Annotated in this window: 173 protein-coding genes, 1 tRNA gene, 4 pseudogenes and 1 riboswitch (1 of these 179 cut by a window edge); of the genes and pseudogenes, 87 read left to right on the forward strand and 91 right to left on the reverse strand. The window is 60.5% G+C overall.

The window, feature by feature from the left end:
* A protein-coding gene (locus tag HX812_RS07410) for an AMP-binding protein (RefSeq protein ID WP_038851448.1) crosses the window boundary here: on the forward strand, positions 1-1,229 show its 3' portion. The gene continues 454 nt to the left of window position 1, outside the view; 1,229 of the gene's 1,683 nt are visible here — the last part of the coding sequence; the start codon falls outside the window, past its left edge; it ends in the stop codon at positions 1,227-1,229.
* A gap of 4 nt (positions 1,230-1,233) precedes the next feature.
* On the opposite strand, the gene HX812_RS07415 is transcribed toward HX812_RS07410, so the two are convergent.
* Complete coding sequence (locus tag HX812_RS07415) at positions 1,234-3,399, reverse strand: TonB-dependent siderophore receptor (RefSeq protein ID WP_038851447.1); 2,166 nt, start codon at positions 3,397-3,399, stop codon at positions 1,234-1,236.
* Positions 3,400-3,503: 104 nt separating this feature from the next.
* On the opposite strand from HX812_RS07415, the gene HX812_RS07420 reads away from it, so the two are divergent.
* The 11 genes from HX812_RS07420 to HX812_RS07470 all read left to right on the forward strand — a co-directional run bounded on the left by HX812_RS07420 (position 3,504) and on the right by HX812_RS07470 (position 16,581).
* A complete protein-coding gene (locus HX812_RS07420; protein WP_038851445.1) occupies positions 3,504-4,676 on the forward strand; it encodes an MFS transporter in 1,173 nt (390 codons plus the stop codon).
* 36 nt (positions 4,677-4,712) lie between these two features.
* On the forward strand, positions 4,713-5,228 hold the full coding sequence (locus tag HX812_RS07425; protein WP_038851443.1) for a sigma-70 family RNA polymerase sigma factor: 516 nt from the start codon (positions 4,713-4,715) through the stop codon (positions 5,226-5,228).
* Entirely contained in the window at positions 5,229-6,197 is a 969-nt protein-coding gene (locus tag HX812_RS07430; protein ID WP_038851441.1) for a FecR domain-containing protein, read from the forward strand.
* 102 nt (positions 6,198-6,299) lie between these two features.
* Positions 6,300-8,654 carry a TonB-dependent receptor gene (locus tag HX812_RS07435; RefSeq protein WP_038851476.1) on the forward strand — a complete coding sequence of 785 codons (2,355 nt, stop codon included), beginning with the start codon at positions 6,300-6,302 and terminating at the stop codon, positions 8,652-8,654.
* A gap of 20 nt (positions 8,655-8,674) precedes the next feature.
* On the forward strand, positions 8,675-9,808 hold the full coding sequence (locus HX812_RS07440; RefSeq protein WP_038851474.1) for an ABC transporter substrate-binding protein: 1,134 nt from the start codon (positions 8,675-8,677) through the stop codon (positions 9,806-9,808).
* On the forward strand, positions 9,805-10,833 hold the full coding sequence (locus tag HX812_RS07445; RefSeq protein WP_038851439.1) for an iron ABC transporter permease: 1,029 nt from the start codon (positions 9,805-9,807) through the stop codon (positions 10,831-10,833). Before HX812_RS07440 ends, HX812_RS07445 begins: the two co-directional genes overlap by 4 nt.
* Positions 10,827-11,582, forward strand: coding sequence for an ABC transporter ATP-binding protein (locus tag HX812_RS07450; protein ID WP_038851432.1), 756 nt, complete (start codon positions 10,827-10,829; stop codon positions 11,580-11,582). The genes HX812_RS07445 and HX812_RS07450 overlap by 7 nt, the downstream gene beginning before the upstream one ends.
* Before the next feature lie 337 nt (positions 11,583-11,919).
* The gene (locus HX812_RS07455; protein WP_016978361.1) at positions 11,920-12,216 is read left to right on the forward strand and encodes a DUF6124 family protein; all 297 of its coding nucleotides are present in this window, start codon (positions 11,920-11,922) and stop codon (positions 12,214-12,216) included.
* A 330-nt stretch (positions 12,217-12,546) separates the two neighbouring features.
* The gene (locus tag HX812_RS07460) at positions 12,547-13,002 is read left to right on the forward strand and encodes a (2Fe-2S)-binding protein (protein WP_038851431.1); all 456 of its coding nucleotides are present in this window, start codon (positions 12,547-12,549) and stop codon (positions 13,000-13,002) included.
* Positions 13,002-15,221, forward strand: a complete 2,220-nt coding sequence (locus tag HX812_RS07465) for a molybdopterin cofactor-binding domain-containing protein (protein WP_038851430.1) — start codon at positions 13,002-13,004, stop codon at positions 15,219-15,221. Before HX812_RS07460 ends, HX812_RS07465 begins: the two co-directional genes overlap by 1 nt.
* 16 nt (positions 15,222-15,237) lie before the next feature.
* Positions 15,238-16,581: a cytochrome c gene (locus HX812_RS07470; protein ID WP_038851428.1), complete on the forward strand. Its 1,344-nt coding sequence runs from the start codon at positions 15,238-15,240 to the stop codon at positions 16,579-16,581.
* A gap of 2 nt (positions 16,582-16,583) precedes the next feature.
* On the opposite strand, the gene HX812_RS07475 is transcribed toward HX812_RS07470, so the two are convergent.
* Positions 16,584-17,660 carry a GlxA family transcriptional regulator gene (locus tag HX812_RS07475; RefSeq protein WP_038851427.1) on the reverse strand — a complete coding sequence of 359 codons (1,077 nt, stop codon included), beginning with the start codon at positions 17,658-17,660 and terminating at the stop codon, positions 16,584-16,586.
* A complete protein-coding gene (gene gabP / locus HX812_RS07480; protein WP_038851426.1) occupies positions 17,657-19,066 on the reverse strand; it encodes a GABA permease in 1,410 nt (469 codons plus the stop codon). Before gabP ends, HX812_RS07475 begins: the two co-directional genes overlap by 4 nt.
* Before the next feature lie 351 nt (positions 19,067-19,417).
* Here gabP and HX812_RS07485 point away from each other — a divergent pair, with 351 nt between their 5' ends.
* Together HX812_RS07485 and HX812_RS07490 are read left to right on the forward strand one after the other, a co-directional pair.
* A complete protein-coding gene (locus HX812_RS07485; protein WP_038851424.1) occupies positions 19,418-19,699 on the forward strand; it encodes a BrnT family toxin in 282 nt (93 codons plus the stop codon).
* 3 nt (positions 19,700-19,702) lie between these two features.
* Complete coding sequence (locus HX812_RS07490; RefSeq protein WP_038851423.1) at positions 19,703-20,071, forward strand: BrnA antitoxin family protein; 369 nt, start codon at positions 19,703-19,705, stop codon at positions 20,069-20,071.
* A gap of 160 nt (positions 20,072-20,231) precedes the next feature.
* Here the strand turns inward: HX812_RS07490 and HX812_RS07495 are convergent, their stop codons facing one another.
* Both HX812_RS07495 and HX812_RS07500 read right to left on the reverse strand, forming a co-directional pair.
* Positions 20,232-20,969 (reverse strand): creatininase family protein, encoded by a 738-nt coding sequence (locus tag HX812_RS07495; RefSeq protein ID WP_038851422.1) that lies wholly within the window; start codon positions 20,967-20,969, stop codon positions 20,232-20,234.
* Positions 20,970-20,988: 19 nt separating this feature from the next.
* On the reverse strand, positions 20,989-22,305 hold the full coding sequence (locus HX812_RS07500) for an MFS transporter (RefSeq protein ID WP_038851421.1): 1,317 nt from the start codon (positions 22,303-22,305) through the stop codon (positions 20,989-20,991).
* Between the two features lie 136 nt (positions 22,306-22,441).
* Between HX812_RS07500 and HX812_RS07505 the strand changes: the two genes are divergently transcribed.
* Positions 22,442-23,359, forward strand: coding sequence for a LysR family transcriptional regulator (locus HX812_RS07505; protein ID WP_038851420.1), 918 nt, complete (start codon positions 22,442-22,444; stop codon positions 23,357-23,359).
* A gap of 6 nt (positions 23,360-23,365) precedes the next feature.
* On the opposite strand, the gene HX812_RS07510 is transcribed toward HX812_RS07505, so the two are convergent.
* Entirely contained in the window at positions 23,366-24,265 is a 900-nt protein-coding gene (locus HX812_RS07510) for a glycine betaine ABC transporter substrate-binding protein (RefSeq protein ID WP_038851419.1), read from the reverse strand.
* 157 nt (positions 24,266-24,422) lie between these two features.
* On the opposite strand from HX812_RS07510, the gene HX812_RS07515 reads away from it, so the two are divergent.
* Positions 24,423-26,459: an NADH:flavin oxidoreductase gene (locus HX812_RS07515; protein ID WP_038851418.1), complete on the forward strand. Its 2,037-nt coding sequence runs from the start codon at positions 24,423-24,425 to the stop codon at positions 26,457-26,459.
* On the opposite strand, the gene HX812_RS07520 is transcribed toward HX812_RS07515, so the two are convergent.
* Positions 26,456-27,127 carry a TetR/AcrR family transcriptional regulator gene (locus HX812_RS07520; RefSeq protein WP_038851417.1) on the reverse strand — a complete coding sequence of 224 codons (672 nt, stop codon included), beginning with the start codon at positions 27,125-27,127 and terminating at the stop codon, positions 26,456-26,458. The two genes, HX812_RS07515 and HX812_RS07520, sit on opposite strands and share 4 nt — an antisense overlap.
* A 140-nt stretch (positions 27,128-27,267) precedes the next feature.
* Here HX812_RS07520 and HX812_RS07525 point away from each other — a divergent pair, with 140 nt between their 5' ends.
* The gene (locus tag HX812_RS07525; protein WP_038851416.1) at positions 27,268-28,044 is read left to right on the forward strand and encodes a hypothetical protein; all 777 of its coding nucleotides are present in this window, start codon (positions 27,268-27,270) and stop codon (positions 28,042-28,044) included.
* A gap of 60 nt (positions 28,045-28,104) precedes the next feature.
* Here the strand turns inward: HX812_RS07525 and HX812_RS07530 are convergent, their stop codons facing one another.
* The 16 genes from HX812_RS07530 to HX812_RS07605 form a co-directional block, all read right to left on the reverse strand.
* Complete coding sequence (locus HX812_RS07530) at positions 28,105-28,989, reverse strand: DMT family transporter (protein WP_038851414.1); 885 nt, start codon at positions 28,987-28,989, stop codon at positions 28,105-28,107.
* 114 nt (positions 28,990-29,103) lie between these two features.
* Positions 29,104-30,600 (reverse strand): aldehyde dehydrogenase, encoded by a 1,497-nt coding sequence (locus HX812_RS07535; RefSeq protein ID WP_038851413.1) that lies wholly within the window; start codon positions 30,598-30,600, stop codon positions 29,104-29,106.
* Complete coding sequence (locus HX812_RS07540; protein WP_038851412.1) at positions 30,600-31,502, reverse strand: dihydrodipicolinate synthase family protein; 903 nt, start codon at positions 31,500-31,502, stop codon at positions 30,600-30,602. The genes HX812_RS07535 and HX812_RS07540 overlap by 1 nt, the downstream gene beginning before the upstream one ends.
* Before the next feature lie 38 nt (positions 31,503-31,540).
* Positions 31,541-32,872, reverse strand: coding sequence for an MFS transporter (locus HX812_RS07545; RefSeq protein WP_038851411.1), 1,332 nt, complete (start codon positions 32,870-32,872; stop codon positions 31,541-31,543).
* Positions 32,873-33,033: 161 nt separating this feature from the next.
* Positions 33,034-34,353, reverse strand: coding sequence for an FAD-binding oxidoreductase (locus HX812_RS07550; RefSeq protein WP_038851410.1), 1,320 nt, complete (start codon positions 34,351-34,353; stop codon positions 33,034-33,036).
* Positions 34,354-34,436: 83 nt separating this feature from the next.
* Positions 34,437-35,159 (reverse strand): GntR family transcriptional regulator, encoded by a 723-nt coding sequence (locus HX812_RS07555; protein WP_038851408.1) that lies wholly within the window; start codon positions 35,157-35,159, stop codon positions 34,437-34,439.
* Positions 35,160-35,296: 137 nt separating this feature from the next.
* Positions 35,297-36,310: a GlxA family transcriptional regulator gene (locus HX812_RS07560; RefSeq protein WP_177077317.1), complete on the reverse strand. Its 1,014-nt coding sequence runs from the start codon at positions 36,308-36,310 to the stop codon at positions 35,297-35,299.
* A 1-nt stretch (position 36,311) separates the two neighbouring features.
* Positions 36,312-37,157, reverse strand: coding sequence for a proline/glycine betaine ABC transporter permease (locus HX812_RS07565; RefSeq protein WP_016979689.1), 846 nt, complete (start codon positions 37,155-37,157; stop codon positions 36,312-36,314).
* Positions 37,154-38,002, reverse strand: coding sequence for a proline/glycine betaine ABC transporter permease (locus HX812_RS07570; RefSeq protein WP_038851404.1), 849 nt, complete (start codon positions 38,000-38,002; stop codon positions 37,154-37,156). The genes HX812_RS07565 and HX812_RS07570 overlap by 4 nt, the downstream gene beginning before the upstream one ends.
* A complete protein-coding gene (locus HX812_RS07575; RefSeq protein ID WP_038851402.1) occupies positions 37,999-39,111 on the reverse strand; it encodes a glycine betaine/L-proline ABC transporter ATP-binding protein in 1,113 nt (370 codons plus the stop codon). The genes HX812_RS07570 and HX812_RS07575 overlap by 4 nt, the downstream gene beginning before the upstream one ends.
* 88 nt (positions 39,112-39,199) lie before the next feature.
* Positions 39,200-40,048, reverse strand: a complete 849-nt coding sequence (locus tag HX812_RS07580; protein WP_038851401.1) for a glycine betaine ABC transporter substrate-binding protein — start codon at positions 40,046-40,048, stop codon at positions 39,200-39,202.
* Positions 40,049-40,413: 365 nt separating this feature from the next.
* The gene (gene dctA, locus HX812_RS07585) at positions 40,414-41,700 is read right to left on the reverse strand and encodes a C4-dicarboxylate transporter DctA (RefSeq protein WP_038851400.1); all 1,287 of its coding nucleotides are present in this window, start codon (positions 41,698-41,700) and stop codon (positions 40,414-40,416) included.
* A 39-nt stretch (positions 41,701-41,739) separates the two neighbouring features.
* Entirely contained in the window at positions 41,740-42,681 is a 942-nt protein-coding gene (locus HX812_RS07590) for a D-2-hydroxyacid dehydrogenase (RefSeq protein ID WP_038851399.1), read from the reverse strand.
* Entirely contained in the window at positions 42,678-43,061 is a 384-nt protein-coding gene (locus HX812_RS07595) for a VOC family protein (protein ID WP_038851397.1), read from the reverse strand. Before HX812_RS07595 ends, HX812_RS07590 begins: the two co-directional genes overlap by 4 nt.
* Entirely contained in the window at positions 43,054-44,004 is a 951-nt protein-coding gene (locus tag HX812_RS07600; RefSeq protein ID WP_038851395.1) for a hydroxymethylglutaryl-CoA lyase, read from the reverse strand. Before HX812_RS07600 ends, HX812_RS07595 begins: the two co-directional genes overlap by 8 nt.
* Before the next feature lie 16 nt (positions 44,005-44,020).
* A complete protein-coding gene (locus HX812_RS07605; protein ID WP_038851393.1) occupies positions 44,021-45,211 on the reverse strand; it encodes a CaiB/BaiF CoA-transferase family protein in 1,191 nt (396 codons plus the stop codon).
* 112 nt (positions 45,212-45,323) lie between these two features.
* On the opposite strand from HX812_RS07605, the gene HX812_RS07610 reads away from it, so the two are divergent.
* Entirely contained in the window at positions 45,324-46,226 is a 903-nt protein-coding gene (locus HX812_RS07610) for a LysR family transcriptional regulator (RefSeq protein WP_038851473.1), read from the forward strand.
* Positions 46,227-46,365: 139 nt separating this feature from the next.
* Here the strand turns inward: HX812_RS07610 and HX812_RS07615 are convergent, their stop codons facing one another.
* Complete coding sequence (locus HX812_RS07615; RefSeq protein ID WP_235165530.1) at positions 46,366-48,021, reverse strand: GGDEF domain-containing protein; 1,656 nt, start codon at positions 48,019-48,021, stop codon at positions 46,366-46,368.
* Positions 48,022-48,568: 547 nt separating this feature from the next.
* Between HX812_RS07615 and HX812_RS07620 the strand changes: the two genes are divergently transcribed.
* Together HX812_RS07620 and HX812_RS07625 are read left to right on the forward strand one after the other, a co-directional pair.
* The gene (locus HX812_RS07620) at positions 48,569-48,793 is read left to right on the forward strand and encodes a DUF2188 domain-containing protein (protein WP_017136943.1); all 225 of its coding nucleotides are present in this window, start codon (positions 48,569-48,571) and stop codon (positions 48,791-48,793) included.
* Between the two features lie 60 nt (positions 48,794-48,853).
* Positions 48,854-49,195 carry a hypothetical protein gene (locus tag HX812_RS07625; RefSeq protein ID WP_038851389.1) on the forward strand — a complete coding sequence of 114 codons (342 nt, stop codon included), beginning with the start codon at positions 48,854-48,856 and terminating at the stop codon, positions 49,193-49,195.
* 57 nt (positions 49,196-49,252) lie between these two features.
* Here the strand turns inward: HX812_RS07625 and HX812_RS07630 are convergent, their stop codons facing one another.
* Entirely contained in the window at positions 49,253-50,296 is a 1,044-nt protein-coding gene (locus HX812_RS07630) for a DUF4062 domain-containing protein (RefSeq protein ID WP_080642471.1), read from the reverse strand.
* A gap of 365 nt (positions 50,297-50,661) precedes the next feature.
* On the opposite strand from HX812_RS07630, the gene HX812_RS07635 reads away from it, so the two are divergent.
* The 6 genes from HX812_RS07635 to HX812_RS07660 all read left to right on the forward strand — a co-directional run bounded on the left by HX812_RS07635 (position 50,662) and on the right by HX812_RS07660 (position 60,921).
* A complete protein-coding gene (locus HX812_RS07635; protein ID WP_050572508.1) occupies positions 50,662-52,638 on the forward strand; it encodes an FAD-dependent oxidoreductase in 1,977 nt (658 codons plus the stop codon).
* Positions 52,639-52,717: 79 nt separating this feature from the next.
* Positions 52,718-53,605, forward strand: coding sequence for a nitrilase family protein (locus tag HX812_RS07640; RefSeq protein ID WP_038851388.1), 888 nt, complete (start codon positions 52,718-52,720; stop codon positions 53,603-53,605).
* Positions 53,606-53,684: 79 nt separating this feature from the next.
* A complete protein-coding gene (locus HX812_RS07645) occupies positions 53,685-54,815 on the forward strand; it encodes a hypothetical protein (RefSeq protein ID WP_152514771.1) in 1,131 nt (376 codons plus the stop codon).
* A 178-nt stretch (positions 54,816-54,993) separates the two neighbouring features.
* Positions 54,994-57,414: a TerB N-terminal domain-containing protein gene (locus HX812_RS07650; protein ID WP_038851386.1), complete on the forward strand. Its 2,421-nt coding sequence runs from the start codon at positions 54,994-54,996 to the stop codon at positions 57,412-57,414.
* Positions 57,411-58,706 carry an ATP-binding protein gene (locus HX812_RS07655; protein WP_038851385.1) on the forward strand — a complete coding sequence of 432 codons (1,296 nt, stop codon included), beginning with the start codon at positions 57,411-57,413 and terminating at the stop codon, positions 58,704-58,706. The genes HX812_RS07650 and HX812_RS07655 overlap by 4 nt, the downstream gene beginning before the upstream one ends.
* A 43-nt stretch (positions 58,707-58,749) precedes the next feature.
* Positions 58,750-60,921, forward strand: a complete 2,172-nt coding sequence (locus HX812_RS07660) for a DEAD/DEAH box helicase (protein WP_038851454.1) — start codon at positions 58,750-58,752, stop codon at positions 60,919-60,921.
* A 169-nt stretch (positions 60,922-61,090) separates the two neighbouring features.
* On the opposite strand, the gene zorD is transcribed toward HX812_RS07660, so the two are convergent.
* The 11 genes and pseudogenes from zorD to HX812_RS07715 all read right to left on the reverse strand — a co-directional run bounded on the left by zorD (position 61,091) and on the right by HX812_RS07715 (position 75,196).
* A complete protein-coding gene (gene zorD / locus HX812_RS07665; RefSeq protein ID WP_038851384.1) occupies positions 61,091-64,339 on the reverse strand; it encodes a type I Zorya anti-phage system protein ZorD in 3,249 nt (1,082 codons plus the stop codon).
* On the reverse strand, positions 64,339-65,967 hold the full coding sequence (gene zorC / locus HX812_RS07670) for a type I Zorya anti-phage system protein ZorC (protein WP_038851382.1): 1,629 nt from the start codon (positions 65,965-65,967) through the stop codon (positions 64,339-64,341). Before zorC ends, zorD begins: the two co-directional genes overlap by 1 nt.
* Positions 65,964-66,707: a type I Zorya anti-phage system protein ZorB1 gene (gene zorB1, locus HX812_RS07675; RefSeq protein ID WP_038851380.1), complete on the reverse strand. Its 744-nt coding sequence runs from the start codon at positions 66,705-66,707 to the stop codon at positions 65,964-65,966. The genes zorC and zorB1 overlap by 4 nt, the downstream gene beginning before the upstream one ends.
* 13 nt (positions 66,708-66,720) lie before the next feature.
* The gene (gene zorA1, locus HX812_RS07680) at positions 66,721-68,913 is read right to left on the reverse strand and encodes a type I Zorya anti-phage system protein ZorA1 (protein ID WP_038851377.1); all 2,193 of its coding nucleotides are present in this window, start codon (positions 68,911-68,913) and stop codon (positions 66,721-66,723) included.
* Between the two features lie 609 nt (positions 68,914-69,522).
* Positions 69,523-69,912 (reverse strand): OmpA family protein, encoded by a 390-nt coding sequence (locus HX812_RS07685; protein WP_235165529.1) that lies wholly within the window; start codon positions 69,910-69,912, stop codon positions 69,523-69,525.
* Between the two features lie 61 nt (positions 69,913-69,973).
* Positions 69,974-71,257: pseudogene (locus HX812_RS07690) on the reverse strand (tyrosine-type recombinase/integrase); the annotation flags it as partial.
* Between the two features lie 226 nt (positions 71,258-71,483).
* Positions 71,484-71,559 (reverse strand) — tRNA-Gly (locus HX812_RS07695).
* A 60-nt stretch (positions 71,560-71,619) separates the two neighbouring features.
* Positions 71,620-72,180: a CDP-diacylglycerol--glycerol-3-phosphate 3-phosphatidyltransferase gene (gene pgsA / locus HX812_RS07700; protein WP_003232771.1), complete on the reverse strand. Its 561-nt coding sequence runs from the start codon at positions 72,178-72,180 to the stop codon at positions 71,620-71,622.
* Between the two features lie 32 nt (positions 72,181-72,212).
* Positions 72,213-74,036: an excinuclease ABC subunit UvrC gene (gene uvrC / locus HX812_RS07705; protein ID WP_033902125.1), complete on the reverse strand. Its 1,824-nt coding sequence runs from the start codon at positions 74,034-74,036 to the stop codon at positions 72,213-72,215.
* A gap of 1 nt (position 74,037) precedes the next feature.
* A complete protein-coding gene (uvrY, locus tag HX812_RS07710; protein WP_032886613.1) occupies positions 74,038-74,679 on the reverse strand; it encodes a UvrY/SirA/GacA family response regulator transcription factor in 642 nt (213 codons plus the stop codon).
* A gap of 151 nt (positions 74,680-74,830) precedes the next feature.
* Positions 74,831-75,196 (reverse strand): helix-turn-helix domain-containing protein, encoded by a 366-nt coding sequence (locus tag HX812_RS07715; protein WP_033902122.1) that lies wholly within the window; start codon positions 75,194-75,196, stop codon positions 74,831-74,833.
* 82 nt (positions 75,197-75,278) lie between these two features.
* Here HX812_RS07715 and HX812_RS07720 point away from each other — a divergent pair, with 82 nt between their 5' ends.
* On the forward strand, positions 75,279-75,518 hold the full coding sequence (locus HX812_RS07720) for a DNA-binding protein (protein WP_038851376.1): 240 nt from the start codon (positions 75,279-75,281) through the stop codon (positions 75,516-75,518).
* 35 nt (positions 75,519-75,553) lie between these two features.
* On the opposite strand, the gene HX812_RS07725 is transcribed toward HX812_RS07720, so the two are convergent.
* Positions 75,554-75,985: a GNAT family N-acetyltransferase gene (locus HX812_RS07725; protein WP_038851375.1), complete on the reverse strand. Its 432-nt coding sequence runs from the start codon at positions 75,983-75,985 to the stop codon at positions 75,554-75,556.
* A gap of 611 nt (positions 75,986-76,596) precedes the next feature.
* Here HX812_RS07725 and HX812_RS07730 point away from each other — a divergent pair.
* A complete protein-coding gene (locus HX812_RS07730) occupies positions 76,597-77,667 on the forward strand; it encodes a 3-deoxy-7-phosphoheptulonate synthase (RefSeq protein ID WP_038851373.1) in 1,071 nt (356 codons plus the stop codon).
* A gap of 15 nt (positions 77,668-77,682) precedes the next feature.
* On the opposite strand, the gene HX812_RS07735 is transcribed toward HX812_RS07730, so the two are convergent.
* From HX812_RS07735 to HX812_RS07785, 11 genes are all read right to left on the reverse strand, one after another.
* Positions 77,683-78,381 (reverse strand): NAD(P)H-dependent oxidoreductase, encoded by a 699-nt coding sequence (locus HX812_RS07735; protein ID WP_038851371.1) that lies wholly within the window; start codon positions 78,379-78,381, stop codon positions 77,683-77,685.
* 9 nt (positions 78,382-78,390) lie between these two features.
* A complete protein-coding gene (locus tag HX812_RS07740; protein ID WP_177128292.1) occupies positions 78,391-80,034 on the reverse strand; it encodes an ABC transporter ATP-binding protein in 1,644 nt (547 codons plus the stop codon).
* Between the two features lie 2 nt (positions 80,035-80,036).
* Positions 80,037-80,864 (reverse strand): ABC transporter permease, encoded by an 828-nt coding sequence (locus HX812_RS07745; RefSeq protein ID WP_038851369.1) that lies wholly within the window; start codon positions 80,862-80,864, stop codon positions 80,037-80,039.
* A gap of 3 nt (positions 80,865-80,867) precedes the next feature.
* Positions 80,868-81,827, reverse strand: a complete 960-nt coding sequence (locus HX812_RS07750; RefSeq protein ID WP_038851367.1) for an ABC transporter permease — start codon at positions 81,825-81,827, stop codon at positions 80,868-80,870.
* Positions 81,828-81,838: 11 nt separating this feature from the next.
* Positions 81,839-83,425, reverse strand: a complete 1,587-nt coding sequence (locus tag HX812_RS07755) for an ABC transporter substrate-binding protein (protein ID WP_038851365.1) — start codon at positions 83,423-83,425, stop codon at positions 81,839-81,841.
* A 19-nt stretch (positions 83,426-83,444) separates the two neighbouring features.
* Positions 83,445-85,052, reverse strand: a complete 1,608-nt coding sequence (locus tag HX812_RS07760; protein ID WP_038851364.1) for a 5-guanidino-2-oxopentanoate decarboxylase — start codon at positions 85,050-85,052, stop codon at positions 83,445-83,447.
* Positions 85,042-87,150 carry an acetate--CoA ligase family protein gene (locus tag HX812_RS07765; RefSeq protein ID WP_038851363.1) on the reverse strand — a complete coding sequence of 703 codons (2,109 nt, stop codon included), beginning with the start codon at positions 87,148-87,150 and terminating at the stop codon, positions 85,042-85,044. The genes HX812_RS07760 and HX812_RS07765 overlap by 11 nt, the downstream gene beginning before the upstream one ends.
* 16 nt (positions 87,151-87,166) lie before the next feature.
* Complete coding sequence (locus HX812_RS07770; protein ID WP_038851362.1) at positions 87,167-88,327, reverse strand: acyl-CoA dehydrogenase family protein; 1,161 nt, start codon at positions 88,325-88,327, stop codon at positions 87,167-87,169.
* Positions 88,328-88,353: 26 nt separating this feature from the next.
* Positions 88,354-89,145, reverse strand: coding sequence for an enoyl-CoA hydratase/isomerase family protein (locus tag HX812_RS07775; RefSeq protein WP_038851360.1), 792 nt, complete (start codon positions 89,143-89,145; stop codon positions 88,354-88,356).
* Between the two features lie 151 nt (positions 89,146-89,296).
* The gene (locus HX812_RS07780; protein ID WP_038851358.1) at positions 89,297-89,935 is read right to left on the reverse strand and encodes a TetR family transcriptional regulator C-terminal domain-containing protein; all 639 of its coding nucleotides are present in this window, start codon (positions 89,933-89,935) and stop codon (positions 89,297-89,299) included.
* A 41-nt stretch (positions 89,936-89,976) separates the two neighbouring features.
* A complete protein-coding gene (locus tag HX812_RS07785; RefSeq protein WP_038851356.1) occupies positions 89,977-90,735 on the reverse strand; it encodes a class II aldolase/adducin family protein in 759 nt (252 codons plus the stop codon).
* 131 nt (positions 90,736-90,866) lie between these two features.
* On the opposite strand from HX812_RS07785, the gene HX812_RS07790 reads away from it, so the two are divergent.
* From HX812_RS07790 to HX812_RS07805, 4 genes are all read left to right on the forward strand, one after another.
* Positions 90,867-92,822, forward strand: coding sequence for an FAD-dependent oxidoreductase (locus HX812_RS07790; protein ID WP_038851354.1), 1,956 nt, complete (start codon positions 90,867-90,869; stop codon positions 92,820-92,822).
* On the forward strand, positions 92,810-93,388 hold the full coding sequence (locus tag HX812_RS07795; RefSeq protein WP_038851353.1) for a cupin domain-containing protein: 579 nt from the start codon (positions 92,810-92,812) through the stop codon (positions 93,386-93,388). The genes HX812_RS07790 and HX812_RS07795 overlap by 13 nt, the downstream gene beginning before the upstream one ends.
* 121 nt (positions 93,389-93,509) lie before the next feature.
* The gene (locus HX812_RS07800; protein WP_016977387.1) at positions 93,510-93,710 is read left to right on the forward strand and encodes a hypothetical protein; all 201 of its coding nucleotides are present in this window, start codon (positions 93,510-93,512) and stop codon (positions 93,708-93,710) included.
* Positions 93,698-94,525 carry a hypothetical protein gene (locus tag HX812_RS07805; protein WP_038851351.1) on the forward strand — a complete coding sequence of 276 codons (828 nt, stop codon included), beginning with the start codon at positions 93,698-93,700 and terminating at the stop codon, positions 94,523-94,525. Before HX812_RS07800 ends, HX812_RS07805 begins: the two co-directional genes overlap by 13 nt.
* Positions 94,526-94,535: 10 nt before the next feature.
* On the opposite strand, the gene HX812_RS07810 is transcribed toward HX812_RS07805, so the two are convergent.
* The 3 genes from HX812_RS07810 to HX812_RS07820 form a co-directional block, all read right to left on the reverse strand.
* Positions 94,536-95,303 (reverse strand): outer membrane protein, encoded by a 768-nt coding sequence (locus tag HX812_RS07810; protein ID WP_038851349.1) that lies wholly within the window; start codon positions 95,301-95,303, stop codon positions 94,536-94,538.
* 124 nt (positions 95,304-95,427) lie between these two features.
* A complete protein-coding gene (locus tag HX812_RS07815) occupies positions 95,428-95,979 on the reverse strand; it encodes a DUF3455 domain-containing protein (RefSeq protein WP_038851348.1) in 552 nt (183 codons plus the stop codon).
* Between the two features lie 148 nt (positions 95,980-96,127).
* The gene (locus HX812_RS07820; protein ID WP_038851347.1) at positions 96,128-96,826 is read right to left on the reverse strand and encodes a hypothetical protein; all 699 of its coding nucleotides are present in this window, start codon (positions 96,824-96,826) and stop codon (positions 96,128-96,130) included.
* 274 nt (positions 96,827-97,100) lie between these two features.
* On the opposite strand from HX812_RS07820, the gene HX812_RS07825 reads away from it, so the two are divergent.
* The 4 genes from HX812_RS07825 to HX812_RS07840 are packed head-to-tail and all read left to right on the forward strand — an operon-like array spanning position 97,101 to position 101,084.
* On the forward strand, positions 97,101-97,949 hold the full coding sequence (locus tag HX812_RS07825) for a hypothetical protein (RefSeq protein WP_038851346.1): 849 nt from the start codon (positions 97,101-97,103) through the stop codon (positions 97,947-97,949).
* Between the two features lie 30 nt (positions 97,950-97,979).
* Entirely contained in the window at positions 97,980-98,858 is an 879-nt protein-coding gene (locus HX812_RS07830; RefSeq protein WP_038851345.1) for a DUF3365 domain-containing protein, read from the forward strand.
* A gap of 10 nt (positions 98,859-98,868) precedes the next feature.
* A complete protein-coding gene (locus HX812_RS07835; protein WP_038851343.1) occupies positions 98,869-100,272 on the forward strand; it encodes a serine/threonine-protein kinase in 1,404 nt (467 codons plus the stop codon).
* Positions 100,269-101,084, forward strand: a complete 816-nt coding sequence (locus tag HX812_RS07840) for a PP2C family serine/threonine-protein phosphatase (protein WP_038851341.1) — start codon at positions 100,269-100,271, stop codon at positions 101,082-101,084. The genes HX812_RS07835 and HX812_RS07840 overlap by 4 nt, the downstream gene beginning before the upstream one ends.
* Before the next feature lie 6 nt (positions 101,085-101,090).
* Here the strand turns inward: HX812_RS07840 and HX812_RS07845 are convergent, their stop codons facing one another.
* On the reverse strand, positions 101,091-101,486 hold the full coding sequence (locus tag HX812_RS07845) for a carboxymuconolactone decarboxylase family protein (protein ID WP_038851339.1): 396 nt from the start codon (positions 101,484-101,486) through the stop codon (positions 101,091-101,093).
* Positions 101,487-101,600: 114 nt separating this feature from the next.
* Positions 101,601-101,806, forward strand: a riboswitch (cobalamin riboswitch).
* Between the two features lie 90 nt (positions 101,807-101,896).
* Here HX812_RS07845 and HX812_RS07850 point away from each other — a divergent pair.
* The 4 genes and pseudogenes from HX812_RS07850 (at position 101,897) to dkgB (ending at position 106,017) form a co-directional block, all read left to right on the forward strand.
* Positions 101,897-103,825 carry a TonB-dependent siderophore receptor gene (locus HX812_RS07850; protein ID WP_038851337.1) on the forward strand — a complete coding sequence of 643 codons (1,929 nt, stop codon included), beginning with the start codon at positions 101,897-101,899 and terminating at the stop codon, positions 103,823-103,825.
* Entirely contained in the window at positions 103,825-104,184 is a 360-nt protein-coding gene (locus HX812_RS07855) for a ferredoxin (RefSeq protein WP_038851336.1), read from the forward strand. The genes HX812_RS07850 and HX812_RS07855 overlap by 1 nt, the downstream gene beginning before the upstream one ends.
* Positions 104,181-105,111 (forward strand): annotated as a pseudogene (locus HX812_RS07860) (ABC transporter substrate-binding protein). The gene HX812_RS07855 and the pseudogene HX812_RS07860 overlap by 4 nt, the downstream one beginning before the upstream one ends.
* A gap of 87 nt (positions 105,112-105,198) precedes the next feature.
* Positions 105,199-106,017: a 2,5-didehydrogluconate reductase DkgB gene (gene dkgB, locus HX812_RS07865; protein ID WP_038851334.1), complete on the forward strand. Its 819-nt coding sequence runs from the start codon at positions 105,199-105,201 to the stop codon at positions 106,015-106,017.
* On the opposite strand, the gene HX812_RS07870 is transcribed toward dkgB, so the two are convergent.
* From HX812_RS07870 to HX812_RS07905, 8 genes and pseudogenes are all read right to left on the reverse strand, one after another.
* Positions 106,014-106,436 (reverse strand): chemotaxis protein CheY, encoded by a 423-nt coding sequence (locus HX812_RS07870; RefSeq protein ID WP_038851332.1) that lies wholly within the window; start codon positions 106,434-106,436, stop codon positions 106,014-106,016. The two genes, dkgB and HX812_RS07870, sit on opposite strands and share 4 nt — an antisense overlap.
* Before the next feature lie 134 nt (positions 106,437-106,570).
* Positions 106,571-110,185: a transporter substrate-binding domain-containing protein gene (locus tag HX812_RS07875; RefSeq protein WP_038851330.1), complete on the reverse strand. Its 3,615-nt coding sequence runs from the start codon at positions 110,183-110,185 to the stop codon at positions 106,571-106,573.
* A gap of 1 nt (position 110,186) precedes the next feature.
* A complete protein-coding gene (locus HX812_RS07880) occupies positions 110,187-110,813 on the reverse strand; it encodes a response regulator transcription factor (protein WP_033902088.1) in 627 nt (208 codons plus the stop codon).
* Between the two features lie 298 nt (positions 110,814-111,111).
* Complete coding sequence (locus HX812_RS07885) at positions 111,112-111,828, reverse strand: MgtC/SapB family protein (RefSeq protein WP_033902087.1); 717 nt, start codon at positions 111,826-111,828, stop codon at positions 111,112-111,114.
* 16 nt (positions 111,829-111,844) lie between these two features.
* Positions 111,845-114,550, reverse strand: coding sequence for a magnesium-translocating P-type ATPase (gene mgtA / locus HX812_RS07890; protein WP_038851328.1), 2,706 nt, complete (start codon positions 114,548-114,550; stop codon positions 111,845-111,847).
* Between the two features lie 568 nt (positions 114,551-115,118).
* Entirely contained in the window at positions 115,119-115,718 is a 600-nt protein-coding gene (locus HX812_RS07895) for a GNAT family N-acetyltransferase (protein ID WP_038851327.1), read from the reverse strand.
* Between the two features lie 11 nt (positions 115,719-115,729).
* A complete protein-coding gene (locus HX812_RS07900; RefSeq protein ID WP_033902084.1) occupies positions 115,730-116,074 on the reverse strand; it encodes an FKBP-type peptidyl-prolyl cis-trans isomerase in 345 nt (114 codons plus the stop codon).
* Between the two features lie 11 nt (positions 116,075-116,085).
* A pseudogene (locus tag HX812_RS07905) lies at positions 116,086-116,382 on the reverse strand (type II toxin-antitoxin system HicB family antitoxin); the annotation flags it as partial.
* Positions 116,383-116,823: 441 nt separating this feature from the next.
* Here HX812_RS07905 and HX812_RS07910 point away from each other — a divergent pair.
* Together HX812_RS07910 and HX812_RS07915 are read left to right on the forward strand one after the other, a co-directional pair.
* Positions 116,824-117,069, forward strand: a complete 246-nt coding sequence (locus HX812_RS07910; RefSeq protein ID WP_038851326.1) for a DUF6124 family protein — start codon at positions 116,824-116,826, stop codon at positions 117,067-117,069.
* Positions 117,070-117,219: 150 nt separating this feature from the next.
* Positions 117,220-118,106 (forward strand): annotated as a pseudogene (locus HX812_RS07915) (nitrilase family protein).
* A 36-nt stretch (positions 118,107-118,142) separates the two neighbouring features.
* Here HX812_RS07915 and HX812_RS07920 read toward each other — a convergent pair.
* The 8 genes from HX812_RS07920 to HX812_RS07955 form a co-directional block, all read right to left on the reverse strand.
* On the reverse strand, positions 118,143-118,763 hold the full coding sequence (locus HX812_RS07920) for a lipoprotein (RefSeq protein WP_033902081.1): 621 nt from the start codon (positions 118,761-118,763) through the stop codon (positions 118,143-118,145).
* Between the two features lie 70 nt (positions 118,764-118,833).
* Positions 118,834-119,295: a RidA family protein gene (locus HX812_RS07925; RefSeq protein WP_038851324.1), complete on the reverse strand. Its 462-nt coding sequence runs from the start codon at positions 119,293-119,295 to the stop codon at positions 118,834-118,836.
* Entirely contained in the window at positions 119,292-120,176 is an 885-nt protein-coding gene (locus HX812_RS07930; RefSeq protein WP_038851323.1) for a PhzF family phenazine biosynthesis protein, read from the reverse strand. The genes HX812_RS07925 and HX812_RS07930 overlap by 4 nt, the downstream gene beginning before the upstream one ends.
* Entirely contained in the window at positions 120,173-121,213 is a 1,041-nt protein-coding gene (locus HX812_RS07935; protein WP_038851321.1) for an ABC transporter substrate-binding protein, read from the reverse strand. Before HX812_RS07935 ends, HX812_RS07930 begins: the two co-directional genes overlap by 4 nt.
* A gap of 24 nt (positions 121,214-121,237) precedes the next feature.
* Positions 121,238-122,002 carry an ABC transporter permease gene (locus HX812_RS07940; RefSeq protein ID WP_016976714.1) on the reverse strand — a complete coding sequence of 255 codons (765 nt, stop codon included), beginning with the start codon at positions 122,000-122,002 and terminating at the stop codon, positions 121,238-121,240.
* A complete protein-coding gene (locus HX812_RS07945; RefSeq protein ID WP_016976715.1) occupies positions 121,999-122,817 on the reverse strand; it encodes an ABC transporter ATP-binding protein in 819 nt (272 codons plus the stop codon). Before HX812_RS07945 ends, HX812_RS07940 begins: the two co-directional genes overlap by 4 nt.
* A 134-nt stretch (positions 122,818-122,951) precedes the next feature.
* Entirely contained in the window at positions 122,952-123,755 is an 804-nt protein-coding gene (locus HX812_RS07950) for an AraC family transcriptional regulator (RefSeq protein WP_033902075.1), read from the reverse strand.
* 85 nt (positions 123,756-123,840) lie between these two features.
* Positions 123,841-124,809, reverse strand: a complete 969-nt coding sequence (locus tag HX812_RS07955) for a hypothetical protein (RefSeq protein WP_038851320.1) — start codon at positions 124,807-124,809, stop codon at positions 123,841-123,843.
* Positions 124,810-124,984: 175 nt separating this feature from the next.
* Between HX812_RS07955 and HX812_RS07960 the strand changes: the two genes are divergently transcribed.
* Positions 124,985-126,475: a PAS domain S-box protein gene (locus HX812_RS07960; protein WP_038851319.1), complete on the forward strand. Its 1,491-nt coding sequence runs from the start codon at positions 124,985-124,987 to the stop codon at positions 126,473-126,475.
* 107 nt (positions 126,476-126,582) lie between these two features.
* The gene (locus HX812_RS07965) at positions 126,583-126,855 is read left to right on the forward strand and encodes a DUF1652 domain-containing protein (protein WP_033902071.1); all 273 of its coding nucleotides are present in this window, start codon (positions 126,583-126,585) and stop codon (positions 126,853-126,855) included.
* Here the strand turns inward: HX812_RS07965 and HX812_RS07970 are convergent.
* Together HX812_RS07970 and HX812_RS07975 are read right to left on the reverse strand one after the other, a co-directional pair.
* Positions 126,818-128,011 carry an MFS transporter gene (locus HX812_RS07970; protein ID WP_038851317.1) on the reverse strand — a complete coding sequence of 398 codons (1,194 nt, stop codon included), beginning with the start codon at positions 128,009-128,011 and terminating at the stop codon, positions 126,818-126,820. The two genes, HX812_RS07965 and HX812_RS07970, sit on opposite strands and share 38 nt — an antisense overlap.
* 76 nt (positions 128,012-128,087) lie before the next feature.
* The gene (locus tag HX812_RS07975; RefSeq protein WP_033902066.1) at positions 128,088-128,396 is read right to left on the reverse strand and encodes an RcnB family protein; all 309 of its coding nucleotides are present in this window, start codon (positions 128,394-128,396) and stop codon (positions 128,088-128,090) included.
* Positions 128,397-128,537: 141 nt separating this feature from the next.
* On the opposite strand from HX812_RS07975, the gene HX812_RS07980 reads away from it, so the two are divergent.
* The 3 genes from HX812_RS07980 to HX812_RS07990 are packed head-to-tail and all read left to right on the forward strand — an operon-like array spanning position 128,538 to position 131,568.
* A complete protein-coding gene (locus HX812_RS07980) occupies positions 128,538-129,095 on the forward strand; it encodes a helix-turn-helix domain-containing protein (protein ID WP_038851316.1) in 558 nt (185 codons plus the stop codon).
* A gap of 11 nt (positions 129,096-129,106) precedes the next feature.
* Positions 129,107-130,453 carry a glutamine synthetase family protein gene (locus HX812_RS07985; protein WP_038851315.1) on the forward strand — a complete coding sequence of 449 codons (1,347 nt, stop codon included), beginning with the start codon at positions 129,107-129,109 and terminating at the stop codon, positions 130,451-130,453.
* 17 nt (positions 130,454-130,470) lie between these two features.
* On the forward strand, positions 130,471-131,568 hold the full coding sequence (locus HX812_RS07990; protein WP_038851314.1) for a DNA alkylation repair protein: 1,098 nt from the start codon (positions 130,471-130,473) through the stop codon (positions 131,566-131,568).
* Positions 131,569-131,648: 80 nt separating this feature from the next.
* On the opposite strand, the gene HX812_RS07995 is transcribed toward HX812_RS07990, so the two are convergent.
* On the reverse strand, positions 131,649-132,539 hold the full coding sequence (locus tag HX812_RS07995) for a LysR family transcriptional regulator (protein WP_038851312.1): 891 nt from the start codon (positions 132,537-132,539) through the stop codon (positions 131,649-131,651).
* Between the two features lie 178 nt (positions 132,540-132,717).
* On the opposite strand from HX812_RS07995, the gene HX812_RS08000 reads away from it, so the two are divergent.
* The 6 genes from HX812_RS08000 (at position 132,718) to HX812_RS08025 (ending at position 140,384) form a co-directional block, all read left to right on the forward strand.
* Complete coding sequence (locus HX812_RS08000) at positions 132,718-134,364, forward strand: GMC family oxidoreductase (RefSeq protein WP_038851310.1); 1,647 nt, start codon at positions 132,718-132,720, stop codon at positions 134,362-134,364.
* Between the two features lie 65 nt (positions 134,365-134,429).
* Positions 134,430-136,055, forward strand: coding sequence for an MFS transporter (locus tag HX812_RS08005; protein ID WP_033902058.1), 1,626 nt, complete (start codon positions 134,430-134,432; stop codon positions 136,053-136,055).
* Between the two features lie 133 nt (positions 136,056-136,188).
* Positions 136,189-138,138, forward strand: a complete 1,950-nt coding sequence (locus HX812_RS08010; RefSeq protein ID WP_038851309.1) for a DNA topoisomerase III — start codon at positions 136,189-136,191, stop codon at positions 138,136-138,138.
* Positions 138,139-138,267: 129 nt separating this feature from the next.
* Positions 138,268-138,708: a CBS domain-containing protein gene (locus HX812_RS08015; protein WP_016977364.1), complete on the forward strand. Its 441-nt coding sequence runs from the start codon at positions 138,268-138,270 to the stop codon at positions 138,706-138,708.
* 8 nt (positions 138,709-138,716) lie between these two features.
* On the forward strand, positions 138,717-139,562 hold the full coding sequence (locus HX812_RS08020) for an NAD-dependent protein deacetylase (RefSeq protein WP_038851308.1): 846 nt from the start codon (positions 138,717-138,719) through the stop codon (positions 139,560-139,562).
* A gap of 492 nt (positions 139,563-140,054) precedes the next feature.
* A complete protein-coding gene (locus HX812_RS08025; RefSeq protein WP_033902055.1) occupies positions 140,055-140,384 on the forward strand; it encodes a hypothetical protein in 330 nt (109 codons plus the stop codon).
* Positions 140,385-140,445: 61 nt separating this feature from the next.
* Here the strand turns inward: HX812_RS08025 and HX812_RS08030 are convergent, their stop codons facing one another.
* A complete protein-coding gene (locus HX812_RS08030) occupies positions 140,446-141,351 on the reverse strand; it encodes a LysR family transcriptional regulator (RefSeq protein WP_038851306.1) in 906 nt (301 codons plus the stop codon).
* A 133-nt stretch (positions 141,352-141,484) separates the two neighbouring features.
* Here HX812_RS08030 and HX812_RS08035 point away from each other — a divergent pair, with 133 nt between their 5' ends.
* Genes HX812_RS08035 through HX812_RS08045 form a run of 3 tightly spaced genes read left to right on the forward strand, consistent with a single transcriptional unit; the run spans position 141,485 to position 144,070 of the window.
* Complete coding sequence (locus HX812_RS08035) at positions 141,485-142,183, forward strand: CoA transferase subunit A (RefSeq protein ID WP_010211319.1); 699 nt, start codon at positions 141,485-141,487, stop codon at positions 142,181-142,183.
* Positions 142,184-142,217: 34 nt separating this feature from the next.
* Positions 142,218-142,877: a CoA transferase subunit B gene (locus HX812_RS08040; protein WP_038851304.1), complete on the forward strand. Its 660-nt coding sequence runs from the start codon at positions 142,218-142,220 to the stop codon at positions 142,875-142,877.
* A gap of 11 nt (positions 142,878-142,888) precedes the next feature.
* On the forward strand, positions 142,889-144,070 hold the full coding sequence (locus HX812_RS08045) for an acetyl-CoA C-acetyltransferase (protein WP_038851303.1): 1,182 nt from the start codon (positions 142,889-142,891) through the stop codon (positions 144,068-144,070).
* Between the two features lie 181 nt (positions 144,071-144,251).
* Here the strand turns inward: HX812_RS08045 and HX812_RS08050 are convergent, their stop codons facing one another.
* On the reverse strand, positions 144,252-144,674 hold the full coding sequence (locus HX812_RS08050; RefSeq protein ID WP_038843905.1) for a PaaI family thioesterase: 423 nt from the start codon (positions 144,672-144,674) through the stop codon (positions 144,252-144,254).
* A 149-nt stretch (positions 144,675-144,823) separates the two neighbouring features.
* Here HX812_RS08050 and HX812_RS08055 point away from each other — a divergent pair, with 149 nt between their 5' ends.
* Complete coding sequence (locus HX812_RS08055) at positions 144,824-145,663, forward strand: DUF4349 domain-containing protein (RefSeq protein ID WP_038843906.1); 840 nt, start codon at positions 144,824-144,826, stop codon at positions 145,661-145,663.
* 115 nt (positions 145,664-145,778) lie between these two features.
* On the opposite strand, the gene HX812_RS08060 is transcribed toward HX812_RS08055, so the two are convergent.
* From HX812_RS08060 to HX812_RS08075, 4 genes are all read right to left on the reverse strand, one after another.
* Positions 145,779-146,864, reverse strand: coding sequence for a DUF1615 domain-containing protein (locus HX812_RS08060; protein WP_038843908.1), 1,086 nt, complete (start codon positions 146,862-146,864; stop codon positions 145,779-145,781).
* Between the two features lie 67 nt (positions 146,865-146,931).
* Positions 146,932-147,906 (reverse strand): porphobilinogen synthase, encoded by a 975-nt coding sequence (hemB, locus tag HX812_RS08065; RefSeq protein ID WP_016977356.1) that lies wholly within the window; start codon positions 147,904-147,906, stop codon positions 146,932-146,934.
* Positions 147,907-148,022: 116 nt separating this feature from the next.
* Positions 148,023-148,865, reverse strand: a complete 843-nt coding sequence (locus HX812_RS08070) for a PhzF family phenazine biosynthesis protein (protein WP_038843911.1) — start codon at positions 148,863-148,865, stop codon at positions 148,023-148,025.
* Between the two features lie 3 nt (positions 148,866-148,868).
* A complete protein-coding gene (locus HX812_RS08075; protein ID WP_038843913.1) occupies positions 148,869-149,567 on the reverse strand; it encodes a glutathione S-transferase N-terminal domain-containing protein in 699 nt (232 codons plus the stop codon).
* Positions 149,568-149,817: 250 nt separating this feature from the next.
* Between HX812_RS08075 and HX812_RS08080 the strand changes: the two genes are divergently transcribed.
* The gene (locus HX812_RS08080; RefSeq protein WP_038843914.1) at positions 149,818-150,519 is read left to right on the forward strand and encodes a hypothetical protein; all 702 of its coding nucleotides are present in this window, start codon (positions 149,818-149,820) and stop codon (positions 150,517-150,519) included.
* Between the two features lie 55 nt (positions 150,520-150,574).
* Here the strand turns inward: HX812_RS08080 and HX812_RS08085 are convergent, their stop codons facing one another.
* Together HX812_RS08085 and HX812_RS08090 are read right to left on the reverse strand one after the other, a co-directional pair.
* Positions 150,575-151,327 (reverse strand): TerC family protein, encoded by a 753-nt coding sequence (locus tag HX812_RS08085; RefSeq protein WP_038843915.1) that lies wholly within the window; start codon positions 151,325-151,327, stop codon positions 150,575-150,577.
* Positions 151,328-151,370: 43 nt separating this feature from the next.
* Positions 151,371-151,622, reverse strand: coding sequence for a hypothetical protein (locus HX812_RS08090; protein ID WP_038843917.1), 252 nt, complete (start codon positions 151,620-151,622; stop codon positions 151,371-151,373).
* A gap of 134 nt (positions 151,623-151,756) precedes the next feature.
* Here HX812_RS08090 and nhaR point away from each other — a divergent pair, with 134 nt between their 5' ends.
* Positions 151,757-152,659 (forward strand): transcriptional activator NhaR, encoded by a 903-nt coding sequence (gene nhaR, locus HX812_RS08095; protein ID WP_020372645.1) that lies wholly within the window; start codon positions 151,757-151,759, stop codon positions 152,657-152,659.
* A 4-nt stretch (positions 152,660-152,663) separates the two neighbouring features.
* Here the strand turns inward: nhaR and HX812_RS08100 are convergent, their stop codons facing one another.
* On the reverse strand, positions 152,664-153,821 hold the full coding sequence (locus HX812_RS08100) for an MFS transporter (RefSeq protein ID WP_038843920.1): 1,158 nt from the start codon (positions 153,819-153,821) through the stop codon (positions 152,664-152,666).
* A gap of 228 nt (positions 153,822-154,049) precedes the next feature.
* Between HX812_RS08100 and sstT the strand changes: the two genes are divergently transcribed.
* Positions 154,050-155,270, forward strand: coding sequence for a serine/threonine transporter SstT (gene sstT, locus HX812_RS08105; RefSeq protein WP_033902034.1), 1,221 nt, complete (start codon positions 154,050-154,052; stop codon positions 155,268-155,270).
* A gap of 71 nt (positions 155,271-155,341) precedes the next feature.
* Here sstT and HX812_RS08110 read toward each other — a convergent pair whose 3' ends face one another.
* Entirely contained in the window at positions 155,342-155,851 is a 510-nt protein-coding gene (locus HX812_RS08110) for a DUF1993 family protein (protein WP_038843922.1), read from the reverse strand.
* A gap of 115 nt (positions 155,852-155,966) precedes the next feature.
* On the opposite strand from HX812_RS08110, the gene HX812_RS08115 reads away from it, so the two are divergent.
* Positions 155,967-156,614, forward strand: coding sequence for a YceH family protein (locus tag HX812_RS08115; protein WP_038843923.1), 648 nt, complete (start codon positions 155,967-155,969; stop codon positions 156,612-156,614).
* Positions 156,615-156,647: 33 nt separating this feature from the next.
* On the opposite strand, the gene HX812_RS08120 is transcribed toward HX812_RS08115, so the two are convergent.
* From HX812_RS08120 to HX812_RS08130, 3 genes are read right to left on the reverse strand one after another with little or no spacing between them, the layout of a single operon-like run.
* On the reverse strand, positions 156,648-157,454 hold the full coding sequence (locus tag HX812_RS08120) for a sulfite exporter TauE/SafE family protein (RefSeq protein ID WP_038843924.1): 807 nt from the start codon (positions 157,452-157,454) through the stop codon (positions 156,648-156,650).
* The gene (locus HX812_RS08125) at positions 157,455-158,699 is read right to left on the reverse strand and encodes an FAD/NAD(P)-binding oxidoreductase (protein WP_038843926.1); all 1,245 of its coding nucleotides are present in this window, start codon (positions 158,697-158,699) and stop codon (positions 157,455-157,457) included.
* Positions 158,700-158,749: 50 nt separating this feature from the next.
* Positions 158,750-159,085: a helix-turn-helix transcriptional regulator gene (locus HX812_RS08130; protein WP_038843928.1), complete on the reverse strand. Its 336-nt coding sequence runs from the start codon at positions 159,083-159,085 to the stop codon at positions 158,750-158,752.
* A 94-nt stretch (positions 159,086-159,179) separates the two neighbouring features.
* Between HX812_RS08130 and HX812_RS08135 the strand changes: the two genes are divergently transcribed.
* The gene (locus HX812_RS08135) at positions 159,180-160,043 is read left to right on the forward strand and encodes an MBL fold metallo-hydrolase (protein ID WP_038843929.1); all 864 of its coding nucleotides are present in this window, start codon (positions 159,180-159,182) and stop codon (positions 160,041-160,043) included.
* Here the strand turns inward: HX812_RS08135 and bkdR are convergent.
* Positions 160,040-160,525: a Bkd operon transcriptional regulator BkdR gene (gene bkdR / locus HX812_RS08140; RefSeq protein WP_038843930.1), complete on the reverse strand. Its 486-nt coding sequence runs from the start codon at positions 160,523-160,525 to the stop codon at positions 160,040-160,042. The genes HX812_RS08135 and bkdR overlap by 4 nt on opposite strands.
* Positions 160,526-160,720: 195 nt before the next feature.
* On the opposite strand from bkdR, the gene HX812_RS08145 reads away from it, so the two are divergent.
* The 5 genes from HX812_RS08145 (at position 160,721) to HX812_RS08165 (ending at position 166,886) form a co-directional block, all read left to right on the forward strand.
* Positions 160,721-161,956, forward strand: a complete 1,236-nt coding sequence (locus HX812_RS08145; RefSeq protein ID WP_038843931.1) for a 3-methyl-2-oxobutanoate dehydrogenase (2-methylpropanoyl-transferring) subunit alpha — start codon at positions 160,721-160,723, stop codon at positions 161,954-161,956.
* Position 161,957: 1 nt separating this feature from the next.
* On the forward strand, positions 161,958-163,016 hold the full coding sequence (locus tag HX812_RS08150) for an alpha-ketoacid dehydrogenase subunit beta (protein WP_016978112.1): 1,059 nt from the start codon (positions 161,958-161,960) through the stop codon (positions 163,014-163,016).
* Positions 163,017-164,276, forward strand: a complete 1,260-nt coding sequence (locus HX812_RS08155) for a dihydrolipoamide acetyltransferase family protein (RefSeq protein ID WP_038843932.1) — start codon at positions 163,017-163,019, stop codon at positions 164,274-164,276.
* A 3-nt stretch (positions 164,277-164,279) separates the two neighbouring features.
* Positions 164,280-165,659, forward strand: coding sequence for a dihydrolipoyl dehydrogenase (gene lpdA, locus HX812_RS08160; RefSeq protein ID WP_038843934.1), 1,380 nt, complete (start codon positions 164,280-164,282; stop codon positions 165,657-165,659).
* Between the two features lie 207 nt (positions 165,660-165,866).
* A complete protein-coding gene (locus HX812_RS08165) occupies positions 165,867-166,886 on the forward strand; it encodes a branched-chain amino acid aminotransferase (protein WP_033902025.1) in 1,020 nt (339 codons plus the stop codon).
* A 35-nt stretch (positions 166,887-166,921) separates the two neighbouring features.
* On the opposite strand, the gene HX812_RS08170 is transcribed toward HX812_RS08165, so the two are convergent.
* Positions 166,922-167,812: a GNAT family acetyltransferase gene (locus HX812_RS08170; RefSeq protein WP_080642357.1), complete on the reverse strand. Its 891-nt coding sequence runs from the start codon at positions 167,810-167,812 to the stop codon at positions 166,922-166,924.
* Between the two features lie 195 nt (positions 167,813-168,007).
* Here HX812_RS08170 and ctlX point away from each other — a divergent pair, with 195 nt between their 5' ends.
* The 7 genes from ctlX (at position 168,008) to HX812_RS08205 (ending at position 173,961) form a co-directional block, all read left to right on the forward strand.
* Positions 168,008-168,934 (forward strand): citrulline utilization hydrolase CtlX, encoded by a 927-nt coding sequence (ctlX, locus tag HX812_RS08175; protein WP_038843936.1) that lies wholly within the window; start codon positions 168,008-168,010, stop codon positions 168,932-168,934.
* A 16-nt stretch (positions 168,935-168,950) separates the two neighbouring features.
* On the forward strand, positions 168,951-169,997 hold the full coding sequence (locus HX812_RS08180; RefSeq protein WP_038843937.1) for an ornithine cyclodeaminase: 1,047 nt from the start codon (positions 168,951-168,953) through the stop codon (positions 169,995-169,997).
* Between the two features lie 245 nt (positions 169,998-170,242).
* On the forward strand, positions 170,243-171,022 hold the full coding sequence (locus HX812_RS08185; protein WP_038843939.1) for an ABC transporter substrate-binding protein: 780 nt from the start codon (positions 170,243-170,245) through the stop codon (positions 171,020-171,022).
* Between the two features lie 190 nt (positions 171,023-171,212).
* Positions 171,213-171,914 (forward strand): ABC transporter permease, encoded by a 702-nt coding sequence (locus HX812_RS08190; protein ID WP_038848713.1) that lies wholly within the window; start codon positions 171,213-171,215, stop codon positions 171,912-171,914.
* Entirely contained in the window at positions 171,911-172,624 is a 714-nt protein-coding gene (locus tag HX812_RS08195) for an ABC transporter permease (RefSeq protein WP_038848717.1), read from the forward strand. Before HX812_RS08190 ends, HX812_RS08195 begins: the two co-directional genes overlap by 4 nt.
* 3 nt (positions 172,625-172,627) lie before the next feature.
* Positions 172,628-173,458 (forward strand): ABC transporter ATP-binding protein, encoded by an 831-nt coding sequence (locus tag HX812_RS08200; RefSeq protein WP_235165485.1) that lies wholly within the window; start codon positions 172,628-172,630, stop codon positions 173,456-173,458.
* A 5-nt stretch (positions 173,459-173,463) separates the two neighbouring features.
* The gene (locus HX812_RS08205; protein WP_016974875.1) at positions 173,464-173,961 is read left to right on the forward strand and encodes an Lrp/AsnC family transcriptional regulator; all 498 of its coding nucleotides are present in this window, start codon (positions 173,464-173,466) and stop codon (positions 173,959-173,961) included.
* Positions 173,962-173,972: 11 nt separating this feature from the next.
* Here HX812_RS08205 and HX812_RS08210 read toward each other — a convergent pair whose 3' ends face one another.
* Entirely contained in the window at positions 173,973-175,241 is a 1,269-nt protein-coding gene (locus HX812_RS08210) for a Zn-dependent hydrolase (RefSeq protein WP_033902019.1), read from the reverse strand.
* A gap of 161 nt (positions 175,242-175,402) precedes the next feature.
* Positions 175,403-176,890, reverse strand: a complete 1,488-nt coding sequence (locus tag HX812_RS08215) for an NCS1 family nucleobase:cation symporter-1 (RefSeq protein WP_038842551.1) — start codon at positions 176,888-176,890, stop codon at positions 175,403-175,405.
* Positions 176,891-177,481: 591 nt separating this feature from the next.
* Between HX812_RS08215 and hydA the strand changes: the two genes are divergently transcribed.
* From hydA to preA, 3 genes are all read left to right on the forward strand, one after another.
* On the forward strand, positions 177,482-178,921 hold the full coding sequence (gene hydA, locus HX812_RS08220) for a dihydropyrimidinase (RefSeq protein WP_033902017.1): 1,440 nt from the start codon (positions 177,482-177,484) through the stop codon (positions 178,919-178,921).
* Positions 178,922-179,073: 152 nt separating this feature from the next.
* Entirely contained in the window at positions 179,074-180,441 is a 1,368-nt protein-coding gene (locus HX812_RS08225; RefSeq protein WP_038842556.1) for an NAD(P)-dependent oxidoreductase, read from the forward strand.
* Complete coding sequence (gene preA / locus HX812_RS08230) at positions 180,441-181,715, forward strand: NAD-dependent dihydropyrimidine dehydrogenase subunit PreA (protein WP_038842554.1); 1,275 nt, start codon at positions 180,441-180,443, stop codon at positions 181,713-181,715. Before HX812_RS08225 ends, preA begins: the two co-directional genes overlap by 1 nt.
* 79 nt (positions 181,716-181,794) lie before the next feature.
* Here preA and HX812_RS08235 read toward each other — a convergent pair whose 3' ends face one another.
* Complete coding sequence (locus tag HX812_RS08235; protein ID WP_010209389.1) at positions 181,795-182,415, reverse strand: TetR/AcrR family transcriptional regulator; 621 nt, start codon at positions 182,413-182,415, stop codon at positions 181,795-181,797.
* Positions 182,416-182,558: 143 nt separating this feature from the next.
* On the opposite strand from HX812_RS08235, the gene HX812_RS08240 reads away from it, so the two are divergent.
* From HX812_RS08240 to HX812_RS08285, 10 genes are all read left to right on the forward strand, one after another.
* Positions 182,559-183,002, forward strand: coding sequence for a GNAT family N-acetyltransferase (locus HX812_RS08240; protein WP_038850148.1), 444 nt, complete (start codon positions 182,559-182,561; stop codon positions 183,000-183,002).
* A gap of 18 nt (positions 183,003-183,020) precedes the next feature.
* Positions 183,021-183,386 carry a copper homeostasis periplasmic binding protein CopC gene (copC, locus tag HX812_RS08245; protein WP_038850147.1) on the forward strand — a complete coding sequence of 122 codons (366 nt, stop codon included), beginning with the start codon at positions 183,021-183,023 and terminating at the stop codon, positions 183,384-183,386.
* Between the two features lie 3 nt (positions 183,387-183,389).
* Entirely contained in the window at positions 183,390-184,247 is an 858-nt protein-coding gene (gene copD / locus HX812_RS08250; RefSeq protein WP_038850145.1) for a copper homeostasis membrane protein CopD, read from the forward strand.
* A gap of 140 nt (positions 184,248-184,387) precedes the next feature.
* Positions 184,388-185,650 (forward strand): OprD family porin, encoded by a 1,263-nt coding sequence (locus tag HX812_RS08255; RefSeq protein ID WP_038850143.1) that lies wholly within the window; start codon positions 184,388-184,390, stop codon positions 185,648-185,650.
* A 232-nt stretch (positions 185,651-185,882) separates the two neighbouring features.
* Positions 185,883-186,707 carry an NAD(P)-dependent oxidoreductase gene (locus tag HX812_RS08260; protein ID WP_038847212.1) on the forward strand — a complete coding sequence of 275 codons (825 nt, stop codon included), beginning with the start codon at positions 185,883-185,885 and terminating at the stop codon, positions 186,705-186,707.
* 2 nt (positions 186,708-186,709) lie between these two features.
* Complete coding sequence (locus HX812_RS08265; RefSeq protein ID WP_038847216.1) at positions 186,710-187,585, forward strand: SMP-30/gluconolactonase/LRE family protein; 876 nt, start codon at positions 186,710-186,712, stop codon at positions 187,583-187,585.
* 51 nt (positions 187,586-187,636) lie between these two features.
* On the forward strand, positions 187,637-188,599 hold the full coding sequence (locus HX812_RS08270) for a TRAP transporter substrate-binding protein (protein ID WP_038847219.1): 963 nt from the start codon (positions 187,637-187,639) through the stop codon (positions 188,597-188,599).
* 64 nt (positions 188,600-188,663) lie between these two features.
* A complete protein-coding gene (locus HX812_RS08275) occupies positions 188,664-189,191 on the forward strand; it encodes a TRAP transporter small permease (RefSeq protein WP_038847221.1) in 528 nt (175 codons plus the stop codon).
* Position 189,192: 1 nt separating this feature from the next.
* Positions 189,193-190,473: a TRAP transporter large permease gene (locus HX812_RS08280; protein ID WP_033902005.1), complete on the forward strand. Its 1,281-nt coding sequence runs from the start codon at positions 189,193-189,195 to the stop codon at positions 190,471-190,473.
* The gene (locus HX812_RS08285) at positions 190,473-191,351 is read left to right on the forward strand and encodes an aldose 1-epimerase (protein WP_080642397.1); all 879 of its coding nucleotides are present in this window, start codon (positions 190,473-190,475) and stop codon (positions 191,349-191,351) included. The genes HX812_RS08280 and HX812_RS08285 overlap by 1 nt, the downstream gene beginning before the upstream one ends.
* Here HX812_RS08285 and HX812_RS08290 read toward each other — a convergent pair.
* A complete protein-coding gene (locus HX812_RS08290; protein ID WP_038847223.1) occupies positions 191,331-192,476 on the reverse strand; it encodes an HlyD family secretion protein in 1,146 nt (381 codons plus the stop codon). The genes HX812_RS08285 and HX812_RS08290 overlap by 21 nt on opposite strands.
* Positions 192,473-194,119 (reverse strand): MFS transporter, encoded by a 1,647-nt coding sequence (locus tag HX812_RS08295; protein WP_038847225.1) that lies wholly within the window; start codon positions 194,117-194,119, stop codon positions 192,473-192,475. Before HX812_RS08295 ends, HX812_RS08290 begins: the two co-directional genes overlap by 4 nt.
* Between the last annotated feature and the right edge of the window lie 419 nt (positions 194,120-194,538).

Genomic DNA, 194,538 nt, shown 5'->3' on the forward strand with positions numbered 1-194,538 from the left:
GGCTGGCAGAGGGTTGCAGCCGCGTCTGTGTGGGGTCCGCGCCTGCCGGCTGGGTCGCACACAACGCGGCCTTTGAACACACTGAGCAGTTCGAGGCCGAAGGCCGCACCCTGGCCACCGACCCGATGTTGCTGTACTTCACCTCCGGCACCACGTCCAAGCCGAAAATGGTGCTGCACAGCCACCAGAGCTACCCCGTCGGGCACCTGTCGACCATGTACTGGATCGGCCTGCAACCGGGCGACCTGCACCTGAATATCTCGTCACCGGGCTGGGCCAAACATGCCTGGAGTTGCCTGTTCGCCCCATGGAATGCCGGCGCGTGCATTTTTATCCATAACGTCGCGCGGTTCAGCGCGCCGGCCCTGCTCAGTGCCTTGGAACGCTACGGCGTGACCAGCCTGTGCGCGCCGCCCACGGTATGGCGCATGCTGATCCAGGAGGATCTCGCCAGCTACAAATCACGCTTGAGCCTGCGCGAATTGGTCGGCGCCGGTGAACCGTTGAACCCGGAAATCATCGAACAGATTCAGCACGCCTGGGGCCTGCCGTTGCGTGATGGCTTCGGCCAATCGGAAACCACCGCGCTGGTCGGCAACACCCCCGGCCAGTTGCTCAAGCCCGGTTCCATGGGTCGCCCGTTGCCGGGTTATCAGGTTGCGCTGCTCGACCCGGACGGCATTCCCGGCAACGAAGGCGAAGTCGCCCTGCCCCTCGACGTGCGTCCGCTCGGCCTGATGCTCTGCTATGAAGACAGCCCGGAGAAAACCGCCGAGGTCATGCGTGACGGCTACTACCGCACCGGCGACACCGCGCAGATCGACGCCGACGGCTACATCACCTTCGTCGGTCGCGCCGACGATGTGTTCAAGGCCTCCGACTACCGCATCAGCCCATTCGAACTGGAAAGCGCGTTGATAGAACATCCGGCAGTCATGGAAGTGGCCGTAGTACCGAGCCCCGACCCGTTGCGCCTGGCGGTGCCCAAGGCATTCCTGATCCTGGCCCACGACGAACCGGGCAGCCATGAACTGGCCCGGCATATCCTCGCCTTCGCCCGCGAAAACCTCGCCCCATACAAGCGGGTGCGACGAATCGAATTCGTCACCGAACTGCCCAAGACCATCTCCGGAAAAATCCGCCGCGTGGAGCTGCGGCAGATGGAGGTGGTGCGACGCCAAAGCGACACGCGGGGTGAACAGGAGTATTTCGAAGAGGATTTTGCCTGACCGGTCAGAAGTCCACCGTGGCCGACAGCTGCAAAGTGCGCGGATAGCCTGGCGAAAACGCGCCATACGACGCCACGCCCGACCAGTACTCACGGTCAAACACGTTCTGCACGGTCGCGCGGAAGGTGGTTGGCCGGCCTTCGATCTTGGTCGCGTAGCGCGCGCCGGCATCGATGCGCGTCCACGAATCCAGTTCCTGGGTGTTGGCCTGGTTGACGTACTGGCTGTCGGTGTAGATCGCACCGCCGGTGAGGGTGAAGCCTTCCAGCCACGGTGTGTCCCACTCGGCCCAGAGGTTGGCCTGGATATCCGGCACGCCCACCGGTTTGTTGCCACGGTTGGCGGCGGTCGCGGACTGGGTCAGCTCACCATCGAGGAAGGTCACGCCGCCCATCAAGCGGGTGCCGGGCGCCACTTCGCCGAACATGCTCAGTTCGAGGCCACGGTTACGCTGTTCGGCCTGCACTGAATACACACCGTTGGTGCCCAACTCGCCGCTGGGCTTCTCGATCTGGAACAGCGCCACGGTGGTCATGAAGGTGCCGTGTTCGTACTTCACGCCCACTTCGTGTTGCTTGGATTCATAGGGTGCAAACGTCTCGCCGGCATTCGCCGCCGTGCCGGGGGCGATATCACCTTTGCTCAAGCCTTCGACATAGTTGTAGTAGAGCGACACATCCTCCCAGGGCTTGACCACCACCCCCACCAACGGCGTGGTGGCGTTGTCTTTGTAGCGCGAGCTGACCACGCCGGTGGCGCTGTAGTTACGCGACTCGATGTCTTGGCGGCGTACGCCCAACGTCAGTTGGATACGGTCATCCAGAATCCCCAAGGTGTCGGTCAGCGCCACGCCGGACAGTTCCGATTCGGAGATGCGCAGCACCTTCGGCGTGTTGATCGACTGTTTGGGCGTGTCCACCGGGTGGTAGATATTGGAGCGGATCTCCGTGCCGTTGGTGATGCCCCGTGAGAGTTCATCCTGGTAACGGGTCGCCATCAATGTGGTGGTATGGGTCACCGGCCCCGTGGCGAACAGCCCGCGCAAGCCCACGTCAGCGGTCGAGCGGTCGACGTTGAATTTGTAGTACCCCGGAATATTGCTGGTATCGCCGGCCTCGTTGAGGATGCGCGGCACCTGGTCGGACATGCGCTTCACATCCGACTTGCCGCCACCGGCATGGGCGAACACGGTCAGGTTGTCGTTGAGGTCGTATTCGCCGCCGAGCAAGGCCGATTGCTCCTTGGTGTCGGACCAGCCCCATTTCTGCGGCAGGCTGGTGCGGCCATTCGGCGCGGACGGCACTTCCACTCCTGGCGCAAGGGTGAAGGGCCGCGAGGCGCCCTCCCAGCTTTCCTTCTGGCTGATGTAGTCGAGGTTCAGGCGCAGGCGTTCGCCGCGATAATCCAGGGCAATGGCGCCGATACCGACGTCGCGGTTCTGGTTGTCCACGGCGGTATCGCCGCCCTGCAGGCTGCCGTTGAAGCGCACGCCAAACTGGTTTTCGTCACCGAAACGTCGGCTGATATCCAGGTGACCGCCCACTTGTGTGTCCGAAGCGTAGCTGCCGGTGAAGCGCGTCAGATCCTGGTCCAGCGGGCGCTTGGGCACGATGTTGATCACCCCGCCGACGCCGCTGTTCGGTGAAATCCCGTACATCAACGCGCCCGGCCCCTTGAGCACTTCAACGCGCTCAGCGTACTCGGTAAACGCCCGGTAGTTGGGCGCCACGCCGTACACACCGTCGTAGGCCAACTCGCCCAGGTTGCCCTCGCCGATGGCGAAGCCCCGGATGAAAAACGAATCGACAATACCGCCAGTCTGGCCGGTTGAGCGCACCGAAGGATCCCGCTCCAACGCATCGGCCACGGTCACCGTTTGCAGGTCGGCCAGGGTCTTGGCGGTGTAGCTGGTGACGCTGAACGGCGTGTCCATCACGTCCTTGTTGCCCAGCATGCCCAAACGCGCGCCACGGGCGACCTGGCCACCGGCGAGCACCTCCGGCAAGTCGGTAGGGCCGTGGTAAACAGCGTTGACGTTCGTCGCGTCAAGGGTCAGGCTTTGCGCGCTGTCGTCGGTCGAAGCCTGGGTGGCAGCCCAGGTGTTGGTGCTGGCGGCGGCAAGCATCAGGGCGGTACGGACAGCGAGGGTTAACCGGCTGGCAACGGGCATGGCATCAGGGTCCTTTCATCGTGAGAAATGAGCATTACTCCTGATGCCAGCCGACGCGGGAAAAAGTATCAGCGTCCCGCGCGTTTTTTTACCGAGACCGATTCATGCCAACCACCCGTGTCCTGATTTACCTGCTGTTCACGATCCAACTTGTGTCGATGGGTGCCATGGAAATGAGCGGCCCATTCTGGCCCTTGCACCTGCGCGAGCTGACCGACTCCGACACGCTGTTCAGCTTCGCCAGCATCGCGGTGTACGTGGGGCCGATGCTTGGCATTTTGCTGACCAGTGCGTTCTGGGGCCGTATCGGCGATCGCTACGGCCACAAGTGGATGATGATCCGTGCGCTGGTCGGGCTGACCCTGACCCAATTGGGGCTGGCACTGTTCAGCGACCTTTGGACGATCCTGGTCCTGCGCTTCCTGCAGGGCGCCTGCGCCGGGTATATCGCCCCGGCGCAGGCGTATGGGGTGAGCATCGAGGCGCCTTCGCGGCGCGCGCGTTTGTTTGCGCTACTGCAGATTTCCACCAATGTTGGCTCATTGCTGGGCGCGGTGGTGGGCGGCTTGATCCTCGACCATGCCACGTTCTTCTGGATCAACCTCAGCGCCGCCGCACTCTGCGCGGTGTGCACGCTGGTGGCGGCGGTGACCCTGCCGGATGTTGCGCCGGTCAAAAAAACCGCGTCGGCTCCCAAGAACGGTGTGTGGCAAGGGTCCGCACTGTTACCACTGCTGAGTGTGATGGGCATTCTGCTGCTCGCGCGGATGCTGCCGCAAACCTCGTTCTCGCTGTATGTGAACACCACCTTCAACGTGAGCAACGCGGTGGTCGGCCTGTGCTACGGCTTGCTGGCGCTGGGGTTCATCCTGTCGGCCACGGCCTGGTCGCGGCATTTCGAGGGGCGTACGCAAGCCGACACGCTGCGGCGCATCGGTTACGTGGTACTCGGCTGCATTGCCCTCACCGGCCTGGCCGGCGTCACCCGAGAACCTGTGGTGTTTGTGTGCGCCTACTTCATCTGGGGCGTGCTGTTGGGCGCGACCACGCCGGTGCTGACCGCGCTGATCTCCAAGACCGCCGACAGCGCCCGTCAGGGCCATGTGCTGGGGATCGCCCAGGGCACCGCGCAGTTCGCCTCGATTGCCGGCATCTGCCTCGGCGGGTTGCTCAGCCAGGTGTATGGCCTGGCGTACACCTACCTGTTCGTGTGCCTGGCGTACGCGGTGGCCTGGGTTGCGATTCTCGCGTTGCGTTACCGCAGGGTTGTCCCTTAGCATTGGGAATACTTCTCAATTGCACGGATCCGCGCCATGAGCGAAATCCTTACCGCCAATAACCAGCAGCACCTGCGCGTGATCGAGGCCCTGTACAGCGGCCATCACGGTTGGCTGTACGCCACGCTCAAGCGCAAACTCGGCAACGCCATGGATGCGGCCGACCTGGCCCAGGACACCTTCACGCGCATCCTCGCGTCCCAGGTCACGGTGATCGACCAGCCGCGGGCGTACCTGAGCTGTGTGGCCAAGGGCATCCTGGTCAACTGGTATCAGCGCAAGGCGTTGGAACGCGCTTACCTGGAGGCGCTCGCCAGCGTGCCGCCCCATGAAGTGCCTTCGCCGGAAGCGCATTTCGTGGTGCTGGAGACCCTGCACGAGATCGACGCGATGCTCGACGCCCTGCCGCCACTGGTCAAGCGCGCCTTCCTGCTGTCACAGCTCAACGGCCTCAAATACCAGGACATCGCCGAGCAACTGGGCGTGTCGCTGATCACCGTCAAACGCTACATGAAACAGGCTTTTGTGCAGTGCCTGATGCTGGTGGAATAAGTGCTCAGCCTGCGCAAGCAACCCCCGTTAGCCCCCGAAGTCCTCGAAGAAGCCGCCGAATGGCTGATGCGCCTAAGCGAAGGCGGCCTCAGCGACCACGAACGCGCCGAATGGGAGCGCTGGAAAGTCAGCAGCCCCGAACGTGATCGCGCCTGGGCCCGCGCACAGTTGCTGCAAAGCAAGTTGGGCGGCCTGCCGCCAGCCCTGGCCATGTCGGCACTGGATCGGCCGAGCCACCCGGAACGCCGTGCAGCCTTGGGCAAGCTGGCCCTGCTGCTGGCGGTGATGCCGGTCGGCTGGGGCAGTTGGAAACTGGCGCAGACCCAACAGTGGACCGCCGACTACCGCACCCGCGTGGGCGAGCGGCGCGAATGGGTCCTGGCCGACGGCTCGCGCATCACCCTCAACACCGATTCCGCCATCGACGTGCTGTTCGACAGCCAGCAGCGCCGGGTGCACTTGCGTGAAGGTGAAATACTGGTGCAGACCGCCCAGGATGCGTCCCGCCCGTTCCTGGTCAGTACCGGCCAGGGCCGCATGCAAGCCCTGGGCACGCGTTTTACCGTACGCGAATGGAACGCACGCACCCACCTGGCCGTGCTCGAAGGCGCCGTCAAAGTGATGCTGGCCGACAACCGCCAGGTCGCGCCGTTGGTGGTCAACGCCGGGCAACGCACAGACTTTTCCGCGCAGACCTTTGGCTCGCTCACCCCCACCGACCGCAATGTCGGCGCCTGGGCCCAGGGCATGCTGATGGCCGACAAGATGCGCCTGGCGGATTTCGTCGCCGAGCTGACCCGCTATCGCCGAGGCTTCGTGCGCTATGACCCGGCGATTGCCGACCTGCGCATTTCCGGCGCCTTCCCCATCAGCGACACCCAGCGCACCTTGAACATGCTGGTGCAGACCTACCCGGTGCTCGTCAGCGGCCACTTGAACGGCTATTGGGTCACCCTGTCGCCCGCCTGAGCGGGCGCGAAAAATAAAACACCGCTCGGGTGATACTTTTTCCGATCTCGACTGGCACACACAGGAACCCCCCTTTTCCTCTCGTCCACAGGGCTCCCTTTGATGCTTGTGATTCGCAGCGCGCTGCTCAGCCTGGCCCTGGCCAGCGCCGCCATGGCCGCGCAGTTGGATGCGGTCGCGGTCCGTGCCTACCAGATCGCGCCAGGCCCGCTCGGCGCCACGCTGTCGAGTTTTGCCGTGGACGCGGGCATCGCCTTGTCGTTCGTCCCGGCCCTCACCGAAGGCCTGACCAGCCCTGGGCTGTCTGGTACTTACTCAACCCAGGAAGCCGTCATCCGCCTGTTGGCCGGCAGTGGCCTGGACATGGTGTTGCGCAGCGACGGCACCTACACGCTGGTGCAGCGCCAAGTCACCCTCTCGGACACCACGGTCAGTGGCGTCGAGCAACGCGCCGACAGCCTGCCACCGGTGTATTCGGGCGGCCAGGTGGCCGTCGGTGGGCGACTGGGCATGCTCGGTAATGCGGATGTGATGGACGCACCGTTCAGCGTCAGCACCTACACCGCCTCGTTGATCAAGGACCAGCAAGCCACCACCGTCGGAGACCTACTGGAGCGCGATTCCTCGGTGCGCTCCACCGGGCAGACCGGCGGCATTGTCGACTCGTTTTTCATCCGTGGGTTTCCGGTGGGCGAAGGCAACCTCGGCGAATTGGCGTTCGACGGCGTGTACGGCGTGGCTTCCAACTACCGGGTGTTCACCGAATACGCCGAACGTATCGAAGTGGTGAAAGGCCCCGGCGCGCTGCTCTACGGCATGTCGCCCAACAGCGCGGTGGGCGGAGTGATCAACGTGGTGCCCAAGCGCTCGCTGGAGGAAGACCTGACCCGCTACACCGCCAGCTATGCCCAGGATGCGCACGTCGGTAACCGGATCGATATCAGCCGGCGCTTTGGCGAAGAGCGCCGCTTCGGTATGCGGCTCAACGGCGGCGTGCAACAAGGCGACACGGTGATCGACAAGCAATCCCGTGAAGTCGGCATCGGTGCGCTGTCCCTGGATTATCAAGGCGAGCGCCTGCGCACCAGCCTGGACCTGATTTCCCAGGAGGAAACCTTCGACGCGGCCTCCCGACCGTTCCTGATCGCCTCAGGCGTAAAGATTCCCGACGCCGCCAATGGCCGTACCAACGTCAGCCAGGACTGGGGCTGGTCGCGCACCCGGGACAAATCCGCCCTGCTCAGCGGCGAGTACGACCTCACCGACAACCTGACGGTGTTCGCCCATGCCGGTGGCGGCAAATCGGCAGTGGCGCGCCTGTCCGACCAGACCCCAAGCATTGTCAACACGGCCGGCGACACCTCGTCGATCCCCGGTTACTACCGCTTCGAAGTGCAGCGCTACACGGTGGATGCCGGTGCGCGCCTGCGCTTCGACACGGGGCCGATCAACCACAGCAGTACCCTGCAAGTCACCCGCTATCGCGATGAGCTGTCGCGGGGGATTATCTCCGGCGCGCCGGTGCTGTCGAATATCTACCACCCGGTCGAGCGCCCCAAACCCTCCATCGCCAAGCCGGACGCGCCGAAAGTCTCCGCCACCGAGTTATCCGGCGTGGCCATTGCCGACACCTTATCGATACTCGACCAACGCGTGCAGGTCACCGTAGGCTTGCGCAAACAGAACATCCAGTCCCATAACTACAACGCCGCCGGCGCGGTGACCACGGCCTACGACGCCGGCAAGACCACGCCGCTGTTCGGCGCGGTGGTCAAGCCCTGGGAGCATGTGTCGTTTTATTACAACTACCTCGAAGGCCTGAGCAAAGGCGACGTGGCACCGTCCAATGCGGCCAACGCCGGGGAAATTTTTGCGCCCTATGTTTCCAGGCAGCATGAAGTCGGGGTGAAGTTCGATTACGGCACCTTCATGTCGACGCTGGCGCTGTTCCAGATCCAGAAACCCACCGGCGAACTGGCCCAGGGGCGCTTCTCGGTACAAGGCGAACAACGCAATCGCGGCCTGGAGCTGAGCCTGTTTGGCGAAGTCGCCCCAGGCACGCGCCTGCTCGGCGGCGTGACCCTGCTGGATGCACAGCTCACCAAAACCAGCATCGCCGCCAATCAGGGCAACACCCCGGTGGGCGTGCCCGAAGTGCAAGCCAACCTCTGGGCCGAATGGGACACCCCGTGGGTCGAAGGGCTGACGTTGACCAGCGGCGCGATCTATACCGCCAGCCAGTACGTCAACCAGGCCAACACCCAACAGCTGGACGCCTGGACTCGCTTCGATGTCGGCGCGCGCTACAGCACGCGCATCGCCGAGCGGCCGACCACCTTCCGCGCCACCGTGCAGAACCTGTTCGACCGCGAATATTGGTCCGGCGTGGCCTCCTACGGCGCGTTTTCCCAGGGTTCGCCACGCACCCTCCTCCTGTCGGCCACGGTCGACTTCTGATACCTGCAAGGGCTCACATGATGCGTTCGATTGTTCGATGCGGCCACGTTTTGGCGGCGCTGTTGTTCACCGGGTTGCTGGGCATGCCTGCGCTGGCGGCGCCCACCACCGTCACTGATTTGCTGGGGCGCCAGGTCAAGGTCAACCTGCCGGTGCAGCGGGTGATTCTGGGTGAAGGGCGCCAGCTGTACCTGGTGGCGGCGCTGGATACGCAAAACCCCATCGAGCGCATCGTCGGCTGGCGCAAGGACCTGATCCAGTCCGACCCGGACACCTACAACGCCTACCTGCGTCAATTCCCCGAGATCGCCCACATCCCCACCTTCGGCGGTTTTGAAGACGGCACCTTCGACATCGAACAAGCGATTTCCCAGCGGCCCGACGTGATCATCCTCAATATCGAGGCGCAGCACGCCACCGAGGACGCGCGCTACATCGAGAAGCTCGACGCCCTGGGTATTCCGGTGGTGTATGTGGACTTTCGCAACCAGCCCATGACTAACACCGAACCGACCATGCGCCTGTTCGGCCAGTTGTTCGGCAAGGAAGACCGGGCCGAGGCGTTTATCGCGTTCCGCAACCAGCAGATCCGCCGCGTGACCGAGGTGATTGCCGCGCAGCAACCCAAGCGCCCCGCCGTGTTCATCGAGCGCATCGGCGGCTACACCGACGATTGTTGCCTGAGTTTCGGCGATGAAAACTTCGGACTCTTTGTCGAGATGGCCGGCGGCAACAACGTCGCCAAAGGCATCATCCCCAGCACCTTTGGCCAACTGAATCCCGAGCAAGTGATCGTGGCCAACCCGGACCAGGTGGTCGTCACCAGCGCCAACTGGGAAGCTTTCGCGCCGGGTGGCCATTGGATCGGCGTCGGCCCTGGCGCAGACATGGACCAAGCCCGGCACAAGCTGGCGTGGTACACCCAACGCCCGGCCTACGCCGGGATCAAGGCCCAGCAGACCCAGGCCTTCCACGCGATCTGGCATCAGTTCTACAACAGCCCGTATCAGTTCGTGGCGATCCAGCAATTGGCCAAATGGTTTCACCCAACGCTGTTTGCGGACCTCGACCCGCAAGCCGCGTTTCGCGAGTTGCATGAACGATTCCTGCCGGTGCCCTACGCGCCCGGCTACTTCGTGAGCCTCAAGCCATGACCGCCTACCGTCAACTGGTGCTGCGCAAACGCCTGATTTTGGCCATCCTGACCCTGCTGTTGCTGTGCAGTGTGTTGCTGGATTTGGCCCTGGGCCCGGCGCGCTACAGCCTCAGTGAAGTGCTCGGCGCGCTGCTGTCGCCAGACAGCGCAGCGCCCCAGGTACGCGTGGTGATGTGGGATATCCGCCTGCCGGTCGCGCTGATGGCGGTGGCGGTCGGCGCGGCGTTATCCCTGGCCGGAGCGCAGATGCAGACGATCCTCAACAACCCGTTGGCCAGCCCGTTCACCCTCGGGCTTTCCGCCGCCGCCAGCTTTGGCGCGGCCATGGGGCTGGCCTTCGGCGTGGCACTGTTTCCGTTGGCGGCGCAGTACATGGTGCCGGTCAACGCGTTCATCATGGCGATGCTGTGCGCACTGCTGATCCACTTCCTGAGCCTGCGCCGTGGTGTCACCGCCGAAACCATCGTACTGCTCGGCATTGCCTTGGTCTTCACCTTCAACGCGCTGTTGGCGCTGGTGCAGTTTTTCGCCACCGAGCAAGCCGTGGCGGCCGTGGTGTTCTGGACCATGGGCAGCCTGACCAAGGCCACCTGGCCCAAGCTGGGCGTGATCTGCCTGGTGATCCTGATCACCCTGCCGATCTTCGCCAAACGTGCCTGGGCCCTGACCGCCCTGCGCCTGGGCGACGACAAGGCCGCCAGCTTCGGCATCAACGTGCGCAGCCTGCGTTTCCAGACGCTGATCATGGTCAGCCTGCTCGCCTCGTTCCCGGTGGCCTTTGTCGGCACCATCGGCTTTATCGGCTTGGTCGGCCCGCACATCGCCCGCATGCTGATTGGCGAAGACCAACGCTTCTTCCTGCCCGCCTCGCTGCTCACCGGCGCGTTGATTCTGTCGGCCAGTTCGGTGGTCAGCAAAACCCTGATCCCCGGTGCGATTTTCCCGATTGGCGTGGTCACCTCACTGATCGGCGTGCCGTTCTTTATCTCCCTGATCCTGAGCGGGAAGAAAAACCCATGGTAAGCATTCAGTTGCAGGACCTCGGCGCCACCTACGGGCAATGCAGCATCATCCGCGGCGTGACCACCGCCCGTTTTGTCGGCGGCCAAGTGGTGGCGGTGGTCGGGCCCAACGCGGCCGGCAAATCCACCTTATTCAAGCGCATGGCCGGGCTGATCGACGGGCCTGGACAAGTGATCCTGCAGGACTCGGCAAAAGGCCTCCAAGGCATCAGCTACATGCCCCAAGGCCTGAACGCCAGCGCCCGCTTGACGGTGTATGAATCCGTCTTGCTGGCACGCAAGCAGCTAGCACCCGGCTGGACGGTGCATGATGACGAGCTGAAGTTGGTCGATGAAATCCTCACCGCCCTCGGCATCACCGAGCTGTCCTTTCGCAACCTCGGTGAACTCAGCGGCGGCCAGCAGCAGTTGGTGTCCATCGCCCAGACCTTGGTGCGCGAACCCGACGTGTTGCTGATGGACGAACCCACCAGCGCCCTCGACATGCATCGCCAGGTGCAGGTGCTGAACTTCATGCAGGCCCTGGCGCGCAAACGGGAGGTGATTGTGTTCATCGCCCTGCACGACCTGAACCAGGCGCTGCGTTTTGCCGACCAGGTGCTGGTGATCGCCGACGGCACCGCCCAGGGCAGCGGGCCGAGCCATGAGGTGATCAATGAGGCAATGCTGCGCGAGGTGTACAAGGTCGAGGCGCGGATCGAGCGGTGCAGTCGGGGGCAGCCGCATATTTTGATCGACGATATTGTGTAAGGCTTGAGTCCGTAGGGTGGCGTTTTGTCATGGTTTGTAAAGGGCCAGCAAGGCGCATCGCTTTTAATTGCAGGACGTTTCCTAGACAATCGCTGCCGCCTTGTGCCTGCTGGAATCGATGGCTAGTCTGCAGCCGTCACTGCCTATTCAGTGATCGGGTTTAGTCGCCCGGAATGGCACAAGGCGCACGGTCACATGTAGTTTTATGGTGGCTGTGCGCAGGGCACCCTCGGGTGCGCCGGATTTCCTTGTGGCCGGTCGACTAACCTGCGTACAGCCGCCACCCATCGTTTAGTCGCGACAGGTGTTGGCTCCTATTTACACGAGGAACTACACCATGAATAAAGTCCTACCCGATCCACCCATCGACCCCGCAAAAGACCGCGCCGCGTTCAACCGCGCCATCGACCATTACCTGCCTACCCAAGGTTTCCACTCGGTCAACGAAGACCTCAGCTTCGAAGACGCCCTGCTCTACACCGCCAGCTTGCTCGACAGCGCGTCGGCCACCGCACTCGATTGTGGTGAGCAATTGGCAAGCCCTGAGCGGGCGAAGATCCTGGCGGTGTGGCATTTGCTGGAAATCGCCAAGACCACGGTGGACCGCTCTATTGAATGCCTGAAACACAACTAAAACAGATGGGAGCGGGCCAGCCCTAATGCCAGTCAGTTAAAGGCGAACACTTTACCTGGGCGAGGGAGCTTGCTCCCGTTGGGTCGCGAAGCGGCCCCAAAAATGGGACTGCTGCGCAGTCCAACGGGAGCAAGCGCCGCCTGATGCAAAACCGCCGTATAGCCTTGTCTACAGCGCTTTCACCCGATCCTGTTGAATCCTTGCCCGATCCTCCGATTTGTCGACCACCGGGTATCTGCGCCCTTGCACTCTGGTCTAGAGTTCGACAATAAGCGGCCACTGCGTTCATCACTAAAAAGGCCGCACCTACCGTTGATCAGCAGGTGAGCCATGGAATTACGAATCAACCAAAAGGCCTATCAGGTCGATGCCGACGCAGACACGCCCTTGTTGTGGGTGATCCGCGATGACCTGGGCCTGACCGGCACCAAGTACGGCTGTGGCCTGGCCCAGTGCGGCGCCTGTTCGGTGCTGGTGGACGGCAATGTGGTGCGCTCGTGTGTCACGCCGGTGGCCGCCTTGGTCGGGCGTGAGATCACCACCATCGAGGCGATTGAAAACGACGAAGTGGGCAAGCGCGTGGTCGCGACCTGGGTCGAGCATCAGGTGGCGCAATGCGGGTATTGCCAGTCCGGGCAGGTGATGGCGGCCACTGCGCTGCTCAAGCACACCCCCGCGCCGAGCAAGGCGCAGATCGACGCGGCGATGATCAACCTGTGCCGCTGCGGCACCTATAACGCCATCCATGCGGCGGTCGACGCCCTGGCCAAGCAGGAGGGCGCTTGATGAGTATCCTCGACGAACTGCTGGATACACCGGTCAACCTGTCGCGTCGCCGTTTTCTGGCGAGTACGGCGGTGGGCGCACTGGTGATTGGTTTTGGCCTGCCCCTGGGCTCGGGCCGGGTGCAAGCCGCCACCACCGTTGAACGTGGCACCCAGGTGCCGGCGTTCCTGGAGATTCGCCCGGACGGTACGGTGCGCCTGCTCAGCCCGTTCATGGAAGGCGGACAAGGCACCCACACCGCCATGGCGCAGATCGTCGGCGAAGAACTGGATGCCGACCCCGCCACCTTTATCGTCGAATCCGCCCCGCCCGGCGAAGCCTATGTGGTGATGGAAAACGGTCTGCGCATCACCGGCGGCAGCATGTCGGTGCGCATGAGCTACCCAACCATGCGCCGCCTTGGTGCCCTGGCCCGCGTGATGTTGCTGCAAGCTGGCGCTAAACAATTGGGCGTGCCGGTTAGCGAACTGACCACCCAGCCCGGCCGCGTGGTGCATGCGGCGTCCGGTCGTTCGCTGGGTTATGGCGAGCTGGCCAGTAGCGCCCTCGACATGCCCGTGCCCGATCCATCCAGTATCACCCTGCGCGACCCAAGCCAATTCCGCTGGATCGGTAAACCGGTCAAGCGCCTGGACGCCTATGACAAATCCACCGGCAAGGCGCTCTACAGCATCGACCTGAAAGTCGACGACATGCTTCACGCCGCCGTCCAGCACGCGCCACGCCTGGGCATGACCGTCGGCAGCCTGCGCAACCAGGCCCAAGTCGAAGGCATGAAAGGCGTGCATTCGGTGCACGTGCTGCCCGGCGCCGTGGCGGTGGTGGCTGAACGTTGGTGGCACGCCAAGCGTGCGGTAGAAGCCATCCAGGTCGACTGGCAGGAAGCCGCCGCCGACTCGGCACTGCGCGTCATGCCGGCGGACTTCTCCAGCGACAAGCACTTCGAGTTCCTCGCTGCCCAGCAAGGCCCGGCCCGCGACGACGAGAACGAAGGTGACATCGCCGCCGCGCTGAAAGGCGGCAAGACCCAGCTCGAGGCGACGTATCACAACCAATATCTCAACCACGGCCAATTGGAGCCGCCGTCAGCCCTGGCGCGCTTCAACCCGGATGGCACCTTGGACATCTGGCTGCCCAACCAGGCGCCGGACATGTTCCGCGCCGACATCGCCAAGCGCACCGGCCTCGACGCTGCGCAAATCAACCTGCACTCGCCGTTGCTCGGTGGCTTCTTCGGCCGACACTTCCTGTATGACTCGGCCAACCCCTACCCGCAGGCCATTGCATTGGCCAAGGCGGTGGGCCGTCCGGTCAAGCTGATCTGGAGTCGCGAAGAAGAGTTCTTGCGCGATGTGCTGCGCCCCGTAGCGGTGGTCAAGTTCCGCGCCGCGCTGGATGACAAAGGCCTGCCGGTCGCCATCGAAGCCGTCAGTGCGACCGAAGGCCCGACCGAAGCCCTCGCCGGCAAACAGGGCGATAAAATCGACCCCACGGCGGTTGAAGGGTTGTCGGGCAAGTCCTACGCGATCCCCAACAAACGCATCGCGCAGATCTACGTCAAGGGCGCGCCCATGCTCGGTTACTGGCGCTCGGTGGGCAATTCGCTCAACGACTTTTTCTACGAGTCGTTCCTCGACGAACTGGCGGACAAGGGCGGGCAGGATCCCTATGAGCTTCGCCTGCACCTGCTGCGCGACAACCCACGGCTGACCACGTTGCTGAAAGCGGCGGGTGAACTGTCCGGTGGCTGGAAGCGCGGACCCTTCACGGCCGAGGACGGCACTCGACGCGCACGCGGCGTAGCCATGGCCTCGCCATTCGGTTCCCACACGGCAGCGATCGCTGAGGTGTCCATCGAGAACGGCAAGGTCAGGGTGCACGATATCTGGCAGGCCATCGACCCGGGCAGCATCGTCAACCCGGCGATTGTCGAGGCCCAGGTCAACGGTGCGGTGGCGTTGGGCTTGTCACAGACCTTGCTGGAGGAAGCGGTGTACGTGGACGGCAAGCCCCGGGCGCGCAACTACGACTTGTACCCGATCCTGGCGCCCGCGCAGATGGCACGGGTGCATGTACGGATAGTCGAGAGTGGCGAAAAAATGGGCGGTATCGGCGAGCCGCCGTTGCCTGCCGTGGCTCCGGCCGTGGCCAATGCGGTGGCGCAGTTGACCGGCCAGCGCGTGCGCAGCCTGCCTTTGAGCCGACACACTTTCAGCTGACCTTCAGGAAACGCCCATGAACAACCGTCGATTCGCAAGAACCGCAGGCTGGCTGGCGCTGCCCTGCCTGGTCGCCGCAGGCCTGTTGGCCTGGTACGTCACCCGGGAACCGGCTACGCCGTTCGAACAGCAACAGGCGAAAGCCACCTTCGATCCCGCCCTGGTCAGCCGTGGCGAATATGTCGCGCGCCTCAGCGATTGCGTGGCCTGCCACAGCCTGGCGGGCAAGGCGCCGTTTGCCGGTGGCCTGGAAATGGCCACGCCGTTGGGGGCGATCCACGCCACCAACATCACACCGGACAAGCAAACCGGCATCGGCACTTACAGCCTGGCCGATTTTGACCGTGCAGTGCGCCATGGCGTAGCACCCGGCGGTCGTCGGCTGTACCCGGCCATGCCCTACCCGTCCTACGTGAAACTCAGCGATGACGACATCAAAGCGCTGTACGCGTTTTTCATGCAGGGCATACAACCGGCCAACCAACCGAATATCCCCAGCGATATTCCCTGGCCACTGAATATGCGCTGGCCCATCGCCCTGTGGAACGGCGTGTTCGCGCCCACGGCGACTTACGCGGCCAAGCCCAACCAGGACGCGCTGTGGAACCGTGGTGCGTACATCGTCCAAGGCCCCGGCCACTGCGGCAGTTGCCACACGCCGCGTGGCCTGGCCTTTAACGAAAAAGCCCTGGATGAATCCGGCGCGCCGTTCCTCGCCGGCGCCTTGCTCGACGGCTGGTATGCGCCGAGCCTGCGCCAGGACCCCAACACCGGCTTGGGCCGCTGGACCGAGCCGCAGATCGTGCAGTTCCTCAAGACCGGGCGCAACGCCCATGCGGTGGTCTATGGCTCGATGACCGAGGCTTTCAACAACTCCACGCAGTTCATGCAGGACGACGACCTGGCGGCCATCGCCCGCTACCTCAAGTCATTGCCTGGAGACCCGCAGCGCGACGGCGCACCCTGGCAGTATCAGGCGGTGGCGGCGGTACAAGACGCCCCCGGCGCCCACACCTACGCCACCCGCTGCGCCTCTTGCCATGGTCTCGACGGCAAGGGCCAGCCCGAGTGGATGCCGCCCCTGGCCGGCGCCACGTCGGCACTGGCGAAGGAAAGCGCCTCAGCGATCAACATCACCCTCAACGGCTCGCAACGCGTGGTCGCGGCCGGCGTGCCGGATGCCTACCGCATGCCGGCGTTTCGTGAGCAATTGTCCGACGCGCAAATCGCCGAGGTACTCAGCTACGTGCGCGGCACCTGGGGCAACAACGGTGGCGCGGTGGATGCCAAAGCGGTGGGCAAGTTGCGCGGGCATACCGACCCGGCGAGCAGCAGCCCGATTATCCTGCACATGCGCTGAGGTCAGGGCTTCAGGTTTTTCACGCTGGCAAACGTTGCCTCGCCCCGCGCCTGCTCCAACACGTTCATGGGCGCGGGCGTAGGCAACGCATGCATCACCGGCTTGAGCACGATGGAGCGCTCGCTGTCGGTGACGGAGCGCTCGTCGCTGGGCGGCACGCCGAAGTATTCACGGTAGCACTTGGAGAAATGCGGCGTGGACACAAAGCCGCAAAGCACAGCCAGCTCCACGATGGAAATGGGCGTCTGTTTGAGCAACTGCCGCGCCCGGATAAGCCGCAGCCGCAGGTAGTAGCGTGACGGCGAACAGTGCAGGTATTTCTGGAACATGCGCTCAAGCTGACGGCGGGACAGCGCGACATAGGCCGCCAGCTCATCCAGGTTGATCGGTTCCTCCAGGTTGGCCTCCATCAACGCGACGATTTCCTGCAGCTTGGGCTGCTGGGTGCCGAGCATGTGCTTGAGCGGCACGCGCTGATGGTCCTGCTCGTTGCGGATGCGCTCGTACACAAACATGTCGGAGATGGCCGCCGACAGCTCATGCCCGTGATCACGGCCGATCAGGTGCAGCATCATGTCCAGGGGCGCCGTGCCACCCGAGCTGGTAAGACGATCGCGATCGAGGGTAAACAGGCTGGAACTGACCGTCACCCGTGGAAACGCCTCCTGCATGGCCGCCAACCATTCCCAATGCACGCTGCATTCATAGCCATCCAGCAAACCCGCCCGCGCCAACACAAAGCTACCGGTACAGATACCGCCCAGTCGCTTGGCGTAACGCGCCTGGCTGCGCAACCACTTGACCAGCTCACCCGTCACGGTGCCCTGGATGCCGATGCCGCCGCAGACAATCACAATGTCGGCGGACGGCACGCTGAGAATCGACCCGTCCGGCGTGATGGGCACGCCGTCACTGGCCCACACGGGGTTACCGTCCGGGCTCGCGGTGTGCCACTTGTAGAGTTCCTGGCCCGAGAGCTGGTTGGCCATGCGCAAGGGCTCGACCGCTGAGGCCAGTGACATCAAGGTGAACTGGTCCAGCAGCAGGAACACGATGCTGCTTACGGGGCGGCCACTCATGGCGGCGAGGCAGCAGCCACGGTTTTTTGCGTGCGTTCGGGCTGCCGCGCGGTGAGCAAGCCGACCAGGGAAATCATCAGGGCCAGGCCGATGGTGGATGACACCTCAAAACGGTGTTCCGGCGTGACCAGCATTACCGTCAATGCAGCACAGATGAACGCGATGACCAGCCAGGTCAGCCAGGGAAACAGCCACATCTGGAAGGTCAGCGTGACGTTGCGCTGTCGCAGGATCTTGCGCATGCGCAACTGCGACACCGCAATCACCAAATACACCAGCAAAGCGATGGCGCCCGAACTGGCCAGCAGGAACTGGAACAGCCCGGCCGGCGCGAAGTAACTGAACAGGGTCACACCCGCGCCCAGGATGGTGCTGGCAATCACCGCGGCCCTCGGCACGCTGGCCGCCGAGGTCTTTTTCATCAACTTAGGGGCATCCCCACGCTTGCCCAGGGAAAACAGCATGCGCGAGGCAATGTAGATGGAGGAATTCATGCAACTGGCCACGGCGATCAACACCACAACATCAACCAGCAGCTTTGCGTGGGGAATGTTCATCAGTTCCAGGGCGCGCTGATAAGAGCCTACCGAAGCCAGCAACGGGTCATTCCACGGCACCACGGAAATCACCACGAAGATCGACAACAGATAGAACACACCAATGCGCCACATTACCGAGCGTGTGGCGCGGGCGATGTTCTGCGCCGGGTTGCTGGACTCGGCCGCCGCGATGGTGACCGCCTCAGTGCCGATAAAACTGAACATGATGGTGATAAAGGCGCCCACCACCGCCGACAGCCCGTTGGGCGCGAAACCGCCGTGTTCCTCCATCAACCGGTTCAACCCGCTCACCTCGCGCTCGGGCACCCAGCCCATCAGCACCGCGAAGCCCACGCCGATAAAACCGATGATCGCGATGACCTTGGCCATGGCGAACCAGAACTCGAACTCGCCGTACTTGGACACGCTGAACAGATTGGTGACCACCAACAAAAAGATCGACAACAAGGCAAACAGCCAAGCGTCGATCTGTGGGAACCATTGGTTGAGGATATGCCCGGCGGCCAGGGCCTCGATGGGGATCACCAGCACCCAGAACCACCAGTACAACCAACCGATGGTAAACCCGGCCCAGCGACCGATGGCCTGGTCGGCGTAGGTCGAAAAAGACCCGGTATCGGGATTGGCCACCGCCATCTCCCCGAGCATGCGCATCACCAGCACCACCAGCGTGCCGGAGAACAGATAAGCCAGCAGCACCGCCGGCCCCGCCGCCGCAATCGCATGCCCGGAACCGACAAACAACCCCGCCCCGATAATGCCCGCAATGGAAAGCATGGTCACATGACGCGGCTTGAAGCCTTGCGCCAACTGGCCGTTGGAATCGTTGGAATTGAGGCTATTCATTGTTTTTGTTGTTCTCGGTGATCGACGTCAAGGTGTACTGACTGAAGAGTCAGGCGATCATCATTTCTTAATGATGGGTCACCTTACGCGGCCTGAGTTCATCAAAAATAGCCTGGGAGCGGCAGGGATTGGCCTGATATCGACACGGGATCGCATCTGTCAGGTGAATCAGAATCCGACTACTTAACAAAGCACCGGTCGCCCACGGACATACCTAGGTAGCCTCAGCACAATCAAACCCTCATTGATAAGCAGGGATAAGGCGTATACAGACTGGAATGCGCGGAAGTAAACCAGCCTCCTGACTGTCACTTTCTTCAATCGCTTTTATATACATATAAAGTATGCATAATGAGAACATTCAGGATTCAATATGACGAGACGAAAAACACCGCAAATCAGCAGAAGCACAATGGCATTAGCCTTGCCGAGGCGGAACCGGTGTTCTACGACGAGGCAGCTCTGACAATCCAAGATTGTCGTCATGATGAAGAACGCTGGGTGATCGTTGGCTCGGACGCGAAGGGACGAGTGTTAGTCGTGGCTTACACCTACCGCGATCCAAATTTTGTGAGAATCATCAGTGCGCGACTCGCATCGAAAAATGAAAGGCGCCAGTACCTAGAGGCTTGAGACATGAAAGACGAATACGACTTCAGCTCCGGTAAACGCGGTGCAGTCGCCAGTAACAAGGGCAAGACCCGCATCACTATCATGCTGGACGACTCGGTGATCGAGGCGGCACGTGCACGCGCGGAAAATGCGGGTACAGGCTATCAGACTGTGATCAACAACCTGCTACGTCAGGCGCTGCTTTCCCAAGAAACACATAACCTGGCACCTCCGTCGGTGAAAAAAACCAAAACCCTGAACGTTATCAAAGATGGCATCAGCGTCTGCGAGGTCGAAGCGCTGGAACAACAGCTGATCGCACTCGCTGGCGAGCTGAATCGAATACTGGGTTCGCCCAGACTCACCAGATCAAAGGCTAAACCCACTTTATGAAGGTATCCCTTTGTCTACACCCCCGCTAAACATGAACCCCCAGGCTACACCCGACGATGCGCGCACCAGTGCCGCAAGGACAGATCGAAAACCTTGACGATCATGACTCTGAGCGGGTGTACGTGAAATTCGACAACCCGCCCACCCTCTAACCTGTACGTCACTCGCGGCTGAACGCCTCAACCTCCAGGATCAACCCTCGCGCGGCCATCATTACCAGGTCGCGTCCCTTGTCGGGGCTGGCCTGTGCGGGATCGGACCCCATCCGCCCGTCCACATGGCGCGCGCGGAAATCGAAGGCTTCGCGGATCGGGCCCCAGGGCGCGATTTGAGGCGAGTACTCCGCGGTTTTTATCGCCTGCGGATAGGCCCACTGGGTCACCGCTATCTCGGACGGTGTGGCATGAATGCCGTGCCCGGTGGGGAACTGTTCCTTGGCCAGTTCGCCGACACCGTCAAGGTCCCACCAATTACATAACTTCAGTGCAAACCCCGCCGGGCGCCGGGCAAAACTTGCCTGCGCGTACAACTCGGAGAACGCCGCTTCAATCGAGGCGACGTTGCCGCCATGGCCATTGAGGAACAGGATCTTTTCAAAGCCGTGGGCGGCCAGCGAGTGCACCCAGTCGCCGATGGCGGCAATGAAGGTCGAGGGCCGCAGCGAGATGGTGCCGGGAAAGCCGATGTGGTGCTGAGCCATGCCGATGTTGAAGGTCGGCGCGATCAGGATATCGGCGCTTTTTTGCGCCTCGCACGCAATGATCTCGGGGCACATCCAATCGGTGCCCAGCAAACCGGTGGGACCGTGCTGCTCGTTGGAGCCGATCGGAATCACGATGGTGCGGCTGCGCTCAAGGAATTGGCCGATTTCGGCCCAGGTCGACAGGTATAACAGCATGATGGGTTCCTCGTAGGTTTCAATGATTGCGCACGTATTCGCCTGCCACGCCGGTACGTGTTCGCGGTTTGGTCGCGATGATCACGAAGGCTGCGCACAGGAACACGCAGCCCACCGCGACGAGCCCCGTGTCGAGGCTGCCGGTGGCGGTTTTGGCCCAGCCGATCATGGCCGGGCCCCAGAAACCACCGGACAGGCCGATGGTGTTGATCAAGGCGATGCCGCCGGCGGCCGCGTCGCCCTTGATGTGCTCGGAGGGCATCGCCCATAACACGGTGTAGGCCATGAACATCATGCTGATCGACAGGCTCAGCAGGGCCATCGACACCAACAGATTGCCGCCCGCCAAGGGATAGAGGATCAGCAAGACGGCGCCGGTGGCAGCAGGGATTGCGCAGTGCAGGCGTCGCTCGCCGAGGCGGTCCGAACGCCGCCCGATCCAGTACATGCCCAGCGCCGCGCCGACATAAGGCAACGCGGCGTACCAGCCCAACTGCTGGGTGTCGTTGACGCCCAGCGCCTTGATGACGGCCGGCAACCAGAAGCTCATGGCGTAGATCGAGAAGATGATGCAGAAGTAGGCCGACGCCAGGACGTAAACCTTGGGGTCGCGCAACACGGTACGAAACGAATGATTGCGCGCGCTCGCAGTGCCCAGCTCGGTTTCGAGCAATTGCTTTTCGGCGGCATTCAGCCACGGCGCATCGGCGGGCCGATCACACAGCACGCAGTACATGAGCACGCCGAGAAACACACAGGGCAGCCCCTCGATCAGGAACATCCATTGCCAGCCGGCCAGGCCGCCGACGCCGGCAAACGTGGTAATCAGCCACGCGGAGATGGGGCCACCGAGAATGCCGCCCATGGGCCCGGCGATAAACACGATGGCAATTGCCCGCGCCATGCGATTGGGGCCGTACCAGCGGGACAGGTAATAGATCATGCCCGGCGCAAAACCGGCCTCGAATACACCCAGCAAAAAACGCATCGCATAAAACGTCGGCACATCACGCACAAACAGCATGCAGGCGGAGGTGATGCCCCACAGCACCAGGATGCGGCTGAACGTTTTGCGCGCGCCGATGCGCGGCAGCATCAGGGTGCTGGGCAGTTCGAATAGCACATAGCCGATGAAGAAAATCCCGGCACCGGCACCGTAGGCGGCATCCGACAGCCCCAGGTCGTTTTGCATCTGCAGCTTGGCGAAGCCGACATTGATGCGGTCCAGGTAAGCGAAGACGTAGCCGATGAACAACAACGGCAACAGCCGCCAATTGAGCTTGTGGTAGAGGGCAGCAAGGGCCTTGTCGGTTGCGGGTGTCGGAGCGGTTGGCATACGGGTCTCCCGTTATTCTTGTGGGTGTTGCGGGCTTGCCAATCCATGGTGCGCCGGCCCATCATCACCAGCAAGAGCAACTAAGTTCGCGCAGTGTTGCCCTATAGGCAACGCAACTTTGACGGCGGTGACCCTTATGCGAGAGATCAATCAACAACGCCTGCGCTACTTTCATGAAGTGCTGACGCACGGTTCCATCCGCGGCGCGGCGGACAGCATCAACACCTCGCCCTCGGTGATTACCCGCCAGATCAAACTGCTGGAAGAAGAACTCGGCGCAAAACTATTCGAACGCCAGGCCCGTGGCGTGCAACCGACCGAAGCGGCGGCGCATTTGCTGGAATTCTGGCGCGGCTATCGTTCGCACCAGGAAAAACTCGAAGACCAGTTGCAGGCGATCAAGGGCTTGCAGCAAGGCCATGTGCGTGTGGTGATCAGTGAAGGCTATGTCGATGTGCTGGTGGATAACGTGCTCGCACCCTTCTGCAAGCAGTACCCCAAGCTGGACGTCACGCTGGATATCCTGCCGGTGGTGGATGTGCTCCACGAAGTCGCCGAAAACCGTGCGCACATCGGCTTGGCCTACAACCCGCCGGCCCATCCGCACATCGACTTTCGCGCCGCATCGTTGCAGCCGGTGATGTTGCTGGTGCGCCCTGACCACCCGTTGGCTGCGCGCGGCGGCATGGCGAGCGTGCAGGACGTGCTCGAATGCCCATTGGTATTGACGCCGACCACCTTTGGCATAGGGCATGCCATCACCCTGCTCGAGTTCGCCGAGAAGATCCAGGTGCGCCCCACCCTGGTCAGCAACTCACTGGCAGCCCTCAAGCGTCTGGTTGCCAGTGGCGACTTTGCCTCGCTGGCCGGGGAGTTCGCGGCCTTGCGGGAAATTGAAAATGGCGAGTTGGCGTCGGTGCTGATTGATCACCCCCTATTGCTGGGGGTGGAAGCCAAATTGCTGGTGAAGGCCGCCCGCCCCTTGGCGGCCCCCGCCCAGGAGCTGTTGGACTGGATGCTGGCGCGGTTGCCGATGTTCAGGCCGCAGGCGTAAGCAGGCTTACCGCGTGCTGGAAACCAGGGCCGGATTGAACATCCCCTCAAAACGCGCCTTGTTCGCCGCGTAATACGCCGCCACCGCCTTGTCCGCCGAGCTCTCGCGCGCCTGCATCATCAACGCTTCGAGGTCGGCCTGGGGGATGGAGAAATGCGCAAAGAAGTACGCCACCTCCGGATGCTCCTGGCTGAAGCCTTTGCGGGCCATGGCGTGGATCTGTTCGGCGCCGCCAAAAATCTGCTTGGGATCATCCAGGTAACGCAGCGACCATTTGGAAAACATCCAATGTGGGCTCCAGGCGTTGACCAATGACCACTTGTCGCGCTTGAGGTTGCGGTCCAGCTCGTTGAGCATGCCGCTCTCCGATGACCCCACCAGTTTGTAGCCCGCCAGCCTGTAGTCCTCGATCGCCTTGACGGTGAGCTTGTACTGGCCGTTGCCGACTTCGGAGGTAAAGATCTTGCCGTCGAACTTTTCGCGGATCCCGGGTTTGTTCAGGTCTTCCACGCTGGCGACGTCTGCCACCGGCACCGAGGTGGGCACGGCCATGCCGATTCGCCCTTCATACAGCACGCCAAGGTCTTCGAGGCGGTCTTTGTACTTGTCGTAGAACGCCTTGTGGGTGCTGGGCAGCCAGACCATCGGGATCAGGTCGATGTTGCCGTTGGCCAGCGCCTGGAACTGGATGCCGATGTCGGCCATCACCAACTTGACCGGTTGCTTGAGATGCTCCTGCAAGGCCGTACTGGCGAGCTTGACGGTGATTTCCGTATCGGACCAGTTCACCCAACCAATGCGTACCGGGGGTTTTTCCTCGGCGTGGGTCACCGCCGCAGTGGCGCCCAGCGCAAGGCCGAGCAGGTAGGCACAGGCTTTTTTCCGATAGTGCACATGAGCATTCATCAGACGTCCTCCTAAGGGGTGAGGCCGATCTTAGCGGCGACTTCCGGGCACTGCAATAAAAAATGTACAGGCATGTCGACCATTATTGACACCTATGTACATTTATCCTAATTTCAGATCGCCGAGCCTGATGATGCCCACTACGGAGCACAGAATAATGTCCAGCGATCCCCTGCTGCAGCCTTACAAAATCAAGCACCTGACCCTGCGCAATCGGATCATGACCACGGCCCACGAACCGGCCTACCCGGTGGACGGCATGCCGCAGGCGTTGTACCGCGCCTACCACGTCGAACGCGCCAAGGCCGGCGTGGCCTTGACCATGACCGCAGGCTCCGCCGCCGTGTCGCGGGACAGCCCGCCAGTGTTCAACAACGTGCTGGCGTACAAAGATGAAGTGGTCGGCTGGTTGAAGGACCTCACCGATGAGTGCCACGAACACGGCGCGGCAGTGATGATCCAACTGACGCACCTGGGCCGGCGCACACGCTGGGACAAGGCTGATTGGCTGCCGGTGGTCTCGCCGTCGCACCGTCGCGAGGCGTCACACCGCTCCTTCCCGAAGAAGATGGAAGACTGGGACATCGAGCGGATCATCAAGGACTACGTCGATGCCGCCGAGCGCATGCAGGCCGCCGGCTTGGATGGCCTGGAGCTGCAAGCCTACGGCCATTTGATGGACCAGTTCTGGTCACCGCTGACCAACGAACTGGATGGCCCTTACGGCGGTTCCCTGGAAAACCGCATGCGCTTTACCTTCGACGTCCTGCGCGGCATTCGCCAGCGCGTCGGTGAGGACTTTCTGCTGGGCGTGCGCTACACCGGCGACGAAGCGCTGCCGGGCGGATTCAACGCCAGTGAGGGCCTGCAGGTTTCGCATATGCTCAAGGACAGCGGGCTGGTGGATTTCCTCAACGTGGTACGTGGGCATATCGATACCGACGCGGGGCTGACTGACGTGATTCCGATCCAGGGCATGCGCAACTCGCCGCACCTGGATTTTGCCGGCGAGATCCGCGCGTCCACCGGCTTCCCCACCTTCCACGCGGCGAAAATCCCGGACGTGGCCACCGCGCGCTACGCCATTGCGTCGGGCAAGGTGGACATGGTCGGCATGACCCGCGCCCATATGACCGACCCGCACATCGTGCGCAAGATCATCGAGCGGCGTGAAGACGACATCCGCCCCTGCGTCGGCGCCAACTACTGCCTGGACCGCATCTACCAGGGCGGCGCCGCCTACTGCATCCACAACGCGGCGACCGGCCGTGAAACCAGCATGCCCCATGAGATTCCCAAGGCTGCGGTGAAGCGCAAAGTACTGATCATCGGCACGGGCCCGGCCGGGTTGGAAGCGGCACGCGTTGCCGGCGAGCGCGGGCATGATGTGACCGTACTGGAAGCGGCGGACCAGCCCGGCGGGCAAATCCGCCTGACCGCCCTGAGCGAGCGGCGCCGCGAGATGATCGGCATCATCGACTGGCGCATGGCCCAGTGCGAACGCCTGGGCGTGAAATTCCACTTCAACACCTGGGCCGAAACCGAGACGGTGCTGGCCCATGAGCCGGACGTGGTGATCGTCGCCACCGGCGGCATGCCGCACACCGACGTGCTGGCCGCGGGCAATGAGCTGGTGGTGTCGACCTGGGACATCATTTCCGGCGACGTCAAGCCGGGGCGTCATGTGTTGATCTTCGACGACGCCGGCGACCACGCCGCGCTGCAAGCCGCCGAGGTGATTGCGCAAAGTGGCGCCAGCGTCGAAATCGTCACCCCGGACCGCGCGTTCGCCCCGGAAGTCATGGCCATGAACCTGGTGCCCTACATGCGCAGCCTGCAGGACCTGGACGTGACCTTTACTGTGACCTATCGGGTCGAGACGGTGGAGAAACGCGACGGTCGACTGCTCGCCCGTTTTGGCAGTGACTACGGCGCGGTGCACAAGCAGCGGGTGGTCGACCAGGTGGTGGTCAACCATGGCACGCTTCCCCTGGATGACCTGTACTTCGAGTTGCGTGCGCACTCCAGCAATGGCGGCGCGGTCGAGCAGCAGGACTTGATCGCAGGGAACGCGCAGAACATCGTGACCAACCCTGAAGGTCGCTTCCAACTGTTCAGGATCGGTGATGCAGTGGCCGCACGTAACACCCATGCGGCGATCTACGATGCGTTGCGGTTGGTCAAGGACCTTTAAAAACGCTCAAACACCCCCGGAGTGGTTTCGGCATAGCCAAACGCCCCATAGAAGCGGTCCAGTTCACGCCGCTTCAGGGCCTTGCCGGTGAACACGCTGACATACTGGGGAATACGCCGGAACCGCACCACGACCTCTTCGGTGGTGTTCATCGAGATATAGCCGATCTGCGTCAGGTAAATGGTCCGGGCACGCACATCGGCGGCCTCGTCGTCGTAACCAAAACGTCGGAACATGCCGGTCAAGGCGTTGATACGGGCGTCATCGGCCTGCGCGATTTCTGCCGCGACCTCCGCCGACTGCATCGCCCAACTGCGCACGGCGAATTCGAATTGCGAGTCGAACAGTTCCGGGTTCAACCAGCATTCGAAGACGTTGAGAATGGCCTCGGAAATACTCTCGGCATAGCGCTCGCACTGGTACACCAGGTTGCCGGTGTTCTTGTCGCGCCAACGGCTCAGCAAGGCGGAAAGCAGTTGCTCACGGTCCTCGAAAAACCAATAGAAACTGGTGCGTGACAAGCCCAGCTGCTTGGCCAGGGGCATCACGCGCACGGCGTCGATACCGGATTCTTTGAGGGCCGCGTAGGCGGCGTCCAGCCACACATCGACCGAGCCGCGCCAGCCTGTGTCCTGGTTCTTGCCTCGCGGTTTTGCGGGTTGCGACATCCTTGGGTCACCTTTGCCGGGGAATTGCCGGTCACTCTACACGCACCCATCCACGCGTGCAGTTCGTCGGCAAAATCGCATGAAGAAAAAATCCGGACTACTGTATTTATGTACAGTTAGATAACTTAAGGATGAGCATCATGAACGACAATTTGAAGCAGTCAGGTTCTACCACCACCTCCCAACCCACCACCACATTCGAGCAGGCCAAAACCGGCAGAGCCCTGGATTTCACCTGGTCGCCTGACGCCAACACGACCACCACCATCGTCTCGGCGGATTGTGTCGACTATCGCGTCAATACCGCCCAAGGCAGCCCGACCGGTGACAGCCACTCCATAGCACGACTGACCTATGCCCAAGGCAACGGCGGTGGCCAGGTCGGCACGCTGTTTCTCGAAGAGGTGCGTGCCGGCGTACGCGCCAACACCCAGATCGGACTAATGGTAGGCCGCAAATGGGCGCTGGATGCCGACGCAGCGGACACCGGCAGCATTGGCACCTACGTGGTGGAACAGTTCGATGACATGCGCGCCAGCGTCAACTATGTGGGGGCGTTCGCCCGCGTCTTTGCCGATCCCCGGATGGTCAGTTATCACGCCGGGGGCCATGTGCACACCAATATCTCGATCACCGGCAGCAGAGCCCTGAGCATGGCGGACTCCGGCAAGTCGATCCTGGTCATCAGCAATACGGACGTCACGCTGACAGTGGGAGACGATGTGACTGAAGGCTTCAGGGCCACGTTGATCCAGGCGGCAGCCGGCAAAATCAACATCGCCGCATCGAGCACCCACACGCTGTACAGCAATGCCGGAAACCGTACACGCACGCTCAACCCGCTGGATGAACTGGAGGTCAGCACGTTTCCAGGGGGCCCGGTGTTCCTGGCTTTTCGGGTCAGGCCTGCGGCTTGATGCAAACGCTCGGATCTGGTGTCACCGCTACCGGATGGGTGCCGGCGACTGCTACACCACTTAGCCAGGCTGCGCGGTGCCTTTAGGGGCGGCGCCCTCCCCCTGCGCCGACAACACAATCGCCAGCACGATCAACGCCGCGCCTGCCAACATCCGGTAGGACGGCGCTTCATGGAACAGCCACCAGGCGCAGGCAATCGCGTACACCGGCTCCAGGGAAATGATCATGCCTGCGCTGCGGGCGTTCAAACCCTTGAGGCTTTTGAAGAACAGCGCCTGGGACACCGCCGTGCAGAGCACGCCGAGAATGGCGAGGTTGAGCCAATCGACAGGCTCCAGCGCCACCAGGTCGAACACTGCAACCGGCGCCATGAACAGCGCCACGGTAGCGTTCTGCCAGAACACCACTTGCACGCCATTTCGGCCATCGGTGGCGCGGCGGTTGGTCATGGCCAGCAAGGCGAACGACAGCCCCGAGGCAATCCCCCACAGCAGCCCGACCGTGCCTTGGTTGGCGATCTCGAACGAGGGTGTCACCAGTATCAGGCCGAGCGTGACCAACAGCAGCAACAGCGCTTCAGCCAGGCGCGGCCGGTCGCGGAACACCGCCATGTCGAGCAAGGTGATAAACGCCGGAAAGCTGGCAAAGCCCAAGGTGGCGACAGCGACGCCACCGACCTTGATCGCAATAAAAAACGTGATCCAGTGCGCGGCCAGCATCAGCCCTGAGACGGCATAGATGCCGAGTTTCCTGAGGTTCAGGCCGCGCAGCAGCGCGCGGTCCTGCAGGTGTGCGAACACCCCCAGGGCCAGCAAGGCAAAGGCTGCACGGCCAAAGGTGATCACACTGGCGCTGGCGTGGATCAGTGCGCCAAAAATACCGGTCAAGCCAAACAGAATTGCAGTGATATGGGCAGAAGTAAGGGCAGTACGATAGGCAGTCATGAAAAGGCTTCGAAAAAACGAGCTGGGCCGTGGACTTCTTATTGTTGACCCGGTGGAAAGGAAGGCGCCCCAATCGCCGCTTGCGTGGAGCTTTGTAGAGGGACGCCTGGTTTTTTAACCTTCGGACACGTCGATCCAGATGGTCTTGATCTCGGTGTACTGGTCGTGTGCCCAGATGGACTTGTCGCGCCCCCCGAAACCCGACTGCTTGTAGCCACCGAACGGGGTCGAGGCATCGCCTTCGCCGAAGCAGTTGACGGTGACGATACCGGCACGGATCTCGCGGGAGAGCTTGATCGCATTGCGCAGGTTATCGGTGTACACCGACGCCGCCAGGCCGTAGATGGTGTCGTTGGCCAGGGCAATGGCTTCTTCCAGGGTGTTGAACGTCGTGACGGTCAGCACAGGGCCGAAGATTTCTTCCTTGAACAGCACACTGTCGGCCCCCACGCCATCGACCACGGTCGGCTCCACGTAGATATCGCCTTGGGTCTTGCCACCGTAGACCACGCGCAGGTTTTCGTTGCCGGCCTGCACCAGGTACGAGCTGACCTTATCGAAATGCGCACGGCTGACCATCGAGCCCAGGCGATTGTCCGGGTCGAGCGGGCTGCCCATCTTCCACGCTTGCAACTGCACGCCAATGCGCTTGAGCAGTTCGTCCTTGATATCGGCATGGACGATAAGGCGCGAAGACGCCGAGCAGTTTTCGCCCATGTTCCAGAACGAACCATTGACGATATGCCCCGCCACCACATCCAGGTCGGCCACGTCGTTCATCACCACGGCCGGGTTTTTGCCGCCCAGTTCCAACACGATGCGCTTGAGGTTCGACTCTGCCGCGTACTGCAGGAACAGGCGCCCGGTGTCGGTGGAGCCGGTGAAGCTGACCATGGTGACGTCCATGTGGCGACCCAACGGTTCGCCCACTTCACGACCGCCGCCGGACACGACGTTGAACACGCCCGCCGGAATCCCGGCCTGGGCGCCCAGCTCGGCCACGCGCAGCGCCGTCAACGTGGTTTCCTTGGCCGGCTTGACCACGATCGAGCAACCCGCCGCGAGGGACGGCGCGATTTTCCAGGCCAGCATCAGCAGCGGGAAGTTCCACGGCAGCACCAGGCCGACCACGCCGATGGCTTCGCGTACCACCAGGGTCAAGGCGTCGGCGCCGACTGGGGCGGTGTTGTCGTAGATCTTGTCGATCAGCTCGGCATGCCAGCGGATCATGTGGATGGTTTCCGGCACGTCGGTCAGCTGGCACTCACGCACCGGCTTGCCGCTGTCCAGGCTTTCCAGCACGGACAGTTCGTGGGAGTGCTGTTCCAGCAGGTCGGCAAAACGCAGCAGGACTTTCTTGCGCGTGCCGGGGCTGAGCTTGTGCCAACGGCCGTCGTCAAACGCTTGCTTGGCCGAAGCCACGGCGTAGTCCACATCGTTGCTGTTGCACGCGGTGATTTCAGCCAGCACTTCGCCGGTCGCCGGGTTGGTGGTGGTGAACGTCTTGCCCGAACCCGAGGTGTGGGCCGCGCCGTTGATGAAGGACGTGGTGGGAAACTGGATGTCCTGGGCGATGGCCGCGTATTCGGCGGCGCTGAGCAGGTGAGTCATCATGCACCTCCGACGATTTGCGCAACGTCGCGCTTGAGGTTGGTGATCACCGTTTGCAGCGCCTGGTTTTCGCTCTCGGTCAACGGCTGCAGCGGTGCGCGCACGCTGCCGGTACGCAGGCCATTGAAGGCGCAACCGGCCTTGATCGCCTGGACGAATTTACCGCCTTCGAGGAAGTCCATCAGCGGCATGAAGGCGCTCATGATCTTGCGACCCTTGTCGAAGTCTTTTTCGACCACGCAGGCTTCATACAGGGCGACGTGTTCACGCGGCACGAAGTTGGAACCGGCACACACCCAGCTGCGGGCGCCCCAGGCGAAGAACTCCAGGGCCTGGTCATCCCAGCCGCAGGACAACGCGATGTTCGGGTATTGAGTGGCCAGGCGGTGCACCTGGCCCATGTCGCCCGAGCTTTCCTTGATCGCCACGACGTTTTTCGAAGCGGACACGGCCTTGAAGTACTCATCGCCCATGCTCACGCTCATGCGGCCTGGGTAGTTGTAGAGCATGATCGGCAGGCCCGCAGCCTGGTCCACGGCCAGGGCGTGGATGGCGTTTTCCTGTTCGGTGGGCAGTGCGTAAGGCGGCGAACCGACCAGGATCGCGTCAGCCTTGATCGCACGGGCGGCCTTGGCGTATTCCACCGAATCTTCGGTGCGGATGGCGCCGGTGCCGACGATCAACGCGACGCGGTTGCCAATGACTTCCTTGGCGTGGGCAGCCAGGTCGATGCGCTCCTGAGAGGTGTGCGCGTAGTACTCGCCGGTGGAGCCGCCAATGATGACGCCGTGTACCTTGGATTCGATCAGGTATTCCAGCACGTCGGCGAACGCGGCGCTGTCGATCTGGCCGGTGGCGGTCAACGGGGTGATTGCCGGGGTGTAGATGCCTTCAAACTTCATGGGTGTTTCTCCAACAGTGAAAGTGATGTGGTTTGCGCTCAACTGCTCAACGCAGCGGCGTCCCGCAAGTTCAGCGAACGTGTTTCCGGGGCCATGGCCCAGGCGGCGGCCAGGCCGATGAACGTCACGCCAGCCGCGACGTACATGGTGTTGCCGATACCAATCGAGTGAAGCGACAGCGGTACGAGGTAGGTGCCGATGGCAGCGCCGACTCGCGACAGTGAGGTGCCGATGCCCACGGCGAACGCGCGGATTTCGGTGGGAAACAGTTCGTTCGGGTAAACCAGTTGCAGCACCTGGGCGCCGCCGATGAACACGGCGTAGGCGCCGAACAGCAGCAGCACGAGAATTTCGTGGCTATTGGAAAACGCCGCCAGCAACAGCAAGGCAAGGCCTGACCACAGGAAGCTGTTGATCAGCATGCTGCGTCGACCGATGGTGTTGATCAGCCGCGTGGCCAGCACGCAACCCACCACGAACAGCAAGGTGATGAACATCGAGCCGTAGGAGGCCCACTCGCCTTTCAGGTTGAGGGCTTGCAAGACCTTGGGGGCGAATGCGTAAACGGCGAACACGGGGATGATCGAACAGGACCAGAACACCGAGACAAAGAACAAGCGCTTGCCGTACCCCGAGCGCAGCAGGTCACGAAAGGTCATCTTGCGTTCGTCGGGTTGCTCCGGCAGGTCACGCAACGAGTAGTGCGGCCCATAGACGCGCTTGATGACCTGCTCGGCTTCGGCCTCGCGGCCCTTGCTCAGCAACCAACGCGCCGATTCCGGCGTACCCAGGCGCAGCACAAACAGCACCAGCCCGATCACCGAGGCACTGGCCAGAGCGTAGCGCCAGGCGTCGTCGGCACCGGTATTGAGGATCGCGTTGCCGACCACATAGGCGAATGCCGCCCCGGCGAACCAGAGGATGGTCAGGGCGGCCAGCCGAGGGCCGCGTTGCTTCTTCGGTAGGAACTCCACCAGCAAGGAGGTGGCAACGGGGTATTCAATGCCCACGGCCAGGCCGATGATGAAGCGCAGGGCAAACAATGCCCAGGCCGACTCCACCCAGAACTGCGCCAGGGAACACACAATAAATAACGACGGGCCAATGAAATAAACTTTCTTGCGCCCTAACTTATCGGTCAGCCAGCCGCCGATAAAACCGCCAAAGAACACGCCGATCAAGGCAGAGGCGGCAATAAGGCCTTGCCAGAACTCGGTCAGTTCCAGTGCACCGGTCACTTGCAGCATCGCAATGCCGATAATGCTTAATACATAGCCATCCACAAATGAACCACCGCCCGAACGGGCCGTGAGCAATCGGTGAAAATTGTTAAGCGGTACATCCTCAACTGAGGCATTCGGACTTGTCATTATTATCTCCTACTTCGCTTCGTTCATTCGCCGGGGTACAACGCACACTTGAAATCCAGGCGAATGAAAGCCGTCTCAATCAGAAACCGCAGTCGCGTAAACGCCTGCTGTTTTCCAATCAATAGATTAAGTTCGGTATTGCGTAACGAGCGTGTTGCGAATCAGCTTTCCTGGCCGGCGCGGCTTTGCCCCCATAGCAAGTTCATGTTTACACCCGCTGATAACAGCGGCTCCGGTGGGTTTCTGCTCGGGCCCGGGGACGTCAACAGGAAGTCCACCAGGTGATTGCGCTTGCCCGCCAGCCATTCGGCCAGCAAGGTGCCAGTAACCGTGCCGCGGGTGACGCCCAGGCCGTTGCAGCACAGCGCGCCATAGACGTTTTTGGCCAACTCGCCGAAGTGCGCCATATGGTTGCGCGACAGGCTGAGGGAGCCTCCCCAGGTGTAGTCGAACGTCACCTCGCGGTGCAGTGGGAAGCGGCGGTCGAAGGACTCTTTGTGGCGCTTGACGAACCGCTGCAGGTACTTGGGGTTGCTGCGCCCGTCGGCGTTGAAGCTGAAGCTGTTGCGCACCAGCAGGCGGTTGTCGACGGTGCGGCGCAACGTAGTGCCAAACGGGTCGGCGGGGATTACGCCCCAGAATGGATGGCCACCCAGGCGTGCCTGCTCGTCTTCGTCCAGCGGTCGGGTCAGGCTGGCGTAGGTGAAGATCGGCAGCATACGGCTCTTGAGGAAACCAAAGCTCATGGCGAACGCGTTGTTGGTCAGCACCAGCTTGTCGGCGATGATGCGCCCGCCCTTGTGGATCAACACGGTCTTGTCGCCATACTCCACTTCGGTGATCGGGGTGTTTTCGTACAGCGTCACGTTGGCCGGCAAGGTGTCCGCCAGCCCTTTCACCAGCGCCGCTGGCTGCACCAGTGCGGTGCCCGGTGTGAACAGGGCCTTGCGGTAGAAACCGGTGCCGATGTGGTTGGGCATATCGTCGGCTTCGATCACTTGATAGGCCTGGCCGAGTTTGTCGAGGCCACGGCGGTAGGCATTCAGCACGGCAATGCCACGGTCTTCGACGGCGGCCTGGTACTTGCCGCAATCGCGCCACTGGCAGTTGATGTTGTGCTGCTCTACCAGCGCACGCAGCATGGACTGCCCGGCGAGATTGAGCTCCATGCTGATCCGGGCGGTGGCGATGTCGCCGATGTAGTCTTCGGCACCGATGTCATGGGGCAAGTCGATGGCAAAACCGGCGTTGCGCCCGGAAGCGCCGTAGCCGACCTCCTGGGCTTCGATCAACACGATCTCGTCATCCGGAAAATTCAGCGCCAGTTGACGCGCCGCCGCAAGGCCGGTGAACCCCGCCCCGACCACGGCCCAGCGCGCCGAGCGGATACCGCTGTGGCGCGGGCGTGCCACGCGCGGTGGGCTGAGGTGAAACCAGCCACAGGTTGAATCGTCTGCCGGGGTGTTTCTGATGAGTGCCATTTTCGCGACCTGGGTTCTTTTATAGTTGTTAGAGCTAACAGCTACCCGTCTGCATCGCGTCACACTGGCCCGGCATCAACCGATCAGAAGGTGAGCGCTACATCCAGGCCTTCGGGCGCCGCGTACTCGGACATCCGCCGACGGGACAGTTCGAGGTGGGCCCGCACGATTTCCCCGGCCGAGACCGGATCGTGGTGTTCGATTGCACGGATCATCTCGTCGTGCTGCTGCGCGGCCACTTCCAGGTCTTCCTGCATGTCGACGGTGGTCGGATGGCGATAGAAGATTTTGCCCAGGCGTGCGTGGTCGATCAGCAAGCGTTGCAAGCTCGGCATCAGGTAGGCGTTGTGGGCCATCTTGCCGATTTGCAGGTGGAACTCGTCGTTGTACAACACACGGTTCTCGACATCTTTTTCCTCGATCGCGATACGGAACAGCGCCTGGATTCGCTTCAACTCCACCACCTCGGCAGGCGTTGCGTGGGAGCAGGCCAGCTGCGTGGTGGCGATGTAAATCAGCGGTGCCGCCAGGAAAAAACTGCGCAGCGACTGGTAACTCATGGCCGACACCCGCGCGGCGCGGTTGGCTTCGAGGTCGATGTACCCTTCCGCCGCCATCTGCCGCATCAGTTCACGCACCGGTGGGCGCGACAAACCGAATTCATCACACAACGCCAGCTCGTCCACCACCGCACCGGGTGCCAGTTCCATGCTGAGGATTCGACGCCGCAGCGCTTCACCCAGTACCGTCTTGCGATCGATGCTTGGCTCGGCCGAAGCCGGTGTAGTGAGTTCTTTGGTAGCCATGTGAAACCTTCCTAGTAGTAAGTGCACACGGTCTACTACCTGTATTCGCACTATAAAACAACAAAATACTTTGTGTCTACAATTAAAATACACAGTGTTAAATTCAGTTGAAACCCTTTGCCAGCGGGGCTTTCCAGCTATTTGACCAGGCGGATTTCCTTGGACGGACGATGGCCGAAATAGGCGCTGTAGCACTTGCTGAAATGGCTGGGCGAGACAAAACCACAGGCGACCGACACCTCGACAATGGTCAGCGAGGTGTGCTGTAACAAGCGCCGTGCCTCGGTGATGCGCAGGTCCATGTAATAGCGTTGCGGCGAGGTGCCCAGTTGCTCCTTGAACAGCCGCTCGATCTGTCGCCTCGAGCGCCCGGCGTAAAGGCACAGGTCGACCATTTGCAACGGCTCTTCGAGGTTGACGTCCATCAGGTTGATCACTTCGCGCAGCGGCCCACTGACCGAAACGTTCAACATCGGCTTGATCCGGCGAAAGCGCGACGCCTCAAACGCCAGGATGTCTTCAATACCGTCGGTGAGGCTCTTGCCGTGCAAGCTGCGGATCCACTCCAGCGCCATGTAGAACGTGCCGGTGGGGCTCGATGCCGTCAGACGGTTACGGTCCACCACGTAGGCTTCACTGGTGACATGACTGAGCCGCGCGATCTCGGCCAATGCAGGGCGATGCTCGGGGTGAATCGCGCATCGGTATCCCTCCAACAGCCCCGCCCGCCCCAGAAACCAAGCACCGTTCCACACGCCCGCCAGCGTTACGCCCTGCTCCGCCGCCGCACTCAGCAGTACGGTCAATTCATCGTTGTAACGCAGCGGCGTGCGATAACCGCCGCAGATCACCAGCAAATCCAGATCGAGCACAGCCTCCAGGGTCAGGCGCGCGTCGGGACGGATCACCAGGCCCAGGTCACTCACCACCTCATCGCAGACCAGGCCGAAGGTGCGCGTGGCGAACAGATCCGCGCGCAACAGGTTGGCGGTGACGATAGTGTCCAGCGCCTGGGTAAACGCCGGCAGCGAAAAGTGCTCCAGCAATACAAACCCCGCCCGCGCCTTGCGCACCTCCTGGCCGTGATGATCATTGAGGTAACGCAGGTTCTTGCCATGCATAGCACCACTGAATTGACGTCGCACTACCACGTCATACCCGCCGTGCCTGGCGTTGCAATGCGCCGCGTGACAAACGGTCGAGCAACAGCGCCACCGCCACAATCGCCAGGCCGGCACGCAGGCCCAGGCCCATCTCCATTCGCGTCAAGCCACGGGTCACTTCGGCGCCAAGGCCCCCGGCCCCGACCAATCCGGCCAACACCACCATCGCCAGCGACAACAGGATGCATTGGTTCAGCCCCACCAGCAGCGTGGGCGCCGCCGTGGGCAATTCGATCTTGAGCAGGATGTGCCGTGGCGATGCGCCCATGGCCTGGCCCAGTTCCAGCAGGTCCTTGGGCAACTGCTTGAACGCCAAGGTGGTCAGCCGCAGCATCGGTGGGATGCCATACACGATAGTGGCAATGATGGCCGGCACGCGCCCCAGGCTGAACAGCATCACCGCCGGGATCAGGTACACCCACGGCGGGACGGTTTGCATGATGTTCAGGATCGGCAGCAAGGCCGCGTCCACACGCTTGACCCGTGCGGCAAGAATGCCCAGGGGGAACGCAACGCTGACGGAAATCAGCACCGCCACCGAGACCAGCGCGATGGTCTGCATCGACGCCACCCAGAGCCCGGCAAACAGGCAGAACGCCAACATCAAACCGGCAAACAGCGCCACGCGCCAGTTGGCGAAGATCCATGCCAGCACCACCACGATGGCAATCAACACGTAGGCATGGGGCGCTAGCAGCAGGCCCTCGATCACACCCAACGAGGCCTCGATCACCTTGCCGATCAGCACGAACAGACCGTGCAGGTGGGTGTTCAGCCAGTCGATGGCAGGGGCCAGAAACTCACCCGGTGAGATACGCAAATCAGCAAGGCTCATTGACTGGCTCCTCGGCGCGATTCAGCCGCGCTTTGTGCAAGACGGTCGAGAATCATCGTGAGGATGACGATGGCCAGCGCCGCATTGATCGACTTGGCGATGTCCAGGGTTCGCACCGCACCGTAGATGGACTCGCCCAACCCGCCGGAGCCGACGATACCGGCAATCACCACCATGCCGAATGCCATCATCAGGCTCTGGTTGACCCCGGCCATGATGCTCGGCATCGCAAAGGGCAAGCGGATCTTGAAGAACATCTGCAAGCCGGTAACGCCGCTGGCATCACCCAGCTCTACGAACTCCTTGGGCGTCATGCGTATGCCCAGGGAGGTCAGGCGCAGCGCCGGCGGCACCGCGACGATAAACGTGGCCAGCAGCGCCGTCGCCGGGCCATAGCCGAGCAAGGCAATCGCCGGCAATAGATAGATATAGGGCGGCAGTGTCTGCACCAGGTCCAGGCACGGGTCGACCACACGATCGAACGCCGGCGTGAGCCCGGCCAACACGCCCAACGGCACCGCTACCAGCAATGCCAACAGCGTGGCGGTGAGTACCAGCGCCAGGGTGCTGACGGTCTCGGGCCACAGCCCGATAACTTCACACAGCAGCAAGGCCAGCGCCGATAACACCGCGAAGCGCAGCCCCACCATGCGCCAACCCAGCAGGCCGATGACGAGGGCAATCACATAGAACGGCGGCGCAGCGATGCACCACTGCACGCCTTTAAATACGGCGGTCAGGGCCGTATTGGCGGCGTCGAAGAAAAACTCGCCATTGTCCTGCAACCACATCAGGCCGGCGTCTACAGCGGCATCGAACGGTACCGAGAAATCCGGCGTACTCATGTCGACGCCTCCAACACCGGGGCCAAGGCCTGGGCCTCGTTGGGAATGCCCTGCACGCCGCGCAGCAGATCTCCAGGTGTGATGATGCCCACCACGACGCCCTGCTCGACCACCGCCAACGGCTCAAGATCGGCGCCCATGGTCAAGCCAATCAGTGCGTTGATATCGGTTTCTGGCGTGGTTTGAGTGAGCCGGGTGAAATCGCACAGGGGGAACGCCTGTGCATAACGCGCCACCGGCGTCATCACCGAATGGGCCTTGACCAGGTGCAAGCGCGAGATGCCCGCGACGAACTCGGCGACATAGTCATCGGCCGGGTTCAACACAATCTCTTCGGCCGTGCCGACCTGGATAATCACGCCGTCCTTCATGATGGCGATGCGGTCACCGATGCGGATGGCCTCTTCCAGGTCGTGAGTGATGAACACCGCGGACTTGCCCAGCTCCTTGGTAAGCTGGCGGAACTCGTCCTGCAACTGGCGACGGATCAGGGGGTCGAGCGCACTGAACGGCTCGTCCATCAGGATGATTTCCGGGTCGGCAGTCAGCGCGCGCGCCAGCCCGACACGCTGCTGCATGCCGCCAGACAGCTCGCTCGGGTAGCGCGAAGCCCAGTCACTCAGGCCGACCTTGGCCAGCGCACGCTCCGCCACCTGATAACGCTCGGCCCTGCCAACGCCCTGCACTTCCAGGCCGAAAGCGGTGTTTTCCAGCACGGTACGGTTGGGCAACAACGCCACACTCTGAAACACCATGCCAAGGTGTTTGGCCCGCACTTCGCGCAACTGTGCGGGAGATAAAGCGGACAAATCCTTGCCCTTGACCAGCACCTTCCCGGCGCTGGGGGTGATCAGTTTGTTGAGCAAGCGGATCAGGGTCGATTTGCCACTGCCGGACAAACCCATGATGCAAAAAATTTCACCGCGGCGAACCTGCAGGCTCACATCCGACACCCCCACCACGCAGCTGAAATCCTGCAGCACCTGGGTTTTGCCGAGCCCTTTGTGAACCACCGCTTGCATCGCCGCCTTGGCATTCTGACCGAAGATCTTCCAGACCGACTGGCAATCCACAAGCACTTCGTTAGTGTCTATTTTGAGCGTTGTCATGTTTGAGCCTATTGAACCAGTTCGACTGGTTTTTCTAATTGATCAGAACGCGTTATCTGTACCCGGCAGTGGCAAAAAAGAGTGAGGTTTATTGTTTGATATTGGCCCAGCGTTTCATCAAGTCGGCATGGTTGTCGGCCCAGCCCGCAACGGCCTGATCCATGCTCTTGCCGTCCTTGACGGCGCCGTTGATAGCGGTGATGTCGGCAAGCGGCACGTAGACGCTGGCGATGACTTCGCGGGCGTGGGGGTATTCAGCGGTGAAGCCCTTATGACCGATCCAGTAATAGGCCTGCGGGGGAGCGAAAGAACCCTTGGGATCCTTGAGGAACTTAAGGTCGAACTTCTGGGCCATCCACGACGGCTCCCAGATGGTGACCGCGACCCACTCCTTGCGGTCTACGGCGGACTTCAAGGCGGCCGTCATCGCGGCAGTACTGCCTTCGAGCAACTGCAGTTTGAATCCGTAATCCTTAACCGCCTTATTGGCGTCGCTCATCAACCCTGAACCCGGCTCGATGCCGATGATCTTGCCGCCAAACTTGTCGGCGTTATCGTTGAGCTGTTCCAGCGAATCGATATCGACGTACTTGGGTACGGCGATCGCCTGGTAGAGGCCATAGGAAACCGGCGAGAGTTTTTCCAGGCGGTTCTTGTTTTTGTTCCAGTAGTCCTGGGTGGCGTAATCGGTCTGTGAAGCCAGGACTTGTACATCACCCTTGGTCAGGGCCGCATAGGCAATACCGATTTCCGAGAACTCAACCACTTTCACGGTATAGCCGGCGTTCTCCAATACCTTCTTGGTAATGCCGGTAATCGGCGTCAGGTCTTCCCAGGACATGGTGCCGACCGTGATGGTTTTTTCTTCGGCCTGCACCGGAAGCGCAACCACACCCACTAACGCAACCGCACAAACGGTTTTCCAAAAGTTCTTCATGGCGCGCCTCGATCTACGTTGTATTTATAGTTTCTGGCCCTGTTCAAAGGCCGGTGTGTTGGAACAACAAGGAAGGGTTCGGCAGCGCTGAGGGCGGCCTGTTGAAGCGAGACTCGCATGGGAAAAACGGAGGGTCAAGAGAATGTATTTTCTGTGTATACAAATATAATTCACACAAAACACAAACCAAATAATATTTTTTATATGTAATTCATAGAGTTAGACGAGAACGACAAAATATCGACAAGTCGGTTATAGGAAAGTATCAGGTCGCTTTTGGAATGCTATGAAGAGAGGAAAACGGACGGGGTCGTAGAGGTCTGGAGTGGGGGGCACTCCAGACAGACTCAAAAAAACCGCGCGCCCTACCCTAACTCACGCTTGAGTTGCTCGCGATCCAACGCCCCATCCCAGCGCGCAATGAACAACGTGGCCACACCGTTGCCGATCACGTTGATCAGCGCACCGCCTTCCGAAATAAATCGGTACACGCCGAGCACCAGCACCAACCCCGCCGCCGGGATCACATCGATGGAGCCGAGGGTGGCAGCCAGGGTAATGAATGCGCCGCCGGTCACGCTCGCCGCGCCTTTGGAGGTCAGCAGCAGGATCAACAGCAAGGTCACCTGGTGATACAGCGACACATCGATGTCCAGCGCCTGGGCAATGAAGATCGCCAGCACCGTCATGTTGATGCAGCTGCCGTCGAGGTTGAAACAATAACCGGATGGCACGACCAGCCCCACGGTGGACTTCTCGCAGCCAAGCTTTTCCAGCTTACCCATCAGGCGCGGCAAGGCGGATTCCGAGGACGAGGTGCCCAGCACCAGCACCAGTTCTTCACGGATGTACTTGAGGAACTTCCACAGGCTGAAACCGGCCAATCGCGCGACCAGGTTCAACACCACGAACACAAACACCAACCCGGTAATGTAGTAGCACACCAACAGGTTCACGTAGGCCCCCAGCGATTGCACGCCGTATTTGCCGACGGTGAACGCCATGCCGCCAAAAGCCCCGAGCGGCGCCAGGTACATGACAATCTTGAGCATGCGGAAAAACGCCTTGGCCACCAGGTCGATGGTGTTCAGCAAGGGTTTGCCGGTATCGCCCAACAGCTGCAGGCCAAACGCAAACAACACCGAGATGAACAGCACCTGGAGGATGTCGCCGTCGGTAAACGCGCCGAACACCGTACTGGGCACGATATGCGTGAGGAAGCCGACCACGCTCTGATCGTGGGCCGCCTTGGTGTAACCAGCGATGGTCGACGCATCCAGGCTGGCCGGGTCGATGTGCATGCCCGCGCCCGGCTTGAGCAGGTTGACACCGATCAAGCCGATCACCAGGGCGATGGTGGTCAGCACTTCAAAGTAGATCAGGGATTTGAAGCCGATGCGGCCGATGCGCTTGAGGTCCTGCATGCCGGCAATGCCGCTGACCACCGTGCAGAAGATGATCGGCGCGATCAGCATCTTGATCAGCTTGATGAAGGTGTCGCCCAAGGGCTTCATCTGTTCGCCCAAACTTGGGCTGAAGTGACCGAGGATCACCCCCAGCACAATGGCTGCGAGCACTTGCACATACAGGTGCTGGTAGAACGGTGTGCGCTGTGGCAGCGCTTGGATCGACGAGCTGATTATTTTTGTCATGGCTCTGCCTATAGGTTTTGTGAGGGACGTCGCTGGGTTTCAGGTCACCACGTTGATCGGTTTGTTGGCGGCGAATGCCTCGATGTTGGCCAGCAGCACCGCCTTGAGGCGCGCGACACTGCTTTGGCTGGCCCAGGCAACGTGGGGCGTGATCAGCAGATTGGGGTGTTCACAGTGCAGCAACGGGTGGTCCGCCTGCGGCGGCTCCACGTGCAGCACATCCAGTGCGGCGCCGCCCAATTGACCACTGGCGAGAGCGGCCAGGACGGCGTTTTCGTCTACCAATGCACCGCGAGCGGTATTGATCAGCAAGGCGCCGGGTTTCATCCGCGCGATTTCGGCGGTGCCGATCAGGTAACGGGTCTGGGGCGTCAGCGGGCAATGCAGAGTCAGCGCATCAGCCTTGGCCAACACCTCGTCGAACGCCACGTAGCCCGCCCTCACCTGCGGCGCGCCACGGTGTTCGGCAAACAGCACGGTAATGTCCAAGGCCTTGGCCAGACGCGCGACACGGCTGCCGATGTCGCCGCGACCGACGATGCCCAGGGTCGAGCCTTGCAGGTCCTGGATCGGCGCACCGTGCACGCAAAAATGCGATGACTGTGGCCACAAGCGCGCCGAGGCGACACGGTACGCCATCAAGTGACGGCGCAGCGCAAACAGCGAGCCGATCACCGACTCTGCCACGCTGACCGCGCTGTAGGCCGGCACGTTGCACACCGTCACGCCTTGATCACGGCAGGCGGCGAGATCCACGCAGTCGTAGCCGGTCGCCGCCACGCAGATCAGCTTCAGGCGCGGCAATTGCTCAAGAGTGGCGCGGTCCAGGCGCACCTTGTTGGTGATCGCCACGTCGGCGTCGGCCAGGGCTTCGATTACGTGATCGGGGCGGGTGTGCTCACGCGCGGTCCAGTGGCTGGCGTGGGCAGGACGCGCCAATGGAGACGGCAGGCTCGCGCCGTCGAGAAACACGATATTCATGCGGGCACCTGCTCGGAAATTTCGATGAGGTTAAGGTCGGGGTCGCGCACATACACCGAACGAATCGGGCCGGTTGCGCCGGTGCGCAGCACCGGGCCTTCGATGATCGGCCAGGTTTCAGCCTTCAAATGGGCAATCACTGCTTCCAGGGGAATACTGGCGATAAAGCACAGGTCCAGCGCGCCAGGCACCGGCAGGTGGGCCTTGGGTTCGAACTCATGCCCACGCTCATGCACATTGATTTTATGGTTGCCAAAACGGAAGGCGACGCGGCCGTTGCCAAAGGTCTCCAGGCGCATGCCCATGACGCGGGTGTAGAAGTCTTTGCAGGCGCTCAGGTCAATAGTCGTGAGGACCAGGTGGTCGAGATGATCAATCATGATGGGCTACCTGTTGGGTCAGGGTGTGGACGTGTTCGGGAATGGGGTGCAGGTCCAGGCGCTTGCCGGCCTTGAGGATCTGGCTGGGCGTGGCGTGGCCGATCAGGCCGGGTAACCGGGCAGAGGCGGCCAGTACGCGGTCCAGTTGCAGGCCGGTGTCATAGCCCATCAGGTCGAGCATGTGCACCAGGTCTTCCATGCACACGTTGCCGCTGGCGCCGGGTGCATAGGGGCACCCGCCAAGGCCGCCCAGCGAAGCGTCGAAACGGTCGATCCCGGCCTGCAACGCCGCCAGGGTATTGGCCAGGGCCATACCACGGGTGTTGTGGAAATGCAGGGTCAGTTGCAGCTCGGGAAAGCGCTCGCGCACTTGCCGCGACAAGGCTTCCACCTGTGTGGGATAGGCCATGCCGGTGGTGTCGCACAGCGTGACGCCGCGCACGCCCAACTCGGCAAAACGCTCGACCCATCCCAACACATCGTCCGCCGGCACATCGCCCTGCATCGGGCAGCCAAACACCGTGGACAACGACACATTGACCGCCACCGGCCCACGCCCAATCACGCCCACTACATCCCTCAACTGGGCAAATGATTGTTCACGGGTCATGCGCAGGTTGGAGCGGTTATGCGGCTCGCTCACCGACATCACCAGGTTGGCCTCGTCGATGCCACAACCCAGCGCCCGTTCGGCACCGCGCACATTGGGTACCAGCACCGTGTACTCCACGCCCTTTTGACGCTGGATCCCGGCCATCACGGCCTCGGCATCGCGCAACGCGGGGATGGCCTTGGGCGAAGTAAACGAGGTCACTTCGATCTTGGCGTAGCCGCACTGGCTCAGTTCGTCGATCAAGGCGATTTTCTGTTCGGTGTCGATAAAAGTCTTTTCGTTCTGGAAGCCGTCACGGGTCGCGACTTCCTGCAGGTACAGGCGTTTCATAGAGCTACTCCTTGATTCAGATCAGGCCGCGAGCGCGCCAAGCTTCGCGGGTCGGCGCGTCGATACCGATGCCGTCGAGCACCGCATCGGTGTGTTGCCCAAGCGTGGGTGCGCGCGAGTGCACGCGGCCGGGGGTGGCCGTCAACTTGGGCACGATGCCGGGCAAGGTGACGGCGGTGCCGTCGTCCAACTGGCTGGCGAGCAGCATGTCGCGCGCCTGGTAATGGGGGTCGGCGGCGATGTCGGCGGCGTCGTAGATCTTGCCGGAGGGGATGTTGGCGTCCTTCAGCGCGGCCAGCACCGCATCGAGGTTTCTCTCGGCCGTCCAGGCGGAAATCGCTGCATCGATGCGCGCCACATGGCGCACGCGGCCGTCGTTCTGCGCCAGTTCCGGGTCGTCGGCCAGGTCCAGACGTTCGATCTTTTCCATCAGGCGCCGGTAGATGCTGTCGCCATTCCCCGCGATCAAGGCGTACTTTCCATCCTTGCAACGGTAGGCATTGGTCGGCGCGATGCCTGGCAGGCTGCTGCCGGCCGGTTCGCGCACGCTGCCGAACACCGAATACTCGGGAATCAGGCTTTCCATCATGTTGAAAACCGACTCGTACAAGGCCACATCCACCTGCTGGCCAGCACCGCGATTCTGCTCGCGATGGCGCAAGGCAAGCAGCACACCGATCACGCCGTGCAACGCGGAAAGCGAGTCGCCTATCGACACCCCTACCCGCACCGGCGTACGGCCCGGCTCGCCGGAGAGATGGCGCAGGCCGCCCATGGCTTCACCGATCACACCAAAGCCCGGTAAGTCGCGATAAGGTCCGGTCTGGCCGTAGCCAGAGACCCGCAGCATCACGAGGCCAGGGTTGATCGATGACAGCTCATCCCAGCCAAGGCCCCACTTCTCCAGGGTTCCAGGGCGGAAATTCTCGATCAGGATGTCGGCGTCCTTGACCAGCCGCTTGACCACGTCACGCGCTTCGACCTGGCGCAGGTCGAGGGTGACAGACTGTTTGTTACGCGACTGTGCAGCCCACCACACCGACGTCCCGTCGTGCAGCAAGCGCCATTTACGCAGGGGGTCGCCGGTGACCGGTGGTTCGATCTTGATCACTTCGGCGCCGAACTCGGCGAGGATCTTGGCGGCGAAAGGCCCGGCAATCAGTTGGCCCATTTCGACCACCTTGATGCCTTCCAGGGGTAGGCTCATGACGTTGTCCGTTCTTGTTGGAGGTGATGGCCGGATAATCCCCTCAAAAACAGGCCGTGAGAATGTCAAAGATTTCCACTACTCTTTCCTGACTGGAAACACGGAGATGGAAATGATCAACTTGCTGCAACTGGACCTGGCCTCCCTGCGCCTGCTGGTGCTGGCCGCCAAAACAGAAAATCTCACCCAGGCCGCCAACAGCGCACACATGACCGTTTCCGCCGCAAGCAAACGGCTGGCCGAACTCGAACGCGTCACCCACTGCACCCTGTTCACCCGCGTGCCCCGTGGCCTGCAACTGACCCCGGCCGGACGCGGCCTGGCCGAGCATGCGCGCACCCTGCTCGACGTGGCCCAGCAAATGGCCCATGACGCCAACGACTACGCCAAGGGTGTACGCGGCCACGTGCGGTTGTTTGCCAATACATCGGCGGTGATCCAGTTCCTGCCGGCGGACCTGGCGAGTTTCCTGGCCGCCAACCCGCATGTGCGCATCGAGTTGGAAGAAGCCCTCAGCGATCGCACCATTCACGCGGTGGAAAACGGCGAGGCCGAGATCGGCATCTTTGCCGACAACGTGCCCGCTCCCGGCTTGCACATGCGGCCCTATCGACGTGACCGGCTGGTGGTGCTGGTGCCGCAAACCCATGCGTTGGCGCAGCGTTCAAGCGTGACGCTGGCGGACACGCTGGACTTCGATTATGTCGCCTTGAACCAAGGCAGCTCGCTGCTGCGCCGCATCAACGATGCCGCTGCCGGCACCGGCAAGCGTCTCAAGGTGCGTATCCAGGTCAGCAGTTTTGATGGTATCTGCCGGATGATCGAAGCGGGACTGGGGATCGGCATACTGCCGCTGGGGTCGGTGCATCCCGAGTTGCTGGCGTCCAAGCTGCGGGCGATACCGCTTGAGGGAGAATGGGCGTCACGGACCTTGTATGTCGGCGTGGCGGATGCGACGCGCCTGTCGCCGGAGGCGGCGAACCTGTATCGCTATTTGAGCAATCTGGAAGTTTAGCCTGATCGCCAGCGCGTGGGTCATCAACTCTCGTATGGGTGCGCTCAGTTCGGCTTTCATACTTGAGTCTCCCTCTCCGGTCAGCATGCGGATCATCAGTTCAGGATCAATCGATGGACGCCCAATCCACGCAGCAACTTCAAGCCTGCGCAGCGATACTGGCTTTGCTTTGGAACATGGCGGTGTCAGCCTTGAAAATCAAATCGTCGAGGTCTTCACCATCTTCCGGATACCACGCCACCCCTAGGCTGGCGCTAACCTTGATCTGGCTGTTTTCCCATGGAATGGGCAAGGCGACGGCTTCGCAGATTCTACCTGTGATGCGCTGAATATCGCTTTTGTGATGCGCGCCATCGAGCAGCACGATGAATTCATCACCGCCCATGCGCGCAGCTATTTCGAACTCGCAAATATTGGATTTGATCGCCGAGGCTGCGTGGATCAGCATGGCATCGCCCGCCTGATGACCATAACGATCATTGATCTGCTTGAAGTGGTTCAAGTCGATATAGAACAGGGCCAGATGCTCTCCACGATTCTTTGCGTCGAGCAGCCTCTGACTAGCGAAGGGAATAAAACTATTGCGATTGGGTAAGCCAGTCAGGCTGTCATAGAAAGCCAGCTTGTGTACTTCCTCTTCGGCGAGTTTGCGCAACTTGATCTCGTTGCGTAGATGGCGCTGGGCATTCAACAAAACCAGAGCGAATATCAGGACAAGCACGGAGCCGATGCTGATCAGCACAATGGTCTTGCGCAGCCGCTCGACGAGTTGCGGCGGGTTGGGATCGTAAATGAAGTTTTCCAGACCGGCGATATTCTCTACCATGCCAAGTTCGAGGAAAGTTTCAGCCATACGTTGCCAGCGCCCTGGGTTCATATGACCGATCTCGATCAAGTCAGATACGACCAGCGGACGCATGGCCTGAGCTTCGAATTGCAAGTGCGCGCGACTTTTATCCACCGAATACTGGTCGAGCAGCAGGTCTATGATTTGCTCGGGGTTATCCATCGCGTAACGCCAGCCGCGCAGGGTAGCGCGGCGGAAGGCCTCGACCCGCTGTGGATTTTCGTCAATCTCGGCCTGGCTGGTGAACAGGATGTCGCTGTAGAAATCGATCCCGTAGGTGGCGGGCGAGATGATGTTGTATTCCACGCCCCGCTGTTGCAGGTAGAAGGGCTCGTTGGTCAGGTACGAGTTGAACGCCGTCACTTTACCGCTGGCCAGATCCCCGATTTGAAAACTGCTGGGTAGCAGTTGTAGTTTTTCGAGGGGTATACCCTCGCTACGGAACATCGCCAGAAAATCGGCATCTGTCTGCGCATCCATCAGCATCACCGGCTTGCCGATCAGGTCGTGCACGGTGCGAACACCTTGGTCTGTGCGAGCCACGAGCACAGAAGGTGAGTGCTGAAAAATCACCGCCAGCGCGACCAAGGGCTTGCCATGCAGGCGTGCGTAGAGCAATTCACTATTGGCTTCGCCGTATTGGGCACGCCCGGAGAGCACTTCTTCGACCGGTGTGACATTAGGGCCACCTTCGTGCAAGCGCACGTCCAGCCCTTCTTCGCGGTAATAGCCCTGGGCGATGGCGGCATAGTAGCCCGCGAACTGGAACTGATGCTTCCAACGCAGCTGTACATCAATCACCTGCGCAGCACCATTCTGTTGAGTGACCGGACTCGCCCACGCAGCCTGAGCCGTGAGCAGCACAAAACACAGCAGTCGACGCAGCCGAACCAACAGAAGTCTCTCCGGCCGGTTGACCACGTTAGAACAGCAACAGAGGCTGGGCATCGTGAGAGTCCGTGAATCGCGCTCGTGGTTGAGCGTGCAAGGCGGGGCGCGATATTGTGACATCACTCATGTGGGGCCAGCAATCGCGCGCCACGCCGCAAGCGGCCGCTATCCTCGCTTGCGGCGTGGCTGGCGTTTGCTTCCCTGGAACAGACAGCTCCCGGCCAAAAGCTGCCATTTCCAGATGGACAGCTCTTGGCCGAAAGCTGCGGGACCAGGCAGGCCGCCTTCGGCCAAAAGCAAACTGTCTTCCTGCGGTGGGTAGTCCAAAAGCCTGTCGACTACCTTTGCGTACATCTCTGCATTTCCTAAGCCCAAAGGCTAGCTAGCCTGATCATCTTTTTTCAAGGATATGGCAGAGGAACAGCCGCTTCGCGAGCCGGCGAGGCACTTCTGCTTCTCCACGTAAGCTCTATCAAGACAGTCCGGCTTGATGATGAAAAACACAACATACATGCGCTATTCGTCAACCTAGCACTACATGTTGTATTTTTCCGTTTCAATGCTACCTTTTACTAGGTAGGCAACCCACTAGTAGAGGTGTTCCATGGCAGGTAAAAATCAGCACGTCGTCAAACGTGATGAAGGCTGGGCGGTTCGGGGTGAGGGCAATACTAAAGATACCTCCCACCATCGGACTCAAAAGGAAGCTGCTGACGCAGCTCGTCAGATAGCTCAAAACCAAAAAAGCGAAGTGCTCATCCACGGCCGGGACAACCTGATCCGTGAACGTGACTCCTATGGTAACGATCCACATCCTCCCAAGGGCTGATTACGATCTCACAGCGCCTCCGGAAGGAGGCACATCTAGGGCTTCAATAAGGTATTCGGTATGAAGATCGTAACGATGGTTCACGTGCACCTGAATCGAATCGGCTCTACCCGTGGCGGGTTTGGAAGTCATAAGCGACTGACCACCTATGCAGAAGCATCGGATGCAGAAATCGAAACTCTTCGAGATCTAGTGATTTCGATTGCCGAACAAAATGGTGAGGCACCTGGGTCTCTGAACGACCTTCGCCATGAACGGCAAAGCGGCCACCCTGCTCAGGTTAAGGTCTTCAACATTCATGCGCCCAGCACTTCATTCAGCGAGCCCTATGCATATTGCGAGGCCTTTCCAGCGCTCAAGGCTGACAATCGGATCTTCAAGCTAGAAGAACTGCCAAGCTGAGGTACGAAGGGGTCGTTGTTGCTTATTCCCTCCCGCCTGCTGGCCGCACTCAATTCTTTAGGAAAGCTTGCGCCCGATTCGGAACAAAGCGTCTTCCAGCCACTGGTTGAAAGCACCCTGCGACGCTGGAATCAGCAGTTTTCTTTCCTCAATGTTTTTCTCACTGCGGTGCGGCAGGGACATCGACGATCCAGGGGTGGTCGGGGGCTCTTCGTAGACTTGGTGAGAAATTCCGTAGATCCCCAGCTGGAACCAGCCTCCGTTACCTCGGCTAATCAAACTAAAAGCTTCTTCTGCAAAGCGTTTTAGTCGGCTGGGCGAGATGTAATAGGAGGAAAAATATTCGCCGCCTTTTTCTGGGGCTGCCAGAGGAATAGAGAGCCAGCTCATCCCATTATCGTGATGCCGCCAAGAGGCCCCCTCCGCATCTAGGCCGGTGATGTCTCCCTCGTTAAATGACTTGTAGCCATCCTTGATGGAAACCAAACCCGCCTTAGAAAGCTTAAGGAAGAATTCATCGTGCTGGGTGTGCATGGAGCGCAACGTACCCGAGAGAATGGGCTGCGGCAGAAACACGAGCTCTAGTCGGTCTTCACGAGGCCGGCTATTCCAATTTCGGCTGCTGCTACGATTCTGCAGGTGCTGAACGAACTCCTGTTCGGAAATGGCGCTGCGACTGGCTGCAAGCTGGCTCAGCCCTTGGATGATTTTGTCTGAGAGATCGCGATCACCTGTGAAGGTGGAACGGAAAAGGCCGTCGACGTAATCGGAAACCTCCCAGTGAAAGCGCTTTTGATCATCCTCGACCGGAACCTCTTCCAAAAAAGCCAGGATGGGTTTATTGGCAGCCTTGGCGCGATGGAACTCCTGCTGAGTGACGGACTCACCTGTGTAGGTTTTGAAGCCGAAGTCCGCGCCAAGAATCAGCACCATTACGTCGGCCTGGTCAACCTCAGTCATGCATGCGACTTCAGAGGAATAGGGTCTTGCACCAAAATCCTCACACATCACTGGGGTGTGCCCCAATAGAGAAACTGCTTTTTTGGCGGCCGCACGGTAGTGCTCAAAATTGCGTACTACAGAGCTGATAAACACGTTCATAGCAGTCCTCATCACAAATAGGCCACATCTGATTCGCTTCATCATACCGGGCGCTTTACTCGAAGTGACAGCTTCCGAAAAAATAGCCGCTGAATAGTCTCCCGATTTTGTAGATTCTGACTGCTTCTGGCCGATTGTGTTGGAAAAGCCGCTCCGCTCAAACTGCCCTGATATTGACCGGGAAAAATGCAACTTTTGCACGTTGCTACGTGAAATCTCGTCATGAGTGATCTCTCTTCCCTCGACAAAACGATCGGGCAAGTATCACTACAACCATCTACCACCCCGGCAAACAGCCGACTGCCTAGATTCCCTCCCCATTGCCATCGGCCTTTCCCGGTCGTGCAGACTCTGGAGCGTGAACCATGACCATCGGATCCACCTACGACTACCCTGCCCTCATCGCCAAGCGGTTGCCACCCGATGAGCCCTCTGCATGGCGAGGCCGTTTTCCCAGTCCGCCGGACCTGTGTTTCAACTACAGAAAGCTGGTTGAGCACGAATTTGGCATCGCCACCGCCACTCAGCCCGACTACAAAATCTGCATCGTCGGCGCCGGTGTCACGGGTTTGGCCACCGCTCGGGAATTGCTTCGCTGCGGGTTCAACAACGTGACCTTGCTGGAACAATCCCATCGCATCGGCGGCCGACACTTGTCAGTGCTCAATTCCGGTCAATCCCCGCTAATCGGCGCTACGCCCTTCGAAATGGGCGCCATGCGCATGCCCATGTTCAACCGAGCGGACGAGCCGCCGCTGGAAGGTCAGTCGTTACTGGCTTACTACTGCAAGCTTTTTGACCTGCGGCTATCTGACTTCCCTAACCCAGGCACACAGCATGTCAGCAGCACTGGCATTTACCTGCGCGAAGTTTTGCTGGAGGGGCAGTCGGAACCGCAAATGCTGATTTGGAAAAATCCAAAGGGTGACACGCCACCCCCAACAGAAAAGCTTCAACAGGTGTATGCCAAGTGGCGCCACTTTGCTGACCAGATGACTCGCCAAGTCGCACAGGCTTACGGCACACCACAATGGGTGTCCATGTGGGCCGCCATCGTCGCGCGTTATCAGTGTTTGTCCTTTCGTGACCTGGTGAGTTTGGCCAGTCAGGCATGGCATGCCGATGCCCCCGGAGACTTTGGCGGGCTGGGCATGAGTGCTGAAGAGTCCACCATTTTCTATTCCATCGGTATAGGAGATGGCAGTTGGGGCGCATTTTATGACGTCTGTTGCCTCTACCCCTTACGCACGGCGATTTTTGGTTTCAGCAGCCAGTTACAACTGGTGCATGGACGTACCGACAACAACGGCAATCCTGTTCCATCGCCCTACCTGGGCACCGCCACGCTTGAAGACTGCAATGGGCTGAACTTTGATCCGCCACGCTATCTTGGCCTTACGGCGCTGGATGAGTGCCTGTTATTTACGCCAGCCAAGGTCAATGGTCTTTCGTTCTACGGCTACTGTCGACAGCGCGGTAAAGGTTTCCTGACTGACAGTTCAGTGACCCGATTGACCAAGCTTGAAAACGGCCAGATTCGCGTGACCTACGACTGGAATGCCAGCAATCCCAGCGGCAAATCCGAGCGCCATGAAGACTTCGACGCCGTGATCATGACCCTGCCCTCCTGGATCATCGAAACCCACATCCAGTTGGAGAACTTCAGCCAGGCAATGCTGCCGTACGCCATCACCAACGCCTACAAAACCGCGCATTGGGAAACCAGTTGCAAGGTCTATGCACCGTTGAAAAAGAGCTTCCTGTCGAAAAACAAAAAGATCCCTCAGATCATGGTCACCGACAGTTTTATCCACGACGTGTACACCTATCGCTACCACGACGCCTATCCCTATGACTGCATTCTGCTCAGTTACACCTGGGAAGACGACGCTACAAAACTGGCCTCTTTCGACGATCAAGCGCTCGTCAAAAAATGCGTCGCCGAACTCGACCGCATCCTGTTGCGGTCCTCCAATGTCAAAACGCCGATTTCCCCCTACATCGCCACCCAGAACGCTGTCGTTCAACGCTGGATGACCGACAAAAATGCACTGGGCTGCGCAAAACTCTACCGTGCCGGCACTAACTCCGACGCGGTCAGCCTGCTGAAGTACAACCGCGATTACGCTCACGTGTCCGGACTCTATCTGTCGGGGGAATCGTTCTCCGTCGATGCCGGTTGGACCGAACCCTGTCTGCGCGGCGCAATCGACGCAGTCATTCACCTCTGCAACAACACCCGTGCCAACTTCAATGGTGGCTTTACCCTGGACGACTACCCCATCTACCACGCCCAAGCTTTACGGCAAGAACCTACACATCTAGCGGAAACAGACTACTGACGAGCACACCAAAAAGACCTCCTACTTAAGCATCCGCCTACCGCAGCGGAGCCATAACAATAAAAAGAGGTCATGAACCATGAACGAAGCTACCAGTCTTGCCCGCGTCGCTGTTGTGCAATTCGATCCGCAAGTCGGCACTCAAAATCGCCAATCCAACCTCGACACCAGCCTCAGCCTGGCCCTGCAAGCCGTGAACAACGGGGCCAATCTGATTGTGCTGCCGGAGCTGGCCAATACCGGTTACCTGTTCAGCAATCGCCAGGATGCCTTCGAGCATGCCGAAGCCGTTCCGGAGGGGCCGAGCACACGGGCCTGGATGGACTTTGCGCGAAACCATCAGGTCTACCTGGTTGCCGGCCTTGCCGAACGCGAAGGCATGCAACTGTTCGACACCGCCGTGCTGTTGGGTCCGGATGGCCTGATCGGCAAGTACCGCAAGGCGCACCTCTGGAACAAGGAAAAGCTCTGGTTCACTCCTGGCAATCTGGGCTTTCCGGTGTTTGAAACGCCCATCGGCCGCATCGGTTTGCTGATCTGCTGGGACATCTGGTTTCCCGAAGTCCCACGCATCCTGACCCAGCAAGGCGCCGATATTATTTGCAGCCTGAACAACTGGGTATGGACCCCACCACCGTTGTTCGACGAAGCCGGAAAATGCATGGCCTCGTACCTGACTATGACCGCCGCCCACGTTAACAATGTGTTCATTGCCGCTGCCAATCGGATTGGTGAGGAGCATGGCGGGCGTTACCTGGGTTGTTCACTGATTGCCGGCACCAACGGCTGGCCCATCGGCAAGGTCGCGTCGCCCAGTGAGCAGGCGATTTTGTACGCGGATATCGACCTGTCCAGCGCACGCAGTGCGCCGATCTGGAATGACCTGAACGACCTGCAGCGTGACCGCCGCGTTGATCTGTATGACGGCATGCTCGGCTATTGCCAGCACCCGTGCCTGCCGCGCTGATGGGGCTACGATCATGGACTCAATTTCTGCAAATCCGTCATCGGGCGCGGCGGCTCGTTATCTGGTGATTTTGCTTGCGATGACAGTCGCCGCGCTCGGGCTGATCGCCGCCTTGTCGGTGCTGTATTCAGCCTCCGCAGCGGCTTACTGGCCGGGCTACAACGACATGGTGACCAGCCTGCCCTCACCCACCGCCTGGTTGCGTTGGGTCGTCGGCGATATCAGTGAAGTGGCGTTTTATAAACACGAGTTTGCCTCCGTGGGATTGCTGCTGGGCGGAGCTTTCGGTTATTGGACCAGTCGTTATGCCCAGGGCTGGCAGGGTTTCAGCATCGCCTATGGCACGGGGCTGTGGCCTTGGCTGGTGACCAGTTCACTGCTTGGGTTGTTGCTGAGTAATGCGTTGTGGGGCTGGACGGTGACGGCCGAGTCCTGGCAGCCCACCTTTGCGGCGTTTGTGTCGTTGCCGGCGGCGATGGTGTTGCTATTTGGCGGTGGGTGGAAGGTTACGCTGAATGGTGCCGTACTGGGTGCGGTTCTGGTGACGCCGAGTTGCCTGTTGTTCGTGAATTACCTGTGTATCCCGATGGGATTGCCGGTGGTGATCGGCAATGTGCTGGGCATGGCGCTGGGTAGTGTGGTGGCGTTTTTCCTATGCCGGGCGTTTCCGATTCTGGTCAGCCGCGGGCCTGAGAGCACGATCAGTAGCCCTCCTCCGACGGCCGTTAACACTTCGGATTACGGCATACGCTGGACATTGCGGCGGGTGTTGGCGGATTTTTCTGAAGCGCCGTTTTTTGGCAATGAGTGGGCGAGCCTGGGCTTGATCATAGGGGTTTTCCTCGCTTACGCATTGAATCCCCTGAGCCCGGCGTATGGATCAGGCTGGTTGCCGCAGTTGGTCGCAGGCCAGGCACTGACTTCGTTGCTGGGTATTCTGTTATGGAGGCGGCAGTGGCAAAAGCGTGGGTGGTATCCGACCTATGTGCCGTTGGTGTCGGTGGTGCCTGCGGCGGTTTTAGTGCATGGCGGTAGCCCGTTCGTCATAGTGGGCAGCGCTTTGCTGGGAGCATTGATTGCGCCACCACTGGCTTGTGCCATTGCTGGGCGATTGCCGAAGTGGATGCATCCATATATTGGCAATGTGCTGGCGATGGCTACTAGTACGGCGCTGATCGTGCCAGTGACAGGTTTTCTCGCAACCAATTAACTCCAAGACAATGGCGGGCTTTTTCATAAGCTCGCCTGTCGTTAGTTTTCATATGAGGGAAGGATTCAAGATAGTTCAACTTTCCGATCACCTGCTCAGCCAACCGCTTGGCTCCACCATCAGAAATGTCGGATACTGCCATTGCGCCAGCACCCATCTTTCAAGGTTGAAATGACTCATGGCAAGGAAGAAAGCAAAGAACTCAGGTGGCACCGGCATACTTATAGTTTTTGCTCTGGCATTCAGTGCCCTCGCTGCTATACCCAAAAATGCTTGGATAGCTGTCGGCGTCATAGCGGGTATCGGCACGATTATGTGGCTGCTGGCCGAACGCGGTAAACGTCGACTCAGTCAGCTTCAAGCATCGGCGGCGAAGAATACCCACCCGCAAAAACCACAAGGTTTGGGCGTAACCTTCTCCATGCGTGAAGTCTCGACGAGCAATAAGGACATTGAGGAAAGTCCCGATTTTTATACTGTGCAACTCGGCTCTCCCGCTGCCAACACCTTTAAAATCCCAAGTATCAGCTCACAGAAGGCCGATGCCCGCTGGGTGCCTGCTGGCGAAGTCGTCGAAGTTGCAGGCTTCTCCCTTCCTGGCGGCATGTTTTATATGGGGAATACGCTCGGTAGCAGCCATGATGCGCAAGAGCCTTCACTGATCAACCCAAAACTTCGGATTGCCAAGAACTACGTCGACCTCAACGAGCGACTGATGTCTTATTGGCCGAGTTTTCACTCCATCACACCGCAGGCGCGACGCGGATACCTCCAATGGCTCGCAGGTGGGCGTAATGATCCGTTGGCGGACACCGGCTATGTATTTTTGTTTTTTTACGGTTTGGAGCGTCGAGCCCTCATTGATCCCATTTACGATTCAAAGGTGAATAATGAGGTTCCTCTTATAGTCGACGAAGTCCGGCGCCTACTGAGTATTTATAGAGGAAATGGGTCATTCCGAGGCTATGCAGAAGGTTTTCTTGACTACCTGGGCAACCGCGCTGTTGACGCGAATCTCTACCTTGGCCTGCCACCTAGCGTGGCCGAGCACAGCTACGAAATGCCTCTGCCGCTGCGCATTGGTTTAGGTCAGCACGCGTCCAATAAGCATCCGCTGAATGCCGATTGGGCACTGGCATGGGCGATGGCCGACCCCAACATCAGTAAACGTACTCCAGTCATACGCTGCAAAGATGTGTTTTCACGCCTGTTCAAGCTCAAGTACGAAAACGCTTATCCTGCGGGCCTGACACTGGCTCAGAACAAAACCAAGCTCAAGGCCAGCTATCGCCCTGCCTCTGCCGTAATAAAGACCCCCACGCTTACCCTGGGGGATCTGCCTGACGTCATGGCAACCTCGGGCACACGTAAAATTTTGCAACTGCTGGTCGAGCAATGCACCAGCGAAGTTGAACCCTACAGCCGTTTCCTGGGAAGAAATCCTGAAAGCGCAGAGGCTCTTGAGGCGCTCCTGCAACTTCCTGTCCCGCTCTGGCCGAAGGCAGCCCACGACGAATTGGATGAGTTGCAGTCCAGAATTGGTGACGACCTGATCGTCATGAGTTTTGGAGAACTCGCAGGGCGCTTTAAAAGCGCGGGCGCATTGTCTCGAGACAAAGTAATCGCTCTGGCCCGCGCATTGGAGTCGCTGCGTATCGGAATGGAACCCGACGTACTGGGTGGTAGCAAGACGCCAAAAGCGGAGGACCGGATTGCGCTGTTTGTAACCCAGCCTGAAGATGGATCACTCCGTGCGTCTGCTGCATACAACGCTGCATCGGTAACCCTTGATTTGGCCAGTGCGGTGGCTTCGGCCGACGGTGATACCTCCAACGAAGAAATCACACTGCTTGCTCAGCATATCGACTCATGGAGTCACTTGAGCGGTGCCCATCGCAAACGCCTCAAAGCACATCTGCAAATCCAACTCCAGCAACCGCCCACGCTCGCCAGCCTAAAGAAAAAGCTCGATCCCTTGCCCGTCGATGCAAAACGCACCATTGCCGGCTTCCTCGCTCATCTGGCGCAAGCCGATGGCATCGTGAGCCCTGCGGAAGTGAAGTTGCTGGAGCGTGTGTATAAGGCACTGCAATTGGATAGCCAGTTGCTTTACAGCGACCTCCATGGGGCAGCAGCCGGTGTGGGTATTGCCGTGACGCCTGCCTCCAATGACCCATCAGCCGAACCCGGCGCGCGGCCTGCCTCATCTTCGAAACTAGGTTTCGTCCTTGATCATGATCGGATTGCACAGCTTCAGCGGGAGACGGCGGAAGTCTCCGCCCTCCTCGCCAAGGTTTTCACTGAGGATCAGGTTGAGGAGGCGGAGCGGCCGACTGAAAGCGCTGAACCGAATTCCGAGTCGAGCGCAGACGTGCCTGGGCTTGACCTGGAACACTCGGCCTTCCTCCGTTTGTTGATCTCTCGCCCGGAATGGAGCCGCGCAGAACTGGAAACTGCTGCCAGCGACATGGAGCTGATGCTTGATGGCGCTCTGGAACAAATCAACGACATGGCTTTTGAACGATTCGACATGCCCGTCACAGAAGGCGACGACCCGGTCGAGATAAACACTGACATCCTGGAAGAGTTAGCCCTATGAGCACTATCAGAGCCAAGGATCGCGATGCGGTCATTCAATCGTTACGCGCGGGCGTAGTGCCACGTGTTGGTCAGCACCTGATTCAGGTTGGCCGTGTAGGTGAGCTTGATGCACTGATCAAGGATGTCGAACGTCTGGTGGAGAGCGGATCAGCGTTTCGGGTGGTGATAGGCGAGTACGGCGCAGGTAAAACGTTCTTTCTCAACCTGGTTCGTGCTATCGCCATGGAACGAAAACTCGTGACCATGCATGCCGACTTGAACCCTGACCGGCGGTTGCACGCCACTGGGGGGCAAGCACGCTCGCTTTACTCCGAACTGGCCAAGAACATGTCAACGCGCACAAAGCCTGACGGTGGTGCCATGCAAGGCATCGTAGAGAAATTCATCTCCCAGGCAAAAACAGAAGCCAAGGCAGCAGGTACCGACAGCGAGACAGTTATTCGTAAGCACTTGGCCGAGTTGACCGAGATGGTCAATGGGTACGACTTTGCCGAGGTGATCGCTGCCTATTGCCGCGGCTTTGAGGAAGGCAATGAGCAACTGAAGGCTGACGCCATTCGTTGGCTGCGCGGAGAATTCACCACCAAAACCGATGCCCGTGCTGCCTTGGGCGTGCGGACTATCATTGATGACGCCTCCGTCTACGACCAGCTCAAGTTGCTTTCCAGATTCGTCAGGCTCGCAGGGTTCGGTGGCCTGATGATCTGCCTCGACGAACTGGTTAACCTCTACAAACTGGCGAATACGCAGGCTCGTAATGCCAACTACGAACAGATCCTCCGAATCCTCAATGACTCACTGCAAGGGTCATCTGAAGGACTGGGGTTCGTCTTGGGCGGCACGCCCGAGTTTTTGATGGACACACGCCGAGGGTTATTCAGCTATCCAGCCCTGCAGTCGCGACTGGCAGAGAACTCGTTTGCCAAAACCGGTTTGGTGGATCTTTCAGGCCCGGTCATTCGCCTTACCAGCCTTACCCCTGAGGACTTCTACGTTCTGCTTCAAAAGCTCCGCCACGTATATGCTGGAGGCGATGCTGAGAAATATTTGCTGCCTGACGAAGCGCTTCCTCTGTTTATGGCGCACTGCAACCAACGTCTAGGGGAAGCCTACTTCCGCACACCGCGCACCACGATCACAGCATTCATCAATCTACTGGCCATCCTGGAGCAAAACCCAGGGACCGATTGGCGAACACTACTAGGGGCAGTCGAGATCGCCAAGGATTCCGGCAGTGAGGACGATATGAAGGTCGATGCGGACGATGAACTTGCCTCCTTCACACTCTGATTCATCAGGCTTCGAACAGCTAGAGCCCAGAATACAGCGCTGGATTTGGGCCGAAGGTTGGACCTCCCTCCGTGACGCCCAAGAATGGGCTGTGCCTGTTCTGGTGCACGCCGATCAGGATGTCATCATCGCCGCAGCAACAGCCGCTGGCAAAACCGAAGCCGCCTTCCTGCCCATTCTGACGAATCTGCTCAATAACGATGATCCGCCTGGTGCGGTGCTGTACATCAGCCCGCTCAAGGCCTTGATCAACGATCAATGGGACAGATTAAGCCGACTCTGTGAGCAGCTTGAGATCCCTGTAGTCGCTTGGCACGGAGATGTCTCTTCCAGCAAAAAACACCGCTTTCTCAAATCATCTGAGGGAGTGCTGCTGATCACTCCCGAATCCCTTGAAGCACTGTTCGTCAATCGTGGCTCAAGTCTCGGCGGGGTATTCCAATACCTGCGCTATATCGTCGTGGACGAACTACACGCGTTCATCGGCAGTGAGCGAGGCAAACAGCTTCAGTCATTGATGCACAGGGTAGAACTCGCCGCAGGGAGGCGCCTCCCCAGGGTCGGGCTATCAGCCACCCTCGGTGATATGAGGATGGCGTCAGCGTTTTTGCGCCCAGGTAATGCCGATAACGTTACCGTGATTGAATCGAAAAACGCTAACCAGACACTTCAGGTGCAAGTTCGTGGCTACATTCAGCCGCCGATGAGTGAGCTTAAAAAGAAACCTGCTCAACCCAATGAGCAGGAGGGGAATGAAGACGAAACGGAAAACGAGGCAAGCCCTGACTTTGCGATCGCTGAGCATCTCTACAAGGTGCTACGCGGCAGCAATAACCTGATTTTCCCGAATAGTCGCTCCCAGGTTGAATGGTACGCAGACCAGCTGCGCCGACGATGCGAGAAAGACGGCGTGCCCAACGAGTTCTGGCCTCATCACGGCAGTCTCTCGAAAGACCTGCGAGAGCAAGCTGAACATGCATTAAAGGCGGGCGACCGGCCAGCATCGGCCATTTGCACTACAACACTTGAACTCGGAATAGACATCGGCAGTATCAAAACGGTAGTGCAAATTGGTGCCCCACCCTCCGTGGCAAGTCTGCGTCAACGGTTAGGACGTTCCGGCAGACGTCCGGGAGAGAAAGCAACGTTACGCGTTTACTGTAAAGAATCACCGCTCACGGATAAATCCGGCTTATCTGACCAATTACGCCAAGGATTGGTACAAACCATTGCGATGGTTCGACTGCTGACCAAAGGTTGGTTTGAACCTCCCAGAGCACAGGGCATTCATGCCTCCACCTTGGTTCAGCAATGCCTTTCCATCATTGCTCAATGCGGCGGCGCTTCGGCTGCCGACCTATGGAAAAACTTGATTGCTGAAGGCGCATTTCAAGGTATTGAAAAGCCGGACTTTGTGAAACTACTCAAATCTCTGGGTGAGCACGAATTGATCGTCCAGGACAGCTCAGGGTTGCTGCTGCCTGGAACAGTAGGCGAGCGCATGGTCAATCACTATGAGTTCTACAGCGCATTCACCAGTGATGAAGAATTCCGTCTGGTATGCGACGGTAAAGCCTTGGGCTCGGTCCCCGTGAGCCGTCCGCTGACCAAAGACCAACGCATTATCTTCGGCGGCCGTCGATGGCAGGTGCGTGATGTTGACCTGCAGGCCAAGGTCATCATCGTGTCAGCCGCACGAGGAGGGGCGCCTCCTCAGTTCGATGGCTTGGGCGCAATGGTGCATGACGCCGTACGTGAGGAGATGCGAGCAGTCTTGGCGGACTCCAGCCCCTGCCCTTTTATCGATCAAGGTGCCAAAGCTTTACTCGACGAGGCTCGAAAAACTTTTGCCTTATTGGGGCTTGGAGAGCGGTACCTTATCGAGTCGAGTGGGAAATGTTATTTGATCAGTTGGTTGGGGGATTACGCTAATGATGCACTGCGCCTGCTGCTCAATCATGTAGGTTTATCTTGTGATAACTCGGGTCTAGCTATAGAAATCGACGCGAGCATTGATCAGGCAAGAAATGCACTTGCGGATGTGGGCAGTCTGGATCCAAGCGATCTCGACTCGATACTTTCAGATGTGGAGAACATGTTGCGCGAAAAATGGGATTGGACGTTGCCAGAGACGCTGCTTATGAAATCTTTCGCATCCATATCGCTCGATATTTCAAACGCAGTACTTTTTGCCAAAAAGCAGCAAGGTAAATAGAAAAGTCATACATAGGCTGGCGATACCCACCGTGGATGGGGGCCGTTCTATCTCTAGTCCTCAGCCACTGCCACAAGTCAATCACCCGGAAAGTCGCTGGAAGCGGAGGATGAACTTACATGTACCTATAACTGACATATTGCCCAGCACTGGCTTTGCGCGAGCGGGCTCATTGTGCCTTAAGCAGCCCCTCAAAATCCGAAGCCTGAATCTCCGAAGCCCCACTCAACATATCCCGCGCCAACGCTCGCCGCTTACTTAACAACTCATCCAGCGTCGCTTCAAACGTCGGCATCGCCGCATCCCGAACCGTCGGATAGTACACGTACACATCCTTCTCCTGCCCAATCCGATAGGCCCGATCCGTCGCTTGATCTTCCTTGGCGGGGTTCCAGCAACGAGTGAAGTGAATGACGTGGTTGGCCGCTTGTACATTCACCCCAAAACCGACGGCGATGGTCGACAGGATGATGACTGCGAAACCAGGTTGCTCCTGGAACTGGTCGATCAACCTCTGTCGACTATTTGCGCTCTGACTGCTGGTACTGGTATCGCCATTGATCACAGTCGCCCGAAACCCGAAATGCTCCTGGATCGAGTGCTGCAACTCCCGCTGGATATCACGCAACTCGGTAAAGACAATAACCTTGTCACCGTTGCCAGCTCTTTTGATCGACTCAAGCGTCTGCATCAACCACTGCAGTTTCGGCGAGTTGTCGCGCAGTCGTTTGTCTGGCTGAACACTGTAAGGATGAGCGCAAATGAGCTTGAGCTTGTGCAGCAATCCGAGCATGCCAGATGTCTTTTGATCGAGCTGTTCTTCGATCTGCTGTTTCTGGCTGTACGCAGCTATTTCGGACAGGTAAAGATTGCGCTGCAAGGTATGCATGCCAAGGGAACGGCATGCTGTGTCTTCTATTTTGGCCGGCAGGTCTTTGGCAATGTCCTGCTTGGTCCGACGCAAAGTCTGTGGGTCGATAAGCCCGCGCAGGCGCTCCAGCGCAACCGTATCACGCTCCAATGCGGCTTCGATTGGGCGCTGATATTCACGACCGAACTGGTTCAGTCCCCCCAGAAAACCTGGCTGAATGAAGTCGAACAAACACCAGAGATCGATCAGGGTGTTCTCAACAGGCGTACCGGTGCACGCCACCCGAAATCTCGCCGGAATAGCTTTGATCGCCTGAGTGACGAGGGCAGCAGGGTTCTTCAGTTTCTGCGCTTCGTCGCACACGACGATCGACCATTGCTGGCGCGCCAGGGAAAACTCCTGATCGCGCAGTGTCTCGTAAGTCGTCAGGACGATTCGGGCGCCGCCCATCCAACCTGGGCGCAGCAAATTCTTGATGCCTTTGGCTTTCAAGTCCGTAGGGATTTCTTCTTTCTTGAACTTCACTGCACTCAAGGCTGAGCCATACAGCTTAAGTACTGGCAGCGCGTCAGCGAAAAAGAACCGGTGAAGCTCCCGCTCCCAGTTATCGAGCAACGAGACTGGGGCGACGATCAGTGTCGGCTTGGCCTGTGGGTACTTTTCCAGGTACCAGACCAAGAAAGTCAGCAACTGGATCGTTTTCCCTAGCCCCATGTCATCAGCGAGCAAGCAGCCTGACACGTCTGATGGGGACAAACGGAACAAGTGCTGCAGCCACGCCACGCCTTGAAGCTGATGCTCACGCAGGACGACTTCAGGCTTGAGCAAACCGGGCAACTCTGGGACTGCGTCCAAAGCGGCGCGCAGGGCTGCCTGACGAATTTGAACGTAGGTCGGTTCGTCAATGTTGTGGCCGATTTGCAGTACAGCGCGGCCCACCTTTTCCTGTTGCTGGACCAGACTGGTCTCGACAGGGGCGATCTTCCTCGACCAGGCAGCAAACAGTTGCTCGGCGACGGCAATCGAGAGCGGTGTTTCGGACTCTGGCAGACAGACCGTTTCATCACCGGCAGCGCGAGCTTCGTCCAGTCGCTGCTCAAACGCTTCAAATTGAGCACGGTCGGAAGGGTCCCAACGTCCAAGAACTTCTGCGTCAACGCCCAATGCCGCCACATCCTTCGGCAACCAGTTCTCGGTCGCCTCTTTGACGAGGAAAGGCGAAGTAATTTTTTCCGCCTCCCCGATGCCCGTCACACGGTCGCCATAAAGAGACAGGTCCAGGACGGAGTCGAACTCGATACCCGCTGCTTCATTTTGCCAACGCTTAAGCAGGTCGTTGATACCTGCCAGCTGGCGTAAATCAAAATCACTGAGTTCCAGCTCATAGCCCTGCCAGAAGCCTGCAGGCATGCCAGCGGCCAATTTCAGCTGTAACTCATGCACGAACGGTGCGAGCTCATAAGCTGCATTGAATTCAACTTCGATGGGCGGCTGCGGGGTTGGCGAGATCGGTTCGAGGGTCAGTTTTACCTGCTCAATGTGCTGTCCCGCTTCATCCAGTTTGGGCTCCAGATGAAAGCGATGAAAGAAAATCCCGGCCTCGACCAGCTCGTCCTCATAGCTCTGCGCATCCAGCACTTGTGCGGCACTATCGCCGAGAGCGCTGTAAGGGTTGCGGACGAAGGAAAGTGCATCGTCCCCAGCGACCCGACGGCCAGGCAACGAGCGCACATAGTCCAGTACAGATTTGACTTCAGGCTCAATCAGGACGTGGGTCAACGATCCATCATCGCTGGTCACCCGGTATCGATCCTGAACCTGATTGGCACCGTCGAAACTCACAAGCCAGTTTGCCGGCTGGCCTTCGAAGCTTGGTTCCAGCTCGATAACCGGCGTATTTCCGACCGTTGATTTTCGCGGGTTCAGCCGCAGGCTTTCGGGTTTGATAACGACGGTCTTATCCAAAAAACCATCCATACCTGCACCAGCCTTGCGCGCCAATTTCCTGATGCTGGCCCAGCCAATCTGGTTATTCACTTCACCCGGCTCATTTTGTTGAGCCAGATAGAGTTGGCGCACCGCACCGGTCAGTTTCCAGGACGACTCAGGCAGAATTTCCATTGTTCCGTGGTACTGAACGACGGCGCCCGTACGCTGCACCTGCACATTTGCGTTGGACTGCGGGTCACGCCATCCACTGACAGCGACCTTGAAGTCGTCGGAGGCAAGACTGCCCTGGCTGCTCAGTTGAGGGATGAGAGTTGTCTGTGGCGGTAACCCCAAAAGCGGCAGACTTGATAAATGCTCCGGCTCATCAAGCAGCCGATAGAGTTCATCCCACGTCAGAAGCCAGCGATCGCTCAGTTGGGAGACGAACTCCTCCTCTTCCAACTGATCCAGATAGCTTGCCAGCGGCCAGGACTCTGCGTTTTCCGCCAAGCTCAAGGAATAACAAATGCCCTGCTCTTCAATTGAAAAAGCAGGTTCAGTATTTTCTACCGGCGAACTCGGCTGCAGGCCAATCCCCTTTAGGAAACGCTTGAGCATTACTGCCTCCAGAACCGGAGTGGCTGGTGATTGACGGGCTTGAAGCCCAGGCGTTGGAGCGCAGCAACGGCGGCCAGGTCGTTGTTGTCAAGCTGGACCTGAAATGCACCGCCGCGTGCGCTCTGGTCATAGACTTTGTGTTTGACCGACTTCAGGGCGACACGGACTTGGTCTTCAAAAGCCATGGGGTTGGATGCCCCTGGAGTGCCGGCCTGACTCTGCACGCGAATGCCCAGTTTTCCGAGAGAGTCGTCAAACTTGAGAAGCCACCCTTCTATTCGAGTTGGTTTACTAGGTGCCGGCGTATGCAGCATTCGAGCCTTCGCACGATGAGGCTGCTTCAACTCAGAGGTCAGCTCAAGTTGAAACTTATCCGGATCGAAGGGCGATTTGTCGGATTCGTACACAAAACAAGCATTGCCGGTCCCGGAAAACTCAACAAAGAAATAGTTTCCGATCTGCATGACAACAGCGTTGTTGCGGCTGGAACCCCCGACCAAACGACTCAAGCGCCCTTTGTTCTTCTCACGGAAATGAACGAAGTCCCGTCCGCCGTCATTCCACGCATCCGCCCCCATAACAATTCTGGTGTAGCTCATTTGGTTGGCAAATCGCAGCCAATAGTGCAGACGCGATTGATCAACCTCGGTGTCTCCCTTCAACAGGTTGAAGAAGTGCTCCAGATCCTCCTTCGCGAACCACGCCACGACCATCGCGCAGACGTCTTTTTCAACATACTGCAGCCAGCTGTTTTGCCTGGAGCGGATCTGAGGGCTGCCCCAATTGTCGAGTGCTACCTGTTTGAGCAGCGACGACGGGGTTTCTCGATAGGCTGCCAAGTGATAACGCGACAGACATGCACTCAGAATGTCGTTCATGTACCGCGGATGCTGTCGACCGATATCGACAAGGTCGGCTAAGCGCCGAGAAAACTCTGCGTCATCCAACAGGAAAATACGAGAGATCAATACGTTAAAGATTCTGCGCCACAGCCAACTGCTGTCCGGGATCTGCGCGATCGTCTGCAATGCTGAAAGGTCGCTGATTTCACCCTTGAACATCTTGTCACCAAGCCTGGCACCTGCCTGCTCGGAAAAAAGTTCCTGATGTTGCTGGACGATATGTACCCATTCCTTCTCGCGTTTTTGCTGACCTCTGACGCAATCGAAGCCAAGCTGAACGTCTGCCCGCAACAGACACCAATTGGCGTTCTTATCAGGCGTGGCGGCCTCGTACCCAAAGTAGCTAAAGCACAGTGCCAACCAATCTCGACGGCTTAGCCTCCGTTTTTCGATACGGTGATGGATTTCTTTGTGCACTCGGTCAAAGAGCTGATCATCGTCCAGTATCGGCACGACTCCCTCACTCTTGTCCGAAAGACCGGCAAAAACCAAACGCCATTCTGAGGCGTTGAGTGGGAGTATATTGCGGAATTTGCTTATCGCTACGCGACGCTTTTCCTGAGGTGGCGGCAAAGCCTTTTCAGCGCGTTCGAATCTTTCGTAAAGATCAATTCCCGCAGCACCCAGACGGGGGAATCGCGCCAACGGTTCAGGCGCAGGCCCCACTCGATGCGTGGAAAGACTCAGGTTAATAGCGGCGGAAAGCCTCGCGATTGGGCTGGTCATCGATTCATCGCCAACTGACACTTTTCCATATCAGTATTATTGAACACCGGCACGTCTGGCTTGAGGTTGTCTTCCTTTTCCTTCAAGCCGAAGAACTGCATGCGCAACTCCACTCGCCGGCTTTCTTCCTTAGTGTCCTTAGCATTGTTGAACGACACACCGCCCGCCAAGAACATCGATCTGATTTGCTGTTGGTGCTCCGGCGACAAGCCGACTTGGAGCGGGCTGCGGCTATCGAGCAGGCTGCACATCACCCACTCTGAACGCTGCAGTGAAAGGTGCAGGTTATAAAGATAGGAGCCGTCGGTGTCTGTCGATCCTTCGATCACAACCTGCTTGAACCACTTCCGGCCTTCTTCACTGTTAGCCGCATCCAGAATCATCGGCACAACTTCTTGAAGTGCCGACTGGCCATCGTTGCTCAGCGCGTATTGGTTATGCCCAAAGCGGCCAGCATCACCGAAGCTAATTCGGTTGTCTTTGCAGTCCACGACGATGGTCTTGCTAGCAGTCTTCGCCTTAAGGCTCAGGTGCTCGCAGATCTGACTGATGTCCTTATTACGCTGCTTCTCCCCCTGCTCCGCCTGGTTAATACGCTGTGTCACGGAACTCAAAGCCGCCACCATGACCACGAGAAACAGAATCATCATCGCGGTCATCAAATCAGCGAAGGATATCCAGAAAGGCTTCTCTCCCTCGTCTTTTGAACGGGCAGCCGAAGGCATTTGCTTACCAAACATCGACTAGCCTCCGTTACTGCCTGATTCGTTCCATGATGTCGCCGAAGTCTTCGAGACTTTCCTTGACCCCCTCTACACCACCAGCGAGGCTCTTCACTGCTTTATCGAGCTCGGCATCCAGACTACCTAGGGTTTGCCTCAACACTCGATCCATGCCATCACCGAACTCTTTGAAGCCGTTACCCAGCACACCGCTGATGTTTTCCAGGTATTCATACACTTCACGGTTAAGCGCCTGCATCCGCTCGCTTTGAGCCTTCAGGTCCTGGAGATACTGGCTGCGACCGCTGGCCTCCCCTTGCGCACATGCGACAACGCCTTCGATGACCGCGAGAGTCTTCGCCAACGCTTCACGATTGTTTCGATAGTCCGCGACCACGGTGTTCAACTCACGTGATGCCTGTGCAAGTTCAGTACCTGCGCCCTGAACTGTGCCCATCAGCCCCGCAGTCGACTCACTGGCTCGTGCAACGCTTTGTCCGGCCGTTTCAAACCGCTCAGCCGCCGCCCGCATCTTGTCTGCGCCTAGCTGCATGCTCTGCAAATGCTGCTCTGTTTGGGCACTCAATGCCTTAACGGTGTCCTGTGCAGACTGCTGTTGCTCTGACACTGTTTGCAGCAACGCCTTGACCTGTTCGTCAAGACCGCCCACCAAGTCACGGGTGCCTTGATGCAGGTCAGCCTGTGCAGCGCGGGTGGTTTGATCCATCTGCTGCTGGCCGTGCTCCAATTGTTTGAAGACTGCCGAGAGTTGCTCACCCAGCACCTCAACGGAGCCTGCAATTTTCGCCATGGTTTCCTGTTGACCCTGGCCGATGTTCTGCTTGATCGACTCCACAAAAGCCTGGAGATTCTCAGCCATTGCCAGTTGGCGAGCCTCGCTTTGAGCAAACAACTTCTCCAATTGCTCGGCCATTCGAGCGCCTGCCCCCTCCCCTTCGTTGCCGATACGGGCAACCGAAGCCTGGAGATTGGCGAGCATCTCGTTCATCCCCGCTTGCATGGCGTTCTGTCCGGCCTGCATATCGGAGAGTAACTGAGCGATCATAGTCGAGCTGTTTTGGGTCGAGGACTCGCTGGCCGAACGCATATCTTGGATCAGCGTCGAAAAGCCTTGCTGCATCGACTGCATGGCGGCAACGGACTGACCAATCAGTTCGTGTAGACCGTTGAACTGTTGGCCGAACGTACCTTCCAGCTTGTTCATGAAGGCAACTAAAACATCCTGAAGAAGGTTTTGTACTTGCCCTGACTGGTCACCACTGACCGCCTGAACCGCACCCGCGATAGCTTCAAGGGGGGATTTGAGACTGTTCTCAATCGCACTGCTTACCTGATCGGCCAACAATTGCCCAGAATCACGGTAAGTCGTTGACAAAGTATCCGCTAATTTGAGGCTTTCGCGGACTTGGGTATCAACGAGGTTCTGCAGCATTTCCCGCAGATCGGTTACCAGGCTGTCCTTGAGCTGACGGGTTTGCACGGAGCTTTCAGCACTTGAGCGTACAAGCTCAGCTAGGTATTCCTCTCCCACACCACTATCAAAAAGCCCATCAATGGTTTCGTTGAACGTTTCAAGGAGCTTATAGCATTGGCCTAGGCGCCACTTCTCAGTAATCGTAACGACTATAGAAGCCATAATTGAGATAAAGGAGCCGATGAACGCAAACAATACGTCCTTGAGCAGCTTATCTACGCTGGCATTGACCTGCTCCGGGGTGCTTGGATCAAAATGTTGCAGGCCTAGCATCAAACCAAAGAAGGTTCCGACAATACCAATGCCGGTCAAAATGCCAGGTAAGTGTTTATAAAATTCGGTCCCCAGCGGTGTATCGACCACGCTTTGAGGTGAGAAAAAGTGCGCAGCCCCGGCGGTTGAGCGCGATCGGACAAGGACCTGTTCACCGTCCTGCAGCTCAAACTGATCATGCAGCGTTTCAGCGTACTCGTGCCAGGAGTGCTCCAAATTGCTTCCATTGAACAGTTGCTCCAGTTCAGAGCGCCGTTGAGGTGCGGCGAAAGCTTTCACGTCCCGCACGCGTTTAGTCAGAATTTTCAGCTGATTGCTAAGCTTGAAGGATCTACAAAAATAACGGACGAAATACCAAGCGCATAAAATGAAAACAAAACCGACTACAATTTTTGGTGCAATCAATTGCTCGGAGCTCGCTGCATCCCAAAGATGCAGCAGCGTCGAAAAATCCATACTTTCCGCCTTCAATTAAGCAATTTTGATGTTCGGGGCCCGCGTCACGCCAACAGCAATGCGTCGATCGTCAAACCCGATGCAGAGAGAAACCACATCGGACTCAACAATATTTTCGGGGCACAACGATCTCGGAATGGAAAGATGGCTGCTTCACTTCGGCCGATCAGAGACCATCCGTGGACAAAAAAATAAAATCATGTCCTTATGCCAGCACCTTAGCCTGAGCCTTGGCAACCGTAAAGCCAGAGATGATCGATGGGGCGCTAATCCTCAAGACTCGCTGCATTTGTTCGAGGCAACTTGAAGTATTTGTGCTGGGTTCATCGGCTCGATGACTGCCCGCTTTATACCCCGTCGGGCAGCGCCGCCTTCAAATCAAGTGTCTTGGCCGAAAATTATTGCTGCTGCTCTTCCAAGAGTCATAAGCCCGCACGCGAGGGTAAGACGCCCTCAATGTCTTAATCTGAGTATTCAATGCGCTGGGGGTCAACAGATGGGCGAATTAAGCATCCGAGTCTCTATTGCCGACTGCCCCAGACGGCGTGGATCGGCGACATTTCTGCCCGCGCAACGCCTCACACGCGTGCCAAGCCCCTCAAGAAAAGGTCAGCGCCCGTCGAGCGAGCGGTCCTCGTGAGACACCACCAACTGAACTTCAACGGGCCGATTTTCTGCGTTTGCTGGACTCAGGCCGGGTTTTGGTCTGGAATCACCGTAACCCGCCACAATCACTCGCAGTGATTGCCTCCCGTCCAGGGCCAACACCAACAATTTGCGCTCCTCCCGCGCCCGAGCAGCGGAGAGCGTGTAGTTATCGTCATAGACCGTGCAGTACCGCGCATAATCAGTGACCGGTCGGCTTACCTGCACATTGTCGATATACCCCTCGACCAATACCTGGCCTTGGCCGTAATCGTGAATGAAGGAAGCGACGCGAACGCTCAGTTGCGTGAGCGCCTGCCTGGCCTCATCGGTAATACAGGCGCTTCCATCCATACTAACCGGCACGCACAGACCAAGCAGCAGCAGTATTCAGCTCAACCCCCTCCCCTAACGTAGGCACCCCCTCCAAACGAATCATCAACCGCGTACTAGCCGCCTCCAGATCACCCCGCTCCAGCAAATCCAACCGATTAGCCCAATCCTGCATCATATGCCGCCGCAACTCGACATACTCAGCATGGTTATAGGTAGCACTAGTCTTGTCCGGATCCGCATGCGACAGCTGCGCATCAATCCAAGGCTTGGGATATCCGATTTCATGCAACGCCGTCGACAGCGTCGCCCGGATACCATGCCCCGTCAGCCGGTCTGCATACCCCAACCGATGCAGCGCGAGATTAAGGGTGTTTTCACTGATCCGCAGGCGCAGGTTATTACGACCAGCCAGCAAGTATTTCTGTGCCGGCCGAACCCGCGTCAACAGTTGCCGCACTATCTCAATTGCCTGGGTCGAGAGCGGTACGATGTAGGGCGGGATATCTTGCGCGCGCTTATTTTTCTTGCGCATTTTCAGTTGTAGCTGCTTCACCACCTCGGACGGAATGGTCCACAAACCTCGCTCAAGATCAAACTGACTGGGTGTCGCCCAGCGCAGCTCACCCGTGCGCACGCCGGTCAACAGCAACAGACGTATCCCTAACCGGGTTTGCAGTCCGCCGTAGCCATTCAGGGTATTTAACAACGCGGGGATTTCGGGCATGCGCAGGAAGGGTTGATGGTTCACCGGCGGCTTGGGCAGCGCGACAACATCCAGATCCGTGGCCGGATTTCGGTCCAGCCCCGGAAGCTTGACCATGGCGAAACGAAACAACTGGTTCAACCAGGTTCGGCATTTCTCGGCAGTGGTGAGCGCACCGCGCTGCTCGATATTCGAAAGCACCCTGAGCAAGTCAGGGCGTTGAATTTCGCCGATTGAGCACAACCCCAGAATGGGCATCACGTCTCTGTCAAAGATGCGACGAATTTGCGAGAGGGTGCTTTGACGACCTTCCTTGAGGGTGAGCGCACGATGCGCCAGCCACTGATCGTAGGTGCTTTTGAAGGTGTTTTCTTCGGCCAGTCGATCAGCTTCACGCTTGTTTCGGCGCTGCACCAAGGGATTGATGCCTTGCGCCAGCAACTTGTGCGCTTCGTCCCGCAAAGCACGCGCCTCACGCAAGGTAATTTCGGGATAGGTACCGAGAGACATGCGTTTATGCTTGCCGTGCCAGGCATAGCGAAAGTGCCACGAACGCCCACCTGAAGACCCAACCGCCAGAGAGAGGCCGTCGATATCACCGAGTGTGTAGTCTTTGCCCGTGGGCTTTGCGTGCCGAATGGCCGCGTCTGAAAGAGCCATTTTCTAGCCTCCTGAAGGTTGAATTCAGGGCTAGATGTTCAGCAAATGATTCGCCGGGCTCCGCTGACAATCCGATGTCGTAACCCACCCATTTGATGGACAAGATTATGGACAAAATCAGTCCAGAATCGGGTGGATTTCGATGGAAGTCGAAATAACGAAAAAAGACGCCTAAGCGTCTATTTCGTGGATCCCAGCGCCCAGTGGACATCTGTGGATCTATGTTTGGAGCGGGAAACGAGACTCGAACTCGCGACCCCGACCTTGGCAAGGTCGTGCTCTACCAACTGAGCTATTCCCGCTTGGTGATGCGCATTCTATAGAAATCTCGTAACCGGTCAACCCTTTGATTCAAAAAAGTTTTATTTCTTTTCAACGGTCGTGCGCAGATGAGGCCAGGCAGCACGCAGGTACTGGAGCATGGACCAAAGCGTCAGGCCAGCCGCAATCAGCAGCAAGGCGTAGCCAGTCAGGACCCAGAAAGAGAAGTCCGACGGGTTGGCCAGCAGGATCACCAGCGCAAGCATTTGCGCGGCGGTTTTCCACTTGCCCATGTTGGACACGGCCACATGAGCGCGGGCGCCGATTTCGGCCATCCATTCGCGCAGGGCAGAGACGACGATCTCGCGACCGATGATCACCGCGGCTGGCAGTGTGAGCCACAGGTTGCCGTGTTCCTGCACCAGCAGGACCAAGGCGACAGCCACCATCAGCTTGTCGGCCACCGGGTCGAGGAACGCGCCGAACGGAGTGCTCTGCTCCAGGCGGCGGGCCAGGTAGCCGTCGAGCCAGTCGGTGGCGGCCGCGAAGGCGAACACTGAGCTGGAGGCCGCATAGCTCCATTCGTACGGCAAATAGAACAACAGAATGAAAATCGGGATAAGCAGGACGCGTAGAACGGTGATCAGATTAGGGATATTCATCGGCACAACTGGCTACGAGGTGGAAAGGCATTCTATTCGCTATGCAGATTCGCATAAATCAACTCAGCGAGCTTTTTACTGATACCGGGTGCTTTGGCTATTTCGTCAATGCTGGCACGGGATAGCTCTTGCAAGCCACCAAAATGTTTAAGCAAGTCGCGACGTCGCGTCGGGCCAACCCCTGCCACCCCTTCCAGGGTTGAGGTTCGCCGGGTTTTGCCGCGACGGGCGCGGTGGCCGGTAATGGCGAAACGGTGGGCTTCGTCACGGATCTGTTGGATCAGGTGCAGCGCAGGTGAGTCGCCCTTCAAGGTGAACTCATGGGCGGCGTCATTCAAGTACAACGTTTCGAAACCGGCCTTGCGCGTGGCGCCCTTGGCCACGCCGAGCAGGATCAGGTCGGGCACCGCCAGCTCGTTGAGCACGTCGCGGGCCATGGACAGCTGGCCCTTGCCGCCGTCCACCAGCAGGATATCCGGTAACTTGCCCTCGCCGTCCTTCAGCTTGCTGAAGCGTCGCGTCAACGCCTGGTGCATGGCGGCATAGTCATCGCCGGCGGTGACGCCTTCGATGTTATAGCGACGGTAATCGGCTTTGATCGGCCCTTCCGGCCCAAACACCACACAGGACGCCACGGTAGCTTCGCCGCTGGAGTGGCTGATGTCGTAGCATTCCAGGCGCTGCGGTGGTTCGTCCAGGTTGAGGACTTCAGCCAGGGCGTCAAAGCGTGCGGCGACATGCTGTCGATTGGCCAGGCGTGCGCCCAGGGCCTGTTCGGCGTTGGTCACGGCCAGTTGCTGCCAACGGGCACGGGTGCCACGTACGCGGTGGCTGATGTCCAGCTCGCGGCCGCGCAATTCGTGGATCGCCTCGATCAGCGTGGGGAAATCTTCATGCACCACGTTGACGATCAGCTCCGACGGCAGGTCGCGCTCGGGACTGCTGACGTAATACTGGCCAAGGAAGGCGGCCATGACTTCGGCCACGTCCTCGTCAATACCGGTCTGCGGGAAAAAGTTCTTGCTGCCTAGCACCCGACCGCCACGCACGCTGATCAGGTGCACACAAGCGCCACCTGGATTGACGAAGGCCGCGATCACGTCCACGTCGCCGGTGCCGCCTTCCATGCTTTGCTGATCCTGCACACGGCGCAGCAGCGAGATCTGGTCGCGCAGTTCAGCGGCCTTTTCAAAATCCAGGGTGCTGGCGGCCTGCTCCATCGCGCCGGAGAGTTCGTCGGTGAGGGCATTGCTACGCCCTTCGAGGAACATCACCGAATGGCGAACATCTTCGGCGTACTCCTGCGGTTCGACCAGGCCCACACAGGGTGCCTTGCAACGTTTGATCTGGTATTGCAGGCACGGCCGGGTGCGGTTCTTGTAGAAACTGTCTTCGCACTGGCGCACAAAAAACGTCTTTTGCAACAGGCTCAGGCTTTCACGGATCGCGCCAGCGCTAGGGTACGGCCCGAAATACTTGCCCTTCTGCTTCTTCGCACCCCGGTGAATACTCAGGCGTGGGAAGTTGCCGTCGGATAAAAACACGTAGGGGTAGGACTTATCGTCACGCAGCAGGATGTTATAGGGCGGCCGCCACTCCTTGATCAGCGTCTGCTCAAGCAGCAGCGCTTCGGTTTCATTGGCGGTAATGGTGGTTTCGACCTGGGCGATACGCGCCACCAGCGCAGCGGTTTTCGGCGCGAGACCGGTCTTGCGAAAGTAGCTCGCCAGGCGGTTCTTCAGGTTCTTGGCTTTGCCGACATACAGCAGGCGCGCCTCGCTGTCGAACATGCGGTACACGCCAGGGCGGCCGCTGCAGGTCGAGAGAAAGGCACTGGGATCAAACGGTGTGCTCATGTCAGGCGCTGGCGTCCACCATGCCGTGGCGCACCGCGAGCAGGGTCAATTCAACATCACTGCTGATGGCGAGCTTCTCGAAAATGCGATAGCGGTAAGTGTTGACGGTCTTGGGCGACAGGCACAGCTTGTCGGAGATCGTCTGCACCTTTTGGCAGCCGACGATCATCAAGGCGATCTGGATTTCCCGCTCCGACAGCGCATCGAACGGTGAGTCGCTGACGGGTTGGAAGGACTTGATCGCCAATTGCTGGGCAATCTGCGGGCTGATGTAGCGCTGGCCGGCAAAGACCAGGCGAATGGCTTGCACCATTTCCGCCAGGCCTGCACCTTTAGTCAGGTAACCGGCTGCGCCCGCCTGCAAGAGGCGAGTCGGGAACGGGTCTTCTTCGCACACTGTCACCACCACGACCTTGATGTCCGGATGGCTGCGCAATAACTTGGTCGTGGCGCCTAGACCGCCGATACCGGGCATCTTGACGTCCATCAACACCACATCGGGTTTCAACTCTCGAGCCTTGATCAGGGACTCTTCCCCGGACTCGGCCTGGCCGACTACTTGCAGGCCATCGATGTCAGCCAGCATTCGTGTAATACCTGTACGAACGAGATCATGGTCATCGACTACTAGCACCCTAATCAAGCAGACACCTCGCGATATGGTCTTATAGGTTGCTGAACACCTTAGCAAAAAACCAAGGCGCAGACCTAGCTGCAAGCGTCATATATATAGTGTTTGAACGCACAGCAGCCGCCCACCGAGGGGTGGACGGCTCTATTTGCTGGGCAGCGGGTCAGGAATCCTGGGGCTGCGGCTTGATTTTTCCATTCAGCGAACCGGAATGTTCGGCCAAGGTCGACGTCAGGCGGCGGATCGCATCCTGGTCTTCCTTGAACATGGCGCGGTAATCGCCCAACACTTTCTCTTCGATGTGGCTCAGGTTCTCCAATTGGATCGGTGTTGCCGTACCGGTCAACACGTACAACACATCCACACCTCTTTCAGCGACACGGGATAAATAGTCCGCTTTAGGCGCACGCCCTCCACTTTCATATTTACCTTGGGCGTTGGCTTCAACGCCGCCGATTTCACCAAACACTTTTTGCGACAGGCCAAGTCGCTCTCTTTCTTGCCTCAAACGCGAACCAATTCCACTCATTTGGATGTATGATCCTAGTTGGCACACCCCAAGAGGTGACACACTCATCTCTTCGTTAAACGAACTTGAACGGTTTTGAACTATGCCCGGAATCCGTACTGCTGCACAAGCCAAGGCCTGGCTGGAACATCAAGGAAAGTCAGTTCAAGCGTTCGCCCGCGAACATGGCGTTGATCCGGCAACCACCTATCAAGTGCTCGCTGGGCGCAAAAAGGGACGGCGTGGAGAGGCCCATAAGGTGGCGGTCCTTCTGGGCATGAAAGAAGGGATCATCCTTGCTGAGGCAGATGGCCAAAACAACGATCAGGAAGTCGTCTCCTGAAGTCAGTATGCGCTTATTAGGATTGAGTGCATGGTTTAGCTTGATTGGCAGGCACGCTCCATGCGCCAGAAGCAGTCTTCCTCACCGACAATGCTCAACCCCATGCGCTGATAGAGCCGCCTGGCCGGGTTGGTCTTGAACACGGTCAAGCGCAACAGGCCCAGCGCCTGTGCCTTGAGTGCCATCTGTTCCAACACCCAACTGCCCGCGCCCAATCCACGACACGTTTCGAGCATATGCAGCTCTCGGATGTAGAGTGCGCGGCTGTCGCGGCTCAGGCTGATAAAGCCCATCACCGCATCATCGTTGCAGATCAGCCAGTTTTCACGGCCGGCCCAAGCGACATCGAAGCCATCGTTGGACCAGATCAGGTCGTATTGCTGGTAGTAGCGGCTCATGGCCTCCATGGTCAGGGTTCGGGCGAACGGCAGGTCCAGGTCCGTGGCTGCGCGTAAGTGAAACGCCATGTGTCCGTGTCCATTCCAATGAGAGTCTCCACAGCATATCGGCATGCACCTCATAGCCGTAAGTACCCCACGACAATAGAAATTTCTGATTGAAACCACCTGTACGCGTCGAGTAAGCTCTGCCCATCATTTGGAGACACACCATGTTGCAACTCACCCACACCCAGGTTTGCCCTGCTACCAGCGCCACGCGCTCGGTGTCGGCTACCCGTGTGAACGGTTCGAGCGCACTGGTCAGCTTTTATTTTGGGTATTGGTTTAGCCACTGGCGCGCCTGATACCTGAAATCGGCGCCCACTACTCAAGGGGTCGCCTACCAGAGAAATCTAACCCCCGGTCGGCTCCCCGACCGGGGGTTTTGTTTTTTCAGCCTCTAACACTTTTTGAAGAACACTTAAAGGACACACGACATGAACTACGCCACCTATTACCGCTACGACACCTCCACCGCATGGCGATTTAGCCAGCTCCGCTCGGGACAGCCTGCCGCCTCCGATCGGTCACCTCTTGGTGGCAAGCCAACACACGTAGCCCATACGGCCAATTGTCGAACACCCCAGTAGGGCAGAGCGCGCGGGAACAGCCCGCCGCTTGCCCAGGAAGCCTTGAATATGAACTCTGCCACCGCCGCTCTGCCGATCTCTGCACTGACCAGCGCCAACGAAGCCCTGACCCAGCGCCTGCCCAGCTCCCTTGAGCTCAAGCACCAACTGCCCCTGAGCCCGTTCCTCAACGAACAAGTCCACGCCCACCGCCAAGCCGTGCGCGCCATCCTCAATGGCGAAGATTCGCGTTTGCTGGTGATTGTCGGCCCGTGCTCGATCCACGATCCGGAATCGGCCATGGAATACGCGCGCAACCTGAAGAAACTCGCGCTGGAAGTCAGCGACCAGATGCTGCTGGTGATCCGCGCCTACGTCGAAAAACCGCGCACCACCATCGGCTGGAAAGGCCTGGCCTACGATCCTCACCTGGACGGCAGTGATGACATGGCCGCCGGCCTCACCCTGTCCCGCGAACTGATGCGCGAAATGCTGCGCCTGGGCCTGCCGGTCGCCACCGAACTGCTGCAACCCATGGCTGCCGGCTACTTCGATGACCTGCTCAGTTGGGTCGCGATTGGCGCGCGCACCACCGAATCGCAGATCCACCGCGAAATGGCCAGCGGCCTGGGCATGCCCGTAGGCTTCAAGAACGGCACCGACGGCGGTGTCGCGATTGCCTGTGACGCGATGCGCTCGGCGTCCCATCCGCACCGTCACTTCGGCGTCGACAGCCAGGGCCACCCGGCGATCATCCAGACCCCAGGCAACCCCGACACGCACCTGGTACTGCGCGGCGGGCACCGTGGGCCGAACTACGATGCGCAAAGCGTGGCGCAGGTGAAGCACGATCTGGCCAAGTCCAAGGTAGCGGCGCGCATCATGGTCGATTGCAGCCACGCCAATAGCGGCAAAGACCCGCTGCGCCAACCGGCGGTGTTCAACGAGGTGCTGGAACAGCGGTTGCAGGGCGACACCTCGCTGATCGGCATGATGCTTGAAAGCCATCTGTTCGAAGGCTGCCAGCCGTTGAGTGCGTCGATGAAGTACGGTGTGTCGATCACCGATGGCTGCCTGGGCTGGAGTGGCACTGAGCAGCTGCTGCGCAGCGCAGCGCAGCGGTTGCGCACCCAAGGCTAAGCGATCAAGGCGCTGCTACAGCGGGTACAGCGCCTCATCAAACTGCTCAAGCTTCGGAAACACCAAGGGCTGCTCGTCCGCCAGCCCTTGCAGCCGCTGCTCATACCCCACCAGGAAATCCCGCCGTGCCTCGTCGCTGATGTACGGCACATGCCACGCCACAAACGGTGGCAGCACGTCATACCCCACATACGCCAACGTGCCGCGCAGAATTGGCCGCAACATGTCCTCCAGCGGCCCATGAATCGCGCCCTCACCGAACATATGCTCGCGCCCGCCCAGGGTCACCGTGACCATCGCGCGCTTGCCTGCCAGCCCGCCTTGATCGTAAAAGCGCTTGCCGCCGTAACACACACCCGACACCAGCACCCGGTCGATCCACCCCTTGAGCATGGCCGGCGCCGAGAACCAGAAAATCGGAAAGTTGAGGATCAGCAGATCGGCCCACAGCAGCTTGTCCAACTCGCCCTGGATGTCCGCAGCGATCGACTGCTTTTTCACCCCCAGGCGCTGCTCCAGGGCATACACCAGGTAATCGGGATTCTCCCGCGTCGAAAAGTCCGCTGCCGACGCCACCGGGTTCCACTGCATGGCGTACAAATCACTGGTCTTTACCTCATGCCCCTGACCCTCCAGCGTGGCAACCGCCTGATCGCGCAAGGCCGCAGTGAATGACTGAGGCTCAGGGTGCGCGTGAACAATCAGAACCTTCATACAAACTCCTCAAACGGTATGCGCCGCCCGTTGGGCCAGCAAGTGATCGAGCCAATCCGGGTCCATCTCGGGCTCCGATGAAAACAGCAGCCCGGTGTAGTCCTGGTACGGCGGGGTGAAAATCGCGCTGCGGCTGCCCTGATCCACCACCCTGCCCCGCTGCATCACCACCACTTCATCGGCAATGGCACGCACGGTGGCGACGTCATGGGTGATAAACAGATAGGCCACGCCCAGTTGCTGCTGGAGGCGGTTGAGCAACTTCAGCACGCCCTCGGCCACCAGTTGATCCAGGGCCGAAGTGACTTCGTCGCAGATGATCAGTTGCGGGTCGGCCGCCAAGGCGCGGGCGATGCAGATGCGCTGCTTCTGGCCGCCGGACAACTCCCTCGGTTGGCGCTCCATGAACACCGCCGGATCCAGCTCGATCATCTCCAGCAACTCGGCGACACGAGCGCGCATCGCCTTGCCCTTGAGCCCCAAGTAAAACGTCAGCGGCCGGCCAATGATGTCGACGATGCGCTGGCGCGGGTTCAGCGCGGTGTCGGGGATCTGGTAGATCATCTGGATCCGCCGCAATTGCTCCTTGCTGCGCTGACGAAAGTCGACCGGCAACGCCTCGCCGTCGTACAGCACTTGCCCCGCCGTGGCCGGCAACAGTCCGGTAATCAACCGCGCCGTGGAGCTCTTGCCGCTGCCCGACTCGCCGATCACCGCCAGGGTCTGGCCGCGATAGAGCTTCATCGACACGTCGTGCAGCACCGGCTGATGCCCATAACTGGCGCTCACTTGCTGCACCTCCAACAACGGCACTTGCTGCACCTCCAACAACGGCACTTGCTGGTCCGGACAGGCCTTGGGTTCGGTGCGAAAACTGCGCACCGCCCATAGGGATTTGGTGTAATCCTGCTGCGGCTGGCTGAGCATGCTGCGGGTGTCCGCCTCCTCCACCAGCTTGCCGTGGCGCAACACCATGATGCGATCGGCCATCTGCGCCACCACCGCCAGGTCGTGGCTGATGTAGAGGGCGGCGCTGCCGTAGGTTTTCACGGCATCGCGGATCGCCGCCAGCACTTCGATCTGTGTGGTCACGTCGAGGGCCGTGGTGGGCTCGTCGAAGATGATCAGGTCCGGGTGGCAGGCCATGGCCATCGCCGTCATGACCCGCTGCAGCTGCCCACCAGAGACTTGATGGGGATACCGTTGGCCGATGGTTTCCGGGTTGGGCAGGCGCAACACACGGTACAGTTCCACCGCCTCACGCTCGGCCTGGGCTCGATCAATGCCACCGTTGATCACCGCCGTCTCCACATGCTGGTCGATCAGGCGAAGCGCGGGGTTGAACGACGCCGCCGCGCTCTGTGCCACATAGGCAATGCGCAGGCCACGCAATTTGCGCAGCGCCTCGGGCCTGGCCTGCAATAACTGGATACCGTCAAAACACACCGAACCACCGGTGATGCGGCAACCGTCCCGCGCATACCCCATCGCCGCCAGCCCCAGGGTGGATTTACCCGCCCCCGACTCACCGATCAAACCCAGCACCTCGCCGCGTTGCAGGGTCAGGTCAATGCCCTTGATCAGCGGATGCCAGGCGTCTTCGTAATGCCCTTCGATCTGCAGGTTGCGGATTTCCAGCAATGGCTTGTCCATCCTCAACACTCCTTCAGGCCACTGGATTTATGCAGCATCCAGTCGACGACAAAATTCACGCTGACGGTAATCAACGCCACCGCCAGGGCCGGCAGCAACGGGCTGATGTCGCCGAAGGTGATCAACACCGCGTTATCACGCACCATGCTGCCCCAGTCGGCAGTCGGCGGTTGAATGCCCAGGCCGAGGAACGACAACGCGCTGATAAACAGGAATACAAAACAGAAGCGCAGGCCGAATTCGGCAATCAGCGGCGCGGCGGCGTTGGGCAACACTTCGCGGGTGACCAGCCACCACAGGCCTTCGCCGCGCAGGCGGGCAGCTTCGACAAAGTCCTGCACCACCACGGTCATTGCCACGGCACGGGACAAACGAAACACCCGCGTCGAATCCAGCAAGGCAATCACCAACACCAGCGACGTGGCGTTGGTGCCCACGACGCTCAGAATCAACAACGCGAAGATCAGTTGCGGGATCGCCATCAGCACATCCACCACCCGCGACAAACCCTGGTCGATCCAGCCGCCCTTGATCGCTGCCACCAAGCCGCTCAAGCCACCCAGCAAAAACGCCAACGTGGTGGTCAGGAAAGCAATGCCCAGCGTGTTGCGCGCGCCGTAGACCAAACGACTGAACATGTCGCGCCCCAGGTTATCGGTGCCCAACAGGAACTTGCCGCTCCAGGGCGCAAAACCCTCGCCCACCACCTGGGTCTCGCCATAGGGCGCCAGCAACGGCGCAAACACAGCCACCGCGATGTACAACAGAATGATCAGCAGGCCGAACTTGGCGCTCAACGGCGCACGGGCCACTTGGCTCAACAGGTTCATGGACTACCCCTTGGGATGCATCAGGCGTGGGTTGCTGGCGATGGACAACACGTCCGCCCCGGTATTGAGCAGGATATAAGTGGCGGCAAAGATCAGGCTGCACGCCTGCACCACCGGGATGTCGCGCTTGGACACCGAGTCCACCAGCAACTGGCCGAGGCCCGGATAGACAAACACCACTTCGACCACCACCACCCCCACCACCAGATACGCCAGGTTCAGCGCGATCACGTTGACGATCGGCGCCAGCGCGTTGGGCAGCGCATGCCGCCAGATAATCCGCGACTGGCGGATGCCCTTCAGGCGAGCCATTTCGATATAGGGGCTGGCGAGCAAGTTGATCAGGGACGCGCGGGTCATGCGCATCATCTGCGCGATCACCACCAGGCTCAGGGTTGCCACCGGCAGCACCGAGCGTTCCAAAATCGTGCCAAAGGTGGCATCCGGCGCCAGGTTGGACAGGCTGGGGAACCAGCCGAGTTTCACCGAGAACACCAGGATCAGCAGGTAGGCAACGAAGAACTCCGGAAACGACACCGCGCTCAACGCCGAGGTATTGAGCAGCCGATCGAACCAGCTGTTGCGGTACAGCGCCGCCAGCATCCCCAGCACCAGCGCCGTGGGCACCGAGACCAATGCCGCCAATGCAGCGAGGCTCAGGGTGTTGCCCAATCGCGCACCGATCAAATCGGCAATCGGTCGCTGATTGGCCAGCGACGCACCCAGGTCACCGTGCAGCAGGCGCAGCAGCCATTGGGCAAAGCGCGTGAACGGCGGCAGATCCAGGCCCAGCTGCGCCCGAAATGCCGCCACGGTTTCCGGCGTGGCAGACTGCCCGAGTATAGCCTGGGCAATATCCCCCGGCAGCATGCCCACGGCGAGAAAGATGATCACCGACACGGCGAACAACGACAGCACACCCAAGGCCAGGCGCTGCAGGACCAGCTTCAACAGGCTATTCATGGTGCCACTCCTCAGGCCTGCCACCACCGCTCGATCAGTCGCAGCCCATCCAACTCACCATAGGGCGCGGTCAGCGGCCCGTGGCTGACCTTGTTCGAACGCGCCGCCACCGAGCTGGCAAACAGCGGCACAATCGCGCCGCCGTCATCCCGGCACAGGGCCTGCATTTCGTTGTACATCTCCTGGCGCAACGGCGCGTTCATCTCGCCACGGGCGGCGTTGAGCAGTTGGTTGAAACGCGGGTTGTCCCAATGGGTTTCATTCCACGCCGCGCCTTTGGCGTAGCCGATGCTGAACATGCGGTCGGCGGTCAGGCTGCTGTACCAGAACGAGGTGGTGAACGGCTGCTTCATCCAGACGTTGGAGAAGAACCCGTCGGCCGGTTCACGCACCACATCGATGTCGATACCGGCCTGGCGCGCCTGCTCCTTGAACAAGACCGAGGCGTCCACCGCACCGGTGTAGGCTGCGTCGGAAGCCTGCAGGCGCACCTTGAGCGACTCCACACCGGCCTTGCGCAGGTAGAAACGCGACTTGTCCGGGTCGTAGGTGCGCTGCTCGAGGGCCGCATTGATAAAGTGACTGCCGGGCTGGATCGGGTGGTCGTTGCCCACCAGGCCGTAGCCATGCAGCACGGAGGCCAACAACGTCTCGCGGTTGATCGCATGCTTCATGGCCATGCGGATGTCGTTGTTCTTGAATTCGTTGCTGTCGCACAGCATCGGGAAGGTGTAGTGCTGCGCGCCCTTGGTTTCTTCGATCACCAGGCCAGGGTTGCGCTTGAGCAGCGCCACGGTTTTCAGGTCGACCTTGTTGATCACATCCACCTGCCCGGTGACCAGCGCATTGACCCGCGCGGCGCCGTCGGCAATGGCAAGCAATTCAGCGCTGGCGAAGTGCGCGCGACCGGGTTTCCAATAGTCTGGGTTGCGTTCCAGGTCCATGCGCACACCGGGTTCGAAGCTTTTCAGGCGATAGCCGCTGGTGCCCACACCGGCTTGCCAGTCCGCCACGCCGTCCTTGGCGGGCATGATCACCAAGTGGTAATCAGCGACGACATACGCAAAGTCGGCGTTACCCGAATGCAACTCGAACACCACCGCATCGCTGCCCTTGGCGGTCACGCTGGCGACATCGCCCAGCACGGTCTTGGCGGCGGAGGTGGACTTGGCGTCCAAGTGGTGATTGATCGAGACCACCACGTCGTCGGCGGTCAAGCTTTTGCCGTTGTGGAAGGTCACGCCGGGGCGCAAGTGGAAGGTCCACACCCGCGCATCGGGCGTGGATTCAAAGCGCTCGGCCAATTCGGGAATCGCGCTGCCGTCCACCGCGATTTCCGTGAGGGTGTTGTACACCGCCGAGAAACCGACAAAGGTGAAGGTATCAACCCAGGAACCCGGATCGCGGGAATCAGTGGTGCTGCCACCGGCCAGGCCCAGGCGCAACACGCCGCCCGGCTTGGGCGTGGCGTCTGCGGCAAAGGCCTGCAACGGCAAGCCCATGGAAAACGCCGCGGCCACCGCGCCAGCCACGGCGCTGTGTTTGAGGAAGTCGCGGCGGTGCATCGCTTGAGTCATTTTGTTGTTGTTTTCGCTCATGGTCTTGTCTCTCTAAAGGTCAACAGGCACAGGCATGTTTCAACTCGATCAAGGTCACGCCATTGCGTTTGAACGCGTTGCGCAGGTCCGTCTGCAATTCATCCAGGGTGCGGGGCTGGTTCACGGTGCAACCGAACGCCTGGGCGAACAGCGCGAAATCCGGGTTGCGCGGCAGCACGCCGATGGGCTCGATATCGAGGCTCAACATGTCATCGCGAATCTGGCCAAGCGCGTCGTTGTTCCACAACAGCACCACCAACGGGCTGTCCAGTTCCTCCACGGCAGTCGCCAGTTCCTGGGCGGTGTAAAGGAAACCACCGTCGCCCACCAGCACCAAACCCGGCCGCTGTGGCGCGCCAAACTTGGCGCCGATACCTGCGGGCAGGCCGTAGCCCAAGGTGCCGTAGCCGGTAGGATGCAACCAGCTGCGCGGCGCACGGCTGCGGTAGGCGTAATTGCCGGTGTAGGCCAGTTGGGTCATGTCGCTGCTGATAAAGGCATTGGCCGGCAATTCGGCTTCGATACGGTCGAGAATGGCTTGGTGGATGGACTGCAAGGGGCCGTGCCCCAACTCGACTGCCTGCAACAACGCCCTCACTGTCGAGACGGCGGCTTCAGCGTCGCGCGCTGTGGCCGGCAGGCGCTCCAGCAAGGCCAGCACGGTCTGCTGTGCATCGCCTTTGAGCGCCACGACACAGGGGTAGAAATCATTGAATTTGCGTGCATCGATATCCACCCTCAACAACTCGCCGTTGAGCGGCAAACGCTCACGCCAATAGTCGGTGTCGGCCATTTCCGTGCCGACCGCCAGCACCACATCCGCCTCGCTGATCAGTTGCCAGCCGGGTTCGACGCACAGGGTAGAACCGGCATTCAGCGGATCATTGAAGGGCAGTAAACCCTTGCCGGCCACGCTGGTGAAGAACGGCGCCGCCAACTGAGTGCTCAAGCGCTGCAAAGCCTCGCCCGCCGCCAATGCACCGCCACCGGCAATGATCATGGGCCGCTTGGCTGACGCGAGTTTGGCCACGGCCTGCTCCAAGGCTTCAGCCGACGGCAAGCCGCGACCAGGGCGGCGCACTACCTCGCTGCTCCAGTCCCGCTGGATCGGCGCGGCCAACACGTCCAGCGGCACCGAGATATGCACCGGACGGGGTCGCTCGCTGTCGAACACCGCGTAGGCGCGGGCGACCAATTCAGGCAAATCCTCGGTGCTCAGTGCCACCGCCGAAAACGCGGTGATAGGCGCCGTAATGGCGCGCTGGTCCTGGGTCTCATGCAGGATGCCCCAACCTTTGCCGAGGCTGGCGGTGCTGTTGACGCTGGAAATCACCAGCATCGGAATGGAATCAGCGTACGCCTGGCCAATCGCGGTGGCGGCATTGGTCACGCCGGGACCGGTGATCACAAAACACACCCCCGGCTTGCCGCTGACCCGCGCGTAGCCGTCAGCCATAAAGCCGGCACCTTGCTCATGCCGCGTGAGCACATGGCGAATGCCGCTGCCGGGCAGGCCGCGATACAGCTCCAGGGTGTGCACACCGGGAATGCCAAAGACCGTGTCGACGCCATAATTGGCCAGCAACCGCACCAGGGCCTGGCCGCCGGTCAGGGTGTTATCGTGCATGTTCATCTCCTAGACGGATCAACGCATCGACCGCCGTGGCGCCCTGGGCATTGACCAACAATGGGTTCACATCCAGCTCCAGCAATTGCCCGGCATTGGCGCAGGCGTAGTCGGCCACGGCCCGAATGGCCGCCACCAGCGCCTCCAGATTCGCCACTTCACGCCCGCGAAAACCCTGCAATAACGCGGCACTGCGCAGGCTGAGCAAAGCGTTGCGGATGGCACCGTCGGTGGTCGGCAACAACAGGCTGCGGCTGTCCTTGAGCAGCTCCACCAGGATGCCGCCGGCACCGATGACCAGGGCCAGGCCAAAGTCGTTTTCGCGCTTGATACCCACGATCAACTCGGCCAATGGCGGCGTCGCCATCGACTCCAACAGCAATTGATCGAAAACGACATGCGGCGCATAAGCGCAGAGATGCTCGCGCATCTGCTCAAGTGCGGCGGTCAGGGCCATGCCGTTCTGCAGGTTCAGCACCACGGCCCCGGCCTCGGTCTTGTGCGGCAACTGTGCGCTGACCGCCTTGAGCACCAACGGATAGCCGAGCAGTTCTGCATCACTGACCGCCCTACCCGGCGTACTCAGCACGCCGGCCGGTGTGGTCAGGCCGAACGCACGCAAGGCTTGCTTGGATGTCCATTCGTCCAGGGCCCCGCCACTGCCATCCAGGGCTTTTGGGCACAAGGGTTCGAGGATCGACTCGCCTCGCTCCAGCAACACGCACCGGTTGCTTTGGTAGTCGGCAATCCGCCCCCAAGCCGCCAGTGCATCCTCTACGCCTTGCAGCGCGGCGATCCCCTGAGCATGCAGACGCTCGCGGGCATGGGCCGGCAACAGTTCGGGAAATGCCGAGGTGACAAATCCGGTCTTGCCATGCCGGCCGAGCGCTGCACAAAACAGCTCCAGCAACAGGTCGCACTCCTTGCGCTCGCCGGTGAACTCGGCCGGGTAATCCAGCACCAGCATGGCGGCATCGGCGTCGGTTCGTAGCGCGGTGTCGAGCATCGTGTTCAGGGCATCACGGTCGCCCCAGATGGCGGTGGTGAAATCCAGCGGGTTGACCAGGTTGGCGTAGCTGGGCAGCACCTGGGCCAGTTCAGCACGTTGCTCTTCGTCCAGTTTCGGCAAGGCCAGATGATTGCGTTCGGCATAGTCGGCAATCAGCCCCGCATCGCCACCCGAACAGGCCAGTGCAATCAGACGGTTGCCCGCTGGAAGATTGCCGCAGGCGGCCGCCTTGAGGGTTTCGACAAAACTCACCGGCCCGCTCACACGGATCACGCCCAGGCGCGCAAACAGGCTGTCGTACAGCGCGTCGGAGCCGGACAACGAACTGGTGTGACTCAAGGCCAGTTCGGCGCCGATCTGCGACACGCCGGTTTTCAGCGCAATGATCGGAATACCTTTCTCCAGCGCCTTGTGCGCTGCTCGGGCAAAACCGGGCACATTCTTCAAGCCTTCCAGGTGCAGGCCGATGGCGGTGACGCGCGGCTCGTCGAGCAACACATCCATCAATTCGGCAACGCCCAGTTGTGCCTGGTTACCCACCGAAGCCATGTAGGCCACCGGCAGCGAACGGTCGCTCATCGACAGGTTGTAGGCGAAGTTGCCGCTCTGGGTGAGCACCGCCACGCCCTTCTCCACCGACTTGCCGCCGTGGGCCACCGGCCATAGGGCCGCGCTGTGCAGGTAATCCAGCAGGCCATAGCAATTGGGGCCGAGCAAGGCCATATCGCCCGCAGCCCTTGATAGCTGCTGCTGCATGGCGGCGCCGCTGGCGCCGGTTTCGGCAAAACCGGAGGCGTAGCAAATCGCGCCACCGGTGCCGATAGCGGCCAGTTCAGCCACGCAGGTCAGCGTCAATTCACGGTTGATGGCGATAAACACCGCATCCGGCCCACAGGGTAAATCGGCCACGCGGCGCACACAGGGGATGCCATCGAGGCTGTCATGTTGCGGGTTGACCAGCCACATCGGCCCGGTAAAACCGCCGTCGGCGCAGCGCTTGAGCGCGCGCGCCATGCTGCGTCCACCCACGAATGCCAGGTGCCGGGGCGCCAGCAGGCGCTTGAGGTTGTCGCGAATAGCCTGGGACATACGCTCTCCTCGCCGCTTAGCGCAACAGTGGCCGCAACAGTTCACGGGCGATGATATGGCGCTGGATTTCCGACGTACCTTCCCAGATCCGTTCGATCCGCGCATTACGCCAGATGCGTTCAACCGGCCCCTCATCCATCAAGCCCATGCCGCCGAAAATCTGCACCGCCTCATCGGCAACCTTGCCTAGGGTTTCGCTGGCAAACAGCTTGGCCATGCCGGCCTCGCCGTCGGTCATGCTGCCTTGGTCCATTTTCCAGGCGGTGTGCAGGGTCAGCAGTTCAGCGGCGCGAATCTGCGTGGCCATGTCGGCCAGCTTGAAACTCACGCCTTGGTAGGTGCCGATCGGCTGGCCGAACTGTTTGCGGTCCGCCGCCCATTGCAACGACACATCCAGCGCGCGCTGGGCCTGGCCGACGCAGTTGGCGGCCACCATCACACGGCCAGCGGTGAGCCAGGCGTTGGCCACTTCCCAGCCTTTGCCCACTTCGCCCAGTACCTTGGACGCCGGGACGCGGCAGTCGTCGAAGAACATTTCATAGGTGTGATAACCCCGGTTGCTCACGCACTTGGGGCCACGGCGGATGGTCATGCCAGGCGTACCCCGATCCACCAGGAACGAAGTCACCGCATTGCGCTGTCGGCCGTTGTGTTCGTAGGTATCCGTGACCGCAAACACGATGGCGAAATCGGCGTGCCCGGCGTGGCTGATGAAGTGCTTGCTGCCGTTGATCACGAAGTCATCGCCACTGCGCACGGCGCGGGTCTTGATGGCATTGGCGTCGGAACCGGCGCCGGGTTCGGTCAAGGCAAAACAGTCGATTTTCTTGCCTTGCACACAGGGCAACAGGTAGTCGCCAATCTGTGAGCCCGTGCACGCCATCAGGATCTTGGAGGGCCGCGCGACAAACACATGCAACGCCCAGGAAACGTTGGACAACTCACGCTCGATCAGCGCCTGGGACAGGTAGTCCAGGCCACCACCACCCACCTCTTCCGGCATGTTGAAGGCGTAGAAACCGGCAGCAATCGCCTTGTCGCGAATCTGCGCAGCCAGCTCCGGCGAGACCTCATCGGCACGGTCTACCGCCTCTTCATGGGGCAACAATTCCTTGGCAACAAAACTGCGTACCGCGTCCACCAACATGTCTTGTTCTTGGCTGAGTTGGAAATTCATGGCGCTACCTGTTCGGGGTGTTGTTGTTATTGGCCGGAGAAATTCGGGAAGCGTTTTTCCAGGGAAGCACGCAAGGCTTCGGCGCCATCGGCACTGCGTCCGCACAACAGGCCAGCGGCCAGTTCGGCCTGCAGTTGCTCGGGCAGGCTGCGCTCGGCGCCTTCACGGATGAGGGTCTTGGTCTGGGCGAAGGCGAAGGTCGGGCCGTTGGCCAGGCGCGTGGCGAGTTCGGCGGTGTGGGCGTGCAGTTGATCATCCGCGACCACTTCACCGACCAGGCCGGCAGCCAGGGCGCGGTCGGCGCTCCATAGCTCGTCAAGGAACAGCAGGCGCTTGGCTTGCTCGCTGCCGATCAGGCGCGGCAAGTGCCAACTGGCGCCAGCGTCGGGCGAATAGGCCATGCTGGTGTAGCCGGCCTTGAAGCGCGCCGATTGACCGGCGACGCGCAGGTCGCAGCACAGCGTCAGGTCCATGCCCGCGCCGACGGCGGTGCCGTTGATGGCGGCAATCGTCGGTTTGTCGAGGCTGTGCAGGCGGGTCATCAAGGCGTGGGCGGTTTCGGTCCAGCCGTAGGTTTCGAGGGCGCCACGGGCTTCGGCGTCGGCCCACTCAGCCAGGTCGGCCCCGGCGCAGAAACTGCGACCGTTGCCGGTCAACACCACCACACGCACCGCAGGGTCGGTGTTGAAGGCATCGAGCAAGGCGTGCAGGTGCTTGAGGGTGGGAATGTCCAAGGCGTTGCGCTGTGGGCCACGGTTAAGGGTGATCCAGGCAACGCCAGCTTGCACTTGAGTGAGCACGGGCGAATCGTTAGTCATGGCTTCCTCGAATTATTTTAGTTGGCTTGAGGGGTGCGACATGAGGCGATACTAAACAAGTGTTCAGTAAGAAGGCAATCGGCAAACTGCAAATATTTTCAGAAGGGGAAATGGCCGACCTGAACCTTGCGTTCAGGCGGCCGCAGAAGGCTCAGGGCTTGAGCTGATAACGCTGGCGACCACCGGCCTGCAGGCCATCGACCCAGGCTTCGCAGATCTGGATACCCTGCTCCGGTGTGAACGTGCCGGGGTTGAGCCCCGACTCCAGCCACAACCCGTCGAGCAGCGCGCTCAAGCCGATGGCGGCCAGATCGGCGTCGAAGTGCTTCCAGCCCTCCTCCCTGGCCATGTCGGTCAGGGCCGAACGCATGATGGTGCGGTACTCGCCATAGGAGTGTTCGTGAGCCAGGTTGATCGCCGGCGCGGTCTTGACCGCGCCCCAGAACACCAGCCAGGCATCCAGCAGGTGCGGGTCGAGCAATTCGGCGGAAAACGAGCCACGGAACAACGCCGACAGGCGCTCCCGCGGGTTCGGCGGCGCCTTGGCCATGGTTTCGCGCAGCAGGCTCATGACCTGGTCGGTGATGGTGCGATAGGCCTCGGCCACCAGCTCATCCTTGCCCGAATAGTGATGGCTGATCAGCCCCACCGACACCCCGGCCTCGGCGCTGATCTTGCGGATCGACGCACCCTGGAAACCATCACGCTTGAGACACGTGAGCGTGGCCTGGACCAGATTGGCCTTGCGCACTTCCGGGTCCATCCGGGAAAAACGGGATTCCTGGGTCATGCGGCAAATTCCTACGATTGAGTCGGCAGCACGACTCTACCTCAGTCGCGATAGCCCGGCGACACCCGATCCAGCATCCGCAGCAACGCCGCCCAGGCCAGTTGCATGGCGTCCAGGTCGACCAACTCACCCTCTTCCAGCGGTCGCCCAGGGTTGTTGAATTGCTGCTCGGTGTAGGCGCACACCTCGGCGGACGGCAGCACCAGCTTGCCGCACGCCTGGGCGGCAATCTGGATATCGCAGGCCTTTTCCAGGTAATACATGCGCAGGAACGCCTGGCTGACCGTCTCGCCCACCGTCAGCAAACCATGGTTGCGCAGCATCAGTACCGGCTTGTCGCCCAGGTCCCGCACCAGCCGCTGCTGCTCATCCATGTCCAGCGCCACGCCTTCGTAGTCGTGGTAGGCCACCTTGCCGTAGAACTCCATGGATATCTGGTTGACCGGCAACAACCCGCACTCCAAGGCCGCCACAGCACAGCCGGCACGGGTGTGGGTGTGCAGCACGCACTGGGCGTCTTCGCGGGCGCCATGAATTGCGCTGTGAATCACGAAGCCCGCCGGGTTGACCGCATAAGCCGAGGGCTCCACGGCGTGACCGTCCAGGCCGATCTTCACCAGGCTTGATGCAGTGATTTCGTCGAACATCAGCCCGTAGGGATTGATCAGGAAGTGATGCTCGGGCCCCGGGATGCGCACCGAAATATGCGTGAAAATCAGATCGCTCATGCGGTAGTGCGCAATCAATCGGTAGCAGGCGGCGAGCTGTTCACGCAGCTGCTGTTCGGTGGAGTGAGTCATTTTTATTCTCCAGGCACGGGGTTGATGAAGGCGACGCTAATCCAGTCGCCAGTAAAAAAACAAGTTGATTTTTTACTGGCACTCGCCTCCTATAGAAAAATAACAATAACAGCGCCTGGAGTCTCTGCACCATGTCGCACCCGACCTTTCCCCATCTGTTCGAACCGCTGGAACTGCGTGGCAAACGCCTGAAAAACCGCATCATGTCCAGCGGGCATGACACCTCTATGCCCACCGATAACCGGGTCAATGCGCAGTTGATCGCCTATCACCGCGCACGTGCCGAGGGCGGCGTGGGGCTGATCGTGCTACAGGTGGCCGGGGTGCATGACAGTGCGCGGTATACCTCCCATGTGCTGATGGCGACCGACGACAGCTGCATTGACGGCTACCGCGAACTGGCCGAGACCTGTCACGCCCACGGCACTATGGTGCTGTCGCAGATCTTCCATCCTGGACGCGAAATCATGGAGTCCGCCGATGGTCTGCTCGCCGTGGCGTATTCGGCGTCAGGGGTACCCAATGAACGCTTTCGCGTGATGCCACGAGCGCTGGACCAGGCGATGATCAACGAGATTGTCGCGGGTTATGCATCGGCGGCCAGGCGCTTGCATGAGGCCGGGATCGATGGGGTTGAGGTGGTCGCCAGCCATGGGTATCTGCCAGCGCAGTTTCTCAATCCTCGGGTAAACCGGCGTACCGATGATTACAACGGTTCTCTTGAGCATCGAATGAAGTTCTTGAGGGAAATCATCGAAGCCGTGAGGGCCGCCACCGACGAACAGTTCATTATCGGGCTGCGTATTTCTGCCGATGAACGCGATCCCGAAGGGCTCACTGAAAACGAGTCCCTGGAAGCCGTTCAACACCTGCAAACCCAGCTGGATTACGTGCATATCGTCGCAGGTACATCAGCGTCACTCGGCGGCGCGATCCATATCGTGCCACCCATGGCGATTGCCGCCGCGTACCTCGCCAACGAGGCGGCGACGTTCAAGGCCAGTCTGTCGATTCCGCTGTTCGTCACCGGGCGTATCAACCAACCCCAGGAAGCCGAGCTGATATTGGCGCGGGGCCAGGCCGATGTCTGCGGCATGACGCGTGCGTTGATCTGCGATCCACTGATGCCGGCCAAGACCCTTGAGGGCCGTGCCGAAGATGTACGAGCGTGCATCGCCTGCAATCAAGCCTGCATCGGCCATTTTCACAAGGGACTGCCGATCTCCTGTATCCAGCATCCCGAGACCGGCCGCGAGCGGGTGTTTGGTGAATTGCAACAGGCAGTGAAGACCAAACGCATCATGGTGGTGGGTGGTGGCCCGGCAGGCATGAAAGCAGCGGCAGTCGCCGCGCAACGCGGGCATGATGTGACGCTATACGAAGCCAGCGGGCAATTGGGCGGGCAAGTGTTGCTGGCCCAACTGCTGCCACGGCGCAGCGAATTCGGCGGGGCCAGTACCAACCTGCAACGTGAAATGGAACTGGCGGGCGTACGGATGGTGCGCCATACCCGGGTCGACCGTGCACTGGTGGAACAGGAACAGCCCGATCATGTGATTATCGCCACCGGTGCCGAGCCCTATTGGCCAGCCTTCGAACACGGCGGCGAACTGCAAGTGGTGGACGCGTGGCAGGTGCTGCGCGAGCAGGTCACGTTGGGCCGCTCGGTGGTGGTCGTCGACTGGCGTTGCGACTGGATCGGCCCCGGTATTGCTGAGCGCCTGATGCGCGCCGGCCATCAGGTGCAACTGGCGGTCAATGGCACGCACTGTGGAGAAAACCTGCCGCTGTATGTCCGTGATCAAATGGCCGGAGAACTGCATCGGCTGGGCATCCCGATCATCCCTTACGCCCGCCTATACGGCTGCGATGACACCACGGTCTACCTGCAACACACCGCCAGCGGCGAGCCAATGCTGCTGGAGAATATCGACACCCTGGTGTTGTGCCAGGGCCACCAGCCGGTGGACACTCTGGGCGCGGAGTTGCAAGGCTTGGTGCCCTTTGATCGCATCGGCGACTGCCTGGCCCCGCGCACCGCCGAAGAGGCGATCTACGAAGGACTCAAGGTAGCGTGGAACCTGTGACAGACAATCCCCAGCAACTGTTTCTCGGCACACGCATTCGTGGGCTGCGCAAGGCGCGTGGCCTGACTCTCACGGCCCTGGCGCAGGCCAGCGAATTGACGGCGGGTTACCTCAGCCAGTTGGAGCGTAACCTGGCGTATCCATCAATTGCGGCACTGTTCAATATTGCCCGAAGCCTGGGCGTGACTCTTCAGTGGTTCTTCGCCAGCGAAACCGTGCCCGCTGTCGAGGACGAAGGCTATGTGGTGCGCAAAGATAACCGTCAAAGCATTCACTACGAAGACGGCATCGTCGACCAATTGCTGACGCCGTTGCCCAACCACCAACTGGAAATGCTGCAATCAAGCTTCCCGCCCGGCACCTATAGCCAGCAAAGCTACAGCCATGAAGGCGAAGAAGCAGGATACGTACTGAGCGGCCGGTTCGAGTTGTGGGTGGGTGAGCGACACTTCCTGCTGCAGGCCGGTGACAGTTTCAGCTTCGCCAGCCGTGAGCCCCATCGGTACGGCAACCCTGGCAAGGTAGAAACCGTGGTGATCTGGGTGATTACACCGCCGACATTTTAGGCCACCCATACAAATGGAGACGTTTCCTACGGGAACTGGCGACAGTGGCAAGGCGGCCATCAATGGTGAAGGCCCCTTTCGCTTGCTATAAAAATGGCTACTTCTCTTCGAGGATGTCGCCATGTCGTTATTGCATTTGTTGTTCGGGAAGCCGACCCAGGATGAGTGGGAGCGTGCGAAAGAGGTCAAGTCCCGTAAAACCTGGAAAGTCGTATACGGAGGTATCGGCTTGGACGCCGCTGAAGTCTTGGAGTCGCAGGGTTACAAGGACGCCATGGAGCAACTACGTAAAATGGAGGCTGATCATTCATGGGCTTGCTGATCATCGTCCCCTTGCTGGTCAGCGGATACATGGTCTGCATCAGGCACCCCTTTTTCTACGTACGCCTGCACCGCTTCCAAGGACAACTGCTCTATTTGCAGGTGGCCAGAATGGGGATGACTTGCCTGATCGTCTCGACCCTCCTGACTGCAGCCGTTCTGGCAGTGTCAAAGCAGGCGGTCCCGATCATGGGGCACGTCATTGCAACAGACTACAGCAGCTACTTGGGCACGCTATTGGTGCAGCTTGATATTGCCAGCGAAAAAAACGGTACGCTGTGGGTTTTCCTGATGCAGGTTGGCCTGACGGCCCTGGTAATTCCTTTCTTCTGGTCGGCGTTCTATGTAGGCGCGAAGAAGAAAATATTGCAACTGGAAACAGACGTCCAGCTCCACTCGCTGCTGGCGCTGGGTGTCCTTGAGGGCACGCCTTTCAGAGTCTTGCTGAGAGAGTCCATCGTGCAGTGCAGGCCGTGCATGTTCAGCTTGAACGATCGCAAGGTTTATGTCGGAGTCGTACTGTTCGCCGGTACACCGACCGAGTCCGAAGGTGTCGATCATGCCTTCACGCTGATTCCCATACTCAGTGGGTACCGAGACAAAGACACACTGGAGATCACACTGAATACTCACTACTCAACTGCAGCCAACCCGCCGCCCATCACACTGATCCAGGAAAATGTCGTCTCCGCCACACAGTTCGACTTTACTCTCTGGAACGCGGTCCATACCCGCAAAACCCGCAAGACGCGACAGGGCCAATTGCATCAACACCGCCCCGCGCGCCCGATGCACGCTGAAAGCCTCTGCGCTTGAGGCTCCAACGTCAGTCAAACTTCCAGTTCAACCCAACACGCAGCATCTGCCCATCGTTCTTGAACTTGGAATCATACCCAGTCCCTGCTCCACCGCTGCCCGGAATCACAGCGACGTTCAGCTTGTCTTCACCCAGGTCGTAGTACAGGTATTCGGTCTTGAACGACAGGTTCTTGGTGATGGCCTGTTCGATACCAGCTCCCACCGTGTACCCCATTTTGAAATGGCTCTGGTCGCCGCTGAACTGGGTATTGCCTGTGGGGCCGAACATGTCGACGCTCTGGCTGGTTTCGCCATAGGCCAGACCGGCCGTACCATAGACCAAGGTGTGGTCGAACGCATAACCGAAGCGACCGCGCAGGGTGCCAAGGTATTTGATCTTCGATTCGAATCTGTTGTTCAGCGCCAAGCGGGTGTTGAGTTGGGCGGTGCCGATGTTTCGGCTGTCTTGCAGGTCGGTATGAGAGATGTCCGCTTCGATACCGGCCACCCACTGGCCGAACTGGTAGTTGTAGCCGAACTGTATGCCGCCTAAGAGGCCGTTGCGGTCCAGGTCCACACGGCCAGGGCGTGCACCGCCGTTGATGTTGGCAATGTTCGGTGCGGCCTGGCCCTTGGTATCGACATCGCCGTCGCCACCAAAGCCGTAGCCGGCACTCAAGCCGCCGTAGAAGCCGGTCCAGTCGGTAGGGCCTTCGGACGAATAGGCATCCGCCGCCTGTGCGCCGGTTGAAGCAACAACAGTCAGTGCGGTAGCGGCAAGTAAACGCGTGATCATATGCAGAGCTCCTAGGTTTTTTAGGGGTGTAACAGGCACAGCGTTGCCGCACGCCGAGGGCAATCGGCGCGAGACATGAATTCAATTCGAGGGGTATTACTGAGCCGAAGGGCCCGGAATGAAGCTATTGGCCGAGAAAGCGGTAATCGGCACTGTAGGGTTCCAGGTGCAGTTCACCGATCTGGGCACAACTACCGCTGAATACGCCGCCCAAGGTATGCAGACGTTCCACCGCAACCACTTGTGCGAGCCCGCCGTCGCCCTGATGGCTCACCACGTCAAGGCGCAGCAGCGAAATATCCTGGGCACCCGCCCCCGGCGCCTGGGCAATGACCTTGCCGACCACCGCGCTGCGATCATCCAGTTGCCAGGTGGGCCCGGCAAAGTGTCGGCCAACGGTCTTGCCATTGATCATCAGCGTGGCAAGCGGCTCACGAAACTGCCAGGCAAGTTGACCCTTGTTATCGCGGGCACAGGTGTAGATCTGCACGCCGGCAGCCCGCACGGTCATCAACACTTGCTTGGCCGCGCCATTGGCCGGTTCCGGCAAGTCCTGTGCCTGTGCCCGCTGCGCGTCGACCGCACAGATCACCAACACAATCAGGCCGATCACTTGCACGACCAGCAGCGCCAGACGATTACGTCGGGTGATGGCATCAGGATCGGTGTCACTCATTTTTCGCCTGCCAGAAGAAGGGTCAAGAAGCGTCTGCTCAATCATGTTGAAGTCCGTCGGTAGCGGCTGGTTATCAGCGTCTGCAGGATGAACAACCGACCCGAACGGTTTATTCCCGACTATTTTCCAAGCCGGGCAAAAACCTCGCCTACCAGACTTCGATCTCCAGTTCCGCGAGCTGACTGGCCGGTGTCGGCACGATCTTGCCGCTGTGCATCACACCCTGGCGTGGCGGCTCGCGCTTGAGGTTTGGCACCGGTATCCGCCCGCCTCCGCGTACCGTTTGAGCACCGACCATCGCGAACTGGCCATTGGCGAAGTTCAGCCCCACGCCATTCTGGCGCTGGAAGTAGATCCACCAGCGTTCCTCCTCAAACTTCATGAACGCGAACCCGCGTGGATACGCAGCTTCGCCATAGTCGTCAAAGGTCATCGCGGTGGCCAAACCCAGGCCATGCCCATCGGCACGACTGAGGTATTCCTTGCTCAAGTAGTCGCTGCCACCCTGGACGTGAAACACCCGATACGTGAGCTCATCAAGCTGGTCGATCAAGATCGAACAGCCACTGAAGTCCGGCGTGAACACATAGCCAGTCGCGCCTGGATTGACCGGAATATCGCAGTAATCGCCCTGGGGAACCCAATGCCCCATCAGCGGCCGTTCGATCTTGCCGAAATCACCCGGTTTATCCAGGGTGGCCAGTCGGTATCCACCGGCTTTATGGCTATTGACGTCAAACACGTTGATCCCCTTCACAAGGCTTGGAGGAATGCGTTTGGCGGTCATGAAGTTCTGTTGCAGGAAGGTCTTGGTGGACGACAACGCAGTCATGCACGTGTTGGTCATAGGTGCTCCGGATAGAAGGAATGTGCAGACGTCTCGCCAGTCCCTGCAAACGCCGTTCGAATCACGGGAAATCATCAGAAGAACACCCTCACCGGACGCTTTATTCCATGATTTCGTTTAATCGGAATTCGTCTTTTCCATGCAGATAATTGTCTTCTTCCTACGCCCTATCAGCCGGTAGCCTTCGGCCCTGCGATGCCTTGCGCACGCACGAACACCGGCTGTTGCGACAGCATCGGTGCCTGACCCCCAGTGCTCGATAGATGGCGCCCACGTGAAAAAACTTTCGATAGTCCTCTTGCTCGCAGGCTTGCTCCAGTTGCCGCATGCCCTGGCGGCGCCAGCCACTATTGGCGTGATCGCCTATGCGGAAAAACCGCTGAAGCTGATACGCGCCACCAGCCTCTACACCGTGGGCGTCGGCACCCGGCTGCAAGGGGGCGATATCCTGCAGACCGGTACGGCAGGCGTGCAGATCGAAGGCATTGCGTCGACGACCCTGGCATTGGGTCCCGATACCCGCATCCTGATCGCGACCAACCGCACCGCCGCCCAAATCAATCTGCTCAATGGCTGGCTGAAGCTGCAACCAGTGGCGGGCAACACCCACGCCAACCTGGCGGTGACCACCGGCGCACTGGCGTTCACCGCCACCCAAAGTTCGAGCGTGATTCACGTGAGCCCACGCCAGACCGAGATATTCATCGAGGACGGCAGCCAAGTGGTCAATGAACTCGACACCCACGGCAAAGGCGAGCACAGCGTCACACTGGGCCATGAAGACTTTGCGCAGCGCAGCACCGGCAGCGCTCTTAAGATCGTGCCGCGTCCCGAGCAGGCATTTATCGACGCCCTGCCCCGCCAATTCCTCGACCCGCTGGTGCCCTTGGGCAAGAAAATCCCTGCCGCATCCGAGCCGAAAAAGGAACGTGACATCACCTACGACGACATTGCCCCCTGGGTTGTCAGCCCGCTCAACCTCAGCCAGCAGATGCTCGCCAGCCGCTTTGCGCCGCGCCTTAACGACCCGACGTTTCGCCAGGCGGTGAAGGTCAACCGTGGCGGGGTGCTGGAGTGGGAACTGGAGCTGTTGCGCCTGGAGCGTCGCAAGAATGCGCACTGATCCCCATCACGTCGGTCCCCGAAGGTCTTTATGAAACTGTCGCTTGCGGTCAAATTCAACGTGGTGTTCCTGGCGGTGTTTATCGTCGGTTTTATCGCCACCAGCCTCTCAACCCACTACATGCTGCAACAGAGTGCGCGCCGGGAAACCCTGGAAACCGCACGCATGCTGATGCGCTCGGCCTCTGCCGCCAGCACCTACACGGCCGAGCAGATTGTGCCGCTGCTGGAGAACCGCCTGAAGTTCCAGTTCCTGCCGCAATCGGTGCCGGACTTCGCCGCCATTTCGCACCTGCAGGAACTGCTCAAGTCCTACCCGGACTATGCCTACAAAGAAGCCACGCTCAACCCCACCAACCCGCGCGACCTGGCCAACGACTGGGAAAAAACCCTGATCAGCACCCTGCGCAGCCAGCCGCAGACCGACGAAATGGTGGGTGAGCGCGCCGATGAGAAAGGCACATCGCTGTACATCGCGCGACCGATCCAGATCAAGGACGCCGCCTGCCTGGCCTGCCACAGCACGCCAGATGCGGCGCCAAAAACCATGGTCGACATCTACGGAGCGGTAAACGGCTTCGGCTGGAAACTCAATGACACCATCGGCGCGCAACTGGTCTCAGTGCCACTGGACTTGCCGATGCAACGCGCCACCAGCCTGCTGCACAGCTACATGCTGTCGATGCTGGGGATCTTCGCTGTATTGTTCGTGGCCTTGAACGTGGCGGTGCACCTGTTTGTCACCCGGCGCCTGCGACAAATGTCGGCGTTGGCTGACCGCGTCAGCCTGGGCGAAACCGATGTGCCGCCGATGGACGTCAGCGGCAGCGACGAGTTGGCACGCCTGGGTCAGTCCTTCGGCCGCATGCGCACCAGCCTGGTCAGTGCCATGAAGATGCTTGAGGAATAGGGCCGCGATCATGCTTGAACAACTCGGCAAATACCGCATCGACAGCGTGCTCGGCAAAGGCGCCATGGGCACGGTGTACAAGGCGTTCGACCCGAACATCGCCCGCACCGTGGCGCTCAAGACCATCCGCAAGGAGCTGTTCGGCGACAGCCAGCACGCCGAGCTGGTCAGCCGCTTCAAGAATGAAGCCCAGGCCGCTGGCCGGCTGATGCATCCCAATATCGTCGCGGTCTACGACTACGGCGAGGACGAGGGCTCGGCGTACATCGCCATGGAGTTCGTCGAAGGCACACCGCTCAACACCCTGCTCGCCGCCCAGACACCCCGGGACCTCAGTCACAGCCTCGGCTGGATGCGCCAGTTGTTGCTGGCCCTGGAGTACGCGCACTCCAAGGGCGTGGTGCACCGCGATATCAAGCCGGCCAACCTGCTGATCACCGCCGACAACCACGTCAAAGTCACCGACTTCGGCGTGGCGCGCCTGGACTCCTCCACGCTCACCCAGACCGGCTCGATGATCGGCACCCCCAGCTACATGTCGCCGGAGCAGTTTTGCGGCGAATTGATCGACGGTCGCTCCGACGTGTTTTCCGCTGGGATCGTGCTGTACCAACTGCTCACTGGCGAGCGACCGTTTTCCGGCTCGGCAACCATGGTCATGCAGCAGATTCTCAACCAGACGCCGGTAGCACCGTCGAGCTTGAACCTGGCCCTCGACCCGGCGTTGGACAGTGTGATCGTCCGCGCCCTGGCCAAGCGCCCGGCCGACCGCTATCCCTCGGCGCACGCCTTTCTGGATGACCTTGAAGCGCTGCTCGGCACCACCACCGGCAGTTGGACAAGCGCCGATATCGACGATGATCGCACCGTGCTGATGCGCCCCAACCAACCCTTGAGCAGCGGCGTGACACCGTTAGCGACCGAAGCCGTGGAAACCCTCACGCCGTGGAAGCTGGCCGTGATGCCTGAGCTGGAGTCGCTGCTGTCCCACCAGATCGGCCCGCTTGCACGCTTCCTGGTGCGCAAGAGCCTCAATGGCGCCGATGACTTCGAGGGTATCTGCGCCGCATTGTTGCCGCATATCCCGTCGGAGCGCGGCCGTGAGCAGTTCACCAGCGCCAGCCAGTCGCTGTTCCAACGCCTCAACCCGCCGACTGCCGCGCCCGAGGTGGTGGCTGAACCCACCGCGATTGTTCCGACCACCGAGGTGATCCATACGTCAGTCGACCCCGACTTCGCACACATGGCCGAACGCCGGCTGGCGGTGCTGATTGGTCCCATCGCCCGCATCGTGGTCAGTCGCGCCTTGCGTGCAACCTCACTGCGCCAACCCTTTTTGCAACGGTTGGCCGAGTCTATCGAGAGCGAGGCCCAGCGCCTGGCGTTCCTCAACAGCTTTGAGCCCCTGCCATGACCGACTCCCCCCTCAGCGCCTGCGGGCCTTATCGCCTGGCCTGCGCGGTCGCCTATGGGGCCAGCGATGTCGGTACGGTGCGCCAGAGCAACGAAGACAATTTTCTGGTGGAGCCCAGCCTCGGGCTGTTTGCCGTAGCCGACGGCATGGGCGGCCATGAAGCCGGCGCCCTGGCCAGTGCCGAAGCCCTGATCAGTTTGCGCCAGGCGCTCAATGCCCACCGTGTCGACCCACTGAACGACGGCAGCGACCCGGACGCCACCTGGTCGGACCCGGACATGCAAGCCGCCAGTCGCCTGCACAACGCACTCGATCAAGTGAACCAGTGCGTCTACCAGCAAAACGTGGCACGGCAGATGAGCGAAGGCAGCGGCATGGGCACGACCCTTACAGGGGTATGGCGCCCGCATGCCGATGGGCCACTGTTGCTGTTCCACGTAGGCGACAGTCGTTTGTACCGCTACCGCGACGGCGAACTGAGCCTGCTGACCCGCGACCAGACCTGGTATCAGCAAGCCCTTGAGGCCGGCAAAGTCGACCGTTTACCGGCACGCAACCTGCTGTTGCAAGCCATCGGTCCAGGGCCGCGGGTAGAACCGCAAGTACGCGTGCAACCCGTGAAGCGCAACGACCTGCTGATGCTCTGCAGCGATGGCCTGCACGGTTGCGTTCCGCACCAGGAAATGGCTCAGGTACTCGCCGCTGCCAGCCGCGACACGCTGGAGACTGCCTGCCAGCGGCTGATCCACCTCACCCGCGAATACGCCGGGCGCGACAATGTGACGGTGCTGCTCGCCTGGTTCGACGACTGAATCGCCTTAAGGCAACTTGAACGCCTCATCCACCGGCACGCGATAGCCGGTGGCCAGGCGGTTGGTTTCGTTGGCCATGCCGACCACCGCTTGCAACTCGCCGAACATCTCGTCGGTCATCCCCGCCTTGCGCGCTGCTGCCGTGTGGGACGCGATGCAGTACGGGCAATTATTGGTCACGCTGACAGCCACATAGAGCAACTCCTTGGTCAGTGGGTCCAATGCCCCCGGTGCCATGATTTCCTTGAGACTTTCCCAGGTCCGACGCAGGGTCGGCGGATGGGCGGCCAGGCATTTCCAGAAATTGTTGACCTGATCGACCTTGCGCGTGCGCATGATGTCGTCATAGACCGCCCGCACTTCGGGGCTGGCATCGGCGTATTCGGTGAGATGTTGAGTCATGGGATGTCCAACGCGGATGGAGAGTGTTCTGGAATACCGCGCCGCCGCCATTGCTGGCAAGTGAAGCCTGAGAATCCTGGATGACGGAGTTGACGAACGGTCATGCGAATGTTCAGATGCCGGCCTGTTTCAGGTGCCCCCTGCCGCCGTGCTTGGGGTGAAACGGGAAACCGGTACGCTCTTTTGAGCCAGTCCGGTGCTGCCCCCGCAACGGTATTCGCGTGATCCCTTCGACACACCACTGTGGCCTGCGTGCCATGGGAAGGTGAAGGGTTCCATACGCGAGAGCCCGGAGACCGGCCTGGAATTTCTGTTAGGCAAACTCCTGCGGTGGGCGGGCATGGGCCGGTATCGGCGTGCGCGCGATGCCTTCTCCTGCGTGCTTCTGCGAAGATACTTTCGAGAAGACTATGATTCGACGTTCCCTGATCCCTTTGTTTGGCTCGCTGTTCAGCCCCCTGTTGCTGGCCGACGACAACACCCTGGTGCTCAACCAGCAGATCGTCTCCGCCCCTTCCGTGGAATCCACCACTGTCGCCGCCATGGCCCAGTACGGCAGCAAAGTGGAGATCGTCACCCGCGAACAGATCGAACGCGCCGGCCCCGCCGCCGACGTGACGCGGGTGATGCAGATGTTCATCCCCGGCCTGTATGTGGCGCCGAAAAACGGCCCGTTCGACTACGGCACCTATTCCCTGCTGGGCGGGCGCAACGATGACACATTGATCCTGCTCGACGGCGTGCGCCTGAACAACCGCCTGTATGGCGGCCTCTACCTCGACACGCTGCCAGCCAACGCCATCGAGCGCATCGAAGTGCTCAAGGGCGGCCAGAGCCTGTTGTTCGGCACCCAGGCGGTGTCGGGGGTCATCAACATCGTCACGCGCAGCCCGCAGACCCGCGAGGCGTCCGGTGAGGTGAACGTGGGAGTCGATACCTTCGGCGGCACCACCGGCGATGCGCGGGTGGAGAAGATCTTCACCAACGGCTGGGGCGACCTCGGCCTGCTGGCGTATGTCAGCCGCAACGCCTCCGAGGGCTACCAGCCGTTTCGCAACAGCGACTACAGCGGCCGCGTCAGCGACAAAAAGCGCTCGTACGAAGTGACCACCTTCGGCACCAAGGCCATCCAGTCGTTTGGCGATGACTCGCGCCTGGAACTGTTCTACCAATATGCCGATGCCAACCTTGATTTCGCACGGCCGGTGAACAACTACAAGACCACCAACGACCGTGTGCAACAGATCGCCACGGCGACTTTCGAACAGGCGGTCAACGAGCGCCTGAGTTATTTCATCAAGGGCCATATCAACGACTGGGACACACGCTACACGCGGATCGATAACACCGCCGACGGTGGTCGTAACGTACGTAACAACAACGACTACTGGGGCTTCACTGACTGGGGTGTACAAGCCGAGGGCAAGGCCGAGTTGCCAGGCGGCCATGTGCTGGTGGTGGGCAGCGACAACCAGTGGTTCAAGGGCCAGGACGATGTACTGGTGATCGACGACAACAAGGCCCAGGCCCACGCGCTGTATACGCAACTGCGACCGCAGATCGACGCGCTGCCCAACTGGCACCCCAGCGTGGGCGTGCGGCATGAAGCCATGAGCGGCGGTGACAGTGCCACTGTCGGCATGCTCACCTCGCTCTATGACCTCAACGACCACTGGGCCCTGCGCGGCCAATACGGTACGGCCTACAAACTGCCCAACGCCGAACAGCTGTTCGTCAACGAGCCGGGCGACGAGATTGGCAACCGCAATCTCAAGCCGGAGAAGAGCCGCAACGCCGAACTGGGGATCGACTACAAGGGACTGCTGGGCGAGCGCGACTTCAGCGCCAGCGTCACGCTGTTCAAACGCAAGATCACCGACTTGATCACGCTTGACGATGTGCAGTGGGTCAACGGCCAGGGCCAGCTCCAGATGCGTGGCTTCGAGGCCGACGCCAAGCTTGCGCTCAACGACCAGTGGAGCCTGCAAGCCGACATGACCCGCAACCTCACCGAGTCCCGCACCGGCGTCACCCTCAACGACATTCCGAGCTTCTTTGCCCGTTCACGGATCGGTTTCGAATCGGAAAACCGCTTATGGGGCGCAGGTACTGCGATCCGCTATATCCGCGACATCACCAGCTCGAAAAATGTCGAATACGGCCACTACTCCGTGGTGGACGCCGATGCCTATCGCTACCTCGACAACGCCCACCAGCACCGCCTGAGCCTGCTGGTGGAAAACCTGTTCGACCGCGACTACGTCACCAGTCGCGCCAGCAACGTCGACAACCTCGGCCGCCCATTCACGTCTGAGGTGCGTTACACGTATCGCTTCTGATGACTGAGATCACCAAAATCGACGGGGTGGACTTCCATCCCGACTGGTCCCGCATACCGGACCACGCCCGCCATGTACTCCTGTGCACCGGCCCGCGCTGTACGCAGCGCGGCGCCTTGCAACTGTGGAAAACCCTGCGCCGCCGACTGCTGGAACATGAGCACATCGAAGTGCCCGGTGGCGTGCTGCTGACGCGCACCCATTGCCAGTTCCCGTGCAATCTCGGACCGGTGCTCACGGTGTATCCCGAGCGTTGCTGGTATGGCGTGCACAACAAGGCCGAAGTGCTGCGTCTGGTGGATGTGCACCTGGTGGGCGGCGATGTGGTGCAAGACCTGCTGATCAAGGACGCCCCATGAAACAGCCATGGCTATGGTTGAGCGCCCTGCTCTGCTGCACACCGGCGCTGGCAGACAGTTATCGCAACTGCGCCCAGGACTGGAGCGTGCCTCCTTCACCACCGTCGCGCATCGTGGCACTCAACCAGCACGCCGCCGATTTGCTGCTGGCGTTGGATGCCGGGCCTTCGCTGGTAGGTGTCGCGTACCTGGACGACAACGGCATTACGCAGCGGCACGGCAAGTACTTTGACGTGCCGGTCATCGCGGCGAAATACCCGTCCAGTGAAGTGCTGTATGCACAGCGCCCAGACCTGGTAGTCGGCGGTTTCGCCAGTGCCTTTGGCGATGGCGTGACCTCACGTACGGGACTAGCGAACAACGGGGTGGCGTCGTACCTGCTGGAAGCCGCCTGTGCGGGTCACTCTCTGGATTACTTTGGGCATATCCGTCAGGACTTGTTTACCCTCGGCGCCCTGTTGCACAAAACCCAACGCGCTCAAATGCTCAGCGACGCGTTGGATGCTGACCTGGCGCGCGCCCATGGGCTGATGGGTGATGCCCGTCCGCTGTCGGTGTTTTACCTGGACAGTGAAGTGGGTGGACTCGATAGCGAAGGCCAACGGGTTTGTCACCACCTTGCTGATGGCCTCCGGTGCACGCAATGTACTGGCCGATATCCCGTTGTCACGGGTGACCGTCAGCAATGAAACCCTGTTAGCCAAGGACCCGGACGTGATCCTGCTGGCCGACGCCCTATGGTCACCGGCCAGCCGCAAGCGGCAGTTGCTGACCACCGACCCGGTACTCTCCAAGCTGCGCGCCGTGCGCGAGAACCGCATGATCGACATTCCCTTCACCCACGTGGTGCCCAACATGGGCAGCGGCCAGGTGGTACTGTCATTGGCACAGCGGTTCAAGGCGCTGGCGATTCGTGCCGTGCGGTAAAGAGTCCTTTTCGGATTCGGCGGTTTTTCCGAAGGAACGACGGGCGGATACTCGACTCCATTGTTCATCCCCCTTCAGGAGTTACTGATGTCTACCCCAACGCAAAATGTTCCGGCCTTCGGCCTTGGCACCTTCCGCCTGCAAGGCCAAGTGGTGATCGATTCCGTCAGTACCGGCCTGGAACTCGGCTACCGCGTGATCGACACCGCGCAGATCTACGAGAACGAAGCCGATGTCGGCCAGGCGTTTGCCGCCAGTGGCATCCCGCGTGAAGAGCTGTTCATCACCAGCAAGATCTGGATCGCCAACTTCGCCGAAGGCCAGCTGATTCCAAGCCTGAAAGAAAGCCTGCGCAAACTGAAGACCGACTACCTGGACTTGACCCTGATCCACTGGCCCTCGCCGGAAGACCAGGTGCCTGTCGCCGAATTCATGGGCCAGTTGCTGGAAGCCAAGCGCCTGGGCCTGACCCGCCAGATCGGCATTTCCAACTTCACCATCGACCTGATGAAGCAGGCGATTGCAGCCGTTGGGGCCGAAAACATCGCCACCAACCAGGTCGAACTGCACCCCTACCTGCAAAACCGCCAGGTCGTGGACTTCGCCACCGCCAACGGTATCCAGATCACGTCATACATGACCCTGGCCTACGGCGAAGTGCTCAAGGACCCGGTGATCCAGCAAATCGCTGAACGCCATCAGGCGACCCCAGCGCAAGTAACGTTGGCCTGGGCCATGCAATCGGGTTACGCGGTCATCCCGTCCTCGACCAAACGCGCCAACCTTGAAAGCAACCTCCAGGCCCTGCAACTGACCTTGAGCGCCGCCGACATGGCACAGATTGCCAAACTGGAACGCGGCCATCGCCTGACCAGCCCCAAGGGTATCGCACCAAAATGGGATTAAATCCCGGCTGCTGGCGCTTGGGATAACTCCCGCAACCACGGCAACACCCGCAGGCCAGCAGTGGCTGCGGGTGGGTCGATAATGTCCATGAAGTGTTCGAGGTTGACGTTGTCAGGCACGCCGGGTAGTCGCACCAGCACTGCCGGCGTTGCGTCGGCGCGGGTGCTCAGGTCCAGGTGATCGTAGACCAGCACGTGGTGCGCCTGGGGTTGAGGCCCGTAAGCGTGGGCCGTCAGCCCCGCATTGATAATCAGCACATCAAAGGGCCGGGCCGGGATGGCAGTGAGCAACTGGACCTCTTCAAAGGTTTCCACTGGTACGATCCGGAAATATCCCAATCGGTTGAGCATCTTCTCGATATACAGGCGTTGCAGGTGTTGTTCATCGGCAATCAGGATGGTCAGTGCTTTGTTTGGCATGGTGAACCCCTGGGCAGGCAGCGCTCGTCGGTGAGCGGGGCCCATTTTCCAGACATATCCCGAAGACAAAATCAGGTTTGTTCCTGTTCCATGTAGGAACTCTCCCAAATCCACCGAATGGCCATCCACTTCAGTCACGCCTGCTTGATGCAGGCGCTCAGACTGTGATGCAAGCTATCAATGGCGCGGCCCATGGCTTCAACCGACGCCGCCAGTGCATCACGATCCCTGCTTTCACACACACCCTCCAACGTTTCACAACACGCGATCAGCGCCGGCGCCTTGACCATGCGCGCCCCACCTTTGACGCGATGGGCCAAGTCATGCAACTTGCCAAAATCCGCGTGTTCTTGCAGCGCCGATAGCAGCAAGCGGTCCTCTGCGAGGCTACCGAGCAATGGCGCCAGCAACTCATTGAGTCCGGCAGTATCATCGCCGGTCAGTGCGACCAGCGTACTCAAGTCACACACCGGCACGACCTCCTCCGCCACCGGTGCCGCGGTGCGCGATGCCAACGCCGTGCGCAGGTCATCAAGGCCGGTCGGTTTGAAGAGACAGCCGTCCATGCCCGCCTGCCGGCAGCGTTCGGCCTCCTCCGGTTGCGCGTTGGCGGTAAACCCCAGAAGCAGACACGGCACCAGGCCACGCTGACGCTCGTGGGCCCGGATATCACGGGCCAATGTGTAGCCATCCATGACGGGCATGTTGCTGTCGGTGATGACGCCATCAAACTGCCCGGCCTGCCACAGTGCGAAGCCCTCAGCGCCGTCCTCGGCCGTCACGATGTGATGCCCCAGGAAGCTCAGTTGTCGCGTCAACAGCAAGCGATTGGCCGGGTAATCATCGACCACCAAGAGGTTCAATGCAGGTGTCGCAGGCGCAGGTTGAACAGGTAAGGACACCGCCGTTGCGGTGGTCAGCGCCAGCGCCAACGTCACGTCCACTCGCGTCCCCTTGCCCTGCACACTGCTCAAATGCAATTGACCGCCCATCATCTCGCACAAGTTACGGCTGATCACCAACCCAAGGCCGGAGCCACTGCGCGCCGATTGGTCGTTGTTGCTGCCCTGGATAAACGGGTTGAACAAGCGCTGCTGATCTTCGGCGCTGATGCCAATCCCCGTATCTTCCACAAATAGCCGGAGGTTCAAGTGGTCACCGGCCAATGCCGGTGCGCTCTGAGCGCCCAGACGTACCTGCCCGGTGGTGGTAAATTTGATGGCATTGCCCAGCAGATTGGAGACCACTTGCTTGAACCGCAACGGGTCGATCAACACCATCCGGTCGATCAGCGGATCAAACTCGACGAGCAGCTGCAACCCCTTGTCCCGCGCCAGCCCCTCGAAAACGCGTGCCACGGAGGCCAACAACTCATGGAGGTTGGCCTGCTCCAGGCTCAAGGACAGGTGACCGGTTTCAATCCGTGCAATGTCCAGGATATCGCCGATCAGCTCCAGCATGCTCCGGGATGCCATCGACGCCACCTCCAGCGCATCCTGATCGACACGGCCCTGCTCGGCGTTTTTCTGGGCCAACTCGATCATGCCGATCACCGCATTCATGGGTGTGCGGATCTCATGGCTCATGGTCGCCAGGAACGTGGTTTTGGCCCGGTTGGCGGCGTCGGCTTCCTCCTTGGCTTCCTGCAACTGGCCCAGCAGGCGCTGGCGTTCGCTGACATCCACCCAGCCGGCAATCATGCCCACGACGCTACCATTGCTGTCACGGTATGGCAGCATCCACTGGTAAATGGTCAGCACGCCACCTCCCGGCACCTTGAGCACGCGATCCTGGATCTGCGGCTCGCCCCGCTCCATCAGGTCCAAGTAATCGGCATGGAACGACTGGGCCTGCGGCGGGTTGCCGGTGTCGGTTTGCACCACAGTCTTGCCGATCACGTCCTCCAACCTGAAGCCAAATACATTAAGGTATGCGTTGTTGCAGGCCATTAACCGGCCCTGGCGATCGCGCACGTAAATCGGATGGGGTGTGCCGTCGATCAGCACGCTCATGAACCGCATCTGGTCGCTCAAGGCGCGTTCTGCCTGGGCGCGCTTGCGTATCAGGTTGCGCAGGTAGAGTCCCCAACCCAGGGTCACCAGCAGCAGCAACGCAGCCAGGCCAAACCCCTGGATGATCACATTGCGATGGCTGCTCCAGTAACTGTCTTCGATGACGATCTCACTGCGCCACCGGTTGGTGAGTTCGTCCATTTCTTCGGGGGTGATACTCAGCAATGCCTTCTCGAGGATCGAATACAGTTCCAGTTGGCTGCGGTTGACACCGAAGGCAATGCGCGCCGGTTCCGTACCGATCGTGCTGGTAATACGCAGGCGGTCTCGGAAATTGCGTGCAATCATGTAGCGTGCGCTGATCAATGAAATGACCGTCGCATCGACACTGCCCTTTGCAACCAACTCCATGGCCTCTTCAGGGTTTTCGACGTCAACGAACTCGATACCTGGGTAGTCTCGGGCAATTTGCGCGGCCAGGCTGTTGCCGCCAATGAATGCCAGGCGCTTTCCGGGCATATCTTCCAGGGTGAGCAACCGCTCGTCGTTGGCCCGCGTCACCAGCACATAAGGATTGGACAGGTAAGGCCGGGTAAAGCGGACCTTTTCGGCACGCTCGACGCTGGGCGTGATAACTGCAAGCATGTCCACTCGCCCGCTGCTAACCTCATCAATTTGCCTAGGCAACGAATTGCCATGCACCGCCTCGAATTTCAAGCCTGTGCGCAAGCTGATCCGCGACAGCACTTCATCGCTCAACCCCACGAACTGCCCTTTCTCATCTAGAAATGACAACGGCATGAACTTGTCGAGCACCGCGACCGTTACCCGTGGATGCTTCTCCAGCCAACGCTGCTCACTGTCGCTCAAGCGCAGTCGGTCTGCCTCCAGAAAACCGCTGTCTCCGGCACTCCAGCGGCGCAGTATGCTCATTTGCTGACTGGCCGGGATAACGGCCAGTGCTGCGTTGATGATATTCAGCAGACGGATGTTATCCCCGGTGAACGCGAACCCGAACGGATTGACCTCCAGCCCGGAAAAATCGGCCATGCGCACATTATTGAGATGATTTTTGTTGATCAGGTAACGGGTACTGATGACGTCCCCCAGGTACACATCCGCCTGACCGAACGCCACGGAGCCGATGGCTTGGGGGGTAGAGCCATACAACAGCAACTGCGCCTTGGGGTAATAGGCTTGTACCGCTTCGGGTTGCATGTAGTGGTAGAGCATCGCCACGCGTTTACCGGCCAGGTCGGCGCTCAGTAAATGACTATCCCCCGTGCGGGTTACCAGCACAGGTTGATCATTGGCGTAGGACCGCGACAGTAGCAGGCTCTTGTCGGCCTTTTCGTAACCATTGGCGGACCCTACCATGTCCACCTCACCGAGCTTCAGCGCCTCGATCACCTCATCGCGGGTGTCGTAGCGTCGAACCTCGATAGGGATACTCAAGATAAGGCTGATCAACCACGCGTAGTCAGCGGTGATCCCTTCAAAATCATTGTTGTTGCTCAGGTCGAAAGGCGCGTAGTCGGGTGCCGATACCCCCATCACCAACGTGCGTCGCTGGCGCAACCAGCGCCAGTCGCTTTCATCAAGCTCCACGCCTGGGTTCTCAAGGGTGGCGTGACCGAGGAGCCGTAGGGAGTGCGGCTCATCCAGGGCCATCGCTGCATGGGAAAACAACCCGATCAGCAGGATGGCCGTGAATCTCAACAGCCCGGAGGTGGTCATTTCAGATCAGATGATTGCGCTGGGCGAACTTGGACAAGTGCACCACCGAAGACATGCGCAGCTTTTCCTTGAGTCGCGTCTTGTAGGTACTGATGGTTTTGTGGCTCAACAGCATATCCTCGGCGATTTCCTTGTTGCCCAGGCCCAGGGCCAGTTTTTGCAACACAGTCAGCTCGCGGTCCGACAGCGCGTCGACCAGTTCTTGCTCGGTAGTCTGTATATCGTCACGGCGCACTGAACTGGTGGCCACGCTGGGGAAGCAGCTGTAGCCGGACCGGATGGCCCGGATCGCCTTTTGCAACTCGTCCAGCTCACCCGTCTTGGCCACAAAGCCCATGGCCCCGGCGCGCATGCAACGGGTGGAGAAGAACACCGCCAGGTAGGAGGTCAGCACCAGAATCTTGCAAGGCAGTTCCAGAGCCTTGATCCGGCTGATCACCTCCAGCCCGCCGAGTTTGGGCATGGCCAAGTCGAGGATGATGAGGTCCGGGCGCTGCTCACGCGCGCACTGCATGGCGTCGGCGCCGTTGCCCGCTTCATAGATTTCATCAAAGCCTTCTTGCTTCAACAGGTACTTCACGGTGGCACGGATAAAAGGGTGATCATCCACAATTAAAGCTTTGCTCATAAGACTCCCCGAGGGATCAGTACGCTTACATATCACACGGGACCTATCTACCTGTGAAAAGTAACAGTTCCGACAAACGGTGCTGATTACTCCGCATGACACTTCAGGCAGTACAGACCCCTCCTTTTGATAAAGCACGGTCAAAACGTTGAGCTGCGCCCTGGTTCCTGAGGCGCAAGGGCGCAACCTTAACAACGGTGTGGCTTATCAAATGAAGGGATAATCTCGATTGTTTGTAGGACTTTTCCTGGTAACAGCATAGTCTGCTTCGCGCGGGACAACGCCTTACAGCCGGGGACTACTCGGTGGTACTTGGACTCCAGAACGCTTGCACCACCAGGGTCGACATCGAGATTCGCGCCACCAGCGCGTCCAGCTCGTCGCCGTCCACGGACGTCACGGCCAGGGTGGCTTCGATCTCCACTTCTTCCGTGCCGAAGGGGCGCACGTCCACATCACTGGCCGGATAGTTGCAACGTGCCAGCTCCGCTTCCAGCAAGGCCAGTACGGCTTTCTGCTGGGTACGCCGGGCGATCACATAGAGGATGTTGGTGACCTCTGCCGACACCACGTCCAACGGCTGGCGGTTGATGTTGTTGACGATCGGTCGCAGCAAGGTGTTGGCCGCCAGCACAAACAGCGTGCCCAACAGCGCCTCAAGCACCAGGTCGGCCCCCGCGCAGGCGCCCACCGCCGCCGACGCCCAGAGCGTGGCCGCCGTGTTGAGCCCACGCACGTTGCCCTCTTCGCGCATGATCACACCGGCACCGAGAAAGCCGATGCCCGAAACCACATACGCCACCACCCGCACCGCGCCTTCCGCGCCGCCGAGCCGGCTGGCCATGTCGACGAAAATCGCCGCGCCCACCGCCACCAGCACGTTGGTGCGCAGGCCCGCCGTGCGTTGACGGTACTGACGCTCGAAACCGATCAAACCACCGAGAATAAAGGCCGCAGTGAGGCTGACCAGGGTGTCGACCAGGGATTCAAGGTTGATGTTGTTAATTGCTTGCATAGGAAATCTTCCCTGTTCATTGCCAGCCAAACTTACGGATGTAGTAGCCCTTCACCGCCTGGGTCAGTGCCATGTACGCCAGCAGGATCACCGGCAGGAACACGAAGTACAGCGACGGCAGCGCCTGCAACTTGAAGTAATGCGCCAGCGGCCCCATCGGCAGGAAAATCCCCACGGCCATGATCACGCCGGTCATCACCATCAACGGCATCGCCGCACGGCTTTGCAGGAACGGGATTTTCGGGGTACGGATCATGTGCACGATCAGCGTCTGGGTCAGCAGCCCGACCACGAACCAGCCGGACTGGAACAGGGTCTGGTGGTCAGGCGTATTGGCATCGAAGACATACCACATGAGTGCGAACGTGGTGATGTCAAAGATTGAACTGATCGGCCCGAAAAACAGCATGAAACGGCCGACATCTCCCGGTTGCCAGCGTTGCGGTTTGCTCAGCATCTCGTCGTCGACGTTATCGAACGGAATCGCAATCTGCGAAATGTCATACAGCAGGTTCTGCACCAGCAAATGCATCGGCAGCATCGGCAGGAACGGGATGAACGCACTGGCCACCAGCACAGAGAACACGTTGCCGAAGTTGGAACTGGCGGTCATCTTGATGTACTTGAGCATGTTGGCGAAGGTGCGCCGGCCTTCCAGCACGCCCTCCTCCAGGATCATCAGGCTCTTTTCCAGCAGGATGATGTCGGCGGCTTCCTTGGCGATATCCACAGCGCTGTCCACCGAAATGCCGATATCAGCTGTACGCAATGCTGGCGCGTCGTTGATGCCATCGCCCATGAAGCCGACCACATGCCCGTTGGCCTTGAGCAAGCGCACGATGCGCTCCTTGTGGCTCGGGGTGAGCTTGGCGAACACATTGGTGGTTTCCACGGCCTTCGCCAATTCGGCATCGGTCATGGCCTCGATGTCGTTGCCCATCAGCAGGCCCTGTTGCTCCAGGCCCACTTCGCGGCAGATCTTGGCCGTGACCAGTTCGTTGTCGCCGGTCAGCACTTTCACTGCCACGCCATGGGCTTTGAGGGCCTTGAGCGCAGGTGCAGTACTTTCCTTGGGTGGGTCGAGGAACGCGACGTAACCGATCAGCGTGAGGTTATTCTCATCCGCCAGGCTGTAGGTATCGCGCCCCGGCGCCATCGGTTGCGCGGCCACGGCGACTACGCGCAGGCCTTCTTCGTTGAACGCGGCGGTGACCTGACGGATACGCGCCAGCAGGTCGTCGGTCAGCGCTTCGTTGACGTCGCCATGGCGCACGTTGTTGCACACCGACAGAATCTCTTCCACGGCGCCCTTGCAGATCAACAGGTGCGGCTGGTCGTGCTCGGCGACGACGACGGACATGCGCCGACGGTTGAAGTCGAACGGAATTTCATCGACCTTCTGGAACGCCGTGCCGACTTTCAGCTCGCGGTGCACCTCCACATGCTCCAGCACCGCCACATCCAGCAGGTTTTTCAGGCCGGTCTGGTAGTAGCTGTTGAGGTAGGCCATTTCCAGTACGTCATCGGATTCGGCGCCCCACACGTCCACATGGCGCGCCAGGAAGATTTTGTCCTGGGTCAGGGTGCCGGTCTTGTCGGTGCACAGCACGTCCATGGCGCCGAAGTTCTGGATCGCATCCAGGCGCTTGACGATGACTTTCTTGCGCGACAGAAACACCGCGCCCTTGGCCAGGGTGGAGGTGACGATCATCGGCAGCATTTCCGGGGTCAGGCCCACGGCAATCGACAGCGCGAACAACAGTGCTTCGGTCCAGTCGCCCTTGGTGAAACCGTTGATGAACAGCACCAGCGGCGCCATCACGAACATGAAGCGGATCAGCAACCAGCTGACCTTGTTGACGCCATGCTGGAACGAGGTGGTCGCCCGGTCAGTCGCGGTCACGCGCTGGGCCAGGGCGCCGAAGTAGGTGCTGTTGCCGGTGGTCAGAATCACCGCCGTCGCCGCGCCGGACACCACATTGGTGCCCATGAACAGGATGTTCTCCAGGTCCAGCGGGTTGCGGGTCTTGGCGTCTTGCTGCTGGGCGAACTTCTCCACCGGCATCGATTCACCGGTCATCGCCGCCTGGCTGACGAACAGGTCCTTGGCGCTGAGCACGCGGCAATCGGCGGGGATCATGTCCCCAGCGGACAGCACGATCAGGTCGCCCGGCACCAACTGTTTGATCGGCAGTTCGATGCGCTTGGCTTCATCGCGGCGCAGTACCGTGGCGGTGTTGCTCACCATGGCTTTCAGCGCATCGGCGGCCTTGTTGGACTTGGCCTCCTGCCAGAAACGCAACAGCGTCGACAGCACCACCATGGAGAAAATCACCGTGGCGGCCTTCATGTCCTCGGTCAGCCAGGAGATCACCGCCAGCAACGTCAGCAGCAGGTTGAACGGGTTTTTGTAGCAGTGCCACAGGTGCACCCACCACGGCAGCGGCTGCTCATGCTCGACTTCGTTGAGGCCGTATTGCACGCGCAAGGCGTCGGCTTCCTGAGTGGTCAAACCCTCGGAATGGCTGCCCAGGGTGCCGAGCAATTGCACCGCACTGCTGTTGGCCGAGACCACCAGGGTTTGCGCCAGGGTCGGCGGCACTTCGCGGCTGACGCTTGCGTCGGTCACGGTTTCGAGCATCGCCAGGCGACGGAAATGCCGGGCGATGTGCCGGGTCCGCAGGAAGCCGGCAAAGAACTCTTTCAACAGAGTCAGGTTCATGGTGTTACTCCTGCGCGAGGAAAAAACCGTCGTGCAGGTACCGCCGTCTGCACCGCGCCTGTTTTATAGGCACAGCCAGCTAGGCCCGCCTGTCGTAAAAGACAGGCGCGTCCGTAGCATCCCGAGGTGAGCCGGGTGCTGGTCAGCGTCGATGAGAGGGATTCGGGCAGGCGCCAGGACTGGCCACTGCCGGGATGCCGCTTCTCGCTTTTAGTGGCGAGACAACGGCATCGAAAAAATGCGCGTTACCTTGCCAAGCCTGTGCCGGTTACCGAAACCGGCCGACTACTGTCACTCGAACAAGTACCCACTGAGGGTCTCCGCTATTGATGAAAACGCGCGAAGCTTACGCCCCGATGATCAGAGAGTAAACCGTAGGAAAGTTTCCGTATGGGGAATAAGAGGATTCTTCAGGGTGGGTTCAGGAAACCATTTTCCTAGATACGCTGACGATCAAATGTGGGAGCTGGCTTGCCTGCGATGGCGGCTTTTCAGCTAGAGACTCTGTGCCTGACACTGCGCCATCGCAGGCAAGCCAGCTCCCACAAGGGTTAGCGTATATCCGTTGCTATACCGTGCCCGGGCGATCTCTCGCCACCAGCCTCAAGTAATCCTCAACCTGCCCACCCGCCAGCGCCTTGACCTGAATCGAGACCCTGTTCACTTGACGCCCCATGGTAATCCCCTCGCGCGTGCGCACCGGCACATAACCCAGCTTAGGCCAGAAGCGTTCGGCTTTGGCATTGCCGATGACCACCGTCAGCCTCAGCCATTGTGCGCCGTTGCCCGCAGCCCAAGCCTCAAGATCCGCGTGTAACTGCCGCGCCAGCCCGGTGCCATGCCAGCGTGCATCCACCAGCAACAGCCCGATATGCCAAACACCAACAACCAGTAAGTCCGCCGCAATGTTCACCACCGCCACCAGTTGGTTTTCCAGATCGCGGTAACCCAGCCAATACATCCGGCTGCACGCCCACCCTGCGGGTAACAGTCCCTGCAATTCCTCATGCGCTTCGGTCGCTGTGGCCGGTTCGCCGTTGACCGCGATGAAGTAATCCGGCGCCCGCTCAAAAAACCGCTGCAACTCGGCTTCATCGCGATCACCCAGCTCAACGACCTGAATGCCCGCGACGGAACACGCCGGCACCCCGTGTGAATCAACTTCCATGTTGTCCGCCCTCAATCATCCCGCGTCAGCACTTCCAGCAACTCAATCTCAAAACGCAGGTTGCTGTTGGGCTTGATATGCGCGCCCATCGACCGCTCGCCATAGGCCAGATGCGCCGGCACAAACAGCGTGCGCACACCGCCCACCTGCATGCCCATCAACCCCTGGTCCCAGCCCTTGATCACACGCCCGGTGCCGATCACACACTGGAACGGCTTGCCGCGCTCCCAGGAGGAATCGAACACCGTGCCATCTTCCAGGGTGCCGGTGTATTGGGTGGTGATCAGCGCGCCTTTGACCACGGCTTTGCCGGTGCCGGGGCGGATGTCGGTGATTTGGAGTTCTTCGGGGTTCATGGGGAATCCGTTGGATAGATAATGTTTGCTTGAGTTGTGTTTCGCAGATAGGGCATTAAATCCAAGTCGACAATCGCCCAGAATCCACCGAAAAAATCAGGATTATTCAGGTGGACATCAATCGCTAACACTTGCGGAAGTTGTTCTTGATCGGCAATCACCCCTTCAAGGTGCAACGCCAAGGCCTCGCGGACATTATGCAGTGCTTCGGAAAAAGACCTTCCCGCAGAGAAACACCCCGGCACGTCAGGAATGGTCACGCCGTAGTCCGAGTCCGCGTCTTTGTGTACTACCACAGGAAACTTCATTTTTCCTCCTCTGGATAAACCCTTGAGGGCCATTCAGCCGAATCATTATTTGAGGCTTACTGATTTTTTACCAGCTTGCTGATCACCTCCACTCAGAGTGCGGGTGTGCGAGCATGAAAAAAGCAGTGACATTTCCCTTTATCTCGCAGGACGTTTCAGAGAGAATCCCAACCGCTTGCGCCGCTCAAATCACGTGGCTAGTCTTCGTCGGTCACTGCCAATTCAGTGACCGGGTTTAGCAGCCCGCCAATGTGACTAGGCGCAAAGCGCCACCTTTTGCAGGGCGCTTTTTTTCGGCCCGCGCTTCATGGTGGCCATGCGCAGGGCACCTTCGGGTGCACCGGGTTCCTAGTCACCGGTCTGCTAACCTGCGTGTGGCCGCCACCCTTCCACCGTTTAGCAGCGGTCGTGGCGGCTCCTTATGACTAGAGGAGCTTCAAAATGGAAAACCTTGTCCCCGCGCCACCCGCTTCAGAACTGCAATTCTTCACCACCACCCCAGACCTCAGCTTCGAAGACGCCCTGGCTCACGCCAGCAGCGTGTTGCGTTGTGCCGCCGTTGCGGCGCAGATGGCGGGGGATCAACTGGAAGGGACTTCACGCACGCTGGTGCTGTCGGTCATGCACCTGGTGGACATGGCCAGTGTGATGGTGGATCGGTCGCTGGAGTGTATGCAGCCGATTTGAATGAGTCGCGGCAAGAAGCCTTGCTTCTTGCCGCGACTGAGCGCTTCCGATTGGCAGGCGCCAACTGACAACCTAAACGGAAGCACCTGATTTACGCATTGCCGCCCTATCACCTCTTATGTAGAGCAGTCCCCATAAGAGTCCTCTGCAATGAACCCAGCTATCAGCCCTGTCCGCGTTTCTGTCGTGCAGTTTGATCCCCAGGTAAGAACGCAGCACCGCACCACTAACCTGCAGCACAGCCTTGCGCTCGCAACTGAAGCGGCCAACGGTGGCGCCAAACTGATCGTGCTTCCGGAACTTTCAAATTGCGGTTACTTCTTCGCCAATCGCCAAGATGCCTTTGACCATGCCGAAATTGTCCGAACGGAAGAAGCGTGCAGGTTTGGATCGAATTTGCTTCCCGGCATCGTGTGTATCTGGCTGCGGGCGTTAGCGAACTAGACGGCATGCAATTGTTCAACACCAGCGTCCTGATAGGCCCGGACGGCTTTATCGGCAAGTACCGCAAAGCACACCTCTGGAACCTGGAAAAACTATGGTTCACCCCTGGGAACACAGGTTTCCCTGTCTTTGATACTCCCATTGGACGTATCGGCATGCTGATCTGCTGGGACATCTGGTTTCCCGAGGTACCGCGCATTCTCAGCCAGCAAGGCGCCGATATCATTTGTAGCCTGAACAACTGGGTATGGACCCCTCCCCCGTTATTTGATGAGGCCGGCAAGTGCATGGCGTCTTATCTGACGATGACCGCAGCGCACGTCAATAACGTGTTTATCGCAGCAGCCAGTCGAATTGGTGAAGAGCGTGATGCCTGTTATCTCGGGTGCTCGTTGATTGCCGGGACTAATGGTTGGCCCATCGGCAAGGTGGCGTCGGCGGACTGCCAGGAGATTCTGTTTGCCGATATCGACCTCAGCAGCGCGCGCAGCGCACCGATCTGGAACAATCTCAATGACCTGCAAAGGGATCGGCGCGCTGATATCTATGATCCGATGCTTGGCTACACCCAGCACCCGGCACTCCCACGCTGAGAGAAGGAGACACATCCAACACTACCACTGTGGTCTTTATAGCCACCGCCAAAACCGACTCCAAAACCCCCGCCCCAAATCATCCTTGCACCGCGCATACTGCGCCGCATACAGCTGTGAACGCGCCTGCACCTTGCTCGCCACCGGCGGCAGCCAGGCCTTGGCGGCGTAGGTGCGTTGGCGGTAGCCGCCCCAGCCTTCGTGGTAGTTCAGGTACTGGCCATACGCGTCGTATTTGTAGACGCCGTTGACGGTGTAGGTCTTGTCCATGTACCAACCGACAAAGTCGATGGCGTCGTCGAAGTCCTGGCGACTGGCGCCGCTGCGGCCGGTGCTCTTGCGGTAGTCGTTCCACACTTCGTCCTTGGCCTGGGCGTAACCGGCGGCGGTGGAGACGCGGCCCCAGGGGATGATCCACAGCAGGTATTTGCGGGGAGCCAGGGCGTCCTGGTGGAAGCCGGACTCCTGATACATGATGGCGAACGGCACCTGGATCGGCACGCCCCAGCGTTTTTGCGTGACTTTGGCGGCGTCGTACCAGTCGTCCTTTTCGCGGAAGATGCCGCAGAGGTCATTGGGCGTGCGTGGCGGCGAGGTGCCGCACGCCGCCAACAGGGAGGTGAGTAGTAACAGTCCGACGGCTTTGCCTGCGCTCAAGGGGCACCTTTGCGAGATACGCGTAAAAAGACCGGCATTTTACGCGCTCATTGAGGTGAGTGCCGATCTGTCATCCAGTCGTTTTGATAACGGCGGTGACCTCCAATTCCAGCATGCCGCTGCTGGGCAACCCCGCCACGCCCACCGCCGACCTCGCATGCCGGCCCTGCTCACCGAACACATCAATCAGCACCTGGGAAGCGCTGTCGACCACTTTGGAATAGCTCTGGAAACCCTCGCCGCCATACACAAAGCCACGCACAAACAAAATGCGCTCGACGTTCTCCAACCCCACCGCCTGATCCAGCACGCTCAAGGCACGCAGCGCACAGGTTTGACCAGCTTGTGTCACCCGCGCGGGCGAGGTCTGGTCCGTCACCGGTCCGCTGATCACGCCATCGCCCAGTCGGCACACTTGCCCACTCACATAGGCCACCCCCGCATGAATCGTCACCGGCACATAGTCACCCTTGGGGCCTGGCGCCTCGGGCAGTTGCAAGCCCAAGGCGGCGATACGTTCGCGAATACTCATGCGGGCTCCTCGACAAATTCCACATGCCCACCCAACCAGCACCCCTGCACCTGCCCTGCCGCATCGTGACGAAAGCGCAGCGAAATCTGCGAAGGCCGGCCCATTGCGCGACCCTGGCGGATGTACACCGGACGATCATCATCGGTCACCAAGCCGTTTTCCAGCAGGCCAAAAGACAATGCTGCCGCCGCGATACCGGTGGCGGCGTCTTCCGGGTAACCCGAAGACTTGGGGAACTGCCGCGCATCAAACTGGCGGCCTTCAAGGTCCGACGGCGCGTAGGGATACAACCCGGTAGAGCCGATGCGCTCACACAGTTGCTCCATGCGGCGGAAGTCCGGCTTGAGGCTGTCCAGCACCGCCACGCTTTTCAGCGCGACCAGCGTTTTGACACGGCTGGTGCGGGCGTTCTGGATCGGCAACGGCGCCAGTTCGTTGGAGGTAATGCCCAGCACCGATAGAATCTCGGCCTCAACCTGCGGATCGCTCAAGGTTTCAACGTGCCCCTTGGGTTGGCTGATTTCCACTTGGATCTGCGCAGTGCCCGCATTGGCGATCTGGGCATCAACCCGCCCGCTCAAAGTCCAAAGTGCCAGGCGCTCCTTGTGCAGCATGCCCAATTGATCCAGCAGCCAAATGGCGCCGACGGTGGCATGGCCGCACATTTCCATCTCATGGTTGGGCACCCAGAAACGCAGGGAAAAATCGAAATCGCTGCCGGCCGGTGCGGCAAACACAAAGCCGCACTCATGCCCGTAGTCCCGGGCGACTTGCTGCATATCGGCATCGCTCATGCCGTCGGCCAGCGCCACAGTGGGCGCCGGATTGCCGCCACGCGCAGTGGCGGGAAATACATTGACCAGATGAACCTCGGGCGTCATTTCGCCTCTCCCTTGAGGGTGGAAACAGTCGGCGCCACGGCGTCGACGATGGTGTTGGTGTAGACCTGCTGCGGGTCGAGCGTCACGGGATCATTCTCGACGGCGTTCATGAAGCTGATGTTCTTCTCGACGCCGTCTTTTTCGATCCGTGGCGTGGCCGGATAGGACGGCAACGAAGCCGTCCAGGCGGCGTCGAAGATCGCCTCATCGGTGTGGGCAAAGTACGGGCGCACCGACTCGCGGGCCTTGTCCGGTTCACTGGCGATCAGGTGTTCGGCTTTCCAGATAGCGCGCACCAGTTTCTCGGCGGTGGCCTTGTTGCTGCTCAACCAGTCCTCGCGGGCGATCATCGCGGTGAACAGGAAGCCGTCCAACGGTTTGTATTCGCCCTTGGCCAGGTCCATCAACACAAACCCGCCCTGCTGCGCCGCCGTGGTGACGGTGGGCGGCGACAGCGAGAAGCCGTTGATGCTGCCCTGGGAAAACGCTGCCAGCATGTTCGGCGCGCCGCCGATGGGCATGATGGTGAAATCCTTGTCCGGGTTCAGGCCGGCGTCCTTGGCCAGGTAGCGCACCAGCATATCGGTGGTGCTGCCGGGGCCGGTCACGCCGATCTTCAAGCCTTTGAGGGCCTGGGCACGCGCCGAAATGGGCGACGCGGCCGACACCCCAGCCTTGCGCGCCGACTCGCCATCGATTACCACGGTGCTGCCGAATTGGGTCTGCACTGCGGCAAACGCCTGCACGTTCTGGCCCTTGGACCGCGCGCGCACCGCGACCGCCGGCAAACCGACGTAGGCATCGGCATCGCGGCCGAGCACGGCCGTCAACGCCGCCGAGCCGCCCTTTTGAAACACGATCACTTCAACATTCAGGCCTTCTTCGGCGAAGTAGCCCTGCTTCTGCGCGACGTAGATCGGCACATACAGGAAGCCTTCGCTGGGGAACGCCAGGGTGACCTTGGTGAGGTCCTGGGCCTGGGCGGCGGGCAGGAAGGCAACGCACAACAGACCGGCAATCACAAGACGCTTAAGCATGATCAAGCTCCAAACCAGAGGGGGTTAAACCGCGACTTCACGTTCCGCTTCATTGGCTTTCCACGGCATCAGCTTGCTTTCAGCCAGCTTCACCGCCGTGTTCAGGATCAGCGCCAGGGCAATGATCCCCACCAATGCGGCAAACACGCCGGCGGTGTCGAACTGCGAGGCCGCATCCGACAGCAGATAACCCAGGCCACGGTTTGCCGCGATGATCTCGCCCACCAGCGCGCCGATCAGCGCATAGGGCACCGACAACCGCAGGCCGGTGAACACCCAGGTGAAGGCCGAGGGGATCACCACCATGGTCAGCAGGTCGCGTTCCTTGGCGCCCATCAGGCGCAGGATGGTCAGTTGCTCGCGGGACACATTGCGCACGCCGCTGTAGGTGTTGAGGAACACCAGGAAGAACACCACTGCGGCGGTGAGGATGACTTTCATCGGCAGACCGATACCGAACCAGAGGATGAACAGCGGCGCCAGCGCCACTTTCGGCAGGCTGTAGAACGCGGTCAAAAACGGATCAAGGATGTCAGCCAGCAATTTGGCACGGCCCAATACAAGGCCTGCAATCAAGCCTGCGAGGGAACCGAAGAAAAAGCCCAGCACCGCCTCCAGGGTGGTGATGCCAGCATGGTAGAAAAACACCCCATTGAGCAGGATTTTCCATAGGCTCTGGGCCACGGCCGAAGGGCGGCTGATGAAGAATTCCACGCCAAACCAGCGTGACACGCCTTCCCACAACAGCATCAGGAACACCAGGAACAGCAAGCGATAGACCTGGATCATACGACCTCCAGCGAGTGAGCCAATGAAGAAGGGTCAGCGGCGCCGGCAACGTCGGGCGCCAGGCGTTTCCACAGTTCGGCGCAGAGTTCCACGTAGCGTGGATCGGAGCGCAGTTGCACCAGGTTGCGCTCACCGGTCAGGGGGATATCGAGCACATGGTCGATGGTGCCGGGGCGACCGGCGAACACCACGCAGCGGTCGGCCAGGGCGATGGCTTCATCGACGTCATGGGTGACGAACAGCACGGTCTTGTTGAGTTTGCGGCACAGGCGCAGCAGTTCGGTCTGCAAGGTCAGGCGCATCTGCGCGTCGAGGGCGCCGAAGGGTTCGTCCATCAACAAAGTTTCCGGGTCGCTGGCCATCAAGCGCGCCATGGCCGCGCGTTTGCGCATGCCGCCGGAAAGTTGGTTGGGGTAGCTCTCGCCGAAACCGGTGAGGCCGACCAGCGCCATCAATTCCTCAACCCTCGCCTCGATCTCGGCCTTGGGCACGCGGCGAATCTGCAGCGGCACCGCGATGTTGCCCGCCACCGTGCGCCACGGCAGCAGGTGATCGGCCTGGGTCATGTAACCGACCCGGGTGTTGACGCCTTTGACCTCGGCGCCGTCGTAATGCACCACGCCCTCGGTAGGGCCGAACAGCCCGGCCGTCATGTTGAGCAAGGTGGACTTGCCACAGCCCGAAGGGCCGACCAGGGTGATGATTTCGCCGCGCTGGACCTCCAGCGACACATTGCGCACGGCCACAAACTGGCGGCCCTCGACTTTGAAGCTTTTTTGCACGCCTGAAAAACGGATAAAGGGTTTTGCGCTCACCGCCCCTCCTCGTCCGGTACGCCGGACTTGTTTGTTGTTGGTGAGCAGAGGATGAACGGATGACAGATTTGTGGCGCACGGGATCGGGCCGGATCATGCGCGGGATTGGGACAAGGGGAATAGGAGGTCTGAGGTTAACCGCGCCGCCACTCATCCGGCGACACGCCCAGCACCCGCCGAAACACATGGGCCAGGTGCGACGGCGATTCATAACCGACGTTATTGGCAATCTCCAGCACCGACATGCGCGTGTGCCGCAACAGGGTCTGTGCCCGCTCCAGGCGCAGCCGTTGCACGTAGGCCAGCACCGTTTCACCGGTGTGCAGCGCAAACAGCCGGGTCAGGTGCCGACGCGACATATGGAACACCGCCGCAATCTCATCCAGCCCCGGCGCATGCTCGAGGTTGCCTTCCACATAGGCCTTCACGTCGCGCACCAGCATCGCGCCGTGGCGCTCGGTAGACGAGCGCTGCAGGCTCGGCTGGCTGAGGGAAACCGCCAGGCATTCGAGCAGCAGCAAGTGATCGGCCTGGGCCAGTTGGCGACGGCGATCGACATAGGGGTCGGGTTGACTGAAGGCTTTTTTCGCCAGCAGCAAATGGTGCAGCGGCGCCGAGGTTTGCCAGATGCCCAGGGTGGGCACGCGCAGCAAGCGGTTGGCATCGCCGGACAGGTCACGCAGGGCGTAGCGCATGTAGTCGGGGTCGACATAGAACGCCAGGTGGCCCTGGCTGGCCGTGAGTGACGATGAGGAATGGCTGCACTGCGGCGGCACCAGCACGAACTGGCGTTCGATCACCGAAGTGGTGCGCCCGCTGTCTTCGTCCTTGAAGCGCAGCAAGCCGTGCTCGGGCACCATCAGCATGAACTCGTCATGGGCATGGGCCCCGGTTTCATAGGCGCCATTGGAGTTGAAGACGCTGTAGATATCACGCATCGCCAGGCACTGCCGGTGGGTGTTGGAGTGCTGACACTAGCATGTTTGGTGCCAGCGAAAAGCAGCGTCCTTGCTGCAAACCCCGTTAAGCCAACGGCACTCGACGCGTGGTCAGGGCCATGCGCCCCACCAGGAAGCTCAACGCTGCGCCCAGCAGCAACATCGCCAAGGTGCCCCACGCCGCGCGGGAGAGCTGTTTGGCGGCCACTTCGCCGGCTTCACGGGCTTTCTGCTCGGCCTGCTGTTTCAGTTCATCGACCTTCTGCATGGCTTGTTGATAAGCCTGGGCGTAGTTGTCGACGATCTGCGTGGCTTCTTCTTTGCTCTTGCCCGTACGCGCAGCAACGATGTTGACCAGCGCGTCTTTATCCGCAGCATTCAACGCAGGTTCACCGGAAGCCTTGACGCGCTCGAACCACTGCTTCAACTGATCACCTGCCTGGGCCGGGTGGGTCGCCGCATCGGTGGCAGTCTGTTTGCCATCGGCGGCGGCCTGATCGGTTTTCTGTTCGACGTTGGCCGGGTCCAGCTCAGGCTTGCCGCTTTGCTTGAGCAAGGTGTCGAGCTCGCCTTGCAGGCTGTTCCAATCCAGCTGGATGCCCTGCTCGTTCAGTTGCTGCTTGACGCTGTCGCCAATACCCGGCGCTGCCGCCGCAATGCCGCTACCGGCGGCCGACAGGCCCTTGCCCACCACATTCCCGGCTGTGCCGACAACACTCGCGGCCAGCCCGGCCAATAGCCAGGTGGTGAGCAAGGTGGTCAGCGTCCAGGTGAGTACGCCGTGCAGGCCACCGCGATCCGGCGCAGTACGCCCGGCCACGAAGGCTCCCACGCCGATTGCCACCAACGTCGAGACAAACAGCCAGATCCCGGCGCCTGTGCCGAAACCGCTGAGCGGGTTGCCGGCCTGCATCGGATCGACAGCGCTGGCACCGATAGCCGTTCCCAGCACGCTCAGCACCAAGTAGGTCACCAGGGCGATTGCACTACCGGCCAGCACGGAACTCCAGGACACGCGAAACAGCGAACGGTTGGTTTCATAGACAGTGGTCATGTTCGATCCTTTGATAGTGATTGACCGTTTCAGTCTGGCGAGACGGCTGCTTGCCGTCCCCGCTCAAATGCACCAGGCCATCTGGTGCATTCGCACCCCGTATCGCGGATTGCCGCTGCACTATCCTGAGGTGCGGGTGTCGTACTTCACATGCGCCCAAATCCCCGGAGAACCTATGACCCAGGACGTTCTAGCCAAAGAAACCAACCGTCGCCAACTGCAGCAGATCATCTCCGGGCTGTCCGACGGTGTGATTCTGGCCGAGATCGATCAAACCATTCTCTGGGCCAACGAAGCGGCCCTCACCATGCATGGCGTGGGCGACGTGATGGGGCTAGGCGCCGATGGCCAGGAATATGCCAAGCGTTTCGCCTTGCGCTACCGCAACAACCACCCCGTGCAGCTGGAAAACTACCCCCTGGCCCGAGCCGCCGCGGGCGATGAATTCAGCGACGTGGTGGTGGAAGTCACGCCCACCGCCGATGAAGAGAAAACCTGGGTCCACCGTCTGCGCAGCCTGGTGATCACCGACTCCCGTGGTGAACCGGAGTTGCTGGTACTGATCCTCAGCGACGCCACCGAATGGGCCAGCGCCGAACAGCGCTTCGAAAAAACCTTCAACGCCAACCCGGCGCCGGCGGTGATCTGTCGCCTGAGTGACTTACGCTACATCAAGGTCAACCAGGGTTTCCTGGAAATGACCGGCTACAACCGCGACCAGGTCATCGGTAAATCCGTCTATGAGCTGGACGTGCTGGAACAGGCCGAGCGCAAGGACCTGGCCATCCAGCGCCTGGGCGAAGGGTCCACCATCCCGCAGATGCAGGCCGAACTGCGCCTGCCTGAGGGAGGCAGCAAACTGGTGATCGTTGCCGGCCAACCCTTGGACATGAACGAAGAGGATTGCATGCTGTTTTCGTTCATGGACCTGGAGCCGCGACGCAAGGCAGAAATCGCCCTGCGCCAGAGTGAGGAGCGCTTCGCCAAATCCTTCCGTCTGACGCCCGTGCCGACCCTGGTGTGCAGCGCCGGCAACCGTCAGGTGGTCGACATCAACGAAGCCTTCATGAGCATCACTGGGTACATCAGTGAAGAATTGATCGGCAAGTCCATCGAAGACATCGACTTTATCGACAGCGCTTCTGCCTGCGACCAGTTGTTCACCACCCTGGAAAAAGCCGGCAACCTCGACGGCCAGGACCTCAAGGTGCGCAAGAAAGGCAACGAAGTGATCGACTGTGTGGTGTCCGCCGACACTGTGGTCATTGAGGACGTGCCTTGCTACCTGCTGGTGATGATGAACATCACCGAACGCAAACGCTCCGAGCTGGAGTTGGTGGCGGCCATCGAGGAAGTGATGCAGGACGCCTCCTGGTTCAGCCAGACATTGATCGAAAAACTCGCCAACGCCAAGAGCGTCAACAGCCCTAACCAGCCGAATATCGCCTTTACCGACCTCACGGCCCGTGAACGCGATGTACTGGGGTTGATCTGTGAAGGCCTGGCCGACAAAGAGATCGCCTCGCGCCTGAAACTGGCACCCAATACCGTGCGTAACCATGTGGCGACGGTATACTCGAAATTGGGGGTTCATAGCCGCAGTGCGGCTATCGTCTGGGCCCGTGAACGCGGGCTATTCGCCGGGGAATTGCGCCTCAAGAAATAGGTCGGGAAAGTGCAAATGCACTAGTGCACTTAGTGCGAATTCGCCTTATTGCTGCGGGAAGCACGCCATAACCTTTAAGCATCGAACTTATGCCTGAAGGAACCCGCATGTTTACCCTCTCTCAACTGCGAAATTGCATCGAAGAAGGCCTGTCGCCGCTGACATGTGAATTTACCCTGTGCCGGGACGCGTCCCTGACCCTCAAGGTCTACGACGCACAAACCGGCCGTGTGGATCTGGTGGTGACCGGGATCAGCACCAACCGCCTGCAGACCCCGCAAGAAGTGGAAAAGATGGTGGAAGAATTGCGCTACGAACTGCAGAGCAACACCATGGGCAAGCTCACGCTGGATGACTTGCCTTCAACGACGCCCCAATGAAATAAAACACCCCGCCCCCCACGATGAACGCCCCCAGCATGTAGAACATGTAGTGCGCCGGCAGGCTGGCCAATACCAGCCCACATAACACCGGCCCCAACGCGGCACCGAGATTGGACAGGTTCTGTGCCCCGTAATACATGCCCCGCAGGTGGTCCGGGGCGATCCGGTCGATGAACATGTACTCGGCCGGAAACACGATGATCTCGCCCACCGTGAACACCGCCATCGCCAGCACCCACCACAACACGCTGGTGGACAGCGCGAACCCGACGATGCCCAGCATGAACATGCCCAGCCCCGCGATCAGCCACTGGCCCAGGTAGCGGTGCGAAATGCGCCGCCCAATCACGTACTGCAAGGCAATCACCAGCACCGCGTTGGTGGTCAGCACGGCGCTGACCACGGTGTAGGTGTATTCAGCGGTGGTGGTGGTCACCAGGTACTGCGACAGCCACGCAGTGAACTGGCCGAATACCACGGCACTGAGCACGCCGCCGAGGGTAAAGCACACCAGGCGATGATCGCTTAAAAGCACTCGGCCGACGGCCAGGAATGGCACCGGTTTTTGCGTGGCATCCACGGTGGCCAGGGTACGGTCACCCCAGCGCCAATACAGCAGGAAAAACCCCACACCCAACAGCGCCGACAGAATAAACGGCAGGCTGATATCCCACTTGGCAATCATCGCCCCGAAAAAAGGCCCGACGGCATAACCGATGTTGGTCAGGGTGTACTTGATGGAAAACACTTCACTGCGTGCGTCTTCCGGCAACAGGCTGGCAAAGCCGGCTTTGACGGCGATATCAATCACCGCGTAAGCCAGGTTGATCAGAATCAGGCAGCTGTAGAACGCCCAGATAGTCTGCGCCAGTACCGTGCCGATAAAACCCAGCACAAACAGCACGCTTAAGGCCAGCAATAGCCGGTAGCTGTTGATGCGGTCTACGAGGAAACCGCCGTACACACTGAGCAGCGAGCCAACGATCAGCGAACTGCCGATCACCAGGCCGACCTGGGTGATATCGAGGGCGAAGTGGCGGGTGAGGTAAATCACCAGGTACGGAAACGTGATGGCCTTGGCCAGCGTGAGCAGCAACGTGGCGGATAGCAGCAGGTTAACGGTGCGTGGGTAGTTTCTTATTGTGGCAAGCATCCTGCTCTTTTTCCTTGAAGGTAACGCGGCCTTTCAGCCGGCTACCTTAACTCAGGAACAGGGCAAAAATGCAAGGTCATTTCTTGACGGGGGTGATCTCAAGAATGGTGCCGTTGGTGGTCTTGAGCAGCACGAATCTATCGCCCACCCGCGCCCACTGGCTGTCTTCTTCAGGCTGCTTGAGGCCGCGTTTCTTCCAGTCACTGACGGCCGACTCCTTGCGCATCAAGATGTCGGGCGCACGGTCGCCTTCTTTCAGGTCACGGGTGTTGATGTTCGAAGGTTGCACGGTTTCCTGAGGGGTATCACCGGCTTGCACGATGAAGCTGGCGGTGGACAGGCTGGTAGCGACCAGCAGCGAGGCGATCAGGGATTTTGACTTCATGGGTGCTCCTTCAATGAATGATGCTTACCCACGTTCGGACCGCTGCCGCGCATGATCATTCAATTCACCTGTGGCAGATGCCTCATTGCCTCCGTGAAATAAATCCTGTAATTTTTCATGAAATTTATCGAAATAAATTTCATGACACCTCAAGAAGAACTTGCCACCCTCGCCGCGCTGATCCACGACCTGCGCAAGCACAAGAAGCTCACCCTCGCCCAGCTCGCGCATAAGATCGAGCGTTCCGTGGGCTTCCTGTCCCAGGTCGAGCGCGGCCTGTCGCGGCCGACCGTGGCGGACTTGACCGCTATCAGCCACGCCCTCGACGTGCCCACCACGTATTTCTACAGCCAGCCCAAACCCAAGGCCGTGGACTGGATCACCCGCCCTAACGAGCGGCGCACGGTGTATTACGCCAATGGCATCACCGACATCCTCGTGTCGCCGAGCATGAACGGCGCCTTTTCGATGCTCGACAGCCTGTTGGCGCCAGGTGCCAACAGCGGTGAACAAACCATGAGCGACCGCGCCGAACAGGCCGGTTTTGTGCTGGAAGGCGAGTTGACCTTGTGGGTTGAAGGTGAGGCCGATTCGGTCACCCTCGGCCCTGGCGACAGTTTCCACTTGGCCAGCTTCGCCCATTGCCGCTACGCCAACCTGACTGACCTGCCCGCCCGCGTGCTGTGGGTTTACAACTAGGAGCTACACCCGTGAAAAGCCATCCTGCCTCCCTACTGGCCGAAGTCCGGACCTTTCGCCAGAACCACCCCGACGTGCGTTACGTCGACCTGATCGCCCTGGACATTCCCGGGCACTTCTACGGCAAGCGCTACCCGGTGGAGATGCTGGAAAAAGTCGCAGCCGGCAGCCCGTTGAAACTGCCGCAAAACGCAGTCTTGCTGGGGGCCCAGGGTGGCCTGTTCAAGATCGGTGACTACTGCTTCAACGACGGCGACCCGGATGCCAACCGCCGCCTGGTGCCAGGCACGCTCAAGCCGATGAGCTGGGAGTCGCAACCCCTGGGCCAGATGCTGATCACCTCGGACGGCACCGAAGCGCCCATCGAATTCGAACCCCGCGAAGTGCTGGCCAAGGTGCTGGAGCGCCTGCACCACAAGGGCATCCACCCGGTGGTGGCGTTCGAACTGGAGTTCTACCTGTTCGACAAAAAACTCGACAACGGCCTGCCGCAATTCGCCCGCGACCCACTGAGCGATGACGCCGACGACCAGCCCAACCTGCATATCGAACGGCTGTCACGCTTCAGCGAAGTGCTGGATGACATGGCGCACACCGCCAAGGACCAAGGCATCGATATCACGGTGATCACTGCCGAGATCGGCCCCGGCCAGTTCGAGATCAACTTCGGTCACCTCGATGACGGCCTGCGCGCCGCCGACTGGGCCGCCCTGTTCTGCCGCAGCACCCGTGGCGTGGCGCTCAAGCACGGTTACCGCGCCAGCTTCATGGCCAAGCCGTACCTGCAATACCCCGGCAGTGGCATGCATGTGCATGTCAGCCTGTATGATGGCGCGGGCAATAACCTGCTGGCGGCGCACCAGCAGCAACCGTTGCGGCATGCCGTGGCCGGCTGCCTGGAGTTGCTGCCCCACTGCATGCCGATCTTCTCGCCGAACCACAACGCCTTCCGCCGCCTGGGCGGTACGGTCAACGCCGCCACCCGCGCCAGCTGGGGCTTTGAAGACCGTGACGCGTGCGTGCGCATTCCCGAGTCCGACCCACGCAACCTGCGCATCGAGCACCGCCTGGCCAGTGCCGATGCCAACCCGTACCTGGTGCTGGCGGCGATCCTAGTCGGCCTGGAGCACGGCCTGGAAGCCAAGCGCGAACCCATCGCCCCGCTGAACGAGGACCGCAGCAGCGGCACCGACTTCCCCCTGGACATGCTCGACGCCGTGCGCACCATGCAGCATCAAGCGGTATTGCGCGATAAGCTGGGCGCCGAATTTGTCGACGTGTACTGCGAAAACAAACGCCAGGACCACCTGGCCTTTCAACAAGAGATCAACGCGCGGGAATACCGCTGGTTTCTCTAACCGCCCAGGAATCATCGATGACCGAACAAGCTGCCCCGGCGCTGAAGGAAATTTTCAATGTCGAACGCCTCCACCATATCGCTACCGAGATGACGGCGGTGTACCCGGCGTTCGACGCCAAGGGCTTCCTCAAGCACGCCAAGGCCGGGTTGGCCGAGTTGTCGGTGATGCAGCGCATGGCGCGGGTCAGCGAGAGCCTGCATGCGGTGATCCCGCTGGATTACCCGCAAACCCTAAAGGTGCTTTACGCGTTGGCCCCACGCTTGAACAGCGCGTTCGTCAGCCTGTTCCTGCCGCATTTCGTGGCAAGTTACGGGTTGCACGACTTCAAGCGCTCCATGGCTGCTCTTAAATACTTCACCACCTTTGGCTCCGCCGAATTCGCCATCCGCCACTTTTTGCAGCACGACTTCCAGCGCACATTGGCGGTGATGCAAACCTGGTCACTGGATGACAACGAACACGTGCGCCGCCTGGCCAGCGAAGGTTCGCGTCCGCGCCTGCCTTGGTCATTCCGCCTGGCACAGGTGCAGGCCCGCCCCGAGCTGTGCGCGTCGATCCTCGACAACCTCAAGGCCGACAGCAGCCTCTATGTGCGCAAGTCAGTGGCCAACCACCTCAACGACATCACCAAGGACCACCCGGACTGGGTGCTCAGCCTGATCGAAGGCTGGAACCTGGAGAACCCTCACACCGCCTGGATCGCCCGCCACGCCCTGCGCAGCCTGATCAAGCAAGGCAACACCCGTGCGCTGACGATCATGGGCGCCGGCGCCAAGGCCCAGGTGAAGATCCACCACCTACAGGTCACGCCGGCGGTGATCAACCTGGGCGACCGCATCAACCTGTCGTTCAGCCTGGAGTCCACCGCCACTACCCCACAGAAACTGGTGGTGGACTACGCCATCGACTACGTGAAAAGCGCCGGCCACAGTGCCGCAAAGGTGTTCAAGCTCAAGGCGTTTACCCTCGGCGCTGGCGAACTTCACAGCATCCGACGTGAGCAACATATCCGCGAACTGACCACGCGCAAGCACTATCCCGGACGGCATGTGGTGCACGTGTTGGTGAATGGGGATCGGCTAGGCAGCGCGGAGTTCGAATTGCGCGCCTGACTCGATTGAGTAAACCTGCACAGTTCCAAATGTGGGAGCGGGCTTGCTCGCTCCCACAGTTTTAATCCGGTTACGGTCAGTCAGATCTCGCCGAGCAACAACCTTTGCTCGCGCGCGCACAACTCCACCACGTAATCCCACAACACCCGCAGCCGCACCGATTTGTGCAACTCCCGGCGCGAACTGATCCAGTAGCTGCGCTGGATCCCCTCCCCCGGCAGCAACGGCACCAAGTCCGGATCGCCCGACGCCATAAAGCACGGCAACACCGCAATCCCCAACCCGGAGCGCGCTGCCTGGTGCTGGGCGATCACGCTGGTGCTGTGGAACACCACCTTGGGGTTGCGGCAGAAGCTGCTAAGGAACTTGAGTTCCTGGCTGAACAGCAAGTCGTCTACATAATCGATCCACGCGTGCGCGGCGAGGTCTTCGCGTTTCTCGATCGGTGGGTTGCGCTCCAGGTAGGCACGGCTGGCGTAGAGGGCCAGGCGGTAGTCGGTGAGTTTGCGCGTGACCAGTTGGTCGACGCTGGGGCGTTCAAGGTGGATGCTGATCTCCGCTTCGCGGTTGAGGATGCTGACAAAGCGCGGCACCGCCACCAGTTCCACTTCCAGCCCGGGGTAGCGGTCAAACAGTCCGCCCATGCGACTGGCCAGGAACATCACGCCCAATCCCTCGGCCACGCCGAGGCGGATCTTGCCCAGGGGCGCGGCGGAGTGGGTCAGTTCGTCTTCGGCCAACAGCGCGACGTTTTCCATGGCTTCGGCGTGCTTGAGCAAGGCCTCGCCGGCCGGCGTCAACTCGTAGCCCTGGGCATGCTGCACGAACAGCGCGGTGCCGAGGCTTTTCTCGATCGCCTCGATGTGCCGCGCGACGGTGGCGTGGGTGGTTTTCAGGCGTTGCGCGGCGGTGAGCAGGCGGCCGCTGCGCTGCAGCTCCAGAAAGTACCGCAGGTCATTCCAGTCGAACATGACGCCTCCCTCCGATGGACATAAATACTGACTAAAGTCGTGCCCGGTACCTGTGGTGAGCGAAGTCAAAGGGCCACGCTGTTTAAAAACGCACAGCAGCTGGGTAAAAACTAACATTTTTAAGACGAAAACTAACAACTAGGATGGAACGCATAAGAAAAACAAGCGAGACCTTCAGATGCCCATTGCAACTGCTGAATACGATTACATCGTCGTAGGTGCCGGCCCCGCGGGCTGCCTGCTGGCCAATCGACTGTCCGCCAACCCCGCTCACCGCGTGCTGCTGCTTGAAGCCGGCGGCCGCGACAACTACCCCTGGATCCACATTCCCGTCGGCTACCTGTTCTGCATCGGCAACCCACGCACCGACTGGTGTTTCAAGACCGAAGCCCAAGAAGGCCTGCAAGGCCGTGCGTTGAGTTACCCACGGGGCAAGGTGCTGGGCGGCTGTTCGTCCATCAACGGCATGATCTACATGCGCGGCCAGGCCCAGGATTACGACGGCTGGGCGGCAGAAGGCAACGCAGGCTGGGCCTGGAAAGACGTGCTGCCCCTGTTCAAGCAAAGCGAAAACCATTTTGCCGGCGGCTCGGAGTTCCACAGCGACGGTGGCGAATGGCGCGTCGAACAGCAGCGCCTGCACTGGCCGATCCTCGATGCCTTCCGTGATGCGGCAGCGCAAAGCGGCATTGCCACCCTCAACGACTTCAACACGGGCGACAACGAAGGCTGCGGCTACTTCCAGGTCAACCAGAAGGCCGGCGTGCGCTGGAATGCGGCCAAGGCGTTTCTCAAGCCTATCCGTCAGCGCCCCAACCTCACGGTGATGACCGAAGTGGAAGTCGACCGCGTACTGCTGGAGAACGGCCGCGCCTCCCAGGTGATCGGGCGCCAGCAGGGCCAGCAGATGAGCTGGAAGGCACGCAAGGAAATCGTGCTGTGCGCCGGCTCCGTAGGTTCACCGGGTATTTTGCAGCGTTCGGGAATCGGTCCGTCCAGCGTGCTCAAACCCTTGGGCATCGACGTGCTGCATGAGCTGCCGGGTGTCGGTGGCAACTTGCAGGACCACCTGCAACTGCGGCTGATCTACAAACTGGAAAACGCGCGCACCCTCAACCAGATTGCCGGCACGCTATGGGGCAAGATGGGCATGGGCCTGCGTTACCTGTATGACCGCAGCGGCCCATTGTCGATGGCGCCCAGTCAGCTCGGCGCATTTGCCCGCTCGGGTCCGGAACAGACCTCGGCCAACCTCGAATACCACGTACAGCCGCTGTCACTTGAGCGCTTTGGCGAGCCGCTGCACGCATTCCCGGCGTTTACCGCATCGGTCTGCGACTTGCGCCCGCAAAGTCGCGGGCGCATCGACATTCGCTCGGCCAACCCGGCGGATGCACCACTGATCCGCCCCAATTACCTGAGCCACCCGGAAGACTTGCGGGTGGCCGCCGACGCGATCCGCCTGACACGCCGCATTGTTGCCGCACCCGCTCTCAGCCAGTTCAAACCGGTGGAATATCTGCCGGGCGATTCGCTGCAAACCGAAGACGAGTTGCACGAAGCCGCCGCGCGCATCGGTACGACCATCTTCCATCCGGTCGGCACCTGCCGCATGGGCAGCGATAAAGACGCGGTGGTGGATGCGCAACTGCGGGTGCATGGCGTGCCGGGCCTGCGCATTGCCGATGCGTCGGTCATGCCGCGCATCACGTCCGGCAATACCTGTTCACCGACGCTGATGATCGCGGAGAAGGCCGCGCAGCTGATCCTTTCGCCGAACACAAGGAGTCTCGCCCCGGAGAAAGAACTGGTTCATGCAATCTGAATAGCGGCGCCAGACCTGGCGCCGACAGTGGAACAACAATAAATAATCACTGTGAGGGCTACCCGATGTCAGAACATGCTCAACCCCTGGGCTCGGCGGTCAACAGCGCCGTTACCCGCAACGACTCAAAGAAGGTCATCTTCGCCTCGTCCCTGGGGACGGTGTTCGAGTGGTATGACTTTTTCCTCTATGGCGCCCTCGCGGCGGTGATCAGCAAGCAGTTCTTTGCCGGGGTCAACGACACCACGGCGTTCATCTTTGCCTTGATGGCCTTTGCGGCCGGCTTTGTGGTGCGGCCGTTCGGCGCGCTGGTGTTTGGCCGCCTGGGCGACATGATCGGGCGCAAATACACCTTCCTCGTCACCATCATCTTGATGGGCGTGGCGACCTTCTGTGTCGGGCTGTTGCCGACTTACGCGAGCATCGGCATTGCGGCGCCGATCATCCTGATCGTGCTGCGCATGCTGCAAGGCCTGGCGCTGGGCGGTGAATACGGCGGCGCAGCAACCTACGTGGCGGAACATGCGCCCGCCGGCAAACGCGGCTTCCACACCAGCTGGATTCAATCCACCGCGACCCTCGGCCTGCTGCTGTCACTGCTGGTGGTGTTGGCATGCCGTTACTTCACCGGTGACCAGTTCGAAGTGTGGGGCTGGCGTATTCCGTTCCTGTTCTCCATTGTGCTGCTGGGTATTTCCACCTGGATCCGCATGAGCCTGCATGAGTCGCCAGCGTTCCTGAAAATGAAAGAGGAAGGCAAGGCCAGCAAGTCGCCGATCCGCGATTCGTTCGGCAAATGGGAAAACCTCAAGATCGTGCTGATCGCGCTGTTCAGCATCAACGGCGGCCAGGCGGTGACCTTCTACGCGGCGCAGTTCTATGTGCTGTTCTTCCTCACCCAGTTCCTGAAAATGGACCCGGCCCTGGCCAACATGCTGTTGATCATCAGCGTGGTGATCGGCGCGCCGTTCTTTATCTTCTTCGGCTGGCTGTCGGACAAGGTGGGCCGCAAGCCGGTGCTGATGCTCGGCCTGCTGCTGGCCACCGCGCTGTACTTCCCGATCTTCAAGAGCCTGGCGCACTACACCAACCCGGCGATGGACCAGGCCAGCAACCAGGCCCCAATCACCGTGCTGGCCGACCCGGCCACCTGCACCTTCCAGTTCGACCCGGTGGGCAAGGCCAAATTCGACAGCCCATGCGACAAGGTCAAGACCTTCCTGGTCAAGCAGGGCCTGCCCTACAGCAGCGCCGCCGCACCGGCCGGCAGCCCGGTGCAGGTAAGCGTGGGCGACGTGCGGATCGACGGGTTTGACGAAAAAGCCCTGCGCGGCGCCGTGACCCTGGCCGGTTATCCGTCTTCGGCGGATGTGGCACAAGTCAACAAGACCATGGTGGTGGTGCTGATCGTGGCGCTGATCCTGATCGCCGCCATGTGCTACGGCCCGCTGGCCGCGTTGATGGTGGAATTGTTCCCGACCCGCATTCGCTATACCTCCATGTCCCTGCCTTACCACATCGGCAACGGCTGGTTTGGCGGGTTCCTGCCGACCGTGTCGTTCGCCCTGGTGGTGTACACCGGCGATATCTTCTACGGCCTGTGGTATCCGGTGGTGGTGACCGGGGTGAGCCTGATCGTGGGGCTGTTCTGCCTCAAAGAAACACGGCATGTGGATATTGATAACAACTGACTGAAGGCGCCCCCTTCCCTTACCGGACGGGGGCGCACACAAATTGCTGTATATCCATCCAGATAATGGTTGATCAAATCCCTTCTTTTGCCCATCCTGCTCTCCATTCGACGGTGTAACGAACGGGCTGAGCATGCGGCTGTACCTCTGTGAAAAACCTTCCCAGGCCAAGGATATTGCGGCCGTACTCGGTGCCAGTCGCCGGGGCGATGGCTGCTGGCTGGGCAATGGCGTCACGGTCACCTGGTGCATCGGCCACCTGCTGGAAACCGCCCCGCCCGACGCCTACGACGAGAAGTACAAGCGCTGGGTGCTGGCCGACCTGCCCATCGTCCCGGAAAAATGGAAGATGCGCGTCAAGCCCAAGACCGCCAGCCAGTTCAAGGCGGTCAAGCGTTTGCTGGGGGAAGCCCAGGAACTGGTGATCGCCACCGACGCCGACCGCGAAGGCGAGATGATCGCGCGTGAGCTGGTGGAGCATTGCCGCTATCGTGGGCCGATCCAACGGCTGTGGCTGTCGGCGCTGGACGACGCCTCCATCCGCAAGGCCCTGGCCGCCCTCAAGCCAGGCGCCGAGACCTTCAGCCTGTATCACTCGGCCTTGGGCCGTTCCCGTGCCGACTGGCTGATCGGCATGAACATGAGCCGCCTGTTTACCTTGCTGGGGCGCCAATCCGGTTATCAGGGCGTATTGCCTGTGGGTCGGGTGCAAACGCCGACCTTGCGCCTGGTGGTGGACCGCGACCGTAGCATTGCCGATTTTGTGCCGGTGGCGTACTGGGCCATCGATGTCGACCTACACCACAACGCCATGACCTTCACCGCCCAATGGCGCGCGGCCGAGGATGCCTGTGATGACCAGGGCCGCTGCCTCAACCCGCAACTGGCGCGAGACGCCGCCGACGCCATGCGCAACGCCGCCACCGCGCGGCTGGTAAAACTGCGTACCGAACGCATGCGTGAAGTCGCGCCCCTGCCATTCGATCTCGGCACCCTGCAAGAAATCTGCTCCAAGAAGCTCGGCCTTGGTGCCCAAGAAACCCTGGATATCGCCCAGTCGCTATATGAAACCCATAAAGTCATCACCTACCCTCGTAGTGATTGCGGCTACCTGCCTCTGAGCCAGCACAGCGACGCGCCGAAGATTCTTGCTGCCATCGCGCGCGCCGATAGTGCGGTGAACGAATTGATGGCGCATATCGACCCGCAGCGTCGCTCGCGGGCGTGGAATGACGCCAAGGTCAGCGCCCACCACGGCATCATCCCGACCGGCGCCGGCAAAGATGTAGGGCAACTCACCGGCAAGCACCGTGCGGTGTACACGTTGATTCGTGCGCGCTACCTGGCGCAGTTCCTGCCCAACCACGAATACGATCGCACCCAGGCGGACTTCGAGTGCGCAGGCCAAGCGTTGCGCGCAGTGGGCAAAGTGGTCATCGAACCGGGCTGGAAACGTGCCCTGCCCGAAGCCCTCGCGCCAGCAAAAGGCCGCGAAGCGCCGGCCCCACAAGCGTTGCCGGCATTGGTGCAGGGCCAAGACTATGCCGTGGCCAAGGTCACCCTCAAGGACCTGTGGACCCAACCGCCCAAGCCCTTTACCGAAGGCGACCTGATCAAGGCGATGAAAAACGTCGCCAAGCTGGTGGAAGACCCGCTGCTCAAGCAAAAGCTCAAGGACACCACCGGCATCGGCACCGAAGCCACCCGTGCCGGCATCATTCAGGGCCTGCTGGACCGTGGCTACCTGGTGAAAAACGGCAAGGCGCTGTCGGCCACCCCGGCAGCGTTCAGCCTGATCGACGCCGTGCCCCGCGCCATCGCGGACCCTGGCACCACGGCGATCTGGGAGCAGGCGCTGGACATGGTGCAAAGCGGCGAAATGAGCCTGGAAGAATTCGTCGCCAAACAGGCGGCCTGGATGAGCAAGCAGGTGGCGCGTTGCAATGGCCTGCGCATGACCATCAGCGGCCCGGCCAGTCCGGCAGGACCCGGCGCCGCGCCATGGAAAAAGAAGCGCAAGAGCGCGCCGCGCAAGACAGCAGCCAGCCCAAAACGGGCGAAAAAGCCGACAGCTACGGGGTAAAACCCGAAAAAATCCGGCGAATGACGTTTTTCGACGGGTTTAGCGCCGCTTTGGACCTTGCCGCCGCGCGGGCCGTCTAGGATTCTGTAGGGGGAGCCTGACTAACTAACAAAAACCGGAGTGGCCGCCATGAAAACCGTTGCACAAGTGCTCAAAGCCAAGGACCAGAAAAACCAGGAAGTCCATGTCATCAAACACGACCACACCGTGTTTGAAGCACTGGTCCGGATGTCGGAGAAAAACGTCGGGGCCTTGCCGGTCGTCCAGGATGGCGTGGTGGTAGGCATCATCAGCGAACGTGATTACGCCCGCAAAATCATGCTCAAGGGGCTTTCGTCGGTCACCACGAAGGTGCATGAGGTGATGAGTTCCCCGGTGATCACCGTCGACACCCATAAAAAGGTCGATGAGTGCATGAACATCATGACCGACAGTCACCTGCGCCACCTGCCGGTGGTGGAAGACGGCAAACTGTTGGGCCTGCTCTCTATCGGTGACTTGGTGAAAGAAGCCATTGCCGACCAGGCTGACCTGATCAAACAGCTGGAGCAGTACATCCGCGGCGAATAGGGGAACCCATGCTCGACACGCTGGAACATCAAGAGGACCACCTCGACACCCTGCACCGGGCCATGGCCGAACGGCGCTTTCTGGTGTTGACCGGTGCAGGGATCAGCACCTCGTCGGGCATTCCCGATTACCGCGACAGCGAAGGCGTGCGTCGGGGCAAGGCGCCAATGATGTACCAGGAATTCCTCGCCACCCCGCAGGCGCGGCGCCGTTATTGGGCGCGAGCGATGCTGGGGTGGCCGAGGGTTCGCATTGCGCAACCGAACAAGGCGCACCTGGCGTTGGCGATGCTGCAACAACGCGAGCGCATCAGCGGGTTGATCACCCAGAACGTCGACACCCTTCACGATCAAGCCGGCAGCCACGACGTCATTGAACTACACGGCAGCCTGCACCGGGTGCTGTGCCTGGATTGCCAGTTGCTCAGCCCGCGTGAGGCGATCCAGCGGCAGATGGAAATAGACAACCCCTATCTGTCGCAAGTCCACGCGGTGCAGGCGCCGGATGGCGACACCTTGCTTGACCCCGCCTTTGAAGAACATTTCCAGGTCCCGCGCTGCCCCCACTGCAATGGCGAGCGCTTGAAACCGGATGTCGTGTTTTTTGGCGAAAATGTAGCGCCAGCAACAGCGGCCAGGGCGATGGCTGCGGTAGAGCATGCCGAGGGGTTGCTGGTGGTGGGCTCGTCGCTGATGGCCTACTCGGCGTTCCGCCTGTGCAAGGCCATGGTCGAACAGGACAAGCCGGTCATAGCCATCAATTTGGGCAAGACTCGGGGGGATGAGCTGTTACAGGTGAAGATCGAAGCCGAGTGTGAGCGGCTATTGCCGCTTTTGGTCGAACGTTTAGGCTAATTCATTCAAACGCTCGCCACGGAAAGCGTTGACCTACACCTCCAGAAAATGACGCCCAAGTCACGTTTTCCCGCATTCTCCCGTCCCCACGGCGATTTATGTAGTGATCAAAAATAATCACTACATAACCGTTGACGTAACCTTTTTGTCCTTGCATTATCGAGACGTCTCCCGGATCGGGAGCGTTGGCAACAAGCGTTTTGAACAAGCTCGTCTGACCGCCGAGCTGTTTTTTCCGGATGTGCACTGCCCACAAGGCGGATTGATGAAGCTGACCGGCCCGAAGGGCTCGGTACAAGGCGCTCAAATGCGGCTTGTCTTCGTTATGAAAGCATTGCGTAGCAGTTCATCAGCAAGACTACATGCATCAGGTTCAAGACCCTGCCCGTATTCGGCAGACAGTCGCTGACGCCCGGTTTTCGCAACCGGAGACAACTAAAGATGTTTTAACGAACCAACTGATAGATCGCCAACTGGTCAAGGGGCTTACACATGAATCTGAACAACCAACCAACTATCGATGAATTGGCTGAGATGTTCGCAGCGCAGAAAGACACACTCGACGACCATATCCTGTGGATTGGCAAATCGGGCGAAGTGCAACTTGACTGCCTGGAGCCCAATACCGAAGAGGCTGAGTTCGACCGCAATCACCGTGAACTGGCGGCACGCCTGAGGGTTTACCGTCGGGGCCAGGGTTATGTCGGCAAGAAAGCCGCCGCCGATCGCAACTTTATCGAGCAGGTGTTCCACACACTTAATACCGAATGGCAGAACCTCAAAGGCCAATCGCACGTTAAAGTGATTGATAGATACTGCTGATAACACAGTCTTAAACATTTAAGCCCGCTTGTTCATTCAAGCGGGCTTTTTAATGCCTGAGTTATAACAATGCCGGAAACCGCCCCTTTGTCGCTTCATCCCGGAAAATATCAAACAATACCTGCGCCGCTGCCGAGAGTTCATGCCCCGGCTTGGTAAGCACACCAATCGGCCGTTCGATCACCGGATCGCTCAAGGTGATGCAGTGCGCGCCCGCCTCTTCCATCTGCCTTGCGCACAACGCCGGTACCGCGCTGACACCCAAGCCACTCGCCACCATCTTGCCCACCGTCGCCAACTGATGGCTTTCCAGGGCTACCGGCAGCTTCATCTGTAGCGCGCCCAAGTGCTCTTCCAACATCACCCGTACCGTAGACGGCCGTTGCAAGGTGATGAACGGTTGCTCCAGCAAGGTTTTCCAATCGATCTCGGCACAGTTTGCCAACGGCGAATCACCCGGCACCACGGCGATGAAACGGTCGAGGTACAACGGCGTAAACGCCAGTGATGAACCTTCAGCAGGCTCAAACGCCACGCCCAACTCCACCTGCCGGTCTCGCACCATCTCCAGCACCTGCTCATTGATCAAGTCATGCACAGTCACATTCACCTGCGGGTAACGCGCGCGGAATATCTTCAGGATCGGTGGCAGCAGGTTGCCCGCAAAAGACGGCATCGCTGCCACAGTGACTCGACCACGTTGCAGTGTGAATCGCTGGCGCAGTTCGTCTTCGGCGTTGTCCCAGTCGGCAATCAGCCGGCGCGCCAGGGGCAGCAGGGACTCACCTTCGGGCGTCAGGGCAACGTTGCGGGTATTGCGGCTGAACAGGCGCCCGCCCAGGCCTTCTTCCAGACCCTTGATGGTCAGGCTCAGCGCCGATTGGGAGAGGTGCAGGCGCTCGCAGGCGGCGGCAAAACTCAGGCTCTGGGCCACGGCGAGAAACGCGCGCATCTGTTTAACGGTCATGACGCTACTCCAAACGGTCGGGCGACTATGCTGTTTTTTAAATCAATCAACCTTAAAAAACAACTTAACAAATCAATCAGCCGGAGCAACACTCGGTTCATTGGCTGGCCCACAAACAATAAAAGAGGTGCATATGGCAGGTTTCGATAAACGCGTGGCGTCCTACGAGGAAGCACTGGCAGGCCTGGAAGACGGCATGACCGTACTCTCCGGCGGTTTTGGCCTGTGCGGTATTCCGGAAAACCTCATCGCCGAGATCAAGCGCAAAGGCACCCGCGACCTGACCGTGGTTTCCAACAACTGTGGCGTCGACGGTTTCGGCCTGGGCGTGTTGCTGGAAGAAAAACAGATCAGCAAGGTGATCGCTTCCTACGTCGGTGAAAACGCCCTGTTCGAGAAGCAATTGCTCAGCGGCGAAATCGAAGTAGTACTGACGCCCCAAGGCACCCTGGCCGAAAAAATGCGCGCTGGCGGTGCGGGTATCCCGGCCTTCTTCACCGCAACCGGCGTCGGCACTCCGGTGGCCGAAGGCAAGGAAACCCGCGAGTTCAACGGTCGTCCGTACCTGATGGAAGAATCCATCACCGGCGACTTCGCCATCGTCAAAGGCTGGAAAGCCGATCATTTCGGCAACGTTATCTATCGCCACACCGCCCAGAATTTCAACCCACTGGCCGCCACCGCCGGCAAGATCACCGTGGTCGAAGTCGAAGAAATCGTCGAACCGGGCGAGCTGGACCCGGCGCAGATCCACACTCCTGGCATCTACGTCGATCGGATCATCTGCGGCACGTTCGAGAAGCGCATCGAACAGCGCACCGTACGCAAATAATCCGCCCCCAGCCCGAACAATAAGGACACCTGAAATGGCTCTTACCCGCGAACAAATGGCTCAACGCGTCGCCCGCGAAATGCAGGACGGCTTCTACGTGAACCTTGGCATCGGCATTCCGACCCTGGTGGCCAACTACATCCCCGAAGGCATGGAAGTGATGCTGCAATCGGAAAACGGCCTGCTCGGCATGGGACCGTTTCCTACCGAAGAAACCATTGATGCCGACATGATCAACGCCGGTAAACAAACCGTTACCGCACGTATCGGCGCCTCGATCTTTTCCTCCGCCGAGTCCTTCGCGATGATCCGAGGCGGCCACGTCGACCTCACTGTACTCGGTGCGTTCGAAGTGGACGTAAATGGCAACATCGCTTCGTGGATGATCCCCGGCAAGCTGGTCAAAGGCATGGGCGGCGCCATGGACCTGGTGGCCGGTGCGGAAAACATCATCGTTATCATGACCCACGCGTCCAAGGATGGTGAATCCAAGTTGCTCAGCCAGTGCAGCCTGCCGCTGACCGGTGCCAACTGCATCAAGCGTGTATTGACCGACCTGGCCTACCTGGAAATCGAAAATGGCGCTTTTGTCCTCAAGGAACGCGCACCTGGCGTCAGCGTTGAAGAGATTGTGAGCAAGACCGCCGGTAAACTGATCGTCCCGGACCACGTTCCAGAAATGCACTTCCAGTGAGGACAGATCCCATGCAAGACGTCGTGATAGTTGCTGCCACCCGCACCGCCGTGGGCAGCTTCCAGGGTTCGCTGGCGAACATTCCGGCACCGGAACTGGGCGCTGCCGTGATCCGTCGCCTGTTGGAACAGACCGGCCTCGACCCAGCCCAAGTGGATGAAGTGATCCTCGGCCAGGTACTCACCGCAGGCTCAGGCCAGAACCCGGCGCGCCAGGCTTCGATCCTCGCCGGCCTGCCCCACACCGTGCCGAGCCTGACCCTCAACAAAGTCTGCGGCTCGGGCCTCAAGGCCCTGCACCTGGGCGCCCAGGCCATCCGTTGCGGCGACGCCGAGGTGATCATCGCCGGCGGCATGGAAAACATGAGCCTGGCCCCGTACGTACTCCCCGCTGCGCGCACCGGTTTGCGCATGGGCCACGCCAAGATGATCGACAGCATGATCACCGACGGCCTGTGGGATGCGTTCAACGAATACCACATGGGCATCACCGCCGAGAACCTGGTGGACAAGTACGGCATCAGCCGTGAAGCCCAGGACGCGTTCGCTGCGGCGTCCCAGCAAAAAGCTGCCGCCGCTATCGAAGCGGGCCGCTTTGTCGATGAGATCACCCCGATCCTGATTCCCCAGCGTAAAGGCGATCCAGTGGCCTTCGCCGTGGATGAACAGCCTCGCGCCGGCACCACTGCCGAGTCCCTGGCCAAGCTGAAACCGGCGTTCAAGAAAGACGGCAGCGTCACCGCCGGCAACGCCTCCAGCCTCAACGACGGCGCCGCTGCGGTGCTGCTGATGAGTGCCGACAAGGCCAAGGCCCTCGGCCTGCCGGTGTTGGCGCGCATCGCCAGCTACGCCAATGCGGGCGTCGACCCAGCCATCATGGGCATCGGCCCGGTCTCGGCCACCCGTCGCTGCCTGGACAAAGCCGGCTGGAACCTGGGCGAACTGGACCTGATCGAAGCCAACGAAGCCTTCGCCGCGCAATCCCTGGCGGTGGGCAAAGAACTGGAGTGGGATGCAGAGAAGGTCAACGTCAACGGTGGCGCCATCGCCATCGGCCACCCGATCGGCGCCTCAGGCTGCCGCGTGCTGGTGACCCTGCTGCATGAAATGATCAAGCGCGATGCCAAGAAAGGCCTGGCGACGCTGTGCATCGGTGGCGGCCAGGGTGTCGCGCTGGCGCTCGAACGCAACTGATTCAAAGAGCAACACGGAAAAGGCCTGGTTCCACGAAAACCAGGCCTTTTCTTAATGCGTTCTATCTGAAAAACGCAGTTCAAATGTGGGAGCGGGCTTGCTCGCGAAAGCGGTGAGTCAACCATGAATCTGGTGACTGACACACTGCGTTCGCGAGCAAGCCCGCTCCCACATTTGATCTTTATTGCCTGTCGGATTGCGGCACCGCAAACACCGCACTCGCCCGCGCCACGACCTTCTCCCCCACCTGCAAGCTCACCGTGGCAAACGCCATCTGCCGCCCACGCTTGTGATGCTCCAAGCGCACCACAATCCACTCCCCCACCTGCACCGCCCCCAGGTAATCCAAGGTCATACTTGCGGTAATCAACGGCAGCGGCGGCTCACTGGAAAACGCCATCGCATAGCCCATGCCGATATCCGCCAGGGTCGCCAACACCCCGCCATGCACGGTGCCGCGTCCATTGGCGTGGCGATTGTCGGCGCGCAGGCCGATCTCCAGTTGCAGGCCCTCCCCTCGGCAATAGGCCGGGCCGAGCAGGTCCAGCAACGGACTGCTGCGGGGCAGCGAAACAAAACCTTCAGGCACGGCGTGAGCGATCATGGCGGATTCTTCCCTGGTGTGAAGATTGAGATGTACGCCTGGCCGCTGGCAACGGCCATTACCATCCACCGCGCAAATCCCGCGCGATGCTTTGCGTTAATCCACCAGACCCGCTTTAATCGCCGCATCGACCCCTTCAAGGAACTGCAATGCGCCACCTGGACGGCAAATCCCAGCCACTTCGTGCCCCCTTTTTGATGCTGCTGGCCGGCCTGGCGTTGGTCGGCTGCTCGCCCAGTGACCACTCCCGTGCGCGGGTGATCAACGGTGAACAAAGCCGCGCCGGCGCACAACTGGCTTATGAGCATGAACTGAGCCTGGCCCTGCCCGGCGCCCTGCTTGCGCCGCGCATGCAGGCCACTCGCGAAGCCTGCGAAACCGCGCGCTTTGGCGCCTGCAATATCCTCGGCATCACCGAAAACGACAGCGGCGGCCAGATCATCCTGCGCATCGCGCCGACCGGCGTGGAGCCAATGGTCGCGATGGCCGCCGAAGGTGGCAAACTCGGCCAGCGCATCACCACCGCCGAAGACCTGGCCGATGCCGTTGCCGATGTGCGCCGTCGCCAGGACCGCCTGCAAGCCCAGCAACAACGCCTCGACGAGCTGGCCAAGCGCAAGGACATCACCGTCAGCGACCTGATTGCCCTGAGCAAGGAACAGGCGGGCATTGAAAACGAGCTGCAGGAACTGGCGCAGGTCGCCGCCGGTCAGCAACGCCGCCTCGACACCAACCGTGTGACCCTGAATTTCAGCTCCTCTGATGGTGCGAACCAGCAGTCGAGGTTCAGCCGCATGTTCAGCAACTTGAGCGATAACCTGGTAGACGGCACTGCCGACGCCCTGGAGCGCTCGGCCTATGTGCTGCCGTTCGTGATCCTGGCGTTTCCGGTGGTGTGGTTGTGGGTGTGGTTGTGGCGCCGCTTTGTTGTGAAGAGCCGCCCTGTGGTGAACGGGCTTGTCCCGCGCGGGGGTGCGAAGCAGCCCTAGAAGGATTCACCGAGGGAGACTTGATACACCGCGTTGTATTTGATTGGGGGGTGCTACGCACCCCAACGCGGGGCAAGCCCGCTCACCACAACAAGCCCGCTCACCACAAAGCTGATCAGCGCTTCATGCACCGCTGATAACGTTCATCCACCCGCTTGGCGAACCAGGCGGTGGTGAGGTTGCGGGTGATCTTGGGGCTCTTGAGCACGATGCCCGGCAGGATCGCCCGTGGCATAGGCTTGCCCGCCGCCTTGTCGGCCAGGGCAAACACGCGGTTGTAGAGCGTGGTGTCCTCGAAATCCAGTTGCTCGCCCTGCTCCAGTTGGCTGCGGATGCTGGGGTTGCGCATGTCCAGCTTCGCGCCCAACGAACGCACCGCCAGCTCGGTAGTGCCCGGCAGCAGTGAACCGTAACGAATCAAATCCCCATCCAGCGCCAGGTCGGTGCCCGAGGCACGGCTGACGGCAGCCTGGAACGCGGCATTGCGACTGGCGTACCAGCCAGCATTGAAGTCGGCAAAGCGGTACAACGGCTGGTCATAATTCACCGGGTAACCGAGCAAATGCGCGATGCCGAAATACATGCCGCCCCGGCGGGTGAACACTTCGCGGCGAATGCTGCCGTCCACCGTGTAGGGGTAACCCCGCGCCTGTTTCTGCGCGAAGTCGATACTCACCTGCATCGGCCCTGCGGTATGCACCGGGTTGAAGCCACCAAACAGGGTCTTGCCCAGGGGCACCATGCTGATGAAGTCATCGAAGATGCCGCTCAGGTCTTTTTCCGTGCGTGCAGCGCCCAGGCGATCGGCGTAAGTCTTGCCGGTGGGCGAACGCAGTTGCAGTGCGCTGCGGACCACAAACGCCGGCACGTGGACTTTTCCGGCGCGCCGCAGGATTTCATCCTGCGCGATCTTGCCCATATTCGGCACGGGTGGGTCCACTTGGTAAGTGGACTCCTGCTCGGTGACCGCCAGCACCGCGCAGATGTTTTCCGTGCTGGGGTAGATTTTCTGGGTATCGAAGGCGGTGTAGATGTCCTGGGCCCACCCCTTGCGGTCAGACAACTGGGCGGGTAGCAACCGCACGATCTGCGCCTTCACCTCGGCTTCGCTGCGCTCCGGCTGTTGCGGGTTGCGTGTGGTGGAGCAACCGGCCAGCACCAGCAAAGTGGCAAGGCAGAGGATCAGGCGACTTGAATACATGGGACATCCTTGAGCGACGATCAACTATCGACGCCCAAGGATAGCGGCAGTTCCGCAGCAGAGTGTGTCAGATCCCGGCCAACGCCAGGTCCATCGCGAAATAGGTAAAGATCAAGTCCGCCCCCGCGCGCTTGATCGAGCCCAACGTCTCGCGCACCACACGATCCTCATCAATCGCACCCGCCTGGGCGCCGAACTTGATCATCGCGTACTCGCCGCTCACCTGATACGCCGCCACCGGCAGGCGTGAGGCTTCGCGGATGTCGCGGATGATGTCGAGGTAGGCACCGGCGGGCTTGACCATCAGCGCGTCCGCGCCCTCCTGCTCGTCCAGCAACGATTCGCGCACGGCTTCGCGGCGGTTCATCGGGTTCATCTGGTAGCTTTTGCGGTCACCCTTGAGCGCGCTGCCGCCCGCTTCGCGGAATGGACCGTAGAGGGCCGAGGCGAATTTGGTCGAGTACGCCATGATCGGGATATGGGTGAAGCCGGCGTCATCCAGGGCGCGGCGGATCGCCTGGACCTGGCCGTCCATCGCCGCCGACGGCGCAATCACGTCAGCACCTGCACGGGCGGCGGCCACGGCTTGCTTGCCAAGGTTGACCAAGGTCGCATCGTTGTCGACATGGGCACCGTGCATCACGCCGCAGTGGCCGTGGTCGGTGTATTCACAGAAACAGGTGTCGGACATCACGATCATCTCCGGCACGGCGTCCTTGATGATCGAGGACATGCGCGAGACCAGGCCACGTTCTTTCCAGGTGTCGCTGCCGCTGGCGTCCAAGTGATGGGACACACCAAAGGTCATCACCGACTTGATGCCGGCGCGGGCATAGCGCTCGATCTCGCCGGCCAGTTTCTTCTCAGGGATGCGCAACACGCCGGGCATGCTGGTGATGGGCACGAAGTCGTCGATTTCTTCTTCGACGAAGATCGGCAGCACCAGGTCGTTCAGGGTGAATTCGCTTTCCTGGAACAAACCACGCAGCTCCGGGGAGCGGCGCAGGCGGCGTGGGCGGGCTTGGGGGAACTGGCTGGTCATGGCTTTCCTATCACAAGGCAGAAATCTTTGGGGCGAAAGCTTATGCCCCTTGGCCCCGGCAGCACAAACGCCGAGGGGCCAACAGTGTATTGCGCTGCACGTAACAATTCATTGATCTAGAGCTGCAATCGCCCTTCGATACACACCGCCACGGCGCCGCCCACCCAGATTTCATCGCCCTGGCGTTCGACGCGAATCCGCCCCGCCCGCCCGATGGCCGTGCCCTGGCTGACCACATAGCGCTCAGGCGCCAGGCCTTCGGCCAGCATCCATTGGGCAACGCCAGCGTTCAGGCTGCCGGTGGCCGGGTCTTCCTGGGCGCCGTCACCCGCGATGAAGGCACGGACTTCAAACTGTGCGTCCACATCGTCCCGCGCGGGATCGCAGGGGGCGATGACACCCACCGCCAAACCCAGCAGTTGCGAATAGTCCGGTTGGAGCTCCAGCACTTGATTGCGGTCCGACAGCATCACCGCCAGCCAGCCCGCGCCGTTGTCGACCCACTGGCTGCGCACGATGGCTTCGGGCGCCAAGCCCAGCGCCAGACGCACACGTTCGATCAACGAGGCCTCCACCGGCCCGGAGCGCAGCAACGCTGGCGCGATAAATGCCAGCTCATCGCCCTGGCGACGGATCCGCACCAGGCCGATTTCGCACTCCTGGATGATCTCCTCGCCTTTCGGAATTCCTCCTGCCTGCAGCCACGCATGGCAACTGCCCAGCGTCGGGTGTCCGGCGAACGGCAGCTCCTTCAAGGTGGTGAAAATTCGCACGCGGTAGTCCGCTTTCGGATCACGCGGCGTCAGCAAGAACGTGGTTTCGCTGAGGTTGGTCCAGTTGGCGAAGTCCGCCATCTGCTGGTCCGTCAGGCTGTCGGCACCGAACACCACCGCCAGCGGGTTGCCCTTGAGCGCCACGCGGCTGAAGACGTCCAGCTGTTTGAAATCAAAAGTCGGCATGTTTCAACTCGGAATACTGAGGCCACGGATCACTGCCGGCCGTGCGACGAAACCGTCCAGCGCGCGCAGCACATTGGGGAAGTCGGCTATGCCCACCAGATCGCCGGATTCGTAGAAACCAATCAGGTTGCGGATCCACGGAAAGGTCGCGATGTCGGCAATGCTGTACTCGTCGCCCATGATCCAGGTGCGACCCAGCAGGCGTTTCTCCAGCACGTCGAGCAAGCGCCGGGATTCGGCGGCGTAACGGTCTCGGGGACGTTTGTCTTCGTAGGCCTTGCCGGCGAATTTATTGAAGAACCCCAACTGGCCAAACATCGGGCCGATACCGCCCATCTGGAACATCAGCCACTGGAGGGTTTCATAGCGGGTGGCCGGGTCTTCGGAGAGCAACTGGCTGGTTTTTTCCGCCAGGTAGATCAGGATCGCACCGGACTCGAACAGCGCCAACGGTTGGCCGCTGGGACCATTCGGGTCGATGATCGCGGGGATCTTGTTGTTGGGGTTCAGGGACAGGAACTCAGGCGATAGCTGGTCCTGGGTCTCAAAACTGACTTTGTGGGCTTCATAGGGCAGGCCCAGCTCTTCGAGCATGATTGACACTTTTACCCCGTTGGGCGTCGGCAGCGAGTAGAGTTGCAAGCGCTCGGGATGCTGGGCGGGCCATTTGCTGTTGATCGGGAAAGCGGCGAGTGGGTTCATCGTAAGCCCCTGTTCAGAAAGTCCCCATGATAGCCATCACTACGGTGTCCTGCATGGGTCATCAATACGCAACAACCGCTGGCTATTATCCCGCGTGGGCGAACCAATAGGCCCGCGGGCACTCTTAAGTGCGCTCAAACGGTGAATGGAGGCAACGCGCTATATCGACAGGGAACACCGCAGGACGCCGGATGCGTCACTGGGGCCGGGCTTGTCCGCCTTAACCTGATGCACTGAAGACTCGACACTAATGACCATCAAGCCTCTGTGCCTTGCGCTGCGCCTGAAACGATATTCATACATCATGTTGCCGCTGTTGCTCGTAGGTGGCGCCATCGGCCTGACCCTGGAGTCGCGCACCAGCAATGCCGAACAGGCAGACGGCGTGCAAACCCTGGTGTTTCTGCGCCACGGTGAAAAACCCGCCGGCGGCCTGGGCCAGCTCAATTGCCAGGGTCTCAACCGGGCGATGAACCTGGCCACCCTGCTCCCGGAAAAATTCGGCAAGGCCGACTTCGTCTTCGCCGCCAACCCGACACGAAACGTGGAAGAAGGCGAGCTGGACAATTCCTACAGCTACATTCGCCCACTGATGACCATCAGCCCGAGCGCCATCAAGCTGGGCCTGCCGGTGAACATCAAGTTTTCCGCCAATGACACCAGCGACCTGGCTGACGAACTGGTGGAAGACAAGTACCACAACGCGACCATCTACACCGCCTGGTCCCACGGTTACTTGCCGGAGCTGATCAACAAGGTGGCGAGCGAAGCGTCGGGCGAAAAACACACCATTACCGACGACTGGTCCGGCAGCGACTACGACACGCTCTACGTGCTGACGCTGACCTGGCACAACGGCAAGGCCTCGTTGCTGAGCCGCAACTACAAGCAAGGCTTGAACAACGGCGATGAGAGCTGCCCGGATCCTACACAGCTCGGCGCAGAATCCTGACAGCAAAAGGCCGGCTGGGCTCTGGTGAGCGCAGCCGGCCTTTTGGTTTCAGCCGTTATTGCCGGGCAGCAAGCAAACGCTTGTGACGGTTACGGCGGGCAATGTTCAGACATTCAATCGCCGCCGAGAACGCCATGGCTGCGTACACATAGCCTTTAGGCACATGGGCGCCGAAGCCTTCGGCAATCAACGTCATACCGATCATGATCAGGAAGCCCAGGGCCAACATCACCACGGTCGGGTTGTCGTTGATGAACTTGGCCAACGGCTCAGCGGCCACCAGCATCACGATCACCGAGGTCACGACGGCGATAATCATGATCGGCAAGTGCTCGGTCATGCCTACGGCGGTGATGATGCTGTCGATGGAGAACACCAGGTCGAGCAACAGGATCTGGCCAATGGCCGCGGCAAAACCGATGGCCACGACGTTGCCAGCGTTGGTTTCCTTCTCTTCCGGCTCCGGGTCCATGCTGTGATGGATCTCGGTGGTTGCCTTCCACACCAGGAACAGGCCACCGGCGATCAGGATCATGTCCTTCCACGAGAACGCCTGGCCAAACACTTCGAATACCGGCGCGGTCAACTGCACGATGAACGCGATGGTGCTCAACAGGCCCAGACGCAACACCAACGCCATGCTGATACCGATGCGTCGAGCCTTGGCCCGATGCTGCTCCGGCAGCTTGTTGGTGAGGATCGAGATGAAGATCAGGTTATCGATGCCCAGCACGATCTCCATGACGATCAAGGTCGCCAGGGCAACCCAGGCGGTGGGGCTGGCGGCCAGTTGTAAAAGGTAATCCATAGGTCAGTCCTGACGTTCTTCGTGAATAAAAAGTGCGGGGAAATTAGGCTTCTTTGCTAGAAGATTCGCTTTCTTTGTCTTCCTGATCATCCTTTTTCTGCGGGTTGATCAGGCCGTTGGTCGCTTCACTCAATGCCTGTTCGGCGGCCTTGTGGGTGTCATCGATGGCTTGCTTGGCCGATTCAGTGGCTTTGCCCAGCACCTGCTGCGCACTTTTCTCGACCTGATCGCAGCCGCTGATCACTACCAATGAAAGCGCAAGCAACGATGCCGCGCACAGGGAATTGAGTTTCATGATGTCTTCCTCGTTAGAACCATTGGGTCCAAATAGTGGCCCCGCGATAGCGAGGCATTCTATGCAGCTGAACAGTTCAGGAAAATTCGTATTTTTCTCGCGTATACTTCGGTTTTCACGAAGTGACGACCAGCATGCTCAATTATCGACAACTGCACTACTTCTGGGTGGTGGCCAAGACTGGCAGCATCGTGCGTGCGTGTGAGCAGCTTAATCTCACCCCCCAGACCATCAGCGGGCAGATCAGCCTGTTGGAGCAAACCTTTGGTATCGCGCTGTTTCAGCGCGTCGGCCGCCAGCTGGAACTGACCGAAGCCGGGCGCCAGGCCCTGCCCTACGCCGAGCAGATGTTCCAGACCGGCAATGAATTGGAGGCCATGCTGCGCGCGCAGCCCGATGAACAGCAGATTCTGTTCCGCGTCGGCGTGGCGGATGTGGTGCCTAAGTCCATCGTTTACCGGCTGATCGCGCCGACCATGGAGCTGAGCGAACCGATCCGCATCACCTGCCGCGAAGACAAACTTGAACGCTTGCTCGCCGACCTGGCCATCCAGCGCCTGGACCTGGTGATTTCCGACAGCCCCATGCCTACGCACCTGGACATCAAGGGCTACAGCCAGAAGTTGGGGGAATGTGGCATCAGCTTTTTCGCCACACAGGCGTTGGCTGACGCCTACGGCGGGGATTTTCCACAGTGCCTGCACGGCGCGCCGCTGTTAATTCCAGGCGCGGAAACCGTGGTGCGCAGCCGTTTGCAGCGCTGGTTTGCCGAACAGCAGATCCAGCCGAAGATCATCGGCGAGTTCGACGACAGCGCCTTGATGCAGGCCTTCGGCCAATCCGGCAGCGGGATTTTTATCGCCCCCAGCGTGATTGCCGATGAGGTGGTGCGCCAGTACGGCGTGGCACTGATTGGCCAGACCGTGGCGGTGACCGAGTCGTTCTACGCGATCTCGGTGGAGCGCAAGGTCAAGCACCCCGGCATCGTGGCGATTACCGAAGGCGCTCGAAGGGAGTTGTTCACCACCTTGCCCTGACGGCTCAGGCCTGGGAGGCGACCGGTTGCTTGGCGGTCATCAGCCACAAGGCCAGCAGGATCGACACCAGGATAAACCCCGAAGCGGCAAAACCCAGGCTGCCCAGGCCAAGGGTGTCGATCACATGGCCGCCCACCAGGGCGCCCAGGCCAATCCCCAGGTTGGCCCCGGCGATGTTCAGCGACGCGGCAAATGCCGGCGCATGGGGTGCGGCCTTCATCAAGCGCACATGGCTGACCAGAAACATCGCCGCCTGGGTCACGCCCCACACGGCCATCGCCGCCGCCAGGCCAATGGTCGAATGGATCGCCGGCACCAGCGCCACCATGCCCGCAATCATGAAGCCGCAAAACACCATCGACGCGATCAACGGGTGGCGATCCACCGCGCGCCCGCCCAACGAATTGCCAATCAGCCCGACCGCACCGAAGCCCATCAGGCACCAGCCCACCAACGTACCGTCGAAACCGGCCAGGCGCTCGAGAATATCCGCCAGATAGGTGTACGCCGTGAACATGCCGCTGAACACCAGGATCGACAGCAGGATATGGCCCTGCATCAATGGGTTGCGCAGGATCTTGAACTGCGAGCGCAGCGTCACTTCAGCGTTCTTCGGTTGGGTCACCGGCAGGTAGATAAACAGCAGCAAGGCCTTGGCCAAGGCCACCACCGCGAGGATGGCAAACGCGCTGCGCCAGCCGAACATATCGGAAATCAGCGTGCCCACCGGAATGCCGAAGACCGTGGCACACACGATCCCGAAGCCAATCTTCTCGATGGCACGCCCGGCGAATTCGGGGCCGACAATGTCCACCGCCGTTTCGCTGGCCAAGGCCCAGAACACCGGCAGGCCCAGGGCCGGGATCAACCGCGCCACGGCCATCACCCAGATATTCGGCGCCAGCGCCGCCACGGTATTGGCCACGCCGAACATGATCAGGATGCTGATAAACAGCCGCTTACGTGGGAAACGCGCGCAGTAGGCCGTCAGAAACGGCCCAAAGGCCGCCACGGTAAACGCGAACAAGGTCACCAACAGCCCGGCCTGGGACACACTCACATTCAGGTCCCGGGCAATGGACGGCAGCAGGCCGACGATGACGAATTCCGTGGTCAGCACGGTAAAGCCGGCGGCCGACAGCAGCAGGATGGGAAACAACATGAAAACTCCAGAAACGACGACATCAACGACAACCCAAAGGGCGCGCTGAAGGATAGGAAAGATGAGAGGACGGAATCTTAACAGGATTTTGCAAAGACTGGGGCGGGCGGGTGACGCAATGCCGCACCGCCGAGGACATTTCCTACAGCGTGCTAGACTTCGCGATCCGCGTCCTACAGCCCTTTCTGCCTGTGCCGCCGTGCCTCCAAAAACTAGAGACCAGTGTTTATGACTGCTGCCCCTTCCCTCCTGCAACGACTGGCCCGCGTCAGCCTGGTCACGCAAATCGTCATCGGCCTGATCGCCGGCATCCTGCTCGCCTTGCTGTTGCCCGAGGCGGCCAAGGCCACCGGGTTTATCGGCAAGGTGTTCGTCGCCGCGCTCAAGGCTGTGGCGCCGATTTTGGTGTTTGTGCTGGTGATGGCGTCGATCGCCAACCATAAACACGGCCAGGAAACCCATATCAAGCCGATCCTGTTCCTCTATCTGCTGGGCACCTTTGCCGCCGCCGTGGTCGCGGTGATTGCGAGCATGTGGTTCCCCTCCTCGCTGGTGCTGGCAACCCACGACGCAACCGTGACCGCGCCCGGCGGCATCGGTGAAGTGCTGCAAAGCCTGTTGTTGAGCGTGGTGGACAACCCGGTCAGCGCACTGATGAATGCCAACTTCATCGGCATCCTGGCCTGGGCTATCGGCATGGGCGTAGCCATTCGCCATGCCGGCGAGACCACCCGCACCGTGCTCGACGACCTGTCCAATGGCGTCACACTGATCGTGCGGGTGGTGATCCGCTTTGCGCCGCTGGGTATTTTCGGCCTGGTGGCGTCGACCCTGGCCACTTCCGGCTTCGGCGCCCTGCTCGGCTACGCCCACCTGCTGGTGGTGCTGATCGGCTGCATGCTGTTCGTGGCGCTGGTGGTGAACCCGGCCATCGTGTTCTGGAAACTGCGCCGCAATCCTTACCCGTTGGTGCTGATGTGCCTGCGCGAAAGCGGGATCACCGCGTTCTTCACCCGCAGTTCGGCGGCGAACATCCCGGTCAACCTGGCGTTGAGCAAACGCCTGGGCCTGCATGAAGACACCTACTCGGTGTCGATCCCGCTCGGTGCCACCATCAATATGGCCGGCGCCGCGATCACCATTACCGTGTTGACCCTGGCCGCCGTACACACCTTGGGTATCGCCGTCGACCTGCCCACCGCCGTGCTGCTCAGCGTGGTCGCGGCCGTCTGCGCCTGCGGTGCTTCCGGCGTGGCGGGCGGTTCGCTGCTATTGATCCCATTGGCGTGCAGCCTGTTTGGCATTCCCAGCGAGATCGCCATGCAAGTGGTTGCCGTGGGGTTCATCATCGGCGTGCTGCAGGATTCGGCGGAAACCGCGCTGAATTCGTCCACCGATGTGCTGTTCACCGCCGCCGCTTGCCTGGGCAAGGAAGAGCAGCCGGCTTAAAACAGCCAGCCACAAAAAAGCCCGGGGTCGTTCACTGAAGAACGACCCCGGGCTTTTTTATGACTGAAGGCTTAGAAAGCGCCCATGTAATCACGCTTGCCCACTTCCACACCGTTGTGGCGCAGCAGCGCGTAAGCGGTGGTGACGTGGAAGAAGAACTGCGGCAGGCCGTAGGTCAGCAGGTAGGACTGGCCGCTGAAGCGCTTCTCTTTCGGCGTGCCTGGGCGCGTGACGATCTCGATGCCTTCCTTGCCGTCGACTTGCTCGGGCTGGATGGTGTCAACAAAGGCCAACACCTTGGTGATCAGCGCTTGCAGGTCGGCGAAGGTGACTTCGGTATCTTCATATTTCGGCACTTCGATCTCAGCCAGGCGTGCGGAAACGCCCTTGGCGAAGTCGACGGCGATCTGCACCTGGCGCACCAGTTGGAACATGTCCGGGAACAGGCGTGCTTGCAGCAAGGCGTTCGGCTCGATGTTCTTGGCGGTGGCGTGGGCTTCGGCCTTGGCCAGCACACCGCTCAGGGCAGTGAGCATTTGCTTGAAGACGGGGATGGAGGCGGCGTACAGGGAAATAGTCATGGCAGTCTCTGGGTAATGTCACGGTTTGAACCAGCGGCGATTATAGCCCTGCCCGCCGCTTGTCTTTTATTTTTTCCGGCTTACGCTAGGCACTTCACTGCATAGGGAAAGCGCGATGACCGCCGAGCACGACACCGAGACCCCTGAGCTGCGCCTGAACAGCACGGAAATCCGCATCCTGGGCTGCCTGATCGAGAAACAGGCGACCAACCCGGAAACCTATCCCCTGACCCTCAATGCCCTGGTCCTGGCCTGCAACCAGAAGACCAGCCGCGAGCCGGTCATGAACCTCAGCCAGGGCCAGGTCGGCCAGAGCCTGCGTGCGCTGGAAGGCCAGGGCTTCACCCGCCTGGTGATGGGCAGCCGCGCCGACCGTTGGGAACATCGCGTGGACAAGGCGCTGGAGCTGGTGCCGGCCCAGGTGATCCTCACCGGGCTGTTGTTCCTGCGTGGGCCGCAGACGGTCAATGAGCTGTTGACCCGCAGCGGACGCATGCATGACTTCGAAGACGCCGAGCAGGTGGTGCATCAACTGGAGCGCTTGATCGCACGCGGGCTGGCGTTGCTGGTGCCGCGCCAGGCCGGGCAGCGCGAAGACCGCTACACCCATGCGCTGGGCGATCCGGCAGACATCGAGACGATCCTCGCGGCACGGGGCAACCCCGTGGAACGCGGGACTGGCGTTTCGGCGGACCGGATCGAAGAACTGGAAGCGCGCATTGCAGCGCTCGAAGAGCGCCTGGCCCAGTTGGAACAGGGCTGAGGGTGCTGCGCAGCAAGCGCCCTCGCCACCGTTTCAGCGCAAGGCGTTAACTAGCATTCCAATCGCCACCAGTACACACAGGCTGGCGAACCCCACTTGCAAGCTACGGGCGGGAATCACCGAGCACAGGCGTCGGCCGGCGAGCATGCCGACGATGCTTGCGCCGATAAACACCCAGCCCACCGGTTCGATGCGCACACCGGCATGGAATGCACCCGCCACGCCGATCAGCGAGAGCAGGCTGATCACCATCAAGGACGTGGCGACGATGCCGCGCATCTGCACATCGGTGAGTTGCTTGAACGCCGGCACGATCAGGAAGCCACCGCCAACGCCCAGCAGGCCGGATACCGCACCGGTCACCGCGCCGAGGGCGGCCAGGGTCGCGCTGCATTTGGCGGTCCAGGCGAAGCGTCCGGTCTGCTGATCGAGCATGCAGTTCTTCTGGCCCCAGGACGCCGTGCCATGGTCACTCGGCCCGGCCTCGCGTTTTTCACGCTGCAACATGCGCCAAGCCACCAGCACCATCAACGCGCTGAACAGCACCATCAACAGCGCTTCCGGCAATTGGTGGGCGAGAAACACTCCCACCGGCGAAAACAGCGCACCGAGCAAGGCGATCAACAACGCGGCGCGGTAACGCACCAGGCCATGGCGCAAACCGTCGATCGCTCCCACGGCTGCTGCCGCGCCGACGGCGAGCAACGACACCGGCGCGGCCTGGGTCATGCTCAGGCCCAACCCCAACACCAGCGCCGGCACCCCGAGGATGCCGCCGCCCGCACCGGTCAGGCCCATGACCAGGCCCATCAATAATCCCAACACACTGGCCAGCAGCATTCAGTCCACCTTGCTCAGGCGGGTCAGCCACTCGCGGCCCTTGAGCATGCCGTTCCAGTAGAACCACGGCAGCAAGGTGGCCTTGAGAAACCACATCGAGCGCCGCGCCTGGGTCGGGTCCAGGGGAAAGGTCGGTAGCAGCTTGCCGCCGTAGCCGAACTCGGCCAACACCACCTTGCCCTTCTCCACCGTCAGCGGGCAGGAACCGTAGCCATCGTATTTGAGCGGCAGCGGCGCCTGTTTACGCAGGGCCAGCAGGTTTTCGGCGACCACCACGATCTGCTTGCGCACCGCCGCAGCGGTCTTGGCATTGGTGGTGCCGCATACATCACCCAGGCCGAAGATGTGCGGGTAACGCAGGTGTTGCAGGCTGTGGGGGTTGACTTCGCACCAGCCGGCGGCGTCGGCCAACGGGCTTTGACGGATGAAGTCCGGGGAGACTTGCGGTGGGACAACGTGCAGCAGGTCGAAGGATTTTTCTTCGATGCGCGCAGTGCCTTCGGCGTCCTTCACTTCGAACCAGGCCTTGCGTGCCGGACCATCGACTTTCACCAGATTGGCGTTGAACGCCAGGCGAGCGTTGTACTTCTCCACGTATTTCATCAACGGCGGCACGAAGGTCGCCACGCCGAACAGCGCGGCACCGGCCAGGTTGAATTCGACGTCGATGTTTTTCAGCACGCCCTGCTTGAGCCAGTGATCGCAGGACAAATACATGGCCTTTTGCGGCGCGCCCGCGCATTTGATCGGCATGGCCGGCTGGGTAAAGATCGCCTTGCCACCCTTGAGTTGCTGCACCAGCTGCCAGGTGTAGGCGGCGTGCTGGTAGCTGTAGTTGGACGTGACGCCATGCTTGCCGAGGGTGTCTTGCAGGCCTTCGATCTTCTCCCACGCCAGGCGCAGGCCGGGGCAGACGATCAGGTTTTGCCAGCTGACACGCTGGCCGCTGTCGAGGATCAGGGTCTGCTCGTCGGGCAGTACTTCGGTGACGGCGGCCTGCACCCAGGTGACGCCATTGGGCAATACATCCGCCAGCGGGCGGCGAGTCTTTTTCAGGTCATAGGCGCCGCCGCCCACCAAGGTCCAGGCGGGCTGGTAGCAGTGGTGGTCGCTCGGTTCGATCAGGATGATGTTCAGGTGCGGGTCGCGCTTGAGCAGGCTGGCCAGCAGGCCAATGCCCGCCGAGCCGCCGCCGATGACTACGATGTCGCCACTGATGGTTGGGCCCCAGTGTTGGTCGGTCATGGTCTATCGCCTTTGTCATACATGCACACAAGGGTCGCTGCCGGATGGCGTCACGCCCAGCTTTTTATGACCGCGCCGCAGTACAGCCCGGACAGGGTCTTCATTACTTGAATCACTTCGTGGCTGGCCAGCCCGTAGAAGATGTATTTACCTTCCCGACGGGTGGCGACCAACCCTTCGTCGCGCAAAATGCCCAACTGTTGTGACAGCGTGGGCTGGCGCACGCCGGTCAGGGCTTCCAGCTCGCCGACATTGCGCTCGCCTTGGGTCAACTGGCACAGGATCAACAAACGGTCCTCATTGGCCAGGGCCTTGAGCAAGGAACAAGCCTTGGACGCCGATGCGCGCAACTGGGCGACTTCGCCCTCATTCAGAGTAGATTCCATTTGCCTCGGGTCCTTTTTGTCACTTAAGCTCAAAACATTATGTGAAAACGTAAACTGATTGTAACTACTTTTTTCTTCATCCGGGACAACCGCCATGCCAGCGCTGATCCAAGCCTTTCTGGACGAGGCATCGTCGACCTACACCTACGTCGTTTATGAAGCCGATGGCGGCCCCTGTGCCATCGTCGACTCAGTGCTCAACTACGACCCGGCCTCGGGGCGCACCGACACCCGCCAGGCCGACAAGGTGATCGCCTACGTGCGCGAACATTGCCTGCAGGTGCAGTGGTTGCTGGAAACCCACGCCCACGCTGATCACTTGTCCGCCGCGCCTTACCTGCGCCGCACCTTGGGCGGCAAGATCGCCATCGGGCAGTCCATCAGCAAAGTACAGGGCGTGTTCAAGAACCTGTTCAACCTGGAGCCGGAATTTCGCGTGGATGGCTCGCAGTTCGATCATCTGTTTGCGCCGGATGAGGTGTTTCACATCGGCACGATCAAGGCCCAGGCCCTGCATGTGCCAGGGCATACCCCGGCGGACATGGCCTACCTGATCGACGACCGGTTGATCCTGGTGGGCGACACGCTGTTCATGCCGGATGTCGGCACGGCGCGCTGTGATTTCCCCGGCGGCGATGCGCGGCAGTTGTATGCGTCGATGCGCAAGCTGCTGGCCTTTCCGTTGGAAACCGAACTGTACGTCTGCCACGACTACCCGCCCGAAGGCCGTGAGGCAAAATGCCGGACCACGGTAGCCGAGCAGCGCGCGGGGAATATCCATGTGCATGACGGCGTGGATGAAGCCACGTTTGTCGAGATGCGTACCACGCGCGACGCAGGGCTGGGGATGCCGACGCTGTTGCTGCCGGCGATCCAGGTGAATGTGCGGGCGGGGAATATGCCGCCGGCGGAGGATAACGGGGTGGTGTACCTGAAGATTCCGGTCAACCGCCTCTAACCCAGGTTGATGCCGTTGGCCGGTAGCGGCAACGCGGTTTTATAGCGTACTTGCTTGAGGGCGAAGCTGGAGCGGATATTGGCCACGCCCGGCACCTTGGTCAAAAAGTCCATCATGAAACGCTCCAGCGACTGGATCGTCGGCACCAGCACCCGGATCAGGTAGTCCGGGTCGCCGGCCATCAGGTAACACTCCATCACCTCGGGCCGGTCGGAGATCGCGCCTTCGAACTGCTGCAACGCCCATTCATTCTGCTTTTCCAGGCTCACGTGGATGAACACGTTGACGTGCAGCCCCAGCAAATCAGCGTCGAGCAGCGTGACCTGGTCACGGATCAAGCCCAACTCTTCCATCGCTTTCACCCGGTTGAAACACGGCGTGGGCGACAGGTTCACCGAGCGGGCCAGGTCGGCGTTGGTGATGCGGGCGTTCTCCTGCAGGGCGTTGAGAATGCCGATATCGGTACGGTCCAGTTTGCGCATGAGACAAAATCACCTGTTTATTATGTTTATGCAGTTTTTTTATCCGCAAATGATCCTGAGCGCAATGAAACACAGATAAATATTCTTCTACGCCCCGCCTATGATTGTTGTAGGACAAGATTTCTCCTATCCGGAGGCTGACTGTCAGCTAGCGCGCCCACTACAAGAAATTCACAAGATAGAGCGTAGAAAGCCATGACCCAGCAGTATGAACCACTGCGCCTGCACGTCCCTGAACCCTCGGGCCGCCCAGGCTGCAAGACCGACTTCACCTACCTGCGCCTGACCGACGCCGGCACCGTGCGCAAACCCGCCATCGACGTAGAACCCGCCGACACCGCCGACCTGGCCAAGGGCCTGATCCGCGTGCTCGACGACCAGGGCCAGGCCCTCGGCCCGTGGGCCGAAGGCGTCCCGGTCGAGATCCTGCGCAAAGGCATGCGCGCCATGCTCAAGACGCGCATTTTCGACAACCGCATGGTGGTCGCCCAGCGTCAGAAAAAAATGTCGTTCTACATGCAAAGCCTTGGCGAAGAAGCCATCGGCAGCGCCCAGGCCCTGGCCTTGAACATCGACGACATGTGCTTCCCTACCTACCGCCAGCAAAGCATCCTGATGGCCCGCGAAGTGCCGCTGGTGGACCTGATCTGCCAACTGCTGTCCAACGAGCGTGACCCGCTCAAGGGCCGCCAGTTGCCGATCATGTACTCGGTGAAAGACGCCGGTTTCTTCACCATTTCCGGCAACCTCGCCACCCAATTCGTACAGGGCGTGGGCTGGGGCATGGCCTCGGCGATCAAGGGCGATACCAAGATTGCCTCGGCCTGGATCGGCGACGGCGCCACCGCGGAATCCGACTTCCACACCGCCCTCACCTTCGCCCACGTATACCGTGCGCCGGTGATCCTCAACGTGGTCAACAACCAGTGGGCCATCTCCACCTTCCAGGCGATTGCCGGCGGTGAAGCCACCACCTTCGCCGGACGCGGCGTCGGTTGCGGCATCGCCTCCCTGCGCGTGGACGGCAACGACTTTATCGCGGTGTACGCCGCCTCCGCCTGGGCCGCCGAGCGTGCGCGCCGCAACCTGGGCCCGACGTTGATCGAATGGGTCACCTACCGCGCCGGCCCGCATTCCACTTCGGATGATCCGTCTAAATACCGTCCCGCCGACGACTGGAGCCACTTCCCCCTGGGCGACCCGATTGCCCGCCTCAAGCAGCACCTGATCAAGATTGGCCAGTGGTCCGAAGAGGAACACGCGGCGGTCAGTGCAGAACTTGAAGCAGAAGTGGTCAAGGCCCAGAAAGAAGCCGAACAGTACGGCACCCTGGCCGGTGGCCAGATTCCAAGCGCCGCGACCATGTTCGAAGACGTCTACAAAGAGATGCCGGAACATTTGAAGCGCCAGCGTCAAGAGTTGGGGGTCTGACATGAACGATCACAACAACAGCATTGAAGTGGAAACCGCCATGACCACCACCACCATGACCATGATCCAGGCGCTGCGCTCGGCCATGGATGTGATGCTCGAACGAGACGACAACGTGGTGGTGTTTGGCCAGGACGTCGGTTATTTCGGCGGCGTGTTCCGCTGCACCGAAGGGTTGCAGACCAAATACGGCAGCTCGCGGGTATTTGATGCACCGATCTCCGAGAGCGGCATTATCGGCGTGGCCGTGGGCATGGGCGCCTATGGCCTGCGCCCGGTGGCCGAGATCCAGTTCGCCGACTACGTCTACCCCGCCACCGACCAGATCATCTCCGAAGCGGCGCGCCTGCGTTATCGCTCGGCCGGCCAGTTCACCGCGCCACTGACCATGCGCATGCCGTGTGGCGGCGGCATTTACGGCGGGCAGACCCACAGCCAGAGTATCGAAGCGGTGTTCACCCAGGTCTGCGGCCTGCGTACGGTCATGCCGTCGAACCCCTATGACGCGAAAGGGCTGCTGATCGCCTCCATCGAAAACGATGACCCGGTGATCTTCCTCGAACCCAAACGCCTGTACAACGGCCCATTCGATGGCCATCACGACCGCCCGGTGACCCCGTGGTCGAAACACCCGCAAGCCCAAGTACCGGACGGTTATTACACCGTGCCGCTGGACGTGGCCGCCATCGTGCGTCCGGGTTCGGCCGTGACGGTGCTGACCTATGGCACCACCGTGTACGTGTCGCAAGTCGCCGCCGAAGAAACCGGCATCGACGCCGAGGTCATCGACCTGCGCAGCCTGTGGCCGCTCGACCTGGAAACCATCGTCAAATCCGTGAAGAAGACTGGCCGTTGCGTGGTGGTGCATGAAGCCACCCGCACCTGCGGCTTTGGTGCCGAGTTGGTGTCGCTGGTGCAAGAGCATTGCTTCCACCACCTGGAAGCGCCGATCGAACGCGTCACCGGTTGGGACACCCCCTACCCGCACGCGCAAGAGTGGGCGTATTTCCCAGGGCCGTCCCGAGTGGGCGCGGCGTTGAAACGGGTCATGGAGGTCTGAATGGGCACGCACGTTATCAAGATGCCGGACATTGGCGAAGGCATCGCGGAAGTTGAACTGTCGGTGTGGCATGTGAAGGTCGGCGACATGGTCGTGGAAGACCAGGTGCTGGCGGATGTGATGACCGACAAGGCGATGGTGGATATTCCTTCGCCAGTGCACGGCAAGGTGATTTCCCTCGGCGGTGAGCCGGGTGAAGTCATGGCCGTGGGCAGTATTCTGATCAGCATTGAAGTGGAAGGCGCGGGTAACGCCAAGGAAGCGCCCGCCGTGAAGGAAGCGCCGAAGGCCGCGCCTGTGGTTGAGGCCAAGCCTGCGCCGGTGGCGGTTGAAAGCAAACCGGCACCGATTATCGCAGCCCAGGCGCCTGTGGCACGTGAAGCCGACGAGCGCCCATTGGCCTCCCCTGCTGTGCGCAAGCATGCATTGGACGCCGGGATCCAACTGCGCCTGGTGCAGGGCTCTGGCCCGGCGGGCCGGATTCTGCACGAAGACTTGGAGGCTTACTTGCTCCAGGGTCCGGCGAAAAATTCTACAGCCGCCAACCCCTACGCCGAACGCCACACCGAAGAACAGATCCCGGTGATCGGCATGCGCCGCAAGATCGCCCAGCGCATGCAGGACGCCACCCGGCGCGCCGCGCATTTCAGCTATGTGGAAGAGATCGACGTCACCGCCCTCGACGAGCTGCGCGTGCACCTCAACGAGAAACACGGCGCCACGCGCGGCAAGCTGACCCTGCTGCCGTTCATCGTGCGCGCCATGGTCGTGGCACTGCGTGACTTCCCGCAGATCAACGCGCGCTACGACGACGAAGCCCAGGTCATCACCCGCCTCGGCGCGGTGCATGTGGGCGTCGCCACCCAGAGCGATGTCGGCTTGATGGTGCCGGTGGTGCGTCACGCCGAAGCCCGCAGCCTGTGGGGCAACGCTGAAGAAATCGCGCGCTTGGCCACGGCTGCACGCAATGGCAAGGCCAGCCGCGACGAGCTGTCGGGCTCGACGATCACCCTGACCAGCCTGGGTGCGCTGGGCGGCATCGTCAGCACGCCGGTGCTGAACCTGCCGGAAGTGGCCATCGTTGGCGTCAACCGTATCGTTGAACGGCCGATGGTGATCAAGGGCCAGATCGTGGTGCGCAAGATGATGAACCTCTCCAGCTCCTTCGATCACCGCGTGGTCGATGGCATGGACGCGGCGCAATTCATCCAGGCCATTCGCGGCCTGCTCGAACAACCCGCCAGCCTGTTCCTGGAGTAAGGCATGACGCAGACATTGAATACCACGCTGCTGATCATCGGTGGCGGCCCTGGCGGTTACGTGGCGGCGATCCGTGCCGGCCAGTTGGGCATCCCGACCATTCTGGTGGAAGGCCAGGCGCTCGGCGGCACCTGCCTGAATATCGGCTGCATCCCGTCCAAGGCCTTGATCCACGTGGCCGAGCAGTTCCAGCAAACCATCCACCACAGCCAGGGTTCGCAACTGGGCATTGAAGTGGATGTGCCGACCCTGGATATCCGCAAAAGCGTGGAATGGAAAGACGGCATCGTGGATCGCCTGACCACGGGCGTCGCCGCCTTGCTGAAGAAGCACAAGGTGCAAGTGATCCACGGTTGGGCCACGGTGGTGGACGGCAAGACCGTCGACGTCGGCGACCAGCGCATCCGGTGCGAGCACTTGCTGCTGGCCACCGGTTCGAAAAGCGTCAACCTGCCGATGCTGCCGATTGGCGGGCCAATCATCTCCTCCACCGAAGCCCTTGCGCCGAAAAGCGTGCCTAAGCGCCTGATCGTGGTAGGCGGCGGTTATATCGGCCTGGAACTGGGCATCGCCTACCGCAAGCTCGGCGCCGAGGTCAGTGTGGTCGAGGCGCAGGATCGGATCCTGCCGGCCTATGACGCGGAGCTGACGCAGCCGGTGAACGAATCCCTCAAGCAACTGGGTGTGAAGCTGTACCTCAAGCACAGCGTCACCGGTTTTGCCGATGGCAGCCTGCAAGTACGCGACCCGAATGGCGACATCCTGTCGTTGGCAACCGATCAGGTGCTGGTCGCCGTCGGTCGCAAACCCAACACCCAGGGTTGGAACCTTGAAGCGCTGAACCTGGAGATGAACGGCTCGGCGATCAGGATCGACAGCCGCTGCCAGACCAGCATGCGCAACGTGTACGCCATCGGCGACCTGAGCGGCGAGCCGATGCTCGCGCACCGCGCCATGGCCCAGGGCGAAATGGTCGCAGAACTGATCAGCGGCAAGTCCCGCGAATTCAACCCGGCCGCGATCCCGGCGGTGTGCTTCACCGACCCGGAACTGGTGGTGGTCGGCAAGACCCCGGACGAAGCCAAGGCCGCCGGATTGGACTGCATCGTCTCAAGCTTCCCGTTCGCGGCCAATGGCCGGGCGATGACCCTGGAGTCGAAAACCGGCTTCGTACGGGTAGTGGCGCGGCGTGACAACCACCTGATCGTCGGCTGGCAGGCCGTGGGGGTGGGTGTCTCGGAACTGTCCACCGCCTTTGGCCTGAGCCTGGAAATGGGTTCGCGCCTGGAAGACGTGGCGGGCACCATCCACGCTCATCCGACGTTGGGCGAGGCCGTGCAGGAAGCCGCGCTGCGGGCGTTGGGGCATGCGTTGCACCTGTAAACTGGGACGGCTTTTGTGGCGAGGGAGCTTGCTCCCGCTGGGGTGCGCAGCGCCCCCAAAAGCCGGCGACTGCTGCGCAGTCGAGCGGGAGCAAGCTCTCTCGCCACAGCAAGCTCGCGCCTACAAAGGGATGCGAACGGCCCCGGGAATGAAGTATTGTTGCGCCCATCCAGAAAAAAACCGACTTGACCAACGATAGAGGGTGTCATGGGTAACGAAAGCATCAATTGGGACAAGCTGGGTTTTGACTACATCAAGACCGACAAGCGGTTTCTCCAGGTCTGGAAAAACGGCGAATGGCAAGAAGGCACCCTGACCGACGACAACGTGCTGCACATCAGCGAGGGCTCCACCGCCCTGCACTACGGCCAGCAATGCTTTGAAGGCCTCAAGGCCTACCGCTGCAAGGACGGTTCGATCAACCTGTTCCGCCCGGACCAGAACGCCGCCCGCATGCAACGCAGCTGCGCGCGCCTGCTGATGCCGCATGTGCCGACCGACGTGTTCATCGATGCCTGCAAACAAGTGGTCAAGGCCAACGAACATTTCATCCCGCCGTACGGCAGCGGCGGCGCGCTGTACCTGCGCCCGTTCGTGATCGGCACCGGTGACAACATCGGCGTGCGCACCGCGCCGGAGTTCATCTTCTCCGTGTTCTGCATCCCGGTCGGCGCCTACTTCAAAGGCGGCCTGGTGCCGCACAATTTCCAGATCTCCACCTTCGACCGCGCCGCGCCACAAGGCACCGGTGCCGCCAAGGTCGGTGGCAACTACGCCGCCAGCCTGATGCCAGGTTCCGAAGCGAAGAAAGCCGGCTTTGCCGACGCGATCTACCTGGACCCGATGACCCATTCGAAAATCGAAGAAGTCGGCTCGGCCAACTTCTTCGGGATCACCCACGACAACCAGTTCATCACGCCGAAGTCGCCTTCGGTGCTGCCAGGCATCACTCGCCTGTCGCTGATCGAACTGGCCAAGACCCGCCTGGGCCTGGACGTGGTCGAGGGCGAAGTGTTCATCGACAAACTGGACCAATTCAAGGAAGCCGGCGCCTGCGGTACCGCTGCGGTGATCTCGCCCATCGGCGGCATCCAGTACAACGGCAAGCTGCACGTGTTCCACAGCGAGACCGAAGTCGGCCCGATCACCCAAAAGCTCTACAAAGAGCTGACCGGTGTGCAGACCGGTGACGTTGAAGCGCCGCAAGGCTGGATCGTCAAGGTCTAAGCAACCCTGAAAAAACCCGCCAGATGGCGGGTTTTTTATTGTTCCGGGATATTCACCGTGATCTTCTTGCCCATGCTGATCCTCGGCTCCACCCCATACCCCAACGCCTCGTAGAACCCCACCACCGCATCATTGCCGCCAGTGATCTGCAGGTTGACCTTCATGCAACCCAAGGCGGTCAATGCCTGTTCCGCATGACGCACCAGTGAAGACCCCAAGCCATGGCGCCGATAGTCGGCGTGCACCGCCACCGAATACAGCCAGCCACGGTGCCCGTCGTAACCGGCCAGAATCGTTCCGATCACCGTCTTTTTATCCGTGGCCACGAAGAACAACCCATCGTTGACGGCCAACTTCTTATCGATCGCCAGGGTGGGTACATTATGGGCAGTCTCATAGCCAAAGGCCTGCTGCCATAACGCAACCACTTGCACCCGATGCTGGCGGTCGCGATACGGTCCGATGGGATGCCGGGACAGCAGCGCCTTTTCCATCACCAGCGTGCGTTCATTGCCGTGGTAGACATCTCGCACGGTGTTAAACCCCAGCTTGGTGTAGAACGGCTCGGCGGTCAGTGATGACGGCACGCTCAATACCGTCACCCCGGCCTCACGGGCGCGCAACTCGATTTCGATCATCAGCAGCCGGCCAATGCCTTGCCCTTGCAGCCCCGGATTGACGAACACCGAGCGCACCACGTTGGCGTCGAGGGCGGCGGTGGCGACGATCACTTGATCTTGAATGGCCACGAGCACCAGGCGGCGCTTGAGCAAGATCAACACCGCATCCGGCGTGAAATTACTCGCCACCCGCGCAATCACATCCGCCGGGTAATCCCGCGCCTTGCTACTGTGCAAGGCCGCCAGGATGACCTGGCTGATCCCTTCGGCATCGGCTGCCTGGGCGAGACGAACGGCGGTAGACATGATTCCTCCTGGCTGACGGCGTTTTAACAACCCGCACAATACCAATTTTGACCTGCGCCCGCCCGAACAGCCGATTCGGCTGCCCTACCCCACTCTTCAGCTTTCCCGGCTGAGCCGCCCTTAGGTTTCAGCCGGGATTCATCCGCCATACCGCACAAAATAGCCCCACAGCTCAACCCATGGATTCGTGCACCCATGCAAACCACCAATACCGTCTTGATGATTCGCCCGGCGCGCTTTGCCTTCAACCCGGACACCGCGATCAACAACCGCTTCCAACGCCAGCCCCTCGATCCCCTCAGCGCACAGCAGAAAGCGCTGGAAGAATTCGACGGCTATGTCGATACCCTGCGCCAGCACGGCGTCGAAGTCCTGGTGGTGCAAGACACGCCGGCGCCTCACACGCCCGATTCGATCTTCCCCAATAACTGGTGGAGCAGCCACGCCGACGGCAGCCTGGTGCTGTACCCGATGGAAGGCCAGAACCGACGACTGGAGCGCAACAAAGGCGTGCTGCAAGTGTTGGAGCAACGCTTCGCGATCAACAGCACCATCGACCTCAGCCACCTGGAACAACAGAACATCTTCCTCGAAGGCACCGGCAGCATGGTGCTCGACCGCCAGCATCGCATCAGCTACGCCTGCCACTCCGGGCGCACCCACCACGACGCCCTGCGCCAGTTCGCCGAACGCCTCGATTACCAGCTCTGTGTGTTCCACGCCGTCGACCGCCATCACGCGCCGATCTACCACAGCAACGTGATGATGAGCGTCGGTCGCGACCTTTCGGTGGTGTGCCTGCAAGCCCTGCCGGACGCCAGCGAACGCCAAGCCTTGGAACGCTCCCTGCGCGACACCGGCAAAGACATCCTCGCCCTCGACTTCGACCAGTTGGAGGCCTTCGCCGGCAACATGCTCGAAGTGCATGACCGCGACGGCCAGCCGCTGCTGGTGATGTCGGCCAGCGCCTGGAGCGCCCTGCAACCCGCGCAGCGCGTGCATGTGGAACGCCATACGCGGCCGGTGGTGGTGAACATCGACAACATCGAACGCATCGGCGGCGGCAGTGCCCGCTGCATGCTGGCGGAAGTGCACCTGCCCGCCCGCGCCACCGTCCAATAACTCAAGGAGTCTTGCCATGACCCGCTATATCGACGTCAACGACCTCTGCTACCTGGTCTCGCAAAAAGGCCTGCAAACCTGTATCACCGAAATGGCCGAGTACATCCGTGCCGACTACCTGCGCTGGCAGGATTTCGAAAAATGCGCGCGCCTGGCCAACCACTCGGCGGACGGCGTAATCGAACTGATGCCGGTGTCCGACGCGTCGCTGTACGCGTTCAAATACGTCAACGGCCACCCGAAAAACACCCTGGCCGGCATGCTCACCGTGATGGCCTTCGGTGCCCTGGGCGATGTGGACACCGGCCTGCCGGTGCTGCTGGCAGAAATGACCTTGACCACCGCGATTCGCACCGCCGCCACCTCGGCGCTGGTCGCCCGCTACCTGGCCCGCGACAACAGCCGCAGCATGGCGCTGATCGGCAACGGCTCCCAGAGCGAGTTCCAGGCCCTGGCCTTCCACGCCATGCTCGGCATCAATGAGATCCGCCTGTTCGATATCGACGCCAAGGCCACCGCCAAGCTGGCGGCCAACCTCAAGGCGTTCCCGGCGATCAAGGTGATCCTGGCCGGCAGCGTCGCCGAAGCGGTGAAAGGCGCGGACATCGTCACCACCGTCACCGCCGACAAGGCCTACGCCACCATCCTGACAGACGAGATGATCGAGCCCGGCATGCACCTCAACGCCGTCGGCGGCGACTGCCCCGGCAAGACCGAGCTGGACCGACGTATCGTCGAGCGCGCGCGGGTGATCGTGGAGTACGAGCCGCAAAGCCGCATCGAAGGTGAAATCCAGCACATGCCGGAAGACTCGCCCGTCACCGAACTGTGGCAAGTGATCAACGGCCAACAGCCCGGCCGCGAAAATGCGCGCCAGGTCACTCTGTTCGACTCGGTGGGTTTTGCCATCGAAGACTACTCGGCCCTGCGTTATGTGCTGGACGTGGCCAAGGCCCTGGATGTAGGCAGCGATCTTGAGTTGGTGCCGGACCTGGCCGACCCGAAAGACCTGTTCGCTCGCCTGGCCCAGCAGCCTCGGCTACAGCAGAAAAAGCGCGCCTGAGAACGCTCTGGCCTGCCGCTTTGAGCTGAGGGCGGGCCAGATTCACCGTAGTGAAAAGCCGATTCAGCGGGTGACTCAGCCGATTCCGCTGCATTGTCGGTTTTAACAGCGCAATTCGCGCTTTATGTGAGGGGTAAACGACACAAAAAACGCACCACCTTGGAGCATTCTCTCCCACCAATAAAAACGATTTGTTTCAACTCGATTACTGCCCTGACATCAATTACAAAATATAGGGACTCCACATGACTCCACTGCGATCACTCTTCGCCGCATTGCTGTTGCCACTCTGCGCCACCGCCGCCCACGCCCAGGACTGGAAAGAAATCCGCTTCGGCGTATTCCCCGAATATCCCCCCTTCGAATCCGTCGCCGCCGACGGCAGCCTGCAAGGTTTCGATATCGAACTGGGCAACGCCATCTGCGCCAAGCTGGAAGTGAAATGCACCTGGGTGCACAACGAATTCGACGGCATGATCCCGGCCCTGCGCGCACGCAAGTTCGACGCGATCATGTCCTCCATGGCCGTAACCCCGGCCCGCGAAAAGATCATCGACTTCAGTGACCGCCTGTTCCTCAGCCCGACCTCGGTGATTACGCGCAAAAGTGCCGACTTCGGCGACACGCCGGAATCGCTGAAGGGCAAGCAAGTCGGCGTATTGCAGGGCTCGCTGCAAGAGGCCTATGCCCGTGCGCACCTGGCCAAGCTCGGCGCGCAGATCAAAGCGTACCAGTCCCAGGACCAGAACTACGCCGACCTGCAAAACGGCCGCCTCGACGCGACCCTGACCGACAAGCTCGAAGCCCAGCTCAACTTCCTGTCCAAACCCGAAGACGCCGACTTCAAGACCGGCCCGGCCTTCAAGGACCCGACGCTACCGCTGGACATCGCCATGGGCTTGCGCAAGAACGATCAGGAACTGCGGGCGCTGATCAACAAGGGCATCGCTGCTGTGCAGGCGGATGGGACTTATGCCGAGATCCAGAAGAAATACTTCGGCGATCAGGACATCTACAACGAGTAACACCAATACCTCACCCTGTAGGAGCCCGCTTTTGTGGCGAGGGAGCTTGCTCCCGCTGGGCCGGGCTGGCGCTCCAGTGCGAAGCGCCCCCAAAAAGCCGGCTCCAGCTGCGCTGTCGAACGGGAGCAAGCTCCCTCGCCACAAAAGCTGCTCCTACAGGGGATGTCTGTGCCTTATCGAGATCTACCCCATGAACGAACTCCTCAACCTGCAAGGTTACGGCCCCATGCTGGCCCAAGGCGCCTGGATGACCCTCAAACTGTCATTTCTCGCCCTGGCCCTGAGCCTCGCCCTGGGCCTGATCGCCGCCGGCGCCAAGCTCTCCAGCGCCAAATGGCTGCGCGTGCCGGCCACGCTCTACACCACCTTGATCCGCAGCGTGCCGGACCTGGTGCTGATCCTGCTGATCTTCTACAGCCTGCAACTGTGGCTCAACGACCTGAGCGAAATGTTCGGCTGGGACTACTTTGAAATCGACCCGTTCACCGCCGGAGTGGTCACCCTTGGGTTTATCTACGGCGCGTATTTCACCGAGAATTTCCGGGGTGCAATCCTCAGCGTGCCGGCCGGCCAACTGGAAGCGGCGACCGCCTACGGCCTGAGCCGCTGGCAGCGCTTTCACCTGGTGCTGTTCCCGCAACTGATGCGCTTTGCCCTACCGGGTCTGGGCAATAACTGGCTGGTGTTGCTCAAGTCCACGGCGCTGGTGTCGATCATCGGCCTGTCGGACCTGGTCAAGGCCGCACAAAATGCCGGCAAAACCACCAACGAGCCGTTGTACTTCCTGATCCTCGCCGGCCTGGTGTACCTGGTGATCACCACCTTGTCCAACCGCATCTTCAAGCGCCTCGAACGGCGCTACAACCTCGGCATCAAGGGGATGGCGCGATGATCGAACTGTTCCAGCAATACGGCCTGGCCTATCTGTTCAGCGATGGCGCGGGGTTGTCCGGCGTCGCCATGACCCTGTGGCTGTTCATCATCTCGGTGGTGTTCGGCTTCATCCTGTCGATTCCGCTGGCACTGGCACGCGTCTCCGAGCACGTCTGGCTGCGCTGGCCGGTGGAGGTCTATACCTACCTGTTTCGCGGCACGCCGCTGTATATCCAGCTGCTGATTTGCTACACCGGGCTGTACAGCCTGGAAGTGGTGCAGGACAACGCCCTGCTCAACCAGTTTTTCCGCAATGCGCTGAACTGCACGCTGCTGGCCTTTGTGCTCAACACCTGCGCCTACACCGTGGAAATCTTCGCCGGGGCGATCCGCAATATTCCCCATGGCGAAATCGAAGCGGCCCGCGCCTATGGCCTGCATGGCTGGCGCTTGAACCTGTTCGTGGTGGTGCCTGCCGCGCTGCGCCGCGCATTGCCGGCCTACAGCAACGAAATGATCCTGATGCTGCACGCCACCTCCCTGGCGTTTACCGCCACCGTGGCCGACATCCTCAAGGTAGCCCGCGACGCCAATGCCGAAACCTTCCTGACGTTCCAGGCCTTCGGCATCGCGGCCCTGCTCTACATGCTGCTGTCCTTTGCACTGGTGGGCCTGTTCCGACTGGCCGAACGTCGCTGGATGCGTTTTCTTGTTCCTACCCGAGGCTAACCCATGAATCAGTCCGCGCAGGCCCTGGCCACTTATCCCGTTGACGAACCCGTTGCCAAACCCGCTACCGCCGCCATCAAGCTGCAAGTCGAAGGCATCCACAAGCGCTACGGCGAACACGAAGTGCTCAAGGGGGTTTCCCTGAATGCGCGCCAGGGCGATGTGATCAGCCTGATCGGCGCCAGCGGCTCGGGCAAAAGTACGATGCTGCGCTGCATCAACTTCCTCGAACAGCCGGACGCCGGGGTGATCACCCTGGACGGCATCAGTATCGAAATGCGCCAGGGCCGTGCCGGCACCCGTGCGCCGCATCAAGCGCAGTTGCAGAACCTGCGCACGCGCCTGGCCATGGTGTTCCAGCACTTCAACCTGTGGAGCCACATGACCGTGCTGGAAAACATCACCATGGCTCCGCGCCGGGTGCTGGGCGTGAGTGCCGCCGAGGCGGAGAAACGCGCGCGCCTGTACTTGGACAAGGTCGGCCTGCCGGGCCGCGTGGCGGATCAGTACCCGGCGTTTCTCTCCGGTGGTCAACAACAGCGCGTCGCGATTGCGCGAGCCTTGGCGATGGAGCCGGAGATTATCCTGTTCGATGAACCGACTTCCGCACTCGACCCAGAACTTGTAGGAGAAGTCCTCAAAGTCATACAGACGTTGGCCGAGGAAGGTCGTACCATGCTGATGGTCACCCACGAAATGGGCTTTGCCCGCCAGGTGTCCAGCCAAGTGCTGTTCTTGCACCAGGGCCGGGTTGAGGAACACGGCGACGCCAGGATCCTCGACCACCCCAACAGCGAACGCTTGCAGCAATTTCTTTCCAACCGTTTGAAGTGAAACCCATGGATACCAAGGCCAACGGACCCCATTCCTCCCCCGCGCTGGACCGCATCGATGAAGCCATCATCGAAGTGCTGCGCCACCAAGGGCGTATCACCTACGAAAAGCTCTCGTCGCTGGTGCACCTCACGCCCAGGCCCTGCCTGGAACGGGTGCGCAAGCTGGAGCGGCGCGGGGTGATACGCGGGTATGGGGCGATCATCGATGTGCAGATGGTTTCGCCAGGCCTGTCGTTGCTGGTGTTGGTGGCCTTGTCCAACCAGAGCGGGCGCTCGGCGCAAAAGGCCTTCGAAGCCTGCGTCAAGGCTTGCCCGCAGGTGTTCGAATGCCAGTTGATCAGCGGCCCGTTTGACTACAGCCTGCGCATGCGCTGCCGGGACATGGAGCATTACCGGGTGCTGACGGAGACCTGGTTGAACAATGATGAGTTGCACATCGATAAGTTGGTGGCGCATCCGGAATTGGCGGTGGTGAAAAACACCGCCACCGAACTGGCCTGAGCAAGCGCCACTCAGGCCGCCAGCTTGCCGCTGGCGATGGCTGCCGAAGCGGCGACCATCGCCTTTAGCAGCACCGCACACCCCGCCGCCAGATCATCCGGGGCGGCGTTTTCAATTTCGTTGTGGCTGATGCCGCCCTCGCAAGGCACAAAAATCATACCCGCCGGGCCTAGTTCAGCCACGAAGATAGCGTCATGCCCTGCCCCGCTGACGATGTCCATGTTCGACAAGCCCAGGCTATTGGCGGCCTCCCGCACTGCGTCCACACAGCCCTTGTCGAAATACAGCGGCGGGAAATCGGCCGTGGGTTCCATCTCGAAGCTCAAGCCATGCTTGGCACAGGTGTCTTCAATCACCTTGCGCACCTGGGCAATCATCGAGTCCAACCGCGCCGGCTCCAGATGACGAAAGTCCAGGGTCATGCGCACTTCACCGGGAATCACGTTGCGCGAGCCGGGATAAGCCTGCAGGCAACCGACGGTGCCGCAGGCATGGGGTTGATGCCCAAGCGCCGCAGCATTCACCGCCGCCACCACCGCCGCCGCGCCCACCAGGGCATCCTTGCGCAGGTGCATCGGCGTCGGCCCCGCATGGGCCTCGACGCCGCGCAGTTTCAGGTCGAACCACTTCTGCCCGAGGGCACCCAGCACCACGCCGATGGTTTTTTTCTCGTCCTCAAGGATCGGCCCCTGTTCGATGTGCGCCTCGAAATAAGCACCCACCTTGTGCCCGCTGACCGGCCGCGCGCCCGCGTAGCCAATCGCGTTCAGCGCATCGCCCACGCTGACGCCGTCCGCATCGACCTTGGCCAACGTATCGGCGAGGGTGAACTTCTCGGCGAACACGCCCGAGCCCATCATGCACGGCGGAAAACGCGAGCCCTCTTCGTTGGTCCACACCACCACTTCCAACGGCGCCTCGGTTTCTACGTTCAGGTCGTTGAGGGTGCGCAGTACTTCCACACCCGCCAGCACGCCGAAGCAACCGTCGAACTTGCCGCCGGTGGGCTGGGTGTCGATGTGGCTGCCGGTCATCACCGGTGGCAGGTTCGGATTACGCCCCGGACGACGGGCGAAGATGTTGCCGATGCCATCCACGGTCACCGTGCAGCCGGCCTCTTCGCACCACTGCACGAACAGGTCGCGGGCCTTGCGATCCAGGTCGGTGAGGGCCAGGCGACACACACCGCCCTTGGGCGTGGCGCCGAGCTTGGCCAGGTCCATCAGCGACTGCCACAGGCGGTCGCGGTTGATTTGCAGGACGTCGAGGGCAGCGTTCATGAGTGATCTCCTCAGGCTATATTTCTTATGATTGGAATGCGGTCAAAAATGTGGGAGCGGGCTTGCTCGCGAAAGCAGTCTGTCAGTTGATAAATGCGGGGACTGACACACCGCATTCGCGAGCAAGCCCGCTCCCACATCTGGATAGCGTTTCAACTTATTTACAGCGGTGTTTTAACGGCAACCGGGGTGGTCCCGCGCTTGGCATTCAGCCCGTAGTACAACAGGCCGCCCAACGCCGAGCCGGTAAACCAGCCGTAGCTGTAGAACCAGCTGAACGCATCGCTGCCCAGCGACAGCAAGGTCAGCACCACCGGCACACCGAACGCGATGAAACCGCTCCAGTTCCATGCCGGGTACACATCGTCGCGATAGAGGCCTGCCAGGTCGAGTTGTTGTTTGCGGGTGATGAAGTAGTCCACCACCATGATCCCGGCAATGGGCCCCAGCAGGCTTGAATAGCCCAGCAACCAGTTGGAATACACGGTTTCCAGGCTCACGTCGGACACGATCAGGCCGAGTTTTTTCAGCAACTCATGAGCCATCAGCGCCAGCCCCACCAGGCCGGTCAGGATCACTGCCGTGGTGCGGTTGATCAGCTTGGGCGCGATGTTCTGGAAGTCATTGGTGGGCGACACAATGTTCGCCGCCGTGTTGGTGGACAAGGTCGCGATGATGATCAACGCCATCGCGATGGCCACCCACACCGGGCTCTGGATATGCCCGATCAGGGTCACCGGGTCGGACACGCTGACCCCCACCAGTTTCACCGACGCGGCGGTCATGATCACGCCGAGGGCGGCGAAGAGGAACATGGTCAGCGGCAGGCCGAAGATCTGCCCGAGGATCTGGTCCTTCTGGCTGTTGGCGTAACGGCTGAAGTCCGGGATATTCAGCGACAAGGTGGCCCAGAAACCCACCATCGCGGTGAGACCGGCCATGAAGTAACCGGTGAGGCTCGCGCCTTCCGGGCGTTTCGGCGGGATCGCCATCAACTCACTGATGGATACATTGGGCATCGCCCACACCAGCAGGCCAATGCCCACCGCCACCAGCAACGGCGCCGACAGGGTCTCCAGCCGCTTGATCGACTCGGCGCCACGCAGCACCACCCATAGGTTCAGGCACCAGAAAATCATGAAGCCGATCACTTCACCAGTGCCGCCAAGGGACTTCCAGCCCTCGAAGATCGAGCCGAGAAACAGGTGAATCGCCAGCCCGCCGAACATTGTCTGGATACCAAACCAGCCACAGGCCACCAGCGCGCGGATCAGGCATGGCACGTTGGAACCGAGGATGCCGAACGACGAGCGCAGCAGCACCGGAAACGGTATGCCGTACTTGGTGCCGGGGAAGGCATTGAGGGTCAGCGGGATCAACACCACGATGTTGGCCAGCAGGATCGCCATCAGCGCCTCGCCCACCGACAAGCCGAAATACGCGGTGAGCACCCCGCCCAAGGTGTAGGTGGGCACGCAAATGGACATGCCGACCCACAGCGCGGTGATGTGCCACTTGTTCCAGGTGCGTTCGTGCACCTTGGTCGGTGCCATGTCGTGGTTGTAGCGCGGACTGTCGAGGACGTCGGGGCCGGCGTCGAGTTCGTACAGGCCGTTGCGCTCAATGACTTGCGATCTGTTCTGTTGCATGGCCGCTCCACGGTTTTTTCGAATTATTTTTGCTCACCTGCACGGTGTGTGCCGGTGGCCGGAGTACCTCGTAAACAACATGACATCACGGGCCCGGCCAGCCGCCACTGCACTCAATATCCGTGCCGACAACCGTTACCGCACCCGCACCGCTTATATAACTCGCTGATGTTTATCAGCTTTCCGAGTGAGCCTTCGGTACTTGCCACGTTACTCAGGCTAGATAACGTGGAAGTTGCCCGAACTGTCAGGACTCAATCTGGTGCAACACAATTATTTTTATTTCCCTGCCCCGTCAAGAGGCAAGTCTCAAGCGTCTGATTTGCAATAAGAAATGTTGCTCAATTTAAGAACCTGTCAAGTGCGTCAAAATGGTGACAGCACGCTACATTTTGGTGATTTTCTATTTTTATTCATATAAATCAAATAGTTAATCAAGATATAAGCTTATGAAAAATCTTCTTGCCCAATCTAAAAACTCGGGCTAGTTTCTATTCCTGTCACCGATGACAGGAATCAACTGACCCTCGGTAAGCAGCATTACAACACTTAGAACTGGCACAAGCCGGTCAAGCCTGTGAGGAACTCGACATGTCGCTGTTGATCCGTGGCGCCACCGTTATTACCCATGATGAAAGTTACCGCGCCGATGTGTTATGCGCAGGCGGTCTAATCCGGGCTATTGGTACGAATCTGGATATTCCCGCCGGCACTGAAATACTCGATGGCAGCGGCCAATACCTGATGCCCGGCGGCATCGACCCCCATACCCATATGCAACTGCCCTTCATGGGCACCGTGGCCAGTGAAGACTTTTTCAGTGGCACGGCGGCAGGCCTGGCGGGCGGCACCACGTCGATCATCGACTTTGTGATTCCCAACCCGCAGCAATCCCTGTTGGAAGCGTTTCACCAGTGGCGTGGCTGGGCGGAAAAATCCGCCTCGGACTACGGCTTCCACGTGGCGATCACCTGGTGGAGCGAACAGGTGCGTGAGGAAATGGCCGAGCTGGTCAGCCACCACGGCATCAACAGCTTCAAGCATTTCATGGCCTACAAGAACGCGATCATGGCGGCGGACGACACCCTCGTCGCCAGTTTCGAACGCTGCCTGGAACTGGGCGCGGTGCCCACCGTGCACGCGGAAAACGGGGAGCTGGTGTACCACCTGCAACGCAAGCTGATGGCCCAAGGCATTACCGGGCCCGAGGCGCATCCGCTGTCGCGCCCTTCGCAAGTCGAAGGCGAAGCGGCCAGCCGCGCCATTCGCATCGCCGAGACCATCGGCACGCCGCTCTACTTGGTACACGTATCCACCCAGGAAGCGCTGGATGAAATCACCTACGCCCGCAGCAAAGGCCAGCCGGTCTACGGCGAAGTGCTGGCCGGCCACTTGTTGCTGGACGACAGCGTCTACCAGCACCCGGACTGGCAAACCGCCGCCGGTTACGTGATGAGCCCGCCGTTCCGTCCACGCGGGCACCAGGAAGCGCTGTGGCATGGCCTGCAATCCGGCAACCTGCACACCACCGCCACCGATCACTGCTGCTTCTGCGCCGAGCAGAAAGCCGCCGGCCGTGACGACTTCAGCAAGATCCCCAACGGCACCGCCGGCATCGAAGACCGCATGGCGCTGCTGTGGGATGAAGGGGTCAACACCGGCCGTTTGTCGATGCAGGAGTTTGTCGCGCTGACCTCCACCAACACCGCGAAGATCTTCAACCTCTACCCGCGCAAAGGCGCGATCCGCGTGGGCGCGGATGCCGACCTGGTGCTATGGGACCCCGAGGGTACGCGGACCATTTCCGCCAAGACTCACCACCAGAAAGTCGATTTCAACATCTTCGAAGGCAAGACCGTGCGCGGCGTGCCGAGCCACACCATCAGCCAGGGCAAGCTGGTCTGGGCCGATGGCGACCTGCGCGCCGAGCGCGGTGCCGGACGGTATGTGGAGCGGCCGACGTATCCGCCGGTGTTTGAGCAGTTGAGCAAGCGGGCTGCGCATTCCAAGCCAGTGGCTGTGAAACGCTGAAGCCGCCTTCGGGAGCAAGCCCCCTCCCACATTTGATCGGGTTCACACAGTTCAAATGTGGGAGCTGGCTTGCCTGCGATGAGGCCAGTACAGGCAACACAAAAACCAATGCCCATCAGAGGCAGCACCTCAATAACCGTGAGGCCAACACCGTGATCCAGACCCTGACCCACCTCCCCCATCCCGCTGAGGATGGACCGACGCTCGCCAGCCATTTCACCGACCTGGCGCCACCGCTCAACGCCCGGCAAGCCCAACTGGAAGCCTCGCGCTGCCTGTATTGCTACGACGCGCCGTGCGTGAATGCATGCCCCAGCGAGATCGACATCCCGTCGTTCATCCGCAACATCCACACCGAAAACGTGCAAGGCGCCGCGCACAAAATCCTCTCGGCCAACATCCTCGGCGGCAGTTGCGCGCGGGTCTGCCCCACCGAGATTCTGTGCCAGCAGGCGTGTGTGCGTAACAACGCCGAAGAATGCGCTCCAGTGCTGATCGGCCTGTTGCAACGCTATGCCGTCGACAATGCGCACTTCAGCGAACACCCCTTCCACCGCGCCGCCTCTACCGGCAAGCGCATCGCCGTGGTCGGCGCCGGGCCTGCTGGACTCGCGTGCGCCCACCGCAGCGCCTTGCACGGCCATGACGTGGTGATCTTCGAAGCCCGGGAAAAAGCCGGTGGCCTGAATGAATACGGGATCGCCAAGTACAAGCTGGTGGATGACTTCGCGCAGAAGGAGTTGGATTTCCTCCTGCAGATTGGTGGCATCGAGATTCGCCACGGCCAGCGCCTGGGAGACAACCTCACGTTGAGTGAACTGCACCAGCAATTCGATTCGGTGTTCCTCGGCCTCGGCCTGGCCGCCAGCAAACAACTCGGCCTGCCCTTTGAGGACGCCCCCGGCCTGCTTGCCGCCACCGACTACATCCGCGAGTTGCGCCAAGCCGACGACCTGACCCAACTGCCCCTGGCCGATCGCTGCATCGTGCTTGGCGCCGGCAACACCGCCATCGACATGGCCGTGCAGATGGCCCGTCTCGGTGCTCGCGATGTCAACCTTGTGTACCGCCGTGGCTTGGCAGACATGGGCGCCACTCATCACGAACAGGATATCGCCAAGGCCAACCAGGTGCGCCTGCTGACCTGGGCCCAGCCGGAAGCCGTGCTGCTGGACGACCAGGGCCATGTGCGTGGCATGCGCTTCTTGCGCACACGCATGGAAAACGGCCGTTTGCACCCGACCGGCGAAACCTTCGAACTGGCGGCCGATGCGATCTTCAAGGCCATCGGCCAGGGCTTCGACAGCGAGGCACTGCACGATCCGCTGGCCCAGCAACTGCAGCGTGTCGGTGAACGGATCTTCGTCGATGAACAGCTGCGCACCAGCATTCCCGGCGTGTACGCGGGTGGCGATTGCGTCAGCCTCGGCCAGGACCTCACCGTGCAGGCGGTGCAACACGGCAAGCTGGCCGCCGAGGCCATGCACGCCCAACTCATGCTGAATGTGGAGGCTGCGTAATGGCCGATCTCTCGATTGTATTTGCCGGCATCAAAGCCCCCAACCCGTTCTGGCTGGCCTCCGCGCCGCCCACCGACAAGGCCTACAACGTGGTGCGCGCCTTCGAAGCCGGCTGGGGCGGCGTGGTGTGGAAAACCCTGGGCGAGGATCCGGCAGCGGTCAACGTGTCGTCACGCTACTCGGCGCATTACGGCGCCAACCGTGAAGTGCTGGGCATCAACAATATCGAGCTGATTACCGACCGCTCGCTGGAGATCAACCTGCGGGAAATCACCCAGGTGAAAAAGGACTGGCCCGACCGCGCGCTGATCGTGTCGCTGATGGTGCCGTGCGTCGAGGAGTCCTGGAAAAACATCCTGCCGCTGGTGGAAGCCACCGGCTGCGACGGTATCGAACTGAACTTCGGTTGCCCCCACGGCATGCCCGAACGCGGCATGGGCGCGGCGGTGGGCCAGGTGCCTGAGTATGTGGAACAGGTGACACGCTGGTGCAAGACGTATTGCTCGCTGCCGGTGATCGTCAAGCTCACGCCGAATATCACCGACATCCGCGTGGCGGCGCGGGCGGCGTATCGTGGGGGGGCGGACGCGGTGTCGTTGATCAACACCATCAACTCCATCACCAGCGTGGACCTGGAACGCATGGTCGCGTTGCCGGTGGTGGGCACGCAAAGCACTCATGGCGGTTATTGCGGCTCGGCGGTCAAGCCGATTGCGCTGAACATGGTCGCCGAAATCGCCCGCGACCCGCAGACCCAAGGCTTGCCGATCTGCGGCATTGGCGGCATCGGCAACTGGCGTGACGCGGCGGAGTTTGTCGCCCTGGGCTGCGGCGCAGTGCAGGTGTGCACGGCGGCGATGCTGCATGGGTTTCGGATTGTGGCGGAGATGAAGGACGGGCTGTCGCGATGGATGGACAGTCAAGGCTACAACAGCCTGCAGGACTTTTCCGGACGTGCGGTGGGCAACACGACAGACTGGAAGTACCTGGACATCAACTATCAGGTGATTGCGAAGATCGATCAGGAGGCCTGCATTGGCTGCGGGCGTTGCCATATTGCCTGTGAGGACACCTCGCACCAGGCCATCGCCAGTTTGAAACAGGCGGATGGCACACATAAATACGAGGTGATCGATGACGAGTGCGTCGGCTGCAACCTGTGCCAGATCACCTGCCCGGTGGCGGACTGTATCGAGATGGTGCCGATGGACACCGGCAAGCCGTTCTTGAATTGGACGCAGAATCCAAGGAATCCCTACCGGGAGGCGGTCTAGGAAAACCTGTAGTGAGCGGGCTGTTGTGGTGAGCGGGCTTGCCCGCTCACCACAACAACAACCAGCGTCACCCTAAGGCTCAAGGCTCCAACCCAATCCCCCGCAAAATCACGCTCGTCACCGTCTGAATCGCCTTCTCGAACTGCATATCCGACAACGGCTGGTGCTCATTCAGGATCTTCACCTGATGATCAAAGTCGGCATAGTGCTGGGTCGAGGCCCAGATCATGTACAGCAGGCTCGACGGCTCCACCGGCAGGATGCGTTTGTCTTCCACCCACTGGCGAATTTTCGCTTCCTTCATCTTGGCCCAGTCGTACAGGCTTTCATCCAATGCTTCACCGAGGGTCGGCGCGCCATGGATGATTTCATTGGCCCAGACTTTCGACCCGTAGGGCCGGGTACGCGAGCGCTGCATTTTGGCGCGGATGTAACTGCTGAGCACCACCCGTGGGTCATCGAAGGTCTCGAAACTCAAGGCGTCCTGCTTCCACACTTCCAGCAGGTCGAACAGCACAGCGCTGTACAGCTCGCTCTTGGTGGTGAAGTAGTAATGCAGGTTGGAGCGCGGCAGTTGCACTTCTTCGGCGATATCCGCCATGGCGGTACTGCCATAGCCTTTCTCGGCGAAGATTTTCTCCGCCGCCAGCAGGATTTTTTCGACGTTGACCCGACGAATTCCGATCTTGTGATTGCCCATAAGGGCTCCCTGACAACAACTTGGCTTAAAGACTACCATCGGCTCTAGATCGCGGCGACAGGCCATAATGAAACTTCTGACGCGAACCTTTCCCCTGGAAATGGGATTGGTTAGGATCGCGGTCCCCATGAAGGATCATTGCAATGACTATTCGACCTCGCGTGGCCACCGACGACCCCGTGCTGGGCGCACTCTGGGAGCGCTCGGTGCGGGCCACCCATGATTTCCTCCCCGAGGATGACATTCAACGCCTGCTGCCCCTGGTGCGCGATGCCTACCTGCCAATGCCCGCACTGGAGGTGTGGGTGTATGAAGACCAGAACGGCATCGCCGGTTTTATCGGCACCGGCGGGCACAACGTGGAAATGCTGTTCATCGAGCCCGACCGCCGCGGCCAAAGCATCGGCCGCCAGTTGCTGGACCACGCCCGCGCCCGTCACGACACCCTCACGGTGGACGTGAACGAACAAAACCCCCAGGCCGTGGGTTTCTACCTGCATTATGGTTTTATCCAGGTCGCGCGCTCGCCGCTGGATGGCGAAGGCAAGCCCTTTCCCTTGCTGCACTTGGCTCTACCGACTCCCTGACCCTGAAGGTATTGAACAATGTTGATCAAGAAAAGCCTCACCACCGTCGCCCTGCTCGCCTCCCTGCTGGGCGCCTCCGCTGCATTTGCCCACGCGCACCTCAAGAGCGCTGAACCGGCAGCCGACAGCAGCGTCGCCGCACCTAAAGACCTGCGCCTGACCTTCAGCGAAGGCGTCGAGGCCACCTTCACCAAGGTGTCCCTGAGCAAGGACGGCACCGAAGTGGCAATCAAGGGTCTGGAAACACCGGATGCCGACAAGAAAGTCCTGGTCGTCACCCCGGCCGCCCCCTTGGCGGCCGGCAACTACAAAGTGGTGTGGAGCGCGGTCTCGGTCGACACTCATAAGAGCAACGGTGAATACAGCTTCAAGGTCGGCCAGTAACCCATGGCAACGCTGCTGGTGCTGTGCCGCTTCCTGCATTTCATCGTCGTGCTGCTGATGTTCGGGGCCTGTGCATTCAGGCCCTGGCTGTTGGGCGCTGAAGCGCAACCGGCGCTGGACCGGCAACTTGAGCGCATCACCCGTGGGCTGGCCTGGCTGGGCTTGTTCTCTGGCGTGGCCTGGCTGCTGCTGATTACCGCCAGCATGGCGGGCAGTTGGGACGCGGCGCTGCAACCGGCCACCGTGCAGTTGGTGCTGGGCAAGACCTTCTTTGGCCAGGTGTGGGTGTGGCACCTGTTGCTGAACCTCTTGCTGGTAATCGTGCTGGCCAAACCCTGGCGGGCATTACGCTTGCCGGTGATCGCGCTGCTGCTGGCAACCTTGGCGCCGGTCGGGCATGGCGCCATGCTCGATGGGCTCAGCGGCCAATTGCTGATCCTCAATCAAGTGGTGCACCTGGTGTGCGTCGGTGCCTGGCTCGGCGGCTTGCTGTTGCTGGTGTTGATCCTCAGGCAATCGTCAGCCCTGGCGCTGGAGCCGATCCTGCGGCGGTTCAGCGGCGTGGGGTATGGCCTGGTCGGCGGTTTGCTGGTGACTGGTTTGATCAATGTGCGCGTGTTGACCGGGCAATTCTGGCCCACGCCTTTGTTCAACGGGTTCGCGCTGATTCTGTTGGTTAAAGTATTTCTGGTGCTGGGCATGCTGGCGTTGGCGCTGCTGAACCGCCTGCGCATCGAGCGCTGTGAACAACGCCTGGGCAGTTTGAAATCCAGTGTGATGCTGGAGTGGCTGCTGGGTGTTGCAGCGGTGGCCGCCGTTTCCCTTCTTGGCACCTTGCCTCCCATGGTGATGGCGGCCTGAGTAACTTTCCGCCTCCGCCCGAGCAAGTCATCGTATAACTTCTGCTTGACAGCTCTTGAAAACCTCGCAAATATCCCACTCAATGTTGTACGACAACGTATAACAAATAATAAAAACAACAAAAGAAAGGGAGCTTCACTGTGAGTTCACTCGCCCGCAATTCCTCTGTTCGCCTGGGTTTTATCGGTCTCGGCAGCCTGGCCTTTACCCTGCCCCTCGCCGCTTCGGCCGAAGGCTTCGTCGACGATGCCAAGGCCACGCTCAACCTGCGCAACGCCTACTTCAACCGCAACTTCACCAACCCGACCAACCCCCAGGGCAAGGCCGAAGAGTGGACGCAGAACTTCATTCTTGACGCCAAGTCCGGCTACACCCAAGGCACCGTGGGTTTCGGCATTGATGTGCTGGGCCTGTATTCGCAAAAGCTCGATGGCGGCAAAGGCACCGGCGGTACTCAGTTGCTGCCGATCCACAGCGACGGCCGCCCCGCCGACAACTTCGGACGCCTGGGCGTGGCGCTGAAAACCAAGTTATCCAAGACTGAATTGAAGGTCGGTGAATGGATGCCGGTGCTGCCGATCCTGCGCTCCGATGACGGCCGCTCGCTGCCCCAGACGTTCCGTGGCGGCCAGGTCACGTCCAATGAAATCGCCGGCCTGACGCTCTACGGCGGGCAGTTTCGCGGTAACAGCCCGCGTAATGATGCGAGCATGGAAGACATGTTCATGAACGGCAAAGCCGCCTTCACCTCCGACCGTTTCAACTTCGGCGGCGGCGAATATAGCTTCAACGACAAACGCACCCAGGTCGGCGTGTGGTACGCCGAACTCACCGACATCTACCAGCAGCAATATTTCAACCTGACCCACAGCCAGCCCGTGGGCGACTGGACCCTGGGTGCCAACCTCGGCTTCTTCACCGGCAAGGAAGACGGCAGCGCCCTGGCCGGCGACCTCGACAACAAGACCGCCTTCGCCCTGCTCTCGGCCAAATACAACGGCAACACCTTCTATGTGGGTTTGCAGAAACTCACCGGCGACAGCGTGTGGATGCGCGTCAACGGCACCAGCGGCGGCACCCTGGCCAACGACAGCTACAACGCCAGCTACGATAACGCCAAGGAAAAGTCCTGGCAGGTGCGCCATGACTTCAACTTCGTGGTGCTCGGCATTCCGGGGCTGACCATGATGAACCGGTATATCAGCGGCAGTAACGTGCACACCGGGGCGATCACCGATGGCAAGGAATGGGGACGCGAGTCGGAACTGGCTTACACGGTGCAAAGCGGTGCGCTGAAGGACCTGAATGTGCGCTGGCGCAACTCGACCATGCGTCGGGATTTCAGCAATAACGAGTTTGATGAAAATCGCTTATTCATCAGCTACCCGATCTCACTGTTGTAGGGTTTTGAACCCGGCGCAAACTTGTAGTCGACACACAACCTCTGTGGGAGCGGGCTTGCTCGCGAATGCGGTACATCAGCACCGGATGAGTCGACTGACACACCGTATTCGCGAGCAAGCCCGCTCCCACATTCTAGCCATAACCTGACCGGAAGGACGTTGACAACGTGGGGAATCAATAACGATACTTCGACATAGTCATACGACAACCTACAACAACAATGGAACCCTCATGACCACCACCACAACCACGCCCGTTCCATTCAATCGCCTGCTGCTCACCGGCGCGGCTGGCGGCCTGGGTAAAGTCTTGCGCGAGCGCCTGCGTCCTTACGCCCAGGTACTCCGGCTGTCGGACATCGCCAACATGGCCCCGGCTGCCGACGCGTCCGAAGAGGTGCAACCCTGTGACCTCGCCGACAAACAAGCCGTGCACCACTTGGTGGAAGGCGTCGACGCGATCCTGCACTTCGGCGGCGTATCGGTGGAGCGCTCGTTCGAAGAAGTGCTCGGCGCAAACATCAGCGGCATTTTCCATATCTATGAAGCCGCGCGCCGCCACGGTGTGAAGCGCGTGATTTTCGCCAGTTCCAACCACGTGATCGGCTTCTACAAGCAAGGTGAAACCCTCGACGCCCACTCCCCTCGCCGCCCGGACAGCTACTACGGACTGTCCAAATCCTACGGCGAAGACATGGCCAGTTTCTACTTTGACCGCTACGGCATCGAGACCGTCAGCATCCGCATCGGCTCGTCGTTCCCGGAACCGCAGAACCGCCGCATGATGCACACCTGGCTGAGCTTCGACGACCTGACTCAGTTGCTCGAGCGCGCGCTGTACACCCCCAACGTCGGCCACACCGTGGTCTATGGCATGTCGGATAACCTCGACACCTGGTGGGACAACCGCTACGCCGCCCACCTGGGCTTTGCGCCCAAAGACAGCTCCGAAGTGTTCCGCGCCCAGGTCGAAACCCAGCCACCCGTGGCCGCCGATGACCCGGCCAAGGTCTACCAGGGCGGGGCATTCTGCGCTGCCGGCCCTTTCGGGGACTGACCATGACCGCTGAATTGATCGTCGACGCCCGCAATGCCGTAGGCGAATGCCCGGTGTGGGTCCCCGAGGAAAACGCCTTGTACTGGGTGGATATCCCCAAGGGTGGCCTGCAACGCTGGAGCGCCGCCAGCGGCCACGTGGCGGCCTGGACCGCTCCGCAGATGCTTGCCTGCATCGCGCGCACCGAGGCGGGCAACTGGGTCGCCGGCATGGAAACCGGGTTCTTCCAGCTCACCCCGCACAACGACGGCAGCCTGGATGCCACGCCGCTGGCGGCTGTTGAGCACCCCCGCCAGGACATGCGCCTGAACGACGGCCGCTGTGATCGCCAGGGCCGTTTCTGGGCCGGCAGCATGGTGCTGGACATGGGCTTGAACGCGGCAGAAGGCACCCTGTATCGCTACACATCCGGTGCGCCGCCCCATGCTCAGCTGGACGGTTTCATCACCTTGAACGGCCTGGCGTTCAGCCCCGATGGCCGCACGATGTATGCCTCCGATTCCCACCCGCTGGTGCAGCAGATCTGGGCCTTCGACTACGACATCGACACCGGCACGCCGTCCAACCGTCGCGTGTTCGTGGACATGCACAAGCACCTCGGACGCCCCGACGGCGCCGCCGTGGATGCCGATGGCTGCTACTGGATCTGTGCCAACGACGCCGGGTTGATCCATCGCTTCACCCCGGACGGTCGCCTCGACCGTTCCCTCACGGTGCCGGTGAAAAAACCCACCATGTGCGCCTTTGGCGGCAGTCGCCTGGACACCCTGTTCGTCACCTCGATTCGCGATGACCAGAGTCAACAGTCACTGTCCGGCGGCGTGTTCGCCCTCAACCCCGGCGTTGTCGGATTGCCGGAGCCCACCTTTACCCTCTAGCTGCATCGCTGTGCCTTGAATACAACAATAACAAGACAGGAATGAAACCCCATGGACTTCAAACGCACCTTGCTCGCCGCTGCATTTTTCACCCTCAGCAGCGCTGCCCACGCGCTGGAAATCAAATTCGCCGATATCCACCCCGCCGGCTACCCCACCGTTGTGGCCGAAGAGAACATGGGCAAGGCCCTGACCAAAGAAAGCAACGGCGAGCTGACCTTCAAGTACTTCCCCGGCGGTGTCCTCGGCTCCGAGAAAGAAGTGGTCGAACAGGCTCAGGTCGGTGCCATCCAGATGACCCGTGTCAGCCTGGGGATCGTCGGCCCGGTGGTGCCGGACGTGAACGTGTTCAACCTGCCGTTCGTATTCCGCGACCAGGCGCATATGCGCAAGGTCATCGACGGCGAGATCGGCGACGAGATCCTCGCCAAGATCACCAATTCCGAATTCGGCCTGGTCGCCCTGGCCTGGATGGATGGCGGCACGCGCAACCTCTACACCAAGAAACCGGTGCGCAAGATCGAAGACCTCAAAGGCATGAAAATCCGCGTACAAGGCAACCCCTTGTTCATCGAAGCCTTCAATGAAATGGGGGCCAACGGCATCGCCATGGACACCGGCGAGATCTTCAGTGCCCTGCAGACCGGCGTCATCGACGGCGCAGAAAACAACCCGCCGACCCTCTTGGAACACAACCATTTCCAGAACGCCAAGTACTACACCCTCACCGAACACCTGATTTTGCCCGAGCCCATCGTGATGTCGAAAATCACCTGGAACAAACTCACCCCCGCGCAACAAGACATGGTGAAAAAAGCCGCCAAGGCCGCCCAGGCTGACGAGCGCGTGTTATGGGACGCCAAGTCCGCCAGCAGTGAAACCAAGCTCAAGGCCGCCGGTGTCGAGTTCATCACTGTCGACAAAAAACCCTTCTATGACGCCACCGCGCCGGTTCGCGCCAAGTACGGTGCGGCCTACGCCGACATCATCCAGCGTATCGACGCCGTTCAGTAACGCCCTCCTTCTCTAGCAAGGCCCGGCGCGGTCGGCATCGACGCGCCCGGTTACGGTGAACGCCATGAAGAATTTACTGCTGCGCATCAACGACCGTATCTACATGACCTGCATCTGGGTCGCCGGCCTCTCGGTACTGGGGGTCGCGCTGATCATCCCCTGGGGCATCTTCGCCCGCTATGTCCTCGGCACCGGTTCGAGTTGGCCGGAGCCTACCGCCATCCTGCTGATGCTGGTATTCACCTTTATCGGCGCCGCTGCCAGTTATCGCGCCGGTGCGCATATGTCGGTAGCAATGATCACCGACCGCCTGCCGCCCCGCCAACGCCAGATCATCGGTGTCGTCTCGCAGTTGCTGATGGGCACCATCTGCCTGTTCATGACGATCTGGGGCACCAAGCTGTGCCTGTCCACCTGGAACCAGTTCATGAGTGCCATCCCCACCCTGCGCGTCGGTATCACTTATATGCCGATCCCGATTGGCGGGCTGCTGACCCTGGTTTTTGTGCTGGAAAAACTCTTGCTCGGTGACCAGAGCAACCGTCGGGTCGTGCGCTTCGACCTGGTTGAAGAAAGCGAAGGGGCTGCCTGATATGGACGCATTGATTCTGTTGGGCAGCTTTATCGCCTTGATCCTGATCGGCATGCCTGTGGCGTACGCCCTGGGGTTGTCGGCACTGATCGGCGCGTGGTGGATCGACATCCCGTTCCAGGCCCTGATGATCCAGGTGGCCGGCGGGGTGAACAAGTTTTCGCTGATGGCGATTCCGTTCTTTGTATTGGCCGGCGCGATCATGGCCGAGGGCGGCATGTCACGGCGGCTGGTGGCGTTTGCCGGGGTGCTGGTGGGTTTCGTGCGCGGCGGCCTGTCGTTGGTGAATATCATGGCCTCGACGTTTTTTGGCGCCATCTCCGGTTCGTCGGTGGCGGACACGGCCTCGGTCGGCTCGGTGCTCATCCCGGAAATGGAACGCCGTGGCTACCCGCGTGAGTTCGCCACGGCGGTGACCGTCAGCGGTTCGGTGCAGGCGCTGCTGACTCCGCCCAGCCATAACTCGGTGCTCTACTCCCTGGCGGCCGGTGGTACGGTGTCGATTGCCTCGTTGTTCATGGCCGGCGTGGTGCCGGGCTTGCTGATGAGTGCGTGCCTGATGGTGCTGTGCCTGATCTTCGCGAAAAAGCGCAATTACCCCAAGGGTGAAGTCATCCCACTCAAGCAGGCGCTGAAAATCTGCGCCGATGCGCTCTGGGGCCTGATGGCCATGGTGATCATCCTGGGCGGCATCCTCTCGGGGATTTTCACCGCCACCGAATCCGCCGCGATTGCCGTACTGTGGGCGTTCTTCGTGACCATGTTCATCTACCGCGACTACAAATGGAGCGAGCTGCCCAAGCTGATGCATCGCACGGTGCGCACCATTTCCATCGTGATGATCCTGATCGCCTTCGCCGCCAGCTTCGGCTACATCATGACCCTGATGCAGATCCCGGCGAAGATCACCACGATGTTCCTGACCCTGTCGGACAACCGCTACGTGATCCTGATGTGCATCAACGCCATGCTGCTGTTGCTCGGCACGGTGATGGACATGGCGCCGCTGATCTTGATCCTCACGCCGATCCTGCTGCCGGTGGTGCTGGGTATCGGCGTCGACCCGGTGCACTTCGGCATGATCATGCTGGTCAACCTCGGAATCGGCCTGATCACGCCGCCCGTGGGTGCGGTGCTGTTCGTGGGGGCGGCGGTGGGCAAGGTCAGCATCGAGAAAACCGTAAAGGCGCTGCTGCCGTTCTATGGCGTGCTGTTCCTGGTACTGATGGCCGTGACCTACATTCCGGCGCTGTCGTTGTGGCTGCCAAGCGTGGTGCTCTGATGCTGATTGAACTGCAAGACAACCTGACCCAACTCACCCTCGCGCCAGCCACGGGAGGCAGCATTGTCAACTGGACGGTGCGCGCCACCGGCCAGCCGTTGTTGCGGCCCAGCGATGCCCACGCGATCAGCGCCGGGTTGCCAGGCAAGCTGGGCTGCTATCCCTTGGCGCCTTGGTCCAACCGGATTGCCGAAGGGGGTTTCGACAACCCCGACGGTTGGCTGGCGCTGGCGCCCAATAGCTCGACCGACCCGCTGCCGATTCACGGCTCTGCCTGGCAACAGGCGTGGCAGGTGGTCAGCCAAGCGACGGATGAAGTGATCCTGGAAATGGCGTGCGACGCACCGTTCGCCTATCGCGCCGAGCAGCGGTTTCGCCTGGAAAACGGTGCGCTGAGCATCACGTTGCGGGTGACCCACCTGGCAGACAGTCCCGCGTGGCACGGGTTGGGATTGCATCCCTATCTGCCGCGCACAGCGGGAACACGGTTGCAGGCCAAGGCTTTGCAGGTGTGGATGAGCGACGCCTCCAAGCTGCCAACGGAGCTGGCGTCGGTGCCCACCGCTTGGGATTTCCAGCCGTTGAAAAGCCTGCCGGAAGGCCTGGTGGACAACGGCTTTTGCCACTGGGACGGCCACTGCCTGATCGAGCAACCGGACCTGGGCTACACGCTGGAATGCCAGGCCACGGGGAGTGATTACTTCCTGCTGTACTGCCCGCCGGGGCTGGGGTTCTTTTGCATCGAGCCGGTGAGTCATCCGGTGAATGCCCATCATCTGCCAGGGCGGCCTGGGCTGAAGCTGTTGGAGCAAGGCCAGTCAGTAGAGCTGGCCTTTACCCTCAACTATCAGCCCCTCTCAAGGCGGGCTGTTCTTTAATCGCCCCGCCGTATCAATACTGACCACCACCGACAACCCAGGCCGCAACCGCTCGCTCTCGGCCTGGTCCGGGTCCACCATGATCCGCACCGGCACGCGCTGGGCGATCTTGACGAAGTTGCCGGTGGCATTGTCCGCCTGCAACAGGCTGAATTCCGAGCCGGTGGCCGGGGAAATATGCTGCACAGTGCCACGGAATTTGCGGTGGTTCAGCGCGTCCACCGTGAAGGTCACCGGCTGGCCGACCTGCACGTTGTCCATCTGGGTTTCCTTCATGTTGGCGATCACCCACAACTGCGGCGGCACCAGCGCCATCAACTGCGCGCCGGAGTTGACGTAGGCCCCGAGCCGCACGCCAATCTGCCCGAGCTGACCATCACGCGGCGCGGTGATGCGAGTGTTGGACAGGTCGATACGCGCCAACTCCACCGCCGCCTCGGCACTGGCCACGGCCGCCTCCAGGGAGCCACGGTTGACGATCACCGTCTGCAGGTCTTGGCGGGCGATTTCCAGGCTGGCCTGGGCCTGCGCCACGGCGGCGAGGGTCTGTGCGTTGGCGGCGCGGGTCACGTCCAGCTCGCGCTTGGACACCGAGCCGTCGCTGATCAGCTCTTCATTGCGGCGCAAATCGGCGGTGCTCTTGCGTGCCTGCGCCTGGCTGTCCACCAAGGCGGCCTGACGCAGCTTGATGGTGGCTTCCGCGCTGTTGCGCTGTTGCACCACATTCGCCAACGACGCCTTCTGCACCGCCAGTTGGGCCAATGCCTGGTCCAGGCGCTGCTTGTAGATGCGGTCGTCGAGGCGCACCAGCAGGTCGCCGGCCTTCACGTGCTGGAAGTCCTGCACCGGCACTTCGAACACATAACCGCTGAGCTGCGGCCCGATGATCGTGACCTGCCCGCGCACCAGCGCGTTCTCGGTGGTTTCCACCGCGCTGCTGAACGGCGGCAATTGCCAGGCGTACAGCACGATCAGCACGCCGACGATAGCAATCGCGGCAAAGCCCAGGGACGAGATGATCCGCACCCGCAACGGGCGCAGCTCGGTGGGCACCGCGCCGGGTGGCGTGCTGCCTTCCGGGGTGGACGCGATGGCAGTAGTGGTGGTGGTCGAAGGTTCGGTCATGAAGGTGCGCCGCTGGGTTGAACGGGAGTGGCTGCTGCTCGGGTGGTGCTCATCAGCCATAGACTGCGGATAAAGATCCAGATCATGGTGAGTATCGCGATGATCGCGATCAACATGAAGACATCGTTGTAGGCCATCACGTTCGCCTCACGGGTCGCCGCCGTGGCCAGGCTGCGAATGCCCATCAGGTTGCGCAGCTCAGGGTCGGCGACAATGCCACCGTAGGCCGAGCCGCCGCTCTGCACCCGCGCGGCCACACGCGGGTCGAGCAGGGTCAGGTGTTCGACGATCATGCTGGAGTGATACTTCTCGCGCACGATCTGGAACGTGCCCAGCAACGCTGCGCCAATCAGGCCGCCGAGGTTCTGGCAAATCCCGAACATCACCGAGAAACTCACCAGGTTGCGCGGGTTGGCCAGCACGTTCTTGGTGCCCAACACCATGGTTGGGCCGAGGAAGAACGTGCCGCCGAAGCCTAGCAGGAACTGGCTGATATACAGGTTCTGCGGGCGTGTGAGGTTGCTGGAAAAACTGTCCATCACCGAGCCGGTGGCCATCAGCGCCAGGGAAATCACCAAGGGCATCAACAAATGCGCCGGGTTGATGGTCAAGGCACTCACCACCAGCCCGGCAATCGCCCCGGCGAGCATCACCACGTACAGGGTGTGCATCTGCTGGTAGCTCATGTTCAACATCTGCATGAACCCCACCGCGCCGGTGGACTGCTCCGACAGCACCATGCGAATCAGGATCACCGCCAACGCCAGGCGGATCATCACGCCACTGCCCAGCCAGCGAGTCATCAGCATTGGGTTCGCACGGTTATGCTCGATGGCCAGGCCGGCCATGATCAGCACCAGGGAACAGGCCGAGGCGATGCCGATCCAGGGCGCTTCCAGCCACCAGTCGATGCGGCCCAGGGACAACACCGCGCAGAGCAAGGCGACGCCGGTGGCGAGGATGGCGAAGGTGAGGAAATCGAGTTTTTCAAAAGTCTTGAAGCGGTCGCCGGGCGGGAGTTTAAGTAGGAAGACGCAACCCAGGCAGATCAGCGCCATGCCCAGCTCGAACAGGTACAGGCCGCGCCATTCGGCGATTTGCAGCAGGTCTTCGGAAAACAGGCGTGCCAAGGGTAAAGCCAGTTGCGCGGTGCCCAATCCCAGCACCAGCGCCTTTAAGCGCCACTTGGCCGGGAACGCCTGGATCATGTAGTACAAGCCCAACGAACTCAGCGCCGCGCCGACCATCCCATGGGCTGCGCGCACGGCGATGGCCGAGTTGAGGTCGTTGACGAACAAGTGGCCGAAGGTGACCAGCGCGTACAGCACCAGGAACACTTCGGTGAAGGCGCGCAGGCCGAACTGTTGGCGGAACTTCACCAGCAGCAGGTTCATGCAGACGTTGGTCATGACGTAGGCGGCGGGCAGCCAGGCCATTTCGGCGGTGGTCGCGCCGAGGGCGCCTTGCAGGTATTGCAGGTTGGCGATGACCAGCGCGTTGCCCAGGCCCCCGGTGATTGCCACCAGCACGCCGACCATTGCGAACAGCCAACGCTTGTGCGTGGGGTGCAGCGGGGTGGACGGTGAACCTGGGAGGCTTGGGCGCTCGTGGGGTTCCCAGGTGTGGGGGGTGTATTTGTTCATTCGGTGACCTAAATGAGCCGACCCGGGGGAGTCGGTAAAGCTTACTCAGAGAGTAGTAAACCTGAGGGGAGTTCATCTTGTCATGTGGGGGAGTGGGTGGTGTACATATCCGTTGCTGCGGTCACGGCCGCTTATGGTTCCGCTCTTACAGCGGCTCACTTTTGGAAAGGCCGGAATGCCGGCCCAGCCAAAAGTAAGCAAAAGGCCTTCGCCCCAACACTCGGTACCTCGCCTAGGCTCGGTATGCCCGTAATCCGACAGTGATTTGGGGGGCCGCCGCCACGCGCCATCCATGGCGCGGGGCGGCTAAACCGGCATCCCTGCCGGTTTACCCCCCAAATCCCTGCCGAATTCCGGCCAGCGTGTTTGACGGGGCGCCTAAGATCAAAATCAAAAACAAAGCCAGAGCCAGAGCCAGA

Origin of the sequence: Pseudomonas sp. IPO3749 (assembly GCF_013386605.1) — a bacterium.
Classification (GTDB): domain Bacteria; phylum Pseudomonadota; class Gammaproteobacteria; order Pseudomonadales; family Pseudomonadaceae; genus Aquipseudomonas; species Aquipseudomonas azotoformans_A.

What these genes read in the sequence shown, in the direction of transcription:
- HX812_RS07415 (WP_038851447.1), bottom strand. Translation starts at nt 3,399, where the DNA reads ATGCCCGTTGCCAGCCGGTTAACCCTCGCTGTCCGTACCGCCCTGATG.
- HX812_RS07420 (WP_038851445.1), top strand. Translation starts at nt 3,504, where the DNA reads ATGCCAACCACCCGTGTCCTGATTTACCTGCTGTTCACGATCCAACTT.
- HX812_RS07425 (WP_038851443.1), top strand. Translation starts at nt 4,713, where the DNA reads ATGAGCGAAATCCTTACCGCCAATAACCAGCAGCACCTGCGCGTGATC.
- HX812_RS07435 (WP_038851476.1), top strand. Translation starts at nt 6,300, where the DNA reads ATGCTTGTGATTCGCAGCGCGCTGCTCAGCCTGGCCCTGGCCAGCGCC.
- HX812_RS07440 (WP_038851474.1), top strand. Translation starts at nt 8,675, where the DNA reads ATGCGTTCGATTGTTCGATGCGGCCACGTTTTGGCGGCGCTGTTGTTC.
- HX812_RS07445 (WP_038851439.1), top strand. Translation starts at nt 9,805, where the DNA reads ATGACCGCCTACCGTCAACTGGTGCTGCGCAAACGCCTGATTTTGGCC.
- HX812_RS07450 (WP_038851432.1), top strand. Translation starts at nt 10,827, where the DNA reads ATGGTAAGCATTCAGTTGCAGGACCTCGGCGCCACCTACGGGCAATGC.
- HX812_RS07455 (WP_016978361.1), top strand. Translation starts at nt 11,920, where the DNA reads ATGAATAAAGTCCTACCCGATCCACCCATCGACCCCGCAAAAGACCGC.
- HX812_RS07460 (WP_038851431.1), top strand. Translation starts at nt 12,547, where the DNA reads ATGGAATTACGAATCAACCAAAAGGCCTATCAGGTCGATGCCGACGCA.
- HX812_RS07465 (WP_038851430.1), top strand. Translation starts at nt 13,002, where the DNA reads ATGAGTATCCTCGACGAACTGCTGGATACACCGGTCAACCTGTCGCGT.
- HX812_RS07470 (WP_038851428.1), top strand. Translation starts at nt 15,238, where the DNA reads ATGAACAACCGTCGATTCGCAAGAACCGCAGGCTGGCTGGCGCTGCCC.
- HX812_RS07475 (WP_038851427.1), bottom strand. Translation starts at nt 17,660, where the DNA reads ATGAGTGGCCGCCCCGTAAGCAGCATCGTGTTCCTGCTGCTGGACCAG.
- gabP (WP_038851426.1), bottom strand. Translation starts at nt 19,066, where the DNA reads ATGAATAGCCTCAATTCCAACGATTCCAACGGCCAGTTGGCGCAAGGC.
- HX812_RS07485 (WP_038851424.1), top strand. Translation starts at nt 19,418, where the DNA reads ATGAGAACATTCAGGATTCAATATGACGAGACGAAAAACACCGCAAAT.
- HX812_RS07490 (WP_038851423.1), top strand. Translation starts at nt 19,703, where the DNA reads ATGAAAGACGAATACGACTTCAGCTCCGGTAAACGCGGTGCAGTCGCC.
- HX812_RS07495 (WP_038851422.1), bottom strand. Translation starts at nt 20,969, where the DNA reads ATGCTGTTATACCTGTCGACCTGGGCCGAAATCGGCCAATTCCTTGAG.
- HX812_RS07500 (WP_038851421.1), bottom strand. Translation starts at nt 22,305, where the DNA reads ATGCCAACCGCTCCGACACCCGCAACCGACAAGGCCCTTGCTGCCCTC.
- HX812_RS07505 (WP_038851420.1), top strand. Translation starts at nt 22,442, where the DNA reads ATGCGAGAGATCAATCAACAACGCCTGCGCTACTTTCATGAAGTGCTG.
- HX812_RS07510 (WP_038851419.1), bottom strand. Translation starts at nt 24,265, where the DNA reads ATGAATGCTCATGTGCACTATCGGAAAAAAGCCTGTGCCTACCTGCTC.
- HX812_RS07515 (WP_038851418.1), top strand. Translation starts at nt 24,423, where the DNA reads ATGTCCAGCGATCCCCTGCTGCAGCCTTACAAAATCAAGCACCTGACC.
- HX812_RS07520 (WP_038851417.1), bottom strand. Translation starts at nt 27,127, where the DNA reads ATGTCGCAACCCGCAAAACCGCGAGGCAAGAACCAGGACACAGGCTGG.
- HX812_RS07525 (WP_038851416.1), top strand. Translation starts at nt 27,268, where the DNA reads ATGAACGACAATTTGAAGCAGTCAGGTTCTACCACCACCTCCCAACCC.
- HX812_RS07530 (WP_038851414.1), bottom strand. Translation starts at nt 28,989, where the DNA reads ATGACTGCCTATCGTACTGCCCTTACTTCTGCCCATATCACTGCAATT.
- HX812_RS07535 (WP_038851413.1), bottom strand. Translation starts at nt 30,600, where the DNA reads ATGACTCACCTGCTCAGCGCCGCCGAATACGCGGCCATCGCCCAGGAC.
- HX812_RS07540 (WP_038851412.1), bottom strand. Translation starts at nt 31,502, where the DNA reads ATGAAGTTTGAAGGCATCTACACCCCGGCAATCACCCCGTTGACCGCC.
- HX812_RS07545 (WP_038851411.1), bottom strand. Translation starts at nt 32,872, where the DNA reads ATGACAAGTCCGAATGCCTCAGTTGAGGATGTACCGCTTAACAATTTT.
- HX812_RS07550 (WP_038851410.1), bottom strand. Translation starts at nt 34,353, where the DNA reads ATGGCACTCATCAGAAACACCCCGGCAGACGATTCAACCTGTGGCTGG.
- HX812_RS07555 (WP_038851408.1), bottom strand. Translation starts at nt 35,159, where the DNA reads ATGGCTACCAAAGAACTCACTACACCGGCTTCGGCCGAGCCAAGCATC.
- HX812_RS07565 (WP_016979689.1), bottom strand. Translation starts at nt 37,157, where the DNA reads ATGAGCCTTGCTGATTTGCGTATCTCACCGGGTGAGTTTCTGGCCCCT.
- HX812_RS07570 (WP_038851404.1), bottom strand. Translation starts at nt 38,002, where the DNA reads ATGAGTACGCCGGATTTCTCGGTACCGTTCGATGCCGCTGTAGACGCC.
- HX812_RS07575 (WP_038851402.1), bottom strand. Translation starts at nt 39,111, where the DNA reads ATGACAACGCTCAAAATAGACACTAACGAAGTGCTTGTGGATTGCCAG.
- HX812_RS07580 (WP_038851401.1), bottom strand. Translation starts at nt 40,048, where the DNA reads ATGAAGAACTTTTGGAAAACCGTTTGTGCGGTTGCGTTAGTGGGTGTG.
- dctA (WP_038851400.1), bottom strand. Translation starts at nt 41,700, where the DNA reads ATGACAAAAATAATCAGCTCGTCGATCCAAGCGCTGCCACAGCGCACA.
- HX812_RS07590 (WP_038851399.1), bottom strand. Translation starts at nt 42,681, where the DNA reads ATGAATATCGTGTTTCTCGACGGCGCGAGCCTGCCGTCTCCATTGGCG.
- HX812_RS07595 (WP_038851397.1), bottom strand. Translation starts at nt 43,061, where the DNA reads ATGATTGATCATCTCGACCACCTGGTCCTCACGACTATTGACCTGAGC.
- HX812_RS07600 (WP_038851395.1), bottom strand. Translation starts at nt 44,004, where the DNA reads ATGAAACGCCTGTACCTGCAGGAAGTCGCGACCCGTGACGGCTTCCAG.
- HX812_RS07605 (WP_038851393.1), bottom strand. Translation starts at nt 45,211, where the DNA reads ATGAGCCTACCCCTGGAAGGCATCAAGGTGGTCGAAATGGGCCAACTG.
- HX812_RS07610 (WP_038851473.1), top strand. Translation starts at nt 45,324, where the DNA reads ATGATCAACTTGCTGCAACTGGACCTGGCCTCCCTGCGCCTGCTGGTG.
- HX812_RS07615 (WP_235165530.1), bottom strand. Translation starts at nt 48,021, where the DNA reads ATGCCCAGCCTCTGTTGCTGTTCTAACGTGGTCAACCGGCCGGAGAGA.
- HX812_RS07620 (WP_017136943.1), top strand. Translation starts at nt 48,569, where the DNA reads ATGGCAGGTAAAAATCAGCACGTCGTCAAACGTGATGAAGGCTGGGCG.
- HX812_RS07625 (WP_038851389.1), top strand. Translation starts at nt 48,854, where the DNA reads ATGAAGATCGTAACGATGGTTCACGTGCACCTGAATCGAATCGGCTCT.
- HX812_RS07630 (WP_080642471.1), bottom strand. Translation starts at nt 50,296, where the DNA reads ATGAACGTGTTTATCAGCTCTGTAGTACGCAATTTTGAGCACTACCGT.
- HX812_RS07635 (WP_050572508.1), top strand. Translation starts at nt 50,662, where the DNA reads ATGACCATCGGATCCACCTACGACTACCCTGCCCTCATCGCCAAGCGG.
- HX812_RS07640 (WP_038851388.1), top strand. Translation starts at nt 52,718, where the DNA reads ATGAACGAAGCTACCAGTCTTGCCCGCGTCGCTGTTGTGCAATTCGAT.
- HX812_RS07645 (WP_152514771.1), top strand. Translation starts at nt 53,685, where the DNA reads ATGACAGTCGCCGCGCTCGGGCTGATCGCCGCCTTGTCGGTGCTGTAT.
- HX812_RS07650 (WP_038851386.1), top strand. Translation starts at nt 54,994, where the DNA reads ATGGCAAGGAAGAAAGCAAAGAACTCAGGTGGCACCGGCATACTTATA.
- HX812_RS07655 (WP_038851385.1), top strand. Translation starts at nt 57,411, where the DNA reads ATGAGCACTATCAGAGCCAAGGATCGCGATGCGGTCATTCAATCGTTA.
- zorD (WP_038851384.1), bottom strand. Translation starts at nt 64,339, where the DNA reads ATGCTCAAGCGTTTCCTAAAGGGGATTGGCCTGCAGCCGAGTTCGCCG.
- zorC (WP_038851382.1), bottom strand. Translation starts at nt 65,967, where the DNA reads ATGACCAGCCCAATCGCGAGGCTTTCCGCCGCTATTAACCTGAGTCTT.
- zorB1 (WP_038851380.1), bottom strand. Translation starts at nt 66,707, where the DNA reads ATGTTTGGTAAGCAAATGCCTTCGGCTGCCCGTTCAAAAGACGAGGGA.
- zorA1 (WP_038851377.1), bottom strand. Translation starts at nt 68,913, where the DNA reads ATGGATTTTTCGACGCTGCTGCATCTTTGGGATGCAGCGAGCTCCGAG.
- HX812_RS07685 (WP_235165529.1), bottom strand. Translation starts at nt 69,912, where the DNA reads ATGGATGGAAGCGCCTGTATTACCGATGAGGCCAGGCAGGCGCTCACG.
- pgsA (WP_003232771.1), bottom strand. Translation starts at nt 72,180, where the DNA reads ATGAATATCCCTAATCTGATCACCGTTCTACGCGTCCTGCTTATCCCG.
- uvrC (WP_033902125.1), bottom strand. Translation starts at nt 74,036, where the DNA reads ATGAGCACACCGTTTGATCCCAGTGCCTTTCTCTCGACCTGCAGCGGC.
- HX812_RS07715 (WP_033902122.1), bottom strand. Translation starts at nt 75,196, where the DNA reads ATGAGTGGAATTGGTTCGCGTTTGAGGCAAGAAAGAGAGCGACTTGGC.
- HX812_RS07720 (WP_038851376.1), top strand. Translation starts at nt 75,279, where the DNA reads ATGCCCGGAATCCGTACTGCTGCACAAGCCAAGGCCTGGCTGGAACAT.
- HX812_RS07725 (WP_038851375.1), bottom strand. Translation starts at nt 75,985, where the DNA reads ATGGCGTTTCACTTACGCGCAGCCACGGACCTGGACCTGCCGTTCGCC.
- HX812_RS07730 (WP_038851373.1), top strand. Translation starts at nt 76,597, where the DNA reads ATGAACTCTGCCACCGCCGCTCTGCCGATCTCTGCACTGACCAGCGCC.
- HX812_RS07735 (WP_038851371.1), bottom strand. Translation starts at nt 78,381, where the DNA reads ATGAAGGTTCTGATTGTTCACGCGCACCCTGAGCCTCAGTCATTCACT.
- HX812_RS07740 (WP_177128292.1), bottom strand. Translation starts at nt 80,034, where the DNA reads ATGGACAAGCCATTGCTGGAAATCCGCAACCTGCAGATCGAAGGGCAT.
- HX812_RS07745 (WP_038851369.1), bottom strand. Translation starts at nt 80,864, where the DNA reads ATGAACCTGTTGAGCCAAGTGGCCCGTGCGCCGTTGAGCGCCAAGTTC.
- HX812_RS07750 (WP_038851367.1), bottom strand. Translation starts at nt 81,827, where the DNA reads ATGAATAGCCTGTTGAAGCTGGTCCTGCAGCGCCTGGCCTTGGGTGTG.
- HX812_RS07755 (WP_038851365.1), bottom strand. Translation starts at nt 83,425, where the DNA reads ATGAGCGAAAACAACAACAAAATGACTCAAGCGATGCACCGCCGCGAC.
- HX812_RS07760 (WP_038851364.1), bottom strand. Translation starts at nt 85,052, where the DNA reads ATGCACGATAACACCCTGACCGGCGGCCAGGCCCTGGTGCGGTTGCTG.
- HX812_RS07765 (WP_038851363.1), bottom strand. Translation starts at nt 87,150, where the DNA reads ATGTCCCAGGCTATTCGCGACAACCTCAAGCGCCTGCTGGCGCCCCGG.
- HX812_RS07770 (WP_038851362.1), bottom strand. Translation starts at nt 88,327, where the DNA reads ATGAATTTCCAACTCAGCCAAGAACAAGACATGTTGGTGGACGCGGTA.
- HX812_RS07775 (WP_038851360.1), bottom strand. Translation starts at nt 89,145, where the DNA reads ATGACTAACGATTCGCCCGTGCTCACTCAAGTGCAAGCTGGCGTTGCC.
- HX812_RS07780 (WP_038851358.1), bottom strand. Translation starts at nt 89,935, where the DNA reads ATGACCCAGGAATCCCGTTTTTCCCGGATGGACCCGGAAGTGCGCAAG.
- HX812_RS07785 (WP_038851356.1), bottom strand. Translation starts at nt 90,735, where the DNA reads ATGACTCACTCCACCGAACAGCAGCTGCGTGAACAGCTCGCCGCCTGC.
- HX812_RS07790 (WP_038851354.1), top strand. Translation starts at nt 90,867, where the DNA reads ATGTCGCACCCGACCTTTCCCCATCTGTTCGAACCGCTGGAACTGCGT.
- HX812_RS07800 (WP_016977387.1), top strand. Translation starts at nt 93,510, where the DNA reads ATGTCGTTATTGCATTTGTTGTTCGGGAAGCCGACCCAGGATGAGTGG.
- HX812_RS07805 (WP_038851351.1), top strand. Translation starts at nt 93,698, where the DNA reads ATGGGCTTGCTGATCATCGTCCCCTTGCTGGTCAGCGGATACATGGTC.
- HX812_RS07810 (WP_038851349.1), bottom strand. Translation starts at nt 95,303, where the DNA reads ATGATCACGCGTTTACTTGCCGCTACCGCACTGACTGTTGTTGCTTCA.
- HX812_RS07815 (WP_038851348.1), bottom strand. Translation starts at nt 95,979, where the DNA reads ATGAGTGACACCGATCCTGATGCCATCACCCGACGTAATCGTCTGGCG.
- HX812_RS07820 (WP_038851347.1), bottom strand. Translation starts at nt 96,826, where the DNA reads ATGACCAACACGTGCATGACTGCGTTGTCGTCCACCAAGACCTTCCTG.
- HX812_RS07830 (WP_038851345.1), top strand. Translation starts at nt 97,980, where the DNA reads ATGAAACTGTCGCTTGCGGTCAAATTCAACGTGGTGTTCCTGGCGGTG.
- HX812_RS07835 (WP_038851343.1), top strand. Translation starts at nt 98,869, where the DNA reads ATGCTTGAACAACTCGGCAAATACCGCATCGACAGCGTGCTCGGCAAA.
- HX812_RS07840 (WP_038851341.1), top strand. Translation starts at nt 100,269, where the DNA reads ATGACCGACTCCCCCCTCAGCGCCTGCGGGCCTTATCGCCTGGCCTGC.
- HX812_RS07845 (WP_038851339.1), bottom strand. Translation starts at nt 101,486, where the DNA reads ATGACTCAACATCTCACCGAATACGCCGATGCCAGCCCCGAAGTGCGG.
- HX812_RS07850 (WP_038851337.1), top strand. Translation starts at nt 101,897, where the DNA reads ATGATTCGACGTTCCCTGATCCCTTTGTTTGGCTCGCTGTTCAGCCCC.
- HX812_RS07855 (WP_038851336.1), top strand. Translation starts at nt 103,825, where the DNA reads ATGACTGAGATCACCAAAATCGACGGGGTGGACTTCCATCCCGACTGG.
- dkgB (WP_038851334.1), top strand. Translation starts at nt 105,199, where the DNA reads ATGTCTACCCCAACGCAAAATGTTCCGGCCTTCGGCCTTGGCACCTTC.
- HX812_RS07870 (WP_038851332.1), bottom strand. Translation starts at nt 106,436, where the DNA reads ATGCCAAACAAAGCACTGACCATCCTGATTGCCGATGAACAACACCTG.
- HX812_RS07875 (WP_038851330.1), bottom strand. Translation starts at nt 110,185, where the DNA reads ATGACCACCTCCGGGCTGTTGAGATTCACGGCCATCCTGCTGATCGGG.
- HX812_RS07880 (WP_033902088.1), bottom strand. Translation starts at nt 110,813, where the DNA reads ATGAGCAAAGCTTTAATTGTGGATGATCACCCTTTTATCCGTGCCACC.
- HX812_RS07885 (WP_033902087.1), bottom strand. Translation starts at nt 111,828, where the DNA reads ATGCAAGCAATTAACAACATCAACCTTGAATCCCTGGTCGACACCCTG.
- mgtA (WP_038851328.1), bottom strand. Translation starts at nt 114,550, where the DNA reads ATGAACCTGACTCTGTTGAAAGAGTTCTTTGCCGGCTTCCTGCGGACC.
- HX812_RS07895 (WP_038851327.1), bottom strand. Translation starts at nt 115,718, where the DNA reads ATGGAAGTTGATTCACACGGGGTGCCGGCGTGTTCCGTCGCGGGCATT.
- HX812_RS07900 (WP_033902084.1), bottom strand. Translation starts at nt 116,074, where the DNA reads ATGAACCCCGAAGAACTCCAAATCACCGACATCCGCCCCGGCACCGGC.
- HX812_RS07910 (WP_038851326.1), top strand. Translation starts at nt 116,824, where the DNA reads ATGGAAAACCTTGTCCCCGCGCCACCCGCTTCAGAACTGCAATTCTTC.
- HX812_RS07925 (WP_038851324.1), bottom strand. Translation starts at nt 119,295, where the DNA reads ATGAGTATTCGCGAACGTATCGCCGCCTTGGGCTTGCAACTGCCCGAG.
- HX812_RS07930 (WP_038851323.1), bottom strand. Translation starts at nt 120,176, where the DNA reads ATGACGCCCGAGGTTCATCTGGTCAATGTATTTCCCGCCACTGCGCGT.
- HX812_RS07935 (WP_038851321.1), bottom strand. Translation starts at nt 121,213, where the DNA reads ATGCTTAAGCGTCTTGTGATTGCCGGTCTGTTGTGCGTTGCCTTCCTG.
- HX812_RS07940 (WP_016976714.1), bottom strand. Translation starts at nt 122,002, where the DNA reads ATGATCCAGGTCTATCGCTTGCTGTTCCTGGTGTTCCTGATGCTGTTG.
- HX812_RS07950 (WP_033902075.1), bottom strand. Translation starts at nt 123,755, where the DNA reads ATGCGTGATATCTACAGCGTCTTCAACTCCAATGGCGCCTATGAAACC.
- HX812_RS07955 (WP_038851320.1), bottom strand. Translation starts at nt 124,809, where the DNA reads ATGACCACTGTCTATGAAACCAACCGTTCGCTGTTTCGCGTGTCCTGG.
- HX812_RS07960 (WP_038851319.1), top strand. Translation starts at nt 124,985, where the DNA reads ATGACCCAGGACGTTCTAGCCAAAGAAACCAACCGTCGCCAACTGCAG.
- HX812_RS07965 (WP_033902071.1), top strand. Translation starts at nt 126,583, where the DNA reads ATGTTTACCCTCTCTCAACTGCGAAATTGCATCGAAGAAGGCCTGTCG.
- HX812_RS07970 (WP_038851317.1), bottom strand. Translation starts at nt 128,011, where the DNA reads ATGCTTGCCACAATAAGAAACTACCCACGCACCGTTAACCTGCTGCTA.
- HX812_RS07975 (WP_033902066.1), bottom strand. Translation starts at nt 128,396, where the DNA reads ATGAAGTCAAAATCCCTGATCGCCTCGCTGCTGGTCGCTACCAGCCTG.
- HX812_RS07980 (WP_038851316.1), top strand. Translation starts at nt 128,538, where the DNA reads ATGACACCTCAAGAAGAACTTGCCACCCTCGCCGCGCTGATCCACGAC.
- HX812_RS07990 (WP_038851314.1), top strand. Translation starts at nt 130,471, where the DNA reads ATGACCGAACAAGCTGCCCCGGCGCTGAAGGAAATTTTCAATGTCGAA.
- HX812_RS07995 (WP_038851312.1), bottom strand. Translation starts at nt 132,539, where the DNA reads ATGTTCGACTGGAATGACCTGCGGTACTTTCTGGAGCTGCAGCGCAGC.
- HX812_RS08000 (WP_038851310.1), top strand. Translation starts at nt 132,718, where the DNA reads ATGCCCATTGCAACTGCTGAATACGATTACATCGTCGTAGGTGCCGGC.
- HX812_RS08005 (WP_033902058.1), top strand. Translation starts at nt 134,430, where the DNA reads ATGTCAGAACATGCTCAACCCCTGGGCTCGGCGGTCAACAGCGCCGTT.
- HX812_RS08010 (WP_038851309.1), top strand. Translation starts at nt 136,189, where the DNA reads ATGCGGCTGTACCTCTGTGAAAAACCTTCCCAGGCCAAGGATATTGCG.
- HX812_RS08015 (WP_016977364.1), top strand. Translation starts at nt 138,268, where the DNA reads ATGAAAACCGTTGCACAAGTGCTCAAAGCCAAGGACCAGAAAAACCAG.
- HX812_RS08020 (WP_038851308.1), top strand. Translation starts at nt 138,717, where the DNA reads ATGCTCGACACGCTGGAACATCAAGAGGACCACCTCGACACCCTGCAC.
- HX812_RS08025 (WP_033902055.1), top strand. Translation starts at nt 140,055, where the DNA reads ATGAATCTGAACAACCAACCAACTATCGATGAATTGGCTGAGATGTTC.
- HX812_RS08030 (WP_038851306.1), bottom strand. Translation starts at nt 141,351, where the DNA reads ATGACCGTTAAACAGATGCGCGCGTTTCTCGCCGTGGCCCAGAGCCTG.
- HX812_RS08035 (WP_010211319.1), top strand. Translation starts at nt 141,485, where the DNA reads ATGGCAGGTTTCGATAAACGCGTGGCGTCCTACGAGGAAGCACTGGCA.
- HX812_RS08040 (WP_038851304.1), top strand. Translation starts at nt 142,218, where the DNA reads ATGGCTCTTACCCGCGAACAAATGGCTCAACGCGTCGCCCGCGAAATG.
- HX812_RS08045 (WP_038851303.1), top strand. Translation starts at nt 142,889, where the DNA reads ATGCAAGACGTCGTGATAGTTGCTGCCACCCGCACCGCCGTGGGCAGC.
- HX812_RS08050 (WP_038843905.1), bottom strand. Translation starts at nt 144,674, where the DNA reads ATGATCGCTCACGCCGTGCCTGAAGGTTTTGTTTCGCTGCCCCGCAGC.
- HX812_RS08055 (WP_038843906.1), top strand. Translation starts at nt 144,824, where the DNA reads ATGCGCCACCTGGACGGCAAATCCCAGCCACTTCGTGCCCCCTTTTTG.
- HX812_RS08060 (WP_038843908.1), bottom strand. Translation starts at nt 146,864, where the DNA reads ATGTATTCAAGTCGCCTGATCCTCTGCCTTGCCACTTTGCTGGTGCTG.
- hemB (WP_016977356.1), bottom strand. Translation starts at nt 147,906, where the DNA reads ATGACCAGCCAGTTCCCCCAAGCCCGCCCACGCCGCCTGCGCCGCTCC.
- HX812_RS08070 (WP_038843911.1), bottom strand. Translation starts at nt 148,865, where the DNA reads ATGCCGACTTTTGATTTCAAACAGCTGGACGTCTTCAGCCGCGTGGCG.
- HX812_RS08075 (WP_038843913.1), bottom strand. Translation starts at nt 149,567, where the DNA reads ATGAACCCACTCGCCGCTTTCCCGATCAACAGCAAATGGCCCGCCCAG.
- HX812_RS08080 (WP_038843914.1), top strand. Translation starts at nt 149,818, where the DNA reads ATGACCATCAAGCCTCTGTGCCTTGCGCTGCGCCTGAAACGATATTCA.
- HX812_RS08085 (WP_038843915.1), bottom strand. Translation starts at nt 151,327, where the DNA reads ATGGATTACCTTTTACAACTGGCCGCCAGCCCCACCGCCTGGGTTGCC.
- HX812_RS08090 (WP_038843917.1), bottom strand. Translation starts at nt 151,622, where the DNA reads ATGAAACTCAATTCCCTGTGCGCGGCATCGTTGCTTGCGCTTTCATTG.
- nhaR (WP_020372645.1), top strand. Translation starts at nt 151,757, where the DNA reads ATGCTCAATTATCGACAACTGCACTACTTCTGGGTGGTGGCCAAGACT.
- HX812_RS08100 (WP_038843920.1), bottom strand. Translation starts at nt 153,821, where the DNA reads ATGTTGTTTCCCATCCTGCTGCTGTCGGCCGCCGGCTTTACCGTGCTG.
- sstT (WP_033902034.1), top strand. Translation starts at nt 154,050, where the DNA reads ATGACTGCTGCCCCTTCCCTCCTGCAACGACTGGCCCGCGTCAGCCTG.
- HX812_RS08110 (WP_038843922.1), bottom strand. Translation starts at nt 155,851, where the DNA reads ATGACTATTTCCCTGTACGCCGCCTCCATCCCCGTCTTCAAGCAAATG.
- HX812_RS08115 (WP_038843923.1), top strand. Translation starts at nt 155,967, where the DNA reads ATGACCGCCGAGCACGACACCGAGACCCCTGAGCTGCGCCTGAACAGC.
- HX812_RS08120 (WP_038843924.1), bottom strand. Translation starts at nt 157,454, where the DNA reads ATGCTGCTGGCCAGTGTGTTGGGATTATTGATGGGCCTGGTCATGGGC.
- HX812_RS08125 (WP_038843926.1), bottom strand. Translation starts at nt 158,699, where the DNA reads ATGACCGACCAACACTGGGGCCCAACCATCAGTGGCGACATCGTAGTC.
- HX812_RS08130 (WP_038843928.1), bottom strand. Translation starts at nt 159,085, where the DNA reads ATGGAATCTACTCTGAATGAGGGCGAAGTCGCCCAGTTGCGCGCATCG.
- HX812_RS08135 (WP_038843929.1), top strand. Translation starts at nt 159,180, where the DNA reads ATGCCAGCGCTGATCCAAGCCTTTCTGGACGAGGCATCGTCGACCTAC.
- bkdR (WP_038843930.1), bottom strand. Translation starts at nt 160,525, where the DNA reads ATGCGCAAACTGGACCGTACCGATATCGGCATTCTCAACGCCCTGCAG.
- HX812_RS08145 (WP_038843931.1), top strand. Translation starts at nt 160,721, where the DNA reads ATGACCCAGCAGTATGAACCACTGCGCCTGCACGTCCCTGAACCCTCG.
- HX812_RS08150 (WP_016978112.1), top strand. Translation starts at nt 161,958, where the DNA reads ATGAACGATCACAACAACAGCATTGAAGTGGAAACCGCCATGACCACC.
- HX812_RS08155 (WP_038843932.1), top strand. Translation starts at nt 163,017, where the DNA reads ATGGGCACGCACGTTATCAAGATGCCGGACATTGGCGAAGGCATCGCG.
- lpdA (WP_038843934.1), top strand. Translation starts at nt 164,280, where the DNA reads ATGACGCAGACATTGAATACCACGCTGCTGATCATCGGTGGCGGCCCT.
- HX812_RS08165 (WP_033902025.1), top strand. Translation starts at nt 165,867, where the DNA reads ATGGGTAACGAAAGCATCAATTGGGACAAGCTGGGTTTTGACTACATC.
- HX812_RS08170 (WP_080642357.1), bottom strand. Translation starts at nt 167,812, where the DNA reads ATGTCTACCGCCGTTCGTCTCGCCCAGGCAGCCGATGCCGAAGGGATC.
- ctlX (WP_038843936.1), top strand. Translation starts at nt 168,008, where the DNA reads ATGCAAACCACCAATACCGTCTTGATGATTCGCCCGGCGCGCTTTGCC.
- HX812_RS08180 (WP_038843937.1), top strand. Translation starts at nt 168,951, where the DNA reads ATGACCCGCTATATCGACGTCAACGACCTCTGCTACCTGGTCTCGCAA.
- HX812_RS08185 (WP_038843939.1), top strand. Translation starts at nt 170,243, where the DNA reads ATGACTCCACTGCGATCACTCTTCGCCGCATTGCTGTTGCCACTCTGC.
- HX812_RS08190 (WP_038848713.1), top strand. Translation starts at nt 171,213, where the DNA reads ATGAACGAACTCCTCAACCTGCAAGGTTACGGCCCCATGCTGGCCCAA.
- HX812_RS08195 (WP_038848717.1), top strand. Translation starts at nt 171,911, where the DNA reads ATGATCGAACTGTTCCAGCAATACGGCCTGGCCTATCTGTTCAGCGAT.
- HX812_RS08200 (WP_235165485.1), top strand. Translation starts at nt 172,628, where the DNA reads ATGAATCAGTCCGCGCAGGCCCTGGCCACTTATCCCGTTGACGAACCC.
- HX812_RS08205 (WP_016974875.1), top strand. Translation starts at nt 173,464, where the DNA reads ATGGATACCAAGGCCAACGGACCCCATTCCTCCCCCGCGCTGGACCGC.
- HX812_RS08210 (WP_033902019.1), bottom strand. Translation starts at nt 175,241, where the DNA reads ATGAACGCTGCCCTCGACGTCCTGCAAATCAACCGCGACCGCCTGTGG.
- HX812_RS08215 (WP_038842551.1), bottom strand. Translation starts at nt 176,890, where the DNA reads ATGCAACAGAACAGATCGCAAGTCATTGAGCGCAACGGCCTGTACGAA.
- hydA (WP_033902017.1), top strand. Translation starts at nt 177,482, where the DNA reads ATGTCGCTGTTGATCCGTGGCGCCACCGTTATTACCCATGATGAAAGT.
- preA (WP_038842554.1), top strand. Translation starts at nt 180,441, where the DNA reads ATGGCCGATCTCTCGATTGTATTTGCCGGCATCAAAGCCCCCAACCCG.
- HX812_RS08235 (WP_010209389.1), bottom strand. Translation starts at nt 182,415, where the DNA reads ATGGGCAATCACAAGATCGGAATTCGTCGGGTCAACGTCGAAAAAATC.
- HX812_RS08240 (WP_038850148.1), top strand. Translation starts at nt 182,559, where the DNA reads ATGACTATTCGACCTCGCGTGGCCACCGACGACCCCGTGCTGGGCGCA.
- copC (WP_038850147.1), top strand. Translation starts at nt 183,021, where the DNA reads ATGTTGATCAAGAAAAGCCTCACCACCGTCGCCCTGCTCGCCTCCCTG.
- copD (WP_038850145.1), top strand. Translation starts at nt 183,390, where the DNA reads ATGGCAACGCTGCTGGTGCTGTGCCGCTTCCTGCATTTCATCGTCGTG.
- HX812_RS08260 (WP_038847212.1), top strand. Translation starts at nt 185,883, where the DNA reads ATGACCACCACCACAACCACGCCCGTTCCATTCAATCGCCTGCTGCTC.
- HX812_RS08265 (WP_038847216.1), top strand. Translation starts at nt 186,710, where the DNA reads ATGACCGCTGAATTGATCGTCGACGCCCGCAATGCCGTAGGCGAATGC.
- HX812_RS08270 (WP_038847219.1), top strand. Translation starts at nt 187,637, where the DNA reads ATGGACTTCAAACGCACCTTGCTCGCCGCTGCATTTTTCACCCTCAGC.
- HX812_RS08275 (WP_038847221.1), top strand. Translation starts at nt 188,664, where the DNA reads ATGAAGAATTTACTGCTGCGCATCAACGACCGTATCTACATGACCTGC.
- HX812_RS08280 (WP_033902005.1), top strand. Translation starts at nt 189,193, where the DNA reads ATGGACGCATTGATTCTGTTGGGCAGCTTTATCGCCTTGATCCTGATC.
- HX812_RS08285 (WP_080642397.1), top strand. Translation starts at nt 190,473, where the DNA reads ATGCTGATTGAACTGCAAGACAACCTGACCCAACTCACCCTCGCGCCA.
- HX812_RS08290 (WP_038847223.1), bottom strand. Translation starts at nt 192,476, where the DNA reads ATGACCGAACCTTCGACCACCACCACTACTGCCATCGCGTCCACCCCG.
- HX812_RS08295 (WP_038847225.1), bottom strand. Translation starts at nt 194,119, where the DNA reads ATGAACAAATACACCCCCCACACCTGGGAACCCCACGAGCGCCCAAGC.